This window comes from Pseudomonas sp. Os17 (assembly GCF_001547895.1).
Lineage (GTDB): Bacteria > Pseudomonadota > Gammaproteobacteria > Pseudomonadales > Pseudomonadaceae > Aquipseudomonas.
The window spans coordinates 3,553,172-3,783,857 of the sequence record NZ_AP014627.1 but is presented as its reverse complement, the minus strand read 5'-3'; the positions used below and the strand labels follow the sequence as shown (position 1 = coordinate 3,783,857).

Here is a 230,686-nt window from a genome sequence, read left to right as displayed (position 1 = left end):
GCCGACGGTGTCCACCACCTGGGGCACCGGCACGCCGTCGACGAAGCCAGCGTCCAGGTGGGTGCGGTAGTAGGCGCCATGGGCGCCGAGCTTGATCACCACGGCTTCGGCGCCCTGGTCCAGGTAGAACGCGGCAATGTCCGCCGGGTCGTCACGGCCGGTGAGCAGGCGACCCTCGCCGAGGCCCGGCAGCACCCAGTGGGCCAGGGCCGCGAGGCGGTTGATCTCACGGATCATCAGCGCTTCGCTGGCCCACAGGCCGGGACGCAGATTGGGATCGAACGACACGCTGCGGCCGCTGGCGCGCTGGGTCTGCATCAGGTGGCCGGACAGCTCCCGGGCCGAGTCCGAGAGGGCCGGGGGAATGCCGGTGGCGTGCAGGTGACGGGCCTGGAGCAGGGCCGGGGCCAGGTCGTCGAGGCTCAGGTGGCTGGCCGCCGAGCCGCGGCGGAAGTATTCGACCCGCGGGTCGTCGCCGGTGTCTTCCCGGGACTTGAGCTGAAAGCCGGTAGGGTGCAGCGGGTCGCGGCGCACGAAGCGGCAGTCCAGGCCCTCGGCTTCGAGGGTGTCGAGCACGAAGCGTCCCAGGGAGTCGTTGCCGACCCGGCTCAGCCAGGCCACCTTGAAGCCCAGGCGCGACAGGCCGATGGCGACGTTGCTGTCGGCCCCGGCGATGCGCTTGTGAAAGTGCTCGACCCGGGCCAGATCGCCGCTGTGTTCGGCGACAAACATCGCCATGGTTTCACCGAAGGACAGGATATCGATCTCAGACATGGGCAGGCTCCAGTCGCGACTGACCGAGGCCGGCCAGCAGGTTCACCTGCAGGGCGCTGACCTGCAGCAGGTCGGCGCCTTGCAGCGGGTATTCCACGGCCCGGGTAATACCTTGGGTCATGTGCCGCAGCAGGTGTTCCCACTGCTGCAGGTCCGGGGCGTCCGGCGCTACGGCCACCCGCTTGCCATCGGTTCGCAGGCGCACGGCCTTGCAGTGCACATAGGCCACGTGGCGGCCCAGCAGGCGCGCGGCGTCGAGCGCCGACTGCGCCTGCCATTGCCAGTTGCCGATATCGAAGGTCATGCGCAGCGGCAGGTTCAGCGCCTCCACGGCGCTGAAAAAGCGCTGGAAGGGTTCGATGCGGCCACCGTGCCCGGTCTGGTCGTTCTCCACCAACAGCCGCACCGGCTGATCCGCCAGCAGGCTGGCGAGGCTGTGCAGGTCGTGATGCTCGCTGAAGTGACCGAGGGACACCTTGAGGTCGCGGGCGCCGAACGCCCGGGCCCGCTGCAAGGCGGCGGCGAGTTCGAGGTTGGGCGCGCGGCGCTCGGCCTGCCACAGCTCCAGGGGTGAGGAAAACACGCTTTCCAGGCCATGTTGCTCGGCGCCTTGGGCCAGCTGCGCGGGGTTTTCGCCGCTCAGCAGCTCTTCGCGCCATTCAATGCAGGACGCGCCGGCGGCGGCCACCAGGGGGATGAAATGCGCCTGACCGTGCTCGCGCACAAGGTCCGCGCCGTAGCTGGACAGACTGATGGAAACGGGGGATCGCTGCATGTTCCTGACCTCTGAAACCGGTTTCATTTTTGTTCGAAAAAAGCCTTGTGGCGCGTGCCGCCACCGTTACAACACGGTGGAGCCGCGCACGATCAATTGCGTCGGAAAATCCATCACCCGCGGCGCGGCCTCGTCGCCCCGCAGACGCTTGAGCAGGCAGTCGAAGGCGCTGGCGCCGATGGCGGCGGTGGGCTGGGCCAGGGCGGTGATGCCGCTGCCCACCAGGGGGTACCAGTCCAGGTCGTCGAGGGCGATCAGGCCGATGCCCTCGAACAGCGGGCACTGCAGTTCGCGCAGGGCGCGGGTCGCCGCCAGGGTCGCCACGCCGTTGGCGCAGAACAGCGCCTTGGGCCCGGGACCGGGCGTGTCGAGAAAGTCCTTCAGGTGGCGGGCCAGGGCCTCGCCGGTTTCCAGCGACTGGCCGCGCAAGGCCGGGCGCCGGGCGATCTCGGCCTGGAACGCGGCGCTGCGTTCGAGCCGTGAGCTGGTGCCGTCATGGGGTTCGCTGACCAGCAGCAGGTCGCGGTAGCCCTGGTGTTCCAGGTGCTCGATGGCGCTGTGCACCGCCGCCGGATTGTCCAGGCCCACCAGATCGGCGTGCAGGGGGTCGAGCTTGCGGTCCACCAGCACCAGGGGCATTTCCTGCTGCAATTCCAGCAACTGCTCCAGGTGGTGGCCCAGGGTGTTCACGATCAGGCCTTCGATGTTGTAGGCCCGCAGGTTGGCCAGGTGCCGGGCTTCCTGTTCGTCGTCACGGTCGGTGTTGCACACCACCAGGCTGTAGCCGTGCTGGCGGCAGGCGGTTTCCACGCCGTGCATCACGGCAATCGAATAGGGGTTGCGGATATCCGCCACCAGCATGCCGATCAGCCGCGTGCGCCCGCGCTTGAGGCCGCGGGCCATCTGGTTCGGGCGGTAGCCCAGGTCGTTGATGGCTTGCTCGATGCGCAAGGCGGTGGCGGTGGACAGCAGGGCGCGGTCGTCGCCGATGAAGCGCGACACGCTGGCCTTGGAGACCCCGGCATGACGGGCGACATCGAGCATGGTGACGCGATTGCGCTGGGCGGCGGAAAACGGATTCACGGGCGCGGACCTTATTCTTGGAATTATCGGTTTGCAGTCTTTCCGGAGATCAGGCTGAAACCGGTTTCAGGAAACCGCAAAATGCCGTTCGCCGTCAAGGGTGCCAAGACAGGAAATACCCCGCGCGGCCGTGGATGGCTGACCAACGGTCGCCCTCAGGGACGCTCCAGGTGCTGCTGCAGGTAGCGCAACAGGGCGCTGTAGAGCGCGTCGACTTCGGCGGCCAGGCCCCTGGCGCGCAGGCAACCGTGCACCAGCCCGAGGCCGGGGTACAGCTGGCTGGCGACCCCGGCCCCGAGCAGGTGCCGGTGATAGCATTCGCCGTCGTCGCGCAGCGGGTCGAACTGCGCCAGGGCGATGAAGGCCGGCGGCAGGCCGCTGAACTGCTCCGCCAGCAGCGGCCGGGCATAGGCCGAGCGCTGTGGCCGGCCGGGCAGGTACAGGGCCTGGAAACAGTCCAGGTCGCTGCTGCTGAGCAGCGGGGCATCGGCGTACTGGCTGCGCGAGGGCAGGTCGGCCGCGCCACCCAGTCCGGGGTAGACCAGCACCTGGGCGGCGGGCAAGGGTTCGGCGGCGTCGCGCAGGGCCAGGCACAGGGCCGCGGCCAGATTGCCCCCGGCGCTGTCGCCCATCACCAGCCGTCGCCGGCTGTCCAGGGGCAGCGGGCTCAGGCCCTGCTCCAGGGCGCGCCAGACCCCCAGGCAATCGTCGAAAGCCGCCGGGAACGGATGTTCCGGAGCCCGTCGGTAGTCCACGGCGATCACCAGTATGTCCAGTTCGTCGGCCAGTGCGGCGCAGATGAAATCGTGGGAGTCCAGGCTGCCCAGCACCCAGCCGCCGCCGTGCAGGTACAGCAGCCAGGGCCAGCCGGACGCGGGGGCCGGGCGGTCCGGGTGATAGGCCCGCAGCGGCACCTTTGCCAGTTGCAGGTCATGCACGGCCAGCCCGGGGGGACGGGGCGGGGTGAAGTCCCGGCACATGCGTTCATAGCTGTCGCGCAGGCCTTTGAGGCTGCTGTCGGCGCTGGTGTAGCTCAGGGTGCGTCGGACGAAGGCCGTCAGCTCGGCGGAAAGCGGGTAATGGCTCATGGATAGCCTCGCTGGGGGTGGGCGCCGGCTTGCTGGCGAAGAGCTGCGTGAGGCGGCCTTCGCCGGCAAGCCGGCTGCTGCGACAGGCGGTTACAGGTGGGCTTTGACCGCCGCCACACCATCGCCGCCGTCGAAGGTGCTCACCCCCGTCAGCCAGCGCTGCAGGTCTTCGGGATGCTCGCGCAGCCACTGTCGGGCCACGTCCTGGGGCGTCTTGCGCTGCATGATCGGCACCATCAGCTGGCTTTCCTGGGCCGCGCTGAAGTTCAGGTTCTGCAGCAGCCGATACACGTTGGGGCAACGCTCGGCGTAGTTCGGCGCGGTGACCGTGGACACCGTGGCCGCCCCCTCGTTGGGGCCGTACACGTCCTCGCTGCCGGTGAGGTAGGTGATGGCCATGTTGATGTTCATCGGGTGCGGGGTCCAGCCGACGAACACCACGAATTCCTTGCGATTGATCGCCCGCTGCACCGCCGCCAGCATCCCGGCCTCGCCGGATTCGATCAGCTTGAAGCCCTTGAGGCCGAATTGGTCGGTGTCGATCATGGTCTTGATCGTGGTGTTGGCGCCGCTGCCGGGCTCGATGCCGTAGATCTTGCCCCCCAGCTGGTCCTTGAAGCGGGCAATGTCGGCGAAGGTTTTCAGCCCCGCCTGGGCCACGTAATCCGGCACCGCCAGGGTCGCCTGGGCGTCCGTGAGGCTGGGCCGGTCCATGACCTTGACCTGCCCGGCCTCGAGGAAGGGCGCGATGTTCTGGTCCATGGCGGGCTTCCAGTAGCCGAGGAAGATGTCCAGGCGCTGGTCGCGAATGCCGGCGAAGATGATCTGCTGCACGGCGCTGGTCTGCTTGCTGTCGTAGCCCAGCCCGGTGAGCAGGACATCGGCCACGGCGCTGGTGGCGATCACATCGGTCCAGTTGACCACTCCCATGCGCACGGTCTTGCAGGACGCGGGCTCGGCGGCCCAGGTGGAGGCACTCAGCAGTGCGCTGGCGCAGAGGACCAGGAAACAACGCTTGAACGGTGTTTTCATCAGAGGATCTCTTCCGGCAGGTGGCTTGTTGTTCTGAGCGGCGTCTTGTCGCGCCGTGCTGGCCACCTTACGTGGCCCCGATGGCCCGGGAAACGCTCTGTAGCGACCGGCTTTTGCACTGTGACGACTGCCCGGGCGCACTTCACGCCCACAGGCTTGTCCAGGTCGCGATCAGCAACAGCCCTGGCGGTGCGCCAGGGCTGGGGTCTTGACGTGCGGTGCAGCCTCGACCGGGCTGATGTGGAGTACCGCGAGACAGGGCGGGAGCCGTTATCAGAACTGATAGGTAAAGGCGGTTTGAATACCGGTCGTGTCATTGCCGCCCGGCTCCTGTGTCCAGAACACACCGGCATGCACGGCGCTGTTCTCGTTCAAGGCATAGCTTGCCCCGGTGCCCGCGGCAAAACGGGTGTCGTGCTGTTTATCGGCCTGGTAGGTATAGCGACCCAGGTAGTCCATGCGCGCTTGAAAGGCGTCCTGGTCTTTGTCCAGGTCCTGGATCAGGCCCAGGCTGGCATTGAGCTCCAGCTGTTTTGTCAGGCGTTTGGCAGTCCGTACGCCGGCGTTCAGGCGGGTCACCGAGCGCTGCATTTTTGCGTAGCTGGCCGCCATGACGGCGCCGCTGTGCTCGCTATAGCCCTGGCGGCTGACTTGAGTCTGGCTGAGGCCGATGTAAGGCGTCACGGTCAGGCTATCGAGCCGCAGGCCATAGCCACCCTCGATGCTGAAGGCCTTGCCACGCAGGCTCGAACGCCCTTGACCGGCGTCGGTATAAGCCAGTTGCTCACGGCGGATATCGACTTTGGAAGACAGATAGGCCGCAGCCAGACGCCCCTGCCAACCCAGGCCCTGGCCCGATTCGTCCATGGCAACGAACATCGCGACTGCGGGTGCGTTGGACCCTGCCTTGGTGTAGTTGTCCGGCAACTGTTGATCGAGGTTCTGGTCCAGGGTGATGCCCACACGCAGATGGTCGCTGGGACGGGCGCCCAGGGTCAGACTCGTCGAGGTCTGGCGAGTCTCGCGGTTTCTGCTGTAGCTGGGGCCAACCCCAATACAGAACGAGCCGCTGTCGATCTGGCACTCCTGGCTCATCAACCGGTCCAGTTGCGCACTGCGCAGGTCCAGGACTCCCCATGCCCGATTGGCGCTTTTGGCCATCGCGCTCCGGGTGTTGTCCAGATCAAGCAGGTGAGTGCCGGTTTCCGTGATCTTCCACAGCGCGGCGTGTAGGTCACCACTCGCCGTGAGGCTCAGGCCGACGGCAATATTGCCGTCGGCGGACACGGCAGTCGCTGCCGAATGTTGGCCGCCTAACGTGCCCAGATCGATCATGCCGTCGGCATCGGTGTGTCTGAAGGCGTGGTTATCGCCCTCTGCGGTAATGGCAAAACCGACGACAACGCGGCCGTCGGCGGATGCCGCGCTAGCACTGGAGTCGCCCCCCCAGGAGCCGAGCTCGACCATGCCGTTGGCGTCAGTGTGTTTGAACGCTTGAGTACCGCCGGTGATAGTTTCCGAACTGCCCACGACCACCTGGCCGTCGGCGGATATTCCCAGAGCCTGGGAAGATGTTCCGCCGAGGGTGCCCAGGTCGGTCATGCCGTTGGCATCGGTGTACTTGAACGCGTGTTGTACGTTCGAATCCGTATCGATGTCCGACTGCCCGACGACGACGCTACCGTCGCCGGACACCGCAGTTGCAAGGGAGTCGCCACTGTTGTCTGCCTTCAAGGTCCCCAGATCGATCATGCCGGTCGCCTCCGTGTGCTTGAAGGCACGAGTCCTCCCTTGGAGATTCAAGGAGTCGCCAACCACCACGGCGCCGTCAGCGGATACGCCATTGGCGCTGGATGATGCGCCGCCCAGTGTGCCTAGATCGATCATGCCGGTCGCATCGGAGTGCTTGAAGGCATGAGCCGAGGCCGGGGTAGCCGCTTTTCCCACGACCACACTGCCATCGGCGGATATGGCATGGGCATAGGCATGGTTCCCACCCAGGGTCCCCAGATCGACCATGCCAGTCGCATCGCTGTATTTGAATGCGCGATCTTGGCCTGTGGGTAATGTTTTGTTTACCGCGATTAGACGACCGTCGGCAGAGACGCCGAAGGCCATAGAGTACTCGTTACTCAAAGAACCTAAATCAATGCTGTCGATTGCAGTGATCGCATGGGACTGTACTGAATAAGTGACGCTGTATAGCAGGGTAATAGCTGTTATTACGGATGGGTATTTCAACGTTGTAACCTTTTGGCGAAGCAGAAAACACAACAGTCTGTGGAAGTTACAGGCTGCTTTTGGGGTGGCTGTTTGCTGTTGGGCCCATGGATTGGGTGCGCGGGCGCTCTATTGCAAGTGCTTTCGTCATTTGGACATGGCGAGGTCGGCAAACTTCAGGTTCGGGGAAAAGGGGGGATTAGTTGAAGGCGAGGGACTAACGTTAAGAAGTTAGTTGGCTAAATCCAGGGCTGTAAAAGGCGGCTATTTTATTTTTAGTAAGAGGGTGGGTCTTTAAGATGATTCTTAAATTGCTCTTGAAGTGTTGGGGCGATTTGTTTGGAAGGTCGATCAGCACAACTGAATTTAGTTGCTTGGTATTGGCGGTCGTTTGAATAAGATCAACTAGGCTTACCCAGCCTTACCCAGCCTGACACTCGCTATATGGCATCTCGGACGAAGCCGTCGCGATTCTCACGGACGATCCCGCGAAGCTGCCAGGACTGGGCTCAAGCCGTCTCGTACCGGTTCAGCTGAACAGCCCGGCGGCAATGTTGATGGAAAAACCGAGGATCGCGGTGTTGAACAGAAAGCCGATCAAGGACTGGGCGAGGACGATCTTGCGCAGCTCGCGGGTGGCGACACCGACGTCCGAGGTCTGCACCGCCACGCCGATGGTGAAGGAGAAGTACAGGAAGTCCCAGTAGTCCGGGTCGATCGGGCCTTCGGCAAAGCGCAGCGCCGGTTCCTGGCCGTCCCAGGTGTAGTACAGGCGCGCGTAGTGCAGGCTGAAGATCACCCCGACCAGCAGCCAGGAACCGATCACCGTCAACCCTGTAAAGGCGTAGTGGACCAGCCGCCGGGTGCTGTCCAGGTCCTTGCTGCCGACCAGTTCCAGGGTGATCGCCACCAGGCTGGCGATAGCGGCGATGCACACGATGAGCAACACCAGCCCGGCGTTTTCGTCCTCGGCTTCGGCGATGCGCTTCACCTGGTCGGCGCGAGCGCGCAGGGTCAGCCAGAACATCAGCAGCAGGTAAGTCCAGACGGCGGCGTTCCAGCCGATGAGGATCTTGCTGGTGAGGGTCGCGGCGGGGGCGAAGAGGCCGACGGCGCAGCCGATCAGTACGCCGATGGTTAAGCGAGGGTGGGTGCGGATTACGACGGACATGGGGGCTCGTGGCGTTGGGGCTGAAGGAGGGGAACATTAGCATGTGGGGCGGTGGGGGTTATGTTCTGGGCGTGTGCTGGGAGGGGGCATATCCGTTGCTGCGGGTGTGGCGGCTGGTGGTTTCGCCTTTACGGCGAGTTTGAGGGGGTACATACCCGTTGCTGTGGGTGTGGCCACTTACGGTTTCGCCCTTACGGCGAGTGGGACGGTGTGCATATCCGTTGCTGCGGGTGCGGCCACTTAGGGTTTCGCCCTTACGGCGACTTACTTTTTTCAAACGCCAAAAAAGTAAGCAAAAACGCTTGCCCCTCCATACGGCCCCTCGCTGGGGCTCGGGGTTCCCTCTCTCCGGCATTGCTCCGGGGGCCCGCCGCCAACCGGCCATCCATGGCCGGGTGGCGGCTAGCTCGGCATCCCTGCCGAGCTGCCCCCTACGCAACGCCTGCGCTCGGCCTGCTGGGAAGGGGCCTGAAGATCAAGATCAAAAGCCAAAGCCAAGTTGCGCAGGCTGGCTCCTTGTAGCCGCTGCCGAAGGCTGCGAACGAGCGCTCGCGCTCGCAAAACCAGGCGGCGCGATAGGTCAGGAATATCGGGGAGGCAGGTTTAGCGTCTCCTGCGGAGCCGGTCGCAGCCTTCGGCAGCGGCTACATGTAACGCGAACGGCAATGAAACAGGTCGGCCGGTAGGCCGCCGTCAGATGTTGATCTTGATCTGGTTTTTGATCTTCCTGCCCCCTTAAACACGATGGCCGAACGCAGGCATTGAGCCGTGGGTAACCCGGCAGGACGCTGGGTTAGCCGCACTGGGCCATGGATGGCCCATTGCGGCGGCCCACGGATCAATGCCGGAGTGAGGGCATGCCTCGCTATGCGAGGCACCGAGTGGAGGGGCAGGAGCCTTTGGTTACTTTGGGCTGGCCGGCATTCCGGGTTTCAAAGTGACTCGCTGTAAGAGCGAAACCGCCAGTGGCCGTGACCGCAGGAATGGATATGTACCCCCTCCCACTCGCTGTAAGAGCGGAACCGCCAGCGGCCGCACCCGCAGAAACGGATATGTACCCAACCCCGCTGTAAAAGCGGAACCATAAGCCGCTACACCCGCAGCCCCGGATATGTACCCAACCCCACAACAAAAACTCACGCCAAAGTCTTGGCCATGACCCCCACAAACAACTTCGATTCAAGAAACACCTGCAACCACTCCTGCAACGCAGGATAAGGCGTCTGCGCAAACCACTCCCGGTCCACATGAGCAAACTGGCGAACAAACGGCAGCAGGGCCATGTCCGCCAAGCTCGGATGCGCCGCCAGCAGATAGCGTCGCTCCTGCAGCAGGCGCTCCAACTGCGCCAGAAACACCTCGCCCTGGGCCCGGTAATGCTCCATGGGCGCTTCGGGATAACGCTCGGCGTACTTGTAGCGATTGAGGTGCACCTTGAACACCTGATCATTCTCGGCAATCAAGGCCGCCATCTGTGTCTGGGCCTCGGGGGCGCCGATGAGCCGCCAGTTGTCCGGATCATGCTGCTCCAGCGCCCAGTGCATGATCTCCATGCTCTCATCGATCACCCGCCCATCCACCGCCAGCACCGGCACCGTGCCCTTGGGCGACAGAGCCAGCATCTCGGCCGGCTTGGCCTTGAGGCTGACCTCGACGATCTGCACGGGCACCTGGGCATAGCGCAGCGCCAGTCGCGCGCGCATGGCGTAAGGGCAGCGGCGGAACGAGTAGAGGGTCGCCTCGGGCATCGGCCGCGTGCTCATTTCACCTCCAGGGTGCTCAGGCCGTTGCCCTGGCGGCTGACCTGGATCTGCACCGGGATCCGTTCGTGCATTTCCTGCACGTGGGAAATCACCGCGACCTTGCGCCCCTGGGCCTGCAGGCCGTCGAGGGCGTCCATGGCCAGTTGCAGGGACTCGGGGTCGAGGCTGCCGAAACCTTCGTCGATGAACAGCGATTCGATCTTCAGGGTGCTGGAGGCCATGGACGCCAGCCCCAGGGCCAGGGCCAGGGACACCAGGAAGGTTTCGCCGCCGGACAGCGAGTGCACCGAGCGCAGTTCATCGCCCATTTCGGTGTCCAGCACCAGCAGGCCGAGCATGCTGCCGCCGCGCTTGAGGCGGTAGCGCCGCACCAGCTGGCGCAGTTGGGCGTTGGCGTGGTGCACCAGCAGGTCGAGGTTGTAGGCCTGGGCGATCTTGCGGAAGGTGTCGCCGGTGGCCGAGCCGATCAGGGCATTCAGGCGGGCCCAGCGCTGCCATTGCTGGTAGGCGTCGTGGATCTGCTGGCCCAGGGCCTGATTGGCCTCCTGGCGGCGCTGGTCCTCGCTTTGCCGGGCGCGCAGTTCCGCCACCTGCTGTTCGCTGGCGAGGGCTTGTTGCTGCAGCCCTTCAAGGGCCTGGGCCAGTTGCCCGGCCTCCAGGTTGCCGTTGTGCTGGGCCTGGTGCTGTTGCAGGCGTTGCTGACGCTCCTGGAGCAGGACCTTGGCTTGTTCGATGGCCTTGTCGTTGGCCTGCAGGTGCTGGCGCAGTTGCTGGACCTGTTCCTCGTCCAGTTCCAGCAGCTGTTGCAGGCCGCTGTCGTCCAGCTCCGGATGCTGGGCACGCCATTGTTCGATGCTGCCGGCCAGTTGCTGTCGTTCGCTGTCCAGGGCTTGCAGACGCTCTTGCCGGGCCTTGAGCTCGGCGCTCAGTTGGATCAGTTGCTGCTGCAGCTCCTGCTGCTCGTGCTGGGCCTTGGCCTGGGCGCTGCGGGCCTGTTCCACGGCTTGATCGAGCTGTTGCTGCCAGAGCTCGGCGCTAGGGTGCGACCCCAGCAGGGCGGCCAGCCGGTCCTGGCAGGCCTGGTGCTGTTGGCTCAGGGCGTCGAGCTGCTGCTGAGCGTCGCTCAGTTGCTGCTGGCGGGTCAGTTGGCGGTCCTGTTCCTTGTCCAGCAGCAGTTGGCGCTGCTGCTGTTCTTCGGCTTCATCCTGGCGCTCGCGCAGTTGTTCGATGCGTTGCAGCACCTGCTGGTCCAGTTGCATGAAGGTGCTGGCCGGATCACGGCGCAGGCCTTCGAGCACCTCGGCCGGCAGCAGGTTGTTGAAGCTGCCCAGTTCTTCTTCGAGACGCTGTTGGTCGGCGGCCAATTGCTCCTGCTGCTTGTGCAGATGCTGGGCCGCCTGCTGGCTGGCGTCTTGTGCTTGCTGCAACTGCTGCTGGAGCCGCGTGGCGTCCTTTTGCAGGGTCAGCAAGGCATCCAGGCGGCTTTCATCCTGGGTGATGCTCTGTTGCAACTGTTCCAGTTGCTGGCGTAGCCAGGCATCGCGTCGCGCCGGGTCCTGGTCCAGCAGGCTGGCACTCTGCGGGTGGGCTTGCAGGCTGGGGGCCAGCGCCTGTTGCTGGCTGGCCAGTTGTTCCTGTTGCTGGAGGAATTCCTTCTGCTGGGCGATCAGGCCCTGGACCTGGGCCCGCAATTCGTTGAGCTGTTCCTTGAGCCTGTCCACCGCCTGGCGGGCGTTGGCTTCTTCGCTTTCGTCATGGCGCCCCAGGCTTTGCAGCAGGGCTTCGGGCTGGTGATAGGGGTGCTCGACGCTGCCGCACACCGGGCAGGGCTGGTCGTCCTGCAACTGCCCGCGTAGCTCCTCGACACTGGCACTGCGGGCCAGGCGCTGGCGCTCCAGCAAGGCCTGGGTGACGCTCAGGGTCTGCTCGGCGACGCTCAGTTCGGCCTTGGCTTGCAGGCCGGCCTGGTTCAGCGCCTCGCGCTGGGCGGCCACGGCTTGCTGCTTGTCTTGCAGGGCCCGGCCGCGCTGGTCCAGTTCCTGTTGCTGGGCCCAGAGCCGTGCCAGCTCTTCCGTGGCCCGTTGTTGCTTGCGGTTGTCCTTGAGCAGGCCGTCCAGCAATTGGATCTGCTCGGCCACGGCCTGGGGTTCGGCACCGGCTTCGCTGTAGAGCAATTCAAGGTGGGAACGTTGTTCGGCCAGTTGCTGAGCCGCGGTGCCGGCCCGCTGTTCCAGGGCTGGCAATTCGGCCTGGCCCTGATTCAGGCGGTTGCCGATCAGCATCAGTTGCTGCAGGCGTTCGCGGTAGAGCGTCCAGGCTTCGCTCAAGGGGGCGAGGGCGGCGCTGTGCGCCAACTGCCCGGCAATCCGCTCCAGGCGCTCACCCACCAGACGCTGCTTCTCCAGCAGTTGGGCAATGCTTTGCTGGCCTTGGGCACTGACGCTTTGCGCGCGGTCACGGGTTTCGCCGGCCTCGCTCAGGCTCTGGCCAAGACGGCTCAGATTGGCCTGTTCGGCAAAGGCTTCGCGCAGCAGCGGCGCGCTGTCGCTGTGCTGGCTCTGGGCCTGGGTCAGGGCGCTGTCGGCGTCGAGCACGTGCTGTTGCAGCTGTTGGTGACGTTGTTGCAGCTCAACCTGTTGCGCGGCCTGCTGCTCGATCTGTTGGCCCAGGGGCTCCAGTGCTTGGTGCAGCTCGATCTGGCGCAGGAACTGGTGGCGCTGCGGCGCCAGTTGTTCCAGACGCTGCAGGCGCAGGCGCTCTGGGGCCAGAGCCAGGGCCTGCTGCTCGGCCTGTTGCAACTGCTCGGCGGCGTCCTGTCGGGCCTGCTGCCACTGTCCCAGCTCCTTGAGCCAGCTGTGCTGGGCCTCCAGTTGCTTGAGCCGGGCCTGCTGCTCCTTGAGCTGCTGCCGGGCGGCGTCGAACTGTTGATCCAGCTCGGCCCGGGCTTCGGGGTCCAGCGGGGTGATGCCGCTGGCCTGGGCCTTGAGTTCCTTGTGGACCTCTTCGGCCTCCTTGCTCTTGCTGTAGGCGCGCCGCCCCAACTGGCTGTAGATCGAGGTGTTGGTGAGCTTTTCCAGCAGCTCGCTGCGTTCCTTGTCATCGGCCTTGAGGAAGGCGCTGAACTCGCTCTGGGCCAGCATCACCGCGCGGGTGAATTGCTCGAAGTTGAGCCCCAGGCGGGCCTCGATCAACTGCTTGTATTCGCTCTTGCTCTGGTTGCTCAGCAGTTGTTCGCTGTCCAGGTCGGTGAGGTTCTGCCGGCTGGCCTGCAGCTTGCCGTTGGCCTTGTCGCGGGCGCGGTTGGCCTCCCAGCGGGCGCGGTAGCGGCGCCCGTCAATGCCGACAAAGTCCACCTCGGCATAGCCGCTGCCGCTGCCCCGGCGCAGCAGGGTGCGCGGGTCGCTGGTGAGGATCTCGCTGTCGACCTCGGGGACCTTGGTCTCGCGGCCGATGTTGTTCAGCCGCGGCACCGCGCCGAACAGCGCCAGGCACAGGGCGTCGAGCAGGGTGCTCTTGCCGGCGCCGGTCGGCCCGGTAATGGCAAACAGCCCGGCGCTGGCCAGGGGCTCGGCGGTGAAGTCGATCTCGAACGGCCCGGCCAGGGAGGCCAGGTTCTTCAGGCGGATGGCCAGGATCTTCATGGCTGTTCCCCTTCTTGCTGCACGTCCTGCAACAGCAGGGCGAAATCCTTGAGGGTGGTGTCGTCCACCTCGTTGCCGTAGGCGTCGCGCCAGGCCCGGCGGAACAGTTCTTCGGGGCTCAGTTGATCCAGTTCGATCAGCTCGGCGCCGCTGTCTTGCGCGTCGCGTCCGCCCTTGCCGGCGTATTCGGCGGCAATCCGTACCAGGCGCACGGCCTTGCCTTGCAGGGCGCTTTCCACTTGCTGGCGCAGGTCCGGCTGCGGTTCGTCCAGACGTACCCGCACTTCCAGCCAGGGCTGGCGCTGTTCTTCGGCCAGAAGGTCGATGTCCGGCAGCTCGCCGAGCTGGTCGAGGATTTCTCCGAGGGGCGCCGGGCCCAGGCGTTGCAGGTTCACCGCCCGGGGAATCAGCCGCGGTTCGACGCTGACCAGGGTCTCGCCGTCCAGGCGCACATCGAGGATCTGGTGCTGATAGCCGATCTCGGAAAACGACAGCGGGATCGGCGAGCCGCTGTAGCGGATGCGCTCCTCGCCATTGACCTTCTGCGGCTGGTGCAGGTGCCCCAGGGCCACGTAGCTGATGTCCGCGCCGAACAGGCTGGCGGGCAGGGCCTCGGCGTTGCCGATGATCAGGCTGCGCTCGGAATCTTCCGAGATTGAGCCGCCGGCCATGTGGGCGTGGCTCACCGCCACCAGGGCCTGGCCCGGCTGGCGCTTGGCGTTGGCCGCGGCGATCAGCCATTCATGGACCTGGGCGATGCCCTTGAGGTAGTCGTCGCCCCGTTGCGGGCCGGTGACTTCCGCTGGCCGCAGGAACGGCAGCGCCAGGCACCAGGCGCGGACCGCGCCACTGGCGTCGGGCAGCGGCAGCAGCAGGCGTTCGACATCCAGCTGGCCGTCATCCAGCCACAGCACCCGGCCCAGGGCGTGGGTGCGCAGGCGCCGCATCAGGGGCGCCGGCAGTTCGATGCGCGAGCCGGAGTCGTGGTTGCCGGCGATCATCACCACGGTCAGGGCCGGCTGTTGTTCGTGGGCGCTGACGATGAAGTCGTAGAGCCGCTCCTGGGCTTTGACCGGCGGGTTGACGGTGTCGAAGATGTCGCCGGCGATCAGCAGCACATCCGGCTGCTCATGCTTGAGCTGACGCAGCAGCCACTCAAGGAAGCAGGCGTGTTCGAAGTCGCGTTCCTGGCCGTGGAGGTTCTGGCCCAGGTGCCAGTCGGAGGTGTGAAACAGACGCAAGGCAAACTCCAGGTAAAGCAGCGGCAAGTGGCAAGCGGCAAGCTACGAGCTGCTTGAGGCTTGCAGCTCGCCGCTTGCGGCTGCCGTTATTTGGGGTAGAGCGGTGGCAGGCTGGTGGTGTCCGTCAACGGGTCCTGGACCCGCTCGTTGATGGGAATGGCGCGGATTGCCCGCCACAGCTCCTCACCTTGCCAATACTGGCCGGTTTCGCTGTAGAGGGCGCCGTTGAGGCCGTCCAGGGCATCGGACAGCGGGATGAATCGCGCCGCCATGTCGGCCAGGGTTTCCGGTTGCTGGCGCGCCCAGGCGTCCAGGGCCTGGCGGGTGGTCTGCGGGTCGTTGGCCTGACAGGCGCGCTTGAGGTCGTCCAGCAGCGAGCGTGGGCTCGGGCCGGTCTGGGTGGCGCGCAGCACCGCCGGTTGCGAGCGTGCCCGCCACCACAGGCCGAAGCCCAGGAGGGTGGTGCAGGCCAGCAGCAGGGTGCTCAGTTGCCAGGGCCAGAGCGGACCATCGTTGCTGCCGGCCGGGGGCGTGCCGGCCGGGGTATCCACCACCAGGCTCGGGTTGTTCGCCACTTGCAGGCTGCGGGCCGGCAGGCGGGTGAGTTCCAGGCGCTCTTCCTGGGTGTTCCACCAGGTCACTTCCAGGCCCGGCAAATTCACTTCGCCGGTGCGGGTCGGCACCAGCGCCTGGCGCTCTTCGCGAATGCCCAGCAGGCCCTGCTCGACGTGCTGGTTGCTCAGTTGCGGCTGGTCGGGGTAGCTGCGCAGGCCGTTGACCTCGGGCTGGGGCAGGGGCGGCAGTTGGGTGCTGGACAGGCCTTCGGCGCGCAGGGTCAGGGTGCGGGTCAGGGAGTCACCGACCTGCGGGTGATCGGGCTCCGGGTTCCAGCTTTCAGTCAACTCCAGGCGGCGCGCCGGCAGCCAGGGGACGTCGGCGGGATAGCCGGCGGGCTTGCCCAGCACGTCCAGGCTCATGGGCTCGGAGCTCACATGGATCAGCTTGCCGGGCTTGGGAGCCTGGGGCGCGGGTTCCTGGTCGTTGCCCGGGTTGGCCAGGGTGGCGCTGAAGGTCAGCGCCGGGATCTGCAACTGGCCGCTGCGCTGGGGGTACAGGGCGTAGCGCATCTCGATCACCCCGTGACGCACGCCATTGATGAGTTTTTCGTAGGTGCGTGGCTCGCCCAGTTGCTCGACCCGGGCATCGTCGAGTTGCAGGGGGCTGAGGTTGCTGTCGTCGAACAGTGGCACCGAATGGTAGATGTGCAGGGTCAGCAGGGCCTGGGCCTGGACGTAGACCTTGGGGCGGTCGAGTTCGGCCTTGATGAACACCGGCTCCAGCCGGGCGTCCTGGTCCTGGGCCGCCCCGGCGTTGACTTGCAGGCTCAGGGCCTGGCTGTGCAGATTGCCCAGTTGCAGCGGGGCGATCTCCAGGGTGCCGAGCTGGCGCGGCAGCAGGGTGATGATCCAGCGGGTGCTGGCGTGGTTGTCGCCCAGGCTGTTGAGCTGGTTGACCTGGCGTGTGCCGCGCACTTCGAACTGACTGTCCAGAGGCGTGAGATCGGGCTTGCCGAACTGGGTGACGTCGGTGGACTCCAGGGTCAGCTCGACGGTTTCCCCGGCGTTCACCTGGCTGCGGTCCAGGCTGGCGGACAGCCCGGCAGCCTGGGACGGGGCAGTCCAGAACGCGAGGGCTAGCAGAAGGGCGGCGGTGCAGCGGGTCATCGAGTTTTTCCCTGATCCTGATGTTGTTGCTGTTCGTACCAGAATTTACGCCTCAGCAGTTCGCCCGGATCATCCGGGATCTTGCGCAGCCATTGTTCCAGCGCCTGCTGGTGTTCGGCGTCCAGGCTGTCCTGGGCCGGACGCAGCGGGGTGGTGGTGTGCTGGTCGTCCAGTTCGCTGCCGGGCACCTCGCTGTGGCCGTTGCCCGGTGGCGGCGGCGCCGTGGCCTCGCCGGTTTCGGTCGCGGTCTGCCCGGCGTTGTCCGGGGGTTCGCTGCCGCTGGCCGGCTGAGTCGCGGCGCCGCTGGGCCCGGCGTTGTTGCTCTCGTCGCTGTCGGGGTTCTGCGGCTTTTGCGGCGCGGTCGGCGGCGCAGTCTGCTGCTGTTGCAACAGGCTTTGCACCAGGGCCTTGTTGTACAGGGCCGGTTGCAGGTCCGGCTGGCGTTCCAGGGCTTGCTCGTAGGCGTCCAGGGCCGCTTCCAGTTCGCCGCTGCGGGCCAGGGCATTGCCGCGATTGTAGTGGGCGCGGGCGTCATTGCCTTCGGCAAAGCGCTCGGCGGCGGCATTGTAGTTGCCGGATTCGTACAGGGCCACGCCTTGCCATTGCGGGTCCTGGAAGCGCCGCGCCGCTTCGGCCGGGCGCTGCTGCTCCAGCAGGCGCCGGCCCTGCTGGTCGGGACGCAGCCACAGGTCTTGCAAGTCGAAGGCGTAGCTCGGTTGCGGCGCGGCCAACAGCAGCAGCGGCAGGCAGAACAGCCAGCCCCGGCGCCCGGCGCAGGCGGCCAGCAACAGCAGCGGCAGCAACAGCCAGTAGCCCTGGTCGGCCCAGGTGTCCAGGCGCAGGGTCTGGCCGTCGTTGCGCAATCCCTGGGGGCCGCCCAGCAGGCCCAGGCCCTTGAGGTCGCTGTCGTCCAGGCGCGCCTGACGGTAGCGGCCGCCGACCTCGCCGATGAACTGCTTGAGGTCCGGGCTGTCCAGGCGCGACACCAGGATCGCCCCCAGGTCGTCCTTGAGGTAGCTGCCGTCTTCCAGGGTCACCGGGGCGCCGTCGCGGCTGCCCAGGCCCAGCATCAGCAACTGCGGCGCGTCACCGCTCAGGGCCTGGCGGATGCCCTGGCGCTCCTGTTCGCTGAGGGACGCGGCCATCAGCAGCACCCGGCCCTGGCCCAGGGCGCCCTGGTCCAGCAGCTTGAGGGCCTTGAGCAGGGCCAGGTCGGCGCGCTGGCCGGGCTGGGGCATGATCGACGGTTTCAGCGCGTCCAGCAGATTGCGGCTGGTGGCCAGGTCGTCGGACAGCGGCACCAGGGTGTGGGCGCTGCCGGCATAGACCACGATCGCGGTCTGGGCGTCGCTGCGCGCTTGCAGCAGGTCCAGCAACTTGTGCCGGGCCTGCTCCAGGCGGTTGGGCGGCACGTCGCTTGCGAGCATCTGCGGGGTCAGCTCCAGCAGCACCACCAGCGGGTCGGCGGGTTTCTGGCTGGTCTGTTCCACGCGCTGCCAGCCGGGGCCGAGCAGGGCCAGCACCGCCAGCAGCCAGGCCAGGCCCAGGGCCACCCAGGGCAGCTTGCTTTCGCGGCCGTTGCCGCCGCTGAGCAGGGCAGCGTGAAAGGCCGGCGGCAGGATCATCTGCCAGCGTCCGGCGCGCTTCTGCCGGTGCCACAGCTTCCACAGCAGCAGGGCCAGCAGCGGCAGCACCAGCAACCATCCGGGCCGGAACCAGTGGGGCCAGAGACTGATCATCGACGCCTCCGCAAGCGCAGGCGCTTGAGCCGCTGGCGCCAGTCATGGGCAGGCAGCAGGAAATTCGACTCGCTGAAGAAACGCTGCAGCGGGTTGTGCGGCCAGCGCTCGCGCAGCACCAGCAGCACGCTGAGCAGCAGGGCGGCCGCCAGGGGCCAGTGGTACAGGGCCTGGGCCGGGCGGGCCTGGGTCGGTTGCTGGGCCACCGGCTCCAGTTGGTCGAGGGTTTCCTTGATGGCCTGCAGCTCCTGGCCGTCATGGGCGCGGAAGTAGCGCCCGCCGGTGACCTCGGCCAGCTCCTTGAGCGCCGGTTCGTCCAGGTCCAGGCTCGGGTTGAGCCCCAGTACCCCGAGCGTGGCGCTGTCCTGCGGGTCGGCGCCGATGCCGATGGGGTAGATCTTCACCCCTTCCGCGGCGGCCAGCCGGGCGGCGGTGATCGGTGCGATCTCGCCGCCGTTGTTGGCGCCGTCGGTGACCAGGATCAGCACCCGGCTCTGCGCCGGACGCTGGCGCAGGCGCTTGAGGGCCAGACCGATGGCGTCGCCGATGGCGGTGTTCTTGCCGGCGATGCCGATCTTCGCCTCGTCGAGCCAGATACGTACCGTGCGCCGGTCGAAGGTCAGGGGCGCTTGCAGATAGGCCTTGCTGCCGAACAGGATCAGGCCAACCCGGTCACCCTCGCGATGTTCGAGAAAGTCCCCCAGCAGGTGCTTGACCAGGCTCAGGCGGCTGACGTCTTCGTCCTGCCACTGCATGTCGGGAAAGTCCATGGAGCCGGACACGTCCACCGCCACCAGCAGGTCGCGGCCACTGGCGGCCACCGGCAGCGGTTCCCCCAGCCATTGCGGGCGGGCCGCGGCCAGCAGCAACAAGACCCAGAGCAGGACGAAGCGGACCTGCTGGCGCCAGGCCGGCATGTGGGCCCGGGCCCGGCGCCGCGACAGACCTTCCAGATCACTGAGAAAACTCACCTTCAGCGCCGGTTCGCCGCTGTCGGCCACCGGCAGCACCAGGCGCAGCAGCCAGGGCAGCGGCAACAGGGCGAAGATCCACGGCCAGGCGAACTCAAACATGCTTGCGAATCCAGGTGTCCACCGCCTGGGTCAGGCCGGCGATGGCTTTGTCGTCGAGCTTGCACTCGGGTTTGTAGGCGCCTTCCACCAGCACCATCCAGCGGGTCAGGCCGGCGGCGGGGCAGCGGTTGTCGAGAAACGCCAGCCACTTGCGGCCATTGAGGGTATGGCTCTGGCTGTAGGGATAGTGGTTGCGGCACAGGCGCTTGAGCAGGGCATTGAGGGCCTGCAGCCAGGCGCCGGCCGGGGCGCCGTCATAGGGCTTGGGCAACAGCGCCAGTTCCGCCAGGGCGGCCAGGCGCACCGGGTCCAGGGGTTGTTCGCGGCGAGGGCGGGTGGTCTTGCGCGGCCACAGGTGGCGCCAGCGCCACAGGGCCAGGCCCAGCAGCGGCAGGACCACCGCCAGCACCCACCAGCCCGGGGCCGGTGGCCACAGGCCGATATCCGGCGGCGGCAGCAGCGGTTGCAGTTGTTCCAGGCTGCTCATCGGCCGGCTCCCGGGCGCTGCGGATTGAGGTACTCGCGCAGTTGCTCGACCATTTCGCTCTGGGTGCTCAGGGGCATCAGCAGCACCCGCAGTTTTTGCGCCAGGCGTTCCCAGCGGGCGATGCGCGCCTCGCTCTGGGCCCGGTAGGCCTGGCGCAGTTCGTAGTTCAGGGTGTCCAGTTCCAGCTGCGCGCCGCGTTCGGCAAAGCGCAGCAGGCCGGCGGCGGGCAGGGCGTGGTCGAGGGGATCGGACAACGGCATCAGCAGCAGGTCGCAATGGCGCGACAGCAGGCTCAGCTGTTGCTCGGCGGCGTCGCTCAAGGCGCGCTCGTCGCAGATCACGATCACCAGGCTGCCGGGACGCAGCACTTCGCGCCCGCGCAGCAGCGCGGTGCCCAGGGCATCGCGCTGGGGCTGGGCTTCGCTGTGCAGCGACTGGTTGACCCGCACCAGGCGGTTGAGCAGCTGCAACAGGCTCTGCTTGCTGCGCCGGGGCTTGATCTCGTAGTGCTCGTCGTCGCCGTAGACCAGCCCGCCGACCCGGTCGTTATGGCCCAGGGCGGCCCAGCCGATCAGGCTTGCGGCCTGGGCGGCGAGCACCGACTTGAACATCAGCCCGGAGCCGAAGAACAGCTGGCGGCTCTGCTCGACCATGATGAAGATCGGCCGCTCGCGCTCCTCGTGGAACAGCTTGGTGTGGGGTTCCTGGGTGCGCGCGGTGACCCGCCAGTCGATGGTGCGCACGTCGTCGCCGGCCTGGTAGACCCGCACCTGGTCGAAGTCCACGCCGCGCCCGCGCAGCTTGGAGTGGTGCAGGCCGATCAGCGGGCTGCGCTGGCTCGGGGTGGAGAACAGCTGCACCTCGCGCACGCGGTGGCGCATCTCGATCAGTTCACCGAGGGTGATGCGAATGCCGGGTTCGGCAACGGGCTGGGTCATGGGGGTCAGGCGACGGCAACGACGTCGAGGATGCGCTGTACCACACGGTCCTGGTCGATGCCTGCCGCTTCAGCCTCGAAGGACAGAATGATGCGGTGGCGCAGCACGTCGAACAGCACGGCCTGGATGTCTTCCGGACTGACGAAGTCGCGGCCGGCGAGCCAGGCGTGGGCCCGGGCGCAGCGGTCCAGGGCGATGGAGCCGCGGGGACTGGCGCCGTAGGCGATCCACTCGGCCAGTTCCGGGTCGAACTTGGCCGGGGTGCGAGTGGCCATCACCAGTTGCACCAGGTATTCCTCCACCGCGTCGGCCATGTACAGGCCGAGGATTTCCTTGCGCGCGGCGAAGATCGCCTGCTGGCTGACCCGGCGCTCGGGCTTGGTTTCGCCGTTCAAGGCTTCGCCACGGGCCTGCTGGAGGATCCGGCGCTCGACGGCGGCGTCCGGGAAACCGATCTTGACGTGCATCAGGAAGCGGTCGAGCTGGGCTTCGGGCAGCGGGTAGGTGCCTTCCTGCTCGATGGGGTTCTGGGTCGCCATCACCAGGAACAGCGGCGACAGTTCATAGGTGCTGCGCCCGACACTGACCTGCCGCTCGGCCATGGCCTCCAGCAGCGCCGACTGGACCTTGGCCGGGGCACGGTTGATTTCGTCGGCCAGCACCAGGTTGTGGAAGATCGGCCCTTGCTGGAACACGAAGCTGCCGGTTTCCGGGCGATAGATTTCGGTGCCGGTGATGTCGGCGGGCAGCAGGTCGGGGGTGAACTGAATCCGATGGAATTGCGCTTCAATGCCTTCGGCCAACTCTTTGATGGCCTTGGTCTTGGCCAGCCCCGGAGCGCCCTCGACCAGCATGTGGCCGTCGGCGAGCAGGGCGATGAGCAAGCGCTCGATGAGTTTTTCCTGGCCGAGAATCTGCGTTGAAAGAAAGGTTCGCAGCGCCAAAAGCGCTTCACGATGTTCCATCGGTGACTGTTCCTGGAGAGGGTGCACCCCGGGCGTCGAAATAACCTTGGGGCTGGGGGCGATACTTTAATCCATAGCGGGGTGCGGCGACTAACGGGGAACAGCTGATTTAGCGAATTAGTCGAAAAAAAACAGCGCCGCCCACCGATTCCCCCGGGCGGGCCCTGTAGCCGCTGCCCCAGGCTGCGAACGGCATGGGTGGCATGCTGGCGCAGGAGAGGCAGGGATCTTGAGGCCGTCCAGGATCGGCGGGCGATCGTCAGGCAAGGTCCTGCGGACCTTTGCGCAGCTTCGCCGTGGCTCAGCAGCGGCTACAGGCCGATGCCGATCGGGGGTGTGTAGCCGCTGCCGCAGGCTGCGCAGGAGACGCGGGGATCTGGAGGCCGCCGCAGGTTCGACGGCGGCTCAGGACAGCTGGCTGATGTAGGTGCCGGTGCCCTTGAGGATGTTCTGCAGGGTCAGTTCCACTTCGGCCAGGTCCGAGGCGGCGGTGCTGTGGCGGATTTCCAGGTGGTCGGCGCCATTGAGGGCGTCGGCATCGGCCGCGGCGATTTCGATCAGCAGGGTGGTGGGGCTCAGGGTGACCTTCACGCCATCGAGGGTCGAGGGCTCGCCGTCGAGGGTGATTTCCAGCTCGTCTTCGTCCGGGTAGCGGCTCATCAGGAACATCTCGCCCTGGCTGCTGTGGCAGCAGAGCATGGCCATGTTGTCTTCTTCGTCGTCGCAGGGGTTGGCGATCAGGTGGGCGGTGGTCATCAGCATGGGGGCATTCCTGAGGCTGGGGCCGGCAGCGGCCGGGCGGTGCAAAAAAAGAAGCAATTCTGCCAGCCCGGGGGAATTTCTGCTGGCCTGTCTGTCTGAGGACAGGTCGTGGACGCATCGGGTCCGGCAGTCGCTTTTGGTACGCAAGTACCCTGAAACCGGGGAAAAACCCTGGTTTTTTCCCGCTGCCTGCTAGTGTTGTTCAGGGCATGAGCGTCCGGATGCGTGCCGTTGACCGAATATGTCGCAGCATCGCAAGCAGCTGCCGCGTTTCACTCGTTAAGCTGCGCAGCGGACATTTTGTTCTCAAGTGCAATAGGTTGCGTCTGATTTGTGATGGTCACCTGTAAAGGCATTGCGCGGCATGCCGGCGCCAGTCGTTTTTGCAGATGCCCATCCCGGGAAGGTGAATGTGACCTGCACGTCTCGTCCAGCTTCATCCACCTGGCATCCTGCGACCTCTGCCCGAGACCAGGAGCAGGATGCACCAACGCCCCGCAAGGGGTTTGCACGCGACGCTACCATCAATAACAAGCCCAAGCGGAGTACCACAGATGGCGTTCTTCACCGCAGCCAGCAAAGCCGACTTCCAGCACCAACTGCAAGCGGCACTGGCGCAGCACATCAGTGAACAGGCACTGCCACAAGTGGCGCTGTTCGCTGAACAATTCTTCGGCATCATTTCCCTGGACGAACTCACCCAGCGTCGCATGTCCGACCTGGCGGGCTGCACCCTTTCTGCCTGGCGCCTGCTTGAGCGCTTCGACCACGCGCAACCGCAAGTGCGCGTCTACAACCCCGACTATGAACGTCACGGCTGGCAGTCGACCCACACCGCGGTGGAAGTGCTGCACCACGACCTGCCGTTCCTGGTGGACTCGGTACGCACCGAGCTCAACCGTCGCGGCTACAGCATCCACACCCTGCAGACCACCGTGCTCAGCGTGCGCCGTGGCAGCAAGGGCGAGCTGCTGGAAGTCCTGCCCAAGGGCACCCAGGGCGAAGGCGTGCTGCAAGAGTCGCTGATGTACCTGGAGATCGACCGTTGCGCCAATGCCGCCGAACTCAGCGTGCTGGGCAAGGAACTGGAGCAGGTGCTGGGCGAAGTGCGAGTGGCCGTGGCCGACTTCGAGCCGATGAAGGCCAAGGTCCAGGAGCTGATCGAAAGCATCGACAACAGCCAGTTCGCCATCGCTGCCGATGAAAAGACCGAGATCAAGAGCTTCCTCGAATGGCTGGTGGGCAACCACTTCACCTTCCTCGGCTATGAAGAGTTCGTGGTCGGTACCGATCAGGACGGCGGGCATATCGACTATGACCCGAGCTCCTTCCTCGGCCTGGCCAAACTGCTGCGCGCCGGCCTGACCGCCGAAGATCTGCGCATCGAAGACTACGCCGTCAACTACCTGCGCGAACCGACGCCGCTGTCGTTCGCCAAGGCCGCGCACCCAAGCCGCGTGCACCGTCCGGCCTACCCGGACTTCGTCTCGATCCGCCAGATCGATGCCGACGGCAAGGTGATCAAGGAATGCCGCTTCATGGGCCTCTACACCTCGTCGGTGTACGGCGAAAGCGTGCGGGTGATTCCCTACATTCGCCGCAAGGTCGAGGTCATCGAACAGCGCTCGGGCTTCCAGGCCAAGGCGCACCTGGGCAAGGAACTGGCCCAGGTCCTGGAAGTGCTGCCTCGGGACGATCTGTTCCAGACCCCGGTGGACGAGCTGTTCAGCACCGTGATGTCGATCGTGCAGATCCAGGAACGCAACAAGATCCGCGTGTTCCTGCGCAAGGACCCCTACGGTCGCTTCTGCTACTGCCTGGCCTATGTGCCGCGCGACATCTATTCCACCGAAGTGCGGCAGAAGATCCAGCAAGTGCTGATGGATCGTCTGCAAGCCACTGACTGCGAATTCTGGACCTTCTTCTCCGAGTCGGTGCTGGCCCGCGTGCAGTTGATCCTGCGAGTGGACCCGAAACAGCGCATCGACATCGACCCGCTGCTGCTGGAAAAAGAAGTGGTGCAGGCCTGCCGCAGCTGGCAGGACGACTACGCCAGCCTGGTGGTGGAAAGCTTCGGCGAAGCCCACGGCACCAACGTGCTGGCGGACTTCCCCAAAGGCTTCCCGGCCGGTTACCGCGAGCGTTTTGCCGCGCACTCGGCGGTGGTGGACATGCAGCACCTGCTGAGCCTGTCGGAAGCCAATCCGCTGGTGATGAGCTTCTACCAGCCCCTGGGCCAGGTGTCCGGCCAGCGCGAGCTGCATTGCAAGCTGTACCACGCCGACACCCCGCTGGCGCTGTCCGACGTATTGCCGATCCTGGAAAACCTCGGCCTGCGGGTGCTCGGTGAGTTCCCGTATCGCCTGCGCCACAACAACGGCCGCGAGTTCTGGATCCACGACTTCGCCTTCACCGCTGCCGAAGGCCTGAACCTGGATATCCAGCAGCTCAACGACACCCTGCAGGACGCCTTTGTCCACATCGTGCGCGGCGATGCCGAGAACGATGCGTTCAACCGCCTGGTACTGACCGCCGGCCTGCCATGGCGCGACGTGGCGCTGCTGCGTGCCTACGCCCGCTACCTGAAGCAGATCCGCCTGGGCTTCGACCTGGGCTACATCGCCAGCACCCTGAACAACCACACCGACATCGCCCGCGAGCTGACCCGGTTGTTCAAGACCCGCTTCTACCTGGCGCGCAAGCTCACCAGCGAAGACCTGGAAGACAAGCAGCAGCGTCTGGAGCAGGCGATCCTCACCGCCCTGGACGACGTTCAGGTGCTCAACGAAGACCGCATCCTGCGGCGCTACCTGGACCTGATCAAGGCCACCTTGCGGACAAACTTCTACCAGACCGACGCCAACGGCCAGAACAAGTCCTACTTCAGCTTCAAGTTCAACCCGCACCTGATCCCCGAGCTGCCCAAGCCGGTGCCCAAGTTCGAGATCTTCGTCTACTCGCCACGGGTCGAGGGCGTGCACCTGCGCTTTGGCAACGTCGCCCGCGGCGGCCTGCGCTGGTCCGACCGTGAAGAAGACTTCCGTACCGAAGTCCTGGGCCTGGTCAAAGCCCAGCAAGTGAAGAACTCGGTGATCGTGCCGGTGGGCGCCAAGGGCGGCTTCCTGCCCCGTCGCCTGCCACTGGGCGGCAGCCGGGACGAGATCGCGGCCGAGGGCATCGCCTGCTACCGCATCTTCATCTCCGGCCTGCTGGACATCACCGACAACCTGAAGGACGGCGTCCTGGTGCCGCCGGCCAACGTGGTGCGTCACGACAACGATGACCCGTACCTGGTGGTGGCGGCGGACAAGGGCACCGCGACCTTCTCCGACATCGCCAACGGCATCGCCATCGACTACGGCTTCTGGCTCGGCGACGCCTTCGCCTCCGGCGGTTCCGCCGGTTACGACCACAAGAAGATGGGCATCACCGCCAAGGGCGCATGGGTCGGCGTGCAGCGCCACTTCCGCGAACGCGGGATCAATGTCCAGGAAGACAGCATCACCGTGGTCGGCATCGGCGACATGGCCGGCGACGTGTTCGGCAACGGCCTGCTGATGTCCGACAAGCTGCAACTGGTGGCAGCGTTCAACCACCTGCACATCTTCATCGACCCGAACCCGGATCCGGCCACCAGCTTCGTCGAGCGCAAGCGCATGTTCGAGCTGCCGCGTTCGGCCTGGAGTGACTACGACACCAGCATCATGTCCGAGGGCGGCGGCATCTTCTCGCGCAGCGCCAAAAGCATTGCCATCTCGCCGCAGATGAAAGAGCGCTTCGACATCCAGGCTGACAAGCTGACCCCGACCGAGCTGCTCAACGCCTTGCTCAAGGCGCCGGTGGACCTGTTGTGGAACGGCGGTATCGGCACCTACGTCAAGGCCAGCAGCGAAAGCCACGCCGACGTCGGCGACAAGGCCAACGACGCCCTGCGGGTCAACGGCAACGAGCTGCGCTGCAAGGTGGTGGGCGAGGGCGGCAACCTGGGCATGACCCAATTGGGTCGTGTGGAGTTCGGCCTCAATGGCGGCGGCTCCAACACCGACTTCATCGACAACGCCGGTGGCGTGGACTGCTCCGACCACGAAGTGAACATCAAGATCCTGCTCAACGAAGTGGTGCAGGCCGGCGACATGACCGACAAGCAGCGCAACCAGCTGCTGGCCAGCATGACCGACGAAGTCGGTGGCCTGGTGTTGGGCAACAACTACAAGCAGACCCAGGCCCTGTCCCTGGCGGCGCGCCGTGCCTACGAGCGTGCGGCCGAGTACAAGCGCCTGATGAGCGATCTGGAAGGCCGCGGCAAGCTGGACCGGGCCATCGAGTACCTGCCGACCGAGGAGCAGCTCACCGAGCGCGCCGCGACCGGCAAGGGCCTGACCCGTCCGGAACTGTCGGTGCTGATTTCCTACAGCAAGATCGACCTCAAGGAAGCCCTGCTCAAGTCCCTGGTGCCGGATGACGACTACCTGACCCGTGACATGGAGACCGCGTTCCCGCCAAGCCTGGTGGCCAAGTTCTCCGAAGCCATGCGTCGCCACCGCCTGAAGCGCGAGATCGTCAGCACCCAGATCGCCAACGACCTGGTCAACCACATGGGCATCACCTTCGTGCAGCGCCTGAAGGAGTCCACCGGCATGAGCCCGGCCAACGTCGCCGGTGCCTACGTGATCGTGCGGGACATCTTCCACCTGCCGCACTGGTTCCGTCAGATCGAGGCCCTGGATCACCAGGTTTCGGCCCAGGTGCAACTGGAGCTGATGGACGAGCTGATGCGTCTGGGGCGTCGGGCCACTCGCTGGTTCCTGCGCAGCCGGCGCAACGAGCAGGATGCCGCGCGTGATGTCGCCCACTTCGGTCCGCACCTGGCGGCCCTGGGCCTGAAGCTCGACGAGCTGCTGGAAGGCCCGACCCGCGAAGGCTGGCAGAGCCGTTACACCGCCTACGTCGAAGCCGGCGTTCCGGAGCTGCTGGCGCGCATGGTGGCAGGCACTACCCACCTGTACACCCTGCTGCCGATCATCGAGGCCGCCGATGTCACCGGTCACGATGCCGCCGAAGTGGCCAAGGCCTACTTCGCCGTGGGCAGTGCCCTCGACCTGCCGTGGTACCTGCAGCAGATCAGCGATCTGCCAGTGGCCAACAACTGGCAGGCGGCGGCGCGCGAAGCCTTCCGCGACGACGTGGACTGGCAGCAGCGGGCGATCACCATCTCGGTTCTGCAAATGGCCGATGGCCCGCAAGACATGGAAGCCCGCGTGGCCCTGTGGCTTGAGCAGAACCAGAGCATGGTCGAGCGCTGGCGCTCGATGCTGGTGGAAATCCGTGCCGCCAGCGGCACCGACTACGCCATGTATGCGGTGGCCAACCGTGAACTGCTGGACCTGGCCATGAGCGGTCAGTCGGCGCTGTAACGGCCTGACCCCGCCCAGAGCAAAAAAGCCCCGTATCGCAAGATACGGGGCTTTTTTATTGCCCGCCGCTGGTGAGCGATCGGGAGGTGTCGGCGCCGGTCAGTGGCCCTGGGCCGAGGCGTCCTGCTCGACCACCATGTCCAGCACGTAGACCGTGGACGGGGCGTCGGCGGGAGCATGCTTCCATTCGTATTGCTTCACCCGCAGCACGTTGCGCACGCCGTCCTGGTGCTCGTAGCCCTCGATGGACTGATACAGCGGGTGCCAGGTGTCCTGGGTCGGCAGTTGCAGGCCGGCGGCGTCGTAGCGTCGCTCACGCACTTGCAGGCATTGGTAGTCGGGGATCAGCGGGTGGCTGCACTTGACGGTCTTGGCCGCCACTTCCAGGAAGCGGGTCTGGCCCTGGCTGCCGTAGCGGGTTTCTGCGGTTGGCTGGCCCTGGAACTTGAGCTGCGTGCCGTTCTGGGTGGTCAGTTGCAGGGTCGGAGTCGATTCGTCACCGCCGAAGGTGGTGCGCAGCTCGCCCTTGAACAGGCGCCCGACTTCGGCGTCCAGGGTCATCAGGCTGGGTTCGCAGGCCATCAGGGTCGAGGCCAGTGGCTGCACCTTGAGCAGGCCGTTTTCATGCTCGAAGCCGCCGAACTGGCGATTGCAGCCGCCGCTGATGCTCAGGTTCTGCTCGACGAAGGTCAGGCGCAGCGGGCGCTCGATGCCCTTGTCCAGGGCGGCGATGGGCTTGCCCGCCGCGTCGCTGGCCGCGACCAGCTGCCAGTAGTAGGCGGACAGTGCAGGCTGGGCGCTGGCGGAGGCCGTGCTGGCGGGCATGGAGGGACGTCCTTCAGGAGTGGTGGAAACCGGGGTGCAGGCCTGGAGCAGGGCGGCACAGACGGATACGAGGAGGAGGTTTTGCTTCATGGTTCGCTCTTTCAGCCTTGAGGGAATAGGGCTTGCCGCGGGGGCAGCAGGCCAAGGCCGGTAACCTGTGGCAGTCAAGCACTCGTGCGTGCGCGGCGCCGCCACCTGGGCCGCCGGTCGCCGGACGAGCTGTGCCGTTACCGATTGCGATGTGACAGCACTGTGCCAGTTCCGTTGCATGCTCGGGGGTGCCCGGGAGTGTTACCAAATCTTGCACGATGCCGATCTACGGGGTTGCCCGCTTCCGGCCGGGCTCGGCGGGCCTGGATGCGGCCGCACCCGGGGTGCGGCGCTGATCCCGGGGGGACGCCCGCCTTACCAGAACCAGTAAGGCAGGAACTTGGGGGTTGGCTCGTTGGCCAGTTCCAGGTGATAGGTGATGGCGTTGAAGAAGAACCCATCCAGCAGCAGGAAGGCCACCACGCCGAACGCCAGGACGATGACCTCGTAATGCCGGTGTGCGGCGTACTGCCGGGTGATCCAGTAGCGCACGCCGCTGAGCAGGGCAAAGCTTGCGAACACCCCGGCGAAGTTGGGTTGCAAGGGCCGCGCGGCAAAGCAGTTGTAGCCCAGCACCAGCAGCGCCAGGAGCGCGCCGATGGTCGGCAGGTTCAGGCACAGGCGCAGCAGGCGTCTGCGGGTGGCGCTGAACACGCCGTTGGGGTCGATGAAGATATAGGCCGCCAGCAGGGAAATGGCCGGGGTGATGGACAGCACATAGCGCGCCTTCTTCGAGTTGGGGATGGTGAAGAACAGGATCAGCACCACGAACCACGCCCCCAGGTGAAGCAGCAGGCGCGGCGCCGACAGCGGCGGAGCGCCGAGCCACTGGCGACCGCTCCTGGCCATGACGCAGAGGGCGTAGAACGCGGTGAAGCTGTAGGTGAGCAGCCCGACGCTGAAGTAGAAGTAATAGCGCGGCGAGTGATCGCTGGCGATCCGCCCCAGGCCCTGCATCTCCAGCACTTCCTGCATGAAGGCGTCGCCGCCCTGCACGTGGGCGGCCCAGGCCAGCAGGGCGACCCCGGCGGCGAACAGCAGGCCGCAAAGCAGCGAGAAGCCGACCAGGGTCCGCCATTGCCGGCTCAGCAGGTAGTAGGTGCCGACCACCAGCGCCGGGCCGATCATGCCGATGGGGCCGCGCAGGGAAAAGCCCAGGATCAGGCCGAGGAACACCAGCGCCAGGCGTCCCCGCTGCTGCTTGAAATCGGCGGAGTAGGCCAGGTAGAAGCAGCCCGCGGTGATCAGGGCGGGATAGATGTCCAGGGCCAGGGAGTTGACGCTGTCCAGAAAGGCCCAGGTGAACAGCGCAAAGAGCACGCCGCAGACGCCCCATTTCTGCTCATGCAGGGCCCCCAGCTTGTAGATGAACACCAGCATCAGCGCGGCGGCGATGCAGAAGGGCAGGCCCATCGACAGCACCGACAGCTGGCCGAACGGCAGCGAGGCCAGATAGACCAGCACCGTGTTGACAATGGTGTAGTCGGGGTAGGGCTGCAGATCGTCGGCGATGGGGAACAGCGTCATGCCGTGCTGCAGCATGTAGTCGGCAAAGTCGACGAAGCGCGTGGTGTAGTTGAGCACTGCCGGTTTGTACTGCAGCCCCATGAACAGCGCGAGGGCGATCAGGAAAATGCTCTGGCAGGGTCGTTGCAAGATCAGTTTTTTATAGCTTTCCATGCTTCCAACATGCAAAAAAAAACGCCAATGATACGGTGGCCGCTAGTCGAACGCCATCCACGTGCCGTGCTCGGAGCCCTTGTCGGCTCCGGGTTTCAAGGCGCGGCAATCTAGCGCGATCAAGGTTAACGCCCGGTATACGGAGCGTGGCCGATCAGGGGCTGGCGGCGCGGTGCGCGATGGCGCGCAGGGCGATCTTCGCCCGCTGCGTTTGTCGCTGCCCAGGCTCGCTGCCAGCCGCGGCAACGGGCCCGGTGGCGGTCAGTGGCCCGGGGGCGCCACTCAGGGCCGTTGCGGCTTGACCGAGGTGCCGAAGGTGTTGCCCATGCGCACGCTGGTGGCCGCCGGAGTCGACAGTCCCACCTGGTTCGGCGGGCGCTTGTTCACCGGCTTGTCCATGGCCTGCTGGTTGGCCTGGGCGGCCTTCACCGCGTCCGGGTTGTTGCCCATCTGTTTGCTCAGGCAGTTGTAGTCGGGGGCCTTGTAGCCGCCGACGCTGACTTCCACGCAGCCCTCGCTGGCGTCCTCGGCGTGCAGCGTCCAGGGCAGGGCGCTGAGCAACAGCAGGGCAGCGGTGTAGCAGCTTAAACGTTTCATCCTGGCCTCCTGGCTGGCCCGCGGAATCGGGCCTCGATGACGGCCGAGTGTAGTGCAAAGCCCAGGCCTGAAAAGTGATGGTTTTTTTGCCGCGCTCGTAACACCAGATTCATAAATTGGCCTCAGGATGACGCTTTTCAGGGATTGGACGCTCGTGCAGCAACACAGCGCGCAGGTCGGGCGATGGACTTCATTGCACGGGGGCTTGGCGACCTGTGTGCTGGGCCTTGTGCTGCTGGCGCCACTGCCTCTGGCCTGGGCGCAGGCCGCGGTCGAAGGGCCGCCCCGGGTGGATTCCCAGGCGGTGCTGGAATTGGAGATTCCGGCCCAGGACCTGGCCCAGGCCCTGGAGCGGTTCAGTCGCTTGACCGGGATGGCCGTGCTGGTGGACCAGGAACTGGCCCGGGGCCGGCGCTCGGTGGGGATCAAGGGCCGCTACAGCGCTCGCGAGGGATTGAGTCGCCTGTTGGCGGGCACTGGCCTGATGGCGCGTTACGCCCGCAGCGACGCTTTCACCCTGCAGGTGCCGCCAGCCTCGGCGCCTGCGACGCCCCAGGGCGTCAGCAGCGCCCGCGCGACGCGGCTCAACAGCAGCTACGCCAGCGCCGTGCAGCAGGCGGTGGAGCGCAGCCTGTGCGCGTCGCGCTTGACCCGACCCGGGGCGTTCCGTGCCTTGCTGCAACTGTGGATCGGCGCCGATGGCACGGTGCAGCACAGTCGCCTGGTGAGCTCCACCGGTGATCTGCAACGGGACGAAGCCCTGGTGCAGCGCCTGGCGGCAACCCGGGTCGAACGCCCGGCCCCCAGCTCGCTGCGTCAGCCGCTGACCTTACTCTTGATACCGGACACAACAGGGAAACGCATGGACTGCAAGGAATGGGAAGGAGCTTCCGGGGTATGAAAAATACCGGACACAGTACGATGGTCAGGCTGTTCCTGACGTCCTACGAGGACTTTCGGGTGCGCTTGCGCAGGCGCCTGGGGTCCGAGGACCTGGCCAACGACGTCCTGCATGAAACCTACCTGCGGGTCGACCGCATGGAAGAGCCGCCGAACCTGCTGCAGCCCAATGCCTACCTGTACCGCATGGCCCTGAACATCGCTGCCGATCGGCGCCAGTCCGACGCGCGCCTGCTCACCGGCGAGGAGGTCGAGGAACTGCTGCAGATCGCCGATGACGCCCAGGACCCGTCCCGGGTGGTGGGCGGGCAGAAAGAAATCCAGACCCTGCTCAAGGCCCTCTACGAGTTGCCGGCGCGGCGGCGCCAGATCTTTATCGCCGCGCGCCTGGAAGAGGCGCCGCACCTGGAAATCTCCCAACGCTTCGGCATTTCCACACGGATGGTGGAGAAGGAACTCAAGGCCGCCCTCGGGCATTGCGCCCTGCGCCTTGAAAGAAAAGTCATTCAGCGGTTCGGTCCCGGGGCCGGAAAACCGTCCTAGACAAGAGTCCCTGATCAATCCGTGAGTACCTGCGCGCTTGAACATTTTTAGCATCTCCCCACCCCAGGCCTCGGCGGACCAGCAACTGCTGAGCGAAGCCCGGGACTGGCTGGTCCTTCTGACGTCGGGCCGGGCCACCGCCGCCGACGCCCGTGCCCTGCGCCAGTGGTGCGCGCAGAGCCCGCAGCACGCGGCGGCCTTCGAGCAGACCAAGGCCCTGTGGCACTGCCTGCAACCGGCGGCGGTGCAGCTGGAGCAGCAATCGCGGCCGCGCCACTTCGGGCGGCGGGCCTTTCTGGGCGGTGCGCTGGCCGCCTCGGCGGCGCTGTTCATGGTCCGCTACACGGTGCCCGGAGGCCTGGCCGGGTTGACCGCGGATTTTTCCACGGCGGTCGGCGAACAGCGCCGGGTCGATCTGGCCGAGGGCCTGAGCCTGGAACTCAACACCCAGACCCGCATCAGCCGCCGTGATCCGGCCCCGGGGGAACAGGCCTTCGAACTGCTGGAGGGCGAGGTGGAAGTCTTCAGCCAGCGCCAGCAGCCGCTCCAGGTCCAGGCCGGTGACGGCAGGCTCAGTGCCCGTCAGGCCCGTTTCAACCTGCGCAACACTGACCATCAGGTCTGCGTGACCTGCATCGAAGGCAGCCTGCAGGTGGCCGTGGCTGGGCGCAGCATCCGCCTGGACAGCGGTCGGCAACTGACCTACGACGCCAAGACGGTGGGCGAGCCGACCGCCGTGGATCCCCGGAACGTCCTCGCCTGGCGCGAACAGGTGCTGGTGTTCGACAACGCCAGCCTCGACACGGTGATCAGCGAGATCAACCGTTACCGCCCGGGGATGCTGGTGCTGCTTAACGCCGAACTGGGCCGGCGCAAGGTCCAGGCGCGTTTCACCCTCAACCAGCTGGCGGGCGTGGCCCTGCTGATCCGCGACGCCTACGGCGCCAAATGCACCGAACTGCCGGGCGGCGTGGTGCTGCTCAGCTGAGCGCCCGACCGCACCGCCCCAATGTCGCCGCTGCGTAGCCGCTGCCGAGCTTCCGGCGAGGCTGCGCAAAGGTCCGCAGGACCTTGCCTGGCGTCCTCCCGCCGAACCTCCAGCGCTTTCCAGCCCTCCACGTCGCCTGCGTCGGCCTGCCGCCCAAGCCGCTGGCAGCCTGCGGCAGCGGCTGCACCAAGCCGGTCAGGGCAGGGGGCCCAGCACTTGCCGGTAATGCTCCTGGCCCTGGGGCGTTTGCCGGGTCAGGCGGATCTCCAGGCCCTGGGGGTTGTCCCGGCGATTGCCGCTGAGCTGGCGCCAGCCCTTGCCGCTCTCCCAGACCCGCACCTGCAGGTCACTGACCCGCCGCAACACCGCCACCCCGTCCCTGGGCGCGGGCAGGGGGTAGCGGTCCCGGGGCTCGGCCGCGGCGCGGTACAGGGTGTCGCCCTTGAGCCACCAGCGCACCCGTTGCAGGCCGTCGCCGGGGTTGGCGGCGCTGCGGATCACCTCCAGGCGAAAGCCCTTGCTGTCGGAGCTGCGCACGCTCAGCGGCACCGGGCTGTCGGGCTCGGCCTCTTCGCTGTCGCTCTGGATCGGTTCGCGCAGTTGCACGGCGGCTCGCAGGGCGACGTCGCGCTCCAGCTGGTTGAGGCTGCGCAGCAGTTCCTCGGTCTGTTCGGTGCTGGCCTTCAGGTGGGTGTCGGCCCGGGTGACGCTGTCCAGGCCGCGCCAGGCAATCAGGCTGACGATGGCCATGAGCATCACCGCCACCAGCACTTCGATCAGGGTGAAGCCGCTTTGCCCAGGCTTCATGGCTGGTTCACCACCCGCAGCTGGCCGGCGGCGCTGCGTTCCACGCCGAGGCTGTGGCGGCCGTCGGAGAGCACCAGCCGCAACGGTGGGGTGATCCATTCGGCGTTGAGGATCAGCCGTGGCCCGGGTTCGATGCGCACTTGCAGCCCCGGGGTTTCCCAGGCGCGGGGGCGCAGCAGGGGATCGCCACGCAGGTCGTCGATACCGCTGCCGGATTCCGCCCGGCGGCTGAAGGCAAAGCCCTTGGCGGTGGCCCGCCAGGTGATCGGTCGACCATCGGCGCGGGCCTCGGCCTGGGCCACTTGCAGCAGCTGCGCCAGGCGTTCGGCGTCCTTGCGCACCTGTTGCAGCGGGTCGGGCTTGATGCTCAGGCCCACCGCCGCGCTGGCGATGCCGATGATCACCAGGACCACCATCAGTTCGATCAGGGTGAAGCCCCGTTGCTTGCCCGACGGCATCGGATTGCACTCCTTGGCGATAGGATCAGCCGGCCTGGGGCCGATGATCGCGGGGTGAAATAAAACCGTGAGAATTGCCCTGTAGGCTGCGGGAACGGACAAACAGGAGGTCCCGCCAATGCTTGCCACCATGCTGCGTGCCGCAGATTTTTCCGCCCCCCGACTATTGCAATACACCGCGCTGCTGGCGGCCCTGGCCGGGGTGGCCACCTGGTCGTCGCTGCTGCTGACCCCGGCCGAATCCCAGACCCCGGCCGTGGCGCCCCAGGTGCTCGCCGCCCGTTCCGACAGCCCGGCCCTGCAGTGGTTTGCCAACCAGCCCAGCGCCGTGGAGATCAAGGTCTCCGGGGTCCTGGCCGGGGCCCGTGGCGCGGTGGCGATCCTGCGCTTGAACGACGGACCGCCCCGCAGCTTCCTGGCTGGCGAACAACTGACCCCGGGCGTGCGCCTGGCGGCGGTGGAGGCCGATGGCGTGCTGATCGAGCGCGGCGCCGAGCAGTCGCGGATCAAGGTCAGCAAGCTGCCGGACTCGCCGCTGTTGCCGCGGCTGACCCGCTGACGCTCACCGCCCTGGCTCCTGGGGGCGGCCGAGCAGGGTTTCCAGGCGGGCCAGGGGCGGTGCTTCGCGACCGCGTTCGCGCACCTGGACACTGACCCGCAGCAGCCCGGGCAGCGCTGTGGCGCCGATCGACTGTTCGCAGCGCAGCGCCAGGCGCCCCTGGTCGCAATCGACGCTCTTCAATCCGCTGGGCCAGCGGCCTTCCAGGCGCAGCTCGGCGAGCCGACTCTGGGCCGCCAGCAGGGCCAGGGACTTGTCCCGCAACAGGCCGTTGCTCTGGGTCATCAGCGCGGCCACGCGCACCGCCGCGGCCATGGCCACGGCAATGATGGCCAGGGCCACCAGCACTTCGATCAGGGTAAATCCAGCTTGTTTGCGCAGGGCTTGCATGGGCCGCTCGACACCGGGAAACAGCCTCGCAGCCTAGCCTGCAGGCTTGACCGAATGGCGACCGAAACTCCCGAGGTTTTTCAATACCACTGACATATCTTCTTGCAACACTGCGCGACGAATCGAACTCAAGCCAAGGAATGTCGAGATGGATATCGCGCCTGTAACGTCAACCGCCGCACCCCGAGGCCAGCATGGCTTCACCCTGATCGAGATCATGGTGGTGGTGGTCATCCTCGGGATCCTCGCGGTCATGGTGGTGCCCAAGGTGCTCGACCGTCCCGACCAGGCGCGGGCCACCGCGGCCAAGCAGGACATCGCCGGACTGATGCAGGCCCTGAAGCTGTATCGCCTCGACCACGGCAGCTACCCGAGCATGAACCAGGGCCTCAAGGTGCTGGTGGAGCGTCCGGCCAACGCCAAGGACAGCAACTGGCGCTCCTACCTGGAACGCCTGCCCAACGATCCCTGGGGACGCCCCTATCACTACCTCAACCCGGGGGCCAGCGGCGAAGTGGACGTGTTCTCCCTGGGCGCCGACGGTCAGCCCGACGGCGAAGGCGTGAATGCCGATATCGGCTCCTGGCAGCTCTAGGGCCGCCCATGAACAGTCATTCGCCCTGTGCGGCGAAGCAGCGCGGCATGGCCATCATCAGCGCCTTGCTGATTGCCGCGGTGGTGGCGGTGCTCGCCGCCGGCATGCTCTCGCGGCAGACCGTCCTGACCCGCGCGGTGGAAGCCGAGCAGGCGCGGATCGTCGGCGGCGGGGCGTTGCGGGGCGGCCTGGAATTCAGCCGGCAACTGCTCTGGGAAGCCCGCCAGCGCGAGGTGCTGACCCGGCTCGACCAGCCCTGGGCGCGGCCCATCGGCGATCCGGCCCTCGGCGCATCCGGCGGCGGTTTCCAGGGCCGCCTGCAAGACCTGCAGGGCAAGTTCAACCTGCGCAACCTGGTGTTCAACCAGCAGGTGGACCCGGAGCAGGTGCAGAGTTTCCAACAGCTGTGCCAGCTGCTCGGCGTCGACGCCGCCCTGAGCCGGCGAATCAGCCAGCGGGTGATCGCCTCGTATCCCCAGCGCCTGTCCAGTCCGGCCGCCACCGCAGGCACCCCGGGTGCATTCAACAGCGGTCGCCTGACCTCGCCGGGGGCGGCGGTGCAGACCTTGCCGCCGCGCCAGCCAATGCTGCGCAGCCTGGACGACCTGCTGGGCGTTCAGGGCGTCGACGAGGCGCTGCTGGCGCGCCTTGAGCCCTACGTCAGCGTCCTGCCGGGCAACACCTGGATCAATGGCAACACCGCCAGCGCCGAAGTACTGGCGGTGGCGGTGCCGGGGCTGTCGTTGTCCCGGGCCCGGGCCCTGGTGGCAGAGCGCGACGCCGGGCACTGGTTCATCAACCGGGGCGACTTCGTCAATCGCCTGCGCATGCCCTTTGCCGCGCAGGAGCGGATCAAGGTCGGCATCACCAGCGAGTGGTTCCTGCTCCAGGGGCAGGTCCGTCGCGACCAGCGGCGGATCACCCTGCATGCCTTGCTGCACCGCCCCGAAGACCGCATGCCCCAGGTGATCTGGTCGCGGGTGGGAGCATGAGCCGCTTGCGCCTGGCCTTGCCGCCCCTGGCCGAGCTGTTGCACGCGCCCCGGCCCCTGGCCGTGCCCGTGGAATGCGCCCGGCTGGACCGCGCCGGGCGGGTGACCGCGCTCGGCCGCAGGGCGCTTGAGGCACTGGCCCAGGACGCCCGAGGGCTGGCCCTGGAGTGCTTTCTGCACCCGCAGGACAGCCTGCTGGCCTGCATCGAGCTGCCGCCGTTGCCGGCGGCTCGGACCAAGGCCGCGGTGGACTGCGCGGCCCAGGCGCTGATCCTCGGTTGCGGCGAGCAGATGCATGTCGCCCACGGCCCGCGGGATGCCCAGGGCCAGGTGACCTTGAGCTGGCTGCCCATCAGCCGCCTGCAAGCCCTGGGCGAGCTGCTGCAACAGGCCGGGCTGAAGCTTTCGGGCCTGTACCCGGCGCCATACGCCTTGGCGGTGCCGGCGCCGGGGCAGCACAACCTGTGCCTGCTGGACGGTCAGTTGCTGCTGCGCCACAGCGCCGCCCAGGCCAGCGTGGAGCCTCTGGTCGAGGAAACCCTGGAACAGTTGCGCGCCTCCGGCGCCGGGCTGGGCTGGATTGGTGACGACGCGCCGGAGGGCGCGCTGCAGCGCCTGCCGGTCGAACAGCGCTGGAGCGGCGCGGCGCCGGCCTGGGGCCTGCAGGCGGGGGCGATGGCGACCCGCGGCGCGGTCCAGGGCTGGGGCCGGGCCCTGGGTTGCTGCGCACTGGCCGTGGCCGTGTGGGTCGTGGGCCTGAACCTGTATGCCGCCCGTGAGGCCGAGCAGGGCCTGCGCCTCAAGAACCAGATGAGCCAGCGGGTCCGGCAGGTGTTTCCGCAGTTGCCGGTGGTGCTCAATCCCCTACAACAGGCCCGCCAGCAACTGGCGGCGCAGCAGAGCGGGGCGGCGGACCCGAGCCAGGGATTCGTCAACCTGCTGCTGCAGGCCGGCAGCGCCATGCCGTTCATGGTGGGCAGCGTGCAGAGCCTGAGTTTTGCCGACCAGCGCCTGCAGCTGGAACTGCTGCCCGATACCCCGAAACGCACCGACAGCGGCTGGCAGGGCGCCTTGACCCAGGCCGGCTACAGCGTCCAGGCCGAGGGCAACGGCTGGACCCTGAGCCCGGCCGCGGGCGAGCCCGCTGACCTCGCCGCCGACGCCCCGGGAGCCGCAGATGAATAAGCCCGTGCTGGCCCAGTATCAGGCGCGCTGGTCACGCCTGCGGACCCAGGCCCGGGGCCATTGGAAGGCTCTGGCGCTCCGGGAGAAACGTCTGCTGAGCGCCACCGCCCTGGGGGTGCTGGGGCTGTTGCTGTGGTGGCTGCTGATTCAGCCGCCGCTGAAGAAGATCGACTACTGGCAAGCCGAGACGCCGAAGCTGCGCTCCCAGGCCGAGGCCCTGGAAGTGCTGTTGCACGAGGCCGCGGGCACGGATCGCCGGGGCGCCGACCTTGAGCAGTCCCTGCGCCAGACCCTGGATCGGGCCGGGCTCAAGGACCGCTACCAGTTGCAACGCACCGATCAAGCCGGCCCCGAGAGCTGGCGCTTGACCTTTGAGCAGGCCCCGGCGGATGCCGTGGTCGGCTGGCTGCTGGGGACTCCCCGACAGCTTTCACTGCAGGTGGTGGAGGCCCGGCTGCAACGCGCCGCCCCGGCCACCGCCCAAGACTCGGCAGGCACACTGTCCGGGACCGTTCGCATGGATCAGGCGCAGGGCGCTAAGGAAGCTTCATGAAGGGGTCAGGCTCCAACTACGTGCGCCAGTGTCGCAAGGTCGCACCGTTTCTGCTGCTGGCGCTGGGGGCTTGCAGCAACACCACCTCCACCACGCCGCCGCCCTTGCTGGTGGACAGTGAACTGGGCCAGCCCCTGGCCGACACCCGGCGCAGCGGCGACGCCCTGGCGGACCGCGAACGCGTGCAGGCGCAACAGGCCACGCGACCCAAAGTCCTGCACCCGGTGACCGACAGCCGCCGTGGCCAGGGCACGCCACGCAGCACCAGCGTGCCGCGCAACCCCCTGGGGGACCAGCCGGTGCAATTGAACTTCGTCGAGGCCGATATCCAGGCGGTGGTGCGCGCCCTGGCCCGTTCCACCGGCCAGCAGTTCCTGGTGGACCCGCGGGTCAAGGGCAACCTGACCCTGGTCAGCGAGGGCCAGGTGCCGGCCCATCAGGCCTACGACATGCTGCTGGCGGCCCTGCGCATGCAGGGTTTTGCCGTGGTGGACGTGGGCGGGGTGGCCCAGGTGGTGCCCGAGGCCGATGCCAAGCTGTTGGGCGGGCCGATCTACAGCGGCGACAAACCGGCGGGCAACGGCATGCTGACCCGCACCTTCCGCCTGCAGTATGAAAACGCGGTGAACCTGATCCCGGTGCTGCGGCCCATCGTCTCGCCGAACAACCCGATCAACGCCTACCCGGGCAACAACAGCATCGTGGTCACCGACTACGCCGAGAACCTGCAGCGGGTGGCGCAGATCATCGACGGCATCGACACCCCCAGCGCCATCGACACCGATGTGGTGGCGGTGCACAACGGCATCGCCGTGGACATTGCCACCATGGTGGCCGAACTGCTGGAAACCCAGGGCGCCGACCCGACCCAGAAGATCAGCGTGATCGGCGATCCGCGTTCCAACTCCATCATCATTCGCGCCGGCAGCCCGGAGCGCACCGAGCTGGCGCGCAACCTGGTCTACAAACTGGACAACGCCCAGAGCAACCCGAGCAACCTGCACGTGGTCTACCTGCGCAATGCCCAGGCCGGCAAGCTGGCCCAGGCCCTGCGCGGCCTGCTCACCGGCGAGAGTGACAGCACCGGCAACGATGGCGCCCGAGCCATGCTCAGCGGCATGGGCGCCAGCACCCAGGGCACCCAGGGCAGCGCCCAGAACAGCAGCGGCACGCCCACCGCCAGCGGCAACCTCAACGGCAGCGCCAGCACCAGCGGCGCCTATGGCCAGGGCGCCAGCGCCAGCAGCCTGAGTGGCAACGGCCAGCAGAACGACCAGAACACCGCCTTCAGCGCCGGCGGCGTGACCATCCAGGCCGACGCCACCACCAACACCTTGCTGATCTCCGCGCCGGACCCGCTGTACCGCAACCTGCGGGAAGTCATCGACCAGCTCGACCAGCGCCGGGCCCAGGTGGTGATCGAAAGCCTGATCGTCGAAGTCGGCGAAGACGACGCCAGCGAGTTCGGCGTGCAGTGGCAGGCCGGCAACCTCGGCGGCCGCGGCGGCTTTGGCGGAGTCAACCTCGGCGGCAGCGGGCTGGTGGGGACCCCGGCCAGCAAGACCAGCATCGACGCACTGCCCAAGGGCCTGAACATCGGCGTGGTCAACGGCACCGTGGACATCCCCGGGATCGGCAAGGTGCTGGACCTCAAGGTCCTGGCCCGGGCCCTGAAGAGCAAGGGCGGGACCAACGTGCTGTCGACCCCGAACCTTTTGACCCTGGACAACGAAGCGGCGAGCATCTTCGTCGGCCAGACCATTCCCTTCGTCACCGGCAGCTACGTCACCGGCGGTGGCGGCACCAGCAACAACCCGTTCCAGACCGTGCAGCGCGAAGAAGTGGGGTTGAAGCTCAATGTGCGGCCGCAGATTTCCGAGGGCGGCACGGTCAAGCTGGACATCTACCAGGAGGTCAGCAGCGTTGACCCCCGGGCCTCGGTGGACGCCGGGACCGTGACCAACAAACGGGCGATCGACACCAGCATCCTGCTGGATGACGGGCAGATCATGGTCCTGGGCGGTTTGCTGCAGGACGGCTACAGCCAGAGCAACGACGCGGTGCCGTGGCTGTCGAGCATCCCGGGGATCGGCGCCTTGTTCCGCAACGAGAAACGCAGCATCACCAAGACCAACCTGATGGTGTTCCTGCGGCCTTACATCATTCGCGACAGTGGCGCGGGGCGCAGCATCACCCTCAATCGCTATGACTTCATGCGCCGGGCCCAGGGGGAGTTGCAGCCGGAGCGCAGCTGGGCGATGCCGGATATGCAGGCGCCGCAGTTGCCGGCGGCGAGCAAGGCGATTCCCGGGGCGGTGCCGGTGTCGTTGCAGGGCGTGCCGCAGACGCCGCGGGCGCCGATTCGGGCGGTGCCGGTGCAATGAAGGGGGCGTTGATGGGTGATGGTGGGGTGGGGGGCATGGCGGCGGCTGCGGTGGCTGGCGGTTGCGCCTCTGGGGCACTGTGCTACGGGGTACCCATTTGTGGCTGTGGTCAGGGCTGCTCAGGGGTTCGCTCTGACAGCGGTGGGCTGTGTACATGTCCGTTGCTGCGGGTGCGGCCACTTAGGGTTTCGCCCTTACGGCGACTTACTTTTTTCAAACGCCAAAAAAGTAAGCAAAAACGCTTGCCCCTCCATACGGCCCCTCGCTGGGGCTCGGGGTGCCCTCGCTTCGGCATTGCTCCGGGGGCCCGCCGCCAACCGGCCATCCATGGCCGGGTGGCGGCTAGCTCGGCATCCCTGCCGAGCTGCCCCCTACGCAACGCCTGCACTCGGCCTGCTGGGAAGGGGCCTGAAGATCAAGATCAAAAGCCAAGGTGCGCAGGCCGGCTCCTTGTAGCCGCTGCCGAAGGCTGCGAACGAGCGCTAGCGCTCGCAAAACCAGGCGGCGCGGTGGTTCAGGAACATTGGGGAGGCAGGTTTAGCGTCTCCTGCGACGGAGTGCCGCCCAGAGCGTTCGCAGCCTGCGGCAGCGGCTACAGAGTACGTGCGTTCTGTAGCCGCTGCTGAGCCTGCGAAGCTGCGTAAAGGTCCGCAGGACCTTCGACCATCCCAAGAGCAGCATCGCCCTGTGAAGGACAAATGAAACAAGGCCGGCAGGCCGCCGTCAGATTTTGATCTTCCTGCCCCCTTAAACACGATGGCCGAACGCAGGCATTGAGCCGTGGGTAGCCCGGCAGGACGCCGGGTTAGCCGCACTGGGCCATGGATGGCCCATTGCGGCGGCCCACGGATCAATGCCGGAGTTCGGGCATGCCTCGCTATGCGAGGCACCGAGTGGAGGGGCAGGAGCCTTTGGTTACTTTGGGCTGGCCGGCATTCCGGGTTTCAAAGTGACTCGCTGTAAGAGCGAAACCGTAAGTGGCCGCACCCGCAGCAACGGATATGTACCCCCAATCAGGAGCCCCAAACAATGCCCTCCCAGTCCCCCCAGCTCCCCTACGCCTGGGCCAAATCCCACCGCATTCTCCTGCGCCACAGCGAGGAGGGCGCCACTCTGCTGGTCTGCCCCTCGACCCCCGGCTGGTCCATCGGCGAAGCCCGCCGCCAGTTCGGCCCCGCCCGCCTGGAGCGGATCCGCGACGAGGAACTCGACGGTCTGTTGGCCACGGCCTACGCCGACACCGGCAGCGCCGCGGCGGTGGTCGGTGCCGCGGAGAACGAGGTGGACCTGGACCGCCTGATGCAGGACATGCCGGAAATCACCGACCTGCTGGACACCCAGGACGGCGCGCCGGTGATCCGCATGATCAACGCCTTGCTCACCCAGGCCGCGCGGGACGAGGCCAGCGATATCCATATCGAACCCTTCGAGACGCACTCGGTGGTGCGCTACCGGGTCGATGGCACCCTGCGTGACGTGGTGTCGCCGCGCAAGGCGTTGCACGGCGCGCTGGTGTCGCGGATCAAGATCATGGCCCAGTTGGACATCGCCGAGAAACGCCTGCCCCAGGACGGTCGCATCGCCTTGCGCGTGGCCGGGCGGCCCATCGACATTCGGGTGTCCACGGTGCCCACCGGCCACGGTGAGCGGGTGGTGATGCGCCTGCTGGACAAGCAGGCCGGGCGCCTGCAGCTGGAAACCCTGGGCATGGACCCGGACTTGCTGGCGCGCCTGGATACCCTGATCCACCAGCCCCACGGCATCGTCCTGGTCACCGGGCCCACCGGCAGCGGCAAGACCACCAGCCTCTACGCCGCCCTGGCCCGGCTGGACGCCAGCACCAGCAATATCCTCACCGTCGAGGACCCGGTGGAATACGACCTGTCGGGCATCAGCCAGATCCAGGTCAATGCCAAGATCGACATGACCTTCGCCCTGGCCCTGCGGGCGATCCTGCGCCAGGACCCGGACGTGATCATGATCGGCGAGATCCGTGACCTGGAGACTGCGCAGATCGCGGTCCAGGCCTCGCTTACCGGGCACCTGGTGCTGGCGACCCTGCACACCAATGACGCGGTGTCGGCGGTCAACCGTCTGGTCGACATGGGGGTGGAGCCGTTCCTGCTGGCCTCGTCGATGCTCGGGGTGCTGGCCCAGCGTCTGGTGCGGCGCTTGTGCAACCAGTGCAAGGCGGCGGATCCGGCCAACCCCGGCACCTGGCGCCCGGTGGGCTGCCCGGCCTGCAATCACATCGGCTACAGCGGGCGGACCGGGATCCATGAGCTGTTCTGCATCGACGACGACATTCGCAGCCTGATTCATCAGGGCGCGGATGAGCAGGCCTTGCGCGCCGCCGCGCGTCGGGCCGGGATGCTCAGCATGCGCGAGGACGGTGAGCGCTGGGTACGCAGCGGCGCCACCGCCGCGGAAGAAATCCTACGTGTGACACGGGACGCCTGATGAATCGCTATCGCTACGAAGCCGCCGACGCCCTCGGCAAGATCGAATCCGGGCACCTGGAAGCCGACAGCCAGGGCGCGGCCTTCGCCAGCCTGCGCAGCCGTGGCTTGACCGCCTTGCAGGTGCAACTGGACAGCAACGGTGCCGCCACTGGCACCGGAGGCGTATTCAGCCCCAGGCTCTCGGACAACGACCTGGCCTGGGCCACCCGCCAGCTGGCCAGCCTGCTGGGGGCCAGCCTGCCGCTGGAGGCGGCGCTCAGCGCCACGGTGGAGCAGGCCGAGCGCAAGCACATCGCCCAGGCCCTGAGCGCGGTGCGCGCCGATGTGCGCAGCGGCATGCGCCTGGCCGAGGCCCTGGCGGCGCGACCGCGGGATTTTCCGGAAATCTACCGGGCGCTGATCGCCGCGGGCGAGGAGTCCGGCGATCTGGCCCAGGTCATGGAGCGGCTGGCGGATTACATCGAGGAGCGCAACGGCCTGCGGGGCAAGATCCTCACCGCCTTCATCTACCCCGGGGTGGTGGGGCTGGTGTCCATCGGCATCGTCATCTTCCTGCTCAGCTATGTGGTGCCCCAGGTGGTCAGCGCCTTTTCCCAGGCGCGCCAGGACCTGCCGGGGCTGACCCTGGCCATGCTCAACGCCAGCGACTTCATTCGTGCCTGGGGCCTTGAGTGTTTCGGCGCCATGGCGGCGGGGTTCTGGGGCTGGCGGCTGTACCTGCGCAACCCCCGGGCCCGCTTGAGCTGGCACAGCCGGATTCTGCGCCTGCCGCTGTTCGGGCGTTTTGTCCTGGGGTTGAACACCGCGCGTTTCGCCTCGACCCTGGCGATTCTCAGCGGTGCCGGGGTGCCGCTGCTGCGGGCCCTGGACGCGGCGCGCCAGACCCTGTCCAACGACCGTCTGAGCCAGAGCGTCAGCGAGGCCACGGCCAAGGTGCGCGAGGGGGCCAACCTGGCGGCCGCGCTGCGGGTGGAGAAGGTCTTCCCGCCAGTGCTGATCCACCTGATCGCCAGCGGCGAAAAGACCGGCGCCTTGCCGCCGATGCTGGAGCGCGCGGCGCAGACCCTGTCCCGGGACATCGAACGCCGGGCCATGGGCATGACCGCCTTGCTCGAACCGCTGATGATCGTGGTCATGGGCGGCGTGGTGCTGGTGATCGTCATGGCGGTGATGTTGCCGATCATCGAGATCAACCAGCTGGTGACCTGAGCCACACAACCCGATTCGACCTGACCCCGTCCGGCCCGGTCTGGCCCGGTCCGTAGGAGCTGGCTTGCCAGCGAAGGCGTCGGCACTGGCGATGCAGGTCTCGCGGGCCCCTTCGCCGGCAAGTCGGCTCCTACGAGAGGCGTAGCGAAGGTGTGGTCCGAAGCGCAGGGCGGGACAGCCAGAAAATTTCACGCTGCCTACCTCACTCCCGCCCCGGCAATCGGCCAAGCTCGGGTTCCTTGTTCTGTCATGTTCCGGCGCTGTCTGCACCACCTTCGGCGCTTGCAGAGCGATGCCGGCGCCAGCTCGGGCAATCTTGCTGTCACCTTGCCGGCAAAGGCCGGAAAACCCTTGCTGAACACCCGAGAATCTTTTGCAAAAACAGTCGGTTTCTCCCGAGGTTTTTTCCTTTATCTGTCACCGGAAACTGCGAACTTCTCTTCCCATGGCCTCACCCATCAAGCCGTCTGGATCAAGGCTTCTGGCCCGAGTGCCATGGCGTCATGCAAGCGCTATTCACCCAACGTACGAACACGACGAAAGGAGATTCTTCATGTTTAAGCGCAACGTTCTCGCGGCATCCCTGACCCTGGCAGCCCTGTGCTCGGCACAGGCCGCCCTGGCTGATATCAACGGCGGTGGCGCCACCCTGCCACAACCGCTGTACCAGACCGCTGGCGTACTGACCGCCGGCTTCGCTCCCTACATCGGCGTAGGCAGCGGCAATGGCAAGGCTGCCTTCCTGAACAACGACTACACCAAGTTCGTGGCCGGCACTACCGGCAAGAACGTGCATTGGGCCGGTAGCGACTCCAAGCTCAGCAGCACCGAGCTGTCCAACTACGCCGCGGCTCACAACGCTGCCTGGGGCCCGCTGATCCAGGTGCCTTCGGTGGCCACTTCGGTTGCCATTCCGTTCAACAAGGCCGGTGCCACCGCCGTTGACCTGAGCGTCGATCAGCTGTGTGGCGTGTTCTCGGGGCGCTTGTCGAAGTGGGAAGATATCCCGTCTTCCGGCCGTACCGGCCCTCTCACCGTGGTTTACCGTAGCGAAAGCAGCGGCACCACCGAGCTGTTCACCCGCTTCCTCAACGCCAAGTGCGCCGAGACCGGCACCTTCAACGTCACCACCACCTTCGCCTCCAGCTACACCGGCGGTCTGCCTGCCGGTGCTGTGGCCGCGACCGGCAGCCAGGGCGTGATGACCGCGCTGAACGCCGCCGACAGCCGCATCACCTACATGAGCCCGGACTACGCCGCGCCGACCCTGGCCGGCCTGGACGATGCGACCAAGGTCGCCCGCGTCGCCGGTGTCTCGCCGGCTCCCGGCAACGTTTCCGCCGCCATCGGTGGGGTCGCGATCCCAGCCCTGGCGGACCGTGCCAATCCGGACAAGTGGGTTCCGGTCTTTGGCAAGGCCGGCGTTGCGGGCACCGTGCCTTACCCGGACAGCGGCTACCCGATCCTGGGTTTCACCAACCTGATCTTCAGCCAGTGCTACGCCGACGCCACTCAGACCAGCCAAGTGCGTGACTTCTTCGCTCGTCACTACGGCCAGAACACTTCGTCGAACAACGACGACGCCATCCAGGCCAACCGTTTCGTGCCACTGCCGGCGTCCTGGAAGGGCGTGATCCGCACCACCTTCCTGACCGCCTCCAACGGCCTGAGCATCGGCAACAGCAACGTCTGCAACAACATCGGTCGTCCGCAGTAAACCGGCCTTTGGGCTGTTCGCAACACCCGATCAGCAACGGCTCCGGCCGTTGCTGATTTTGTTTTTTGCGGCACTTACACCCCGCAGATGAATTTTCCGTGACATCCGTTCGGTCGCGCCCCGCGCCAACGGCCTATTCCCTGAAGCAGTGACGCGTGCCCTGGGCCATACAAGCGTCGCGCACCCCTGGGCGTCATCACAAAGGATGAGTAGTAATGGTTCGCTGCAAACCACCGGTCAAATCCCCAGCCATGCGCCATGACGGCGAACTGCCGATCCTGCGGCTCAAGCCCCTGGCCCATGCCATCGCCTTGTTGATGATGGCGGGCAGCGCCCATGGCGCCACGGCCTTCAGCTCCGGCTGGTTCGCCGACAAGGGCGCGTCCCAGGCCGCCACGGCCGCGCGCACTAGCGGCCAGGTGCCGGGGATTCCACCGCTGTCGCAGCAGACCCGGGCCAATCAGCAGTTGCAGCGTTCCTTGAGCAACCTCAATTCCACGGTCGCCGCCATCGCCGCCCAGCAGGCGGCCCAGGCCGCCGCGCGTCAGGCGGCGTTTGGCACGGTGAGCCAGATTCCCGATGGCCTCGGCCAGGGCGGGCTGAAGGTCGACAACAGCCTGACCCAGGGCTGGATCAACGCCAAGGGGCCGGTGCAGAGCCAGTCCGGTGGCAAGACCACGGTGACCATCGAGCAGACCGCCGACAAGGCCATCCTCAACTGGGAAACCTTCAACGTCGGGCGCAACACCACGGTCGACTTCCAGCAGCAGTCCAACTGGGCGCTGCTGAACAAGGTCAATGACCCCAACGGTCGGCCCAGCGAGATCCAGGGCCAGATCAAGGGCGCCGGCACGGTGATGATCATGAACCGCAACGGGGTGATCTTCAGCGGCACCAGCCAGGTCAACGTGCGCAACCTGGTGGCGGCCGCGGCCAGCATCAGCGACGAGCAGTTCACCCAGCGCGGGCTCTATGTCGACGCCAACGGCACCCAGCCGACCTTCACCGACGCCCTGGGCAAGGTCCAGGTGCAGCGCGGCGCGCTGATCCAGACCCACCCGGCGGCCAGCTCCACCGAATCCGGTGGCTACGCCTTGCTGCTGGGCGCGGAGGTGGAGAACGCCGGCACCATCGTCACCGCCAAGGGCCAGACCACCCTGGCCGCGGGTGACAGTTTCTACATCCGCCGTGGGGTCGGCACCAGTGGCAACCAGCATTCGACCACCCGCGGCAATGAAGTCGCCACCGCGCTCAAGCCCGGCAGCAGCGCCGGCAACGTCAGCAACAGCGGCCTGATCATGGCGTCGACCGGCGACATCACCCTCACCGGGCACCGGGTGCAGCAGAACGGCGTGGCCCTGGCCAGCACCTCGGTGGACACCCGCGGCACGATTCACTTGCTCAATGCCGCCAGCGACGGCACCGGCAGCGTGACCCTGGGGCAGGGCAGCACCACCGCGATCCTGCTGGACAGCAGTGGCAGCACCGCCCTGGACAGCCAGCGCAACAATGGCCAGATCAACCTCGACGGCACCCCGACCAACCTGATCACCGGCCAGTTCAACAACCTCAGCAGCGTCGCCGACCGCAGCGACCAGTCGCGGGTGGAGATCGTCAGCGGTGGCACCGTGGACTTCCAGAACGGCTCCATCACCCTGGCCACCGGTGGCCAGGTGGCGGTCAGCGCCGGGCAGCGCAGCCTGGTGCGCGACGGCGCGGTGATCGATGTCGCCGGCGCGGTCGGGGTCAAGGTGGCGATGGAGTCCAACACCATCAAGATCAACGTCCAGGGCAACGAGCAGCGCGACTCGGCGGGCAACCGCGACAGCGGCCAGTTGATCAACAACGACGTCTGGGTCGATCTGCGCGAGCTGGTGTTCGTCCCGGCCGGCACCAACGGCTACGCCACCGACCGCTGGTACACCGCCGGTGGCCTGCTGGAAGTGGGCGGCTACCTGGGCACCCAGGGCCACAATATCGGCGAGTGGATGGCCCAGGGCGGCACCCTGACCTTCACCGGCAAGGACGTGGTGACCCAGTCCGGCGCCCAGTTGAACCTCTCCGGTGGCACCGTCGACGTGCAGGCCGGTTACATCCAGCAGACCTGGCTCAAGGGCGTGGACGGGCGCCTGTACGAACTCTCCCGGGCCCCGGGGGACCTGCTCTACACCGGTATCTACAAGGGTTACGTGGACAGCAGCCCGCGCTGGGGCCGCACCGATTACTACTACAACCCGCTGATCGCCCAGCAGCGCCGCTACGAAGCCGGTTATACCGTGGGCCGCGACGCCGGCAAGCTGGTGATCGGCACCGGCAATGCGGTGCTCGAAGGCCAGTTGATCAGTGAGGTGTTCAAGGGCGACCGCCAGACCCAGGCGCCCAACGTCAAGCTCGACGGCTACCAGCAGTCGCACAAGGCCGCGGCCCAGCGCGCGCAACTGATCATTGGCAACTACACGCCGATCTACAACAAGACCACCGGCACCCTGGGCTATGCCCTGGGGGCCAGCACCGATCAGGTGCTGATCGCCGGCAACCAGCAGAAGATCGCCGACGGCCTGGATCTCGCCACGGCCCTGCCGGCCAATCGCCAGGGCCAGTTGGTGCTCGACAGCGATCAGCTCAACGGTTTCCAGCTGGGGGCGATCAAGGTTGGCGCCAAGCAGCAGATCCAGGTCAACGGCGCGCTGAAGGTGGCCGACGGTGGCGACATCACCCTGTTCGGGCCCCAGGTGCAGCTCAATGCCAACCTGACCGCCCATGGCGGCAGCCTCAACGCCGGCAACGTGCTGAAGCAGGTGGATGTAAACCGCAACTTCGTGGTCGGCGACGTGATCCTCGCGCCCAGCGGCGGCGCCCAGGCCCGGGTCGATGTGGCCGCCGGGGTCAAGCTCGACGTGTCCGGGCGCTGGAGCAACCTGGCCCTGGACCCTGCGGACAACAGCGGCCTGGCCTTTATCAACGGCGGCAAGCTGTCGTTGCGCAGCAGCGGCGACCTCAACCTGGGCAACGGCACCCTGGTGGACGCCAGCTCCGGTGCCAGCCTCGGCTACGACGGCAAGGCCACGGGCGGCAAGGGCGGCGACGTGACCCTGGCCGCCGACGGCAAGCTCGACCTGAACGGCGAGCTGCGCGGCTATGGGGTCAACGGCGGCGGCACCCTGGCCTTGCAGGCGCACAAGGTGCTGATCGGTGCCAAGGATGTCGCCGCGCAAGCCGGCACCCTGCAACTGGCCGAAGGCTTCTTCAACAAGGGCTTCGGCGCCTACGACATCACCGGCAACGAAGGCCTGACCGTGGCCGACGGCGCCAAGGTCGAGGTCAACCTGCCGGTCTACCGCGTCGGGGCCCAGGCCGGCAGCAGTGCCACCGGCAGCGACCCGGCCACGGTGCTGGAACGCTGGCTGCCGGAGCTGTACCAGCAGGATCCGCTCAAGGGCGTGTTGACCCAGCGCCGTGGCGCCGGGCTGACCCTGAGCGCCGGCAATCAGTACGCCACGGCTGCCCAACTGGCCAGCACCGCGTTGAACGTGGGGCAGGGCGCGGTGATCAGCGTCGACCCGGGGCAGGCGATCAACCTGCGCAGCGTCGGCCAACTGACCATGAACGGCACCCTCAATGCCTGGGGCGGCAGCGTCAGCCTCGGTGGCCTGAGCCTGCCGCCGGCCAGCGCTGAAGCGGCCAATGCCGCCGGTCATGGGCGGTCGATCTGGGTTGGCGAACAGGCGCTGATCGATGTCGCGGCGCGGGCGGTGAGCGCGGTGGACAACCGCGGGCGCCAATACGGCCAGGTGCGCGATGGCGGCAAGATCGCCATCGGCGGCGAGATCGACCTGGCCACCGGCATCGCCAAGGCCAGCGATCTGTTCGTGGTGGTGCGCGAGGGCGCGCGCCTTGAGGCTTCCGGCGCCCAGGCGGCCCTGGACATTCCCGGCCAGGGCCGGGTGCAGGTGGCCAGCAACGGTGGCAGCATCAGCTTCGCCTCCAACAACGGCCTGTACCTGGACGGCAGCTTCGTCGCCCGGGCCGGCGGCGCCGGGGCGGCGGGGGGCAGCTTGTCCCTGGCCCTGGAAAGCCCGTACTACATCAAGAACGCGGTCAACGACCGGGTGCTCAAGGCGCGGGAACTGGTGCTCAGCCAGGTCCACCAGGGCAGCACGTTGCCGGACAGTGCCGAGGCGGCGGCCGCGGGCCTGGAATACGGTCATGGGCGCCTCGGGGTGGATCAGGTCCGCGCCGGCGGTTTCGACAATCTGGCGTTGCTGAGCAACGGCCTGCTGAGCTTTGACGGCGATGTGTCGCTGAACATGGGCCAGAGCCTGCGCCTGTACAGCGGCGCGCTGAACCTGAGCGAGGGCGCCGCGGCCAACTCCCGGGTCAACCTGTCGGCGCCGTACCTGCTGCTGGCAGGCATCCTCGCGCCGCCGGAGGCCAAGGACCAGTACCTGCGCCCGGTCTCCACCGGCACGCCGTCGCAACGGGTCACCCAGGCCCGGTTCAATGCCAGCGCCCAACTGATCGATGTGCGCGGCAACGTGGTGTTCGGCAGCAAGGGCAACCTGATCCAGGCGGACAGCAGCCTGGTCGGTGTCGAGCGTCGTGGCTTCGATGACGTGCAACTGACCAGCCAGGGCGATTTGCGTTTCCTCGCCGGTGCCGGCGCGGACGTCATCGCCAAGGGCATCAGCACCCAGTTGCTGACCCACGGCGACATGACCCTGCGGGCGGCGCAACTGTACCCGGCCACCGAGGTCGGGGCCCGGGTGCTGGCCGGCTACCTCAATGACGCCTCGGGCGTCAGCATCAACTTCGACCCTGCGCGGACCCTGACCATCGGCCGCACCGGCAACGGCCAGAGCGCCGTGCCCTATTCGGCTTTCGGGCGCCTGCAACTGGGCGCCGCCACCATCAAGCAGGGCGGGGTGGTGCGCGCGCCCCTGGGCCTGATCGAGATCGGCAACCTGGGCTCGAGCAAGGTCGAGCTGCTGCCCGGCAGCCTGACCTCGGTCAGCGGCAAGGGCCTGGTGCTGCCCTACGGCGGCACGGTCGACGGGCAAATCTACAAGTACAACGGCAAGACCGTGACCTTCCTCGGCCAGGGCTCCCTGGCGAATGAAAACAGCGACCTGAGCGTCGGGGTGATCCTCGGTGGCAAGTCGGTGCAGGTGCTGCCCGACGCCACCGTGGACCTGTCTGGCGGCGGCGAGCTGCTGGGCGCCGGGTTCGTCTCCGGGCGCGGCGGCTCCACCGATGCCCGCTACAGCCCGCTGGTGCAGATTGGCGCCAACGGCAGCTTTGTCCTCCCGGGCCTGGGCAGCAACCCGATCTACGCCATTGTCCCCGGGGTGCAGCCGGGCTATGCGCCCGTGGCGCCGGAGGGTGGCGCGGTGGACCCGCTGATCGGCCAGCAGATCAGCATCGGCGCCGGGGTGCCCGGGCTGGCGGCGGGCACCTACACCCTGATGCCGTCCACCTATGCACTGATGCCGGGAGCCTTCCGGGTCGAGATCAATGGCCTGGCCGGGCTGGGCAGCGAAGGCGCCACGCAGCAGTTGCGCAATGGCTCCTGGTCCACCGCCGGGCGTTTGTCGATCGCCCATACCGGAATCAGCAACAGCGTCGCCAGCCAGTTGATCCTGACCTCGGCCGACACCTTGCGCCGCTATTCGCAATACAACGAAACCGGCTACGCCCAATTTGCCCTGGCCGATGCGGCCAAGCTCGGGGTGCCGCGGCCGATGTTGCCGGTGGATGCCAAGACCCTCAAGCTGGCCCTGCAACCGGGGGCCGGTGCGCAGGCCTTCTCCTTCCAGGGCATCGGCCGCTTCGATGCCGCTGCCGGGGGCTACGGCGGCACCGTGGCGGTGCTGAACATGGGCAACGGCGATATCGAGGTGGTTGCGGCCGGCAGGTCGGCCACCAGCGGTTTTGCCGGCGTGACCCTGGAGGCCGAGAGCCTCAATGCCCTGGGCGCCGCGCGCCTGATGCTCGGCGGCATGACCCTGATCAAGTATGGCCAGCCCGGCAACTTCATCACCCTGGCCGAGGGCCTGAATGCCGCCAAGGGCTCGATCACCCTGCGCGAGGGCGCGACCCTGGCCGCCCCTGAAGTGTTCCTGGTGAGCAATACCGGGGCGATCGTCGTGGAGCAGGGCGCCTCGATCAACAGCATCGGCCGGGGCAAGGCCAGCTACGACGCGCGTGACGGTTTCACCTACCAGATGGCCAACGTGCTGGCGGTGTCCAACGGCCTGCTGAATGTGATCAACAAGGGCAAGGCCTCAGGCACCAGCGGCGGCATCAAGCTGGGCAGCTGCGCCAGCCCGCCTTGCAGCGGGCAGACCGCCTTGTACTCCGAAGGCAGCATCGTTGCCTTGAGCGACAGGAACTTCGAGTTGGGTGACCAGCTGAGCTACGGCACCCGGCATCTGAACCTGGGCTTGAACACGATCAATGTCGGCAGCCCCGAAGCCTTGGCGGCCGCGGCGGCCGGCGGCCGGCTGCCCAGCGGCATGACCCTGACCCAGCAAGTGCTCGACCGCCTGCTGCACGGCGACACCCGGTTCGGCGCGCCGGCCCTGGAAACCTTGCAGCTCTCGGCCCGCGACGCGTTCAACTTCTATGGCAGCACCACCCTGGACACCTATGACCCGCTGACCGGCAAGTCGCTGCTGAGCAACCTGATGCTCTCCACCCCGGCGATCTATGGTGCCGGGGAGGCCAGCGACGTGGCGCGCATCCACACCGCCAACCTGATCTGGCAGGGGGGGCAGACGCCCGCCGGGGCGGTGGTGGCCGGGGGCGCCGGAACCGGCAGCGGGCGCCTGGAGGTCAACGCCGAGCGCATCGAGTTCGGCTATGGCGCCTTTGCCCAGCCCAGCTCGACCCAAACCTTCGACCGCCTGGCCCTGGGTTTTGCCAACGTCGACCTGAACGCCAGCCAGCGCATCACCGCCAACCACAAGGGCAGCCTCGCGGTCTACCAGAGCCAGGGCGCCTACGACCCGGTCAAGGGCTTTGCCTACAGCGGCGGCAACCTGAACATCCTCACCCCGTTGATGACCGGTGAGGCCGGCTCGGTGAACCGCATCACCGCCGGCGGCGCCATCGATATCAGCGCCTCGGCCGGGCCCCGTGGCACCGCCAATGGCCAGGGCGCGGAACTGTCCCTGCAGGGCGACAGCATCCGTCTGGCCAGCGCCGTGGTGCTGCCCAGCGGCAAGGTGACCCTGGGGGCTCGGGGGGATGTCAGCCTGACCGACGGCTCGCTGATCGACGTGGCGGGCCGGGCTATTGCCTTCAACGACCTGACCCGCTACGGCGCCGGTGGCGAAGTGCTGCTGGAAAGCCGCGCCGGCAATGTACTGCAGGCCGCCGGCGCGACCATCGATCTCTCGGCCAGCAACAACCAGGCCGGCAAGTTGCGGGCGGTGGCGCTGGACAGTGCTGCCGGGCAGGTGGACCTGGCCGGCAAGCTCCTCGGCGCCAGCAGCGGCTCTTACGATGCCGGCGGCACCCAGGTGCCGTACCTGGGGGGCGCGGTGGAAATCCAGGCGCAGCGCCTGGGCGGCAGCGGCACCCTGGACGAGCAGTTCGCCGCGCTCAACCAGCGCCTGAACCAGGGCCAGGTCTTTGGTGCGCGCAGCTTTCAGCTCAAGCAGGGCGACCTGAGCATCGGCAACGGGGTCAAGGCCAACAGCGTCAATGTCTCGGTGGACCACGGCAGCCTGCGGGTCAATGGCCTGATCGACGCCAGCGGCGAGCGGGTCGGGAGCATCAACCTGGCGGCAGGCAACGGCCTGACCCTGGAGGCCGGCGCGGTGCTCGATGCCCACGGCAGCCGGCTGCGGGTGGACAGCTACGGCAAGATCATCGACTCGCCCAACCGTGCCACGGTGGTGCTCGGCTCCGGCCTGGGCCGGCTGACCCTGGCCGATGGCGCGCGCATCGACCTGCGCCATGGCACCGACGTGGCCGTGGGCAGCGCCGCGGGGCAGAACGACGGCCGCAGCCGCGGCACCCTGGAGCTGAATGCGCCGCGGCTGTTCAAGCCGGACGGCAGCAGCAACGACATCGACATCGACGCCCGTGGCCGGCTGGATATCCGGGGCGCGCGTTCGATCGCGGTCAACGGCATGGTCAGTTATGACGATGCGCCGCAGAAGAACGACGCCGTCAGCGGTCGTCCCTACCAGGAAATCACCCAGGACTATCTGACAAAGAAACATGACTTGAGCACGGCGTTCATCAACGCCGCGCTGCAGAACAGCGACCTGCTGCAGAACAAGCTCGCCGGCCTGAACAACGCGACCTACGCCGATGCCTTGCACCTGCGGCCCGGGGTGGAAATCGTCAGCAAAACCGCGGATGGCGATCTGGTGGTGCAGGGCGATCTCGATCTGTCCGGTTATCGCTACGCCAGTCTCAATCCCCATACCCGCAAGGACGACAATGTCTACGGTTCGGGCGAGGTGGGCAGCCTGACCCTGCGCGCCGGCGGCGACCTGAATATCTACGGCAGCATCAACGACGGCTTTGCGCCACCGCCGCCGACCGACGATGACAACGGTTGGGTGCTGTTGGCCGGTATCGACTACACCGGCGGCGTCCAGGTGGTGCCGGGCACCGGCGTGACCCTGGCCGATGGCAGCCGCTTCCCGGCCGGCTCGATCCTCAATTTCGATCTGCCGATCAAGGCCCAGACCCTGCCGGCGGGCACCCGCCTGCCGGTGGCGGCGACCCTCAATCAGCCATTGGTGTTGCCGGCGGGGACCGTGCTGGCGGCAGCGGTGCGCGACGCTTCGGGCAATGTGCTGTTCGCCGCGGGCACGCTCTTGAGCCAGGGCCAGACCCTGGCTGCCGGCAGCACCCTGGATGCCGGTTACCTGCTGGGCAGCGACGCCAGCGTCGCGTCTCTGACCTGGCCCAAGGGCGTGCCACTGCCCGGGCGCCTGGGCAGCAGGGAGATGGTCACCCTCAGTGGCAACAAGCCGCTGCTGCGTGGCGCGCTGTTGCCCGCGGGCACCGACGTCAAGTTGCCGGGGGGCGCGACCTCGGTACAACTGCGGGCCCAGGACTCCGGCCGCCAAGGCAAGAACTGGGCGGTGGCGCCGATGCTCGCAGAAGGTGCCCAGTCCTGGTCGATACGCCTGGTGGCGGGGGCCGACACCGAGGCCGCCGACAGCCGCCTGCTGCAGCCCAAGCCCTTGAGCGGTCACCTGCGTCTGGCCGACAGCCACTACGGGATGTTCGGCCAGGGCACCCTGGTCTGGACCGAGGAGGGCTCCCTGGGATGGTTCGGCGACGACAGCCGGGTGGGCCAGCCGATCGATTTCGACGAAGCCTATCCCGGCATCTGCGAGGACTACCTGGGGTACTGCGCCTCGGGGGGCGATGAGTACACCCTGTTGGCGGGGGGCAGCACCCGCTTCAGCGTGATCCGTACCGGGGCGGCGGACCTCGACCTGCTGGCCGCGGGCAACCTGAGCATGGAGTCGCTGTTTGGTGTCTACACCGCGGGCAGTTCTTCCACCGGCACCGCGGCCAACGACCCTTACAACCGCCCACGGGCCCTGGGCAGCAACGACAAGGTGCTGGGCAACATCGCCGGAGGCAACGAGAAGCTGGTCAATGGCGGTCCCGACAGCCTGTACCGTGCCTGGTACCCGGACGGTGGCGGCAACCTGTTGCTGAAGGTGGGGGGCAACCTGACCGGCAACATCACCAGCCTGGCGACGAGCAACCAGCAGCGCCCGGTCAACAGCGACCTGGGGCAGGATTCGGCCAACGTCGGCAACTGGTTGTGGCGCCAGGGCAACGGCGTGAGCGGCAGCCAGGCGCAAGCCACCGCCTGGTGGATCAACTTCGGCTCCTACGCCCCCAACATGAACCAGGGCGCCGCCGACCAGCTGTTGGGGTTCACCGGGTTCGGCACCCTGGGCGGCGGCAACCTGAATGTCGAGGTCGGGGGCGACGGCGGGATTCTCCGGCCGCTGGCGGCGGACTCCATGGCGCAAAACATCAGCCCCCGCAGCCAGGGGCTGGTGCTGGCGGTAGGCAGCACCGGGCGGGTGGCGGCCGATGGCAGCCTGCAACTGACCGGGGGTGGTGATCTCAACCTGCGGGTCGGTGGGGTGCTCAATCCGGGCAGCCAGATCACCCAGGGCCATCTCAATGGCGCCCTGGTGGATGTGCGCGGCCATGCCCAACTGAGCGGCGGCGCCCTGGGCGCCCTGACCCTGCGTTATGGCAACCAGCGGGTGGATCAGAGCCCGAGCGAGGTCCGCGCCTACGAGCCACTTCGCGCCACCTCGGCCATCGCCACCGGGGGCTTGAGCCTGTTGCCGGGAGACGCCACTTTCAGCCTGGCCACCCGCGGCGACCTGGTGCTACAGGATGTGGCCGACCCGGGGCGTGCTCCGCAGATGAATGCCCAAGCCTTCAAGAGCGGGGCGGTCAACGGCATCGGGCAAAGCTGGTTCAGCCTGTGGAGCGAACGCACGGCGGTGGACCTGTTCTCCGCCGGGGGCAACCTCACGCCGCTGACCCAGACCACGGAAACCGATATGGCGGCGGTCTATCCCGCGACATTGCGCGCTGTCGCCGCCAGCGGCAGCCTGTATTACGGCCGGGCCTCGGTCATGGACGCGGGCAACCTGGGGCCTCTCAGGGCTCTGGTGCTGGCGCCTTCGAACCTGGGGCAGTTGCAACTGTTGGCGGGCAATTCGATCTACGGTGGCGACCTCAGCATCAGCCGCTCCAGCGCGGCGCCGGACAGCCTGGCGACGATCTGGAAACCGGCATTCGTCGGCTTCCTCAACGGCGTCGAGGTCTTGGGCAGTGGCAACCTGTCCAGCGACGGCAGCCGGGTCAAGATCGGCGTTGCCCCGTTGTTCGCCTTTGGCCCCGACAGCGCCAGCCTGCAGTGGCGCAACCCCCAGGAGCCGGCGCGCTTCTATGCATTGAGCGGAGACCTGCTGGGGGTCAACAGCGGGCGCAGACTGACCATCACCACCATGGAAGATCCGCGTAACGGGCAGACCTACCATGCCGGCGCAGGCCCGGTGTGGATGATGGCCGGGCGCGATATCGTCAGCAGCGGCACGCCACTGGGCGGTGCCACGGGCGGCGAGAAGGAGTTCGGCGGCTACAGCTTTGCCGGCAACCTGTTCGTGCACGACAACCCCAACGATATCTCGGTGGTCAGTGCCGGCCGCGACATCCTCTACAGCAGCTTCAACGTCGCCGGCCCCGGCACCCTGGAGCTGACGGCGGGGCGCAACATCCTGATGGAGGACAAGGTCAGCGTCACCAGCCTCGGCGCCGTGGCACCGGGGGACAGCCGACCCGGGGCGAGCATCGTGATGCAGGCCGGGTTCGGCGCCAACGGCCCGGACTTCCGCCGTTTCGTCGCGGCCTACCTGGAGCCGGCCAATCTGGCCCAGCCCGGCGAGAGCCTGTCGGCTGGCAAGGTGGCCAAGACCTATGACAGCGAACTGTTGGGCTGGCTGGGCGCGCGCTTCGGTTTCGTCGGCGACAGCGCCCAGGCCCGGGCCTATTACGCGGCGCTGCCGGCCGAGCAGCAGCGGGTGTTCGCCCGCGAGGTGTATTTCGCCGAGCTCAAGGCCGCCGGCCGCGAGTACAACCAGGAAGGCGGTGTGCGCCAGGGCAGCTACGCCCGGGGCCGGGCGGCGATTGCCGCGCTGTTCCCGAGCAGCGACGTGGCCGGCAACCCCATCACCTACAAGGGCGACATCACCCTGTTCGGCGGTGCCGGGGTGCACACCAACTTTGGCGGCAATATCCAGATGCTGACCCCGGGCGGCAACCAGACCTTCGGCATCGAAGGCACCGCGCCACCGGCGTCGGCGGGGGTCATCACCCAGGGCGCGGGGGACATCCAGCTGTACTCCCTGGGCAGCATCCTCCTGGGCCAGAGCCGGATCATGACCACCTTCGGCGGCTCGATCATGGGCTGGTCGGCGGCCGGCGACATCAACGCCGGCCGGGGTTCCAAGACCACCGTGGTCTACACCCCGCCCAAACGGGTCTATGACAACTGGGGCAATGTCGGCCTGTCGCCGTCGGTGCCCAGCACCGGGGCGGGGATCGCTACCCTCAACCCGATTCCCGAGGTGCCGGCCGGCGACATCGACCTGATCGCGCCCCTGGGCACCATCGACGCCGGCGAGGCGGGGATTCGCGTGTCGGGCAACGTCAACATTGCCGCGCTGCGGGTGGTCAACGCGGCGAACATCCAGACCCAGGGCAAGTCCTCCGGAGTGCCGGTGAGCGCCACCGTCAACACCGGCGCCATGACCTCGGCCAGCGCCGCCGGCTCCGCCGCGTCCCAGGCCGCGGAAGATGCCGCCCGCAACCAGCAGGCGGCGGCCAAGCAGGGCCGGGCGTCGATCGTCACCGTGGAAGTGCTGGGCTTTGGCTCCGAGCCGGTGCAACGCCAGCGCGAAGAAGCCAGCCGCGCCCCGGGCTACAACCCCGACAGCCCGGTGCAGGTCCTGGGCGCCGGCCCCTTGAGCGACCAGGCCCGGGCGCGCCTGACCGATGAGGAGCGTGGGCAACTGACACTGTAGGAATCTCTCGTGGTAGCACGCTTGGGGGGCGATCGTTGATCGCCCCCTTTTTTTGGGCTGATGGGAAGGGGGTGTGGTGATGGTTGGCGGAGAGGGAAGAGCGGGGGGCGGCGTTCATGACGGTTTGCTTATAGTTCCGGCCTGCGGTCCGGGTGTTCGGCGTCGAAGCCTTGGGTGGGGTGTGGGGGGAGAGGGTGGTCTTTCATGAGGTTGGGGAAGCGTAGGTTTGGATTCTCATCAAGTTCCTTGGATAAGCTTGAGTAAAGCTCATAGAGGTTTTCGTCTGGCTTATATCCAAAGTTATGGATTGGTCTAGGGGTTGGTTCGAATGCTCCCTGTAAATTATCGAGGGCGATAGAGCTTCCTAAAGATGCTGCTCGCTGATAGTAGAACAGGGCACGAGGTTTGTTTTTTTTGGCGATCTGATAAAAGCTAGCTGTCTTTAGAATCGCTTCAGGGTCTTCCTGAGCACCTGCGCACCGATAGTAACGTTCCGCCATGTCATCATCTTGTTTGTGTCTCGGCAGCGCATAAGCAAAATATTGACCTATTTGAGCTTGTGCTAAGGGGCTGCCTAATTGTGCCGCTTGAAAAAGATATGAGGCAGCCATCCGCTCAGATTTTAGGACTCCTTTCCCACGTTCAGTAATAACGGACCAATTGTAGTAACCCAGTGGTACTTTAAGCTTCACCATGCGCTCATAGAGATCGAGCATCTTGCCGGTGTCTTGTTCAACGCCAGGCCTTCCGGGCCAACCCGTACGATAAAGGCCGGCCAAGTTGTGCATGGCTTTCCAATGATCCTTGGCAATGGCTTGCTCATAAAGCCTCACTATTTTTTTCCAATCCTTAACCCCGTGTGTTTTTTCTAGAATGCGCGCTTGTTGAAACCAAGACTCAGCCTGTGGGTCCAGTGGCGGGTTGTTATCTAGTTCATAGGCGCAGGTAAAAATTGGGTATGCCACGGCAACTGCTCCGTTCAATAGAAGTAAGACAATACAGGCGCAAAAGCCTATGACTTTAATCAACTGCTTTGGCATAAGGTGTCTCCACATCCCAAAAACGTGTTAGATGAGCCATCAAAGGTTCATTTTTGTTTTTACTTTCCCAGTTTTTATCCATGACATGATTCCATTCTTTAAAATTTCTCGCCGAGTCACACCGTCCATTACCACCACTAAACGATCTACCCACATGCAACTTCCACAACTCCTCCCGCCAAGTCTTCGCCAACTCCGCATCCGGCGCGGCCAGTCCCAGTTCAGAGTCGGTGTGCATACTGCGGGTATTGATATTGGCGGAGCTGAGCAGGCTGAACACGTCGTCCACCACCAGCAGCTTCGAGTGCACGTAGATGTCCCGGAAGTACGCCTGTTCGCCTTCGGCCAAGGTGCTGCCGGGTTCGGGGCTGCAGGCGGTGAGTGTAGCGATCACCACTTTGAGTCCGGGCAGGTCCTTGAGGGCGTAGGGTTTGGTGTCTTCGCCGTCGTCGGCTTTGGGTTTGCCGAGTTCGGCGATGTCCTCGGGCTTGAGGCCGCCCAGTCGCGCTTCTATATCGGGGGTGACGCCCTGGCGCTCGAGTTCGGCGATCTCGCGCTGGAGCACTTCGGCTCGGTTGAGCTGTGCGCGTTGTAGATAGGGATCGTTGTGCGGGTGGCTTTGCAGGTAGGCCAGTTGGCTGCGCTTGCGCAGCATCTCTTCAGCCAGGCTGCGCTGGGCCTGGGGCATGAGTTGTTCCTGCCCCAGTTCCTGCAAGGCGGCATAGGTGGTGCTGGAATACAGGCCGGAGTTGGGGTTGTTGGTGACCACGAACAGGTACAGGTCCTGGTCGCGGCCTGCCGCGAGGTAGGCGGCGGCCAACTCGCGCAGCTGTTTGGCAAAGGCCGGGTAGCGAAAGTACTGGTTCTCCATGTAGACGTAGTTGCGGGCGTTGCCCAGGGCCTTGTGGTGCAGTTCGAGGATCGAGGTCTCGGCGTTTTCCTGGGGTTGCGTGCGACAGATTTGCGCCATGCTCGTACCGGCCGCTTTGAAGTGGTCGGGCTTGATGGCCTGGCGCTGTTGGCGCAGGCCATCGCTGAACCATTGCTTGATCCAGAAGGTTTCCCGGTCCCAGGCGCTGCTGAAGTTGTGGTTGAGGTCGTGTAGGGCGGGGCCCTGGACCTTGAGCGACAGGTCTTGCCAGGGCCCGAAGCCCGGGCTGCGTCGAGCGGCCTTGTCGTGATAGAGGTGGGCGCTGGTGTCCCAGTAGTTGCGGTGCATGTTGTGGCCCATGACGAAACCCACTGCGTTGGCGCTGTCTTCGTAGTCCACCAGGACCATTTTCTGGTGATGGCTGGCGAATAGGCTGAGGGCCAGCATATGGGCGAAATTGCTGTCGGGGGCCTCAGCCTGGATCAGTCGGTAGAGGGTGGCCAGTCGGCCTTTTTCCGTGGCCATTTGCGGTCCACGAATGGCGGCGTTCAAGGGGATTTCAAGGGAAAAGTCCCGGGTACGAAACTCGACGTTCTGCATGCGTCCACCGTGAATTCGGCGGAACCATTCCCGGGTGTACTGCTGATCATCGGGGGAGTAGCCGGGGGCGCCCGAGCCGTCCAGTGTCCTGTAGGCGCCCTGGGCATTGAGCTGCGCCTCGACGTCACGCAGTATCGCCAGCAGCTCCTGCTCGCGCTGCTCATAGCGGTAACCGCTGGCGCCATAGGCCGGTAGCTCACCGGCTCGCAGTTTGTTCAATTCGTGTTGATGCACGGTGCGGCGATATTCCAGTCGCTGCCGGTCTTCCAGGGTGCGGTTGGAGGCGGCACTACCCCGGGTCATGCCCGAGCCGATTGCCGTGCCGCCCGAGCCGGCCAGGCCATCGCCGGGGATGGTGTTTTCCAGGAAGTTGGCCAGGGCATTTTTCCAGATCAGCACCCGCACCTTGACCCCATGCCGGCCTCGTACATCCAGCAGTTCACCGATGCGATCGCCATCGGGTTTGAAACGCATCGCCGGGTCGAAGCCCCAACTGATGATTTCCACGCTGCGGTTGGCTCGCTCAATCGCGTGATGCACGGCGCCGAAGGCGGTTTCGCCGTTGATCAGCGGCGTGATCTTGATCCCCGCTCGCGGCGGGAACAGCGCTTTTTTCGCGAACCATTCCATGCTCAAGCACATGAATTTGTCTTCCTTGGGTTTGAGCTGAAGCACTTCCTTGCTGTAGTCGACAGGCATTGCCCGATTCCCCGCACTTACTGGTTTTTGGGTGGGATGACCGGGTTCAGCGCGGCCATTCGATAGTCGTCCTTGGTGTTCAGGGCTTCAAGCTGATCCATTTGCCCTTGATAGTCGCGATAGCCACGGCGGGCCAGTTGCTGGTGCGGGGACTCGGGTTCGTCGCTCTGGTCTTTGGGCTCGATCTCGAAACGGTGCCCGTTGATCAGTTCAACCGCATAGGCCTGAGTACCGGGCACATGCTCGAAGCGAATCACGCCATCGGCACCGGTCAGGCCTTGCTGAATCAGCGCGCCATCGGCGAACAGCTGATAGGGTTCGTCCTCGTATCCCGGCACGCCCGGAAGGGGGCTGATCACCGCGCTGAGACGATGGATCACCTCGGGGGCCGGCTGCGACGGTGCAGGCTCCAGCAAGGTGCCGGCCTTGGCGGTGGTGGCGGGCAGAGGGACGACCGGCAGTAGGCAGGTGGCGCCGCTGCCTTGCCCCGCAGCGCCCCCCGCATTCACCTTGAGTAACGCCCCACTCACGCTGACGCCGCTGGCGTCGAGCTTGATAAAGCTGCCCCCGGCTTGCACCGTCAGTTCACTGGCCGCTTCGATCACCAGCTTCTGGCCCGCTTGCAGATGAATCTCACGTCCGGCCTGGAGCAGTTGTGCGGTGCCCAGCTTGATGTGCTGGTCGTGCGCCACGTTCAGGTGGTCGTCGGCGCGGATTTCGGTTTTGCGTTCGCCGTGGATGGTGCGGTGTTCCTCGGCCTTGAGTTCGCTGTAGCTGCTGCCTTCAACCGTGTCGTGACGCTCGTGGCCGACGCGAATTTTCTGGTCGTGCTGGATGTTTTCATCCCAGTCGCGCTGGGCGTGGACGAAGATCTGTTCGGCGCCTTTTCTGTCTTCGACGCGCACTTCATTGAAACCGCCGCCGCCCGGCGAACTCAGGGTCTTGAAGGTGCTGCGGGTCTTGTTGACCGGCAGTGCGTAAGGCGTCGGGTGTTCCTGGTGGTACAGGCAACCGCTGATCAGCGGCTGGTCGGGGTCGCCTTCGAGAAACTCCACCAGCACTTCCATGCCGACGCGCGGGATGACGAGGGCGCCGTAGCGGTCGCCGGCCCAGCTGGAGGCGACCCGCAGCCAGCAACTGGTGTGGTCGTTGCCCTGGCCTTCGCGGTCCCAGTGGAACTGCACCTTGACCCGGCCGTATGGATCGGTGTGGATTTCCTCTCCTGCCGGGCCGGTGACCACTGCGGTCTGACTGCCCAGGACCCGGGGTTTGGGGTGGTCCAGCGGCGGGCGAAAGAATACCTCCCAGGGGGTGGCGAGGAAGCGGTTGCGGTAACCCTGCTGGAAGCCGTCTGTAACCTCGGTGTCGCTGCTGATCGATTCCTCCAGCACCTGGGGCTGCTTGCCTTCGTGAGTCACCCGGGTCAGCAGCCACAGGTCGTTCCACTCGCCACGCGGGTGATCAGTCAGCTCAAGAAAATGCCCGCTGACCAGTCGCGGCTCATCGCCCCAGCCTTCGGCTTGCAGGTAGTCGGCGCGATGGCGTTCCAGGGCGCGCTGGCTGAGGAACTTGCCACGCTGGCGATCGGTGAAGCGCCCGGGGTAGTCGTAGTCCTCCAGGTCCGGTTCCTGGGTCTTGGCGTCGGGCTTGTAGGCAGCCTCCATTTGCAGGCGCGGCTTTTCGAAGTCGTAGTCGCGCCGGGTGATGCGGCTGGTGCGGGTTTCCAGGCGCACGTTGAAGCCCTTGATCACCGGCTCATCGGCCACCAGCCCGCTGCCCTGCACGTAGGCGGTGGGCCGGCCGAGCGTGCGGAACACGCTCTGGTTATCGCTGAACACCAGCAAATGCGCCTCGCGGCTGTGCTGGAAGTGATAGTGCAGGCCTTCCTCTTCGCACAGGCGCTGGATGAAGTGCAGGTCGCTCTCGTCGTACTGCACGCAGTAGTTGCGCTCGGGGCAAGGGTGTTGAATCTGGAATTGGTAGGCATTGCCGAGGATGCCGTGCTCTTCGAGGATCAGGGCGATGATCTGCGGCGCCGAAAGCTGCTGGAAGATCCGCTGGTTGCTGCGGTGGCGCAGGTAATCCAGGTGCGGCAGCAGCGACAGGCTGTAGCGGCTCAGGCGCTGGCCGGCGTCGCCCTGGGCGATGCGCTGGATCAGCCCATGGATGCCATGGCCCTGGGGATCGAAGGCGAGAAAGGCCGGTTGGTGCAGCAGGGCTTCAATGTCGATCCAGGGGCGTTCGCTGACCAGTTGCAGATCGAAGCGAAACGGCTGGCTGATGGCCTCGGTGCCCTGGAACGAGAGCACCTGGAAGTCGTGCTGGATGCCTTGGATGTCCAGGCTGAAGTGGGTCTGGTCGGCCGGGCTGAACATGGGTCGCTCCTTGACGTGTTGCGGCTGATTCCATTGGCCGAAGCGCCGCTGATCAACGAGAAGATTGTCGATCAGCGGCGGACAGCTGAAAAACAGCGGACAACTTAACAAGGAGCGGGCGGCCACCGTCATCGGACTTATCTGAACGTTTTGGCGAAAAGATACTGCCGTCCGCTGATTCAAGTCGGCGGGTTGCCCCGGTCCCGCCTCAACGCCGGTCGCTAGTCGATGACCGTCTCCGGCGTGGACACCTGTTGCTCAAGACCGGGGGCCAATGCTGGCGACCAGATCGGGAAGGCGTCGGGCATGGCCTTGCCTTGGCGGGCCTGTTCAAACCGTGGCGATCATGCAGCCCAGGGCCCCGGACTCCTGATAGATCACCCGTCCCTTGTGGGTGTTGGCAAAATCCCGCAGCCCGCGTTTGGCCACGTCGCTGTAGCCCAGGGCGACGGCCCAGCGCGCAGCCACCGGGTCGGTGTACTGGGTCAGCTTGTCGATGTCTTTCTGGGTTTCGGCCAAGAGTTTGTTGCCGGCATTGGTGGCGCTTTCGACTTTGAGTTCGATCGCGTAGTTCTCCACGTTATGTTGCGCCAGCACGTCCAGGCGCAAGGCCTGGTTGGGCGCCGGATAGGGCACCTCGCGGGCGGCGGCCACATGGACCGAGCGCAGCAGGATCAGGAACTCCACCTGAAACCACACTTCCCAGGCCGCGCCGGTGCTGATGGCGGCTTCGATGCGCGCGTGGTCGCTGAGGATCAGGTGGCTGAGATCGGTATTTTTCATGGTGCGTTGCTCTTTGTAGGGGAGGGTACAAAGGGGAACGAACCTTCAGGGGCGCTGTGAATGGCAGGTGAGGGCCCGGTTGGCCGGGCGGGGCCCTCAGGGCATGACGTCTGCCTGGGTTTCGTTCTCCGAGGGCCGTTGCAGATTGGCCGCGCCCAGCCAGTAGAACAGTCCGCCCAGGACAATGAATGCCCCCAGCATGTAGAAGATCCAGTGCGCCGGCTGGCTTGCCAGGACCATGCCGCAGAGTATCGGGCCCAGGGCCCCGCCGAGGTTGGAGAGGTTTTGCGCGCCGTAGTACAGGCCTCGCAGATGCTCGGGGGCGATCAGGTCGATGAACATGTATTCGGCAGGAAACACGATGATTTCCCCCAGGGTGAACACCACCATCGACAGCACCCACAGCGGCAGGCTGGTGGACAGGGCGAACCCGGCGACCCCCACCAGGAACAGGCTCAGGCCTGCCGCCAGCCACTGCTTCAGGTGGTTGGGAGTGATCCTGCGGCCAATGGCGTACTGCAGGGCAATGACCAGCAACGCATTGGTCGCCACCAGGGTGCTGATGGTGGTGTAGGCGACTTGCGCGGACTCGGTGACCACCAGGTACTGGGACAGATAAGCCGAGAACTGGCCAAAGACCACCGCGCTGAGCAAGCCGCCCAGGGTGAAGCAGATCAGGCGGTAATCCCGCAGCAGCTGGCGGCCCAGCGCGAGAAAGGACAGGGGCTGATGGGGGCTGGCGCCGGACTGGAGCTGCCTGTCGCCCTGTGTCAGGTACAGGGCAAAGAATCCCGCCGCCAGGGCGCTCGACGCGACAAAGGGCAGGCTCATGCCTTGCTGGGCCAGCCAGGCGCCGAGCAACGGGCCGACCGCATAACCGATGTTGGTCAGGGTGTACTTGATCGAGAACACTTCACTGCGCTCGGTCACCGGTAACTGTTGGGCAAAACCGGCTTTGACCGCGATATCGAACACTGCGTAGGCGAGGTTGATCGATACCAGGCACAGGTAGAGCAGCCACAGGCCGGGGGCGGCAAAGGCGCCGACAAAGCCCAGGGTGAAGACCGCGACGCAGGCCAGGATCAGCCGGTAGGTGGCGATCCGATCCACCAGGTAACCGCCGTAGAGGCTCAGCAGCGAGCCGACGATCAGGCTGCTGCCGATCACCAGGCCGATGTCGGCGACGCTCAGGCCGTAGCTGGCGGACAGGTAGATCACCAGATAGGGCAGGGTGATCGCCCGCGCCAGGGTCAGGATCAGCGAACCCGACAGCAACAGCTTGATGGTGCCCGGGTAGTTTTTCAGGGTGTACAGCATCCATGCCTCTTCAAGTGGTGCAGGTTGAGTCGGGGGGATTGAGCTTACTGAGGAATTGGCTTCTGTTTTATGATGATTTTTCTTTAGTGAATGGAAACTGATTCATGAATAAGGACGTTGCATGTTTGCTTCCGAACGCCTGAAGGGCATCGATGTTTTTGTCTGTGTCGCCGACTCCGGCAGCTTCAAGGTCGCCGCCGAGCGCCTGAACCTGACGCCGTCCGCTGTCAGCAAGGCCATCGCCCGCCTGGAAGGCCGCCTGCAGGCCCGGCTGTTGCAGCGCACCACTCGCAGTCTGGCGCTGACCGATGCGGGGCAGGCCTTCTATCGCACCTGCACTGGGGTACTGGCCGATCTGCAAGAGGCCGAGTGGGCGTTGCAGGCGGAAAACACCGAACTGAGGGGCAAGGTGCGCGTCGATCTGCCGGGGGCCTTTGGTCGCACTCAAGTGCTGGAGCTGATCTTGCGCTTTGCCCGGGAACACCCCTTGCTGCAACCCCACGTGACCTTTGCCGATGCCTTTGCCGATCCCCTGGAGGCCGGTGTCGATATTGCCGTGCGACTCGGCGGACCCGCGCAGTGGCCCGTCGCCCTGGGGCATCGTCAGTTGGGCCACGAGCGGCACCTGTTCTGTGCCTCGCCGGCGTACCTGGAGCATCAGGGCACGCCCTTGACCGATGCCGATCTGCTGCGCCACCGCTGCATCGCCTACGGCTGGGTGGATGGACGGGTCAACCCCTGGACTTTTCCCGGCAGCCGGCCAGGGGAGATCGAGCGTCGGGTGATGCCGGCCGCTTGCGTGGTGGGGGATGGGCAGGGGTTGCTGATGACGGTGATGGCGGGCTACGGGATTGCCCAATTGCCGTCGTGGCTGGTCAAGCGTCAGCTGGATGAGGGCAGCCTGGTGCAGGTGCTGCCGCACTGTGCAACCCAGGGACAGGCAATCCATCTGCTATGGATGAAGAATCGTCAGGCACTGCCCAAGGTCAACGCCTTGCTGGAGCTGTTGGCAGAACACTTGATGGGATAGACAGAAAGAAAATGGCAGGGGCGGCTGGATTCGAACCAACGCATGGCAGGATCAAAACCTGCTGCCTTACCGCTTGGCGACGCCCCTGTAGCTGTTGCGACGTTACTTGCCTTGATTGCCGGTCCGGGGAGGTCCGCTGCAAGAACGGGCGCAAATTTACCAACTTATAGACGGGCTGTGAAGCCCCCCAATGCAAAAAAATGAGTTTGAAAACAGCTGCTTAGTCTTTTTCTGGGCGCTTTTATCCGCCCCGGGGTTCAGGGGACCAGGTAGTCGGGCTGTGAATCCTTCAGGGGCCGGGCCATGGCCAGCGCGCGGCGGATGGCCCGCAACTCCGCGCCTTGCAGGAGGCGCCGGCCAAAATCATAGTCGTCGCCCCCCGGGCCCAGGTGCACCGAAAGCAGCCCGAACAGTTGTCCGCCCAGGTCCTCGATGAACATTTCCATATAGGTTTCGTCGCGGCGGTAGGCGCTGAGGTAGATCAGCCCCTGGACCTCGGCGCGACTGCAGTTGTCGATGGCCTCCCAGGTCAGGCAACTGCCCTGTCCATTCTCGATCAGCGGCATGTGCCAGGCGTCCTGTGCTAGCGGTTGGGCGCGCAGGGCCGCCGGCAGTGGCTGGCAGGACAGGACCAGGAAGCGGTACCTCGGTCGGCCATGGTGGATGGCATTGCGTGGTGTCGGCGGCTCGGGCGCCGGGCCGGTGATCCGCACCCGCAGCAGCTGGCTCAGGGCAATTTCCGAAGGCTGCTCGTTCCAGCCATTGAGGTCGGCAACCGGCGGGCACCAGATCAGTTGCAGGGTTTCGCCGATCAGGATGCCGTCCCGGTTCTGGAAGAAGGCCGAGTGTTCCTCTCCCACCACGGGCAGCAAGTCGTGCAGGTGCAAGGTCGGCGCGCCGTAGTCGATGCCCAGGTCGATGGACCAGAATAGCGGTGCGCAGGTTTTCAGGGTTGTCGGCATGGACGCGAGCCTGTGATGGGGAGGGTGCGGATTCTTCGGTAACTGGCGCCGGATGTCACCTGTGTCTGACTCAATCGGCTACATCCTCTGGCGCGATGCGACCGTGACAGCGTTCAGCCGCGCACTAGTATAGGGAGCCTGAAGCAAGACCTATAAGAACAGCACAAGGACACACGTATGCGACGCTGGAACGGCTGGGGGGATGCATCCACGGTGGTCGAATTGCCGGCCCAGGGCGCGGGGTTTCTCGCCGAACGCCTGGGACCGGGGCGTCGCTTGCCGGAGGCGACTCTGGAACAGGCGCTGGCCAAGGTGCCGGCTTCACGCCTTGCTGCCCACCCGTTGTATTGCATCGATCCCCAGGAACGCCTGCTGCACGCCCGCGGCCAGAGCCTGGCGGACTGGCTGGCCCTGCGCGAAGGCGCGCTGGGGGTCTACCCCGACGCCGTGGCCTTTCCGGAAACCGCCGAACAGATCCGCCAATTGCTGGCCCTGGCCGAGGACCGCGACCTGTGCCTGATTCCCTACGGCGGCGGCACCTCGGTGGCCGGGCACATCAACCCGCCCTGGTCCGAACGCCCAGTGCTGACGGTGTCCCTGGCGCGCATGAGCCGCCTGCTGGAGCTGGACGAAGACAGCCTGCTGGCCACCTTCGGCCCAGGTGCCAGCGGCCCGCAAGTGGAAAGCCAGCTGCGCGCCCGGGGCTACACCCTGGGGCATTTCCCCCAGTCCTGGGAGCTGTCGACCCTGGGCGGCTGGGTTGCCAGCCGTTCCAGTGGCCAGCAGTCGCTGCGCTACGGGCGCATCGAGCAGCTGTTCGCCGGTGGCACCCTGGAAACCTTTGCCGGGCCGATGCCCATCGCCAGCTTTCCGGCGTCTGCCGCCGGGCCGGATATGCGCGAGGTGGTGCTGGGCAGTGAAGGGCGCTTCGGGATCATTTCCGAGGTCAAGGTACGGGTCAGCCGCCTGCCCGATGACGAGCGCTTCTATGGTGTGTTCCTGCCCGACTGGCCCCAGGCCCTGCAAGCGGTGCGCGCCCTGGCCCAGGCTCGGGTGCCGCTGTCGATGCTGCGCCTGTCCAATGCCGTGGAGACCGAGACCCAACTGGCCCTGGCCGGCCATCCGACGCAGATCGCCTGGCTGGAAAGATACCTGGCCCTGCGCGGCGCCGGGGCGGGCAAGTGCCTGCTGACCTTCGGCGTCACCGGCAACCGTCAGCAGAACGCCCTGTCGCTGCGTCACGCCCGGCGCCAGCTCAAGGCCTTCGGCGGGGTGTTCACCGGCACCTTGCTGGGCAAGAAGTGGGCGCAGAACCGCTTTCGTTTTCCCTACCTGCGCGAAAGTCTGTGGAACGCCGGCTACCTGGTGGACACCCTGGAAACCGCCACCGACTGGAGCAATGTCGACCGCCTGTTGCAGCGCATCGAGGGCAGCCTGCGCGATGGCCTGGCCGCCGAGGGCGAGCAGGTGCATGTGTTCACCCACCTGTCCCATGTCTATGGCGAAGGCTCGAGCATCTACACCACCTACGTGTTCCGCCCGGACGCCCAGTACCCGGCGACCCTGGCCCGCTGGCAGGCGCTCAAGCACGCCGCCAGCCAGACCATCGTCAATCACCACGGCACCATCAGCCACCAGCACGGGGTGGGCAAGGACCACGCGCCGTACCTGCTGCGGGAGAAGGGCCCGCTGGCGATCGACACCCTGCAGGCGCTGAGTCGCCACTTCGATCCCGCCGGGCGCCTGAACCCCGGCACGCTACTGGAGCAGTGAGGTCATGAGCCAGGACTGGAATGCCCAGTGGCGGCAACAGGTACTGCCGGAGCTGGCAGCGCAGCCGTGGGACCTGATCGTCATCGGCGGCGGCATCAGCGGCGCCGGCATTCTGCGCGAGGCAGCGCGGCGCGGTTGGCGCTGCCTGCTGCTGGAGCAGCGGGACTTTGCCTGGGGCACCTCCAGCCGTTCCTCGAAGATGGTCCACGGCGGGCTGCGCTATATCGCCAAGGGCCAGTGGCGCCTGACCCGGGACTCGGTGCGCGAGCGCCAGCGCCTGTTGCAGGAAGTCCCGGGGCTGGTGGAGCCCATGAGTTTCCTGATGCCCCATTACCGCGGCCAGTTTCCCGGGCCCAAGCTGTTTGGCGGCCTGCTGAGCCTGTATGACGCCCTCGCCGGGCGGCGCAATCATCGCTTTCACGATGCCCGGCAACTGCAGTACCTGGCCCCCGGGGTCAAGGAACCGGGGTTGCTCGGCGGCACCAGCTTTCTCGATGCCCTGACCGACGATGCGCGGCTGGTGCTGCGGGTGCTGGCCGAGGCCCGGGCCGACGGCGCCGTGGCCATCAATGGCCTGCGGGTGACCCGCCTGCTGCGGGAGAACGGGCGAGTGTGCGGGGTGGCGATCGAGGACAGTGAAACCGGCGCCGTGCACACCCTTGGCTGCGCGGCCCTGGCGGTGGCCACTGGGGCCTGGGCCGAGCGCCTGCGCCCGGCGAGCAGCCGTCGGCAGCTGCGACCGTTGCGCGGCAGTCACCTGCTGCTGCCGGGCTGGCGCCTGCCGGTGGCCCAGGCTTTGAGCTTCATGCATGGCGAGGATCGGCGGCCGGTGTTCGTCTTCCCCTGGGAAGGCGCCACCGTGGTGGGCACCACCGACCTCGACCACCGCGACGACCTGGACCAGAGCGCCAGCATCAGCCAGGAAGAACTGCGCTATCTGCTGGCCGCCTGCGCCCAGCAGTTTCCCCAGGCACAGATCGGTCCCGGGGACGTGCTGTCGACCTGGGCCGGCGTACGCCCGGTGGTGGCCGGTAGCGAGGGGCAGCAGGGCAAGCCGTCCAACGTCACCCGTGAACACGTGCTGTGGCAGGAGCCCGGCTGCGTGACCCTGGCCGGCGGCAAGCTCACCACCTTCCGCCCCCAGGCCATCGAAGTGCTGCAAGCCTGCGGGGCGATGCTCGGGCGGGACGTGGTGGATGACGGCGCCCCGGTGTTCGCGCCCGTGGCCGCGCTGGACATCCCCGGCCTGAGTCGCGCCCAGACTCGGCGCCTGGCCGGCCGCTATGGCCGCGACCTGCCGCGCCTGGCGCAACAGGTGGCGCGCCTCGGCGGCGACTGCATCGGTGCCAGCGACACCCTGTGGGCCGAGCTGGCGTTCGCCGCCGAGACGGAGATGGTCCTGCACCTGGACGACCTGCTGCTGCGCCGCACCCGCATCGGCCTGCTGCTGGCCGAGGGCGCCGCCCAGTACCTGCCGGCCATCCGCCGCCTGTGCCAGCCGCTGCTGGGTTGGGACGATAGCCGCTGGCAGGCCGAGGAACAGCGCTACCGGGCCTTGTGGCAACGCCATCACAGCCTGCCCGCCAATGCCTAACGATGCTCAACCAAGAGAGCCCCATGGATAACCACAACAACAAGAAGCAGGACTACCTGCTGGCCATCGACAATGGCACCCAGAGCGTTCGCGCACTGCTGTTCGACCTCCAAGGCAACCTGCTGGGCAAGGGCAAGGTGGAACTGGAGGCGTATTTTTCGAGCCAGCCCGGCTGGGCCGAACAGCACCCGGACTACTACTGGGCCAAGCTCGGCGAAGCCTGCCAGCTCTTGTGGCAGCAGACCGGCATCGACCGTTCGCAGATCCGCGGCGTGTCCCTGACCACCCAGCGCGGCACCCTGATCAATGTCGACGCCCAGGGTAAAGCCCTGCGTCCGGCGATTCTCTGGCTCGACCAGCGCCAGGCCGAGGTCGAGGGGCGCATCAAGGGTCCCTGGGGCTGGCTGTTCAAATTGATCGGCGCCGAGGCCACGGTGGACTATTTTCGCGCCCAGGCCGAAGCCAACTGGGTGGCCCAGCAGCAACCCGAGGTCTGGGCCGCCACCGACAAGTTCCTGCTGCTCTCGGGTTTTCTCACCCATCGCCTGACCGGCAACTTCGTCGACTCGGTAGGCTGCTCCGTGGCTTACCTGCCGTTCGACTACAAACGCCTGTGCTGGGCCGCTCCCAGCGACTGGAAGTGGCAGGCCCTGGCGGTGCGTCGCGAGCAGTTGCCGACCTTGCTCAAACCCGGCGAAACCCTGGGCCGGATCAGCGCCGAAGCCAGTCGCCACACGGGTATTCCCGAGGGCTTGGCGCTAATTGCCGCCGGTGCCGACAAGGCCTGTGAGGTGCTCGGTTCGGGCGTCCAGGATTCCACCACGGCCTGCCTGTCCTACGGCACCACGGCCACCATCACCACCACCCGTTCCCGCTACCTGGAAGTGGTGCCGCTGATCCCGCCGTACCCGGCGGCGGTGCCGGATCACTACAACTGCGAGGTGATGATCTTTCGCGGTTACTGGATGGTCAGCTGGTTCAAGCAACAGTTCGGCCTGCGGGAAGTGCAGCAGGCAGCCGAGCAGGGGCTGGAGCCGGAACAGCTGTTCGACGCCCTGGTCCAGGCGGTGCCGCCCGGGTCCATGGGCCTGACCCTGCAACCCTATTGGTCGCCGGGCATCCGCGAGCCGGGCATGGAGGCCAAGGGCGCGATGATCGGCTTTGGCGACGTGCACACCCGGGCCCACATCTACCGGGCGATTCTCGAAGGTCTGGCCTATGCCCTGCGCCAGGGCATGGAACGCATGGAACAACGCTCCAAGCTGAAGATCACCCGCTTGCGGGTGGCCGGCGGCGGCTCCCAGAGCGACGCGGCCATGCAGCTGACCGCAGACATCTTCGGCCTGCCGGTGGAACGCCCCCATGTCTATGAAGCCTCGGGGCTGGGGGCGGTGATTGCCTGCGCGGTAGGCCTGGGCCTGTACCCGGACTTCCCCACGGCGATCAGCGCCATGACCCGGGTCGGCGCGGTGTTCGAGCCCCAGCCGCAGGCGCAGCAGATGTACCAGCGGCTGTACCGCGAGGTCTACCTGCGCATGTATCGCCAGCTCAAGCCGCTGTACCAGAGCATTCGCGAGATCACCGGCTACCCGGCCTGAAGGCGCGGCGGGCGCCGGCCAGTAGGGCAAGGGTTCCCGGTCGAAAAAACACCCCCGCGCGGCACGGCTCAACTATCGTCATCCAGGTGGACGGAACCCCTACGACAACCTGAACCGGTGAGCCGAACATGAACCGCCAGGACGCGCTGAACATCCTCTGGAAGCGACTGTTCATCATCTTTGTGCTGCTGTTGGCGGCGTCCCTGGGGGCGGTCGCCATGGCCGACGGCTACACCATTCCCTCGGTGGTGTTCATCGTCGGCAACATCGGCGGCTACGTAGGCTTTCACCGGCAACTGTCCCACCTCAGCGAGGAGGAAATCGTCAGCCTGTGCAGCTCCTGGTTCAACGTGCTGCTGCCATCGTTCATCGGCGGCATCCTCGCGGGCCTGCTGTACATCCTGTTTATCTCCGGCGTGGTGCAAGGGGAGCTGTTTCCCGAGATCGTCGGTGACAGGAGCTGCAGGTACCCGGACAACAGTTTCTATGTGATTTTCTGCCAGCACGCCGACGGCTACGCCGCCTACGGCAAGTTGCTGTTCTGGTCCTTTGTCGCGGGCTTCAACCAGAACTACGTGGTCGACCTGATCGAGAACATCAAGAGCAGCAAAAAAGCACGGGGTGAAGCATGAGTGAAGACAGCAAGAGCAAAGCCAGCCAGGTCAAAGGCCCGGCGTCGTACTTTCCTTCCATTGAAAAAAACTACGGTCAGCCCATCAGCCACTGGCTGGAGCTTCTTGGCGCCGTCAGCGGCAAGAAGCACATGGAGCTGGTGGCCTGGCTCAAGTCCGAATACGGCATGGGCCATGGTCATGCCAATGCCTTGGTGGCGCACTTTCTGGCGGGGGCCAAGAACCCTTAGCGCTGAGTGCTGGACGCTGTGGCTTCGCCCGTGAAGGCGTGACTGCCGACATCCGCTTTCCTGGCGAAAAAAAGCCTGATTCCCCTGTGTTCTCTTGGTTCTTTCCTGCGTCGCAACTTGCATTGCCCCCTTTCTGCCTGTCGGAGTTTTCTCGATGTCTTCGCCAAAATCCTTGCCCACGGCCCTGTTGGGCCTGGCCCTTGCCTGCCCGGCAATCGCCGAGATCCGGAGCGTGGAACTGGCCCCGGCGCAGGTCCTGGGGCAGGAGCAGAGCGGCGAGGGACAGCGGGTGGAAGAGGCCGCGGCACGGCTGGCCGAGGTGCCGGGCGGGAGCAATGTGGTGAACATGCGCCAGCCGCTGCAGGGCCGGGTGGCCAGCAATCAGGATGTGCTGGCCTATCAGCCCGGGGTGTACGCCCAGTCGGCGGGCAACGAAGGGGTGAAGATCTCGATCCGCGGCTCGGGCATCAACCGCGCGCCGGGCGCCCATGCCTCGGGGCTGTACACGATGCTCGACGGCCTGCCGCTGACCGGCCCCGGCGGTACGCCCTATGAGTTGCTGGAGCCGTTGTGGGTCGACCATGTGCAGGTGCTGCGCGGCGCCAACGGCTTTGACCGTGGCGCCCTGGCCCTGGGCGGGGCCATCGATTACGTCAGCCATACCGGCTACGACGCGCCGCTGTTGCAGGTGCGCTACGCCACCGGCAGCCACGGTTACCAGCAGCGTCAGGTCAGCTCCGGGCAAGTGCTGGGGGACTTCGACTATTACGTCTCGCTGACCGATGCCAACGCCGACGGTTACCAGGACCACACCCGCAGCCAGAGCCGCGGGGTGATCGGCAACTTCGGCTACCGCTTCAATCCGAACCTGGAAACCCGTTTCTACCTGCGCTACCGCGAGACCGACAACGATCTGGCCGGACGGGTCAGCAAGCGTTCCATCGAGCACGACCCGCGGGCGGCCAACCCGGCCTACGTCAGCCGCGACGACCGGCGCAAGCAGCCGGGCAGCACCTTTGTCGGCAACAAGACCACCTACTACATCGACGATGACTCGAGCCTCCAGACCGGCCTGGTCTACCACGACTACCCGATGGACCTGCGCGAAGGCCCCAACCGCCTGAAGGTGGCCTACAGCGACGTCAGCGGCACCTTGGACTACAAGCGCCGCGACAGCCTCTGGGGCCGGGAAAGCCGCAGCACCCTGGGCCTGCGGGTGACCAAGCACCTGCCCAATGACGGTGCCAGTGAGTTCGTGCGGATTCCTGGCGGCAACACCGCCGGCTATGCGCCGGGCACGCGGATTCGCAACTTCACCTACCAGGGCTCGGACACTGTCCTGCATGTTGGCAATGACCTGGAAATCGCCGACGACCTGTGGCTGACCACCGGGCTGGCGGCCATCTACACCCGTCGCGAAAGCGCGGTGACCTACCCCGAGGGCGGTGGCAAGACCAGCCTTGGCGACTGGGACTACGCGCCGCGCCTGGGCCTGCGCTACCAGCTGACGTCGGATGTACAGCTGTTCGGCAACCTCAGCCGTTCGGTGGAAGCACCGCACCCCTGGTCGCTGATCTACAGCTCGAACCTGCGTTTTCCAGCCGGTAGCGGAGTGGCCAGCGGCGCCCAGCGTGATCCGATCACGCTGCGCAACCAGACCGCCACCACCCTGGAGCTGGGCGGCCGTGGCGACAGCGGCCTGGGTCAGTGGAGCCTGGCCTGGTACTACGCCCAGGTGCGCCACGAGCTGCTCTCGGTACTGCCCGATCCCAGCGCCACCACGCCCTATGAACTCAATGCCAGCCCCACGGTGCACCAGGGCGTGGAAGCCAGCCTGCACAGCGAGCTGTGGTCGCGCCCGGGTGTGGGCCGCCTGAGCCTGCGCCAGGCCTACACCTTCAGCGATTTCCACTACCGCGACGACGCGCGTTTCGGCGACAACCGCCTGCCGGGCCTGCCCATGCACTACTACCAGGGCGAGCTGCGTTACGACTGGCCCCTGGGCTTCTTTGCCGCGGTCAACACCCAGCTGGTGTCGAAGGTGGCGGTGGACTACGCCAACAGCTTTTACGCCGACCCTTACGCACTGTTCGGCGCCACCCTGGGCTACAACGCGCCGAAGAACGACTGGCAGACCTGGATCGATCTGCGCAACCTCACCGACAAGCGCTACGCCGCCACCGTCACTCCAGGCTACGACGACAAGGGGCAGGATCTGGCGCGCTCGACGCCGGGGGAAGGGCTGGGGGTGTACCTGGGGGTGTCCTGGAGCTTGCGTTGACCCGCTAGCGCGGCAGGCCGCGCCTTAAAAAAAAGTGCCCGCGGCGGCGGGCGCCTGGGTCAGGCCCATCATTGACCGGCCAGGTCCAGGCTCAGTTGCGGAAATACAGCTCGTCCAGCTGCCGTCGGCGGATCGCCAGGTACTCGTCCCAGACCTTGGGGAAATCCTCGTCCCGGGTGAAGGGAAAGGTCAGGTAGACGGTGCGGCCGATGACACTGATGTACTCCCGCGTGCGCTTGTACGCCGGTTGCTCCAGCAGCGAAATGTACTCGTCATAGGCGTGGTGATAGTGGCTGATCGTGACCCGGTGGGGCGCGATCATGCCGCGGGAAAAGTCGATCACCCAGCCGTGACTCATGCCGTTGCCCAGGTAGCCGTAGACCCCGTCCTCGGACAGGCTGATGTGATTTCGTGCCTGCTCGCCATCCTCGTCGTTGACCAGCACGATCTGGGTTTCGAAATAGCGGATGGCCTGTTGCTCGGGGCCGCGCAGGTGCAGGTTCCAGCTGATGGCGCCCATGCGGAATTCACCTTGTTCGGCAAATTCGGCAATCCAGCCGTTGGCGAGGGTAATGCGGTGTGTGGTCATCGTTGTCCTGGTGGCGGCTGTCCTTGAAGGCTGGGGATTGTACGCCAGCCGCCGGCTGAAACAGTGCCTGAATGGCCGACACGACGACGCTGCCGCAAGCCGTGCATTTGCCGGCATAATGCGCGGCCGTTTGGCTCAACCGCAGAAGCGATCAGGAGGATCAGGCCGGTATGTACAGACTTGGGCACATGAAAGACAACCAGTGGGTGGAGCACAGTTATCCGCCTGTATTCGTGGTCAAGCCCGTGGGTGAAGGACAGCGCGTGGTGGCCGGGGCGCCTGGCTCGGACCCGCAGGTGCTGCTCAGTCTGGTGCGCTGCCTGGCCGACCCCCTGGTCCTGCTCTTCGTTCTGCATACGCCGCGGGACGAATCGCCAGCGGGCCGCTACTGCAGTCCGCCGCTGTCACGGGAAGAGGTCGAGGATTTCATCCATGACTTCAAACCCTTCCTGTGTGGCGATAGCCGCTTCGATCTGTGGGTGTATTCGCCCGAGCAACAGGCCACCGTGGTCTGGGACCGGCACAATCTGATCTACGCCTACGGGCCCATCGAGGATTACGCCAGGACCCTGCGCGCACTGGGATTCGGCCATGGCGAGCCGCAGCTGCCGGTGCCGCATACCCATCACTATCATCCGCAACTGGATGACCTGTGCCGCCAGTTGCTCAAGCACTTCGACTGGCAGCACTCGCCGTTGCAGCCTGAGGATGAGCAGTGATGGCCCTGGGCTGATCGGGCAGTGGCCTGCCCAGGCTTGCCTGGGCCGCCCCATGCAGCGCGGTTAACGCCTTGTCGTTGGGCGCCGCCGTTGCAGCCTTGGCGATCAGGCCCACTCATGCTTCAGTGCGGGCCTGACCAAGCGGCTCAGTTGGCGCGGTGCAAGGCCGGCGTCCGTGGCGGAATCAGCCTCTTGCTACCGGTGGATTCGAACGCCGACGCCAGGCGCAGCAGGCTCGAATCGTCATAGGCGCGGCCAGCGAAGGTCAGGCCGACCGGCATGCCGATGTCCGCCATCACCCCCATCGGCACGGTCACCGTGGGCACGCCCAGGTGGCGGATGGCGAGGTTGCCGTTGGCCACCCACACGCCGTTGCTCCAGGCAATGTCCGCCGACTCGGGATTGATGTCGGCATCCGCCGGGCCAACGTCGGCGACGGTGGGGAACAGCACCGCGTCCAGCCCCAGGCGGTCCATCCATTCTTCCAGGTCGATGCGCCGGGTCTGTTCCAGGCCGCGCAGGCCGTCGGCCAGGGAGGCGATCTGGTCCCAGCTCTTGAGTCCGCGCTTGGCCATGGTCACGTACTGGTCCATGCCGGCGGCCAGGTCGTCTTCGCGGTTGGGCAGGGTGCCGGGGTCGTGGGGGAAGATCTGCGGCCCGTCGACATCCGCCAGGCGGTTGAGCTTGGGATCGTCGTTGGCCCGCAGGAAGTCGTCGAAGGCCCAGCCCGAGAGTTCCCACAACTCGTCATGGAGAAATTCCTTGCTCACCAGGCCGCGGTTGTACACGGTCGGTGCGCCGGGGCGGTCGCCTTCGCAGTTGGACACCAGGGGGAAGTCCACTTCCAGCACTTCGGCGCCAGCGGCTTCCAGGGCTTGGCGCGCCTGTTGCCAAAGGTCGATCACCGAGGGCCGGGTGTGGATGCGCTGGCCGGTGGGGCCGCCGATGCCGGGTTTGTCGCTGGTGCCGGCTTCGGGGTCGGCGTTGATGTACATGCGCGGTACGCCAAAGCGCTTGCCCTTGAGCGCCGAGGCGTCGGCTGCCAGTTGCGGGTAGGACGCCGGGCGCACCGAGGTCACGCTGGGGATCGGCACCCAGGGCTGCAGGCGCCACAGGTCGCCGCGGGTGTCCGGGTCTTCGGCCACCACCACGTCCAGCACTTGCAGCAGGTCGGCCATGGTCCGGGCGAAGGGCACCACCACGTCCATGGTCGGGGTCAGCGGCCAGTTGCCGCGCACCGAGATCACCCCGCGCGACGGTGTATAGGCGCACAAGCCGTTGTTGGAGGCCGGGCCACGCCCGCTGGACCAGGTTTCCTCGGCCAGGCCGAAGGCGGCGAAGCTGGCGGCGGTGGCGGTGCCGGCGCCGTTGGACGAGCCGGAGGCGAAGGGCGCGGTCAGGTAGTTGGCGTTATAGGGGCTTTCCGCGCGGCCATAGACGCCGCGCTGCATGCCGCCGTTGGCCATGGGCGGCATGTTGGTCTTGCCCAGGCAGATGGCCCCGGCAGCCCGCAGGCGCTCGATGGTGAAGGCGTCGCGGTAGGCCACCAGCTCGGCAAAGGCCGGGCTGCCCGAGGCGGCGGTCAGGCCCTTGACCAGGTAACTGTCCTTGGCGGTGTAGGGAATGCCGTCCAATGGGCCCAGGGTCTGGCCCTTGGCGCGACGCTCATCGGACGCTTTGGCCTCCTTCAGGGCCTCGGGGTTGCGCACCACCACGGCGTTCAGCGCGGTGGCGGTCTGCGGGCCATCGTAGGCATCGATCCGCGCCAGATAGGCCTGGACCAGTTCCACGGCAGTGGTCCGGCCCGATTCCAGGGCGGCGCGCAGGTCGGCAATGGACACTTCAGTGACTTCGATCATGCTGCTACCGCCGCTGGCTGGTGGGTGAGGAGGTCAAGAGGGCGCAACGGGGCGCGGGTCTTCGGGTATTGGCTGTGCATGGTGGTTCTCGTGATACGGCTTGGCACGACAGGGGTGGCCTGGAAAGCAGGGGGCCTTTTTAGCATTTAGCGCGGTGCAGAGGAATCGTTGAACTCGCCCAGGTAAACAAGCGTTGCCGTGTTTGCCGGTTTGCGCTGGTTGGGGCCGGGGGCGTCCGACTGTCGGTCGCCATGGATCGACTCACTGCCGATGAGGATGTAGTGGCTGTAGCCGGGGTCGATACGCGTGCGCAGTTGCTGTTGTTCGGCGTCGCTGCGGATCAGTGATTCCAGGTAGGGCGGGCCGTCTTCACGGTCGATCAGTTCGACGAAATCGGCGTCCATGTAATAGCCCAGCTCCTGTTTGAGGCGCCAGCTGGGATTGCGGGCTTCCCAGGCGCTGAACTCGGCGGCGCTGGCATCCGCCGCAGGTTCGGCTTCCCACTGTTCGAAGGTGAACAGTTCGGCCTCGGCCTGGTTCGAGAAGCGCGCGGCGAACAGGTGAAAGGCGAAGTAGTCATCGGCGGCGTGCATCGGCTTCAGGGCTCCCACGTTCAGATCACGCTGGCGCGCTGCAGGTGGCTGACATGGCCCAGGCCTGCCGCGTTCAGCCGCGCGGCCAGGTCTTCCCGGGCCTGGGCACCGCCGTTGCGCACGTAGTCCAGCTCCGAGGCGGTAATCAGCACCACCGGCACCAGGGTCACCGGCGATAGGGGCATGTCGTCCAGGCGGGTCGGGAAGTCCGGGGCCGGGCCGCCGATCAGCACCCCGGCGCAGTCGTCGGTGCTGACGAAGTGTGCCGGCAGTTGCTCGCTCATGGCCCGGGACTGGCTGACCCCGGGCAGTTCCAGGGACAGCACGCCGTAGCGCTCCAGGCGCGAGCCGTAGCCGCCGGCATCGGCCACGGTGCCGGCCACGCAGCGCAGCAGTTCGAAGGTCCAGCTGTCGGCAAAGGGCGAAACGTCGCCCGCCGCGCCCTGGGCGTGGGCCGGGATGTCCGGGGTTTCGATGAATAGCTCCATCTCGAAACCGTTGCCCAGGTCGTCGCCTTGCACACCATCGAACGGGTCGGACAGGCCCTCGGTGGCAAGGATGATGCGCTCGTTGCGGCGCACGATACGGTAGGCCTGGCGAGTGGAGGGCCAGTGGGGGCCGCCCATGAAGCTGGGGCTGATGGCGAAGCCGAGAACGTCTGCCTCGCAGGTGCCGACGGCTTGCCAATGGCGCTCAAGGCAGGCGGCGCCGGCTTCGAGCAGCGCCAGGTTGGCGGCTTCGGCATCCGCCGTGGGCTCGACCGAGTCGAGCGCCGGGCTCGCCGTGTCGGCGGCATGCGTGTCGCCAATGGCCGACGGGGCCGGTTTTTTGAGGCGGTCGAACAATTGGCTGAAGAAGCTCATGGGCGGTCCTTGCGATCAGTGATACGGGCGCCAGGCTGGGGGAGCCCTGGCTTGGGGCGAGGCATTGTGACGGGTTGCAGCGGGCGTGAAAACCGCGGACTGCGCGCGGCGCGAGGCAAGACTATTTTCCTAGTTGCCAATCGGATCAACCTCGGTAGACTGCGCGGCTCTAACGCCAGGCGTTCTTATAGCCAAGCGATGCAGGCGTTTTGACGATGTCCGACGCATGATGATCGGTGTGTCGAGGGTGCATGGACGCAAATGATCTTGTGTTGGCAGGCGGTGGCCGCCACATCGAAATTTTTTGTCTGCTCGCTCACCCGGATGTCGTTCAATGCCTACCCGGCCCAAGCCCAAGCTCAATCTGCGTGTCCTGATTCTGGTCTTTGTGCTGTTTGCGGCACTGGCCACCCTGGCCAACAGCTTCTGGGTCATGTTCAAGATTCAGAAACAGGAACTGATTGACAGCGCCTTGCAAGTCAATCAGGCCTACGCCACGCGGATCGCCTCCGGTGTGGAGCAGGTGCTCAGCTCCGATCAGAAGCGCCTGGAATACGCGGCCGGCCTGCTGGGCGGGTCGTTCGGCGATGCCCGGCAACTGGAGGGCGAAGCCCGGCGCTTGCTCGGGCAGGACAACAGCTTCAACTCGGTGCTGGTCACCAATGCCGCCGGCACCATCATCGCTTCGGCGCCTGAACACCTGCATCTCAACGGCCGCTCCCTGCAAGACCCGGCGCCCCTGGAGCAGCGTCAGCCGATCATCAGCAAGGCCTTCAAGTCCATCGCCGGCAACCTGCTGGTCTTCGTTTCCCAGCCGGTGTTCGACAGCCAAGGCCAGTACCTGGGGCTGGTCGGTGGCAGCATTCGCCTGGAACACAAGAACGCCCTGCAAGACCTGATGGACCGCCAGGTGCGCCAGGATGGCGCCCATGTGTACCTGGTCGACGGCAACCGGCGAGTGCTCTATCACCCGTACCCCGAGCGCATTGGCGAGATCGTCGCCCGGGACCCGATCGTCGATGCGGCCTTGAGCCAGGGCGGTGGGGCGTTGCAGGCGCTGGATGCCCAGGGCGTGGAGATGCTTGCGGGGTTCGCCCGGGTGCCCAGCAGCGGTTGGGGGGTGATCTCCCAGCAGCCCCTGGGCAATATCCAGACCCTGCTGCAGGGAACCATGTCCAAAGTGGCCAAGGGCATACTGCCGCTGGGGTTGTTCGGGGTGGTGTTGATCTGGTGGCTGGGGGCGCGGATTTCGGCGCCGCTGTCCCGGCTGGCCGACAGTGCCAAGCGCCTGGACAGCCCGGACAGCTATGCGCGCATCAGCGCAATCCCGGCGCAGTATTTTGAAAGCTGGCAGATCCGCCGGGCGCTGCTGTTGGGCACCAGCCTGCTCCAGGAAAAAATCGGCCGGCTCAACCAGCAGGCGCAAAGTGATGCGCTGACCGGGCTGGCCAACCGACGCGCGATGCAGGACGCCCTGGCGCACTGGCAGCAGGTCCGCCAGCCGTTCGCCATCGTTTCCATGGACATCGATCACTTCAAACGGGTGAACGACACCTTCGGCCATGGCGTGGGGGATGAAACCCTGAGGGCGATTGCCGGCTTGATGAAGCAAAACTCCCGCGCCGACGACTTGCCGTGCCGGGCCGGTGGCGAGGAGTTCGTCCTGCTCCTGCCCAACAGTTCGCTGCGCACGGCCACCGAGGTGGCGGAGCGTCTGCGGGCCTCGATCGCCGCCGCGGACATCGACACCGTGGGCCACATCACGGTGTCCCTGGGCGTCAGTTTGTGGCAGCCCGGAGAGGGCTCGATCACCGCCGCCCTGGAAAAGGCCGACCAGTTGCTGTACCTGGCCAAGCAGGGCGGGCGTAATCGCGTGGTTGCCGAACAGCGCTCATTGGCCGTCAGCTAACGGCGAGTGCCTGCGCACGCGCCGTGCGCCTTGCCTGCAAAGCGGCCGCTCATTGAGAATCCGCCCCCGCCCGACATCAATCAGAGACGATCAGCATGCTTTACCCGAAGAAGCTCAGTCCGGAATTTTCCGGGGCCCTGCGCACGTTCAGTTTCTGGGTCGCCAACGGCACCCTCGGTTACCCGCTGCTGGAGGGCGTCGACTATCGCAGTTGCCTTGGCGAAGAACCGAGCATGCTGGAGATGGTCTACGCGATCTTTGCCAATGTGCTGGAGCTGGACGAGGAGGGCGTGCCGGTGAATGCCAAGTACGCCGAGTACCGCGCGGCGCAGTACATCCGTCAGTATTGCGATGCGGATTACACCGCGGTGCCGGCGTTCGAGGAGTGGGAGCAGGAGTTGTATGGCCCGCCGGAAAGAGAGGACCGCAAGCCCTGGCCGCCCGGGGCGCCCAAGGCCTGACGAGTCACTGTAGGAGCGAGCTTGCTCGCGATGGTCGCCAACGAAAACGCCGCGTTCACTGGGGAACGCGGCGTTCTTGAGGGCTTCGCGAGCAAGCTCGCTCCTACAGGTGCCGGGGAGGGCGGGGTGTCAGCGCTTGGCTGCGGTCCACTTGGCCCGTGCCGCGTGCAGCTTCTTGTAGCTGTCGATCAAGCGCAGGTGGCGGTCCAGGCCTTCGAGCTGCAGGTTGGTCGGGGTCAGGCCGTAGAAGCGCACGCTACCGTCCACCGAGCCGATCACCGCGTCCATCCGCTCGTTGCCGAACATGCGTCGCAGGTTGGCCTCGTAGTCGCCCAGCTCCAGTTCGTCGTCCAGCTCCACTTCCAGCACCGCGTTCAGCGCCTGATAGAACAGCCCGCGCTCGACGGTGTTGTCGTTGTACTGCAGGAACATCTCCACCAGCTCCTTGGCCGGGTCGAACTGCCCCAGGGCCACGTGGAGCAGCAGCTTGAGTTCCAGAATGGTCAACTGGCCCCAGGCGGTGTTGTCGTCGAACTCGATGCCGATCAGGGTGGTGATGTCGGTGTAGTCATCCAGCTCGCTTTCTTCCAGGCGCTCCAGCAGTGAGCGCAGACCGTCTTCGTCCAGGCTGTGCAGGTTGAGGATGTCTTCGCGGAAGAACAGCGCCTTGTTGGTGTTGTCCCAGATCAGGTCGTCCACCGGGTAGATTTCCGAGTAGTCCGGCACCAGGATGCGGCAGGCCGTGGCGCCCAGGTGCTGGTACACCGCCATGTAGACTTCCTTGCCCAGGCTTTCGAGGATGCCGAACAGGGTCGCGGCCTCTTCGGCGCTGGCTTGTTCCCTTTCGCTGAAGCCGCCCTGGCTGGTGAAGTCCCACTCGACGAACTCGAAGTCCGCCTTGGCGCTGAAGAAGCGCCACGACACCACGCCGCTGGAGTCGATGAAGTGTTCGACGAAGTTGTTCGGCTCCATCAGCGCCTGGCTTTCAAAGGTCGGCTGCGGCAGGTCGTTCAAGCCTTCGAAGCTGCGGCCCTGGAGCAGTTCGGTGAGGCTGCGCTCCAGCGCCACCTCGAAGCTCGGGTGGGCGCCGAAGGAGGCGAACACCCCGCCGGTGCGTGGGTTCATCAGGGTCACGCACATCACCGGGAACTGCCCGCCCAGGGAGGCATCCTTGACCAGCACCGGAAAGCCCTGTTCTTCCAGGCCCTGGATGCCGGCCAGAATGCTCGGGTACTTGGCCAGCACCTCCTGCGGTACGTCCGGCAGGGCCAGCTCGCCTTCGAGAATCTGCCGCTTGACTGCGCGCTCGAAAATCTCCGACAGGCACTGCACCTGGGCTTCGGCCAGGGTGTTGCCGGCGCTCATGCCGTTACTGAGGAACAGGTTCTCGATCAGGTTGGAAGGGAAGTACACCACCTCGCCGTCGGACTGGCGCACGTAGGGCAGGCAGCAGATGCCGCGCTCGATATTGCCCGAGTTGGTGTCGTACAGATGGGAGCCGCGCAGCTCGCCATCCGGGTTGTAGATGGCCAGGCAGTGCGCGTCGAGGATCTCCTTGGGCAACTCGTCCTTGCGCCCCGGCTGGAACCAGCGCTCGTCCGGGTAGTGCACGAACTCGGCGTTGGCGATGTCCTCGCCCCAGAACTGGTCGTTGTAGAAGAAGTTGCAGTTCAGGCGCTCGATGAACTCGCCCAGGGCCGAGGCCAGGGCGCTTTCCTTGGTCGCGCCCTTGCCGTTGGTGAAGCACATCGGCGACTGCGCATCGCGGATATGCAGCGACCAGACGTTGGGCACGATGTTGCGCCACGAGGCGATTTCGATCTTCATCCCCAGGCCCGCGAGGATCCCGGACATGTTGGCGATGGTCTGCTCCAGGGGCAGGTCCTTGCCGGCGATGTAGGTGCTCTGGGTCGCGCTCGATGGCGGCATCAGCAACGCCTGGGCGTCGGCGTCGAGGTTTTCCACTTCCTCGATGATGAACTCGGGGCCGGTCTGCACCACCTTCTTCACCGTGCAGCGGTCGATGGAGCGCAGGATGCCCTGGCGGTCCTTGTCGGAGATGTCCGCCGGCAGCTCGACCTGGATCTTGAAGATCTGGTTGTAGCGGTTTTCCGGATCGACAATGTTGTTCTGCGACAGGCGGATATTGTCGGTGGGGATGTTGCGGGTCTGGCAGTACAGCTTGACGAAATACGCCGCGCACAGCGCCGAGGACGCGAGGAAATAGTCGAACGGCCCCGGCGCCGAGCCATCGCCCTTGTAGCGGATCGGTTGGTCGGCCACCACCGTGAAGTCGTCGAACTTGGCTTCAAGTCGAAGGTTGTCGAGAAAGTTGACCTTGATTTCCATGGGGGCACCGGCGTGACGAGGCAAAAAATGGCGGGCATTATCCGGGATTTTGCGCGCCAGTGGGGCGGTTTTTGGCGATGGGGGACCGATGGGCCTAGATCGGTGGCCGCAAGTCAATGAACAGGGCGTTTGGCAGGTGCCAAGGTCGGCCATTCGGATAAAAGGTATGCGGGGCAATGACCACAGTGTTGAGTGAGGCTGATCTTCAGCGGGTGTTGGAAACCATCGAAAACGGCTCCAGCCAGGAGCTGAATCTTCTCCATGAGGGATTGCGGATCGAACGGTGCGAGCTTTTGAACCAGGTGGCCATTGCCGTGGCCCGGCTCTTTACCAGCGCTCGCCGCGACTTTCATGACTGCGATGCAATCATGAACACCTTGTTCAGCGACATCATCGATGTGTCCTTGAGCGCGGACATGCCTGAGCCGGCCTTTTCCATCTATCTCGCGTTCGATGCGGGGGAGTATTGGCATCGAGGTGACGCGCAGGATGTCATGCCCTGGGAGAAGTGGACGCGGCCGGAGCTGGAAAGGATTTTGCGGAAGCTAGGTGCTGCAGAAGCGGGTGGTGCGCACTAGGCAAATGTCCGGGGGAAGAGGGCGGGATCGCCCTGTTTCCTCCTACTGCTCAAGCATCAGGCTGCGCCAAACGATCGCTCGCGGTTCAACAGGCACCACGTCCGGTTGCCGTGCCTGCCTGTTCCGCTCCGGCGCTGACGTCGCCGGATTCTGCTCTGGCGATGACTGGCAAGGCGCTGGAAGGTGCTCAGGCTCGGCCCGCTCGGTTGAGTCATCGGTCGATGGAGTCGTCATTTGATCCTGACCACGACCTTGCCCTTGGCCCGGCCCTGCTCGACGTACTCCAGTGCTTCTGCCGTGGCTGCAAAGGCGAAGCTGCGATCAAGCACCGGCTTGAGGACTCCCGCCTCAATCAGCGCGGTGATCTGTTGCAGTTGGACTCCATCGGCCCGCATGAACACAAAGGCGTAGCGGATGCCCAGCTTGCGTGCCTTGCGCCGGATACCCCAGCTCAGCAGGCGCATGACCTGCTGCAATGGCCAGGACAAGCCTTGCTCCTGGGCGAACTGCACGGTGGGGGGACCGGAGATGGAGATCAGCTGGCCGCCGGGCTTGAGGACCTTGAGGGATTTTTCCAGGACGTCGCTGCCCAGGCTGTTCAACACCACGTCGTAGCCATGCAGGACGCTTTCGAAGTCCTGCTGCTTGTAGTCGATCACCTGATCGGCGCCCAGGGCTTTGACCCATTCGACATTCGCCGTGCTGGTGGTGGTGGCGACGAAGGCGCCGAGGTGTTTGGCAAGCTGGATGGCAAGGGTGCCGACCCCGCCCGCGCCTGCATGGATCAGCACTTTCTGGCCCTTTTTCAGTTGGGCGGTTTCCACCAGCACTTGCCAGGCAGTGAGTGCGACCAGAGGAATGGACGCGGCTTGGGTCATGTCGATATTGGCCGGTTTCAGGGCAATCGCGTCTTCGTGCACGGCGATCAGTTGGGCGAAGGTTCCGATCCGCTCCTGCGGCGGTCGCGCGTAGACTTCGTCTCCCGGCTTGAAGGCTTGCACCTGCGGGCCGACCGCAACCACGACGCCCGCCAGGTCATTGCCCAGTATCAGGGGCAATGCGTAGGGCAGGATCAGCTTGAATTCGCCGTTGCGGATCTTTGAGTCCAGCGCGTTGACGCCGCTGGCGTGCACCTCGATCAAGACGTCGTGGGCACCCACCTCGGGGGCGGGCACTTCGCGCATGTGCCCGGTGTTCTTGCCATAGCGATCAATTGAAAATGCCTTCATCGGTGTGCGGCTCGTGTCGGTTGTAAAAGGGGGCCGGTGCTTGGGTGGCGTGGTGCTCATGGGGGCTCAGTCGTCAAGGAACGCCAGGGCCTTGGCCACGAAGTCAGCGTAGTACTGGAAAATGCCGCCGTGCCCGGCATCCTCGTACATCACCAGCTGTGCGTTGGGGATACGCTTGGCCAGGGCATGGGAGTTGACGCTGGGCACCATGATGTCGTTGTCGCCATTGACGATCAGCGTTGGCGCCTGCAAGCGCTCGAGAGACTGCGGCGCCTGTCTGCCCCACGCGGTGATGGCTTGCAGCTGCCGCAGGAAAGCGCCGGGCGTCGGGCCCTTGTCGCGATGCTTGCTGCGGGCTTTGAGGCGTTGCAGATACTCCGCGGCGGCTCGACGACCCTGGGGCGTCGAGGTAAAGAACAAGTAGAACTTGGGATCGCGCAAGGTCAGCAGGCCTTTGAGCATCAAGGGCCAGGTCACCGAGCCGACCTGGTCGATACCGCTGCCGCCGGCCGGCCCGGTGCCGGTGAGAATCAAGCGACGCACCGATTGCGGGGCCTTCAGGGCGATGTCCTGAGCGACGAAGCCGCCGAGTGAAAAGCCCAGTACATCGACGCGCTTGAACCCCAGGGCCTGTATCAGCTCGATGGCGTCTTGCGCCATTTCGCCGACCGTCAGTGGCGCGCTGCCACCCGAGCCGCCGATGCCGCGATAGTCGGTGGTGATGACCCGCCGGGTCTGGGCCAGTCCATCGATGATGGCCGGGTCGAAGTGGTCCAGCACCGCGCCCCAATGGTTAAACAGCACCAGGGGCACGCCGCCCGCGGGACCGGTATCGCGGTAGGCGAAGGGAATGCCCCTGACCATGATCGACTGGTTCGCCGCGTTGATGAACGAGGTCTGCACAGCCGGGGTGCGAGTTGTCTGTATGGGATTCATTGCTACTCCGAACAGCGGAGCGGATTCGTCGCAGTGCCTGCCGCGAATCCGCCGCGAATGCTCGCTATCTGACGATCATTGTTGGGCCTGGTAACGCTGGGCAACCTCGGATTGACGGATCTGCCCCAGCAGGGCCTGACGCGCGTTCTGCAGGTCATCCCAGCGTTCGGCCTGTTGCAGCGGCGGGATGGTCACCGGTTCGCGCCGATCGAAACCGACCAGGGCGGCATCCACCAGATCGCCGACTTCCATGATGTCGCTCAGGGTGTTGATGTCGACGCCTGAGCGGTCCCAGATCTCCGTGCGGGTCGCCGCCGGCAGCACGGCCTGCACGTACACGCCCCGGGGCGCCAGCTCCAGGCTCAGGCCTTGGGAAAGGAACAGCACGAAAGCCTTGGTCGCGCCATACACCGTCATGCCGAACTCCGGCGCCAGGCCCACCACCGAACCGATGTTGATGATCGCGCCGTCGCCGGCCTTGGCCAGGCGCGGGGCAATGGCACTGGCCAGGCGCACCAGCGCGGTGGTGTTGAGGGCGACCAGTTGCGCAACGCTGTCGGTGCTTTGCTCGATGAAGCTGCCGGACAGGGCGGCGCCGGCGTTGTTGACCAGGATGCCGATTCGAGCGTCGTCGCGCAGGCGGGTTTCCACGGCGGTCAGATCGCCGGATTGGGTCAGGTCCGCCGCGATGACATCGATGGCGACCCGGTGTTCGCTGCGCAGTCGGGCGGCCAGTGCGTCCAGGCGTGCCTGATCGCGGGCGACCAGCACCAGATCGTGGCCGCGTTGCGCGAAGCGCTCGGCGTAGACGGCGCCAATGCCGGTGGAGGCGCCGGTGATGAGAACGGTAGGGCGAGTGCTCATGGATTCATCTCTCTTTCAGGGGTGGCAAAGGCAGGTTGTGCGATCAGGTAGGGCTCAGCTGGCGCTGGTGCCCGATTCAGCCAAGGTCGGGTAGTCGATATAGCCCGTCGCGCCGCCGCCATAGAGCGTGGCGGGATTGAAGGCGGACAGCGGCGCGCCGCTTTGCAGGCGCTCCACCAGATCCGGGTTGGCAATGAACGGGCGACCGAAGGCGATCAGATCGGCCTGGTCTTCGGCCAGCCTCGACGTCGCCAACTCCAGGTCATAGCCGTTGTTGGCGATGTAGGTGTTTTTGAAGCGCTGGCGCAGGGCGCTGAAGTCGAACGGCGCCACCTCGCGCGGACCGCCGGTCGCCCCTTCGACCACATGCAGGTACACCACGCCCAGGGCATCAAGTTGATCGACGAGGTAATTGAACTGCGCCTGCGGATCACTGCTGGAAACGTCGTTGGCCGGCGACACCGGTGACAGGCGTACCCCGGTGCGATCCGCGCCGATTTCGTCGATCACAGCTGCCGTCACCTCAAGCAACAGACGGGCGCGATTTTCAATCGAACCGCCGTAAGCGTCGGTGCGCGAGTTGGCGCTGTCCTTGAGGAACTGATCCAGCAAATAGCCGTTCGCGCCGTGTATTTCCACGCCGTCGAACCCGGCAGCGACAGCGTTTGCCGCGGCCTGGCGGAAATCGGCGACGATCCCCGGCAGTTCGCTGATGTCCAGCGCGCGGGGCTCGGAGACGTCCTCAAAGCGGTTATTGACGAACACCTTGGTGGCCGCGCGCAGCGCGGAAGGAGCCACGGGGGCGGCGCCGTTTTCTTGCAGATCAACGTGGGATACGCGGCCGACATGCCACAGTTGCATAAAGATCTTGCCGCCCTTGGCATGCACCGCGTCGGTCACCGTGCGCCAGCCATCAATCTGCGCCTGGGTGTAGATCCCGGGGGTGTCCTGATAGCCCTGGCCCTGCTGGGAAATCTGCGTGGCTTCGCTGATCAGCAAGCCTGCGCTAGCGCGTTGGCTGTAATAGGTGGCCGCGAATTCGCTTGGAACAAAGCCTTCGCCCGCGCGGTTGCGTGTCAGTGGCGCAAGGACGATGCGGTTCGACAGCGCGAGGGTGCCAAGGGTGTAAGGGGTGAACAGATTCTGATCGGTCATCGGGTGTCTCTTCCGTGCCTGGTGGTGGAGGTCGGTGGTGCGTGCAATTAGGATGATGATCGAAATCTAAACTGTCAACGGTTTTGATTATGGTCGACATCTATGTATGATTGGGGCCATGATTTCCCAATGAACATGAGGTATTGCACGTGAGAGTGAGCAAGGCCCAGGCGCAGGCCAATCGAGAGCACATCGTTGAAACGGCCTCTGAACTGTTCCGTGAGCGCGGCTTCGACGGGGTCGGCGTGTCGGATCTGATGGCGGCGGCCGGTTTCACCCACGGCGGCTTCTACAAGCATTTCGGCTCCAAGGCCGACCTGATGGCCGAAGCCTCGGCCTGCAGCCTGTCCAAATCCCTGGCCGCGGCGGCGGCGCTTGATGTGCCGGGGTTCATTGATGTCTATGTGTCGAGAGCGCACCGGGACCGGCGTGGCGATGGATGCACCATGGCCGCGTTGGGAGGCGATGCGGCGCGTCAGTCGGATGATCTGAAAGCGACGTTTGCCGAAGGGATCGAGCACACCCTGCAGATCCTGGGGGAGAAATACCCGACCGGGCCGGACGCGCTGGCGGGCGAGGGCAGAAAGAAAATGATCGACCTGCTGTCACGTGCGGTCGGTGCGGTCCTGTTGTCGCGAGCCTGCCCGGATGATTCCGCGCTGGCGGATGAGATTCTTGAGGTGTGCCGCGCTGAGATGTTGGCGTCGTTGCCGGTTGATAAAGGTGAGTCGGCGTAGAGGGGCCACATGCCAAGGCCCTGCGCTTGCGAGGAGCCTGCGTTCGGTTAAGGGTGGATGGATGAAAGCCTATTTGGCTCGCCTTCTTTGGAGGTCTCAATATCTTGAGCAAAAAACGGGGCGATTCAGACGCTACAATATGCCCTTCATATCGTGAGGGTGTCGTATAAATGAGCAAGGATGTGACGGATGCGATTCAGAAGGCGAAGCCAGGGATTGCAAAGTACCTAGCGCTGATGAACCGATACGGCCAGGTGAACGTAACCTCAGATATAGACTTCCAACGTGCGTATAACGGCTTTTACAGAATGCGTCAGCGGACGCCGCTCTACTACCAGGCCTACTATCAGCTTATGGAGCAGTTGCGGGGTAGCAAGCCGGGCTTCGATACGGTGATTGATGCGCTTTACGCCGCGACCGGCCGTTTTGAACCATCGTTCTCCAGCAAGATGGTTGCGACTCTTGATCCTCACAAACCTGTTTGGGACATGTATGTGTTGCAAAATCTCGGTTTGAAGGCACCTACCGGCAACAGCAAAACGAAGCTCGACGATTTGAAAAAATGTTATCTCGCTATCGAGGGCTGGTACCAAGATTTCCTCGGCACAAGCGAAGCTCGAAGCTGGATTCAACAGTTCGATAGCCTGGTTGCAGATCATGCACATTTCACTCAGTTGAAGAAGATCGACCTGATCCTCTGGCAAACCCGTTAACCCGCTACGAGACAACGATGCGTGCGTCCTGAAGGACTCATGCAGGCGACAACGGAGAGTCTATGCCCGCAGAAATAAGTCAAAAGGATGGACTGACGCTGACCATCCTGCCATGCCCAAGCGGCCGGCCGGGCTGTGTTCTGGTTCGGCTCACCGGCACTGCGCTGCAAGCAGAAATAGCTTCGGAAAAAAACTCAGCGGGGGATGTGCCGCAACCGCTGGAGGAGTTCTTCATGCTGGCAGCGCAACTTGAAGAGGGCGTTACTCAAGATTGGCTTTCTGAAGGCCAGGACTTGGCCTTCTCTGCCAGCAAAGACCCATTTTTTACGGAGGGTGTTTTTTTACGCATCTACTTAGGCTCAACGTCAGATGACGATTGTAATTGGCAGATCAATGGGTCGTTGTTGCTCACCCCGACCCAAATCGCTCTGTTTGCCGAAAAGCTGAAGCAGATTTAACCGATCGGCTTTTCTAGTCGATTCATGACCCGTCTCGGCCACCATCAATCGTCTGCTGTGGCAGTGCCCTTTCTCCGAGCGTCATTCCACGTAACGCAGCCACAGGTGTGTCCGGTCGCGGATCGCTGGGACGACTGCTGAAATCATCGTTTGCCGGTTCTCCTCAGGGGTGTTGTAGAGCGCACAAAAATCGCTCGCCACTGCGTTGGCTACGCTCAGGTCGGCAGGCACTGCACGCAGGAAGCCGAGGTAAGACGCGCCAACCCCCATCAATTCATAACCGTGGGCCTGGGCGAAATGGCGCGCTACCGCATAGTTTTGCGCAGGGCCCAGGTCGCAACTGAAATAGCCGTTGGGAAACGCCGCCAGGGCCTGGCAGGCATGTTCGACCGGAACCAGGAGTGCCGAGAGGGGCTGGTCGAGCAGTGACACAGGGAGGTCCTGATAGTCCATCCATTCCTGCAGGGCGGGCGGGTCAAGGGTCAGGCCGTGGGCGCACGCGTCTTCGAACGAGCTGCCTGCCACCAGATCGGTGAAGTTGCGCAAGCAGATCGCGAACTCGGCTTTGGTGGTGGGATAGCCCAGGTATTCGCCCTGTTCGAAGCACTCTGCCGGTAACTGGGCGATGTCCTGTTCCGAGGCATCGTCCAGCCCCAGGTTGTTGCGTGCATGCCCGGAGGTGTAGCGGGCCTGGGGCAGGTCATCCAGCGAGAGCAGGGGCCTGAAGCCCGGGTGGTTGCCAGCGATCTGGCGGTAGGCGTCGATCAGCTCGTCCAGGCTGGAAATGCCGCTCAGGCTGTACTCATCGCAGGTGCCGGCAGCGGGGTTGCCAGGCATTGCGTTACCGCGAAATTGGATATCCATCGAAGGGCTACCTGCTTGCTGTTGATGTTCAGGTGAATGATTCAGCCTTTCTGCGCGCCAGCGAACCTCCCGCTAGCACCGCCGGCATGATGGCCAGGCAGCAGGTGAAATGCACCCAGCCCATTTGGCTTCCCGAGAAGAACCCCACCGGTATGCCCCAGACCAGCAGGATGATGACCCCGACCCAGATGGCGGGACGCAAGGTGCGGGTCGCCTGGGTCCGGGTGCTGACAAATCCGCCAACGCCCGCCGCGAGGGCCCAGCCAAGCACCGTCAGCCATTGAACACTGTTGATGCTGACCAGTTGATCGTGCTGTTGTCTCCAGCCCGGTTCGCCCAGCGCAACGAACGCAGGAGGGAGAAACTGTGAAATGGCCAGCCCGAACACAGGCAGCACCAAAGCGCAGGAGAGCAGGCCGAAGACAATGGCTTTAAACATGGGGTGTTCGACATCCGTGTTGAGAGGGGCTTGGAGGGTGTTGCTGATGGGATGCGGGGTTCGTGAGGCATCCAGGCTGAGCAGTGGTTTGTTTACGGCTTCCCGGGAAGGAGCGTCAGCGAGGTTGTTGGCGTCAAGAGAGCACCTCCTGTTTGGGCATGAAGAAGCGAGCGAAGAGTTCGGATTGTGACTTGATGTTCAGCTTGGCGTAGATGTTACGGCGATGAACCTTGACGGTTTCCGCGGAGAGGGAGAGTTTGCCGGCGATTTCCTTGTTGGAGAAGCCGCTGAGCAACAGCCGCAGTACATCGCTTTCCCGCGTGGTTATCTGGGTGCCCAGTTGGCCGATGGTTTCCGGCCATTGCGGCGGGGCGGCGAGGCTCTTCTCCAGATCGATCTCAAAGCACATGCGTTGATGCATCAGAGCCATCACCCAAGGCTTGATGAGGTCGAGCATGGTGATTTGTTCTTGATTGAAACGAACCCGGCTGCCAATGGAAATGCACAGGGTTCTATCGGCATCCAGTTGCACGTTGTATTGCACTTCATCCATGGAAATGTATTGGGCGAAGTACTGGTGGTAGTACTCGGTTTCAACGAAGTATTCCGGGGCAATGTCCAATAAGTGAAAGAAGCCGCTTTGCGGGTTTTCCCGGTTGGCGATGTAAAAGGGGTCCAGCAAGTAAAGTCCCTTTACATATAGATGAGTGAAGGCGTCCACCTCTTCCACATCGGCAATCTCGGGAAGACTGATCACTTGCACCTGTTGATTGCTGAAGATCAGTACAACCCAGTTATCGATCTGCACATATTCATTGAGCGTACGAATAAGCGAACTCCAGAAGTCTGGACGGTTCAACTGCATGATCAGTTTTCCAATCGATCGATGCCAGGCCAGGCTATGAAGGTCGAGTGGCATTTTCTACCCCTTTAGGGTTAGGGAATCGTGGGTCAAGGGTAAGTATTTGGAGGTATTTACTATTGGCTTGGGCTCGGTATATTCGCTTGCAGGATTTACGACAGCCATGAGGGCACGTCGTCTGGACAAGGATGTTGCATGAGAAAATCACCTTTGCGAACCGTTTTTTCAGCCGCGCTTCTCTGTGCCGGGATCAGCACATCGGCAGGGGCGGCAGAGCCCGGAATGTACTTGTACAACTGGTTCGGGCTGCTCGCGCCGGAAACCCCAAAAGAGTTCGAGCAGGCCACCGGCACCCGCATTCACATGGATGCCTTCGACAGCGCCGAGATCATGCAGAGCAAGGTCATGGCCGGGCGCACGGGGTATGACGTGGTGGTGGCGACCTCCAATGTGCTGCCCAGCCTGATCCAGGCCGGAGTGCTGCAGCCGTTGGACCCGGCGCAACTGAGCAATCTGTCCCACGTCGACCCGGACATCCTGGCCCAGCTCGCGGTCAATGATCCGGGCAATCGTTACGCGGTGCCCTATCTGTGGGGCACCACCGGGATCGGCTATGACGTGGACAAGGTCAAAGCGGCGCTGGGCGACGATGCGCCGGTCAATAGCTGGGACCTGATCTTCAAGGAAGAGAACATCAGCAAGCTGAAGTCCTGTGGCGTGGCCATGCTCGACTCGCCCAGCGAGATCATTTCCATCGCCCTGAACTACCTTGGGCTCCCGAGCAACAGCAAGAACCCGGATGACTACCAGAAAGCCCAAGCCCTGCTGTTGAAAATCCGTCCCTACATCCTTTATTTCGACTCGTCCCGCATCGACGCCGACTTGGCGGACGGCAACATCTGTGCGGTGGTGGGCTGGGCCAATGGTGCGCTTGCCGCCCAGGCCATCAATGAAAAGTCCAACACTGGGCGCCGGATTACCTACAGCCTTCCGCGTGAAGGCGCACTGGTCTGGTCGGAGAATCTGGTTCTGTTGAAAGACGCTCCGCATCCCAAGGCCGGCATGGCGTTCATCAACTACATGTTGCGCCCGGAAGTGATTGCCAAGACTTCAAATCACACCCTGTACCCCAATGCCAACAAGGATGCCACGGAGTTTGTCCAGCAGAAGTTGCGCGACAATCCCTGGATTTATCCAGACAAGCAAACGGTTGCCACACTGGTTCCACTTGAGCCGCTGCCATTGAAACTGGAGCGGATCCGAACTCGGGTCTGGACCAAGGTGAAGAGCAGCATCTGATTTCGTTGAACTCTTCATCTTCTGCCCTGTGCAAGTTTCATCGCCAGTGCGGGCTCATTATTTAAAACATTCGATGAAATGTACTGGCCATGCGGAGAACAACTTTTCCGCATGGCGGTTTGTGCCTGCGTCCATTCAACACCTCAAGCAACAGGAGAACAGTGGATGTTCAGCCCAGCCCATCAAACGCACTTCAGCTTGACACTCGACGCACTTGATCAGGAGGTTCAAGTGCTTGCCTTCACCGGCGAGGAGGCGATCGGCAAGCCTTACTTCTTCAAGGTGGAGTTTGTCTGCGAGCGACCAGAGCAGGAGCTGCAAAGCCTGGTCGACAGCGAGGCCTTTCTGGCCTTCGACCCCCAGGGCAACGGCGTTCATGGACGCATCTATCACATCGGCAAAGACACTGAGCATTCGCATCCGCAGCGCTACAACCTGGCCCTGGTCCCGCATCTGTCCTACCTGCGCCATCGCACCAACCAGCGCATCTATCAACAGTTTTCGGTGCCGGCCATCGTCGCCTTGATACTCGAAGAACACGGGATCCTGGGGGACGCCTACCGCTTCCAGCTGGGTTCCACCTACCCCAAGCGTGACTGCTGCACCCAGTTCGGTGAAACGGATCTGCATTTCATTCAGCGCCTGTGCGAGGAGGAGGGGATTCACTTTCACTTCCAGCACAGTGCTCAAGGGCACGTGCTGGTGTTTGGCGATCATCAGGCGGTCTTCCCGCGGATCGAGCCCGCCACGGCGGTCATGCCCGAGCCCGCCAGAGCGATCAGCCCGCCGACCGGCGAGTACCGCCGCGCGGCTTATCGTCAGGTGGAGGGGCAGGGTTCGCGCACCGAACTGCACAGCGGCCATGTTGTGGACCTGTGCGGCGCCCCTGGCCAGGAGCGCAATGAGGCATGGCTACTGACTCGGGTCATCCACGCAGGCGGCCAACCGCAGCTGTCGGACGAGTACGCCGCCGACAACCCGAGCGCCGGGGATGGCCGGCAGTCGGGTTACCGCAATCGTTTCACGCTGGTGCCCTGGGACCTGGCCTACCGTCCGCCTTCGGCGCACGAAAAACCCCAGGTGAGCAGCCAGACCGCGGTGGTCATCGCGGTGGACGACGAGGCACTGCGCGGTGATCGGCGCCTGGCAAGGCTCAAGGTCAAGTTTCCCTGGGACCGCGAAGGACGGTTCGATGACAAAAGCAGTTGCTGGCTTGGGGGCGCCGCCAATTGGCGCTGCGCAACGACCCCGCTGCGAGCGGGCGTGGAAGTCAGAGTCACCTTTCTTGAAAGCGACCCCGATCAGCCCCTGATCAGCGGTTGCCTGTGCTGTGGCTAGCGCCCGGTCATTGCCCGGCGCTTCTGGCGGCGAAGGTTTCGCCGCTCAGGATGATGACGTTGTCTCTTGAGTGGATGCTGGTGATGCTGTTGATCACCACCTTGAGTGCGCTTGAGTTCGGCAACAGGAAAAAAAACAACTCGAAATGCAGGTAGTCCTGGATCAGGCGCGCCGCCAGGTCCGGATGGTCTTGCAGCAGCGCCCTGAAGCTTGGGTAGTCCAGCTCTGCCAGTTGCGGAATGTCGATAAAGCCTTGGGCCAGATCGTCGGTTCTGCATTCGGCGTTGAAGGTGTCGGCGACATCAAGAAAGCCTGGCGGCAGATCGCTGTGCTTGATGCGCAGCTCATAGGGCGTTGCCGGGATCGACAGCGCCTCGCCGAAGCCCAGGCTGCGATAGCCGACGGTTCGCGGGTCGATGAGTTGGCCGGCTGAGGTGAACTTCATGATGGGCTCTCGGGTTGCTCGGGTGCTGAAGGGGTGGGGCTATCTTCGAGCCTGCCCGCTTGGGGGTTGGCGGTTGCGAGGTAGTAAAGGATATAGCCCGAATACACCAGCGAGCCGGCTGCCACTTCCTGCTCGAAGCACTGCTTGAGCTCATCCTCATCGGTAAAACCGTACTGCGCGAGCCGGTTCTCGGCAAAGCCGGCGAGCCTGCACAGGGTGACGCCGTCGATCTCGCCCTGCTCGCCAAAGTCGAAGCTCACCGTTGCCGTTGGCAGGTGAACGGCGCAGCCATAGCCGTGCTTGAAGTAACGAACGCCGCCAGTCAGCTGCCCTTGCTCCGGAATGTCGAGCCCCGCCCAGTCGCTGTTGCTGGCGGGGAGGGGGATGGCGCATTGCTGCATCAACTCGACGGCGCAGCGGACGCTGGCCTGGTAGTCGCACACAAGCAGGGCGAGGCGTGGGTTCATGGGGATGGGGGGCGTGGTCAAAGGGGCAGACAATTCCAGAGTTTGCAGCGCGACACAAGCGGCGAGGCTGCAGGATGCGCGAAAGGACCGTGATGTCGGTATATTCGCCCGGACGAATTTTGGAGCCGAAAACATGGGGTTCTCCACCACTGTCTGGGAGTGGTACGGGCAGGATGAGTACAAGCGGGTGCTGGCGGTGGGCGAGGCGATCGATGCCCTGGGGTTTCTGGCACTGGATGCGCAGGCTCAGCAGGCCAGCATCCCTGATTGCCCCGCCTGTGAGGCCTGGTCCATGGCGATGTTGCCGTTGGAGGCGCTGCTAGCAACGTGCGCCAGTGCCTTGCCGGATGAAGTTCGGGCTGGGCTGCAAAGCCTCTGGGGGCAATGCAATGGGTTGTCCGAGGCGGCCTTTCATTGTGGCGATCGGGGGATCTTCGAACATGGGCAGTGGCAGTTGCTGCGGGAGGCGGCTGGACAGTTGCTGGCGTTGATGGAGGAGGCGCAGTTGCGGCCCTTTCTGGAGGAATTGAGGGTGGATTGTCGAGGCAAGGTGTATGGCCTGAAGCCTTGACGCCCGTATTGGCCTGAGGCTGTTAACGAAGGCTGCAACCCATGACTGAGTGCAAAGAAACGCATGTTTGACGAGCTGATATTTACCGGTGAAACGCCTGCAAAAGATGATGCCTATGTGGGCGGCGGGGCATGCCTGCCGACTGATCTGGCTTGGCCCCGTTCGCCTGATGGAGTACCGCTGACCCACCTCATGGCCTTTCCTGGACGTTGGTTTTCAGAGGCCTTGATTGATGGGGGGTATTGGGTGTCGGTTTTTGTGCCGTACCTGCCGGGCGAGGTTGGCCACTATCGAAAGTTGCGTGCCGTCCAGGGACGCTCGGAAGCGGTTGTCATGGGCTATGTGCGAACCGGTTCCGAGCGGCATGAGGCCGCTCAGCCGATTTCAGATCGCGGGACGGTGCGGCTGGGGGTGAATGGCGACGCGGACGATGATGAAAACCTGGCTTCCAAGTTGGATGGTGTGGACGCCTGGCTGCAGTCGCCTGTTTTAGCGGGGGCAGGGAGCAGAAGGGTTTCCATTTATGGGGGCGATCTGGATAGAGCGCTGCCTGAGCATAAAGGCGTGCTTTCGGATGGCATGGGGTATCTGTTTCTGGATGAGGACTTTTCAGAGAGGGCAGGCGCGGGGATTGGTCGGTTCTTTTTGCAGTTGGGGTAGGGCGATAGGGCGCTATTGAACTGATGCTCAGAAAGGCAGCATGGAAACGCCCTGTCACTTGGTCGGAGCTTTGCCTAAGTGTCTGCGGTTCTTGGAAGCTAGCAGGGCTAGGGGCACTCTAAATGCGGTTTGGCGAGCCGAGAGAGACTATGGGTGTTGGGCCCTGGGGGGAAAGTCAGGTGACTCTGTAAGTTCTGTAGGATTGCGCTACGGGGTTTGGCGGTTTGAGAACCGGTCAGTTCTCTCGGGGTTTATCCGTTGCTGCGTTCATGGTGACTTGGGGGTTGAGTTGGATGGTAGGGAAAGGAGCCGCGGCTATTCCAGGCGACTGTTGCTGTGGTAATTGGGTGCGGTTCGGGTCTTCTGTGACGCGATGTGCCAGAAGATCGTGGCCACAGGCGCTGATGTTTGACGAGTTAATTTGTCCCTGTGAGAACCCGCAAAAGATGATGTTTATGCTGGTGGCGGGGTACACCTGCACAAAGACCTGACTTGGCCCTATGTTTGGCTAAAACAAACCGATGGAGTGGTAATGATGAACAATGACGGGGAATTAAGTCCGGACCTTTACGAAGAAATCAAACAGCTCAGTGCCGCTGGCGACCTGCTGGCTGAGTCGGGTTGTTTTGAAGAGGCTATTGGCCAATACAACAAAGCTTGGTTGTTGATCCCTGAGCCCAAAAACGACTGGGAGGCTGCAACTTGGATTCTGGCTGCTATCGCGGATGCTTGCTTTCTATCAGGATTCAAGACCTCAGCCCGTGAAGCTTTGCAGTATGCAATGACCTGCCCAGGAGGTATTGGTAATCCTTTTTTGCATCTGCGACTCGGGCAGGTCCTGCTTGATGAGGGTCAAGAAGACTACGCAGCAGATGAGCTGATGCGTGCATACATGGGGGCGGGGGCGGATATTTTTGCTGCTGAAGAGGAACACTATCTGGTCTTTCTCAAGACGCGGGCCAATCTCTGATTTTTTGTGAAATTCAGGTCTGTAATGAGACAAAAGCGCCGCATCATTTCTGCCTACTGCTTAGGCAGGCTTAGTTCTGGGCCTCATGGGGCTCTCAGTGTCTCTTGCGAGGAGATGCGCCAGAGCCCAACAGCGGTTGCAGGCGCTTGATCAGTTCTTGGGCGGTGTTGTGGTGCTCGGTGCGCAGCCAGTGCTTGAACAGTTGCTGGTTTTACTGCCGGGACAACTGCGTGGCCTGCAGCAATAGCGGTGCATAGCTGAAGTTCAGTGGCAACAGGCGTTTGAGAACGTCGATTCGCTCAGACGCCGTCAGGCTCGGCAGTCATTGTTGGCATTGTTTGTCCATGGCGCTGGTGCCGGTGTTGTGGGCCAGTTGTTCGGGAGTGAATTGCATCTGCGGCTAATACTTTTGGCTCATTAGAAGAACAAGGCGCACTGCGCCTCTTGCGCCTGCAAACGCAGAATCAGGCCCGAGGTGAATTCAATCACCAGGTGATGATCCGCAGGGAACTGGTCCGAGAGGTAGAAGGTCTCGGTGGCGGCGCCGGCTTCCACCACGCCTATGGCATGCACGCAGCCCAGGTCGCTCTCGAAGGCATTCAGCTCTCTGGCATCGGCGCAGAAATAGCTTAGTTGACTGAAGCTGAGGATGATCTGGCGTGCCTCTTCGGCGGGCACCCAGTCTTGTTGCAGACGGTTGAAGGTCAGTGTCAGCGAGCCTTTCAGGACGTCGTGTTGGACAGCACTGGCGTTATAGAAGTTATGCAGATCGTAGGCGCGTTCCTGCACTTCGACTTCGATATGCCCCAGGAGGAAGTTGTGACAGTGCATAGGCTGGCTTGATCTCTCTATGGAGGGCGGGTGGAACGGGCCGAGCCGGGGTTCGGTTTTTGTGTTGTACTTGCCGGGCGAAGTTGAGCATTTGACAACGGGTTCAAGTCGTTCGCTTTGCTCACCGAAACGGGTTGAAGCTCGTCTCTCAACCAAGCGTCAAATGGCAAATTAAAGTCGGTAGCATGGCCGAGAATAAATGAAATTCAATGATGGTGACAGGGTAAAAGTTAAGCCTCACTTGTGGTGGCCGAATGGCGGAGTTGGAGTGGTTTCGTTACCTCCTGAATATATAAAAGAAGCCCTGAGTGGTGAAGTGGAGTTATCTGCTACTCAACGAACTATGGCTGGAAGAGACAGAATTATTACCAGCGTATGGATTGATTTTGACGAGCCGGCAATGGACGGCAGTGATGACGGCCCTTACCTCGGTGACGAGGTTCTCTTGGAATATTTGGAACATGTATAGGGTGGAGTTTAAAAAGTAAGACGGTCTGGCAGATTGCACTTCGCTTGTTTTTGTCCGCGAAAATGCTCGTGCTCATCGACTCAGTTTTGATCCGTAATGAGCTCGCAAAAAACTGAAATACGAAGCGCCTGCAGGGCCATTTAGCCAATCTGTTGCGTCGACCGGTTGAATCCTCAACCCAAGGCAAACTTTGGTTGAGGACAGCTATCGGCCACTTGCGGACGTTCCTCGGCCACCAGGGCCAACGCCATAGCCCACCTGGCGGCGCAGCGAGGGTTCCGCGGGCTTGCTCCATGGGGGGCTTGCGACCGCTGTTTTCGTCAAAGGCATAGGACGGATGTGCTAGATAGCCCTTTGCAACGTGCTCAGGGGGCGAAGCTATTGCCTTCAAAAATAACGGCAAAGGACCGCCCCCATGATCGCTTTTACAAGGCAGCTTTTGCCTGCCGCATTACTGTGTAGTGCCCTCGCTGCCCAGGCGAGCGAAGTGCTGAAGGGCGACTACTGGGTCGTTCACCACCAGGGGGCCTTGGGTAAGAATCAGGTCTTCATCGCCGACGGCGACCCCACTCACATCGTCAATCGTCCAGGTGGCGCGAAATCATTGGGTGTCTATCAACTTTACGAAGAGCCCGGCAAACCCAACTTCACCGCTTACGATGTCGAAATCGATTGTGCGAAGAACCGCGTGCGCATCATGGGTGCGGCGGATTTTCGCAGCGTGTTCAATGATTTTCGCAACGTGAAGTATTCCAGCCAGTGGCAGAGCAAACCTGACGCCTGGCTGGCACAAAGCCGTGACTTTGTCTGTAAGCCGACTGAACGCCAGGCCAAGAAGATGGAGCACTTGGGTGTGATGCCCGCGTCGCAAATGAGCAAGGCAGGGCCGCAGTTCTTCGAGATATTGAACCGCGAGGCGGCCAAGGCGGCCATCATGCAGAAGATAGATGAAGGGTTCGCGCAGATGTCTGCCAAGTAACCTGGCCTTCAGGGAGAAGACCTTATGAACCGATTGTTTATGTTGGCCCTGCTCGCCACCTTGCTCAGTGGCTGCGCATCATTGTCGGCCAGCAGTGCCTGGAAAGATCGCCCGGTGGGCGAACTGATCGACTTCTTCGGCGTGCCAAGGCAGATCATGGTGGCGCCGAAGGAAGATATGGTCGTGCTCAGATATGTACGTGACAGTAGCTATGTCTCACGTGAAGCAGCGGGTACTTACACGGGGCCGCAGAACGGGCAACTTGTGCATGCAGAATACTGGGAAGACGTGCAGCACTCAGGCAGTTGCGAAATCAATGTGTTCGTCAACAGAGCGCGACTGGTGGAGAAGGTGCGAACTAAAGGGCGTTGTGTAGCGGTCCAGATGACGCCGGCAGGGTAGGAATGGGCCACTGGCGAGGGCAGATTCCACGAACATGCGCATCAGGACAGTGGTCGTCGACCTGCGCTACGGGCGCGTGTATGGCCCACTTTGGGGTTCAAGGAGATCGGCAACCATGTACCAGGTCTCATCTGAGAACTCGTAACGCTTTGCAATTGCAGAATTCCTTCTTGTAGAGGAGTAGGGGTTCTACAAAAACTGAGCTAACGAGGGGCCATGATTGGAGTTCCGGTTTTTCGTACAGAGTCTCCCAAAGCTGCCTTTCACGGAGGGCAGGAACCGGCCAAAAGCAGCCGTCTAATGAGGATAGCTTTCCACCCGAAGCGGAATATCACTTAGGGCTTACTGAGTTTTTTGCCAAAATAATCTATGACCTCATTGGCCTGCGTACCCTGGCGGAAACGTTTCTGCCCTTCGAAGTCAGTCGAAGGCAGCATGTGGATTATCTGATGATCCGCGTAGAGGGACATAACATCATGAGGATTCAACCCTCCGGCGCGTTGTCCCGTAAGTGTGTTAGTCGCCTCAATGGCAGCACCAATCATTACGTCCGCCAGCTGTACTGCAGGACTGCTCCTTGAGTCGACTTGCGTCACTGACTGGAGCTTGAGTGGAAAGGTGAGGCTCGCGATCTCCGATTGGCGAAATGTGACCTCGTCCTTGTGATTAATAAAGCGCAGCAGCAAGTCATGGTAAGTGAGCAGGTTCTTGGACCGATCATGTTCAACCAAGTAGGGACCATCAGTTATGACTTCCATCCGGCTTATCAGCGATTGCAACACCACAAAAGCGGCGTCAGTGGTGACACCTGATGTGGCGATCGCTTGAAGGCATTCCGGCGCGGCATACTTCGCCAAAGGCCCCAACGCCTCCGGTAGTTCCTGCCAGCGCGTGGCGCGAGCAGCTGCTACGAGGTCAGCTAGTGCTGCTGGGCTTTTTTCCTTTACGGCGCGTTGGAAAAAAAAGAGCAACTGCTCAAAGGCTGCCTCTCCTAGAAGAGTGGGGCCCGCCACATAAAGCAGCGACCCGAGCGCATAGTTCTGACCATCCTTATAAAAGTCGCATCCGCGCTCGTAGTAGTACGGCTCAACCGCGTAATCTAGAAACATCAGTAGCAGCAGAAATCGCTTGTCACAAACGTACGTAACACACTTGTGATGGGTCAGGACATCGCGCATTAACGCCAGAAGCCGTGGGTGATTGGCTGACCGGCGTGACAGAGCCCGGTACTTGAGCTCTTCCGCTTGTAACTTAGGAAAGTGCTCTTGGATCAAGCGTCCGGCCTGATCGTCATCAATGGCAATGGCCGCGGCCCCTTGAAACCTCTGCTCAAGATTTAGCAGGTCAAATCCGGTATAGCCGCTTTCGTCGACTCTGAAGCATTCCATATGCAACTCCCGGAGGTCGTCGACAGCACTGGAAGAGCCTAGCTCTTCATTCTTACGTGCCGCAGGGTCACTGATGGCTGAGGACAGTTATCGCGGATTGACCGCGTCAGCGACCGCTTGCGTAACTGCCGCCTGGGCGGCTCCAGCGATAGCAACAGGCATTGAGCCAAGCCGAAGCTGATTCATCCTTTCAAGGGTCTCCACAATGGTGCGGACGAGGTTCGGATCGTAGTCATCTCTGTCAGCCTCCTCGTGGACTCCTTTGTTTAAATACGTCCATACGTTCGATTGAACCGGAACACCTATGACGTCACCAAGCCCTTGAACGAGGACTGGCTTGTCCTGATGCACAAATGTTCTGGCGTCTTCGAGCCGTTTTTTCAAAGCCTCGCAGAGATTTCTCAGATTTGGATCCGCCCCTCGGCCAGCTAACGGCAGGGTTATTACACCGAGATCGTTCTTGCCTAGCCACTTCCAAATCTTGTCCGTGAGCATCTCCAGGGCCTGCCTAGAAGCACCCAACGCATTGCGCCAATCACCAATGTCCAAGGCGGCACGGGCCTGCTCCAGGTAGTTGAAGGTGATCTCGTTACCTTTTACCTGCGGTCGGTGATCCCCGATGTGAGGCATGAAGTAGTAGGCCGTCCATTGGCCTTTCTCGACATGATTCTGCAGATCCTTGATGAATTCGCTGCTGTGGCACGTGACGATAATTTGAGTTGCTGCGAAGCGATAGCTCTGGAAAATCGCCTCTCTGATGCCTTCACGGTGCTCGGTGTCAATCGCGTTGATCGCATCATCAAAGATGATCGTCGGCGCCTGAATATGCAGTGCCTTTGCAAGAAGGATTGCCACACCCAGGCAACGAACATGCCCCTCGCTGAGGACGTGCAACGCATCTACCCTGGTCTCTGGAGCTGCGCGAAACGCCAGTCCGATGCGCTCGTCTTCGTTGGTCGGCAGATAAAGTGCCGCTAGTTTGTCGCCCTCATGATCGCGTCTATTGAATTCGTTGTAGATCTCCAGAGCGACAGTGTTAAGCCCCGCTATGAGCGCACCGGGAAGCTCTGATCTGAACTGCCTGAGTAGCCTCAAGAATTCGTCGTAGGCCGCTTTAATGCGTAGACCGAGTGCTAGATGCGCTGCCTCTTGCTGCACTGCATCGATGAGCGCTGCGTTTGCTTGGTCAAAGTTGGCAATTGTCTGTCTAGCTATGCCAACTAGTCGGGCCACCTCAGCGCGGCGTGTTTGAAAACCAGCTACAGCTTGCGCTGCCTGAACGAGTCGAGTGCGCTCATGTGCCAGTGCCGCGCGATCTGCCAGTGCCTGGTTTGTCTGAGCATCAATCCTTTCGCACTCGGCTGCTAAGTCGACGATTCGTTGCGCCATCGAAGGCGTATCGCCTTGTTTTACATAGCTCGCTTTCCACCAGGCAGTACTGTGGTCAGCACCAGGTGACGCGAGATATCGCAACCTGTCATCTACATGATCAGGGTGGGCACTAACTCGCTGACCGAAGGCAGTTAAAAGCCCCTCCAAACCTCGGGAAGTACGTTCCCATTCGCCTCGCACTGTGTTTTTTTCAGCCTGCAAGTTGGCGAGCTCTTGAAGCTGAGCCAGACCGTTACGTGCCTGCATGTATGGGTCACGTACAACGTGATAGTCACCATTGATTGGCGTCCCACAAGCGGGGCAGTTATCGGGCGACAAGGCTTGTAGGCCAAGAACCGCGTTGTACAGATTTTGGAAGGAGGTCTCACCAGTCTTTGCAGTGAGCCTTTTGTCCACATCCTCAAGCCGCTCATGCTCACGATCAGCAGCCTGATATGCCATAGCTAACGCGTTGTTGCTGACGCCATAAACACCTGGTGTTGGCCCATCCAGTTGCGCATTGAGGTAATGCAGACGACCTGGAGCTGCATCGTTGCCGATGAGTTCAAGAAGCTGCTGGTACGAAAGGCCGGCAGCATAAGCTCCGGCATAGGCAGCTTCCTCTTGCGCGATTGCCTGAACTGCTTGGAGCTCGCCATTTATTGTCGCTTGATCGCGCTGCAGCGCTGCACGCTGTGTTTCCAACTCTTGCTGTTTGATCGCAACTAGGTCGAGCTGCTGGTCCATCGACTCGTTGAAGTTAGTGACGAAGTCATGGAACTGCTCCATACCAAACAGGGCCGCTATCAGATCCTTCTTTTCGCCTGCGCTCTTAGCAGCAATTCGCGAAAAGTTATCTATGCGGTTTTTCTCAACGAAGCAGAATCGATAGGCTTCTGAGTCCGCTTGCACTGTCGACACCTGACCGTCCGCGCCTCGCGCAGCGAGGACGGGAGCTTCATACCTATTTTCGTGAAGGTTCGCGAAATAGCGCTGAGGAGGGATTCGCTTAGCCGACGCCTCATCTACGGCCCCCAACAGCGCCAGCTCTAACGCTTCGCAGAGGCTCGTTTTGCCGCTGCCATTGGGGCCGTAGAACATGGTAATTCGTTGAGGAAAAATGAACGTCTCAGCCACTCGGAAGCCACGAAAAGGGCCGACGGTTAGACGATCCAATGCGCTCCACGCCCACTGGCCAACAGTAACCGCCCCAGCAACTGCGGGAGGCGTGAAATCTGTCTTGAGCAGAGACTCTCTAGCCTTAGCAGCCAATACCACCGATCGGCGGCTCAGAGCGCGCGAGTTCGCGGCTACAGTGTCGAAATTTTGGTCGACCAGATTTGCAAACCGTCGAGTGTCTTCGGTAGCACCGCGTTCTGGAACATGAAGCCAAGCTAGGAATTGCTGGTAGTCATGCCGAGCCGAACTCATATCGTTTACTCCTGTAAACGTACCGTGGTCAACATCCAATCGTTGCGATAATTCCGACCCCATCTTCTGATGCCGAAATCGAATTGGTAACAGCGTTGAATTCAATAACCCCAAGCGAATTCAGGGGCTAAGTGCGCGATGTCGAGATAGCACTATCGAACTCAAAGCCCCCGCAGGCTGGCTTCGGTGATAGCAACATTGAATTGATCCGCAGAGGCGCCATGCATGATCACGATCCGAATGCTTCGCTGCCAAAACTGTTTGCCTATGAGGTTGACGAGAACTACGAGGAAACCTGAGCCGAAGGCATGACCTACTAGACCGCTTTCCCAGCGCCCATGCCATTCTCTGGCACAAGCCCGGTGTGCATGTTCTTAGCATAGAATGAAATCCAAGCTACATCAGAGTTATAGCGGCATGTCGTGAAGCGCTGCTTCTGGCCGATTGCAGCCACTTTTAAAAGACTTTTCCCCCCTAAAAAGTCCAAGACCCCATTTGCAACGCTCCGCGCTACCAAGCAGCGCGGAGCGCTCAGGCGTCAGGCTTGAAGGCGCCAGCCCATCACTCCCAACAGGTCGCAACTGTCACGCAGCAGAATCGCCGCTGCGTTGGAGATATGTCGCAGATCGGTGTCGTCAGCATTCTTCAGTTCTGCGCGGGAGAGGCTTTCCAGCAGTTGAGTCACGGCCAGTAAACGTGCGGCACCGTTGGCATGCAGCACGTCCAATGGTGCGGTCTTGTCTATAAACAGGCAGGGAATCAGGCAGTCGATGCCGGTGATGGGGATGTATTGCTGAGTCATGGGAACCTCCGCTTGTGGGTAAGGGAGCTGTCCTGTCGTCGCCAGTCGAATAGGTGGCAGCTATACGCGGGTTGGCGAGCCGACTCATCCCACAATAATCGGCAGATCCGAGGATCTCCCGCGTACAGCCGCCATGAAAGATCGCCGTGAACATAATGGGTCCTCGGCAAAGGTTGCAAGCGGAAGCGCCTGTGGGTGAGTAGCCAGGTCGCCAAACCCGGTCGCCATTGGGGCGAGTGGGGACTATGGGCGTTGGGTCTTGGGGGGACAAGTCAGACGCGTCTGCAAGTTTTGTAGGATTGCGGAGGGGGACTTGGCGGCCTGCGAGCCGGCCAGTCTTTATGGGTGGTTGGGGTACATATCCGTTGCTGCGGGTGCGGCGGCTGGCGGTTTCGCCCTTACGGCGAGTCCCTTTTTACAAACGCCGGAGTGCCGGCCCAGCAAAAAGGAACCAAAAACGCTTGCCCCTCCATGGGCCCCTCGCTGGGGCTCGGGGTTCCCTCTCTCCGGCATTGCTCCGGTGGCCCGCCGCCAACCGGCCATCCATGGCCGGGTGGCGGCTAGCTCGGCATCCTTGCCGAGCTGCCCCCTGCGCAACGCCTGCGTTCGGCCGGCTGGGAAGGGGCTTGAAGATCAAGATCAAAAGCCAAAGCCAAAGCCAAAGCCAGAGCCACGGCTAACGGCGCGCCCGTCCGGGCGGCGCATTTTTAAGCCTTCTTCAGCACAACAATTCCCTCTCGTAGGAGCCGGCTTGCCGGCGAAGAGGGCGGTCTGGTCGTGCGCGGAATAAAGACAGTTCAGTGTTGTCCGGCCGGCAGTCTTCGCCGGCAAGCCGGCTCCTACAACGTTCGCGCGTTCCTCTCGTGAATGAAGCTTTTATGACAAAAGTTCGGTAGCACATCGCCACGCACGTCTTGGGTATGTAACGCGCTTGAGGGGGCCGCCAGGCCACTTTTTTAAGCCGAGGCGGGACGCCGGGAGTGAGGCTATGGGGACTATGGAACGCTACTCGAAAGTGGGCATGCAGGAGCTGGATCAACGGCTGTCGAAGATTGTCGAGGCGGCGCGCAAGAAGCCGGTGTCGGTCTATCGCTACGGGGCGCCGTGGGTCTGGATCGTGTCCCAGGATGATTGGCAGGGCGCCTTGAAGGAGGTGGCCAGCTATATCCCGCCGGGGCATTCGCTGGTGCTGCTGCGTCCGCAGATCGATGAGTTGCTGGATCAGCACCGCGATCTGCTCCAGGGCCTCAATGCCGAGCCCGGCATGCTGATCGCGCCGCGTACGGTGATGCACATTCTGTTGCTGCAGTTGCTGTATTCGGTGCCCAGCGAGCAGCAACTCTATGAACAGCTCAGTTACAACCTGCTGTTTCGCTGGTTCGTCGGTTTGGATCTGAACCAGAAGGTCTGGGCCTTCAGTGTCCTGAGTCGCGACATCGCCACGCTGTTGAACAACCCGCGGGCGGTGCAGTTGATCCAGAAAATCATCGGTGAAGTGTTTTGCGGCGCTCTGCTGCAAATGCCCGAGTTCTCGCTGAATTTTGCGCTGTTGCACACCTGGCTGGCGCGCCACGAAAACACCTCGATCAGCAGCAATTGAAGCAGCCAAACGCTGTGCAGACGGCGACGGCAATGCGCGTGCGCGCGCCAATTTTCAGTTTTTTAGGGGGCGGTGTGGAGCATCTGGGCAAATCAGGGCGACCCGGCAGTGGCGGGCGCTGGTGGCCGTTGTGTGGCTGGTTGGCGGTGCTGGCGCTGGCGCCAGCGGTGCAGGCCGAGGAGGGTGAGCCGGTTGCGGTTGAAGCCACGGCGGCGCGGTTGGTGGACGTCAATGAGTACTTCGTGCGCGGCAATACCGTGCTCGATGCGCGGGCCATCGAGGAGGCGGTGTATCCGTTCCTCGGGCCGCAAAAAGCCCTGGCCGACATCGAAGGCGCCCGGGATGCGCTGCAGAAGGTCTATCAGGAGCGCGGATATCAGTCGGTGTTCGTCGAGCTGCCGGAGCAGAAGGTCGAGGACGGCATCGTTTATCTGCAGGTCAGTGAAACCAAGGTCGGCCGGGTGCGGGTGGTGGGGGCCAAGCATTACTCGCCGGTGGAGATCCGCGATCAGGTGCCGGCGTTGCAAGAAGGCCAGGTGCCGGATTTTGCCACGGTGCAAAGCCAGTTGGCCGGGCTCAATCGCGGTGCCGGGCGCCAGGTCATGCCGCTGGTGCGTGAAGGCCAGCGCCCGGGGACCATGGACGTCGACCTGCAAGTGGAAGACCAGAACCCCTGGCACGCCAGCGTCGGCCTGAACAACGACTACAGCGCCGACACCGAGAAGCTGCGCACGGTGGTCAATGTCGGCTACGACAACCTCTGGCAGCTGGGCCACAGCATTTCCCTGACCTATTTCACCGCGCCCCAGGACACCGACAACGCCAAGGTCTGGTCCGGGTCCTACACCGCGCCCCTGAGCGAGCGCTGGGCCCTGCAGTTCTCCGGTTACCAGTCCGACAGCAACATCGCCACCATCGGCGGCAGCAACGTGCTGGGCAAGGGCCATTCCTACGGGGTGTCGGCGATCTACACCTTGCCCGCGGCCGGCAACTGGGCCAACTCGCTGTCGGTGGGGGTGGACTTCAAGGACTTCGAGGAAGAGATGCGCTTTGGCCGCAGCAGCGACCAGATTCCGCTCAAGTACGCCCCCGTGACCTTTGGCTACAACGGCTACCGCTACAGCGAAAAATCCCAGCTGGGCCTGGGCCTGAACCTGATCGTCGGCACCCGGCGCTTCTTCGGCTACGGCAGCGACGCCGAGGAGTTCCACTACAAGCGCGACGAGGCCAGTGCCAGTTTCTCGGTGCTCAAGGGCGACCTGAATTTCACCTACACCTTCGCCAACGACTGGCAGTCGGCGTCCAAGACCGCCTTCCAGCTGGCCTCCGGGCCCCTGGTGTCCAACGAGCAGTATTCCGCCGGTGGCGCCACCTCGGTGCGCGGCTACCTGGCCGCCGAGCGCACCGGGGATGAGGGCTACCTGTTTTCCCAGGAGCTGCGCACGCCGTCCCTGGCCAAGTTCCTCGGCAGTTATGTGCAGGAGTGGCGCTTCTACGCCTTTGCCGAAGGCGCGCACCTGTCCCTGCACGAGCCGCTGCCGGAGCAGGAAGACCAGTACAGCCTGGCCAGCGTTGGCCTCGGCACCCGCGCCAGTTTGAGCAAGTGGCTGTCCGGCAGCCTTGACTGGGGCTACCCGCTCAAAGACGGCCCCAACACCCAGAAATACGACCCGCGCCTGCACTTCAGCGTGCAAGCGACGTTCTGACTTTACGGAGACCCTTCCCATGCAACGCTTATTCCTGAGCCTGTTGATCTGCCTGGGCTTCGTGCTCCCGGCCACGGCCCATGCCTGGTGGCAGGACGACTGGCATTACCGCAAGCAGATCAGCGTGGACACCACGCCCCAGGGCGCGGCCATCAACGAGGCCCTGGGCCGCACCGCGCTGCTGGTGCGCCTGCACACCGGCAATTTCACCTTCGACGGGGTCAAGGAAGACGGCGCCGACCTGCGCTTTGTCGCCGCCGATGACAAGACCGTGCTCAACCACCAGATCGAAAGCTTCGACCCGCTGATGGGCATGGCGCTGATCTGGGTCGATGTGCCCAAGGTCGAAGGCGGCCAGCGCCAGGACATCTGGATGTACTACGGCAACCAGAAGGCGCCGAGCACCGCCAACGGCCAGTTGACCTTCGACCCCAGCTACACCGCCATCTACCACTTCGACGGCAGCAACGGCACTCCGGCCAAAGACACCACCGCCTACGGCAACACCGCGCAGAACGCCACCGGCGCGGCGATTGACGGGGGCATCGGCCGTGCCTTGCAGTTCAGCGGCCAGCCGCTGCTGCTGCCAGCCAGCCCGTCGCTGCAGCACAACGCCGGCGGCGCCTTCACCTTCAGCGCCTGGGTGCGCCTGGATCAGGCCAGCGGTGAGCAACTGCTGCTGGCCCGCCGCGAAGGCGCCGGCAGCCTGCTGGTCGGCATCAACCAGGGCATGCCCTTCGTTGAAGTGGACGGCCAGCGCGCCGCCTCCACCCAGCCGCTGAACCCGGGGCAGTGGCAGCACCTGGCCCTGAGCGGCGAGGGCAGCCGCCTGGCGCTGTACGTCAATGGCCGCGAAACCGCGAGCCTGGCCCAGGCCATTCCCACCTTCAATTCGGTGCTGGCGATCGGTGCCGACCTGCCGCCCGCCGCCGGCGCCGAGGCCAGCCACTTCCTGCCGTTCACCGGGGCCCTGGACGAGCTGCGCCTGTCCAAGGTGGCGCGTCCGGCGGCGCTGATCCTGGCCGATGCCAGCGCCCAGGGCGCGGAGTCGAAGCTGGTGGCTTATGGCGTCGATGAAGAACAGTCGGGTTTTGGTTTCGGCAGCCTGGGCTTCCTGCTCAAGGCGGTGCCGGTGGATGCCTGGGTGATCATCCTGGTGCTGGTGGGGATGATGATCCAGTCCTGGGTGATCATGCTGCGCAAGAACCGCATGGTCGGCCGGGTCAGCGCCGCCAATGCGCTGTTTCGTGAGCAGTTCGCCAAGGTCGGCACCCGCCTGGAGATGTTCGCCGACGATCAGGTCCTGGCCAGCCGCCTGGAGCACTCCTCGCTGTGGCGCCTGTACCTGGTGGCGGTGAAAGAGATCCGCACCCGCCGCGAGCAGGGCGCCGATACCTCCTCGGTGTCGGCGGCCACCATCGAGGCCATCCGCTGCTCCATGGACGGGGTGCGCACCCGGGAAAACCAGCAGCTGAGTTCCAAGCTCTCGACCCTGTCCAACGCCATTGCCGGCGGCCCCTACATCGGCCTGTTGGGCACGGTGCTGGGGATCATGGTGGTGTTCCTCGGCACCGCCATGGCCGGTGACGTCAACATCAACGCCATCGCCCCGGGCATGGCCGCGGCCTTGCTGGCCACCGCCATGGGCCTGTTCGTCGCGATCCCGGCGCTGTTTGGCTACAACCGCCTGATCACCCGCAACAAGGAAGTCGGCGCCGACATGCGGGTGTTCGTCGACGAGTTCATCACCCGGCTGGCGGAGCTGCATGGCGAGAGCCAGCACAGCGAGAACGCCCACTGGCGGGTCAGTCACAGCAACGCGTCGGTTCCGGCCTGAGGAGAACTGCCATGGCTTCCGTGAACGCCTCCCATGACGACGAAGACGACGCCGCCGTCGACAGCATCAACATCACGCCCCTGGTGGACGTGCTGATGGTGGTGCTGGTGATGTTCATCCTCACCGCCACCGCCCAGGTTTCGGGCATCCAGATCCACCTGCCCAAGGCCAGCGCCTCGGTGTCGCTGTCCGAGGCCAAGACCAAGGCCATTTCGGTGAACGACGGTGGCCAGGTGTTTCTCGACGCCTACCCGGTGACCCTGGGCGAGCTGGAAGAGCGCCTGCGCATCGAGAAGGCGCAGAACCCGGACTTCCCGATCATCGTCCGTGGCGATGCCACGGTGCAGTACCAGAAGGTCATCGAAGTCCTCGACCTGCTGCGCCGCCTGGAGTTGTCCCAGGTCGGCCTGGTCACCGGCAAACCGAGCCAGGGCTGAGCCATGACCGCACAACAACCGATCGAGCTGCCGCCGGTGCAGCACAAGCCGCGCGCCGTGCGCCTGCTGAAGTGGGGCGCCGGGCTGCTGCTGGGGGCCGTGGCCGCCTGGCTGCTGTGGCAGTGGGCCAATGACATGGCCGGGGTGCGTCGGGAAGCGCCGAAGGTGCCGACCATCATCCCGCTGCCGCCACCGCCGCCACCCCCACCGCCGCCTCCGGAGAAGCCCAAGGAGCCGGAGCCGGTGGAGGAGAAGGTGCCGGAACCCGAACCCACGCCCACCCCCGAGGAGGTCAAGCCGGAGGAGGAAGCACCGCCCTCGCCGGCGGACGATCTGGCCAACCCGATGCAGATCGACGGCGACGCCCAGGCGGGCAACGACGGCTTCAACGTCGGTGCCGGCAAGGGCGGTGGCATGGCCGGCGCCGGTGGCGGCGGGCTGGGCACCGGCACCTACAAGCAGTACCTGGCGGCGACCTTTCAACGGGTGCTGCGCGAGGACCCGGAGCTGCGCAAGAAGGCCTATGCGCTGCAGGTGGACCTGTGGCTCGGCGCCGACGGCCAAGTGACCCGCGCCGAACTGGCCGGCTCCAGCGGCAACCCCGAGACCGACCAGCAGGTGCTGGCGGCGCTGCGGGCCACTCCGCGCCTGAAAGAACGTATGCCAGCGTCCCTGACCTTGCCGGTGCGCTTGTCCCTCAAGGGCCGGCGGCCGGAATGAGCGAACCCCTATTTGCAGTTTCTACAGGAGTTGTGTGCAGATGATTTCCACCGTGAATCGATTGACCCTGGCGCTCGGCATGGTCGCCCTGACCCTGGCCGGACAGGCCTCGGCCGCCGCGGCCGCGCCTTCGGAGAACGCCACGATCAACCTGATCCGTCTGTTGGTGCAGCAGGGGGTACTGCCGCAGGCCAAGGCCGAGGCACTGATTGCCCAGGCCGAAAAAGAGGCCCAGCAGGCCCGCCAGGCCAGCGCCGCCACCGCCGTGGCGGCCACCGGCCCCGCGGCGGCGCCGGGGGATGTGCGGGTGCAATACGTGCCGGCGATCGTCCGCGAGCAGATCCGCGATCAGGTCAAGGCCGAGGTCATGGCCACCGCCAAGCAGGAAAACTGGGCCCAGCCCAACACCTTTCCGGATTGGGTGTCGCGCATCAGCTTTGACGGCGATATCCGCCTGCGCGAGGAGTCGCGGTTCTTTGCCGACAACAACAGCAACGAGATCGTCGACTACGCCAAGCTCAACGACAACGGCCCCTACGACGTCAACAAGGACACCAACAGCAAGCTGCCGCCGCTGCTCAACAGCCGTGAAGACCGCGACAACCTGTTCCGCCTGCGGGCGCGCCTGGGGATGAAGGCGGTGATCTCGCCGGAATGGACCGCCGGCATCCGCATCGGCACCGGTTCGGACAACAACCCGGTCTCCACCACCCAGACCCTGGGCGGCGGCTTCGGCAAGAAGGACATCTGGCTCGACCAGGGCTACCTGACCTGGAAGGCCAGCCAGGACCTGACCCTGACCGGCGGGCGTTTCGCCAACCCGTTCTATGCAACCGACATGCTGTATTCCAACGACCTGAACTTCGACGGCGTGGCGGCGCTGTTCAACCACAAGCTCAGCAGCGACTGGGGCCTGTTCGGCACCCTTGGCGTGTTCCCGGTGGAGTACACCAACGACACCGCCACCAGCAACGGCTTCGACAAGAACGAGAGCGACACCAAGTGGCTGTTCGGCGGGCAAATCGGCGCCAACTGGAAGATCAACCGCAGCAACAGCCTCAAGGGTGCCTTGGCCTACTACCGCTTCGACGACATCGAAGGCCAGCGCTCCAGCCCTTGTGCGCCTTGGGCCGGGGCCCCGGGCTGCGACACCGACGGCTCGCGGGTGGCCTTCATGCAGAAGGGCAACAGCGTGTTCCTGCTGCGCGACATCACCCCCAACCCGGCCACCCCGGGCCTGACCCCGCAGCCGCAGTTCGTCGGCCTGGCCTCGAAGTTCGACGTGCTCGACCTGAACCTGGCCTGGGACACCGAGCTGCCGGACGACCTGCGCCTGCGCAGCCAGACCAACTACATCCGCAACCTGGCCTACGACAAGGGCGAGATGCTCAAGCGCAGCGAAGGCGAGATCGTCAACAACATCAACCGCAACGGCCAGTTTGAAAGCGGCGGCAACGCGCTGCTGGTGCAGTTCACCCTGGGCAACGCCCTGGACATGAAGAAGTCCGGCGACTGGAACCTGCTGGCCGGCTACAAGTACATCCAGCCCGACGCCTTGCCCGACGGCTTCAACGACTCCTCGTTCCACCTGGGGGGCACCAACGCCAAGGGCTATTTCGTCGGCGGCAACTACGGCATCGACAAGAACATCTACGCCACGGCCCGCTACATGAGCGCCTCGGAAGTCTACGGGCCGCGTTACGAAGTCGACGTCATGCAGCTTGAACTCAACACGCGCTTCTAAGCGGGAGGAAGGTTATGAACAGCCGAGTGAGGGCAGGGGCGGTCAGCCTGTTGCTGGCCTGGGGCGTGCTGGCCAGTGCCGGCGCCAGCGCCGAAGGCATGGAGGAACGCCTGCGCACCCAGTTGCGCAGCACCACCCAACAGTTGCAGGCCCTGCAAAGCGAGCAGGCCCAGGCCGCGGCCGCGCGGATCGCCGCCGAGAACGCGGCCAGGGAGGCCCAGGCCCAGGTCAAGCAACTGAGCGCCGAGCTGGCCAAGACCCGCGGCGTGGCCGAGCAACTGGCCGGCCAGCAGCAGAACCTGCAAAGCCAGGCCCAAGCCCAGGCGGCGGCCAGCAGCGAGCAGTTGGGCAAGTTCAAGAAAGCCTACGAAGACTTGCTGGTGCTGGCCCGGGGCAAGGAAGCCGAGCGGGCGAAATTGCAGGCGCAATTGAGCGAACGTGACACACAAGTGCAGCAATGCGCGGTCAAGAATCAGCAGATGTACGGCATCGCCAAACAGATTCTGACGGCCTACGAAAAGATCGACGTGGCCGAGGTGGTGAACATCCGCCAGCCCTTCGCCGGCAAGGCCCGGGTCAAGTTCGAAGAACTGGCCCAGGGTTTTGGCGACGAGCTTTACCAGACCCAGTTCGACGCCCCGCAGGCGGCGAGCGCCCACTGATCACCAGGGAAGAGATGACCATGACTTTGATTACCAGCGTCACCACCGACAGCCTCACCGACCTGCTGCAAGGCGCCGGCTACCGGGTCAACCAGACCGAGCAGAACGGCATCGTGCAACTGCTCAGTGCCAGCCAGGGCATCGGCTATGCCGTGCGTTTCGGCAACCCGGGCAGCGAGGCCGGGCACTATGTGGACTTCACCTACAGCTGCGCCCTGCGGGTGCAGGGCGAATTGCCGGCGGGGCTGGCGGAGCTGTGGAACGCCTCGCGGCGCTTTGCCCGGTTGTCGCTGCAGGGCGAGTTCCTGGTGATGGAGATGGACGTGGTGGTGGCCGGGGTCGGCGAGACTCACCTGCGCAGCCAACTGGAGCTGTGGGACCGGTTGCTGCAGGAGTTCATCGTCTACCTGCGCGAATACAGCCAGCAGGCGGCCCAGTTGCAGGCCCGGGGCGAACAGCCGCTGCCTGAGGAACACCCCCTGGAAGAGGTGGCCAGCCTGTGAAGAAGCCGACTCTGGTGGTCGGTGCCGGGGCACTGACCTTGCTCGGCCTGGCGCTGGGGCTGGCCCTGCGCCCGGGCAACGACCCGGTGGCGGCGCAGCAGCCGGCACCGGCCGTGCTGCAGCAGTCACTGGCGACCACACCGACCGTGGCGCGCCTGGGCAACCAGCAGGTGGCGGCCGAGGAACTCAAGACGCTGTTCGCCAGCCTGCCCGAGGATGCCCGCGCGCAATTGCGCGGCAACCGCCCGGCGCTGGAAGCCTGGATCCGTTCGCGGCTGGCGGAAAAGGCCGTGCTGGAACAGGCCGACGCCCAGGGCTGGCGCCAGCGCCCGGAGGTGGAGCAGCAGACCCGCGCCGCCACCGAACAGATCGTGTTTCGCGACTATTTGCAGTCGGTCAGCCAGGTGCCGGCGGACTACCCCAGCGCGACGGAGTTGCAGCAGGCCTATGACAGCGGCAAGGCGGCCTGGATGACCCCGCCGCTGTACCGGGTCAGCCAGATCTTCCTTGGCGTCAGCGACCCCCAGGCCGTCGAGCCGGTACGGCGCCAGGCCCAGGAGCTGAGCCGCAAGGCCCAGGCCGCGCCGGCAGAGTTCGCCGCCCTGGCGGCGCAGTACTCCCAGGATCGCGACAGCGCCCAGCGCGGTGGCGACTCGGGGCTGCAACCCTTGCAGCAACTGCTGCCAGAAGTGCGCAGCGCGGTGGCCCGGCTCAAGGTCGGAGGTGTCTCTGAGGTGGTGCAGAGCGCGGCGGGTTTCCATGTGCTCAAGCTCACCGAACAGCAACCGGCGCGCACTGCCAGCCTGGACGAACTGCGTGATCGCCTGACCCAGGCCCTGCGCGCCCAGCGCCAGGAACAGATCGCCAAGGCCTACCTGGAAGGCATGCTCAACACCGCGACCCTGAGCATCGATGGCGCGGTACTGAACCAGGTCCTGGAGGACAAGCTGTAGGCGCGGGCCTGCCAGTGAAGGCGGTCTCACGGGCCTCTTCGCCGGCAAGCCGTCTCCGACGAGGCAACACGCAGCACCGGGCAAGCTGTAGGAGCTGGCTCGCCAGCGAAGGCGGTCTCACGGGCCTCTTCGCCGGCAAGCCGGCTCCTACGGGGCAACACGCAGCACCGGGCAAACGTAGGCGCTGGCTTGCCAGCGAAGGCGGTCTCACGTTCCTCTTCGCCGGCAGCAGGCACCCACGGGGCAATACGCAGCACCGGCAACTGTAGGAGCTGGCTTGCCAGCGAAAGCGATCTCACGGTTCTCTTCGCCGGCAAGCCGGCTCCTACGGGGCAATACGCAGCATCGGGCAAACGTAGGCGCTGGCTTGCCAGCGAAGGCGGTCTCACGGTCCTCTTCGCCGGCAAACCGGCTCCTACGGGGCAATACGCAGCATCGGACAAACGTAGGAGCTGGCTTGCCAGCGAAGGCGGTCTCACGGTCCTCTTCGCCGGCAGCAGGCACCCACGGGGCAATACGCAGCATCGGACAAACGTAGGCGCTGGCTTGCCAGCGAAGGCGATCTCACGGTCCTCTTCGCCGGCAAGCCGGCTCCTACGAGGCAACACGCAGCACCGGCAACTGTAGGCGCTGGCTTGCCAGCGAAGGCGATCTCACCGGCACCACCGCCCGCCAGTCAAGGAAGCAACAGTCAACAAGACAGGGAGTCACCGATGGCATTTCTCGAACCCGCCCCACTTCAGGGCGTAGCGCCGTACACCGCGCCCCAGGAACCCCGCGAGGCCTGGCTGGCCCTGGCCGCCGGGATCGATCCGGAGGTCGCCCAGTACTTTCTGGTCAGTGCCCGTTGCGGCTGCTTCATGCAGGCGGCGCGCAGCCTGAACATCAAGGCCACCCTGTTGCGCAAGCAACTGGCGCTGCTGGAGGAACACCTGCGGCGTTCGCTGTTCTGCTATCAGGGCAATGTCCTGAGCCTGAGCCGCGAAGGCCTGCAACTGCAGGGCCAGCTGCTGGCCCTGGCGCACCAGCGCCGGCTGCCGGTGGTGGAACAGCCGCTGATTCGCCTGGCCGTGGCAGAAACCATCCTCCACGACATCCTCGGCCGCGACCTGATCGCCTTGTTGCGGCGCAACGCCAGCGCTCGCCTGGAGATCATCTCCATCGACAGCGACCTGTCCCTGCAGGCCCTGAGCGCCGACCTGGTGCTGTGGCTGGCGGCCGAAGACTCGCCGCTGCCGGGCCCCAGCTTCGCCACTCGCGAACCCGTGCCCCTGGCGCGCATCGACTACCTGCCGCACATCGCCAAGCGCTATTCACGGGTGGCGGTGCGTCCCGACAGCCTCGACGACCTCAGCGACTACATGCTGGTGCAATGGCAGCACGACCGTCAGGTGGAGCCGTTCCGGCCCTGGAACAGCCTGGTGGAACAGCGCCTGGCCGGCGTGGTGCAGGTGCACTCCTATGAACTGATGCTGGAAATGATCCGCTGCAGCGCCTGCATCGGCCTGCTGCCGCAGTACATGAGCCACTTCGACCGCGGCCTGACCGCCTTGCCGGGCCTGTTCAAGGACAGCATGCAGCGCCGCGCCTGGCTGGCGGTGAATGCCCGGGTGGAGCATGAGGAACAGGTGCAGCAACTGGTGGAGCTGATCCTCAATACCTTCAGCGAGCGTGAGGATTGGTTTGTTTGAGGTGAGCCGCCTCGTGGGAGTGGCCAGGCCCGAACGCCTGGTGCTGTCCGGACCGGGCACTCAGGCTCATGCCTTGGTTTCAGGGATCATGAGATCCTCCCAGTCGTCTTGTATTTCGGCGGTGCTGGTCTTCCTGTCGGGGAGGTGGGCGATGTTCCACTGGGTGTCGGTACTGAATTCGTCGCCGAGCAGGTCTTTGGCGATAGCGTTGGCTTTGATGGCCTCCTGCCGGTTTACCGGCACGTCACCCTCTAGGTCCTCGCCCTCTGGGTTGATCCATACACCTGGCGCCGGGTTAACGCCAGGGTCCCCGGCGTAGGCGTCTTGCAGGCGCTTGCGCTCTGCCACGATCTCGGCTGCTTCAGCCCGGGGAATGCCACGGGCCACAAGCAGTGCTTGTTCCATGGCGTCGATTTGCCGTTGTTTGAGCTCAAATGCATCGTTGTCATCTTTGTAGGACATCGGGTGGTTCCTTGTGCATTGCTTGTTCAGTGGATGGGGTCCTGCGAGGCGGTTTGTGACTGACCTCGGAGGCCCGACATGTTAATCGGTGGCCGCGCCCCGGTTTGTGCAATTCAACGAGGGGATGACGGGAAAATGTTGTAGTGCCACGACGAACCTCTCAGGATGGGCGCAGAACAACGGAGGGTGGGCGCGGTTTGATTAACAGGGTTCCCAAGTTTCATAAAGTCATCGAGCTGTTTTACGAGCGTGCAGTGTTCAAAAGGTCGAAGGAGCCCTTGCCACGGCAGGGCCAGAGCCTGGAGCAGCGCCAGAAGCGCGAGGCGGCAATGCTTGACGTAGTGACACGGCGAATGACGGGCGGGGCCGATGATCCGCTGCTGACCCCAGTGTTGGGCAATGTGCGGGAGATTCACAAGCACCTGGGGTTTGTGGCCCTGTTTCCCGACAAGGACGTAGGTGCGGCGCACTTGTATTTCTGGCTGATCGTGTGGCCACAGCTTGAGCAGATGTTTGAGGACGCGCTGGAGAACGAGCAGGCTTCGATCCCATTGCGCTATCTGGCACGTTGCCATGAGTGCTATGGGGACCGGCTGTTCGGCGACCCGGTGGCGACCCGGGAGGCCATTCTGGCGAGCCTGGAAGCGTCCCTGCTACAGGTCACGCAGGGCTTGAAGATTCCCCAGCAAAGGGCGCAGGTGGCTGTCTTGCAGTTCCTGCGATGCTTGGGGCGCCTGATTCGTCATGATTCGTTTCCTGCTAGAACTTCGGTCGACGCGCTCTTGAAGGCGTTGGAGTTGGCATTGGGGCGACCGCTGAAGAAAGCCCAGGCCGTCATCCAGCAACTGGAGCAGTTGCTCGAAGGTGCCAAGGTGCTGCATGCCGCTGGTCGCTGGTCGCTGGTCGCTGGTCGTTGCCGGAGCCCAGGCCGGTGCTGCCGGATGAGTTGCACGAAGTACACCGCAACCTTTATCGGCAGGCCAGGCGTGATGCCAGGGTTGGCGGACGCTCGCCGAGCTTGCAGTTCGGCACCCTGGTGAGCCTTTTCAAAGCCCGGATCAGGCATGTGGAACCCGGTGACTTTCTGTCGCAACACGCCAGGCAAGTAGGGCGCTCAAAGGCGACTCGCAGCCTGATCGAGCACAATGCCGGGCAGTTCCATGCCTATGTCTTGCTGGAGCAGATCAAGAGTGACCTTGATGTCGGGCGCCGGCTGCAACGGGTCGAAAACAGTGTTCAGGTGTTGGTTAGGAGATACGGGGCAGACCGGGAGCACTGGCTGGCACTGTTCCAGGACATGCCGTTGTCGCTGTTCCTGCTCAACGCAATCTTTTCTTCTTCCTTGACCCTGATTCAGCGGCTTCTGGGTGAGGAGGCGCTCGCAAAGGCCGCGTTGGCCCTCAGGCCCCTGGTCGAGGCTGCACAAACCGAAGGGCCGCAGCGTGAGCAACTGCTTGCAGTGGCGGCTCAACAGCAGATCAAGGCGCTCAAGATGCTGTTGGATACCTATCACGCCCAGCATCACCTGGGGTGGCTGGCGATGGAGCTCCTTGCCTTCGTCTATGCCTTCAAATACAAGTACGACCCAGGGTTCCAGCCCCATGCCACGGACAAGCTGGAGGCGATTCTCGATGATTGTGTCGATCAACGGGACATCCGTCACCGGATTGCCTATGAAACCCAATTCGGCCGTTGTACGCGCACCCTGAGCCCGATGGGCACGGATGTGGCGCTCATCATGATCCACCAATACAACCGCTACATCCTCGCTCACTGTGAACACCCGCTTGAGTACCTGTGCAATCCGTTGCAACGCCTGAGCGAGCTTCTGCAAGCTGCCTTGAGCGCCGCCAGTGCCGAGGGGGAGATCGAGGCGGCGATCCTCAAGCGCTGCATCAATGCAGCGTTCGGAACGGGCAAGGATAAGTCGGTCATGCGCATTGGCGGCCTGCGTCCTTACGAGTGCCTGCGTGATGTGCGCTTCTATCTGTCGGCATTGCACCTGGCCCCGCTAGAAACCTTGAACCCGGGGTTGTTTCGCTACCTGGCATTGCCAGATGCCTTGCAACGCTTGGTTTTGCAATGGCTGTCACCTGTACGCTATGCCAAGGATCTGCTGCGCCAGCAAAGTCAGTCGCCCGAGCTGTAGGGAAATGGTTTCTGAGGCCTGTGCCGCTCTGCGCTTGAGTGCCTCGCCAGAGTCGCACTCATGCCCTTACACTCTTTGGCCATTTCCCCTTCAAGGAAGACCGGCCATGCCTAACGCCAATCCCACTATCGTTATCGAGCGTTGCACCGAAGCCCATATCGAGGGTCTGACGGCGCTGTACAGCGAACCCAGCGTGGCGGCCCAGACCCTGCAACTGCCTTATCAGTCCCGCGAGTTGTGGCGCAAGCGCGTCGGGCTGGGGCAGGAAAATGAAGGGCTGGTGGCCCTGGTGGCCCTGCACCAGGGCGCGGTGATCGGCAGTTGCAGCCTGAACCAGGTGGCGCGGGTGCGCCGCGCCCATTGCGCGGACGTGGCCATGGGGGTGTCCCCGGCCTGGCAGCGTCAGGGCGTCGGCAGCCGTCTGCTGGCGGCGGTGCTGGAGGTGGCGGATAACTGGATGAACCTGCGCCGGGTCGAACTCACGGTGTATGCCGATAACCAGCCGGCCATTGCGCTGTACCAGAAATTCGGCTTCGAAACCGAAGGCCGGCTGCGGGACTACGCCGTCCGTGGCGGGCAATTCGTTGACGTGCTGAGCATGGCGCGGCTGCGTGGTTGAGGCCGGGCTTGTGTAGCCGCTGCCGTAGGCTGCGAACGGCTCCGCAGGAGACGCAGGGATCTTGAGGCCGCCCAAGATTGACAGGCGATCGCCAAGCAAGGCCCTGCGGGCCTTTTCGCAGCCTCGCCAGGGCTCGGCAGCGGCTACAGGTCAGTGCCGAACCAGGCTTTTGTAGCCGCTGCCGCAGGCTGCGCCCTGCGGGCCTTGAGGTTCACTCCAGCAAAGCAAAATCCACCGCCGCCCGGGCATGCAGTTCGGTGGTGTCGAGCAGGGGCAGGGGGCTGTGCTCGGGCTTGAGCAGCAGGCCGATTTCCGTGCAGCCGAGGATGATCGCCTGGGCGCCGCGGGCCCTGAGTGATTCGATCACTTGCTGGTACACCCGGCGCGACGCGTCGCTGATGATCCCCACGCACAACTCTTCATAGATGATCCGGTGCACCGCCTGGCGCTCCTGCGCATCGGGCACCAGCACATTCAGTCCTTGTTGGCTCAGGCGGCTCTTGAGGAACTCCTGTTCCATGGTGAAGGCGGTGCCCAGCAGCCCGACGTTCAGGGTGCCGGCCGCCAGCGCGGCCTGGGCCGTGGGGTCGGCGATATGCAGGAAGGGCACGGCAGTGGCCGCCTGAATCTGCTCGGCCACCTTGTGCATGGTGTTGGTACAGAGCACCAGGCACTCGGCGCCGCCGTCCTGCAGGCGCTGGGCGGCGTCTATCAGGATCCGCGCCGCGTCATCCCAGCGTCCGGCATGCTGGGCCTGTTCGACAGGCCCGAAGTCGACGCTGTACATTAGCAGCCGCGCGGAACGCAGCGGCCCCAATTGATCGCGAACCTGCTGATTGATCAGGCGGTAGTATTCGGCGCTGGACTCCCAGCTCATGCCGCCAATCAGGCCGATGGTGCGCATGGGCAACTCCTCTGTGGTGTGGGTGAGTGAGCCGCAGTCTGGTCCCGCTAACGCTTGCGATCTATCAGGAAATTTCACATGCCCGAGGTGCTCGAACATCGCCTGCTGGACGGTCGCTTGCTGCTGCAACTGCTGCCGGCCGCGGCCTACAGCGCTCGTGATCCGGTGCAGTGGCAGACTCTGGGGGTGACCCTGGAGCGCCAGCGCGGGGTGCATGCCATCGACTCCGACCGGCGCGAGGATTTCGACACCTGGCCCGGCACCCTGGCCTTGACGCCCAAGGGCGTGGAAGTGTTCTCCGAATCTGCCTGTGGCGGTGAATACCTGCTGGCGCGCTGGCAGGAGCAGACGCCGCTGATCCCCGGCGAGCGCCGTCTGCAGAGTTCGGGGCATGCCCAGGCTCTGGCCCTGGGGCGTGAAGCCCGGCGCCTGCTGTTGGCGCCTGTCATCGATGAGTTGGCCCTGGAGCACTGTGCCCTGGCCTTTGTCGGTCTGTCCCAGTCCCGCCACATTGCCACGGCGCCGTTACCACGGCTGGGGCAGGTGCTGGAGCAGATGGCCGATCAGTACGCCCAGCCCTTGTCCCTGGCGCAATTGGCACTCACTTACGGTCACAACGAACTGCGACTGCTGCGGGACTTTCGCCGCGCCGTCGGCATGACGCCCCATGCCTGGATCACCGAGGTGCGGCTGCAGGCAGCCCGGCGCTTGCTGGAGCGCACGGACCTGCCGCTGGCGGCCATTGCCCACGACAGCGGCTTTGCCCACCAATCGCACCTGGGCAGCGCCTTGCGCAAAAGCCTCGGCCTGACCCCGCGCCAGTACCGGCTGCGTTTTCACTCGTGTCTCCCTGCACCTGTCCGGTATCCCAGCCGCGGGCAGTAAACGGCCCGCAGCAATATGGCGGGGGCAAGGCCGGTGCCATGCCCGCCGACGCCAGCGGCTGGAGGAATGGGCTGGCCCTGGGGTAAACACCCCAACGCCCGGGACCGGCATCTGCCATGATCAAGACCGGCGACCTGCAGTTCCCAAAGGTCGATGCCAGGGACACACCGCAATGGACGATATCCAGCAACTGGGCGAGATGCTCCGGCACTATGCTGCCAGCGAAGCCCACAAGAAGCAGCTGTTCGACAGCCAGTCATTGGTCTGGGCCCGGCGTATTCATGAGCTGTTCGGGCAGATTGAAGAGTGGCTGGCACCGGTGCGGCAGCCGGATCTGCTGGAGCTGCATCGCGAGCCTTATGTGGCCTTCAGCGCGGCATTGCCAGTGCAAAGCTCCACCTTCAACAGCGAGAAACTGACCATCAGCATTGCGGGCAAGCCGGTGGAGTTCGTCCCGGATGTGATGGGGGCCAATGGACAGATATCCCTGGCGGTGATCGGCCTGACGGCGGCACGCCTGGGCAGTGTTTCCCTGGTGGGCGAGGCCTCCGGCAGTTGGCAATGGCGCAAGACCAATGGCCTCAAGGACCCTGACACCTTCGTTTTCGACGGCAACTTCCTGGCCGCCCAATTGCAGAGCCTGATCCCCCGCGAGCGTGCCTGATGTAGGCGCCGGCTCGCCGGCGAAAGCGATCGCCGGCAAGCCGGCTCCTACGGGGCAACACGCAGCGCCGGCAACTGTAGGAGCTGGTTTGCCAGCGAAAGCGGACGCCGGCCATGTGCACGTCTTGCGGGCCTCTTCGCCGGCAAGCCGGCTCCTACGGAGTGCGTTACATGTCCAGATTGATCCAGCCCGGCTTGGGCTCTTCCGGCGCCACGGCGTTGACCTTCTTGCCTGTGGCCAGCTCGACCCGGCGCGCGACGTCGGGATCATCGGCGAAGGGAATCAGGCTGGCGTCGTCCAGGCTCTTGGCGCTCTGGTGGCGCAGGCAGTACTCGATGCAGAGGTAGAGAAACGCCACCCCCAGCAGGTTGAACAGAATATCCATCGGCCCAAGGCTCCCTGAAAAAAAACGCCGGCCACTGGGGCCGGCGGGCAAGGTTCGGCTCAGGCGATCTGCGCGTCGCTCAGGGCCAGCTTTTCATCGGAGACGCGCACGGTGCGCCAGGTGTTGTAGGCCATCAGCAACATGCCGCTGAGGAAGAACACGCCACCGGCGAAACGCACCACGAACCCCGGATGGCTGGCCACCAGGGCCTCGACGAAGGAGTAGGTGAGAGTGCCGTCTTCGTTCACCGCGCGCCACATCAGGCCCTGGGTAATGCCGTTGACCCACATCGAGGCGATGTACAGCACGGTGCCGATGGTGGCGAGCCAGAAGTGCAGGTTGATCAGCGGCACGCTGTACATCTGCTCGCGGCCGAAGACCTTGGGCACCATGTGGTAGATCGCGCCGAAGGTGATCATGGCCACCCAGCCCAGGGCCCCGGCGTGCACGTGGCCGATGGTCCAGTCGGTGTAGTGCGAGAGGGCGTTGACGGTCTTGATCGCCATCATCGGGCCTTCGAAGGTCGACATGCCGTAGAACGCCAGGGACAGCACCAGAAAGCGCAGGATCGGGTCGGTGCGCAACTTATGCCAGGCGCCCGACAGGGTCATCATGCCGTTGATCATGCCGCCCCAGCTCGGGGCCAGGAGGATCAGCGACATGGCCATGCCCAGGGACTGGGCCCAGTCCGGCAGGGCGGTGTAGTGCAGGTGGTGCGGGCCGGCCCAGATGTACAGGGTGATCAGCGCCCAGAAGTGCACGATGGACAGGCGATAGGAGTACACCGGGCGTCCGACTTGCTTGGGCACGAAGTAGTACATCATCCCGAGAAAGCCGGTGGTCAGGAAGAAGCCCACGGCGTTGTGGCCGTACCACCACTGCACCATGGCGTCGGTGGCCCCGGAATACACCGGGTAGGACTTGAACCAGTCCACCGGGATCGACAGGTGGTTGACCACGTGGAGCATGGCGATCACCAGGATGAAGGCACCGAAGAACCAGTTGCCGACATAGATGTGCTGGCTCTTGCGCCGCACCACGGTGGTGAAGAAGACGATCGCGTAGGCCACCCAGACCACCGCCATCCACACCGCGCCGGCGAATTCGATCTCGGCGTATTCCTTGGTGGTGGTGTAGCCCAGGGGCAGGGTGATCAGCATGATCACGATCACCGACTGCCAGCCCCAGAAGGTGAAGGCGGCCAGGGTGTCGGAGTACAGCCGTACCTGGCAGGTGCGCTGTACCGCGTAGTAGCTGGCGGCGAACTGGGCGCTGCCGGCGAAACCGAAGATCACCAGGCTGGTGTGCAGCGGCCGCAGGCGGCCGAAGGTGCTCCAGGGCAGATCGAGGTTCATCTCCGGCCATACCAGTTGCGAGGCGATCCACACCCCCATGGCCATGCCGATCACGCCCCATACCACGGTTGCGACGACGAATTGGCGAACCACCTTGTAGTTGTAGGCCTGTCCGATTGTTGCTGAGTTCATGGTCAATGCTTCCACGGTTGCAAAGTCTTGCCAGGCCACCCGGTCTGGCACGGGGTGCACTGTAGGAATCAGCGAGGAAACAAAACAGGCTCAGAAAAACTGCATTAATACGGATCAGATTTATCTCGTGTCCACGGTGCCGCCGTCACGGCTGATATGGTTTTTTAGTTTTTACCTGAATCTGTAACGTTCTGCGCCGCACGCGCATAGTCGCCCCCTCACAGCACGCGCCGTTAGAGCACGACCAGTTTCGATGAGGTAGGGATATGTATCAGTACGACGAATATGACCGGGCCCTGGTCTTTGAGCGGGTGGCACAGTTTCGTGATCAGGTCGAGCGCTTCATGGGTGGCCAGCTCAGTGAAGAGGAGTTCCTACCTCTGCGCCTGCAGAACGGTCTCTATATGCAGAAGCATGCGTTCATGCTGCGGGTGGCGATTCCCTACGGCACCCTGAGCGCCCGGCAGATGCGCACCCTGGCCAGCATCGCCCGGGACTTCGACCGCGGCTACGGCCACTTCACCACCCGGCAGAACCTGCAGTTCAACTGGATCGAGCTGGCCCAGGTGCCGGACATCCTGCAGCGTCTGGCCGAGGTGGAGATGCACGCCATCCAGACCTCCGGCAACTGCGTGCGCAACATCACCACCGAGGCTTTCGCCGGGGTCGCCGCCGATGAATACCTCGACCCGCGCCCGCTGGCGGAGATCCTTCGGCAGTGGTCCACCATCAACCCGGAATTCCTGTTCCTGCCGCGCAAGTTCAAGATCGCCATCTGCTCGGCCAAGCAGGACCGGGCGGCGATCATGATGCACGACATCGGTCTGTACCTGTACCGCGACCGCAGTGGCCAGATGCTGCTGCGGGTGATCGTCGGTGGCGGCCTGGGGCGCACCCCGATCCTGGGCCTGCAGATCCGCGACGGCTTGCCCTGGCAGCACCTGCTGTCCTATGTCGAGGCGGTGCTGCGGGTCTACAACCGCCACGGCCGGCGCGACAACAAGTACAAGGCGCGGATCAAGATCCTGGTCAAGGCCCTGGGCATCGAGGCCTTCGCCAAGGAAGTGGAAGAGGAGTGGCAGCACCTCAAGGACGGTCCGGCGCAGCTCACCGACGAGGAGTACCAGCGGGTGGCCAGCGCCTTTGTGCCGCCGATCTACGAGCACCTGGCGGACACCGACCTGGACTACGGCAGTCACCTGGCCGAGTCCCCGGCCTTCGCCCGCTGGGTGGCGCGCAATGTGCACCCGCACAAGGTGCCGGGCTACACCTGCGTGGTGCTGTCGACCAAGCCGGGCCCGGCGTCGCCGCCCGGGGATGTCACCGCCCAGCAGATGGAGGCGGTGGCCGATTGGTCCGAGGACTACGGTTTCGGTGAGATCCGCATTGCCCACGAACAGAACATCGTCCTGCCGGATGTGCCCAAGTCGCGGCTGTACGAGCTCTGGCAGCGGGCCTGCGAGCACGGCCTGGGCACCGCCAACGTCGGCCTGCTGACCGATATCATCGCCTGCCCGGGCGGCGACTTCTGCGCCCTGGCCAACGCCCGGTCGCTGCCGATTACCCTGGCCATCCAGCAGCGTTTCGACGACCTGGACTACCTCCACGACCTGGGGGACATCAGCCTGAACATCTCCGGCTGCATGAACGCCTGCGGTCACCACCACATCGGCAACATCGGCATCCTCGGGGTCGACAAGAACGGCAGCGAGTGGTTCCAGGTCACCCTGGGCGGGGCCAAGGGCACGGACAGCGCCCTGGGCAAGGTGATCGGCCCGTCCTTCAGCGCCGAGGAAATTCCCGAGGTGATCGAGCGCATCATCGCCACCTTCGTGCGTTACCGCGAAAGCGACGAGCCCTTCGTCGATACCCTGCAGCGCATCGGCCTGGAGCCGTTCAAGGAGCGGGTCTATCCCAAGGCTGCGGAGGCACTGGCATGAACAACCTGCTGCGTCTGCATGAAGGTGAAGCCCAGTTGGTGGAGGACGATGCCTGGAGCCTGGTGCGCGAAGTCGACGGGGCGCTGCCCGAGGGGCCGCTGATCCTGCCCCTGGCGCTGTGGCTGATCCGCCGCATCGAGCATCACCCGGCCCGGGACGGGGTGTGGATCGGTCCGGACGACGAGGTGGAGAGCCTCAAGCCCTGGCTCAAGCTGATTCCGCTGATCGCCGTGGACTTCCCCAGCTTTCGTGATGGCCGGGGCTACAGCCAGGCTTACCTGCTGCGCACCCGCCTGGGCTGGATGGGCGAATTGCGTGCTGTCGGTGACGTGCTGCGCGACCAGCTCAGCCACATGCGCCAATGCGGCTTCGACAGCTTTGCCGTGCGCGAAGACAAATGCGCCCAGGACGCCCTCAAGGGCCTGGCGGGCATGAGCGTGCTCTACGGTCGCTCGGTGATCGAACCGCGCCCATTGTTCCGCCGCCGCTGACCTCCCTGATGTAGGAGCCGACTTGCCGGTGAAAGGACCGGCGAGTCATGCGCCTGGCTGATGGCCTTGAAGACGCGAGGGGGCTCCAGGTCGCCCGGGGAGTGGGCGATAAAAAACACTCCTGGCCCGATTGGCCTTGGCTATACCTGTAACTCTCCCTCGCCAGTTCCTGGCTGCTTCACCTACAGGAGTGCCCCATGAAGCTTGCACTGATGATTGGCACGGCGTGCCTGGCCTCCCTGGCTCTGGCCGGCTGCTCCAGCAACCTGACTCAGCCCGACGAGTATTCCGGGTTTCTCCAGGATTACAGCCGCCTCAAGGAGGCCAAGTCGCCCTCCGGGGTGGAGGTGATGCGCTGGATCGATCCCAAGCTGGATGTCAGCCGGTACCGGGCGATCTATATCGAACCCACCCAGTTCTACCCTCAGCCCCAAGCCACGGCGAAGATTCCCCAGGGCACCCTCAATGCGATCAATCAGTACTACGACCAGGCCCTCAGGCGCGAGGCGGCACGCAGCCTGCCTCTGGCTCAGGGCCCCGGTCCGGGTGTGGTGGTGGTACGCGCGGCCATCACCGCGGTCAGCAGCAAGACCGAAGGCCTGAAGCCTTATGAAGTGATTCCCGTGGCGCTGGTGGCGGCGGCGGTGAGCACCGCCACCGGGATTCGCGACCAGCAGACCACCCTCGGCACCGAGGCGGTGTTTCTCGATGGCAGCAGCGGCAAGGTGATCGCCCAGGTGGTGCGCAAGGGCACCGGCAAGCCCCTGGCGAATGACAGCCAGGTGATGAAGGCCGATGACGTGAAAAACGTCATCGACGGCTGGGCCGCGGACTTCCATCAGTCGTTCGCCAAGCTCAAGGCGCGCTAGTCGCCGTCCATCCGGCGGCGGTCCAGCGAACCGCCGCCCCTTTTCAGTAATCCACCTGGGCCTGCTTGTTGTAGTAGCTGAGCAGCGAGTCGTAGGCCCGCACCACGGCGTGATAGTCCTCGCTCAGGCGCTCGGGCGCGACCCGCTCCTGCCAGTCTTCGTGCAAAGTGCGCAAGGCCTGCTGGTAGTGCAGGGCCGGCCGGGTGATCTGGCTCCACAGGTAATAGGCTGGCTGGCTGCGGCCGTTCTGCGGTCGGTTGCGCAGGGGTTGCCCGGCATCCCAGGCCTGCTGCAGATCCTGGCTGGCCTTGGCCAACTGCACCGGGGTCAGGGTTTTCTCGCGCACGCCCTGACTGAGCTGCTCCACCGTGAGCCGCGCCTGGATCATGTAGTCCAGGAGGTACCAATGGATGTCCCGCCCCAGGCGCTGTTCAAGCAGCCGCTGTTGTTCGCGTCGGGCGCCGATGTCTGCGCTGGCCAGGGCGGCGCGCAGTTCGGCGGAGGCTTGCAGGTAGCGGTCGAACCCGGGCTGGAGTCGGGCCACGGTGGCCGGATCTTCCTCGGCCGGCATGTAGGCGCCGGGCATCGCGCTGGAATGGGCGCGACGGGCCAGGTTGGCCTGGTGCAGCGCATCGATGTAGCGCTCGGCCAGGTCGATCAGCGGCGCATCGGGCTGCAGGAGGCGCAGGCGATAGAGCATGCGCGGCTCGCATTCGCGCGCGGGCAGGGTGTCCATGTTGGTTTTCGCGCTGTCGGCAAAGTCCCGGGCATTGTTCAGCAGGTCGTCGAACGCCATGCGCCAGGCCGATTGAGCGCCGTAGGTGTAGTAGCCCAGGCGCCACGGCATGTCGTACTGGTTGACGCAGTCGATCAGTGGCGCCCGGGCTGCGGCCTCGGCGCTGGCGCGGCTGTCCAGGCCCGCCAGCCAGAGTTCGAAGCGGGCGATTGGCGAGCCGGCTCCCAGGAGGGCAAACAAGCCGAAGATCAGCGCACAACCGAAGATCAGCAACGGGCGTTGGCTCATGGCCGGGCCTCCTTGGGATACCACTGGGCTTCGGTGGCGGGCGCCGCGCACTCGGCGACCTGGGCCGGCATGCGCGCGCACAGGCGTTCGGTCCATGGCTGCAGGCCCTGATAGCGCCCGGCGGTGTGGCGCTCGTCGAACCATTTGAGGGTGGCGATGGCGGCCACCAGCAGGATCAGCGCCGTGCCCAGCAGCAGGCGGCGTGGCCAGGGGTTGATGCGTTGCCAGGCGCTCAGCGGGTCGATCCGGCGTTGGCGGGCCAGGGCGACCAGCAACTGGACCCCGAGATAGGCCGGGGTGGCCAGCGGGTGGATCACCGCGCCCAGCAGGCCGCCGAGCAGCGCGACGGGCAACAGGTCGCGGATCAGTTGCATGGAGTGATAGGGCGCATGGCGCCACGGCAGGCACCGGCTGAGGCGTTCGTCCCACTGCAGCAGGCGCTGGCTCAGGGGCTGCCAGAGCCGCTGCAGCCCTTCGCCCGCGGCGCAGAAGCACAAGGACCAGACCAGCGTCACCCCGACGATCTCCCAGGGGCTGGCGTCTTGTCCGCTGTACTGGGCCACGGCGCCGGCCAGGCAAGCCAGGACCACGCCCAGCAGCATCGGCCAGCTGTCGATGGCGTGCTCCCAGTCACGCCAGAAGTAGGGATTGCCGGCCGGCATGCCGGCGGCGATGTCCGGGTAGTCGGCGGCCAGACTTGCCGCCAGCTTGTGGCAGGCCTGCCAGTCCTGGCTGCCCAGGTGCCGGGCCCAGGAACGGCGCTGGCTGAAGCCCAGGGGCGCCAGCAACAGGCGTGCGGCGCGGTGTTGCGGGGTCATGGGCGGTTCGCTGGCCAGTTGTTGCTGGCAGGCCAGGAACAGCGGGGCCTGATGGCGTTTGAGCAGGCGCGGCCAGAACACCTCCGGGCAGTTGTTGTCGGCGGCGGATCGCCAACCCTGGCCGGCGCACAGCGCCTGGAAGATCGCCACCGACCAATAGGGACTGTCCGCCAGCAATTGCGCCAGCCAGTGGTTGAACCATTGGCGATGTTGCAGGTGCAGCAGCCAGGGGTGCGCCGAGCGCTGGGCGTAGGCCTGCAGGAACGCCGTTTCATCCCTGGCCTGCAGTGCCGCGGCCAGCGGCGCCTGAACCTGTTGATACAGCTGTTGCTGCAGCTCCAGCACCAGGTATTCCGGCAGGTCCAGGCGCTGCCAGGCGCTCATCCAGCGCAGATGCTCGAAGCCCCAGTGCAGGACCGCCTCGGCCTGGGCCGGGTGTTCGACGCAATGGCGCAGCAGGGCCAGTTCGAACTCATGGGCGCAGTCCTGTTCCTGGGCCTGCCGATAGCGCTGATCGAGCTGCTCGACGTGCAGTTCCTTGAGCAGGACGGCCACCCGCTGCACCGGCGACAGCGCCGACAGCACCGGCTCGCTGGCGGCCGGGCTGTGGTCGGTGTCGCTTTCCAGGGGCTGGTTCTGCTCCCAGTCCTTGTGGGCCAGGGCTTGTTCATAGGCCTCGCGCAAGCGCTGGAAACCTTGCGGATCTTCATCCGGGCGGGTCTGTTTCAGCAGCTTGGCGTAGTGGCGCTTGATGGTGCGGGTATCCGCGGTGACCGGCAGGCCGAGTAGGGTCCAGCAACTCATTGGGCGATAGAACTCCATGCAACCCTTGGCAACATCCAGACATGACTGGAGGAAATGGCGCACCCTACCGGTTTCCCGGGTAAAAGTCCCTCGACTCGAATCCGTCTAATCAACAGCGGCAGGCGTCTGGCGATTCAGCCGAGGTGGCAGGGGCGCGCGGGTTCTGCTGTGCCGCGCTCAGTTGCGCCGGGCGGGCGCGGGGCAGGTCCGAGCGGATGGCCGTCAGTGGGAAAGGGCTGTTAAAGCGATTTGTGATTATTTCCATGCTTTATGAGTGGTTTAGTTAATGTTGTTTCTAGATTATAAAAAAGCGAATAAAAACAATTGGTTATCATGTTTATGTGATGTTGATTGTAATTATTTTGTTGGCTGAGCAAGGAGCTATCAACTATGCCTGTAGTGGAGCGCACGACTTTTCTGCCGGGCCGCAGCCCGGCCCAGGTCTTGGATTTCTGCCTCGAAGGGGCCAACTTTCCCAAGATCTTTCCCGAGCGCGTGACCCCCTTGGGGGGCATCGACATCAATGACCTGCGCATCAGTGTCGGACGCCAGTTCAGCTTCCTGCACTGGATGTTCGGTGTCATACCGGCGAAATGGACGGTGGTTATACGTGAGGTCAGCGATCGGCATTTTGTCGACGAGATGCTCAAGGGGCCGCTGCGTGCCTTTCGTCACGAACATCGGGTCGAGGCCGCCGAAGGGGGCACCCTGTACACCGACCGCGTGACTTATCGGGCCATCGGTGGCGCACCTTTGGAACGCTTGGTGGTCAACGCCTACATGGCGCGGATTTTCGATGCCCGGCACCGCAACATGTTGCGCTTGCTGGGGTGACGGCGCCGCGATGCCGTGTTTGCCCATTCCTATTCCAAGTTCAAGTTCAAGTTCAAGGAGCATGCCCATGAGCAAGAAGATACTGGTGGTCCTGACCAGCGTGGCCAAATACCCCAACCTGAACCGTGCCACCGGTCTGTGGCTGGGGGAGGCGGTGCATTTTGTGAAGAAGGTGCAAGCAGCCGGGTTCGAGGTGGATTACGTCAGTCCCAAGGGCGGCTACGTGCCGATCGATCCCCACAGCCTGGCCATGGCCGACGACACCGACTGGCAGTGGTACCAGGACAGCGCCTTCATGAGCCGCCTGGGCGCGACCTTGCAACCGTCGCAGGTCCAGGCCCGGGACTATGTGGCCATCTATTACGCCGGTGGTCATGGCGTGCTCTGGGATTTCCCCGACAACCCCGAGTTGCAGGCCCTGAGTCGCGATATCTATGAGCAGGGCGGTTACGTCAGTTCGGTCTGTCATGGCGCGGTGGGCTTGCTGAACATCAGGCTCAGCGATGGTTCGCTGTTGATCGCCGGCAAGCAGGTCACCGGGTTCTCCAATGAAGAGGAGAAGCTCGCCGAGCTGGACGCCTATGTGCCGTACCTGACCGAAACCGAACTGCTCAAGCGCGGCGCCCTGTACCAGAAGGCCGCCGAGCCCTGGGCGCCGTTTGCCGTGCAAGACCAGCGGGTGATCAGCGGACAGAACCCGGCCTCCGGTGGCCCCGTGGCGGACCTGCTGCTGGCGCACCTGTAGGAGCCGGCTTGCCGGCGAAGGGGGCCTTGAGTCTTGCGGTGCTCTGGCGGACGCCTTCGCTGGCAAGCCAGCTCCTACGCAAGCAGGTGGTGCGCGGGTTGTTGTAGGAGCCGGCTTGCCGGCGAAGGGGACCTTGAGTCTTGCGGTGCTATGGCGGACGCCTTCGCTGGCAAGCCAGCTCCTACGCCAGCAGGTGGTGCGCGGGTTGTTGTAGGAGCCGGCTTGCCGGCGAAGACGACCCTGAGCCGGATGCCAGCTTCGAAACCGCCTTGGCTGGCAAGCCAGTCCCTGCAATCTGCCAGGTTGTTGGACGATTTATCCGCCTGGCAATAGGTGCTCGCGCCGTTTCATGCTTAACTTCGGCCTCTCAAGAATGCTCATTGCTGTTCCATCATCACTGTTCAATAAGGACTCCGTTCATGGCTCAAGTCACTCTCAAAGGCAATCCGGTGCAGGTTAATGGCCAACTGCCGCAAGTCGGTTCCAAAGCGCCTGCCTTCACCCTGGTGGGCGCCGGCCTGGCCGACGTTTCCCTGAGCAGCCTTGCCGGCAAGCGCAAGGTGCTGAACATCTTCCCAAGCGTCGACACCCCGACCTGCGCCACGTCGGTGCGCAAGTTCAACGCCCAGGCCAACGATCTGGCCAACACCGTGGTGCTGTGCATCTCCGCCGACCTGCCATTCGCCCAGGCGCGCTTCTGCGGTGCCGAAGGCCTGGAAAACGTGCAGAACCTGTCGACCCTGCGCGGCCGCGAGTTCATCGAGAACTACGGCGTGGCCATCGCCGACGGCCCGCTGGCTGGCCTGACCGCCCGCGCCGTGGTGGTGCTGGATGAAAACGACACCGTGCTGCACAGCGAGCTGGTCAAGGAAATCGCCGAAGAGCCGAACTACGACGCGGCCCTGGCTGTGCTCAAGTAAGCGCTTTTACAATTATTCACGGCCTGGCTCTGTCCAGGCCGTTTTTATTTGTGCTTCAGTGGCTTAGCGCCGCACCTTAAAACGTCAGTCAAAGGTAAATTGCCGGTAAAGGCGCTTTGCTAAACCCGCTCTAGTGCTTATCGTTCAGCCTTCCTCAAAGAAGACTCCCACGCGCCCAATGGTTGATCACTCCATGCAATCCTCTGCTCCCCGCAACTCTCGTCGCTGGCTGTTCGGCCTGTTTGTCCTGCTGCTGGTGGCCGGCCTGTGCTGGAAATTCTGGCCCGCCGGCAGCGCCCCCAAAGAGGGTGCACAGGCGAAGGCCGCGGCCGGGCATACCGGACGCAGCGGCAGCCTGCGCCCCGGTTTCGGCGGTGCCAGCGGGCCGATCCCGGTGCGCGTGGCGCCGGTGACCCAGGGTGATTTCGCGGTGTACTTCAAGGCCCTGGGCACGGTGACCGCGTTGAACACCATCAATGTGCGCAGCCGGGTGGCGGGGGAACTGGTCAAGGTCAACTTCGAGGAAGGGCAGATGGTCAAGGCCGGCGACCTGCTGGCGCAGATCGATCCGCGTCCCTACCAGAACGCCTTGCTCCAGGCCGAAGGCACCTTGCTGCAGAACCAGGCCCAGCTGAAGAACGCCCAGGTCGACCTTGAGCGCTACCGCGGCCTGTATGCCCAGGACAGCATCGCCAAGCAGACCCTGGACACCGCCGCGGCGCTGGTGGGCCAGTACCAGGGCACGGTCAAGACCAATCAGGCGGCGGTCAACGACGCCAAGCTCAACCTCGAATTCACCAATATCCGCGCACCGATCGCCGGACGCGTGGGCCTGCGCCAGCTGGACGTGGGCAACCTGGTGTCGGCCAACGACACCACGGCGCTGGTGATCATCACCCAGACCCAGCCGATCAGCGTGGCCTTCACCCTGCCGGAGAACAGCCTGGACACCGTGCTCAAGCGCTACCACAGCGGCGCCAAGCTGCCGGTGGAAGCCTGGGACCGGGGCGATGTGAAGCTGCAGGCCAGCGGCGTGCTGCAAAGCCTGGACAACCAGATCGACACCACCACCGGCACCCTGAAGTTCAAGGCTCGCTTCGATAACCGCGACCAGGGCCTGTTCCCCAACCAGTTCGTCAATGTGCGGCTGCTGGCCGACACCCTGAAGAACGTGGTGCTGGCGCCTTCGGCGGCGATCCAGTTCGGCACCAACGGGACCTTCGTCTACGCCCTGGATGGCGACAACAAGGTGAAGATCCGTCAGTTGCAGGTAGGCGACAGCAACGGCGAGTCGACGGTGATCAAGGACGGCCTCAAGGCCGGCGATCGCGTGGTGATGGAAGGCACCGACCGCCTCAAGGACGGCAGCGAGGTGGAAGTGGTCAACGACAGCTCGGCCGTGCCCACCACCCCCACCGAACACCTGCAGGGCAAGCCCGCCGGTGCGCCGGCCGCGGATGGCAAGTCGGCTGATGGCAAGGCGCAAAAGGTCGGCGCATGAATTTCTCGCGACTGTTCATCCTCCGTCCGGTAGCCACCACCCTGAGCATGCTGGCCATTGTCCTGGCCGGCCTGATCGCCTATCGCCTGTTGCCGGTGTCGGCCTTGCCCCAGGTGGACTACCCGACCATCCGGGTCATGACCCTGTACCCCGGGGCCAGCCCGGACGTGATGACCAGCGCGGTCACCGCGCCCCTGGAGCGTCAGTTCGGGCAGATGCCCGGCCTGACCCAGATGGCCTCCACCAGCTCCGGCGGCGCCTCGGTGCTGACCCTGCGCTTCAGCCTCGACATCAATATGGACGTGGCCGAGCAGCAGGTGCAGGCGGCGATCAACGCCGCCACCAACCTGCTGCCCAAGGACCTGCCGGCGCCGCCGGTGTACAACAAGGTCAACCCGGCGGACACCCCGGTGCTGACCCTGGCCATCACCTCCAAGACCATGCTGCTGCCCAAGCTCAATGACCTGGTGGACACGCGCATGGCGCAGAAGATCGCCCAGATCAGCGGCGTCGGCATGGTCAGCATTGCCGGCGGCCAGCGCCAGGCGGTGCGGATCAAGGTCAACCCCGAGGCCCTGGCGGCCAACGGTCTGAACCTGGCGGACGTGCGCACCCTGATCGGTGCATCCAACGTCAACCAGCCCAAGGGCAACTTCGATGGCCCGACCCGGGTCTCGATGCTCGATGCCAACGACCAGCTGACTTCGCCCAAGGACTACGCCGAGCTGATCCTGGCCTACAAGAATGGCGCGCCACTGCGCTTGAAGGATGTCGCCGAGATCGTCGACGGCGCCGAGAACGAGCGCCTGGCGGCCTGGGCCAACGAGAACCAGGCGGTGCTGCTCAATATCCAGCGCCAGCCCGGGGCCAACGTGATCGAGGTGGTGGACCGGATCAAGGCGCTGCTGCCGAGCATCACCGACAACCTGCCGGCGGGCCTGGACGTCACGGTGCTCACCGACCGCACCCAGACCATCCGCGCCTCGGTCAAGGATGTGCAGCACGAACTGCTGATCGCCATCGCCCTGGTGGTGATGGTGACCTTCCTCTTTCTGCGCCGGGCCAGCGCCACCATCATTCCCTCGATTGCCGTGCCGCTGTCGCTGATCGGCACCTTCGGGGTGATGTACCTGGCCGGTTTTTCAGTGAACAACCTGACCCTGATGGCCCTGACCATCGCCACCGGGTTCGTGGTGGACGACGCCATCGTCATGCTGGAGAACATCTCGCGCTTCATCGAGGAGGGCGACAGTCCGCTGCAGGCGGCGCTCAAGGGCGCCAAGCAGATCGGCTTCACCCTGATCTCCCTGACCCTGTCGCTGATCGCGGTGCTGATCCCGCTGCTGTTCATGGCCGACGTGGTCGGGCGGCTGTTTCGCGAGTTCGCCATCACCCTGGCGGTGGCGATCCTGATTTCCCTGGTGGTGTCCCTGACCCTGACCCCGATGATGTGCGCGCGGTTGCTCAAGCGTGAGCCCAAGCCTGAAGAGCAGGGGCGCTTCTACCGCGCCAGCGGCGCCTGGATCGACTGGTTGATCGAAAGCTACGGGCGCAAGTTGCAGTGGGTGCTCAAGCACCAGTTCCTGACCCTGATGGTGGCCGTCGGCACCCTGGGCCTGACCGTGCTGCTGTATCTGGTGGTGCCCAAGGGCTTCTTCCCGGTGCAGGACACCGGGGTCATCCAGGGCATTTCCGAGGCGCCGCAGTCGGTGTCCTTCGCCGCCATGAGCCAGCGCCAGCAGGATCTGGCCAGGATCATCCTGCAGGACCCGGCCGTGGAAAGCCTGTCGTCCTACATCGGCGTCGACGGCGACAACGCCACCCTCAACAGCGGCCGCCTGCTGATCAACCTCAAGCCCCACGGCGAGCGTGACCTGAGCGCGGCCCAGGTGATCGCGCGGATCCAGCCCGAGGTCGACAAGCTGCTGGGCATCCGCCTGTTCATGCAACCGGTGCAGGACCTGACCATCGAAGACCGGGTCAGCCGCACCCAGTACCAGTTCAGCCTGTCGTCGCCGGATGCCGAGCTGCTGAGCCTGTGGAGCAATCGCCTGGTGGAAGCCCTGGCCCAGCGTGCGGAACTCACCGACGTGACCAGCGACCTGCAGGACAAGGGCTTGCAGGTGTACCTGGTGATCGACCGCGATGCGGCGTCCCGGGTCGGGGTTTCGGTGTCCAACATCACCGACGCCCTGTATGACGCCTTCGGTCAGCGGCAAATCTCCACCATCTATACCCAGGCCAGTCAGTACCGGGTGGTGCTCCAGGCCCAGGCCGGCGAGCGCATCGGGCCTCAGGCGCTGGAGCAGATCCACGTCAAGACCACCGACGGCGGGCAGGTGCGGCTGTCGAGCCTGGCCCATGTCGAGGAGCGTCAGGCGCAGCTGGCCATCGCCCATATCGGCCAGTTCCCGGCGGTGATGATGTCCTTCAACCTGGCCCCGGGCGTGGCCCTGGGCAAGGCGGTGAACGTCATCGAGCAGGTGCAGCAGGAGATCGGCATGCCGGTGGGGGTGCAGACCCGCTTCCAGGGCGCCGCCGAGGCCTTCCAGGCGTCGCTGTCGAGCACCTTGCTGCTGATCCTGGCGGCGGTGGTGACCATGTACATCGTGCTCGGCGTGCTCTACGAGAGCTACATCCACCCGATCACCATCCTGTCCACCTTGCCCTCGGCGGCGGTGGGCGCCTTGCTGGCGCTGATCCTCAGCGGCAACGACCTGGGCATGATCGCCATCATCGGCATCATCCTGCTGATCGGCATCGTCAAGAAGAACGCGATCATGATGATCGACTTCGCCCTCGACGCCGAACGCCACCAGGGCATGGCCCCGGAACAGGCGATCTACCAGGCGGCGCTGCTGCGCTTCCGGCCGATCCTGATGACCACCCTGGCGGCGCTGTTCGGCGCCGTGCCGCTGATGCTGGCCACCGGTTCCGGCGCCGAGTTGCGCCAGCCCCTGGGCCTGGTGATGGTCGGCGGCCTGCTGGTGAGCCAGATCCTCACCCTGTTCACGACGCCCGTTATCTACTTGTACTTCGACCGCTTGGGCCGCCGGTTTGCCAAGCCCGCCGTAGGAGAAGTGGTGTGAGGGGCGTCAGCGGCAAGCTGCACGCCGCAAGCTGCAAGCTCGATCAAAAGCAGAAGCAAGAGCGTGCACCGATCCCGCTTTTCTCTTGCCGCTTGAGGCTTGAAGCTTGGAGCGGTCGCCCATGAACCTGTCCGGTCCTTTCATCAAACGCCCGGTGGCGACCATGCTGCTGTCGTTGGCGATCATGCTGCTGGGCGGGGTCAGCTTCGGCCTGTTGCCGGTGGCGCCGCTGCCGCAGATGGATTTTCCGGTGATCGTGGTCCAGGCCAGCCTGCCGGGGGCCAGCCCCGAGGTCATGGCCTCCACCGTGGCCACGCCGCTGGAGCGCTCCTTCGGCGCGATTGCCGGGGTCAACACCATGAGCAGCCGCTCCAGCCAGGGTTCGACCCGGGTGATCCTGCAGTTCGACCTAGACCGCGACATCAATGGCGCGGCCCGGGAAGTGCAGGCGGCCATCAACGCCTCGCGCAACCTGCTGCCCAGCGGCATGCGCAGCATGCCCACCTACAAGAAGGTCAACCCGTCCCAGGCGCCGATCATGGTGCTGTCGCTGACCTCCGATGTGCTGGAAAAGGGCCAGCTCTACGACCTGGCCTCGACCATCCTGTCCCAGAGCCTGTCCCAGGTGCAGGGCGTGGGCGAGGTGCAGATTGGCGGCAGCTCCTTGCCGGCGGTGCGCATCGAGCTGGAGCCGCAGCTGCTCAACCAGTACGGCGTGGCCCTGGACGACGTGCGCAACGCCATTGCCAATGCCAACCAGCGCCGGCCCAAGGGCTCGGTGGAGGATGACCAGCGGCTGTGGCAGATCCAGGCCAACGATCAGCTGGAAAAAGCCCGTGATTACGAACCGCTGATCATCCATTACAACAACGGTGCGCCCCTGCGCCTGAAAGACGTGGCCAAGGTCAGCGACGGCGTGGAGGACCGCTACAACAGCGGCTTCTTCAACGACGATGCGGCGGTGCTGCTGGTGATCAACCGTCAGGCCGGGGCCAACATCATCGAGACGGTGAACGAGATCAAGGCCCAGTTGCCGGCGTTGCAGGCGGTGCTGCCGGCCAGCGTCAAGCTCAACCTGGCCATGGACCGCTCGCCGGTGATCAAGGCCACCTTGCACGAGGCCGAGATGACCCTGCTGATCGCCGTGGCCCTGGTGATCCTGGTGGTGTTCCTGTTCCTCGGCAATTTTCGCGCGTCGGTGATTCCGACCCTGGCGGTGCCGGTGTCGCTGGTGGGCACCTTCGCCGTGATGTACCTGTATGGCTTCTCCCTGAACAACCTGTCGCTGATGGCGCTGATCCTCGCCACCGGTCTGGTGGTGGACGACGCCATCGTGGTCCTGGAGAACATTTCCCGGCATATCGACGAAGGCATCGCGCCGATGAAGGCGGCGTACCTGGGGGCCAAGGAGGTGGGTTTCACCCTGCTGTCGATGAACGTGTCGCTGGTGGCGGTGTTCCTGTCGATCCTGTTCATGGGCGGGATCATCGAGAGCCTGTTCCGCGAGTTCTCCATCACCCTGGCGGCGGCCATCGTGGTGTCCCTGGTGGTGTCCCTGACCCTGACCCCGATGCTTTGCGCGCGCTGGCTCAAGCCGCATACCCCGGGCCAGGAAAACCGCCTGCAGCGCTGGAGCCGGCGCAGCAACGAGTGGATGGTGGGCAAGTACGCCACCAGCCTGGACTGGGTGCTGCGGCACAAGCGCCTGACCCTGTTCAGCCTGCTGGTCACCATCGGCGTCAACGTGGCCCTGTACGTGGTGGTGCCCAAGACCTTCATGCCGCAGCAGGACACCGGCCAGTTGATCGGCTTCGTGCGTGGCGACGACGGCCTGTCCTTCAGCGTGATGCAGCCGAAGATGGAGATCTTCCGCCGCGCGGTGCTCAAGGACAGCGCGGTGGAAAGCGTGGCCGGCTTCATCGGCGGCAACAACGGCACCAACAACGCCTTCATGCTGGTGCGCCTCAAACCGATCAAGGAGCGCAATATTTCGGCGCAGAAGGTCATCGAGCGCCTGCGCAAGGAAATGCCCAAGGTGCCCGGCGCGCAACTGATGCTGATGGCCGACCAGGACCTGCAGTTCGGCGGCGGCCGCGAGCAGACCACCTCGCAGTATTCCTACATCCTGCAAAGCGGCGATCTGGGCGAATTGCGCCAGTGGTACCCGAAAGTGGTCACCGCGCTGCGCGCCTTGCCCGAGCTGACCGCCATCGACGCCCGCGAGGGCCGCGGCGCCCAGCAGGTGACCCTGGTGGTCGACCGCGACCAGGCCAAGCGCCTGGGGGTGGACATGGACATGGTCACCGCGGTGCTCAACAACGCCTACAGCCAGCGGCAGATCTCCACCATCTACGACAGCCTCAACCAGTACCAGGTGGTGATGGAGGTCAACCCGAAATACGCCCAGGACCCGATCACCCTGAATCAGGTGCAGGTGATCACCAGTGCCGGGGCGCGGATCCCGCTGTCGGCCATCGCCCACTATGAAAACAGCCTGGAAGACGACCGGGTCAGCCACGAAGGGCAGTTCGCTTCGGAGAGCATTTCCTTCGACATGGCCGAAGGCGTGACCGTGGAGCAGGGCACCGCCGCCATCGAACGGGCGATTGCCAAACTGGGCATGCCCGAGGACGTGATCGTCAAGATGGCCGGCACCGCCGACGCCTTCGCCGCCACCCAGAAGAGCCAGCCGTTCATGATTCTCGGTGCGCTGCTGGCGGTGTACCTGGTGCTCGGGGTGCTCTATGAAAGCTACATTCACCCGCTGACCATTCTCTCCACACTGCCGTCGGCCGGGGTCGGCGCCTTGCTCTCGATCTACGTGCTGGGCGGCGAGTTCAGCCTGATCTCGCTGCTGGGGCTGTTCCTGCTGATCGGCGTGGTGAAGAAGAACGCGATCCTGATGATCGACCTGGCGCTGCAACTGGAGCGCCACCAGGGCCTGGACCCGCTGCAATCGATCCGCAGTGCCTGCCTGCAGCGCCTGCGGCCGATCCTGATGACCACCCTGGCGGCGATCCTCGGCGCCTTGCCGTTGCTGCTGGGGGGCGCCGAGGGCTCGGAAATGCGCCAGCCCCTGGGCCTGACCATCATTGGCGGCCTGGTCTTCAGCCAGGTCCTGACCCTCTACACCACCCCGGTGGTCTACCTCTATCTCGATCGCCTGCGCCACAAGTTCAACCACTGGCGTGGGGTCCGTACCGATGCCGCTCTGGAAACGCCGCTATGACCGACCAATCGTCCCGTCCCGTTACTCTGCTGTCCGCCCAGCGCCTGGCCATGGCCCGGGGCTCGCGGGCCTTGAGCCTGGGCCTGTGCGTGGCGCTGCTCAGTGCCTGCGCCATCGGACCCGACTACCAGCGGCCCCAGGTGGCCGAGCCTGTGCAGTACAAGGAGGCCCAGGGCTGGCGCCAGGCCAATCCCAGCGATGCCCTGGCCCGGGGCGCCTGGTGGGAGCTGTACGGTGACGCCCAGCTCAACGGCCTGATCGAGCGGCTCAACCGTTCCAACCAGAGCGTGGCCCAGTCCGAGGCCCAGTACCGTCAGGCCCAGGCCCTGGTGCGCAGCTCCCGTGGGGCGTTCTTTCCCAGTGTCGACCTCAGCGCCGGCAAGACCCGGGCCAGCCAGGGCACCGGCAGCAGCAGTTCGGGGCTGAGCAGCTCCAGCAGCGGCATTCGCGACACCTACAACACTCAGTTGGGCGTGAGCTGGGAGGCGGATGTCTGGGGCAAGCTGCGCCGTGGCCTGGAAGCCAATCAAGCCAGCGCCGAGGCGAGCTTCGCCGATCTGGCGGCGATGCGCCTGAGCCAGCAGTCGGAACTGGTGCAGAACTACCTGCAACTGCGGGTAATCGACGAACAGAAGCGCCTGCTGGAAGCCACGGTGGCGGCCTATCAGCGCTCCCTGACCATGACCCAGAACCAGTATCAGGCCGGGGTGTCCGGCAAGGACGCCGTGGCCCAGGCCCAGACCCAGCTCAAAAGCGCCCAGGCCGACCTGATCGACCTGATCTGGCAGCGGGCGCAGTTCGAAAACGCCATCGCGGTGCTGATGGGCGTACCGCCGGCCGAGTTCAACCTGGCAGAAACCTCGCGGATTCCGTTGCTGCCCCAGGTCCCCCTGGCGGTGCCCTCGCAGTTGCTGGAGCGGCGTCCGGACATCGCCTCGGCGGAGCGTTCGGTGATGGCCGCCAATGCCAATATCGGCGTGGCCAAGGCGGCCTATTACCCGGACCTGACCCTGAGCCTGGCCGGCGGCTACAGCAGCAGTACCTACGCCGACTGGATCAGCCTGCCGAACCGCTTCTGGTCGGTGGGCCCCAAGCTGGCCATGACCCTGTTCGACGGTGGCCAGCGCTCGGCGGAAGTGGATCGCACCCAGGCGGCCTATGACCAGACCGTGGCCAAGTACCGGCAGACCGTGCTCGACGGTTTCCGCGAGGTGGAAAACTACATGATCCAGCTCAAGGTCCTGGAGGACGAGGCGGGGGTGCGTCAGCAGGCCCTGGATTCGGCCCGCGAGGCCCTGCGCCTGACCGAGAACCAGTACAAGGCCGGACTCATCGGTTATCTGGACGTGGTCACCAGCCAGACCACCGCCCTGAGCAACGAACGCAGCGTCCTCAGCCTGCTGCAGAGCCGGCTGATTGCCAGCGTGCAATTGATCGCCGCGCTGGGTGGCGGCTGGGACGGCCAGCTGCAGGTCGGCGAGCAGAAATAGGCCGCCATCAGGGCCTCGCGCAGGGGGCGCGAGGGCCGCGGACATGGCCGCGCAACGGCCTTGCCCACAAGCCTTGTAGGGGCATCAAAGGCCCGGGGCAGACGTTCTGTCCGGCTACTGGCGGTTTGCTCACTTTGTAGATGCGTTCTTCTGCGCAATCAGTACAATCTGCGCTTTTGCCCGCCGGGCAAACATCGGCACAACGGCCAAGAGATGCCCCATGCTCATCGGTAGTTACTCCCCCGCGTTGGTCGTGATCTCCATTTTCGTGGCGATCCTCGCTTCCTACACCGCCCTCGATCTCACCGGACGCATCGCCACCACCAAAGGCCGTGCGGCCTACCTGTGGATGTGCGGCGGAGCCTTGGCCATGGGCATCGGTGTGTGGTCCATGCACTTTATCGGCATGCTCGCCTTCGAGCTGCCCATCGAGCTGGGCTACGACATCGCGCTGACCGCCTTGTCGCTGCTGATCTCGATCCTCTCCTGCGGCTTTGCCCTGTGGCTGGTGAGCCAGCCGCGCCTGCCGCTGTGGCAACTGCTGTTCGGCGCCTTGATCATGGGCGCCGGCATCAGTGGCATGCACTACACCGGCATGGCGGCGATGCGCATGCAGCCGGGTATCGACTACGACCCGAGCCTGTTCAGCGCCTCGTTGCTGATTGCCTTCGGTGCTTCGCTGGCGGCGTTGTGGATCGCCTTCCGCCTGCGCCAGAACACGCCCCATGTGCGTCTGGCCCGCACCGGCGCGGCGGTGGTCATGGGGTTTGCCATCGTCGGCATGCATTTCACCGGCATGGCCGCTGCGCGTTTCAGTGACGGCAGTTTCTGCGGGGCCCTGGGCAATGGCCTGAGTGGCAAGGGCCTGGACAATCTGGTGCTGATCACCACCTTGGCGGTGCTGATCATCGCTTTGCTGACCTCGGTGCTGGACGCGCGCCTGGAAGCCCGCACCGCGGTGCTGGCGCAGTCCTTGACCGAGGCCAACAAGGAGCTGACCCAACTGGCTCTGCACGACACCCTGACCGGTCTGCCGAACCGCATTCTGCTGGCGGACCGCATCGATCAGGCGATGCACCGGGTGACCGCCCATGGCGGCTGCTTTGCGCTGATGTTCATCGATCTGGACGGCTTCAAGCCGGTCAACGACGCGTTTGGCCATCACATGGGCGACCAGTTGCTGCGGGAGGTGGCCCTGCGCCTGCGCGAGGACCTGCGCAGCGAAGACACCCTGGCACGGATCGGCGGCGACGAGTTCGTGCTGCTGGTGCAGCTCGGCGAGCCGGATGATGCCTTGCGCCTGGCGGCGCGGCAGGTGGGCCTGGTGTCCCGCTCGTTCCGCGTGGCCGAACACGAGCTGCAGATTTCCGCCAGCATCGGCATCGCGGTGTATCCCGGCAATGGCCTGACCGCCCAGGAACTGCTGATGAATGCCGACGCGGCCATGTATCACGCCAAGGCCACCGGCAAGAACGGCTACAGCTTTTTCGATGCGTCGATGAACAGCAACGCCCGGCGCCAGCTGCAGTTGCTCCAGGACCTGCGCAATGCCCTGGAGCACAATCAGTTCCGCCTCTACTACCAGCCCAAGTTCGATGCCGGCGACGGGCGTCCGGTGGGGGCCGAGGCGCTGTTGCGCTGGGAGCATCCGCAACACGGCCTGCTGCTGCCGGACAAGTTCATCGAACTGGCGGAGAAGAGCGGGCTGATCATCGCCATCGGCGACTGGGTGCTGCACGAGGCCTGCCGGCAGATGCGCCAGTGGTATGTCCAGGGCTACACCGACTGGCGCATCGCGGTGAACCTCTCGGCCTTGCAGTTCTGCCATGTGGGGCTGGTCAAGAGTGTGGCCCAGGCCCTGGAGCGCAATCAGTTGCCGGCCAACAACCTGACCCTGGAAATCACCGAGACGACGGCGATGAACGACGCCGATGTCAGCATGATCGTGCTGCAGCAGCTGTCGGACATGGGGGTGGACCTGTCCATCGACGATTTCGGCACCGGCTATTCGAGCCTGATGTACCTCAAGCGCCTGCCGGCCAACGAGTTGAAGATCGACCGTGGTTTCGTCCGTGACCTGGAGCACGACAGCGACGACGCCGCCATCGTCTCGGCGATTGTCGCCCTGGGCCAGGCCCTGGGCCTGCGCATCGTCGCCGAGGGGGTGGAGAGCGGGGTGCAGCAGAGTTTCCTCACCCAGCTGGGCTGCGACTCGCTGCAAGGCTATTACCTGGGTCACCCGCTACCGCCCGAGAGCTTCATGCAGGGTATCCACCAGGCTGAACAACAGGCCCGGCACGACACCTGAGGCTGGCCTCGGCCGGCCATCGCCAGGGGCACGGTCCTGTGAGCCCGGAATAGAGGCTGTTTGATGTCACTGCGGTTTTCATCGCTGCCTGCGGGGTGTTTAATGGCGGGCGTTGAAATGATCAGTCAGGGAGTCGGCAGTATGGACAAAGTCATCGTCATCACCGGTGGCGGGCGGGGAATCGGTGCGGCCACGGCATTGCTGGCCGCGCAGCAGGGTTTCAAGGTGTGCATCAATTACCAGGCCGACGAGCAGGCGGCTCATCAGGTGCTGGAGCAGGTTCGCGCCCTGGGCGTGCAGGCCATCACGGTGCGGGCCGACGTCAGTATCGAAGACGAAGTCATCGGTTTGTTCCAGCGGGTCGACAGCGAGCTGGGCCGGGTCACCGCCCTGGTCAACAACGCCGGGACCGTGGGGCACAAGTCCCGTCTCGATGAAATGTCCGAATTCCGCATCCAGAAGATCATGAAGACCAATGTCATGGGGCCGATCCTCTGCGCCAAGCACGCGGTGCTGCGCATGTCGCCGCGCCATGGCGGGCAGGGCGGCAGCATCGTCAACGTCTCGTCGGTGGCGGCGCGCCTGGGTTCTCCGGGCGAATACGTCGACTACGCCGCGTCCAAGGGTGCCCTGGACACCTTTACCATCGGCCTGTCCAAGGAAGTGGCGGGCGAGGGCATCCGCGTCAATGCGGTGCGTCCGGGCTACATCTACACCGACTTCCATGCCCTGAGCGGCGACGCCGACCGGGTCAGCAAACTGGAATCGGCGATTCCCATGGGCCGTGGCGGACGTCCCGACGAAGTGGCCGAAGCCATTCTCTGGCTGCTGTCGGACAAGGCCTCCTACACCACCGGCAGCTTCATTGACCTGGGCGGCGGCCGCTGAGCCCCCGCAAGTCTGCGGCCTATCCGCAGGAGCCGGCTTGCCGGCGAAGGGGCCCTCAAGCCTTGCGCCGACCTCGCCGACGCCTTCGCTGGCAAGCCAGCTCCTACAGCCCCCTCTGAGCTTGTGGTCTGCCATGTAGGAGCCGGCTTGCCGGCGAAGAGGCCCTCAAGCGTTGTGCCGACTTCGCAGGCGCCTTCGCTGGCAAGCCAGCTCCTACAGCCCCCTCTGAGCTTGTGGTCTGCCATGTAGGAGCCGGGCCGACTTCGCAGACGCCTTCGCTGGCAAGCCAGCTCCTACAGCCCCCTGCTTGCCGGCGAAGAGGCCCTCAAGCCTTGTGCTGACCTCGCAGACGCCTTCGCTGGCAAGCCAGCTCCTACAGCCCCCCCTGAGCTTGTGGTCTGCCATGTAGGAGCCGGCTTGCCGGCGAAGAGGCCCTCAAGCCTTGCGCCGACCTCGCAGACGCCTTCGCTGGCAAGCCAGCTCCTACCAGCCCCCCTGAGCTTGTGGTCTGCCATGTAGGAGCCGGCTTGCCGGCGAAGAGGCCCTCAAGCCTTGTGCTGACCTCGCTGACGCTTTCGCTGGCAAGCCAGTTCCTGCGGTTTCCTTCAGTTGGCGCGGCGGCGACCGGGGCCGATCAGCAACGCCAGCAACAGCCCCAGCACGTTGATGACAAAACCCATCAACAACGGCGCCAGGTACCCCAGGGTTTCCCCCGGACGGGTGCAACTGTAGCCATATCCGTAGCCTTGTTCATGGGCCCAGACGTCTGGTGTGGCGCCCAGGTCCACGGGTGCCGAAGGCTCGGGCTGCTCCTCGGAGAACCCCAGGTTCGAATGGCTCGCGCTGCGCCTTTCCAACTGTTCGATGGCCTGCAACTGGGCGTCGTTGCAGCGGCTCTGCGCCCAGCTGCCCACCACCACCAGGGTCGACAACAACAGCAGCAGAGGCACCGGGTAGTAGCGCCGGGTGCGCAGCAGGGGCGCCACCAGCAGCCCGGCGAAGAAACCGGCCAGCAGCAGATTGATCCAGTACCAGGGGGCGCCTTCCAAGCTTGGCGGTACCAGGAACGACAGCAGCAGTGGCAGGACAACGCGGGCAAACAGCAGGCACAAGGCCGCGGCAAGCAGAGTGATCAGCAGGGTCTTGATCCAGGATTTCATGGGCAGTGCATCACCTTTTTTAAGCAGGGGAGGTAAACGGGGCGTATCAGTCCGGTATCGCCCCTTGGGAAATTGGCGGGGTAAAGCGCCGGGCGTATTCGAGCATCTCCCGGGGGAAGATCATGTGCTTGACCGCGCTGTCGTCCAGGCCGAACAGGTAGGCCACGGCAGCGGCTTCAAAGGCCCAGTAGCCGAAGTAGGAACCCTCGTCGCCTTGCAGGTGGGAGTCGTGCCAGGGAGCCTGTTCGAACGCCTCGTACCACTGGTTGCAGTACTCCACCAGCAGTTCCCGAGGCTCGTCCGGGTCTTCGCTGTAGATCGCCCAGATCAGGGGCGAGTAGAGGCTGTGGTACCACTCATCGAGCTCGGCGCGATCCGGCAGGTAGGGCTTGAGCAGGTCCTCGATCAGGGTGTCCTGGCCGCCAAAGCCGGCGCGGTCCTGCAGCAGCACCAGACGCGGTAGCAGGTCGCTGCGTTGCAGGAGGATGCACAGGCTGATCACCTGGACATATTCCTCGTACTCGTCGGGGTAGTCTTCGATGTTCAGTGGCGCGATATCCGGCCGTTCTTCATAAACCTCCAGCTTGCGCTGGTAGTCCTCGTAGCCTTCGATCACCCCGTCCAGCTCCCGGGCCAGTTGCTCCATGGGGGCACCGCCGGTGTAGCCCAGGATCAAATGGTGCAGGCGCGCGCTTCGCACCGTGGAGGCCTTAAGGGAGGCTTCCTGCTCGGGGCTGTCGGCCATCATCGAATGGGTCTGCCAATGGGCCTCTTCGCCGGCCAGGCTTTCGAGGAAGTCGTGGTACTGCTTGTGGCTGAGAAACACTTGTCTGCGGTTCATGTCGGTGCCTGGCTTCAGTAGACGGGAATCAGGGTGAAGGGCGCCTTGCGCTGCGAGGTTTCCAGCAGCAGGGTCGCCAGGTCGACTTCGGCGGGCTCCAGGTCGAGCGCTTCCAGCTCTTCTTCCAGTTGCTGCGCATCGGCCGCCAGGGCCTTGATCGGCTGGCGCAGGTAGGGACGCGGGTCTTCGCCGTAGTAGATCTTCACCGGGCCCTCAGGGATGCCTTCCAGGCGGGCAAAACCCTCTTCATCGAGGCTGCCCTCGGCTTGCGAGCCGTCACTGAACACCGCTCGGTAGGCGGCGCCGGACACCGGTTCCAGGTTGGGGTAGTGCAGGTTCAGCTCCAGCCAGTGACCTTCGCCGGTGAGGTGTTCCAGGCCCTGGTTGATGTCCTGGGCAAGGCTCGCGGCGTCCTGGCTTGCCGGCTGCGGCGCGGGGGTGAGGGTGGTTGCGCGCGGCTCCAGGGAAGACTGCGGCTTGGGCACCAGGGCCGGGCCGCGGCTGTGGGCGGCGGCCGAGTTGTTGCGCTGCTCGGCGATCCACGGGGCGATGCGCTCTTGCACCGAGGCCATGAGGAATTCGGTGTGTTCGCAGGCTTCGTTGAGGTTGTGCAGCACCAGGCGCTGCTGCTGGGGCGCCAGGCCGTTGAAGGTGCTAGAGGCGCTCACGCCGCGGATGATCTCGGGCAGTTCTTCGGCCAGGCGCATTGGGTCCAGGCACTTTTCCAGCAGCTGTTCGGGGCTGGTTTTCAGGCGGCAGGCCATCAGGGCGTAGCGGATCATGTCGAAGAGCTTTTCGGCGTGGCGCTGGGGGGCGCGGTTGATCAGGCGCAGGAGGATCTTCAGGCCTTGTCCCGGGCCGGGGATCCAGCCGATCAGGGCCAGGGCCAGGTCGAAGAAGGCGTCTTCCTCGTCCTTGGGGTTGTTGATGGCGTCCAGTTCGAAGATCGCCTGGATGCAGTCGTAGGCGTTGAGTTCCTGGGTCAGCAGGGGCAGGCGGCCGCGTTCGATGGCCTTGAGCAGTTCGGCCTTGGCCTCTGGGTAGTCGTCGTAATACAGGTCTTCGACCATGACGTGTTCCTTTCCCTGGAAAATTGGAGTGCGGATGCTGAAGGAAACGAGGGGGTGGGGCAAGGGAGTTTGGGTTCTTTCAGGGGCTGGAATGCCGACCCAGACAAACGACCATCGTGTCTAAAGGGGCAGGCAGATCAAAAGCCAAAGCAAGACGGCGGCCTACCGGCCTGGTTTCATTTGACCTTTACAGGGCGACGTTGCTCTTGGCAGGGCCGAAGGTCCTACGGACCTTTGCGCAGCTTCGCCGTGGCTCAGCAGCGGCTACAGAACAATATAGGGCCCTGTAGCCGCTGCCGCAGGCTGCGAACGGCCGACGCAGCAGGCGCTAAACCTGCCACCTCGATGCACCTGATACACCCCATCGCCCGACTCCCCGTGCGCCTACAGCACTCAAAAGGAGCGGATGATCCGCCCCAGGGTTTCCATGGCCTGTTCCGCGGCGTCGTTCCAGGGGCTGCCGTAGTTCAGGCGGATGCAGTTGCGAAAGCGCTGGGTCGGGGAAAAGATCGGTCCGGGGGCGATGCTGATGCCTTGGGCCAGGGCCATCTGGAACAGTTTCAGCGAGTCCATCTGCGGTGGCAGTTCCAGCCACAGGAAGTAACCGCCCGCCGGCTGGCTGACCCGGGTCTGCGCCGGGAAGTAGCGGGCAATCGCCGCCAGCATGGCGCTCTGCTGTTCTTCCAGGGCGTAGCGCAGTTTGCGCAGGTGGCGGTCGTAGCCGCCGTGCTGCAGGTAGTCGGCAATCGCCGCCTGGGCCGGCATCGAGGCACACAGCGAGGTCATGAGTTTCAGCCGTTCGATTTTCTGTGCGTAACGCCCGGCGGCCACCCAGCCGATGCGGTAGCCCGGGGCCAGGCTCTTGGCGAAGGAGCCGCAGTGCATCACCAGGCCCTCGGTGTCGAAGGCCTTGGCCGGTTTCGGCGCCTGCTGGCCGTAGTACAGCTCGGCATAGACGTCGTCTTCGATCAGCGGCACCTGGTGCTGGCGCAGCAGCTCCACCAGTTCCTGCTTCTTGGCCTCGGGCATGCTCGCGCCCATGGGGTTCTGGAAGCTGGTCATGCACCAGCAGGCCTTGATCGGGTGCCGCTCCAGGGTCTGGGCCAGGACTCCAAGGTCGATGCCGTCCCGCGGGTGCACGGGAATCTCCACCGCCTTGAGCTTGAGCCGTTCCAGCACTTGCAGGCTGGCGTAGAAGGCCGGGGCCTCGATGGCCACCAGGTCGCCGGGCTCGGTCACCGCCTGCAGGCACAGGTTCAGGGCTTCCAGGGCGCCATTGGTGATCAGCAGCTCCTCCATGGGCAGCATCAGCCCGGCCACCATGTAGCGCAGGGCGATCTGCCGGCGCAGTTGCGGGTTGCCCGGGGACATGTCAGTGACCACCACCCGCGGGTCCATCTCGCGGCTGGCGCTGGCCAGGGAGCGGGACAGGCGCTGCAGGGGGAACAGGGTCGGGCTGGGGAACGCCGAGCCGAAGGGCACGGTGCTCGGGTCCTTGATCGAGTCGAGCACCGAGAACACCAGTTCGCTGACATCGACTTCGGTGGATTCGTTGACTTCGCTGCTGATCACCGGCTCGGAGAACGGGCTCGGCGCGTGGGCGTTGACGAAGTAGCCGGAGCGCGGGCGGGCGCGGATCAGGCCGCGGCGCTCCAGCAGGTAGTAGGCCTGGAACACCGTCGACGGGCTGACCCCGTAGGTCTGGCTGGCGTAGCGCACCGAAGGCACGCGCTGGCCCGGACCCAGGACCCCGGAACGGATCAGTTCGGCGATGTCGTCGGCGAATTTTTCGTAGCGTTTCATCTGCGGGGCAAGATCCAGTCTGGTCATCGGGTCAAGGTGTTCGGTGGCGAGGGAGTCGGGGGACTCGACGGCCAGGGCGGGCCCATGGCGGCGTCGAGTACAGCGTTCCCGTGGTCCGGGGGAGTCAGCAGGCTCCCCGGCCACGGCATTCTAGAGGCTTAGCGGTTCATCGGCGCGACAAAACGGCTCTTGGCCACGGCGTAGACGCCAGGGTCATCGCTGTCGGCGACCTTGAAGCTGATGGCCTGGGAACTGCTTTGCGCACGGTCCTGGGTCATTGCCACCGACACCGGCAGGTCGGTGATTTCCCCCGGGGCCAGGCTCAGCTCGGTCTTGCCTTGCAGTTCGAAGCCATCGCCGTCCACCAGGGCCAGGCGGTAGTTCTGGCGTTCCTGGGTCTTGTTGATGATCTTCAGGCTGTAGATGTTCTCGATCTGCCCCATGGCGTTCTCGCGGAACAGGCCGCGGTCCTTGCTCACGTCCAGGGACACCATCGGCCGTTGCACCAGGGCCAGGACCAGGGCGCCGATCATCACCAGCAGCACCGCGCTGTAGCCCACCAGGCGCGGCCGCAGCAGGTGGGTCTTGCCCCCTTGCAGCTCGTGTTCGGAGGTGTAGGCGATCAGGCCCCGGGCATAGCCCATCTTGTCCATGATCGAGTCGCAGGCGTCGATACAGGCGGCGCAGCCGATGCACTCCATCTGCAGGCCGTCGCGGATGTCGATGCCGGTGGGGCAGACCTGCACGCACAGCTGGCAGTCGATGCAATCCCCCAGGCCGACGTCGGCAGGCTTCACATCGCGTTTGCGCGGGCCACGGCTTTCACCGCGCACCGGGTTGTAGGAGATGGTCAGGGTGTCCTTGTCGAACATCACGCTCTGGAAGCGGGCATAGGGGCACATGTGCATGCACACCGCTTCGCGCAGCCAGCCGGCGTTGATGTAGGTGGCCGCGGCGAAAAACAGCACCCAGAACAGGCTCAGGCCGCCGATCTGCAGGGTCAGCAGCTCGTGGGCCAGGGGGCGGATCGGGGTGAAGTAGCCGACGAAGGTCAGCCCGGTGAGCAGGCTGATGCCCAGCCATAGGGCGTGCTTCATGGCGCGGCGGGCCAGCTTGTTCAGGCCCCAGGGCGCGGCTTGCAGCTTGATGCGCTGGTTACGCTCGCCTTCGGTGACCTTTTCGCACCACATGAACAGCCAGGTCCACGAGCTTTGCGGGCAGGTGTAGCCGCACCAGACCCGGCCGGCGAACACCGTGATGGCGAACAGGCCGAAGGCGCAGATGATCAGCAGCGCCGAGAGGAGAATGAAGTCCTGGGGCCAGAAGGTCGCGCCGAAGATGTGGAACTTGCTTTCGGCCAGGTCCCAGAGCACCGCCTGGCGGCCGCCCCAGTTCAACCAGACCGTGCCGAAGAACAGCAGGAACAGAAAACCCGCGCCGGTCATGCGCAGGGTACGGAACAAACCGGTGAAGCTGCGGGTGTAAACGTGTTTGTCGGTGGTCTTCGACTTCATCTGTTTGGGTTGTGAAGGTTCGAAGGTCTCTACTAATCGGACGGGGATTCTTTCGCTCATGGTCGTTCGCTCATCAGCCTCCATCAGGCCGCGCAACTATGACCACGGATCTGTTTGCATAACAGACTCAGGTATTTGATAAAAAACCGTATCAGATGAGCTTTTCCGGGGCCCTGCGACAACTTGCTGCACCCCCTCCAGCACCCCCAGGGATGGCCGCATGGGCCTCTGGCACAGGCCTGTGCGGACAGCCCTGATCCAGGTCAGTCAAATCACCGAATCACCCTCGGTGGCCTTCAGATGGCGCCGGCCGTCGGTAGCGCCCGCCACGGTCAAGGCGTCGGCTTGGGCCTCGGTGATGTAGACCCGTTCGCCTGTCAGATCCACCGCCGACATGGATTTGGCGCTGTCGGTGATGACGGTCACGGCGCTGGCGGGCAGGCGCAGGTGAAGGGTGTCGGTGTCGAAATAGCAGGTCTGGTTTTCTATGCGCAGGCTCATGGTGCGTTCCTCTTGGCGGTGGGCATACAGGTTAGGGGCCGGGGTGTAGCCCGGGTTCGACGGCGGCGATCAACGGTGCCTGGCGGCGGTTGCCGCCGCCGACCTGCCGGGACCGCTGGCTATGCTTGGAGCTCCACCGGTGGCTGGGTAGTGGGTGGATCGCCCTTGGGCGGTGCGGTGGTGCCGGGCGGATCCTGCTCGGGCACCGGTGGCGGTTCGCTGGGGGGCAAGGGCGGTTGGTCGAGGTTCGGGTCGGGGGTTTCTGCCGGGATCGGGATATTCATCGCTATGGCCTCCTTTGTGCTTGTCGATGCACAGGCTCTTGCGGTGGACCCTGTGTACGCGGATTTGATTCCCGTCGCCTGGCCGAGCAATTGCGCTGAACTTTCGCCGCGGCCTGTGGCTCGGACACTAGGTGCATGGATTCACCGGGGTGCCGCCGGCTCCACAACCAGAGCGTCTTGGACGTGTTAGAGGGGTGATGCTCGATGACTGCAGAGAAACCGACACAACAGCACGACCACCCGTCGCAGCTGCCCTTGTCCCAGGCCTTGCTGCTGCCGCGCATCGCCATCGAGAACACCCGTCCGGTGCTCGATGGCGGGCAGTTTGCGGTCAAGGCGGTGGAGGGCCAGGAGGTCGAGGTGACGTGCAAGGTGTTCGCCGACGGTCACGACCGGCTGGCGGTGCGCGTGCGCTGGCGCAACGAGGGCCAGGACAGCTGGTACAGCCAGGCTCTGGAGGATCAGGGCAACGATGGCTGGCTGGGGCGCTTCCCGGTGCCGGTGGTGGGGCGCTACCGCTTCTGCATCCAAGCCTGGATCGACCAGTTCGCCAGCTTCTGCCACGAGCTGGAGAAAAAGCACCAGGCCGGGGTGCCGGTGAGCCTGGAGCTGCAGGAGGGGCGCAATCAGGTGCAGCAGGCCGCCGAACGCAGCGAGGGGCCGTTGCGCGAGCAATTGCTTGCGTTGCGCGAGCAACTGGCCGGATTGCTGGAGACCGAGCAGGTGGCGTTGTTTCTCGCGGAGCGCAGCGCCCGGCTGATGGCCGAGGCCGATCACCGTCCCTACCTGAGCCTGAGCCCCGAGTACCCGGTGGATGTGGAGCGCAAGCGCGCGCAGTTCGCCAGCTGGTACGAGCTGTTTCCCCGTTCGATCACCGATGATCCCCGGCGCCACGGCACCTTCGACGATGTCCATGGGCGGCTGTCGATGATCCATGACATGGGCTTCGACGTGCTGTACTTCCCGCCGATCCATCCCATTGGCCGCCGCCATCGCAAGGGCCGCAACAATGCCCTCAGCGCCGCGCCGGACGACCCCGGCAGCCCTTACGCGATTGGCAGCGAGGAGGGCGGCCACGAGGCCATCCATCCGCAACTGGGCAGCCTGGAGGACTTTCGCCGGCTGGTGGCCGCCGCCGCCGACCACGGCCTGGAAATCGCCCTGGACTTCGCCATCCAGTGCTCCCAGGACCACCCCTGGCTCAAGCAGCATCCGGGCTGGTTCAACTGGCGACCGGACGGCACCATCAAATACGCCGAGAACCCGCCGAAGAAGTACCAGGACATCGTCAATGTCGACTTCTATGCCGCCGAGGCCATCCCCGGTCTGTGGCTGGAACTGCGGGACATCGTCCTCGGCTGGGTCGAGGAGGGGGTCAAGCTGTTTCGCGTGGACAACCCCCACACCAAGCCGCTGCCGTTCTGGCAGTGGCTGATCGCCGACGTGCGCGGCCGGCACCCGGAGGTGATCTTCCTGGCCGAAGCCTTCACCACCCCGGCGATGATGGCGCGCCTGGGCAAGGTCGGTTACTCCCAGAGCTACACCTACTTCACCTGGCGCAACACCAAGAGCGAACTGGCCAGCTACTTCAGCGAACTCAACCAGTCGCCATGGCGCGAGTGCTTCCGGCCGAACTTCTTCGTCAACACCCCGGACATCAATCCGGCGTTTCTGCATGAGTCGGGGCGCCCGGGGTTTCTGATCCGCGCGGTGCTGGCCAGCATGGGCTCGGGGCTGTGGGGCATGTACTCCGGGTTCGAACTCTGCGAGTCGGCGGCGCTGCCGGGCAAGGAGGAATACCTGGATTCGGAGAAGTACGAGATCCGCCCCCGGGATTTCAACGCCGCCGGCAACATCATTGCCGAGATCGCCCAGCTCAACCGCATCCGCCGGCAGAACCCGGCGCTGCACAGCCACCTGGGGCTCAAGCTGTACAACGCCTGGAACGACCAGATCCTGTATTTCGGCAAGCGCAGCGCCGAGGGCGACAACTTCGTGCTGGTGGCGGTCAGCCTCGATCCGTTCAACCCGCAGGAGGCCCATTTCGAGCTGCCGCTGTGGGAAATGGGGCTGCCTGACGACGCCTCGACCCAGGGCGAAGACTTGATGAACGGCCACCGCTGGACCTGGTACGGCAAGACCCAATTCATGCGCCTGGAACCGGCGCAGCCCTTCGGCATCTGGCGCATCAGTCCCCTGTAGGAGCCGGCTTGCCGGCGAAGAGCCCCATGAGCCTTGCGTCGGCCTGGCCGACGCCTGCGCTGGCAAGCCAGCGCCTACCGCTGTCGTGGCGCATCGGCAGGTGCGTCGGCGCTCATTCATTTTTTCAAGGAGTCCGACATGGCCAAGAAACCCCGCACCGCGACCTTTATCAAGGACCCGCTCTGGTACAAGGACGCGGTGATCTACCAGGTGCATGTGAAGTCCTTTTTCGATTCCAACAACGATGGAATCGGCGACTTTCCCGGGCTGATCGCCAAGCTCGACTACATCAAGGACCTGGGGGTCAACACCCTCTGGCTGTTGCCGTTCTACCCCTCGCCACGGCGCGACGACGGCTACGACATCGCTGAATACCGCGGGGTCAGCCCCGACTACGGCACCCTGGCCGACGTGCGGCGCTTTATCGCCGAGGCCCACAAGCGCGAGCTGCGGGTGATCACCGAACTGGTGATCAACCACACCTCGGACCAGCACCCCTGGTTCCAACGGGCGCGCAAGGCCAGGCCCGGTTCGGCGGCGCGCAATTTCTACGTGTGGTCCGACGACGACCAGAAGTACGCCGGCACCCGGATCATCTTTCTCGACACCGAGAAGTCCAACTGGACCTGGGACCCGGTGGCCGGCCAGTACTTCTGGCACCGCTTCTATTCCCACCAGCCGGACCTCAACTTCGACAACCCCCAGGTGATGAAGGCGGTGCTCTCGGTCATGCGCTACTGGCTGGACATGGGCATCGACGGCCTGCGCCTGGACGCCATTCCCTACCTGATCGAGCGCGATGGCACTCACAACGAAAACCTTCCCGAAACCCACGACGTGCTCAAGCGCATTCGCGCCGAGATCGATGCCCACTACCCGGACCGCATGCTCCTGGCCGAGGCCAACCAATGGCCGGAAGACACCCAGCTGTACTTCGGGCAGGCCGTCAACGGCGCCGACGGTGACGAGTGCCACATGGCTTTTCACTTCCCGCTGATGCCACGCATGTACATGGCCCTGGCCCAGGAAGACCGCTTCCCGATCACCGATATCCTGCGCCAGACCCCGGAGATCCCGGCCCACTGCCAATGGGCGATCTTCCTGCGCAACCACGATGAGCTGACCCTGGAGATGGTCACCGACAAGGAGCGCGACTACCTGTGGAACTACTACGCCGCCGACCGCCGGGCGCGGATCAACCTGGGCATCCGCCGGCGCCTGGCGCCGCTGATGGAGCGCGACCGGCGGCGCATCGAGCTGCTCAACAGCCTGCTGCTGTCGATGCCCGGCACCCCGACCCTGTATTACGGCGACGAGATCGGCATGGGCGACAACATCTACCTGGGGGACCGCGACGGCGTGCGCACGCCGATGCAGTGGTCCATCGACCGCAATGGCGGCTTCTCCCGGGCCGACCCGGCCAGCCTGGTGCTGCCGCCGATCATGGACCCGCTGTATGGCTATCAGTCGGTCAATGTCGAGACTCAGTCCGGCGATCCTCACTCCCTGCTCAACTGGACCCGGCGCATGCTGGCGGTGCGCAAGCAGTCCAAGGCCTTTGGCCGTGGCAGCCTGAAGATGCTGTCGCCGAGCAACCGGCGGATCCTGGCCTACACCCGGGAATACACCGACGCCGACGGCCATCAGGAAATCATCCTGTGCGTGGCCAACGTCTCGCGCAGTGCCCAGGCCGCGGAGCTGGACCTGTCGGCGTTCGCCGGCAGGGTCCCGGTGGAAATGCTCGGCGGTAATGCCTTTCCGCCCATCGGCCAATTGCACTTTCTGCTGACCCTGGCGCCCTACGGCTTTTACTGGTTCGTCCTGGCCGCCGAGCAGCAGATGCCCAGCTGGCACGTGGAACCGGCCCAGAGCCTGCCGGACTTCTGCACCCTGGTCCTGAAAAAGCGCCTCGAAGAATTGCTCGAAGCCCCGGCGCGCACCACCCTGGAGCACGAAGTGCTGCCCCTCTGGCTGCCCAAGCGCCGCTGGTTCGCCGGCAAGGACAGCGCCCCGCAAGCACTGCGCATCGCCTACGCCGTGCGCTTTGGCGACCCTCGGCATCCGGTGCTGCTCAGCGAGATCGAGGTCAGCGGCGACGGCCAGTCCGAGCGCTATCAGTTGCCCTTCGGCCTGCTCGGTGAAGAGCAGTTCGGCAGTGCCTTGCCCCAGCAACTGGCCATGGCCCGGGTGCGCCGTGGGCGCCAGGTGGGCCTGATCACCGATGCCTTCGCCCTCGACAGTTTCGTGCGCGACGTGCTCCAGGCCCTGCAGGCCCGCACCCGGCTGCAGAGCGAAGCCGGGTCGATCCGTTTCGAGGGCAGCCCGGCCCTGGATGGGCTGGGCCTGGGGGCCGAGTCCGAGGTGCGCTACCTGTCGGCGGAGCAGTCCAACAGTTCGGTGGTGGTGGGCGGCAGCCTGGTGCTCAAGCTGCTGCGCCGGGTGTCCGCCGGCGTGCATCCGGAGCTGGAAATGGGCGCCTTCCTCACGGCCGCGGGCTTTGCCCATATCTCGCCCCTGCTGGGTGCGGTGCTGCGTTGCGATGCCCAGGGCGAGGACCACCTGCTGATGATCGCCCAGGGCTACCTGAGCAATCAGGGCGACGCCTGGGAGTGGACGCAGAACACCCTGCAGCGGGCCATCCACGATGAGCTGGCGGATGCCATGTCCGAGCAGGAGCAGCATTACAACGCCCTTGGCGAACTGCGGGAGTTTGCCGGGCTGCTGGGCCGGCGCCTGGGGGAAATGCACCTGTTGCTGGCGGCCCCGGGCAGCGGCCCGGACTTTGCACCACAAGTGAGCACGCTCAAGGACACCCAGGCCTGGAATCGGCAGGTGGCCGGGCAAGTGGAACGAGGGTTGCAGGTGCTCAAGCAGCATCAAGGTGCACTGAGCACCCGGGACCGGCAGTGGGTGAGTCGATTGTTGCAGCACAAGGCGCAGATCCTCGGTCATATCCAGCAGCTGGCCAAACAGCTGGTGGGCGGCCTGCGTATCCGGGTCCACGGCGATCTGCACCTGGGCCAGGTGCTGGTGGTCAAGGGTGACGCCTACCTGATCGACTTCGAGGGCGAGCCGGCGCGGTCCCTGGCCGAGCGCCGGGGCAAGCACAGCCCGTACAAGGACGTCAGCGGGGTGTTGCGCTCCTTCGACTATGCCGCGGCCATGGCCCGCGAGGCGCCGGTGGTCGATGGCTCGCCGGCGGCCGCGGCGGCGCGGGAGCGGGTGCTGCGGCGTTACCTCGACCAGGCGCGGCAGGCCTTTGTCCAGGCGTATCGGCTGGCGACGGCTACGCTTGCCCATGGCTGGCAGGAGCCCGGCGCCGCGGATGCCGCCCTGGCCCTGTTCAGCCTGGAGAAGGCCGCCTATGAGTTGGCCTATGAAGCGCAAAACCGGCCCACCTGGCTCCACGTGCCCTTGCACGGCCTGGTCGGGCTGTTGAGTGAGCTGCAAGCTTTTTCCGAACTTGAGCGTGGTGGAGAGCAGTCATGAGTGTCTCGAACAAGGAACAGGGAAAGCCCACAGCGGCATTGCTGCCCTCGGCCAAGGCCATCGAAGCCCTGGTACGGGCAGAACATCAGGACCCGTTCGCCATTCTCGGCCCCCACGGCGACGGCGCGGGCGGTCAGTTCATCCGCGCCTTTGTGCCCGGGGCACTGAGCGTGCAAGTGCTGGACCGGGACCAGCAGCAGGTGCTGGGCAGCCTGCAGGCCGCCGAGGCGCCGGGGCTGTTTGTCGGGCATTTCGACGAGTGCCGGGCCTATCTGCTGCGGGTGCAGTGGGCCGGAGGCGAGCAGGTCAGCGAAGACCCCTACAGCTTCGGCCCGTTGCTGGGGGAGATGGACCTGTACCTGTTCGCCGAAGGCAATCACCGCGATCTGAGTGCATGCCTGGGCGCCCAGGTGATGTGCGTGGACGGCGTCGCCGGGGTGCGCTTCGCGGTCTGGGCGCCCAATGCCCGGCGCGTCTCGGTGGTGGGGGACTTCAATATCTGGGACGGGCGCCGCCATCCGATGCGCCTGCGCCATCCTTCCGGGGTCTGGGAGCTGTTCATCCCGCGGCTGCAGGCCGGCGAGGCCTACAAGTACGAGATTCTCGGGGCCCAGGGCATCCTGCCGCTCAAGGCCGATCCCATGGCCCTGGCCACGCAACTGCCGCCGGAGACCGCCTCGCGGGTCGCCGAACCGCTGGATTTCGACTGGCAGGACCAGTCGTGGATGGCGCAACGCAGCCAGCTGCAGCGGCCCGACGCGGCACTGTCGATCTACGAGCTGCACGCCGGCTCCTGGCAGTGCGAGGTGGACGACCTGGGGGAGGTGGCCCGCCAGTACAGCTGGGCCGAGCTGGCCGAGCGCCTGATTCCCTACGTCAAGGACCTGGGGTTCACCCATATCGAACTGATGCCGATCATGGAGCATCCCTTTGGCGGCTCCTGGGGCTACCAGCCGTTGTCGCAGTTCGCCCCCAGCGCCCGCTATGGCAGCCCGCGGGATTTCGCCGCCTTTGTCGATGCCTGCCACCGGGCGCAGCTCGGGGTGATCCTCGATTGGGTGCCGGCGCATTTTCCCACCGATGCCCACGGCCTGGCGCAATTTGACGGCACTGCGCTGTATGAATACGGCAATCCCCTGGAAGGCTTCCATCAGGACTGGGACACCCTGATCTACAACCTCGGGCGCACCGAAGTGCACGGTTTCATGCTGGCTTCGGCGCTGCACTGGCTCAAGCATTTCCACGTCGACGGCCTGCGGGTGGACGCCGTGGCCTCGATGCTCTACCGCGACTATTCGCGCAAGGCCGGGGAGTGGGTGCCCAACCGCCATGGCGGTCGCGAGAACCTGGAGGCCATCGACTTTCTGCGCCACCTCAACGACGTGGTGGCCCTGGAAGCGCCAGGGGCCCTGGTGATCGCCGAAGAGTCCACGGCCTGGCCCGGGGTCAGCCGGCCCACCGACCAGGGCGGCCTGGGCTTTGCCTACAAATGGAACATGGGCTGGATGCACGACTCGCTGCATTACATCCAGCAGGACCCGGTGTACCGCGCCCATCACCACAACGAGCTGAGTTTCGGCCTGGTGTATGCCTGGTCAGAACGCTTCATCCTGCCGATCTCCCACGACGAGGTGGTGCACGGCAAGCATTCGCTGATCGACAAGATGCCCGGCGATCGCTGGCAGAAGTTCGCCAACCTGCGGGCCTACCTGAGCTTCATGTGGACCCATCCGGGCAAGAAGCTGCTGTTCATGGGCTGCGAGTTCGGCCAGTGGCGCGAGTGGAACCACGATCAGCAACTGGACTGGTACCTGCTGCAATACCCCGAGCACCGCGGGGTGCAAAAGCTGGTGACGGACCTCAACCAGCTGTATCGCCAGTACCCGGCACTGCATGACCAGGACGACGTGCCCCAGGGCTTCCAATGGCTGATCGGCGATGACGCGATCAACAGCGTGTACGCCTGGTTGCGCTGGAGCCGCAGCGGCGAGCCGTTGCTGGTGGTGGCCAACTTCACCCCGGTGCCGCGCCAGGCCTATCGGGTTGGGGTGCCCCTGGCCGGGCGCTGGAGCGAACTGCTCAACAGTGATTCGCAGGTGTATGCCGGCTCCAACTACGGCAACGGCGGCGAGGCGTTCAGCCAAGAGCAGGGCAGTCATGGCCAGGCCCTGTCCCTGGTGCTCAACCTGCCGCCCCTGGCGGTCCTGGTGCTGCGCCCCGACCGTGGCGATGCCCCGTAGAAGCCAGCTGCCGGCGAACCGTGCGCGGCGCCCGGTGCGGCCACGGTGCACGCCGTCGCTGGCCGGCCCGCACCTGCGGCGGTTGCCCGCGCACCCCTGGCGGGCCGGGCAGCGAGCCTCGGCTAGAGGTGCACTTCCACCGCCAGGGGCAGGTGGTCGGAGAGGTGGGTCCAGGGTTTGTTGCCGAGAATCTGCGGTCGATGGCTGCTGGCGTTGCGCAGGTAGATGCGGTCCAGGCGCAGCAACGGCCAGCGGGCCGGGTAAGTCTTGGCCGGGCGGCCGTGATGGCGCTCGAAGGCTTCGTGCAGGTCGTCCCGTCGCCCCAGGGTGACATTGCCGTGCATCTGCCAGTCGTTGAAGTCGCCGGCGATGATCACCGGCGCCTCGGCGGGCAGGGATTCGAGCAACTGGCACAGCAGGGCCAGTTGCTGTTGCCGATGGCTCTCCAGCAGGCTCAGGTGCACGCAGATGGCGTGCACTTCGGCGTGGCCCGGCACATCCAGTACGCAGTGCAGCAGGCCCCGGCGTTCGGGACCGGTGATGGAGACATCAAGGTTGCGGTACTGGCGGATGGGAAACTTCGACAGCAGGGCGTTGCCGTGATGGCCGTCGGGGTACACCGCATTGCGCCCGTAGGCGTAATCGCTCCACATGCTGTCGGCGAGAAATTCGTATTGCGACTGCTCGGGCCAGTTGTTCAGGCGTGAGGCGTGGCGCTCATGCTCCCCCAGCACTTCCTGGAGAAACACCAGATCGGCCCGGGTGCTGCGTACCGCCTCGCGCAGCTCCGGAAGAATGAAGCGCCGGTTGAGGGCGGTGAAGCCCTTGTGAGTATTGACGGTCAGCACCCGCAGGCGGCTGATGCCTGGTGGGTCGGGCTGAGGGGGGCAATCGATGCTCACGCGGGCTCCTGTGTTTCCGTGGCGGTTACTGATGGGACTGACGGCAGGCGCTCGCGTTCAGCTGAATGTGCATCGGCCCCGGTCTACATCAGGATGATCTCGTAGGGCAGGCGCAAGCGCTCCAGCAGCACCGGAGACAGCGCCGGCTCCAGGCCGATCTCCGGCTCGCCCTGCAGCTGGCTGGCATAGGCGTGGGCAGCATGCCGCTTGCGGGCCACGGTCCAGGTGTCCAGGCGCAGCTTGCGGGCCCGCTGCCAGGGGATCTGATGCTCCTCCCGCGACGGCCAGTGCCAGGCCCACAGCGGAATTTCGTAGAAGCGTGCGCCCACCAGGGCCGTCGCCTTGGCCGTCGCCCGGCCCACCGCTTCGTGATCGAGGTTGCCGTCGGCGCGCCAGGTGCTGAACACCACGTCGCTGTCGCGCAGGTAGCGGCTGATGAAGGGCACCAGTTGCTGCTCGCGCTCGCTCAGGGCGTTGTCGGCAAAGCCGCCGCGAATCCACTTCAGGCTGTGCAGCGGCAAGCCCAGGCGACGCAGGGCCTCGGCGCTTTCCTGGGGGCGGAACACGCTGAGGCGGCGCTTGGGCCAGCGTTCCGAGCCCGGGTGGCTGGCGCTGCCGTCGCTGATGGAGATCAACTGCAAAGGGTGGCCGTGGTGGGCCAGCACTTGCAGCAGTCCGCCGCTGGCGACCACCTCGTCACCGGGGTGGGGGGCGACGATCACCGCCCGTGAACCTGGCGGAACCAGGCTGGCCAGGTTGATGGCCGGGACCTCGGCCAGTCGGCGGGCGGAGTTCCATATCTGGCTGGACCAGCTGCTGTCTACTGCGGGTATGGCTTTCATGAGGTGTCACGTCCCTGTTTGTCGGGTCGCGGCCTGGGCGGTGGAACCACCGTCGAGCCGCGCCCCTGGGTTTGTCCGCACGCTGATTCCGGCATCCGCCTCAGCGTGAAGTACCGGCGCTCCATCCCTTTGGGGCGCCGCGATGCGGGGCTCATCATACACAGCCTGGAACCGTCCACGCAGGGGCGGGCCAAGCTTTGTTCGAGCATTACGAACCCTGTCACAGGGTAGACGGCAATTGCTCCCCGGGGGAGGCCACAAGACGAAAGTCGTGCGCTACTTCCTCGCCCTTCAAGGTTCGACCAGGCTTTGCAGGTAATCGCCAAAGCCGCCCCGGGCCCGGCTGTCCAGGCGCCCGCTGGTAATCACCTGCGGGTGTCGGCTCCAGGCGATGCTGGCGCCGCTGCGCTGCAGCTGTCGCACCAGTTGCACGTCCTCGTGACACGCCAGGGCTTCGAAACCGCCGGCGCGAACATAGGCCGCGGCGCTGATGCCCAGGTTGGCGCCATGGACATGCCGATGCTCATCGGCGCTCTGGTAGGCATCGTGGTAGCGGGCCTGGGCCTGGGGCGCGAAGCCTTCGCTCCAGCTGTCGACGGTGACCGTGCCGCAGACGGCGTCGGTGCCCTGGGCCAGCTGGGCCACCAGCCAGTCCGCGGGCACCCGGCTGTCGGCGTCGGTGCACGACAGCCAGCGTGCCCCGGCCTGCAGCAGCCATTGCGCGCCGGCGGCGCGCGCCCGTCCGACATTGCGCACCTGCAATTGCAGGTGCTGGACGGCGTACTGGCGGGCGATGCTCAGGGAGCGGTCGGAACAGCTGTCGAGCACCACCAGGATCAGCACGTCCTCCTTCAGGTCGGGGTGGCTGGCGGCTGTCAGGGCGCATTGCAGGCAGTCGGCCAGCAGTTGCTCTTCGTTATGGGCGGGAATCACCACTCCGATCATCGCAGGCCCTCCAGGGTCGCGACCGAATCCGCGTCGCGGCCCCAGAGGTCGAGGAGAAAATCCGCATCCTGATGTTCCAGCAGGCGTGGCAGCTGCAACTGCCGGTGGAGCATTGCATGCACTTGCCCGCCCTCCAGGGGACAGCCGGCGATGGGCGGACGCCAATGACAGGCCAGCAACTGACCGTCGGCGGCCAGGGAGCCCAGGGCCCGCGTCACCAGGCGCGCCAGATCCCCAGGGTCCAGGTAGTAGCCAAGCTCGCTGATGACAATCAGCTCGAAGGGACCGTCGGGCCAGTCCTCGGGCAGGCGCGCGCATTCCACCCGGGCCTGGGGCATCGAACGCAGGCGTTGCCGGGCCAGGCTGACCGCAGTCTGTGCGGTGTCGCAGCACAGCAGGCTGTCGCAGCGGGTCGCCAGTTCGGCGCTGAGTTCGCCGTTGGCGCATCCGGGTTCGAAAATGCTCCGGTAATGGCGCCGCGGCAGGCTGGCCAGGGTGATGGCGCGCTTGCGCTGTTCGTACCAGCGTCGGCGAAAGGCCCAGGGGTCCTGGTCCCGGGCGAACAGCCCTTCGAAATAGTGACTGTCGACGCTCATAGGAATACCACCTCGAAGGGTTGCAGCAGACGCTCGATGATGTGTGGCGCCAGTACCGGTGCCAGGCCAATGTCCGGGTCGCCCTCCAGCTGGCTGGCGAAGGCCTGGATGGCGTGACGCTTGCGTGCCACCTGGGCGGGGCTGAGCAGCACCTTGCGGGCGCGCTCCCAGGGCAACTGGCGGCCCTCGGGGTCGGCCCAGTGCCAGCCCCAGATGGGTAGCTCCCTGAGGCGCGCACCCGCGGCCCGGGCGGCCAGGGCGCTGGCCCGGCCCACGGCCTCGTGGTCGCAGTGGCCGTCCTCGCACCAGGTGCTGAACAGCACATCGTCCGGCCGCAGGCACGCCTGGATGTAGCGCGCCAGGGCCGCTTCGTCCCGGGCTACGCGGCTGTCCTGGAAGCCGCCGCGCAGCCATGTGATCCGCGCCAGTGGCAGGTCCAGGCGGCGCAGGCCTTCGGCGGACTCCTGGGGCCGCACCAGGCTCAGGCGCTCGATGGGCCAGCGCGGTGAGCCGGGATGGCTGGCGCTGCCATCGGTGACCGAAATCAGCAACAGTTCCCGTCCCGCGGCCGCCAGCAATTGCAGGAGGCCGCCGCACCCGAGGATTTCGTCGTCCGGGTGCGGGGCCACGATCACCGCCCGCGAACCGGGCGCAACCAGGGTCTGGATATCCACGCAGGCCATCGCCCGCAGGTGCGAGGAGGCCTGCCAGGCCTTCAGTGAAGTGCCACGGCCGACAATCGGATTGGCTTTCACAGGCACCATCCTCCCCGGTCCGCCGCAGCGGCTTCGCCGGCCAACTGTTGGCCGAGCTGGGCCAGGTCGCGTTCGGCATGGCTCTGGCGGATAAACACCGGCAGGTCGGCCAGCAGCCGGGCGAAGTGCCGGTCCAGGCAATAGGGGCCCGCGCCCAGGGCCCGACCGACATGCCGCAGCAGGCTGTCGACGCTGGCTTCGGTCACGGCCCGGGTGCGCCGGGCCAGCAGTTGGCAATCGGCGTCGGGGGCCTGGTCCAGCTGCCGGGCACTGTGGCGCAGGACGCAGGCGGCCTGATGCAGGGCGCTGTCCACCGCCCCCAGATGCGCCTGGGCGTGGGGCTCGTCGTGCTTGGCGCAGTGTTCGCGCAGCGGCAGGGCGATGGCCTGGGCCGCGCCCAGCCAGCAGGCGGCGATGCCCATGGCGCCCTGCCAGAAACCCGGGCGCTGCAGGTAGTCGTCCGGCCCGCCGACCCAATGGCCCCGTGCCTGGTCGAACTGCACCTGCCGGCTGTCGGTATTGGCCATGCCCACCGCCTGCCAGCCGCCGCGCTCGACCTGCACCCCGGGCTGGTCCAGGGCCACCGCCACCAGGCGCTGGCGCCCCGCGCTGTCCCAGGCGGTGAGCAGGGCATGGCTGAGCACCGCGGCTCCCGAGCACCAGGCCTTGGTCCCGCGCAAGCGGCAGTGCGGGCCGTCGGCGTCGGCCTGAACCCGGGCCCGGGGCGGTTCGGCGGCCCAGGTGCCCCAGGTGGTGCCGGGGGCGACGGTGCAGTCCAGCTCTTGCATGATCGCCAGGGCATCGGTGTGTCCCTCGTAGAGCTTGCACAGGCCCAGGTCATGTCCGGCGACCCGGGCCAGGGCCTGCCAACGCTGCAGGGTGGCACCGCTCGCCGGCCGCGGCAGGCGATCCAGGCCGGCGGCCACCAGAGCCTCCAGGCACAGGCCCAGCGCCGGGGCATCGGCGTGCCCCAGGTCGGGGTAATGGCGCAGGAAGGCTTGCAGGTCCATTTCAGTCTTCTTCCTCATGCTGCAACTCGAACAGCAGCAGCGAACGCCCGGTCACCGAGTAGCTGTGGCCGAAGGCGAAGCGCTCCTGGCCGCGCACCGCCGGCTGGTTGGTGTCGAGCATGCAGCTCCAGAACTCGCCGGCCGGCACCTCGGGCAGGCGGAAATTGACGATGTCGTGATGGGCATTGACCACCAGCAGCACCGTGGCGTCGGCCCCGGGGCGCAGGATCCCGGTTTCCTGGGCGCGGCCGTCCAGCAGCATGCCCAGGCAACGGCCGTGGGGGTCTTGCCATTGTTCGGTGCTCATCTCGTTGCCGTCCGGGGCCAGCCAGGTGACGTCCTTGACCCCGAGGTCCTCGTTGTAGCTGCCGACCAGGAAGCGCCCGCGCCGCAGGATCGGGTAGTTCAGGCGCAGCTTGATCAGGCGCTTGACGAACTTGAGCAGCGCCTTGCCGTCGGCGTCCAGCTCCCAGTTGACCCAGCCGATCTCGCTGTCCTGGCAGTAGGCGTTGTTGTTGCCGTGCTGGGTGCGGGCGAATTCGTCGCCGGCCACCAGCATCGGCGTGCCCTGGGCCAGCAGCAGGGTGGCGAAGAAGTTGCGCATCTGGCGCAGGCGCAGGGCGTTGATCTCGGGGTCGTCGGTGGGGCCTTCGACGCCATGGTTCCAGGACAGGTTGTTGTCGCTGCCGTCCTGGTTGTTCTCGTCGTTGGCCTGGTTGTGCTTGTCGTTGTAGGACACCAGGTCGCGCAGGGTGAAGCCGTCGTGGGCGGTGACGAAGTTGACCGACGCATAGGGCCGCCGGCCGCGCTGGTTGAACATCTCGCCGGAGGCGGTCATGCGCCCGGCGAAGTCCGCCAACTGGCCGTCGTCGCCTTTCCAGAAGGCGCGCACGGTATCGCGGAAACGGTCGTTCCATTCCACCCAGCCCGGCGGAAAGCGCCCCACCTGGTAGCCGCCGGGGCCGCAGTCCCAGGGTTCGGCGATCAGCTTCACCTGGCGCAGCACCGGGTCCTGGCGGCAGGCCACGAGGAAGCTGTGGCGCTCGTCGAAACCATCGTGGTAGCGGCCGAGGATGGTCGCCAGGTCGAAGCGGAAACCGTCCACGTGCATTTCCGTGGCCCAGTAGCGCAGGGAGTCGGTGACCATCTGCAGCACGCAGGGATGACTCAGGTCCAGGGTGTTGCCGGTGCCGGAATCGTTGATGTAGAAGCGCTTGTCGTCGGGCATCAGGCGGTAGTAGGAGGCGTTGTCGATGCCGCGCATGGACAGGGTCGGGCCTTGTTCGTTGCCTTCGGCGGTGTGGTTGTAGACCACGTCCAGCAGCACCTCCAGCCCGGCTTCGTGCAGGTGCGCGACCATTTCCTTGAATTCGGCGATCTTGCCGCTGGCCAGGTAGCGTGGGTCCGGGGCGAAGAAGGCGATGCTGTTGTAGCCCCAGTAATTGGTCATGCCCTTGTGCAGCAGGTGCTGATCGTTGACGAAGGCGTGGATCGGCAACAGCTCCACCGACGACACCCCCAGCTTGCGAATGTGCTCCAGCACGTCGTCGACCATCAGCCCGGCAAAGCTGCCCCGCAGGTTTTCCGGCACCGCGGGATGGCGCATGGTGAAGCCGCGCACGTGGGTCTCGTAGATGACCGTCTTGTCCCAGGGCACGTTGATCTGCTGGTCGTGGCCCCAGGTGTGGGCCGGATCGATGACCTTGCACTTGGGCACGAAGGGCGCGCTGTCACGCTCATCGAAGCTCAGGTCGGCATCCGGGTGGCCGATGGTGTAGCCGAACAGCGCCTCGGACCATTTCAGTTCCCCCACCAGTTGCTTGGCATAGGGGTCGATCAGCAGTTTGTTGGGGTTGAAGCGGTGGCCGTTGGCCGGGTCGTAGGGGCCGTACACCCGGTAGCCGTAGATCAGCCCGGGGTGGGCATCGGGCAGGTAGCCGTGGAAGATCTCGTCGGTGTATTCCGGCAGTTCGATGCGCTCCAGTTCCACTTCGCCGGTGGCGTCGAACAGGCACAGCTCGACCCGGGTGGCGTTGGCCGAGAACAGCGCGAAGTTGACGCCCAGTCCATCCCAGGTGGCGCCCAGCGGGAAGGGCAGGCCTTCACGGATGCGCGAGGGTTCGTGCTCGGGAGTCTGCTTGGATCGGCTCATGGTTGCTCCTGCAGGTCTGATGACAAGTGCTGATACCCGTGTTGCTCCGGTTTTTTCCGGGCGAGACAAACCCTTGTGGCGCCATGACGCGCCACGGGTCGGCGGTGATCAACGGGTGGGGAAGGGCGTCAGTGGGCGGGCGGCTTGCGCGGGCCCCGGGGTTTCTTCGGCGCCGGCTTCTCGCCCGGAGGCAGGACCACGGCGGCGGCCGGCTTGCCCTTGGGCTTGGCGGCGGCGGTGCGGGTCCTGGGCTTGGCGACCTTGGCCGGGGGCGGCGGCGCCAGGGCTTCGGCTTCGGCCAGCTTGCGCGCCATGTCCCAGTGCCGGGCTTCCTGGCCCTGGGGTTTGCCTTCCGATTCCCAGATCTGATAGGCGAATTCACGAATGCGTTTGTCGTCGGTACTCATCGCAATGCTCCTGGACTGGATTCAATGTTGAATCAAAAGATTGAGCGGAAAGTCTTGCAATACGGCACTGATCAGCAACTCCTTATGGGGTGTGACTGCTCCGGTTGAAAAAAGTCCATTCAGGTTGCGGCGCGAGGCGGTGAACGGTAGTTGCACCCGGGTATCGCCCCATCGTTGTGCATCGACCTTGGGCACTGCGCTGTCCTCCAGCAGCGCGGCGACCCGGAACGGCACTACCACCACCAACCGTTGTTCCCGGTATTCACGCATGAAGGCCAGAACCCGTCCCGCCTCCTGGCCGAGCACCGGCAAGGGCCGGTAGTGGCCGCGCCGGAACAGCTCCGGGTACTGGCTGCGCAGGCCCAGGGTCCGGGCGATCAGGCCTTGCTTGATGCGCCCGTCGCGCCAACCTGTGAGCCACTCGCGGGGATCGCGCAGGCGGTTCAGCGCCTGTTGCCGGGCCCCGTAGTCCACCGGCCGGCGGTTGTCCGGATCCACCAGGCTGAAGTCCCAGAACTCGTTGCCCTGATACAGATCCGGCACCCCCGGCACTGTCATGCGCAGCAAAGTTTGCGCCAGGCTGTTGAGGGCGCCGGCGGGGGCGATGGCATTCACCGCATCGGCGATCGAGCGACGCAAGGGCAGGCCCTCGGGCGCGCACAGCAGGCGCTCGATAAACCCTTGCGCGGCCTCTTCGTACTCCGGGTTCGGCGCGGCCCAACTGCTGTGCAGCTTGGCCTCGCGCAGGGCCTTGAGTTGCCACTGCCCGATCCGCCGGGCGTAGTCGGCCAGGGCCGGTTGATCATCTGCCTGCAGGTCCAGGGGCCAACTGCCCAGTAGGGTCTGGTAGAGGATCAGCTCATCCGCCGCCGATGGCCCGTCGCGGCCTTGGCGCAACGGCTCGGCCAGCGGCCGCCATGCCTGCACCTGGCGCACGTACCAGGCGGCGCGCTCGCTGAGCACCGCCAGGCGCGCGCGACTGTCCTCGCCGCGCTTGTGGTCGTGGGTGGCGCTGGTCAGCAGGTTGTCGGGGAACCGCTCCAGGCGCTGTTCGCAGGCGCTGTGGAAGGCCGCGGGCGGCGCGCTGAACTGCTCGGTGTCGAAGCCCACGTCATTGCGCGCCAGGAGCACCGCCGAGCGATAGAACGCGGTGTCCTCCACCGCCTTGGCCGCCGCCGGCGAGGTCAGTTGCTGGAAGCGCACGCAGGCGTGGCGCAGCAGTTTGCGTGGGCGACCCGCCGGCTGTTGCCGCCAGCCCTGGCCGCCGAGCCAGCGCTCCAGGTAATCGAGCACCGGCCAGTCGGCTTCGCCCAGGCTGGCCCGGGCCCCCTGCATGGCCTGCTGGAAGAACCGCTGGTCCTGGGGGCCGCGGCCGCGGGCGCTGATGTAGGTGCGATACACCGGGAAGTGCACGATCAGTTCCTGCAGCGCCCGGCGAATGGCGCCCAGGGTCAGGTCGCGGCTCATCAGGTCCAGGCGCGCCACTTGCAGCAGGGCCTGGGCCACGCTTTCAAAGTCGCCGGCCAGAGAACCGTTGAGGATCTGCTGACGGGCCAGCAGCGCCTCCCGGGCAAACTGCGCCGGCCGCCGACTGTACCGGCTCCAGAGTTCGGCCAGCAGTGGCCGGCCCGTGGCGGCCTGTTGCAGCAGCGACAGCTGGTTCATGAATTCGTAGCCGGTGCTGCCGTCCACCTGCCAGTCGCGGGCCAGGGTTTCTTCGGCGCCGAGGATCTTTTCGACGTAGATCGGCAGGTGCTGGCCGGGGCGCAGGCGCTCGACCCGGCGCCGCAGCTTGCGGCAGTAGGCCCGGGGATCGGCCAGGCCGTCGATATGGTCGATGCGCAGGCCGTCCACCAGGCCTTCTTCGATCAGCTGGAAGATCTTGGCGTGAGTGGCCTCGAACACCGCCGGGCGCTCGACCCGCAGGCCGCCCAGTTCGTTGACGTCGAAGAAGCGCCGCCAGTTGATGTCATCGGCGGCGGTGCGCCAGCTGGCCAGTCGGTAGCTCTGGCGCTCCAGCAATTGATGCAGACGGCTCAGGCCTTCGGGCTGACGTCCGTCGTAGCCTTGCAAGTGCTCGGCGACCGCTTGGCGCAGCGCCGGCTGTTGCAGCAGGCGCGCCAAGGCCTGCTGCAGGGGCCGGGCCTGGGCCTGGGCATCGCCGTGCAAGCGCAGGGCGTCGAAGGCGTCGGCCAGGGCCTTGAGTTCGGCCGCGGCCGCCGGCGCCAGGGGCGATTCGATCCGCAACAGCTCCCCGTAGTCGGCAGGGCAGATGGGAAAACGATGCTCGTGGTGCTGCACATGAAAGCCCGCCAGATCCTCGTCCAGCTGCAAGGGCAGGCTGCCTTGCTGCAGCGCCACGCCGTAGTCACTGGCCAGAAAGGGCACCAACAGCTGGCCTTGCATCAGCGGGTCGGGGGAGTGCCACTGGATATCGAAGAATTCGCCATAGGGGCTCAGGCGCCCCCACTGCAACAGGTCCAGCCACCAGGGGTTGTCACTGCCGCCCACCGCCATGTGGTTGGAGACGATGTCCAGGATCAGGCCCATGCCCTGGGCGCGCAAGGCGCTCACCAGGCGTCTGAGGGCCGCTTCGCCGCCCAGTTCCGGGTTGACCCGGGTCGGGTCCACCACGTCGTAGCCGTGCATCGATCCGGCCCGGGCGCACAGCAGCGGCGAGGCATAGAGGTGGCTGATGCCCAGGCGGGCGAAGTAGGGCACCAGAGGCACGGCGTCGTCGAGGCTGAACCCCCGGTGGAACTGCAGGCGCAGGCTGGCCCGCAACAGGGGCAAGGGCTGGGGCAGGGTGCTGGAGTTCATCGGTCACGCTCTAGGGCTTGCTGGCGGGCGCAGGCCAGCAGTTCCAGGCGCCGGGCGGCGTCGCTGTCCTCCAGCAGGCGGCGGCTCGCGCTGGCCAGGCGCCGGCGCCAGTTGGGGTGGCTGTCGAGGGTGCCGGGCAGGTTGGCCTGTTCATCGATGCCCAGGGCGTCTTCCAGGGGCAGCAGCACCAGTGGCGCCCGGGTATGGCCGAGAAAGCGCACGGCAGCGTCGATCACCTGCTCGGTTTCCTGGCAGTCCTGGCGAAAGTTCTGCGGGTCCCGGGCCAGGGCCTGGCGCAGGCCGTCACGCTCGCGCTGGCGGTGTTCGGCCCATTGCCGGGCGCCGTGTTCGTCCACCATGCCCAGGCGCAGGTTCCAGTCGATGTCGCGGCCCTGCCACCAGCCATTGAGGGTCGGCAGGTCGTGGGTGCTGGTGGTGGCCAGGGCGTTGTCCGGCCAGTCGAGGATCGGCCTGAAGTGGCAGCCGTGGTCCTGTTCGAACAGCAGCACGCGCATGCCGAGCATGGCCCGGGCGGCGAGCTTGTCCCGCAGGCCGTCGGGCACCGTGCCCAGGTCTTCGCCGAGAACGATGGCCTGATGGCGGTGGGACTCCAGGGTCAGCAGGCGCAGCAGGTCGTCCACCGGGTAATTGAGGTAGGCGCCGTCGCTGGGCGGCGCGCCCAGGGGAATCACCCACAGGCGTTGCAGGCCCATGACATGGTCGATGCGCAGGCCGCCGGCGTGGGCGAAGTTGGCCCGCAGCATTTCGATAAAGGCACGAAAGCCATGGCGCTGCAGGCCTTCGGGGGAGAAGGCGCAGATGCCCCAGCCCTGGCCCTGGCGATTGAGCACGTCCGGTGGCGCGCCCACGGTCAGGGATGCCAGCAGTTGCTCCTGGCGGCTCCAGGCCTGGCTGCCGCCGCCGTCGGCGCCCACCGCCAGGTCGGCGATCAGGCCGATGCCCATGCCGCCGCTGCGGGCCGCGCTCTGGGCCCGTTCCAGGCCGCGGGCAATCAGCCACTGGCAGAAGGCATGAAAGCCGATTTCCTCGGCCTGCTCCTGGGCAAAGCGGGCCAGGGCCGGGCTGGCCGGGTTGCGCCATTGTTCTGGCCAGTGGCGCCAGTCCAGGTCTTCGCCACGGGCCGCCCGCTGGGCCTGGATGGCTTCGAAGCGGCAGTGGTTTTCCAGGGCTTCGCCGGCGGCCCGGCGATAGCTGGCGAAGTCCTCGTGCAGTGGGTGCTGGCCGTGACAGAAGCCCGCATACAGGGCCCGCAATGCCAACTGCTTGGCCTTGGCGGCCTGGGGCCAGTCGATCAGCGGCTCATGCTCCAGGGCCTGCAACTGTTCGCCGACCCCGCAGGACTGGATGGCGGTGCGCCAGGCCCGGTCCCCGAGAATGGCCGCCGGCGCGGCGTACAGACTGTTGAGAAACAGCCGGCTGGAAGGCGAGTAGGGGCTGTAGCGCTGAGGATCGGCGGCGAACATGGCGTGCAGCGGGCTGATGGCCAGGGCGTCGGCACCGCGCTCGGCGGCCTGGCGGGCCAGATCCTCCAGGGCCTGGGTATCGCCAAAGCCGCCATCCCCGGGACGCCGCAGGGCATACAGCTGCACCGTCAGGCCCCAGGCGCGGGGCGTGGCCTGGTCCACGGCGTCGGCCACGCTGTAGCAGCGTTCGGGGGCCACGGCGAGGACGAAGTGTTCGTCGTTCACCTGTATCCCGTGGTAGCCCACGGGCAGCACGCCGGGCAGCACGCTGGCCTGATCCAGGGACAGGGACAGCGGGTTGCCGTCTTCCAGCTGGATGGCGCAGACCGTGTGCGCCGGAAAGTAGCGGGCCAGATCCAGCCCCTGGCCGACGTCGACAGTGAGCAGCGGCGGCAGGTGGCGACTGTGTTGCAGTTCCTCCAGTTGCTGCAGGCTGTGCCGGATTTCCTGGTCGTTGTCGGCAGGGTGGCCCAGGCCCGCCAGCACTGCCCGCAGGACCCGGGGCTCGACCTTCTGCCCACGGCCGTTGGCATCGATCCAATCCACGGCCAGGCCGGCGCGGCTGGCCAGCAGTTCCAGTTGCGCATCGCTCATAGGCGTTCTCCATCAGGGGCTGTCGGGGCATGTATGTCGTCCAGCTGGACCACCACGCTGAAGGCCGGCAGCCAGCCTTGGCGCCAGTGGTCGAGGCTGTGGGGCGGGTGTTCGAACCAGAGTTGCCCCGGAGGCTCGGGCGCCAGCTCGACCCGGTGCGGGCTCAGGTTGAGGTCGATGCGCAGGCGGCTGCCATCCCCCAGGCGCCAGTGCGCGCTGAGGGCGCCCTCGGCCAGCACCCGCGTGCCCAGGGCCTGGGCGGCGGGCAGGCGCGGGAGCAACTGGCGGTGGCGGATCTGCAGCAGGCTCTGGTACAGCGCCCGGGTCGCGGCGGCCTGGTCGGAGCGCGGCTGCGGCCGCGAGGCCTGGAAGGTCGAAAGGGCATTGGGGTCGGGGATGCGCTGGCGCTGCCGGGCATCGGCAAAGGCCCTGAAGGCGGCGAACTCGTTGCGCCGGCCCTCGCGCACCGCCTCGGCCAGTGGTCCCTGATGACTGGTGAAGAACAGGAAGGGTTCCTCGGCGGCGACCTCGTCGCCCATGAACAGCAGCGGAATCATCGGGGACAGCAGCAACAGCGCGGTTGCGGCGTGCAGGGCCTGGGGCGGTGCCAGCTGGTTGAGGCGCTCGCCGAAGGCCCGGTTGCCGATCTGGTCGTGGTTCTGCAGGAACAGCACGAAAGCGCTGGGGGGCAGGTGGCCGCTGGGTTCGCCCCGGGCCTTGCCGTGGCGGTCGACATGGCCCTGGAAGGCGAAGCCCTGGCTCAGGCAGCGGGCCAGTTGCGTGGTCGGGTCGTCGGCGAAGTCGGCGTAGTAGGCCTCGGTTTCGCCGGTCAGCAGCACGTGCAGGGCGTTGTGGCCATCATCGTTCCACTGGGCATCGAAGCCCTGTTGCAGCAGGCTGGCCTGATTGCGTTCGTTCTCCAGGTTGAGCCACACATGGCGCTCGGGAGGCACGGCCTGGCGTACCCGCCGGGCCAGTTCGAGGAGAAAGTCCGGGTCGTCGATGGCGTGCACCGCATCCAGGCGCAGGCCGTCGAAGCGGTATTCCAGGAGCCACATCAGCGCGTTGTCGATAAAGAAGTCGCGTACCGGGCGGCGGCGAAAGTCGATGGCCGCGCCCCAGGGCGTGTGCAGGTCCTGGCGAAAGAAGCCCTTGGCGTAGTGCGGCAGGTAGTTGCCGTCGGGGCCGAAGTGGTTGTAGACCACGTCGAGAATGACCGCCAGGCCCAGGCCGTGGGCGCAGTCGATCAGCGCCTTGAGCGCTTCGGGCGGGCCGTAGGAGGCTTCCGGCGCATAGGGCAGAACCCCGTCGTAACCCCAGTTGCGCGCGCCGGGGAACTCCGCCAGGGGCATCAGCTCGATGGCGGTCACCCCCAGTTCCACCAGGCCCGGCAAGGCCTGTTGCACCGCCTGGTAGCCGCCCATGACGCCCACATGCAGCTCGTAGATCACCGCCTCGTGCCAGGGCCGACCAGCCCAGGCCGGGTGCTGCCATGGATAGGCGTCGGCGGCGACCACCAGGCTCGGGCCGTGGATGTCGCCGTCCTGGGCCCGGGACGCCGGGTCCGGCACCAGCAGCTGTTGGTCGATCTTGAAGCGGTAGCGGCTGCCCGGAGGACAGGGCGCCTGGAGCACGAACCAGCCATCGGCCTCGGCCTGCATGGGCAGCGACCGGCCCTGGTCGAGTTCGAGACTGACGCTGCGCGCGTCCGGGGCCCAGAGGGCGAAGCGGGTGCGCGCAGCGTCCAGGACAACCGCGCCGTGGCTCGCGGGGGGGCTGAGTGACATGGTGCCCGGCCCCTACGGCCTCACGGCCTGCCCCAGGGCCTTGGCCACCAACTGCTCATAGAGCTCGGCGTAGGGTTCCACCGCCTTGCACCAGTTGAACGGCGCCGCCATGGCCCGGCAGCGCATGGCGTTGAGCAGCGCCGGGTAGGCGAACACCTTGAACGCCCGGGTCAGGGCCTCCTGGTAGCTGGGGACCGTGGATTCGTCGAAGAGGAACCCGGTGACGCCATTGTCGATGGTGTCCGCCAGGCCGCCGGTGTTGCGCGCCACCGGCAGCGAGCCGAAACGCTGGGCGTACATCTGGCTCAGGCCGCAGGGCTCGTAGCGCGAGGGCATGAGCAGGAAGTCGCTGCCGGCGAACATGCGCCGGGCGTCGGTTTCGTTGAAGCCGATATGCACCCCGATGCGCCCGGGGAAGCGCCGGGCCAGGGCGCGCATGGATTGCTCCTCTTCCGGTTCGCCGCGGCCGATGATGGCGATCTGGCCACCTGCTTGCACGATGAACTCGGCCACCGCCTCGGTGAGGTCCAGGCCCTTCTGGTAGACCAGCCGCGAGACCACCGCGAACAACGGGCCGTTGCTGGGGTCGAGGCCGAACATCTGCCGCACATAGGCGGCATTGGCCGCCTTGCCTTCCCAGTCGCCGATGCTGAAGGGGCGGAACAGATGGCTGTCGGTGGCGGCGTCCCAGCTCTCGTCGATGCCGTTGGGAATGCCGCTGAGCAGGCCCTGCTGGGTCTTGCTGGCAAGGAAGCCGTCCAGCCCGCAACCGAAGGCCGGGGTGGTGATTTCCTGGGCATAGGTGGCGCTGACCGTGGTGATGTGACTGGCGTAGGCCATGCCGGCCTTGAGGAACGACAGCTTGCCGTAGAACTCCATGCCTTCCTGTTGCAGGGCGTGTTCGGGAATGCCCAGCTCCGGGCAGGAGGCCAGGCTGACCACGCCCTGGTAGGCTAGGTTGTGGATGGTGAACAGGGTCGGCGTGCGTTGTCCGCGCCAGTGCATGTAGGCCGGGGCCAGGCCGGCGGGCCAGTCGTGGGCGTGCACCAGATCGGGGCACCAGTGGATCTGCGCCAGGTTGGCGGCGATATCGGCGGCGGCCAGTCCCAGGCGGGCGAAGCGAATATGGTTGTCGGGCCAGTCGCGGCCATTGTTGGCGCCGTAGGGCGTGCCTTCGCGCTCATAGAGCTCCGGGCAGATCAGCACGTAGATCACCAGGCCGTCGGGCATGTCCATGCGCCCGATCTTGCACGCCGGCAGCGCCGCGTGGCCGCCCAGCTCGCCGATGATGTGAATGGGGTTCTCGCTGTGCAGCACCTGGGGGTAGCCGGGGATCAGCACCCGCACATCGTGCAGGTGGGCCATGGCTCGGGGCAGGGCCGCGGAGACATCGCCCAGGCCGCCGGTCTTGACCAGATCGGCGATTTCCGAAGTGACGAACAGCACCCGCTTGCGGTTGGGATTGTGCCGGGCCAGCGGCAGCACCGTCTTGCTCCCCGAAGTCGGCTGGGCGGTGCGTTCACCGGCCTGCGGTTGAGGATGCTCTCCCTGAGTATTCAATACGGCGCTGATCATAGGTCTCTCCCGTTTTTATTGAAGTGCTGTCGGCCAATTCCTGTGGCCGGGCGCAAACGCGCCACACATCGATCAGCCTGAGCTGCTCGAGCGCTGAAGCAGAAAGGGTGGATCAGCCGCTGCAAGGAATGCACCAGTGGCAGCGGCCCTACCTTTAACCTGACCCTGGGCCGAAGCGAAAAGTTTCGACTTTTTCAGTGTCAAAGTGACCGACCGGTCACGGGGCGAAATTCAGTCTAGGACAGAACCTAGAGCGTCGCCGTGGGCCCCGGGTTTTTCCCCCGGAGGGCTGGCGGGAGCCAGGAGATCTCCCGACGAAAGGTCGTGGCTGCACCGTCGGCGAGCGTGGCCGTGCAGCCCTCGGCGCGAAAACGGTGAGGCCCTGCCAGCCGCTGGTGCAGGGCCTGGGGCGCGCTGCCCGAAAATGGGCCGGGGAGGCGGCGGGTCAGTTGAGCAGACGGATCGGCCGGCCGGCGTGCCAGGCCTGCAGGTCCTCGATCATCTGGCTGAAGAACAGTCGGTAGTTCTGCTCAGTGACATACCCGATATGAGGCGTGGCCAGGACATTGGGCAGGTGCCGGAACGGATGCCCGGCGGGCAAGGGCTCTTCGGCGAACACGTCGAGGGCGGCTCCGGCCAGCCGGCCCTGTTCCAGGGCGGCGATCAACGCCGCCTCGTCGACGATCGGCCCCCGGGCGGTGTTGACCAGCAGGGCATCGGGCTTCATCCAGGCCAGGGCTTGGGCGTCCACCAGGTGGCGGCTGCGTTCACTGAGCACCAGGTGCACCGAGAGCACATCGGCCTGTTCGAACAGGGCCTGCTTGCTGACGTAGATCACCCCCGCGGCGGCCGCGCGCTCGGCGCTGAGGTTCTCGCTCCAGGCAATCACCCGCATGCCGAACACCTGACCGAACTGCGCCACCCGCTGGCCGATGTTGCCCAGGCCGAGCAGGCCCAGGGTCTTGCCGTACAGATCGCCGCCCAGGCCCTGTTGCCAGTGGCCGGCACGCAGGGCATTGGCCTCGTTGAGCAGGTTGCGGGTCAGGGCCATGAGCAGGGCCCAGGTCAGTTCCGGGGCGGCCTGCCGGTAGCTGTCGCTGCCGCAGACCTGGATCCCCAGGGCCTTGGCGGCTTCAAGGTCGATGGCGGCGTTGCGCATGCCGCCGGTCAGCAGCAACTTGAGTTGGGGCAGGCGTTGCAGCAGATCGGCGTCGAACAGGGTGCGCTCGCGCATCACGCAGATCACCTGGTACGGCAGCAGGCGCTGCACCAGAAGCTCGCGCTCGCCAGGGTAGTCATGCAGGAAGCTGACCTGGCCGATGCACTGCAGCACCGACCAGTCGACCACCTCGCGGGCCACGTCTTGCCAATCGTCGATTACCGCAATCTGCAGCGTCATGTACGGGCTCCTGATTCGGGGGGCGGATCAAGCGGCCCGGCGGGGCCTGCTGAGGCTGCCGATCATGGCGCAGATCCGCCGCCCCGCGCACGCAGATTTCGCTGGCGTCGGCTGCTCGGCGAGCAGGTCCCAGGAGGCGCATGGTCCTGGCGGTACCCTGGCTGGCCAGCCCACTACGGGTGTCAGTCAGGCGCCCGGGCCGGTCAGCCAGCCCAGGGTCAGCCACACCAATACGGCGTAGCGCGCGCCCTTGGCCAGACTGACCAGCAGCAGGAAACGCTTGAGGGGCTCGCCCATGACGCCGGCCACCAGGGTCAGCGGGTCGCCGATCAGAGGCATCCAGCTCAGCAGCAGCGACCAGTGGCCGTAGCGCTGGTAGTGCTGGCGGGCCCGCTCCAGATGCCGCGGGCCGACCGGGAACCAGCGGCGCTCCTTGTACTGCTCCAGGCGGCGTCCCAGCCACCAGTTGACCAGGGAGCCCAGGACATTGCCCAGGGTCGCCACCAGCCACAGCCCGAGCACGCTCAGTTGGTCGTTGTGCAGCAGGCCCACCAGCAGGGCTTCCGATTGCAGGGGCAGCAGGGTGGCGGCGGCGAAGGCCGCCAGGAACAGCCCGAGGTAGGCGCCGAGGATCAACGGGCCGGGTAGTCCGCCACCAGCACATCACGGCCGTCGCGGGTCAGGCCGATGATCTGGAAGGCTTCGGCGCCCATGCCGTCCATCTCCATGCCGGGGGAGCCCATGGGCATGCCGGGGGCCGCGATGCCCAGCAGGTCGTCGCGCTTGCGCAGGGCCAGCACCTGCTCGGCCGGTACGTGGCCCTCGACGAACTTGCCGTCGATGACCGCGGTGTGGCAGGAGCCCAGGCGCGGTGCCACGCCCAGGCGCTGCTTGACCGGGCTCATGTCGGCCTCGACATGATCGCGGACATTGAAGCCGTTGGCCTGCAAATGCTCGATCCACTTCTTGCAGCAGCCACAGTTGGCGTCCCGGTGGACATCGATGTCGATGCTGCCGGCGGCCTGGGCCAGGGAGGTGAGGAACAGGGCGGACAGGGCCGCCAGACGCAGTGTGTGTTTCATGGAATATCTCGTGTGGATACGCGGGCCATTGCCGGGTGCCGCGCATTTTTGCGGTTTTTGCCGGTTTGTGGCGCCCGTGTATGTATCAAGGTGATACAAAGCCGCTGCCCGGGCGCCACCGGCTGCGGACCTGATGCACCGATGGCTTGTTGCAGGGCCCTGCATGCCGATAGAGTCCTGCGGGTTTGGCACAGCCTAAGCGGCGCTGGCTGTCAGCAACCTGAGGCCTGGGTTACAGATTTGTCAGGTGGGCTGGCGGCCAGGGCGAACATTCTTATACAGGGCCGGGCGCACGGCCCGTGGCACACAAGCGAGGTTCCATGAAACCCTACCTGACGTTGTTGTTCCTGCTGTTGTTGGCCACTCCGGCGCTGGCCGGGTACAGCGCCCAGGAGCAGGAGAACCGGCGCAATGTGCTGGCGTTCTATCAACTGGCCCTGAACGACAAGGACTTCGCCGCTGCCCGACCCTACCTAGGCGCGCACTACATTCAGCACAATCCGGCCGTGGCGGACGGCATCGAGGGATTCAGGACCTTTATCGAGTTTCTCAAGCAGCACTACCCGCAATCGCGCAGCGAGATCAAACGCCTGTTCGTCGATGGCGACTTTGTGATCGTGCATGTGCGCAACACCGGCCGCGAACCGGGGGTGGTCAAGTCGATCATCGATATCTATCGCCTGGAGCAGGGCAAGATCGTCGAGCATTGGGACACCAGCCAGGTGCTGCCGGACCAGGTCGCCAATGCCAACGGCGCCTTCTGATCAGCCGGTCGCGGCTTCCAGGCGCTGCTTGAGATTGCCCAGGGCCTGGGCCGACAGCTGCTCCATGCGCAGGCGCAGGCCGCTCAGATGCAGGTCGGTGGAGAACGCCAGGGTCCGGCGCAGCAGTGTGCCGTCACCCTGTTTGCTCAACTGGTAGTGAATCGAGCCGTCCAGCGCGGCGGAGCTGAACACGGCCTTGAACTCCTTGGGAAACTGCGCGACCAGCACCCGGTAGCTCATGGGGATCTGCACCCCCAGCAGGTCCATGGTTTCGCTGAAGCGGTGGCCGGCCGGCAGCGAGCCGCCGAGCCCGGTGTCGGCCCGCAGGCTGCAAGGGTGCCATTCCGGCCAGCGGTCCGGCTGGGTCACGTAGTAGTAGACGGTGTCGATACCGGCATGGATGTACAGCTCGTGGCGGATCTGTTCCTGCAACAGATGTGATTGGCGCTGGCCCATGACGCACTCCACTTCCTTGTGACCGGAGCCTCCAATATAGTCCCGCCGCCCTGGGCTGCCAGCGGCGGCGGGTGACCGTTCAGCGGACTTTGAAGCGGCTCATCAGGTGGCTGACCTGGGCGTTGGCCTGCAGCAGGCTCTGGGTATTGCTTTGGCCGGCCCGGGCGCTCTCCACCAGTTCCTCGACCATGTGTCGGATGCTCACCATGCTGCGGTTGATCTCCTCGGTCACCGCGCTCTGCTGTTCGGCGGCGGTGGCGATCTGGGTGCTGAGGCTGTTGATCTGGCTCACCGAATCGGCCATCTGGTCAAGGCCGGTGTTGACCCGCGCGGTGGCGTCCGCCGCCGACTGGCAACTGGCCTGGGTGTTTTCCATGGCGCTCACCGAGGAGCTGACGCCCTGGCTCAGGCGGCTGAGCATTTCGTTGATCTGCGAGGTGCTGTCCTGGGTCCGCGCCGCCAGTGCCCGGACTTCGTCGGCGACCACCGCGAAGCCGCGTCCCTGCTCTCCGGCCCGGGCCGCTTCGATGGCGGCGTTGAGGGCCAGCAGGTTGGTCTGTCCGGCGATGTCGCCGATCACCCCGAGGATTTCGGTGATGCGCTGGGCGTCGGCCTGCATGGCTTCGACCTTGTGGGTGGCATCGGCCACTTCGTCGATCAGGGCGATGACGCTGCCCGAGGCCTGGCCCACCACCACTCGCGAATGCTCGGCATGCTCGTTGGCGCGGCGGGTGAAGTCCGCGGTCTGCGCGGCGTTGGCCGCGACGCTGTCGGCGGTGCTGCTCATCTGCGTGATGGCGGTCACGGTCTGGTCGGTTTCCGAAGCGTGACGCAGCAGGATCTGCTGGCTGTGGGCCGAACTCTGTTGCAACTGCGCCAGGCTGCCGGCCATGGCGTCGGTGGCCTGGGTCACTTCGCCGATCATCGTCTGCAGGTACTGGATGAAGTGGTTGACCGAATGGCCGATGGCGCCGAGCTCGTCTTCGGCGCGGATCACGATGCGCCGGGTCAGGTCGGCGTCGCCGGTGGCCAGGGCATCGATGTTGCCCTTGAGGATCTTCATCCGTTGCACCAGCTGACGGATCGCATAGACCTGCAGCAGCACCAGCAGGATCACCATGGGGATCTGCAACAGGCTCAGGGTGCTCAGCACATCGTCGCGCTGGGCGGTGATCTGCTGGGTGGGCAGGGTGCTGGCGAGGAACCAGGGGGTGCCTTCGATGGCGCGCATGAAGAAGGTGCTGGGCACCCCGGCGTTATCGAATTCGATGCGCTGGCTGCCCTTGTCGCGTTGCTCCAGCGCGGCCTGGATCCGGGCGGCGAAGGGCGAGGCGACGGCCAGTTCGCGAATGTTCTTGAGGACGATCGGGCCGCTGATGCGCGAGCTGTTGCTGATGATCTTGCCGTCGGCCTCGACGATCAGCATCTGCGCGTTGAGTTCCTTTTCCTGGCGGGCCACCAGGTCGTTGAAGAAGCCCAGGGTCACGTCGATGGTGGCCACGCCCCAGGGCTGGCCGTCACGGCGGATGGCCATGGCGCAGTTGGTCCGCGGTTCGGCGCTGGCGTCGTCCTTGTAGGCCGCGGCCCAGGCGCACTGGCCGGGAGCGGTCTGCATGCCGCCCTTGTACCAGGACTGGTCGTAGTAGTTGGGGGCCGGGTCGCTGTTCCAGAACGTGTTGACCACCAGCTTGCCGGAGGCGTCGCGGTGCCAGAAGGTGCTGTGCTTGTTGCGGCCCGGGGTGCGCTGGCCCGGCAGGGGCCAGATGCCGCCACCGAAGACTTTCTGCTCGCCGTACTGGTCCACCAGCCCCGGCAGGACCCGGTCGATGCTGTCGCTGTCGAGCAGGGGAATGGTCTGGGTGATGCTGCGCTGCTGGGCCTGGACCTTGTTCAGTTCGCCCTGGATGCGTTCCGCCACTTCGGCGATGCGATTGAGGGCCACCTGTTCTTCGGTGTGGCGCAGCTTGGGCGCGACCAGCTGACTGATGCCCACGACGGTGAGTATCAGCATCAAGACAATGAACAGGACCAGAAACAGCGTGTAGCGGGCTTGAATGGTGCGCAAAGCGGGCATGGGACCTGTCCTTACCGAGCGTTTTTTATTATTCGGGGGGATGAGCCGTGTCAGGGCATCCACAGGATGTCGGCGCGGTTTTTCAGCTCTTTAGTACGATCGTCCAAAAAAATCGCGACGGGTTTGAAAACCGCCATGAGCGCGGCTCGGCCAAGGCCCCGGGCAGGGGCGCAAAGCCTCGATCAGACCAGGAAAAGATGACGGTTGGAGCAGGGGCGATCCTCTGTCCACCCTGTAAATCAAGCCTTTGGGCGAATTGTGTCGAGTTTGTACAAAAATTGTAAATTGTGGAAATAAAGCGTTGTTGCCGGGCTCCCCCGGCGTTGATACTGGCGCCCATTCAGATGATTCAACACGGCTTCCACCCAGTTTCAGGTCCCTTGTCAGAGCTTTCAGGGGCTGGCGCTAGCAAGCGCAACAGGGGGATCGGCAAGCCGGACTACAGGAGTGTCAGCATGGCAATCGGATACGTTGGAGGCTGGACCAGCAAGGCGGGTCTGTTGGTGCAGGACGGCGGTGGCAGTTCCTCCAAACCGGTTTCGCAGAGCGCCAAGGTGCGGCAGATGTTGAGCCTGGTGGGAAGCAACCCCACGGTGCTGGACATCCGCAAGATGGACCAGTTGAAACTGCACAAGCAGATCAAGGGCTTTGATCCGACCAACGTGACCACCAAGTCCCTGGGCGGCATGAGCACTTTCTTGAAGAACAACGGGCTGATTTCCGACGTCACCGCGCTGAATCTGCTCAACGCCGGCGACAAGTTCGACCGCTTCGGCATTCCGAAGAACCCGGACGAGCCCTTCAATGCCCTGGAATACTTCGCCATGAAGCTCGATGACATCCAGAACAACAACATCAAGGGCAACAAGTACGCCAACTACCTGGTGCCCGAGTACAAGAAGGCCATCTACGTGCTGCAGAGCCTGCAGAACTACGGCAAGGGCAACGGCACCACGGTGACCGACAAGAACGTCTCCACCAAAGCCTGATTGCGCGACGCTTGCGCGCTCGCCCGGCGAGCGCGCAAGCCGCTTGCTTCAACGCGTCAGCAGCGCCATGACCTCTTCGGGATAGCGATTGCCCGCCGTGTTGCCCGGGCTGAAGATCTGCTCCAGCGACGCCAGTTCCTGCGCACTCAAGCGCACCTCCAGTGCCCCCAGGTTTTCCTCCAGATAGCGCCGTTGCTTGGTTCCGGGAATCGGAATCAGGTAGTCGCCCTGTGCCAGCACCCAGGCCAGAGCCAGTTGCCCGGCACTGACCTGCTTGTCCGCCGCCAGTTGCTGCACCTGTTGCACCAGTTGCAGGTTGCGCTGGAAGTTCTGCCCCTGGAAACGCGGGCTCAGGCGCCGGTAGTCATCAGCGGCGAAATCGTCCGGGCTTTGCAGGGCGCCGGTGAGAAAACCCCGGCCCAGGGGGCTGTAGGGCACGAAGGCGATCCCCAGGCGCTGGCAGGCGGCGAGGCAGCCGTTGTCTTCCTGATCCCGGCTCCACAACGAATATTCGCTTTGCAGGGCGCTGATGGGATGCACCTTGTGCGCCCGCTCCAGGGTCGCGGCCGAGGCTTCGCTGAGGCCCAGGTAGCGCACCTTGCCGGCCTGGACCAGCTCGGCCATGGCGCCGACCGTCTCCTCGATGGCCACTTGCGGATCGACCCGGTGCAGGTAGTACAGGTCCAGGGTGTCCACGCCGAGGCGACGCAGGCTGCCGTCGATGGAGGCGCGCACGTATTCCGGGCGGCCATTGACGCCGCGGGCCGCGGCGTCGCCCGGATCGCGGACGATGCCGAACTTGCTGGCCAGGAACACCTGCTGGCGCTTGCCGCGAATCGCCTGGCCGATCAGTTCTTCGTTGCTGTGGGGGCCATACATGTCGGCGGTGTCCAACAGGTTGATCCCCAGTTCCAGGGCGCGGTGCAGGGTGGCGATGGCTTCCCGGGGATCGCTGTCGGGGGTGTAGAAGTCGCTCATGCCCATGCAGCCCAGGCCGATGGCGGAAACCTGCGGACCGTTGTGACCCAGTTGTCGAGTGTGCATCGGTGATTACTCCGGTGAGTGGGGAAGAGCGTGCAGTTTGCTACTCGACAAAAAACCGATAAACAGGCTAAAAACGCTATCACTATTGGTATTTTCTAAATAATCGCGAGCCTGTATTCCATGGACCGTTTCAACGCCATGCGCGTCTTCACCCGCATCGTCGAGCTTGGCGGCTTTGCCCGGGCCGCCGACGACCTGCAACTGCCCCGGGCTTCGGTGACCATCCTGATCAAGCAACTGGAAGCCCACCTGGGGGTGCAACTGCTGCACCGCACCACCCGCCAGGTCAGCCCGACCCTGGACGGCGCCGCCTATTACCGGCGCTGCGTGCAACTGCTGGCGGACCTGGAGGAAACCGAGGCGGCGTTTTCCCTGACCCGGCACCATCCCCGGGGGCTGTTGCGCATCGACATGCCGGTGGGCATCGGTCGCCTGATGGTGATCCCGGCATTGCCGGAGTTCTCCGCCCGCTACCCGTTGATCGAGCTGGAAATCGGCCTCAATGACCGTCCGGTGGACCTGATCCGCGAAGGCGTCGATTGCGCCCTGCGTGGCGGCCCGACGCTGGACGAGAGCCTGGTGGCGCGGCCGCTGGTGCAATTGCAGCAGGTGACGTGCGCCAGCCCCGGCTACCTGCGCCAGCGGGGGATCCCACGGTCCCCGGCGGAGCTGGAGGGGCATCAGATGGTGGAGTACTTCTCCAGCGTCAGCGGCAAGCGCTATGGCCTGGAGTTCTTCGTCGACGGCCAGTTGCGCCAGATGCAGTTGCCCAAGCAGGTGGCGGTCAACAGCGCCGACGGTTACCTGGCGGCCTGCGAGGCCGGTTACGGGCTGGTGCAGACCCCGTACTACAACGTTGCCCGGCAGTTGCAGGCCGGCCTTCTGCAGGAGGTGCTGCAGGATTGCCCGGCGCCGACGCTGCCCTTGACTGCGCTGTATCCGCCCCAGCGCCACCTGTCGACCCGGGTACGGGTGCTGGTCGACTGGTTGGTGGAGCTGTTCGCCCGTCCCGGCAACCTGACTTCGCGCCCCTGAAACCGCCACCCCTGGCAGCAAAACGCCCGCGACGGGGCGGGCGTTGGTGGTAGGCGATGCGCTGCGGCCGATGGATTGGCCGCACGTTTCAGCGGTGGTAGTAGCCGGGACCGCCGTCGTAGTAACGATGATGGCCGCCATCGCGGGGCATGATGATGCAGCCTGACAGGGTCAGGATGGCCAGCAGGGGAATCAGCAGCGTGATTCGACGAAACATTTATCAATCCTCAAAGGGCACGGAAAACGCAACAGGCCGTCAAGTAAGCAAAATCTCCTTGGCGCCTGTACCATGTGACCCCGATTTCCCCGGCTCATCCCCAAAACCTGGTAGGTGCTTGGCATCGACCTTGATACACAGCGGATACATTTTCAGCTTCAGGACCCCGCAATGACCCAGTCACAACGCTTGAAATACTCGATTCTGATTTCCCTGGTGGTACTGGGGATCATGCTTGGCCTTTCCTACCTGCAGAACCACGGCGTGATCAGCGAAAAACTGTTCCAGTACATCGCCATTGGCGTGGCGGTGGTCGTGGTGGTGATCAATGGCGTGATGCGTCGCAAGGTCAAGCCCTGAGCCGCCGGCGGCCTCAGGAGAGGCCGTCGAGCACCGCTGCGGCCCGCTGGTGCAGGCTGTAGCTCTTGTCCGCATTGAGGGTCAGCACGCCCTCGCTGCACAGGCGTTTCAACACTTCCCGGACACTGAGAAACGACAGCGGAATGTCCAGTTCCAGCAATTGGCTGTGGATTCCGCGCACGCCCAGGGAGCGTTCGCTCTGGGCGGCGGTGAGCAGGGCGTCGATGACTTTCAGGCGAATCAGGCTGGTGCGCAGGCCAAAGCTCTTCAGCAGCTGCTTGATGCGCTCGTTGCTGGTGCGCTCGGCGCTGCGGCCGAAGACGCCGGCGCCGGCATTCAGCGCAGGCGGGTTGTTCATGGTGGTGCCATCCATTGGCAGTTGCGGGTTGTACATGCAAGAACTCCTTATCAGAGCCTGATCAGGAAAAGAATGATGGGTGCTCTAGTACTAGACGAGCGAGCGTGCCCAATCATGAGGCCCGGGATGTAGAAAAATTGTCAGTATCGAGTCACTGACATGTCATGACCGCGGCGGCCGCGGCGATGGGAGTAAATTTTTTTCCCGCTCTTCGTCCTAATGGGCAGGCAGGCGCCGGTTGATCCGTGCGCGGCTGGATTCCCAGACTGGCGGCATCGCCGTACCCCGCCTGCGCACCAGTCCTGGTTGTGTTCTTTTGTATCAGGAGTCGGTGTGATCATTTCCAGGCAGTTCCCGCATTTTGCCCTTGCCGCCGTGTTGCTGAGCCTCGGTTGTGGGGTTCACGCACAGGCGCAGCCGGACCCGGTCCAGGCCGAGATCCGCCGCACCAGCTTTGGTGTCCCGCATATCCGTGCCGCCGATGAGCGCGGACTGGGCTACGGCATCGGTTACGCCTATGCCCAGGACAATCTGTGCCTGATGGCCAATGAAGTGCTGACGGTCAACGCCGAGCGCTCCAGGTATTTCGGTCCGGAGGGCCAGACCCTGGAGCAGCGCGACAATCTGGCCAGCGACCTGTTCTTCAGCTGGCTGAACTCGCCCCAGGCGGTGGCGGCGTTCTGGCAGGCTCAGACCCCGGCGCTGCGCGAGCGCATGCAGGGCTATGTCGAAGGCTTCAACCGGCAATTGCTCGAGCGCCGTGCCCAGGGCCTGCCGGAGCAGTGCCAGGGCGACTGGGTGCGGCCGCTGACCAGCGCCGATCTGGTGAAGCTGACCCGGCGCCTGCTGGTCGAAGGCGGTGCCGGCCAGTTCGTCGAGGCCCTGGCCCTGGCCGCGCCTCCGGGAGACGCCGCCCAGGCGGCCTTGAGCCCCAGGCAGTGGCAATTGGCGGCGAACCGGCAACAGGCTTTTGCCCTGGACCGGGGCAGCAACGCCGTGGCGGTGGGCGGCGAGCGTTCCTTCAATGGGCGCGGTCTGCTGCTGGCCAATCCGCACTTTCCCTGGGTCGGCGGCATGCGCTTCTACCAGATGCACCTGACCATTCCCGGTCAGCTGGATGTGATGGGGGCTGCCTTGCCCGGTCTGCCGCTGATCAATATCGGCTTCAACCAGCACCTGGCCTGGACCCACACCGTGGATACGTCCAAGCACTTCACCCTGTACCGCCTGCAACTGGACCCCAAGGACCCGACCCGCTACCTGCTGGATGGCCGCTCGCTGCCATTGCAGCGTCAGGTGGTGACGGTGCAGGGCAAGACCGCGGACGGGCGCTTGCAGCCCCAGTCGCGCACCCTCTACAGCTCGGTGTTCGGCCCCGTGGTGCATTGGCCGGGGGAGCTGGACTGGAACCGCCAGTTCGCCTACAGCCTGCGTGACGCCAACCTCGACAACAGCCGCGTGCTGGCCCAGTGGTACGCGATGAATCAGGCCGGCAGCGTCAGCGACCTGCAAGACAGCGTGCACCGGTTGCAGGGCATTCCCTGGGTCAACACCCTGGCGGTGGATGACCAGGGCCGCGGCTTGTACATGAACCAGTCGGTGGTGCCCAACGTGACCCAGGCCAAGCTGGCGCAGTGCAGCGATCCGCGGGCCGGTACCCAGGTGATCGTTCTCGATGGATCGCGCAGCGCCTGCGCCTGGGATATCGATCCGGCCGCGGCGCAGCCGGGTATCTTCGCCGCCAGCCAGTTGCCGCAGCTGGCGCGCAACGACTACCTGCAGCACGCCAACGACTCGGCCTGGATGGTCAACCCGGCGGCGCCGCTGCAAGGCTTCTCGCCGGTGATCAGCCAGCAGGACGTACCGTTGAAGATGCGTGCGCGTTTCGCTCTGGAGCGCCTGGGCCGGATGCAGCAGATCAAGGCTGCCGATCTGCTGCACATGGTCAGCGACAACCAGGTGTACCTGGCCGGCCTGGTGATGCCGGACCTGCTGCAGTTCTGTGCACAGGACCTGGGCGCCGATGCCCGGCGCCTGGCGCGGCTGTGTGGCAGCCTCAGGTCCTGGGACCGCACTGCCGGCCTGCACAGCGGCCTGGGCCTGGTGTATTTCCAGGGCATCATGCAGCCGCTGCTGCATGACCCGGACATCTGGCGGGTGGCGTTCGATGCCAGGGACCCGCAGCACACGCCGCGGGGCCTGGCCATCGGCCGCGAACCGGTGGCCCGGGCCCTGCGTGCGGCCATGCTGGCAGCGGCGCAGGTGGTGGACGAGGCCGGGTTGGCCGATGACGTGCGCTGGGGCGAGCTGCAGCAGGTGAGCCGGGGCGGCCGACCGACCCCGGTGCCCGGCGGCCCGGAAAGCCTGGGGGTGTACAACGCCATCCAGAGCGTGCCGGGGGACGGCGGCAAGCGGGAGGTGGTGAGCGGCACCAGCTACCTGAATGTGGTCAGTTTCGATGAGCAGGGGCCACGGGCCCTGGGGCTGCTGGCGTTCTCCCTGTCCAGCGACCCGGCCTCGGCGCATTTTCGCGACCAGACCGAGGCGTTCGCCGCCAAGCAGTGGCAGGTGCTGCCCTTTACCGAGGCGCAGATCCGCGCCGATGGCCAGTATCAGGTGCAACGGATCCAGGAGCCGCGCCGGGAGCCTTAGCCATTGGCGGCGCTGTGAAGGTCGGTGGGATCATCTGGGCCGCCCGGGCAACCGGGCGGCCTTCAGCTGTTTGGCGGGGACTGGGGCAGGGCGTTGATCACCGGGTTGCCCTGGCGATTGCGCGTCAGGTAGACCGGCAGCACCTTGGGCAGCGAGGTCAGCAGGCTCTTGATCTCCCGGGTGTTGTAGATGCCGCCGACGCGAATGCTGCCGGTCTGGCTGTCAGCCAGCTGTACCGGGCTATCCAGATAGCGATTGATCAGCGGCAGGGCCTCGTTGAGGGACAGGTTGTCCAGCACCAGCTTGCCGTTGCGCCAGGCCAGGGAACTGTCGTTGCTGTAGGTCTGGCTGATCTGGGGCGCGTAGTCGCCTTCCTGGTAGCGGGCCTGCATGCCGGGCTCCAGGCGGAAGCCTTCGCCAGGCTGGGCGGTATCGCTGTTGACCAGCACCGAGCCCTGCAGCAGGGTGACCCGCACCTGATCTTCATACATCCACACGTTGAACTGGGTGCCGGTGACCTTGACCTGGCCCCGGGCGGCCTTGACCACGAAAGGATGGGCGCTGTCATGGCTGACCTTGAAGAAGGCCTCGCCCTTGTTCAGGGTGACCCGGCGCTGGTCCTTGTAGTTGCTGTAGGTCAGGGCGCTGCCCAGGTTCAGCTCGACCTGGCTGCCGTCGGCCAGGGTCACGCTGCGCAGGCTGTCGCCGGCTTCGAAGCGTTCGTAGGACGAGGGCAGCCAACCCAGTTCCCAGCCGCTGTAGGCGGCCAGGGGCAGGGCGCACAGGGCAATGGCCGCCGCCACGCCGTAGCGTTGCCAGCTGCGCCTTGGTGCAGGCTGGGGCGCCGGGGTCGACAGGGCGGAGGGTGGCAGTTGGTCGGCCACTTCCCAGATTTCCCGCATGGCCTGGTATTCGAAGGCGTGCAGTGGGTCGGCATCGTGCCATTGCTGAAAGGCCAGGCGTTCGGCATCGCTGCAGTCTGCTTCGTGCAGGCGCATGCACCATTGCGCCGCAGCCTGGGTAATGGCGTCGTACTCGGCTTCTGAGAGGATCTGTTGGCTCATTGACTCTTCCTGATTTCGCGCATTCTACCCTTCGCGACAAGCCTTGGAGAACAACCATGATGGCGATTGCCCAGTAACCGGTGGTTATTTTCATCCGCGACGGCCCTTGGCAGGCGCTGGGGCAGGGTGGCGCATGCCGCCGCGAGGGGGATCCTGGCACCTTCCCTGCAAGCTTCAGGCAGTGGTTGACAGGGTTGCGGCTCGGCGTTGTTTAATCGCGGGTCACGCGCTGTTGCCCCCTCCAATAACTACTCTGGAGCTTCAGATGTCTGCCTCGTCCCCGGTTGTTGATACCCCCTCCGAATACCTGTCGTTCCCGGCTCTGGTGCAGTTGCTGGAGACGATCTTCCTGGGCCACGGCTGTCGCGCCGACGTCGCCCGGTGCCTGGCCGAGAACTGCGCCGGCGCCGAGCGTGACGGCGCCCACAGTCATGGCGTGTTCCGTATTCCAGGTTATGTCTCGACCCTGGCCAGTGGCTGGGTCAATGGCCAGGCGCAGCCGCGGGTGGAAGACGTGGCCGCCGCCTTTGTCCGGGTCGATGCCGACAACGGGTTTGCCCAGCCGGCCCTGGCGGCGGCCCGCGAGCTGCTGGTGCACAAGGCCCGCGAGGCCGGGATCGCCGTCCTGGCCATCCGCAACTCGCACCATTTCGCGGCACTCTGGCCGGATGTCGAACCCTTTGCCGAAGAAGGGCTGGTGGCCCTGAGCGTGGTCAACAGCATGACCTGCGTGGTGCCCCATGGGGCCGACCGGCCGTTGTTCGGCACCAACCCGATCGCCTTCGCCGCGCCCCAGGCCCAGGGCCAGCCGATTGTCTTCGACCTGGCCACCAGCGCCATTGCCCATGGCGATGTGCAGATTGCCGCACGGGAAGGCCAGCGCCTGCCCCTGGGCATGGGGGTCGACAGCCTGGGGCAGCCGACCCAGGACCCCAAGGCGATCCTCGAAGGCGGGGCGCTGCTGCCCTTTGGCGGGCACAAGGGCTCGGCGCTGTCGATGATGGTGGAGTTGCTGGCCGCGGCGCTGACTGGCGGGCATTTCTCTTTCGAATTCGACTGGTCCAATCATCCCGGGGCCAAGACGCCCTGGACCGGGCAGTTGCTGATCGTCATCGATCCGAGCAAGGCCGCCGGACAGAGTTTCGCCGAGCGCAGCCAGGAACTGGTGCGGCAGATGCACGCGGTGGGACTCAAGCGCCTGCCCGGGGAGCGCCGGCATCAGCAGCGCGAGCGTTCACTGCAACAAGGGATTGCCATCGGCGCTGCGCAACTGCAGCAGTTGCGGGATCTGGCGCGGGGCTGAGGGATGCACAGATGCAGGCCAGGCCCACCAGGGGCCCGGCCTGCAGGGGCGGTCAGGAACGACGGCCCAGCAACAGGCCGACCACCAGCCCGACACCGGCGGAGATGGCCACGGTCTGCCACGGATGGCCACCGATGTACTGTTCGGTGGCATCCACCACCGGCTTGCTGCGTTCGCGCACATGGCTCACCGAGTCCAGCGCCTGCTTGAGCTTGAGGCTCACCTGCCGGCGCAGGCTTTCACCTTCTTCGCCCACCAGGGTGGCGCTGCCCTTGAGCAGTTTTTCCGATTCTTCGATCAGCGCCTGCAACTCGCTGAAGGCCTGATCCTTGATTTGATCGTTTTCCGCTTGCGCGGCTGATTTACGAGCCATGAAGTTTTTCCTTGGACAATGTGAACGGTGGTGCATGAGCGCGCCTTCCGGAGCGGGAGGCCGGCTCAAGCCGATTGCAGTCTGCGGCAGCGGCTGCAGTGATCGGGTACCTGCAATGGAGTCCGCTGCCGGGGCAAAAGTTGCAGCCATTTTGCTCCTTGCTCGCCACTCCGGGGTAAACCCGTCAGCCCCTACAGTGTAAGATGTCGCCTATTTTACGCAGCAGGAATTTCCCATGAGTTTCAATCTGGCTAACAAGCCCCTGGCCGAGCGCGCCGCCATCGAGGACGAGAAGTCCCGTCTGTTCGAACTGTGGCAGAGCAACCTGGGCAAGGCCAAGGGCGAGGCCGCGCGGTTGTTCGGCGAGCGCGGCAAGCGCAAGGGCAAGTGGGCCGAGTGGGTCCGCGCCGAGCTCGACGGCATGTCGCCGCCGGAGTTCTCCAACATGGTGCGCAGCGAAGTCAATCGCCTGATGGCGGCGAACAAGTAAGGGCGAAACTCTCGACGATCGCCTCGCGTACCTTCACCAGCAGCGGATCGGTCTGCGGGCTGGTGCGCCAGCCCAGTTCGATCGGATAACGCGGCAGCGCCAGGGGGCAGGGCAGCAGTTGCAGGCCGGTGAGCTCGGCGATGCGCCGGGCGGCATGGTCGGGAATGGTTGCCACCGCCTGGCTGCCCTTGAGCAGAAAGGGCAGCGCGGCAAAGTGCGTGGTCGAGGCGCACACCCGGCGACTGAGGCCCAGGTTCGCCAATCCTGCATCGGTGATGCCGATAAAGCCCTGGGATGACACCAGCAGGTGCTCCCGCTCGACGAACTCTTCAAGGCTGATGCGTTGCTGCCCGGGAGCCAGGCTGGCCGGGTCGGCCAGGCACAGGTAAGCCCCTTCTCCCAGCACCTGGCGGCTGAGCAGGCGTTCGGCAAAACCGCCGGCACTGATGGCCAGGTCGACGCTGCGCTGCAACAGCGCCTCGGCGACGATCTGGCTGTGGGTCTGGCGGAAAATCAGCCGCAGCTTGGGCGCCCGCCGGGCCACGGCCTCGATCATCTGCCGGCCATAGGCAATCTCGAAATCATCCGACAGCCCGACCGTCACCGAGCGCCCCTGATAATCGCCGGTGTCCGGAGCGACCATGGCCAGGCTCTGCCGGCATTTGTTCAGGGCATCGCTGACCACCGGCTTCAACTGATTGGCCTTGAGGGTCGGTGCCAAGCCGCGCCCGGTGCGCACGAACAGGGGATCGCCATACAGCTCCCGCAGCCGGCGCAAGGCCGCGCTCATGGCCGATTGGGTGACCCCCAGGCGCAGGGCGGCGCGGCTGGCGCTGGACTCGTCATGCAAGGCTTCGAAGGCCTTGAGCAGGTTGAGATCGACGCTGGCGATATTCATCTGATTCATATCATTAAGCACTGAGTTGGGGTTTATCGATGATCGGCGGCGCCCGCAGAATGCGCAACACCTGATCGTTCGAGGAACCACGTCATGCCCAAGTCCATCGTCGCTGCCCTGCAAATCGGTGCCCTGCCTGAAGGCAAGGCGGCCACCCTGGAGCAGATCCTGTCCTACGAAGCCGCCATCATCGAGGCCGGTGCGCACCTGGTGGTGATGCCCGAAGCGCTGTTGGGGGGCTACCCCAAGGGTGAAGGCTTCGGCACTCAACTGGGCTATCGCCTGCCGGAAGGGCGCGAGGCCTTCGCCCGCTACTTTGCCAATGCCATCGATGTCCCCGGGGCCGAAACCGAGGCCCTGGCCGGGCTGTCGGCACGGACCGGGGCCAATCTGGTCCTGGGGGTGATCGAGCGCAGCGGCAGCACCCTGTATTGCACGGCGCTGTATTTCGACCCGCAGGCGGGGCTTGTGGGCAAGCATCGCAAATTGATGCCCACCGGCACCGAGCGGCTGATCTGGGGCAAGGGTGACGGCTCGACCCTGCCGGTGCTGGACACCCAGGTCGGCCGGGTCGGCGCGGTGATCTGCTGGGAAAACATGATGCCGTTGCTGCGCACCGCGATGTATGCCCAGGGCATCGAAGTCTGGTGCGCGCCGACGGTGGACGAGCGGGAAATGTGGCAAGTGAGCATGCGCCATATCGCCCACGAGGGCCGCTGCTTCGTGGTCAGCGCCTGTCAGGTGCAGGCCTCGCCCGAGGAACTGGGGCTGGAGATTGCCAACTGGCCGGCGCAGCGGCCGTTGATTGCCGGCGGCAGCGTGATCGTCGGGCCCATGGGCGATGTGCTGGCCGGGCCGCTGGTGGGCCGCGCCGGGCTGATCAGCGCCGAGATCGACACCGCCGACCTGGTGCGTGCGCGTTATGACTACGACGTGGTCGGTCATTACGCCCGCCCGGATGTGTTTGAACTGACCGTGGACCAGCGCGCCCGCCCCGGAGTGCGCTTTACCTGAGCCGGCGCCACTCTTCGCGGGTGATTTCCCACAGCTCCACGGGGAACCGCCCGCTGACGAATTCGCCGTCCCGGGAGTCGATCAGGCGCATGCCGCCACGCTCGGAAATCCGCCGCGATCCCTGGTTCGGTGCCGCCTTGGGCACGCGCATCAACGGCCGTTGCAGCACCTCGAACCAGTAGTGGTCCACCGCCTTGCAGGCTTCGCTCATGTAGCCCTGGCCCTGCCATGGCGGGGCCAGCCAGAAGCCGCGGTTGTCGTCCACCTGGTCCATCAGGCTGATGCAGCCGATCATCTGGCCCGGGTCGCTGCGCCGGCGCAGGGTCCAGTGCCATTCCGTGCCCCGGGCCATGGCCGGCAGGGCCAGGTCGCGCACGTAGCTCAAGGCACCGTCGGCCGGGTAGGGCCAGGGCACCAGGGCGTTGAGGTAGCGCACCACTTCCCAATGTGGAAACAGCTGCTGGATGGCGTCGGCATCCGCCAGTTCCAGGGGTCGCAGCAACAGGCGCTCGGTGTGCAGGGTGGGCAGGTTGCCAATCATCGTCGGGACTCCTTGTGAGGTTTGCCGAGCAGCAGATGCTCGCCGAGAAAGTCGACGAACACCCGCAGCTTGGGCAGCAGGTGCCGGCTGCTGGGCCAGAGTATGGAGAACTTGCCGCGCTCTTGCTGGAAGTCGTCCAGCACCGACACCAGGCTGCCGTCGGCCAGGGCGCCACCGACCACGAAATCCGGCACGTAGGCGACGCCCAGGCCCTGGGTCGCGGCATGGATCAGCGACTCCAGGTTGTTGCTGGTCAGGGCGCTGCCCAGCACCAGCGGCGCTGCGCTGTCGGCCAGGTGCAGGCGCCACGGCTGCAGCTGGGTGCCACCGGGAAACTTGTAGCGCAGGCAGGCGTGGTGCTCCAGGTCCCTGGGCGTCTGGGGCGTGCCGCGGCGCGCGAAGTAGCCGGGCGCGCCGACCAGCACGAAGCCGAAGGGCCCGAGGCTGCGGGACCTGAGCTGTGAGTCCGGCAACTCGCCGCTGCGAATCACCGCATCCACCCCTTCGGCGATCACGTCGATCAGCCGGTCGTTGAAATCCAGGTCCAGTTCGATGTCCGGATAGCGCGCGGAGAACGCCGGAAGGATCGGCAGCAACATGCGGTAGCCGATGGCCGGCAGGCTGACCCGCAAGCGCCCCCGTGGCGCATCACTGATCCGCGCCAGTTCGGCTTCCGCTTCCTGTACCTGATCGACGATGCGCTGGCCGCGTTCGTAGAACAGCGTGCCTTCGTCGGTCAGGCTGATGCGCCGGGTGCTGCGGTTGAGCAGGCGCACGCCGAGCCGTTGTTCCAGGCGTGACAGGGCCTTGCCCACCGCCGAGGCGGACAGCCCCAGGCGTTCACCGGCGGCCACCAGGCTGCCGCTCTGGACCACGCAGACAAACACTTGCAGGCCGTTCAGATTGTCCATGGCGCTCCTCGATTGCAGCGTTTTTGTCCGTAAAGAGCGGAATAATGCCCTGTTTTTTACCGATTGCGGCCTGCCTATCCTGGGTTTTTCTTCCAAGAGCCCTGATGACCGGGGCGTAGAGGTGTCCGTGAATCCTGAACTCGACCTATCCCTTGGGCTGCCGGCCCGTACCCGCGAGCGGGGTGCCTACGGCGTATTGGCGGCGGTGTGCCTGGCGGCGCTGATGCTGCCCCTGACCTTTGTCGGGGTGGCCGTGGCGACCCCGGCCATCGCCCGCGAACTGGGGGGCAGCCCCCTGGCCCTGAGCTGGACCACCAACGCCTTCATGCTGACCTTTGGCAGTGTGTTGATGGCCGCCGGGACCCTGGCCGACGAGTACGGTCGCAAGCGCCTGTTCAGCCTGGGGGTGGCGCTGTTCGGCCTGAGCTCCCTGGCCCTGGTGTTCGTGCCGTCGCTGCTGTGGCTCAACCTGCTGCGCGGGGTCCAGGGACTGGCCGGGGCCGCCGCCCTGGCCGGTGGTTCGGCGGCCCTGGCCCAGGCCTTCGACGGCCCCGGGCGGACCCGGGCCTTCAGCCTGCTGGGCACCACCTTTGGCGTCGGCCTGGCCTTTGGCCCGATCCTCGCCGGGGTCCTGGTGGAGCACAGCGGCTGGCGCGGGATCTTCGTCTCCGGAGCGCTGATCGGCGGCCTGTCCCTGGCCTTTGGCGTGCCGCGCATGCAGGAGTCCAGGGATCCCGAGGCCCGGGGCGTGGACTGGCCCGGGACCTTGAGCTTCACCCTGGCCCTGGTGCTGCTGACCTGGGGCATTCTGCAGGCGCCGCAAAGCGGCTGGGGCAGCCCCTGGGTTCTGGCGCTGCTGCTGGGAGCGCTGCTGGCGCTGGGGCTGTTCGTCGTCGTGGAGCGGCGGGCGGCACGGCCGATGCTCGACCTGTCGCTGTTTCGCTACCCGCGCTTTGTCGGGGTGCAGGTGCTGCCTATTGCTACCTGCTATTGCTACGTGGTGCTGCTGATCCTGCTACCGATCCGCTTTATCGGCGTCGAAGGCTACAGCGAGATCGACGCCGGGCTGCTGATGCTGGCCCTGTCCGCGCCGATGCTGGTGGTGCCGTTGGCTGCGGGCTGGCTCAACCGCTGGTTCAGCGCCGGCAATCTGTCGAGCCTGGGGCTGGTGGTGGCCGCCGGCGGACTCTGGTGGCTCAGTCGCCTGGCGCCGGGGCAGGGCAGCAGCGAACGGGTCTGGCCATTGCTGGTGATCGGCCTGGGCAGCGGCCTGCCCTGGGGCTTGATGGACGGTCTGTCGGTGAGCGTGGTGCCCAAGGAGCGGGCCGGCATGGCCAGTGGCATCTTCAGCACCACCCGGGTGGCGGGCGAGGGCATTGCCCTGGCCCTGGTGGTGGCCTTGCTGGCGGCACTGCTGCAACAGACCCTGGGCGCCCAGGGGGCCACGGGCGAGTCCCTGGTGCTGGCGGCCCGGCAACTGGCCGGGGGGGATCTGGCGGCCAGTGCCGGGGCTTTGCCGAGCGGGTCCCGGGAGGCGTTGCTGCAGGGCTATGCCCAGGCCTTCAGCCAGCTGTTGCAGGTGCTGATGGTCATCACCCTGGTGGCGGCCCTGGTGGTGAAGGTGGCGTTGCATGAGCCGCGCCACCCGCGTCGCTTGCGGAGCTGATCAGCGGAACTCGAAGAACTCGTAGTGCAGGTTGGCTTCGGGAATCCGGTACTGGTGCATCAGCTCGCGGACCTGGGCCAGCAGACCCTTGGGGCCGCAGAAACTGATGCGGATCTGCTGCGGATCGGTTTGCGCCGCGCTGCGTTGCAGGGTTTGCGCCAGGAACTCGGTGCCGCCGCTGTTGGCGACGAAGTCCACGCCGCGAGCCTGGGCCATGCCCTGCAGGGTGTCGACGCTGGGAAAGGCCCGGGACGGGTTGTAGCAATACACCAGGGTGGCCTTGTCGAACTCCCCGGCGGCCGCGTCCTGCAGCCAGGAAATGAACGGCGAGATGCCCACTCCGCCGCCGATCCAGATCTCCCGGGCCGCCGCCTCGGGCCGCTTGAAGCGGCCATAAGGCGCGTAGAGATCAGCACGCATGCCGACCTTGACCTGCTTGCGCAGCCGTTGGGTGTAGTCGCCCAGGGCGCGGATGACGAACTCGATGCGCCCGTCCTCGGCCTGGGCACTGGCGATGGTGAAGGGGTGCGGCTCGCGCAGGCCCTTTTCCTGCATCGACAGAAACGCGAACTGCCCGGCCTTGAAGGGAAAGCCGCGGCCCAGGGGGCGCAGTTCCAGGTGCAGGGAGTTCTTCTCCACCCTGACCGCGCTCACCTGATACTCGCCGGCCTTGGCCACCAAGGGGTAGAGCAGCAGTTTGTACAGGGCGCCCAGCACCCCGAGGATGCACAGCGCGCCAAGCCACAGGCCCGATGGCGAGTCCAGGGTGATCGGCGACTTGAAGCTCAAGCCGTGCAGGATGACGATCAGGAACAGCGGCCCGGACAGCTTGTGCCACCAGCGCCACTGGTTGTAGGGAATGTTGCGGTTCAGTGCCAGGAGCACGATCAGGCCCAGGGCCACGTAGCTCAACTGGCGCACCAGACGCGTCCAGTACTTGGACAGTTCGAGGATCGGCACGCTGTTCCATTCGTCCAGGTTGGCCTTGAACACCAGGTGATAGCTGGCGAACGCCAGGGCCCAGATCCCCAGCCATTTATGCACCTCGTAGACCCGGTCAAGGCCGCCGAACAGGCGCTCGACAACGCCCCAGCGGGCGGCCAGCAGGCAGGACAGGGCCATGTAGGCCAGGGCGGTGCTGCCCAGGACCATGCTCAGGGTGGCGGAGGTCAGCCAGGTGGTGGAAGGGATCTCCAGCAGGAGGGTGAACGTGGTGATCAGCAGAACGCCGATTATCGTGTGCCAGGTTTTCAAGGGTGCATGACTCCGCTCAGGAAATGCCGTCATGGCATGAACATCGACTGCCGCAAAGGTCCCGTTGCAAGGGGGGCAAGGCCATAAGGCGCGATGCATGGGGTGGTGTGGCGCTGGGGTATAGCGGGATATGACAGCTTTGTTCGCGCGTAACCGGAGGCCATTCTAGCGCCTGAACCTTAATTCAAGCTGATGCGGGTCATCGACAGCGTGTTTTTGTGATTGCTGGAAATGATCGAATCTCAATTGCATTTCGATTTCGTGTGCCGGGCCTGCCGCGCTGTTGCTGGCCTCTCGGCACCTGCGCGATGGCGTGGGCCCTGCCGGCGAAGGGGGCCTGGAGACCGGTACAGGGCCTGGGCGTGCTTTCGCAGACCTGCCAGCGCCGGCAAAAGTGCCGGCGGATGTGCACTCGGGTGTGCTGCGCAGGGCCTGGCGTGCGTCTAGCAGCCATAGCCCCGCAGCCGTACCGGGGCCCGTGATGATGAGCCTGAACATGCAAGCCCTGTTGAACCAGATTCTCGATGAAGTCCGCCCCCTGATCGGCCAAGGCCGGGTCGCCAACTACATACCGGCCCTGGCCGACGTGCCGGCCAACCAGCTGGGGATTGCCGTATATGGCAACGATGGCCAGGTATTCAGCGCCGGTGACGCCGACACGCCATTCTCGGTGCAAAGCATTTCCAAGGTCTTCAGCCTGGTGCAGGCCATCGGCCATTCCGGCGAAGCGATCTGGGAACGCCTGGGCCACGAGCCTTCGGGGCAACCCTTCAACTCCCTGGTGCAACTGGAGTTCGAGCGCGGCCGCCCGCGCAATCCCTTCATCAATGCCGGCGCCCTGGTGATCTGCGACATCAATCAGTCGCGTTTCGCCGCTCCGGCCTTGTCCATGCGCGATTTCGTCCGACGCCTGTCGGGCAACCATCAGGTGCTGGTGGATGGCCGGGTGGCGGAGTCGGAATATCAGCACCGGGCGCGCAACGCGGCCATGGCCTACCTGATGCAGTCCTTCGGCAACTTCCATAACGATGTCGAGGCGGTGCTGCGCAACTATTTCAGCCATTGTGCGCTGCGCATGAGCTGCGTCGATCTGGCCCGGGCGTTCTGCTTTCTGGCCAACGACGGCTTCTGCAAGCACAGCGGCGAGCAGATTCTCACTCGGCGCCAGACCCAGCAGGTCAACTCGATCATGGCCACCAGCGGCCTGTACGACGAGGCCGGCAACTTCGCCTATCGGGTTGGCTTGCCGGGCAAGAGCGGGGTCGGTGGGGGGATTGTCGCCGTGGTGCCGGGGCAGTTCACGGTGTGCGTGTGGTCGCCGGAACTCAACACCGCCGGCAACTCGCTGGTGGGCATGGCGGCCCTGGAACTGCTCAGCCAGCGCATAGGCTGGTCAGTGTTCTAGGCTTTGTACGAACAGCCTTGATACTCGGTGATGCTGCGTTGAAAACGGTCTTGTGCGCGAGTCTGATCGGAATGCTCATTGACAACCCGTAAAGTCGAACGCGACCCCGGTCGTTCCTAGAGCGTTTTCGCCTTGCCTGACCTTCGTCGCAAAACCTTTGGTACAGAGCCCAGGGCTTACCAGGCGCCGGGGTTGTTCAGGCTGATCTGCCCGCGATCGATGAAGCGCTGGGTGCCGAACAGCCCGCCGGCCAGTTTGCCACGCAGCACGTAGGGCAGGTTGTCCAGGCTCTGGGTCTGGCTCAGGCCCAGGGTCTGGCGCAGCACCGCAAAGGCCGAGACGCTGACCGGAATCACCAGGATGTCTTCCGAGTAGCGGCCGATGTGCCCCTGCTGGTCGCTGACCCCGGAGGCCAGCGGGCGGCCGTTGACCTCCAGGTCCAGGGCCACGCCGTTGTAGTCGATGGGGCTTTCGTTGGGGTTCTGCAGGCGCAGTTTCACCGCAAAGCGCATTTCCAGGTCCTGGCTCGGCAGCGGCTCGATGCCCACCACGTTGATCGCCAGCGGATCGCGGTTGGGCAACAGCGCGCAGGCGCCGAGGCTGAGCAGTACCAGGGTCAAGGCGATCAATCTACGCATGCAATACCTGTCAACAATGGAAATGAATGACGGACCGACACCTTGTAGCCGCTGCCGAGCCTGCGAGGCTGCGACAAGGCCCCCAGGGCCTTGCAACATCCAAAGCCGAGAGCCCGACACCCGCGCACGCAGCATAGACGCCCGCCAGCCTCAGGAGTTCGCTTTAGCGCTCATGTCCGGGTCTTGCATGACCTTGAGGGTCGCCGCTTCCGGGTCGAACTCATCCTCTTCCAGTTCGAGGAATTCTTCCGGCAGGAAGAGGTTGAGCAAGATCGCGCAGAAAGCGCCCACGGTGATCGGCGACTCGAAGATGTTGTGCAGGGCCTTGGGCAGCTCGCGCAGCACCTCCGGCACCGCCGCCACCCCCAGGCCCATGCCCAGGGAAATGGCCACGATCAGCACGTTGCGCCGGTGCAGCCCGGCCTCGGCGAGAATCTTGATCCCGGCCACCGCCACGGTGCCGAACATGATCAGGGTGGCGCCGCCCAGCACCGGCTTGGGCATCAGTTGCAGCACCGCGCCGATCACCGGGAACAGGCCCAGCAGCACCAGCAGCCCGGCAATGAAGTAGGCCACGTAGCGGCTGGCCACGCCGGTCAGTTGGATCACCCCGTTGTTCTGGGCAAAGGTCACCATCGGCAGGCTGTTGAACACCGCCGCCACCGCCGAGTTGAAACCGTCCGCCAGCAGTCCGGACTTGATGCGCTTGATGTACAGCGGGCCCTTGACCGGCTGCTGGGAAATCATCGAGTTGGCGGTCAGGTCGCCGGCCGCCTCCAGGGGCGAAATCAGGAAGATCACCGCCAGCGGGATAAAGGCAATCAGGTCGAAGGAAAAGCCGTACTTGAACGGCACCGGCACGCTCACCAGCGGCACCTCGGGCAGAGCCGCCAGGTCCACCCGGCCAAGCATCCAGGCCACCACGAAGCCCAGGGTCAGGCCGATGACGATCGAGCCCAGGCGCAGCATCGGATGGTTGAAACGGTTGAGTATCACGATGGTCAGCAGCACCAGCGCCGCCAGCCCCAGGTTGCTCGCCGCGCCCAGGTCGCTGGCGCCGTAGCCGCCGGCCATGTCGGTGACCGCCACCTTGATCAGCGACAGGCCCATCAGGGTGATGATGGTGCCGGTCACCACCGGGGTGATCAGCTTGCGCAGCTTGCCGATGAACTGGCTCAGGAACATTTCGATAAAGGCCGCGACAAAACAGATGCCGAAGATGGTGGAGAGGATGTCGTCGGTGCTGCCGCCCCGGCCCTTGACCATGAAGCCGGCGCTGAGCAGCACGCTGATAAAGGAAAAGCTTGTGCCCTGCACGCACAGCAGGCCGGAACCGATCGGCCCCAGACGCCGGGCCTGGACGAAGGTGCCCAGGCCCGAGACGAACAGCGCCATGCTGATCAGGTAGGGCAGCTCGCTCTCCAGGCCCAGCACGCCGCCGAAGATCAGGGTCGGGCTGATGATGCCGACAAAGCTGGCCAGCACATGCTGCAGGGCGGCGAAGATCGCCGCGCTGAAGTGCGGACGGTCGTCGAGGCCGTAGATCAGGTCGGACGTGTAGCGGGGCGGGGAACGATCAGGTGCGGTCATGGGAAAAGGCCTGCCAGTGGCGTGTGCAAACAACGGGAACACACGTCGGAAAGTGGACGGGACTTGGGCCGCACAGCCATGGCATGGACAAGACTTGCGCACCCGGTCAGAAAAAAGGAGGCGCAGGATGCCAGAAAGGCGCCGCTGTCAGAAGGGCAGGCCGGTGGATAAAGGCAATTTGCCAGGGATGCGAAAGATACTGTTTCTCATTTGCCTTTGTGGAATAATCCGCCTCCCCGATCCGCGGACCGCCTTCCGATGCTGCCCACCCCCAGCCTGCTGCGCAGCTTTCAAGAGCATTACAACGACCTGCTGAAGTTTCTCACCCGGCGCATGAGCGATCGCCAGCGGGCGGCGGACGTGGCCCAGGAAACCTACCTCAAGCTGCTCAAGGTCGACCAGCAGACGCTGGAGGTGCACGACGATCGCCGCTTCATCTTCCGCGTGGCCGGCAACCTGGCCATCGACACCCTGCGCCGCGAGCAGCGCCTGGCGGCCAACCTCAGCGACGGCGAGCCACACAATGACGCGGTGGACCCGGCCCCGGCGCCGGAAGCGGTGCTGCTGGCCAAGGAGCGCCTGGCGCTGCTCGACCAGGCCCTGGCGCAGCTCTCGGACAACGCCCGCCAGGCCTTGCTGCTCAATCGTCTGGAAGGCCTGACCCAGGCGCAGATCGCCGTGCGCCTGGGTGTTTCCGAAAGCATGGTGGCAAAATACATCGGCCAGGCCCTGCGCCATTGCCGCGATTGGCTGAAGGTCCACCATGAATAATTCCCTGCCAGCGGCTGCCGACGCCATGACCGACCACCCCGAAAACCTTGAAGACGCCGCCATCGACTGGCTGGTGCTGCTGCATTCCGGCCACGCCACGCCAGCCCAGCGTCTGGCGTTCCAGCAGTGGCGCCAGCGCAGCCCGGCGCACGCCGCGGCTGCCGCCGAGGCCCAGCAGTTGTGGGGCGATCTGGGGCACACCGAGGCCGCGCAGCAGCATCAGGCGCCGGTGGCGCGCCGGCCGCGGCGCTTCTGGCCGGCCCTGGCGGCTTCGCTGCTGCTGGCAGTGGGTGCTGGCATCGGCTGGCAGCAGTGGCCGGCCTTGAGCTCGGACTACCACACCGGGGTCGGCCAGCAACAGCGCATCACCCTGGCGGATGGCTCCCGGGTCACCCTCAACAGTGGCAGTGCGTTGTCGGTGGCCTATTCGCTGGACGAGCGCCGGGTGATCCTGCGCGCGGGCGAGGCGCTGTTCGAACCGCTGGCCGACCCGCAGCGACCGTTCGTGGTCCAGGCCCAGGCTCAGCAACTGCAAGGCGCTGCCGGTGCCTTCAGCGTGCGCCGCGAGGGCGAGCAACTGACGGTGGTGGTGCGCGAGGGCCAGGTGCAGTTCAGCGGCGACCACGCGCCGGTGCTGCTCCAGGCCGACCAGCGCCTGCAATACCGGGCCGGCCAGCCGCTGCTGGCCCAGCAGCGCGTGGATGCTGCCAGCCTGACCGCCTGGCAGCGCGGCAAGCTGATCTTCAACGGTCGGCCGCTGGGGGAGGTGATCGCTGAACTGGAGCGCTACCAGCATGGGCGCATCCTGATTTCCGATGGCCCATTGGCGGCCCTGCCGATCAGCGGGGTGTTCGACCTGAACGACCCGCGCGGCTCGCTCAACGCCTTGCAGCAGCGCTATCCGCTGCACGTCACCTACCTGCCCTGGCTGGCGCTGTTGCACTGAGGCAAATTTTTTTGCCCGGTGCACTGCAAGTTCCGCTGCGGGAAATCGTCGTAGTGAGACTGAGAAGAAAATCATTCTCATTGACGACATTTCAACCGGCTGGGAAGGAACACGTGAAAGCTATGTTCAAGCTGTCGACACTGGGGCGCGGTCAACACATCATGCGCCGCACATTACTGGCTCAGGCGCTGTTCGCCGGAGCCTTGAGCCCGGTTCTGGCGCTGGCCGACGAGGCCGCCACACTTACCCAGGCCAGCGCTGCCGAGGCGCGTCGGGTTTCGCTGAACCTGCCGGCCCAGCCACTGGATCAGGCGCTGACCCGCTTCGCCGACCAGGCCGATGTGCGCCTGCTGTACACCACCAGCGATGTCGCGGGCCTGCAATCCACCGCGCTCAACGGAGAACTGACCCTGGCCCAGGCCCTGCACAGCCTGCTGGCCGGCAGCGGCATGAGCTGGTCGTTCAGCGATGGCCGCACCGTGATCCTGCGCCGCGCGGCGGCTCCGGCTGCAAGCCTGGACCTCAAGCCGACCCAGGTCAGCGTGGCCTCGCGCACCAGCGCCGCGATCAGCGAGATCCCCGGCACGGTGTGGGTGGTGGAGCAGAGCCAGCTGCGCGAGCAGTTGAGCACTGGGGTCAGCCTCAAGGAAGCCATCGGCAAGCTGGTGCCGGGCCTCGATCTGGCGCCGGAAGGGCGCACCAACTATGGCCAGAACATGCGTGGGCGCAACGTCCTGGTGATGATCGACGGGGTCAGCCAGAACAGCTCCCGGGGCCTGTCCCGGCAGTTCGACAGCATTTCGCCGTTCAACGTCGAGCGGGTTGAAGTGCTGTCCGGGGCCAGCGCCATCTACGGCGGCGGCGCCACCGGCGGCATCATCAACATCGTCACCAAGAAAGGCGAGCCGGGCCCGGCGCGTTTCGAGACGCAACTGGGCGCCAGCAGCGGCTTCAACAACAGCGACGACCTGACCACCCGCATCGCTCAGTCGGTGAGTGGCGGCAACGACGCCATCAGCGGCCGGCTGGCGGTGGCGGGGGAGCAGAACCGGGCGTTCTATGACGGCGCCGGCCAGCAGATCTTCATCGACAACACCCAGACCGACCTGCAGTACAACCGCACCCTGGACTTGATGGGCAGCCTGGCCCTGCAGTTCAACGAGGAGCAGAGCCTGGACCTGCTGGCCCAGTACTACGACTCGGGCAACCACGGCAGCACCGGGATCTACTTCCCCAACCTCAGGTACAAGGCGCCGTCCAACCTGGAGGACGCCGAGCTGCGCAGCGGCTACTCCACGGACCTGGAACCGCGCACCAAGCGCCTGCTGCTCAACGCCAACTACCACCACAGCGACGTGCTGGGCCAGGACTTCTACCTGCAGGCCTCGTACCGCAAGGAAGACGACAACTTCTTCCCGTTTCCCTACTACAACAGCGGCAGCCCCGCAGGTTCCAAGGGCGTGTATTTCGCCGCTTCGCAGCAGAACTTCGAGGTCACCAGCCTCAAGGCGTTGTTCGCCAAGGAGTTCGAAGCGTTCAAGCTGACCTACGGCGTGGACCTGGACCGGGAGCGTTTCAACGCCGAACAGAGCATCTTCGACCAGGGCCTGTCCTCGGGCAGCGGCGGCCTCGACCTGGTGACCCAGAGCAAGGCGCCGCGCTATCCCAGCTACCGGGTCGACGGCCTGTCCGGCTACGCCCAGTTGGACTGGCACGCCACCGACAACCTGACGGTGTCCGGCGGCTACCGGCGCCAGCAAATGGACGTGGATGTCGACCAGTTCAAGAACGTGCCTGGGGGTAGCAACGACTATGCGGTCAACCTCTACAACCTGGGCAGCATCTACGACTTCAAGAACGGCCATCAGCTGTGGGTCAACTACGGCGAGGGCTTCGATCTGCCGGACCCGGCCAAGTTCTACGGCAAGCCGGGGCTGAGCGTCGACGACAACCCGCTGGCCGGGATCAAGAGCCGCCAGGTGGAAACCGGCTGGCGTTTTTCTGATAGCGACTGGGACGCCCAGGCGGCGCTGTACTACATCTGGTCGGACAAGGTGATCACCACCGACCAGGCCACCCTGACCATCGACGTCAAGGATCAGAAGAGCCGCGACTACGGTTTCGAGAGCGCCCTGACCCGGCATTTGCAGAACGGCTGGGAGCTGGGAGGCACCCTGCACGCGGTGCGTTCCGAGGAGGAGGGCAAGAACGGCGGCTGGAAGAAGCGCGACGCCCGTTATGCATCCCTGTCCAAGTTGACCGCCTTCGTCGGCTGGAAGGACGACAGCAGCAGTGTGCGCCTGCAGGGCAACCACGCCTTCAGCCTCAAGGACGACGCGGTTAGGCAGATCGACGCCACCCACAGCGTCGATGCGCCCAACACCATCGACGGCTACACCACCTTCGACCTGCTGGGCAGCCACGACACAGCCTTCGGCACCTTCAGCGGCGGCATCCAGAACCTTCTGGACAAGCAATACAGCACGGTCTGGGGCCAGCGCGCCAAGCTGTTCTATTCGCCGACCTACGGCCCGGACTACCTCTATGACTACCAGGGCCGTGGCCGCACCTACACCCTGACCTGGACCATGGCCTACTGACGCTGCTGCGGTCGCCGCTGCCGGCCCCCGGCGAGGCAGCGCCTAGTCCCGCGGGGCCTTGTTTGGCGATCCCCGGCCGGCCCTTGGAGGGCGGCCGGGATCCTGCGTCCCCGGGGCCGTTCGCAGCCTGCGGCAGCGGCAACACAATCCCCCGCCAGCACTCAGCCTCCTGACAGAAACTGTCAGGAGGCTTTGGTAATCTGCGCCGGTGTTTTTTCCGGAGTCCGTCCAAGGTGTCGCGAGCCAGCCGTTTACTCACCCTGTTGCAGATGCTGCGAGGCAAGAGCCGTCCCGTTACCGCCGCTACCCTGGCGGCGGAGCTGGAGGTGTCCGAGCGCACCCTGTACCGCGACATTGCCGAGCTGACCTCCCTCGGCGCGCCGATCTACGGCGAGGCCGGCATCGGCTATGTGCTGCGCAGCGGGCTGTTCCTGCCGCCGTTGATGCTCAATGCCGATGAAACCGAGGCCGTGGTGTTGGGCCTGCGTTACGTCGATCAGCGTGGCGACGAGGTGCTGAGCAAGGTCGCCGCCGACGCCATGGCCAAGATCGCCGCGGTGCTGGCCCCGGCGGCCCAGGATGCCTTGCGCAACCCGACCCTGCTGCCGGGCCCGGCGGGCTGGGGCTTTCCGGACAATCCGGTGTCGCTGAACGTGTTCCGCCAGGCGATCCGTCATCAGGCCAAGCTGTTGATCGACTATGCCGACGTCAACCGCACCCCCAGCCAGCGGCTGATCTGGCCGCTGGCCCTGGGTTTTCTCAACGAGGCCCGGGTGATCGTGGCCTGGTGCGAGCTGCGGGGCGATTACCGGACCTTTCGCACCGACCGCATCGCCGTCGCCCAGGAGCAGGGCGAGCTGTATCCGGGGCGGCGCAGCGACTGGCTGCGAGCCTGGCGCAAACGCCTGCAGAGCGATGAGCAGGGCCGATTCACTGCTGACAGGAAATGACGCAAGGGGGCTTTAGCATGGCGTCCTCATTCAACAGCAAGGAGCTTTTGTCATGTCGGCCACAGACCCTTCCCTGGCCCCGGCCATCGTCGCTTATGTCGCGGCGGTCAACAGCGGCGACAGCACGCTGGTGGCGTCGATCTTCGCCGCCCGGGCGCAGATTTTCGATGAGCGTGAGCACTGCGTGGGGCCCCAGCAGATTGCCCGCTGGATGGGCGCAGGCGCGCGTCGCCTGGAAGTCCTCGGGGTTCAGCAGCGTACCGGAAAGATCTTGCTCGACAGCCGGGTGTGCGGCGATTTCCCCGGCAGCCCCCAGGCGTTGCGCCACACCTTCCGCCTGGACGACCAGGGCCGCATCGAGCGCCTGGACATCTCGCGCTGATGCAGCCGCGGCCGCAGGCCGCCAACGGCCGGCAGGGGCGCAAAGGGCCTGGGCGCGGCCCAGGCCCTGGCGCTCCCTGGCGCCGCTCGCGGGTTTGGCGGCGGCCACGGATCAGGCCCGGAGCGGCGGGTGATGGCATACTGCGGCTCTTTGCCAGGAGGCCAGCGGCCCATGCCATTCGATTCCCCCATGAGCGCTTACCGGCATGCCCTGGAGCAGGACGGCTTTGTCGCCGATCCCGCCCAGGCGCGTGCGGTGCAAGCCTTGCAGCAATGTCATGAGGCGCTGCATCAGGGGCGCAAGCCGGTGCAGGGGGTCTACCTGTGGGGCGCGGTCGGGCGCGGCAAGACCTGGCTCATGGATCAGTTCTACCAGAGCCTCAGGGTGCCGGCCCGGCGTCAGCATTTTCATCACTTCATGGGCTGGGTGCACCAGCGCTCGTTCCAGCTCACCGGCACCGCCGATCCCTTGCAGGCCCTGGCCCGGGAGCTTGCAGAAGAGGTGCGGGTGCTGTGTTTCGATGAGCTGTTCGTCAACGACATCGGCGATGCGATCATTCTCGGGCGCCTGTTCCAGGTGATGTTCGAACAGGGGGTGGTGATGGTCTGCACCTCCAACCAGCCCCCCGAACAGTTGTATGCCGATGGCTTCAATCGCGAGCGCTTCCTGCCGGCCATCGACGCCATCCGCCAGCACCTGCAGGTGCTGGCGGTGGACGGCGAGCAGGACCACCGCCTGCACCCCGGCGCCGCCACGCAGCGCTATTGGCTGAGCGTCGAGGGCCAGCCCAGTGCCCTGGAACCGCTGTTTCGCGAGTTGAGTGCGGGGCAGGCGGTGTCCAGCGAGCCGCTGCTGATCGGCTATCGAACGGTATCGGTGGTCAAGGCGGCGACGACGGTGATCTGGTGCCGCTTTGCCGACCTTTGCGAGCAGCCGTTCTCGGCCATGGATTTCATGGCCCTGTGCGACCGCTACCGGGCGATCCTCCTCAGCGAGGTGCCCAATCTCAGTGCCCGGCAACGTCCGGGGCGCATTGCCCGGGGCACCGAGGATGGGGCCCAGCGGGTGGTGGCAGGCGATCGGGAACTGCCGCAACTGTCGATCCACGACGACAGCGTGCGGCGCTTCATCGCCCTGGTGGACGAATGCTACGACCGTGGAGTGCCGCTGTACCTGGAGGCCCGGGTGCCGATGGAGCAGCTGTACACCGAGGGCTACCTGGAGTTTGCCTTCCGTCGCACCCTCAGCCGCCTGCGGGAGATGCAGTTGCAGCGTTTTGCCCGGCAGCCGGGTGCTTGACTGGGAAGTGCTTGCCGCTGATGCGAGTCGTTTCCATTGCCTAGGATTTTTCTCTGGCAAGTGGCGGGAATATCTTCGTTTGGTCAAATCCACCGGCCTACAATCCAGGCTGCCCGAGCCCTGAGCGCTCTCTTCCAATGCGTTGATCGAGGATGAACATGGACGTTGCCGATGTCGTGGTGCTGCAAGCTAGCTACAGCAATCCGGTGCATGCCGAAGCCATAGGGGTACTGCTCAACCACTATGCCGAGGACCCCATGGGGGGTGGTCGGCCCCTGGAGCAGGACCTGCTCCGGCAACTGCCGGCGGAACTGGCCAAGCGGCCTCAGGCGTTCAGTGTGCTGGCCTTTGCCGGGGGCCAGCCGGTGGGGCTGGTGAACTGCTTCGAGGGTTTTTCCACCTTTGCCTGTCGGCCCCTGGTGAATGTCCACGATGTGCTGGTGCTCGACGGCTTTCGCGGTCAGGGCCTGAGCCGGCGGATGCTGCAGAAGGTCGAGGACATCGCCCGGCAACGGGGCTGCTGCAAGATCACCCTGGAGGTGCTGGAGGGCAATGCCCGGGCTCAGGCGGCCTACCAGGCCTGCGGTTTCGCCGACGCCAAGCTCGATCCGGCCCATGGCCGCATGCTGTTCTGGAGTAAAGCCTTGTAATGTCCGCTGTCAGCCCGGCGTCCGAGCCTTGCGCGTCCAGGGAAAGTCCCTGGCAGATTTTCCTGATGTTCCTGCGCCTGGGGCTGACGTCGTTCGGTGGGCCGGTGGCGCACCTGGGGTATTTCCGTCAGGAGTTCGTCCAGCGCCGCCGCTGGCTGGGGGAGGCGGCCTACGCCGAGCTGGTCGCCCTGTGCCAGTTTCTTCCGGGACCGGCCAGCAGCAAGGTCGGCATTGTCCTGGGGGTGTCACGGGCGGGCCTGCCCGGTGCCTTGTGCGCCTGGCTCGGTTTCACCTTGCCGTCGGCGCTGGCCCTGGCCTTGCTGGCGCTGGGAATCGGCAGTGGGGTGCCTCCCGGGGTGCTCAAGGGCTTGCAGATTGTGGCGGTCGCCGTGGTCGCCCTGGCGCTGTGGGGAATGGCCCGCAGCCTGTGTCGTGGTGCCTTGCGTATCGCCATTGCCCTGCTCGCCGCGTGGCTGGTGCTGCGCTGGCCGGGCCTGAGCGGACAGTTGCTGGTGATGCTGCTGGCGGCGCTGGTGGGGGGGGTGCTGATCACCCCGGCCGCCCGGACCGAGGTCGATGCGCTCGCCCCCTGGGGCAGTCGGCGCCTGGGTGCGCTGCTACTGGCGGTGGCTGCCTTGCTATTGCTGGTGCTGCCCTGGCTGTCGGCGCTGTGGCCACACACCTGGCTGCGCCTGTTCGACGCTTTCTATCGCATCGGCGCCCTGGTCTTTGGCGGCGGGCATGTGGTGTTGCCGCTGTTGCAGAGTCAGGTCGTGGAGTCCGGCTGGATCAGCGATCCCCTGTTCATGACCGGCTATGCCAGCGCCCAGGCGGTGCCGGGGCCGTTGTTCAGTGTCGCGGCGTTCATCGGGGCGGCCATCGACGGTTGGCCCGGGTCCCTGATCTGTCTGTTGGCGATCTTCTTGCCGGGCTTTTTGCTGGTGATCGGCGTGCTGCCTTTCTGGCAGACCTTGCGCCAACGTCGGCGCATCCAGGCGGCGCTGGCCGGGGTCAATGCCGCGGTGGTGGGGGTACTGGCGGCCGCGCTGTACCAGCCGCTGGGGACCAGCAGCGTGACCGGGCCCACAGAACTGCTGGCGGTGCTGCTGGCCCTGGTGATGCTGCGCAGCGGCCGGGTACCGCCCTGGGCCCTGGTGCTGCTGGGGGCGGCGCTGGGCGGCTGGCTGCTCTAGGCATCGTGCAAGGCCGGATCGGGCTTGGGGAACACCAGGCGGAACTCGGTGAGGTGCTGTGGATCGCTGGCGACCTCGGTGCGTCCTTGATGCAGGTTCATGATTGAGCGAACGATCGCCAGGCCCAGTCCGGTCCCGCCTTCGGCCCGGGTGCGGCTGCTGTCGACCCGGTAGAAGCGCTCGAACAGATGGGGCAGGTGGCAGGCGGCGATGCCCGCTCCCGGGTTGCCCACGGCCAGGCTGACGTCCTGCAGTTGGCGTTCGATCCGCAGGGTGATCCGTCCCTGTTCCGGGCAATGGCGAATGGCATTGGACAGCAGGTTGGAAATCGCCCGCTGGATCATCAGGCGATCGCCCTGCACCCAGGCGTCGCCGCTTAACTCAAGTGCCAGCTGCTTGTCCTCGGCACTGAGGGCGAACAGGTCCATGACCCGGCGTGCCTCCTCGGCCAGGGATACCCGGGTGAAGCGGGCCTGGGAGGCCGGCTGGCTGACCTGGGCCAGGAACAGCATGTCGGCGACGATCCGGGTGACCCGCTCCAGTTCCTCGATGCTCGATTCCAGCACGGCCTTGTATTCCTCCGGCGGGCGTTCCCGGGACAGGGTCACCTGGGCCTTGCCCATCAGGTTGCTGATGGGCGAGCGCAGTTCATGGGCCAGGTCGTCGGAGAACTGCGACAGGCGCTGCACCCCGCCATCCAGGCGGTGCAGCATGACGTTGAAGCCCTGGCCCAGTTCCGCCAGCTCCCGGGGCAACCGCTCCAGGTTCAAGCGATGGGTCAGGTCCTGGGTGGTGACCTTGGCGGCCACCCGGGTGAACTGCTGCAGGGGCAGCAGGCCGCGCTGCACCAGGCGCCAGGCGCCGATGCCGATCAGCAGCAGCAACAGCGGCAGGGCAATCACCGTGGAGCGCAGATAGGCGCTGAGCAGGGCCTGATCGTTGCTGCGGTCCAGGCTCAGGATCACCCGCACCTGTTCGCCGTTGCGCAGGCTCATCGCTCGGGCGGCGCCGAGCAACTGGGTGCCGCGGTGGTCGCGCCAGTCGAAGTAACCGCTGTCGGGCACCTTCTTCAGGGCCTCGGGCAGCGATTGCTGCAGATCGCCGCCGACATTGAGCAGGGGCTCGGCCAGCGGGTCGCTGCCCAGGATGCTCAATTGCAGGTTGTCGTGGCCCAGCACCAGGTCCAGCAGGGAGTGGGGGCGGGCGGCCAGGTCGCTGCTCTTGAGGTCGCTGGTCAGGCTGTGGCGGATCTGTTCCAGCTTGCTGTCCAGACCCTTGCGCGCCAGGTTGTCCAGCTCGTGGCTCAGGGCCAGGTAGGCCAGGCTCGCCAGCAGCAGCACCAGCGCCGCCCCCATCAGGCTGACGGTCAGCCCCAGGCGCATGGACAGGCTGCTATTGCTGGCGGGGGCGGGCGAGGTTTTCATGGGCGCACTTCCAGGACATAACCGACACCGCGCAGGGTGTGGATCAACCGCACCTCGTGGGCTTCGTCGATCTTGGCCCGCAGGCGGCTGATGGACACTTCCACCACGTTGGTGTCGCAGTCGAAGTTCATGTCCCAGACCAGGGAAATGATTTGCGTGCGGGTCAGTACTTCTCCCGAATGACGCATCAATACATGTAGCAGGGTGAATTCCTTGGTGGTCAGGTCAATACGCCGATCGCCGCGATAAGCCCGATGACGTCGCGGATCAAGTTGCAGATCGGCCACTTGCAATACTTGCGAAGGGGCTGCAGGTTCAGCGCGCCGTATCAGGGTGCGCACCCGTGCCAACAACTCGGGAAACTGAAAGGGTTTGACCAGATAATCATCGGCGCCCATGTCCAGTCCCTTGACCTTGTCTTCCAGACGACCGCGAGCGGTCAACATCATGACCCGTGCCTGAGATTGTCCGCGCATATCTTGCAACACTTGCCAGCCATCTTTGCCCGGCAGGTTTATATCCAGGATGACCAACTCGTAAGGCTGCTGTTGAATCAGGTGCAAACCGTCCACGCCATTGTTGGCGCGATCGACCACATAACCACTTTCACTCAGGCCTTGGTGCAAGTAGTCCGCTGTTTTGGGTTCGTCTTCAACCACCAGGATGCGCATTGCCGGATTCTCTTCAAAGTGCTTGGGAAGTATCGAATGAGGGGGAGGATGAAGCCTGTAGTAGCTACAGGGTCAACAGAAATAATCAATTAATTCAGATGATTAGCCGCTGAGTCGATGAATGGCGTGTGATCGGACGCAGGCATCCTAATTCAATCGGCACGCGCGCAGTGGCAAATGACAGAGTTGTAATGCAGGGGTCATTGTGGTGACAGAAAGTTGTTTTAAGCGGATATAAAAAAGGCGCCCAACAGGGCGCCAAAACGTCCATCTCTGTCACAGGAGCACAATGTCCAGAGTGGGTATTGCGTTGAACATGGATCAAGCGTCGGGCTGTTGTTTCTTGGCGTCCGGCGCGGAATAGTGAGTACCGGCCTTGTCTTGCTCGGTCTTGGCGAGGTTCTGGTTCTTATCGCCGTGAATCTGTTGCTGATTGACCCGGAAGTTCTCGTAGAAGCGTTGCATATGCTCGGCTCCGCCTTCGGCAAAGGCTGCACTGGAAGTGGCTAGGATCAAACCGCTAAATACCAAAGTTGAAAGTTTCATACTGCGTTTCCTACTTAAGAGTGTTCGGTCACTTGTTTCGTCCCTGTACAAGAAGTGATGGGGCAAGTTTCAGCGAAGTGTATTAAGTGAGGGTTAACGTCAGCCTGAATGCACAATTGCATTCTTGACAACATGTGTCCGTTGCCAAGTGCAGGCCGCTATGAGCCGCTGTGCCGACAGAGGCATTGATCAGGGCGGGTGCTGGCGCTTTCGTCGACCAGCAGGCTTCTACGGGGGCAGGCGGAAGGGGGAAGGGCTGTTGCGTATTGGCGCGGATGGGGGCCGTTGCGGCCCCCGGTGTGGATTCTTACTGCTGCACCACGGCGGCGTCGGTCGGCGGCTTGGGCTTCATCAGGCTGAAGTCGATCAGCGGCTTGCTCTGGCGCGAGTAGGGGTCGCCAATCAGCAGGGGGCGAGGCTTGAAGCTGTCGCTGATCAGGCTGCGGCTAGGGTCCAGCTGATCGAAGCTCAGGCCGGCCAGTTCGGCCCAGGTATGCACCAGCTGGGAGCTGATGTAGGGCCGGCTGAGGTCGGAAGCAAAGTTCCAGTCATGGGTTTCGCGCCATTTCGGCGAGGCCCAGGCCATGAACGGAATGGTGTACATCGGCGCGGTGGGCTTGCCTTCGTTGCGTCCCAGGGTGTCGTGGCCGGCAGAGTCGAAGACGTCTTCGCCGTGGTCCGACAGGTACAGCAGGAAGCCGTTGGGGTCGGTCTTGGCGTAGTCCTTGATCAGGCTGGACACCACGAAGTCGTTGTACAGCACGGCGTTGTCATAGCTGTTGTAGGTCGGCACCTGGTCGTCGTGCACGCCGGCCGGCACGCCCTGGCGATCGGTGAATTTTTCAAAGGTCGGCGGGTAGCGGTACTGGTAGCTCATGTGGGTGCCCAGCAGGTGCACCACGATGAACTTGCGCGGGGCGCTGTCGGCCAGGGCCTTGGAGAAGGGCTCCAGGACGTCGCCATCGTACTGGCGGGCGTTCTGGTTGCGGTTGTTGTTCAGGTAAACCTGCTCGTCCGCCTGTTCAGAGAAGGTGGTGAGCATGGTGTTGCGCTTGGTCATGGTCTGCTGGTTGGTGATCCAGTAGGTCTTGTAGCCGGCCTGCTTCATCACGCTGACCAGGGAGGGGGTCTTGAGATACAGGTCGGGGTTTTCTTCATCGGCGAAGGTCAGTACCTGTTGCAAGGCCTCGATGGTATAGGGGCGCGGGGTGATGACGTTGTTGAACACCGCCAGCTGGTCCTTGAGCTTGTCCAGCTCCGGAGTGGTCTGGCGCGGGTAGCCGTACAGGCTCATGCGCTGGCGGTTGGTGGATTCACCGATCACCAGCACCAGGGTGGCCGGCTGGTTGGCCATGCTGTCCTTGAGGTTGGTCAGGGGCGGGATCTTGCTGACGCTGTCGAGCATGCCTTGCATGCCGTCCAGTTGCTGACGGTAGCGGCGATAGGCGACCACCATCTGCCATGGCACTGCCGGCTCGATGCGGGTTTCGAACTTTTCCAGGCCGTCGGCCAGGGTTTCGGTGCGCGAGATCTGCTTGACCAGGGGGTAGCCGACAATCGCCACCAGGATCGCCGCGGCGGCGACCAGTGCCTGGCCCCGGGGCAGGTAGACCGGGCGCAGGCGGGTCCAGAGGAAGATGGCAAAGGCCGTGTGGGCCAGGAAGGCCGCAACCATCCACCAGGCAAAGTACTGGGTCAGGTATTCACCGGCTTCCGAGGGGTTGGACTCGAACATGATGAAAATGACGCTTTGCGAGAACTCCTGCTGGTAGATGAAGAAGTAGCCCAGGCTGGCCATGGAACAGGCCCAGAGCACCACACCGATCACCGCGGCCATGACTTTGGTGCGCGCCGGGAACAGCAGCATCGGCGCCAGCCAGATGGCACTCATGAAGAACGCCTGGCGGAAACCGGCGAAGCCGGAGGTGTCGGTCAGCTGGATCAGCAGTTGAGTGATGCCGGAGAAATACCAGAAGAACAGGAACAGCCAGAGCAGGCCCATCCAGTCGAAACCTGCCGCAGACGTCGTACTGCGTTTGAACAAAGCCATTCAGTGCTCCCCACAATTCCAAGATCATTGGGCGCAGGTATCGCGCCGCAAATGAAGCCCGCCGTCGGTAACAAGACGGCCACAATGGCCTGGAGTATCGAGTGGCAAGTGTGAAAAGTTCGTGAGGCAGACGTGGGATTTTTGTCCGGGAAGCCGCCGCAGTCACGGCTGTTCGGCGGATGCGCCGTTGGACAGATAACGCAGGCCGGGCCTGCGTCGAGGGGCGAGTTCAGCTCGCGGAGGGAAGGTGCAGCTCGGCGACAGGGCCTTGAGCCTGGGCCTGCAACATCCGGCGCAGTTGTGCGACCTCTTGTTGCAACTGGTCGCGTTGCTCCTTGAGCTGACGCAATTCGTCGCGACGAATGGTCACATAAAGGGTTTGTGCAGGTCGTGCCGGTTGTACTGTGCCCATTGCTTCACCTCGCAAATGGCGTGCCTCAACTATGCTGTGCTCTGCCCATGCCGGGCGTGGAGCGCTGTCGCAGGCGGCGATTTTATTTCTTTTTCGGGTAATGGGAACTTTTTTATTTTTCGGGGTCGCTGTGTCTTGCCGTGGTTTTCTGTCGTTATTCCCCCGGGCTCTGCGAAACTTCGCCCCGGGTGCCTGGACTAATCTTCACTCGTTGCCCGCCCGCCCGCCGGGGCGGGAACCGGGCCCGGGCACGTCGCGTTGAGCGCAGGTGGCCGCAAAAACTGCGCTTTTGTCTGAAGATTGCGCTGTCTTGGAGCGTCTTGCCTTGTATAGTTGCGCCCCTTGAAGTGGGTACCGGCCCATTGGGCTATACATTTTTTGATCTGAATTTTTTGCAGTAGGAGCATCAGCACATGCAACTGGGGATTATTGGACTGGGCCGCATGGGCGGTAACATTGCACGGCGCCTGATGCTCAATGGGCACGAAACCGTAGTCTTTGACCGCAACACCGAGTTCGTCAGCACCCTGGCCGCCGAAGGCGCCAAGGGCGTCGCCGATCTGCCGGCCCTGGTGGCCGGCCTGGAAAAACCCCGCGCCGTCTGGGTCATGCTGCCCGCCGGCGAACCCACCGAAGACACCATCGATACCCTCAGCCAGTTGCTGGAACCGGGTGACGTCATCATCGACGGCGGCAACACCTACTATAAGGACGACATCCGTCGCGCCCGCGATCTGGCGCAAAAGGGCCTGAAGTACATCGACGTCGGCACCTCCGGCGGCGTCTGGGGCCTGGAGCGCGGCTACTGCATGATGATCGGCGGCGACGCCGATGAGGTGCTGCGCCTGGATCCGCTGTTCGCGGCCCTGGCCCCGGGCCTGGGTTCGATTCCACGGACCAAGGACCGGGTCGCCGCTGACGACCGTGCCGAGCGCGGCTACATCCACGCCGGTCCCGCCGGTGCCGGACACTTCGTCAAGATGATCCACAACGGCATCGAGTACGGGATGATGCAGGCCTTCGCCGAGGGCTTCGACATTCTCAAGACCAAGTCGTCGGACATCCTGCCGCAGGATCAGCGTTTTGACCTGAACGTGGCGGACATCGCCGAAGTCTGGCGTCGTGGCAGCGTGGTGTCGTCCTGGCTCCTGGACCTGACCGCCGATGCCCTGGCCGGCGATCCGAAACTCGAAGGCTTTTCCGGTTCCGTGGCCGACAGCGGCGAAGGGCGCTGGACCATCGAAGCGGCCATGGAGCAGGCGGTGCCGGTGCCGGTGCTGTCCAACTCGCTGTTCTCCCGCTACCGCTCCCGCGGCCAGGGCACCTACGGCGACAAACTGCTCTCGGCCATGCGCTTCGGCTTTGGCGGCCATGTGGAGAGCGGGAAGAAATGACCGCCACGCGAAAGAAGTCCAAGGCGTTGCCGGCGCCGCCGACCACGCTGTTCCTGTTCGGTGCCCGGGGCGATCTGGTCAAGCGCCTGTTGACCCCGGCGCTGTACAACCTGAGCCGCGACGGCTTGCTGGATGAGGGACTGCGGATTGTCGGCGTCGACCACAATGCGGTGAGCGACGCCGAGTTCGCCACGCTGCTGGAAGACTTCCTTCGCGATGAAGTGCTGAACAAACAAGGCCAGGGGGCGTCGGTGGACGCCGCCGTCTGGGCCCGCCTGACCCGGGGCATCCGCTACGTCCAGGGCGATTTCCTCGACGATTCCACCTATGTCGAGCTGGCAGCACGGATTGCCGCCAGCGGCACCGGCAATGCGGTGTTCTACCTGGCCACCGCGCCGCGCTTCTTCGGTGAAGTGGTGCAGCGGCTGGGGGCGGCGGGGCTGCTGGAAGAGCGGGAGGACGGCTTTCGCCGGGTGGTGATCGAGAAGCCCTTCGGCTCCGACCTGCAGACCGCCGAAGCCCTCAACGCCTGCCTGCTCAAGGTCATGAGCGAGAAGCAGATCTATCGCATCGACCATTACCTGGGCAAGGAAACCGTGCAGAACATTCTGGTCAGCCGGTTCTCCAACAGCCTGTTCGAAGCGTTCTGGAACAATCATTACATCGACCACGTGCAGATCACCGCGGCGGAAACCGTCGGGGTCGAAACCCGTGGCAGCTTTTATGAACACACCGGCGCCCTGCGGGACATGGTGCCCAATCACCTGTTCCAGCTGTTGGCGATGGTGGCGATGGAGCCCCCGGCGGCCTTTGGCGCCGACGCGGTGCGCGGCGAGAAGGCCAAGGTCGTGGGGGCGATCCGCCCCTGGTCCCTGGAAGAGGCCCGGGCCAACTCGGTGCGCGGTCAGTACAGTGCCGCCGTGGCGGACGGCAAGCCGGTGCCGGGTTATCGCGACGAGGCCAATGTGGCGCCGGACAGCAATACCGAAACCTATGTCGCGCTGAAGGTGATGATCGACAACTGGCGCTGGGTCGGGGTGCCGTTCTACCTGCGTACCGGCAAGCGCATGAGCGTGCGCGACACCGAGATCGTCATCTGCTTCAAGCCGGCGCCTTATGCGCAATTCCGTGACACCGAGGTCGAGCGCCTGTCGCCGACCTACCTGCTGATCCAGATCCAGCCCAATGAGGGCGTATGGTTCGATCTGCTGGCCAAGCGGCCCGGGCCGAGCCTGGACATGGCCAATATCGAGTTGGGCTTTGCCTACCGCGATTTCTTCGAAATGCAGCCGTCCACCGGCTACGAGACGCTGATCTATGACTGCCTGATCGGCGACCAGACCCTGTTTCAGCGCGCCGACAACATCGAGAACGGCTGGCGTGCGGTACAGCCCTTTCTCGATGCCTGGAAGCAGGACGCCAGCGTGCAGCCTTATCCCGCCGGCACCGATGGCCCGGCGGCCGGCGACGAGCTGCTGGCGCGGGACGGCCGGGTCTGGCGCCCCCTCGGATGAGTGTCTCCAAGGCGCCGTCGATCCAGTTCCTGCTCAGTGACATGGACGGCACCCTGTTGCGTCCCGACCACAGCATCAGCCCCCGCACCCTCGATGCCGTTCGCGCCTTGCGCGAGGCTGGGGTGGCGTTCAGCCTGGCCACCGGCCGACCGCCGCGGGCCATGCAGCAGCAGATCGAGGCCCTGGGCGTGGACCTGCCGACAGCGGGGTTCAATGGCGGCAGCATCGTCAGGCCCGATGGCCGCTTTCTGGTTCGCCATCATGTGCCGGTGCCAGCGGCGGTGAGCGCCTTGCTGCTGTTCGAAGCGTTCCCGCAGATCGAGACTTGGGTGTTCGCCGACAACCAATGGCTGCTGCGCCACCTCGATGGCGCCCTCATGCCCCTGGAGCGCCAGGCCCTGGGCTTTGGGCCGAAAGTGGTGGACAGTTTCGAGGAGTACCTGCCGCGCATCGACAAGATCGTGGCCGCCAGCAGCGACCATCGGTTGCTGGTGGAGCTGGAGGCTCGCTTGCATGCAAGCACCGCCGGGCAGGCCCAGGCGTCCCGTTCCCAACCCAGGTTCCTTGATGTCACCGCCCTGCAGGCGGACAAGGGACAGGCCCTGGTCACCCTGGCCGAGTACCTGGGCGTGCCGCTGCAGCGCACCGCGGCGCTGGGGGATGGCGGCAACGACCCGGCGATGTTCCAGCGTGCCGGCCTGTCGATTGCCATGGGCCAGGCGCAGGAGCAGGTCAAGCGCCAGGCGGATGTGATCACCGGCAGCAACCTGGAAGACGGCGCCGCCGAGGCCATCGAGCGCTACATCCTCCTGCGCTGAGGAGCATGGCCGGGCGTTGCGCCGGGCCACGGGCTTGCTGCTATCGAATCAAGCGCGCCGCAACGTCCAGCCCCGGGGCGGCGCGGCAGTGCCTACAGCCAGTAGCTCACCGCGTACCAGCCCAGCAGGCCCATGACCACGGTGTAGGGCAGGGCCATCCACACCATGCGGCCGTAGGACAGGCGAACCAGCGGCGCAATCGCCGACGTCAGCAGGAACAGGAACGCCGCCTGGCCGTTGGGCGTGGCCACGCTGGGCAGGTTGGTGCCGGTGTTGATGGCGATCGCCAAGGTCTCGAAGTGTTCGCGGCTCATCTGTCCGGCGACGAAGGCCCGTTTCACTTCGGTGATGTAGATGGTGGCGACGAACACGTTGTCACTGATCGCCGACAGCAGGCCATTGGCGATGAACAGCATGCCCGGTTGCTGCTCCTGCGGCAGCGCCAGCACCCACTGGATCAGCGGCACGAACAGTTGCTGCTGGTGAATCACTGCGACCACGGCAAAGAACACTACTAGCAGGGCGGTGAAGGGCATGGCGTCCTTGAAGGCGTTGCCCAGCCGGTGCTCATCGGTAATCCCGGTGAGGGCGGTGATCAGCACGATCACCAACAGCCCGATCAGCCCGACTTCGGCCACATGCAGGGCCAGGCCGATAATCAGGATCAAGGCCGCCAGCCCCTGCACCAGCAGGGCCGCCCGTTGCCGCGCGCTGCGCTGGGCATCGTCTTCGGCGGCGTAGTTGGCCAGCACCCGGCGCACGTTGTCCGGCAGCAGGGTGCCGTAACCGAACCAGCGCAGTTTTTCCAGCAGCACGCAGGTCGCCAGCCCCGCCGCCAGCACCGGCAGGGACACCGGCGCCACCTTGCTGAAGAACTCGGCGAAGTGCCAGCCCATCTCGTGGCCGATCAACAGGTTCTGCGGTTCACCCACCAGGGTGCACACGCCGCCCAGGGCCGTGCCCACGGCGCCGTGCATCAACAGGCTGCGCAGAAAGGCACGGAACTGCTGCAGGTCGTCGTGATGCAGGGGCGGCAGGTGCTGGTCGTCGCCAAAGGCGCTGTCCTGGCGCGGGTCATTGCCGGAGGCCACCCGGTGGTACACCGAGTAGAAGCCCACGGCGGCGCTGATGATCACCGCGGTGACGGTCAGGGCGTCGAGAAAGGCCGAGAGAAAGGCCGACAGAAAGCAGAACAGCAAGCCCAGCAGCGCCTTGGAACGCACCCCCAGCAGTAGCCGGGAGAACAGGAACAGCAGCAGTTCCTTCATGAAATAGATGCCGGCCACCATGAACATCAGCAGCAGGATCACCGGGAAGTTGTGCACCAGTTCGTCATACAGGGCCTGGGGCGTGGCCATGCCCAGCAGTAGCGCCTCCACCAGCAGCAGGCCGCCGGGCATCAAGGGGTAGCACTTGAGGGCCATGGCCAGGGTGAAGATGAACTCGATCACCAGGCACCATCCGGCCGCCGCCGGGCTGACCCAGAAGTACAGCAGGGGATTGAGCAGCAGGAAGGCGAGGATGCTGGCCTTGTACCAACGTGGGGACTGGCCGAGAAAATTGTGCGCAAACGCCTGGGCCATTGAGCCGGACATGGGCTGCTCCTTGTGTTGAGAAGCGCGCAACTTGCCGCATGGCGAATTGAGAATCAAGAATTGATGAAATCTTTTGCGACAATCGCCTCCACCCAAGCGATCCGGCCCCCACCCTAGTAGGCGCCGGCTTGCCGGCGAGCAGGCCCTTGGCTCCTGCACAGTGCCGCTGGGCGCCTTCGCCGGCAAGCCAGCGCCTACGCTCGGCACACCATCGGGGGGGCTCTTGCAGGCGCCGGCTTGCCGACGAATGGGCCTGTGAGTCTTGCGCAGCGTTCAAGGACGCCTTCGCTGGCCCGCCAGCGCCTGCCTGGGGGCGGGGTTTAGTCGGGGCGCTTGGCGACCAGGGTCAGGATGTCGTAGCTGGCCACCAGCTCACCCAGCTGGTTGGTCACTTCCACGTCCCAGGCCACCACCCCTTGCGGCGTGCCCTGGGGGCTCTGCTTGCCCTGATCGATCTTGCGCTTGCAGGTCAGGCGCGCCTGCAGGGTGTCGCCAATGCCCACCGGGCTGATGAAGCGCAGTGTGTCCAGGCCATAGTTGGCCAGGACCGGGCCCGGCCCCGGGGAGACGAACAGACCGGCCGCCGCCGAGAGCACGAAATAGCCGTGGGCAATGCGCTTGCCGAACTGCGACTGCTTGGCGGCAATCTCGTCGAAGTGCATATAGAAGTGGTCCCCCGACAGGCAACCGAAATTCACCAGGTCGGCTTCGGTCACGGTGCGCCGGTGGGTCAGCAGGGATTCACCGACCTGCAGGTCCTGGAAGTGCCGGCGGAACGGGTGGACCTCGGTTTCGATGACCTTGGCGCCGCGCACGTATTCACCGGTCACTGCCGCCAGCATGCTCGGGGACCCCTGCACCGCGGCCCGCTGCAGGTAGTGCTTGACCGCCCGCAGGCCGCCCAGCTCTTCACCGCCACCGGCGCGACCCGGGCCGCCGTGCTTGAGTTGCGGCAGCGGCGAGCCATGGCCGGTGGATTCGCCGGCGCACTCGCGGTCCAGGACCAGCAGCCGGCCGTGCCAGGCCGCGGCCCGGGGGATGACCTGGGCGGCGATGCCCGGGTCCTTGGTCACCAGGCTGGCCACCAGGCTGCCCTTGCCACGGGCGGCCAGTTCCAGGGCCTGATCCAGATCGTCGTAGGCCATCAGGCTGCTGACCGGACCAAAGGCCTCGATATCGTGGGCGCCGCCCTGGGCCAGGGGATCGCGGGCCAGCAGCAGGGTCGGGGCAAAGAACGCGCCCTGGCTGACGTTTTCGCCCCGGGGCTCGAAGCCGTCCCGGGCGCCGAACAACAGGTCGCTGCTGTGCAGCAGGCTTTCCAGGCGCTCGGCCACGTCCCGCTGTTGCGCGTGGGAGGCCAGGGCGCCCATGCGCACGCCTTCCAGCGACGGATCGCCGACCACCACCTTCGCCAGGCGCTCGCGCAAGCCCGTGGCTACTGCATCCAGCTGTTTGGCCGGAACGATGGCACGGCGGATGGCGGTGCATTTCTGCCCGGCCTTGACCGTCATTTCCCGCACCACTTCCTTGATGAACAGCTCGAACTCCGGGTCGTCCGGGGTCACGTCCGGCGCCAGGATCGCGCAGTTCAGCGAATCGGCCTCGGCGTTGAAGGGCACCGAGTGGCGGATCAGGTTGGGGTTGGCCCGCAGCGTGGCGGCGGTGACCGCCGAACCGGTGAAGGTCACCAGGTCCTGGCCTTGCAGGCGATCGAGCAGATCGCCGGTGCCGCCGATCACCAGTTGCAGGCTGCCTTCGGGCAACAGGCCGGACTCATGCATCAGGCGCACCGCCGCCTCGGTCAGGTAGCTGGTGGCACTGGCCGGTTTGACGATGCAGGGCATGCCGGCGAGAAAGCAGGGGGCGAACTTTTCCAGCATCCCCCAGATGGGAAAGTTGAAGGCGTTGATGTGCACCGCCACGCCGCCACGGGGCACCAGGATATGGGTGCCGGCAAAACTGCCGAGCTTGCTCAGGGGCTGTGCCGGGCCTTCGTGCAGCAGGTTGCCCGAGGGCAGCTCGCGGGCGCCGAGCCCGGCATAGCTGAACAGGGTGCTGTTGCCGCCCTCGATGTCGATCCAGCTGTCGGCCCGGGTTGCGCCGCTGTGGTGGGACAGGGCGTACAGCTGTTCCTTGCGCTCGCCAAGGTACAGCGCCAGGGCCTTGAGGCGCCGGGCGCGCTCCTGGAAATCCAGGGCCAGCAGGGCTCGGGCACCGTTCACGCGGCCATGTTGCAGCGCTTCGGCGAAGTCCAGGGGCTCTTCATGGGTGCGCGCCACTTCATGGCCGTCGATGGCGCTGCGCAAGGCCTGGGCCGGGTGCTGGCCGATCCAGCGGCCGCCGATAAAGCTTTGCAGGGTAGGAGACTGTGGCATGGGAGAAAGGCTCCGAAGGGTCAAGTGAGGGCCGGCGCACCGTACCGGGCGCCGGGAGACAACTCAGTGATGGCTGGCGCCGACAGCGCCGATGCCGGTCATGGACCGGATGAACTGCGCCAGGTAGCGGCCGCGCTCCAGCTCGGCCCGGGGCGAGCGGTCGCTGACGGACAAGGCCCAGGCCGTAAGGAACGCCAGGCTCATGGAGAACAGCGCCGGGTTGGCGTAGGGAAACAGCGCCTGGGGGTGATGCAGCACATTGACCCAGACCGCCGGGCTGAGGATCAGCAGGACAATCGCCGAGATCAGCCCGGCCAGGCTGCCGCCCACCGCGCCCCGGGTGGTCAGGCCTTTCCAGAACATGGAAAGAAACAGCACGGGGAAATTCACCGACGCGGCAATCGCCAGCACCAGCCCCGAGAGAAAGGCGATGTTCTGCGATTCGAACAGCAGCCCCAGCAGCACGGCCAGGACGCCGATGCACAGGGTGGCGATCTTCGAGACGCGCATTTCCTGCTGGGTGCTGGCCTGGCCTTGGCGCATCACGCAGGCATACAGGTCATGGGACACCGCCGAGGCGCCGGACAGCGCCAGCCCGGCCACCACCGCAAGAATGGTGGCGAAGGCCACGGCCGAGATGAAACCCAGGAACAGGTTGCCGCCCACCGCCTGGGCCAGGTGCACCGCGATCATGTTGGCGCCGCCGATGATCGCGCCGCTGGCGTCGCGATACTCGGGCTCGGTGCCGACCATGACGATCGCGCCGAAGCCGACCACGATCAGCAACAGATAGAAGTAGCCGATGAAACCTGTGGCATAGAGCACGCTCTTGCGCGCTTCCCGGGCGTCGCTGACGGTGAAGAAGCGCATGAGGATATGGGGCAGCCCGGCGGTGCCGAACATCATCCCCAGCCCCAGGGAAATGGCGTCGATGGGGTTCGACAGCAGCCCGCCGGGGGCCATGATCGCGCTGCCCTTGGCGTGCACCTCGCTGGCGCGGGCGAACAGCGCCTCGCTGCTGAAACCGAAGTGCTTGAGCACCATGAAGGCCATGAAGCTGGTGCCCGAGAGCAGCATCACCGCCTTGATGATCTGCACCCAGGTGGTGGCCAGCATGCCGCCGAAGGTCACGTAGCAGACCATCAGCAGGCCCACCAGCATCACCGCGTGGAGGTAGCTGAGGCCGAACAGCAGTTCGATCAGCTTGCCGGCGCCGACCATCTGCGCCACCAGGTACATCAGGGCCACGGTCAGGGTGCCGAACGCCGAGGTCAGGCGCACCGGCGTCTGGGCCAGGCGATAGGAAACCACGTCGGCGAAGGTGTAGGTGCCCAGGTTGCGCAGGCGTTCGGCGATCAGGAACAGGATGATCGGCCAGCCGGCCAGCACCCCGAGGGCGTACAGCAGGCCGTCGTAGCCGTTGAGAAACATCATGGCCGAGATACCCAGGAAGGACGCGGCGGAGATCATGTCACCGGCAATCGCCAGGCCGTTCTGCAGGCCGCTCATGCCGCCGCCGGCGGTGTAGAAGTCCTTGGCCGAGCGGGTGCGCAGGGCGGCCCAGCGGGTGATGCCCAGGGTCAGCAGGACGAACACCAGGAACATGCCGATGGCGTTCCCGTTCAGCGGGCGGGCGCTGTCGTCGGCGGCCAGGGCCAGGTCCCAGGCCAGCAGGCAGGGCAGCAGGAAGGCTCCTGCACCGCGCTTCATGACCGGCACTCGCGCTTGAGTTTGTCGTTCAGCGGGTCCAGCAGCCGGTTGCTGCGATACACATAAAGACCGGTGAGGGCAAAGGCCAGGAGAATCATCGCCACGCCCACCGGCATGCCGACGCTGGTGGCCCCGCCGGACAGCGAGCGGCCCAGCAGGCCGGGATTGAAGGCCACCAGCAACACGAAGCCGTAGTAGGCCAGGAGCATGACCAGGGTCAGGGACCAGTAGAGTCGCTGCTTGCGCCGGACCAGCTGGATAAAGTCCGGGTGGCGGGTGATGCGGTCTATTTCTTGCGGGCTCATGGGCGGTTCTCTCTTGTTGTTGTTCTGGGGCACGCGTACCGACGCTGGGTTCAGGGCTGGTCGAAGTCCAGGACCACCTTGTCGCTGAGGGGATAGGACTGGCAGGACAGCACATAACCGGCCGCCACTTCGTAGTCTTCCAGGGCGTGGTTGCTGTCCATTTCCACCTCGCCTTCGATGACCTTGCACTTGCAGGTGGAGCAGACCCCGGCCTTGCACGAATAGGGCAGTTCGGCGCCCTGGGCGTTGCCGGCATCCAGCAGGCTCTGGCTGTTGCGCGGCAGGTCAAAGGCCAGGGCCCGACCGTCGCTGATCACGGTGATCCGGCTGACCTGCGGGTCCTGGGCGCGGGCGGCTTCCCGGGCCTGGCGCTTCTGGCCGTCGCCGGCGGCATGGAACAGCTCGAAGTGGATGCGCTCGGCCTTCATGCCGGCGGCCTTGAGGCTGTCGCGCACGGTTTCGGTCATGGCCTGGGGGCCGCAGATGAAGGCCGCGTCCAGTTGCCTGACATCGAGCCAGCGGGAAAACAGTTGCCGGCATTTGTCCTGGTTGATGCGGCCGTTGTAGAGGTCGATGTCCTGCTGTTCGCGACTGAACACGAACACCAGGTTCAGGCGCTGCAGATAGCGGTTCTTCAAGTCCTCCAGCTGTTCGCGAAACAGCGCCGAGGCGCTGGAGCGGTTGCCGTAGAGCAGGGTGATGCGACTCAGCGGCTCGCCTTCCAGGGTGCTCTTGATGATCGACAGGATCGGCGTGATGCCGCTGCCCGCGGCCACCGCCAGGTAGTGGCCGCGACGGGTCGGCTCCAGCTCGACATGGAAGCGGCCGGCCGGAGGCATGACCTCCAGCGACTGCCCGGGCTTGAGCCGTTCGTTGGCGAAGGCCGAAAAGCGCCCGCCGCTGACGCGTTTCACCGCGATGCGCAGCTCGTCGTCATTCACCCCGCTGCAGATGGAGTAGGAGCGCCGGACTTCCTCGCCCTCCAGTTCGGTGCGCAGCACCAGATGCTGGCCCTGGGTGAAGTGGAACTGCGCTTGCAGGTGCCGGGGAATCTCGAAGGCGATGGACACCGCGTCGCGGGTTTCGCTGCGTACATCCTTGATGGTCAAGCGGTGGAACTGGCTCATGGTGATTCTCCTCTGAGGCGCGGGCGGCTCAGATGCACTTGAAATAGTCGAAGGGTTCCAGGCAGTCGCGGCAGCGGTACAGGGCCTTGCAGGCGGTGGAGCCGAACTCGCTGAGGCGCTCGCTGTGGGCACTGCCGCATTGCGGGCAGAGCACCTGGGGCGCGTCCCCCAGCAGGCTGCGCTTGCTGCTGCCCGAGGGCGGCGCGATGCCGTAGGCCCGCAGGCGCTGGCGACCGCGCTCGGTGATC

General features: G+C 65.1%; 186 protein-coding genes and 1 tRNA gene (2 of these 187 cut by a window edge). 87 read left to right on the top strand and 100 right to left on the bottom strand.

Features of this window, described 5'->3' with window-relative positions; translation table 11 throughout:
- The 17 genes from POS17_RS16445 to POS17_RS16365 form a co-directional block, all read right to left on the bottom strand.
- A protein-coding gene (locus POS17_RS16445) for a sugar kinase (protein ID WP_060839558.1) crosses the window boundary here: on the bottom strand, positions 1–774 show its 5' portion. 189 nt of this gene lie to the left of the window's left edge; only the first 774 of its 963 coding nucleotides appear in the window; the start codon lies at positions 772–774; its stop codon lies off the left edge, out of view.
- Positions 767–1,549, bottom strand: a complete 783-nt coding sequence (locus tag POS17_RS16440) for a sugar phosphate isomerase/epimerase family protein (protein ID WP_060839557.1) — start codon at positions 1,547–1,549, stop codon at positions 767–769. The genes POS17_RS16445 and POS17_RS16440 overlap by 8 nt, the downstream gene beginning before the upstream one ends.
- A 66-nt stretch (positions 1,550–1,615) precedes the next feature.
- Complete coding sequence (locus POS17_RS16435) at positions 1,616–2,632, bottom strand: LacI family DNA-binding transcriptional regulator (RefSeq protein WP_060839556.1); 1,017 nt, start codon at positions 2,630–2,632, stop codon at positions 1,616–1,618.
- Between the two features lie 155 nt (positions 2,633–2,787).
- On the bottom strand, positions 2,788–3,720 hold the full coding sequence (locus POS17_RS16430; protein ID WP_060839555.1) for an alpha/beta hydrolase: 933 nt from the start codon (positions 3,718–3,720) through the stop codon (positions 2,788–2,790).
- A 90-nt stretch (positions 3,721–3,810) separates the two neighbouring features.
- Entirely contained in the window at positions 3,811–4,752 is a 942-nt protein-coding gene (locus POS17_RS16425) for a choline ABC transporter substrate-binding protein (protein ID WP_060839554.1), read from the bottom strand.
- 273 nt (positions 4,753–5,025) lie between these two features.
- Positions 5,026–6,870, bottom strand: coding sequence for an autotransporter domain-containing protein (locus tag POS17_RS16420; protein WP_082729881.1), 1,845 nt, complete (start codon positions 6,868–6,870; stop codon positions 5,026–5,028).
- 631 nt (positions 6,871–7,501) lie between these two features.
- Positions 7,502–8,143, bottom strand: a complete 642-nt coding sequence (locus POS17_RS16415) for a DUF1345 domain-containing protein (protein WP_060839553.1) — start codon at positions 8,141–8,143, stop codon at positions 7,502–7,504.
- Between the two features lie 1,136 nt (positions 8,144–9,279).
- On the bottom strand, positions 9,280–9,906 hold the full coding sequence (locus POS17_RS16410) for a glutathione S-transferase (RefSeq protein WP_060839552.1): 627 nt from the start codon (positions 9,904–9,906) through the stop codon (positions 9,280–9,282).
- Positions 9,903–13,547, bottom strand: a complete 3,645-nt coding sequence (locus POS17_RS16405; RefSeq protein ID WP_060839551.1) for an AAA family ATPase — start codon at positions 13,545–13,547, stop codon at positions 9,903–9,905. Before POS17_RS16405 ends, POS17_RS16410 begins: the two co-directional genes overlap by 4 nt.
- Positions 13,544–14,788: an exonuclease SbcCD subunit D C-terminal domain-containing protein gene (locus POS17_RS16400; protein ID WP_060841955.1), complete on the bottom strand. Its 1,245-nt coding sequence runs from the start codon at positions 14,786–14,788 to the stop codon at positions 13,544–13,546. The genes POS17_RS16405 and POS17_RS16400 overlap by 4 nt, the downstream gene beginning before the upstream one ends.
- 86 nt (positions 14,789–14,874) lie before the next feature.
- Positions 14,875–16,512 (bottom strand): BatD family protein, encoded by a 1,638-nt coding sequence (locus tag POS17_RS16395; RefSeq protein ID WP_060839550.1) that lies wholly within the window; start codon positions 16,510–16,512, stop codon positions 14,875–14,877.
- The gene (locus tag POS17_RS16390) at positions 16,509–18,251 is read right to left on the bottom strand and encodes a vWA domain-containing protein (RefSeq protein ID WP_060839549.1); all 1,743 of its coding nucleotides are present in this window, start codon (positions 18,249–18,251) and stop codon (positions 16,509–16,511) included. The genes POS17_RS16395 and POS17_RS16390 overlap by 4 nt, the downstream gene beginning before the upstream one ends.
- Positions 18,248–19,324, bottom strand: coding sequence for a vWA domain-containing protein (locus tag POS17_RS16385; RefSeq protein ID WP_060839548.1), 1,077 nt, complete (start codon positions 19,322–19,324; stop codon positions 18,248–18,250). The genes POS17_RS16390 and POS17_RS16385 overlap by 4 nt, the downstream gene beginning before the upstream one ends.
- Positions 19,317–19,811 (bottom strand): DUF4381 domain-containing protein, encoded by a 495-nt coding sequence (locus tag POS17_RS16380; protein ID WP_060839547.1) that lies wholly within the window; start codon positions 19,809–19,811, stop codon positions 19,317–19,319. Before POS17_RS16380 ends, POS17_RS16385 begins: the two co-directional genes overlap by 8 nt.
- Complete coding sequence (locus POS17_RS16375) at positions 19,808–20,749, bottom strand: DUF58 domain-containing protein (RefSeq protein ID WP_060839546.1); 942 nt, start codon at positions 20,747–20,749, stop codon at positions 19,808–19,810. Before POS17_RS16375 ends, POS17_RS16380 begins: the two co-directional genes overlap by 4 nt.
- A gap of 5 nt (positions 20,750–20,754) precedes the next feature.
- The gene (locus tag POS17_RS16370; protein WP_060839545.1) at positions 20,755–21,714 is read right to left on the bottom strand and encodes an AAA family ATPase; all 960 of its coding nucleotides are present in this window, start codon (positions 21,712–21,714) and stop codon (positions 20,755–20,757) included.
- Between the two features lie 405 nt (positions 21,715–22,119).
- On the bottom strand, positions 22,120–22,476 hold the full coding sequence (locus tag POS17_RS16365) for a hypothetical protein (RefSeq protein ID WP_060839544.1): 357 nt from the start codon (positions 22,474–22,476) through the stop codon (positions 22,120–22,122).
- A gap of 554 nt (positions 22,477–23,030) precedes the next feature.
- Here POS17_RS16365 and POS17_RS16360 point away from each other — a divergent pair.
- Positions 23,031–27,890, top strand: a complete 4,860-nt coding sequence (locus POS17_RS16360) for an NAD-glutamate dehydrogenase (protein WP_060839543.1) — start codon at positions 23,031–23,033, stop codon at positions 27,888–27,890.
- A gap of 99 nt (positions 27,891–27,989) precedes the next feature.
- Here the strand turns inward: POS17_RS16360 and POS17_RS16355 are convergent, their stop codons facing one another.
- The 3 genes from POS17_RS16355 to POS17_RS16345 form a co-directional block, all read right to left on the bottom strand.
- On the bottom strand, positions 27,990–28,805 hold the full coding sequence (locus POS17_RS16355; protein ID WP_060839542.1) for an META and DUF4377 domain-containing protein: 816 nt from the start codon (positions 28,803–28,805) through the stop codon (positions 27,990–27,992).
- Positions 28,806–29,120: 315 nt separating this feature from the next.
- On the bottom strand, positions 29,121–30,485 hold the full coding sequence (locus tag POS17_RS16350) for an ArnT family glycosyltransferase (protein ID WP_082729879.1): 1,365 nt from the start codon (positions 30,483–30,485) through the stop codon (positions 29,121–29,123).
- A 282-nt stretch (positions 30,486–30,767) separates the two neighbouring features.
- Complete coding sequence (locus POS17_RS16345; RefSeq protein ID WP_060839541.1) at positions 30,768–31,082, bottom strand: hypothetical protein; 315 nt, start codon at positions 31,080–31,082, stop codon at positions 30,768–30,770.
- A gap of 289 nt (positions 31,083–31,371) precedes the next feature.
- On the opposite strand from POS17_RS16345, the gene POS17_RS16340 reads away from it, so the two are divergent.
- The 3 genes from POS17_RS16340 to POS17_RS16330 are packed head-to-tail and all read left to right on the top strand — an operon-like array spanning position 31,372 to position 33,513.
- A complete protein-coding gene (locus tag POS17_RS16340; protein ID WP_082729956.1) occupies positions 31,372–31,983 on the top strand; it encodes an STN domain-containing protein in 612 nt (203 codons plus the stop codon).
- Positions 31,980–32,525: an RNA polymerase sigma factor gene (locus POS17_RS16335; protein ID WP_060839540.1), complete on the top strand. Its 546-nt coding sequence runs from the start codon at positions 31,980–31,982 to the stop codon at positions 32,523–32,525. Before POS17_RS16340 ends, POS17_RS16335 begins: the two co-directional genes overlap by 4 nt.
- A 37-nt stretch (positions 32,526–32,562) precedes the next feature.
- Entirely contained in the window at positions 32,563–33,513 is a 951-nt protein-coding gene (locus POS17_RS16330) for a FecR family protein (protein WP_060839539.1), read from the top strand.
- 195 nt (positions 33,514–33,708) lie between these two features.
- On the opposite strand, the gene gspJ is transcribed toward POS17_RS16330, so the two are convergent.
- Both gspJ and gspH read right to left on the bottom strand, forming a co-directional pair.
- The gene (gspJ, locus tag POS17_RS16325) at positions 33,709–34,320 is read right to left on the bottom strand and encodes a type II secretion system minor pseudopilin GspJ (RefSeq protein WP_060839538.1); all 612 of its coding nucleotides are present in this window, start codon (positions 34,318–34,320) and stop codon (positions 33,709–33,711) included.
- Positions 34,317–34,778: a type II secretion system minor pseudopilin GspH gene (gspH, locus tag POS17_RS16320; RefSeq protein ID WP_060839537.1), complete on the bottom strand. Its 462-nt coding sequence runs from the start codon at positions 34,776–34,778 to the stop codon at positions 34,317–34,319. The genes gspJ and gspH overlap by 4 nt, the downstream gene beginning before the upstream one ends.
- Positions 34,779–34,908: 130 nt before the next feature.
- Here gspH and POS17_RS16315 point away from each other — a divergent pair, with 130 nt between their 5' ends.
- Positions 34,909–35,337: a type II secretion system protein N gene (locus tag POS17_RS16315; protein ID WP_060841952.1), complete on the top strand. Its 429-nt coding sequence runs from the start codon at positions 34,909–34,911 to the stop codon at positions 35,335–35,337.
- Positions 35,338–35,340: 3 nt separating this feature from the next.
- Here the strand turns inward: POS17_RS16315 and gspI are convergent, their stop codons facing one another.
- On the bottom strand, positions 35,341–35,727 hold the full coding sequence (gene gspI / locus POS17_RS16310; protein WP_060839536.1) for a type II secretion system minor pseudopilin GspI: 387 nt from the start codon (positions 35,725–35,727) through the stop codon (positions 35,341–35,343).
- Positions 35,728–35,875: 148 nt separating this feature from the next.
- Between gspI and gspG the strand changes: the two genes are divergently transcribed.
- The 9 genes from gspG (at position 35,876) to POS17_RS16265 (ending at position 59,413) form a co-directional block, all read left to right on the top strand.
- The gene (gene gspG / locus POS17_RS16305) at positions 35,876–36,322 is read left to right on the top strand and encodes a type II secretion system major pseudopilin GspG (protein ID WP_060839535.1); all 447 of its coding nucleotides are present in this window, start codon (positions 35,876–35,878) and stop codon (positions 36,320–36,322) included.
- A gap of 8 nt (positions 36,323–36,330) precedes the next feature.
- Positions 36,331–37,314 (top strand): type II secretion system minor pseudopilin GspK, encoded by a 984-nt coding sequence (gene gspK / locus POS17_RS16300; RefSeq protein WP_060839534.1) that lies wholly within the window; start codon positions 36,331–36,333, stop codon positions 37,312–37,314.
- A complete protein-coding gene (gene gspL, locus POS17_RS16295; protein WP_060839533.1) occupies positions 37,311–38,498 on the top strand; it encodes a type II secretion system protein GspL in 1,188 nt (395 codons plus the stop codon). Before gspK ends, gspL begins: the two co-directional genes overlap by 4 nt.
- On the top strand, positions 38,491–39,051 hold the full coding sequence (gene gspM, locus POS17_RS16290; protein ID WP_060839532.1) for a type II secretion system protein GspM: 561 nt from the start codon (positions 38,491–38,493) through the stop codon (positions 39,049–39,051). The genes gspL and gspM overlap by 8 nt, the downstream gene beginning before the upstream one ends.
- Complete coding sequence (gene gspD, locus POS17_RS16285) at positions 39,048–41,435, top strand: type II secretion system secretin GspD (protein ID WP_060839531.1); 2,388 nt, start codon at positions 39,048–39,050, stop codon at positions 41,433–41,435. The genes gspM and gspD overlap by 4 nt, the downstream gene beginning before the upstream one ends.
- Positions 41,436–42,464: 1,029 nt before the next feature.
- A complete protein-coding gene (gene gspE, locus POS17_RS16280) occupies positions 42,465–43,895 on the top strand; it encodes a type II secretion system ATPase GspE (RefSeq protein WP_060839530.1) in 1,431 nt (476 codons plus the stop codon).
- On the top strand, positions 43,895–45,106 hold the full coding sequence (gene gspF, locus POS17_RS16275; RefSeq protein ID WP_060839529.1) for a type II secretion system inner membrane protein GspF: 1,212 nt from the start codon (positions 43,895–43,897) through the stop codon (positions 45,104–45,106). The genes gspE and gspF overlap by 1 nt, the downstream gene beginning before the upstream one ends.
- A 553-nt stretch (positions 45,107–45,659) precedes the next feature.
- Positions 45,660–46,823, top strand: a complete 1,164-nt coding sequence (locus POS17_RS16270) for a substrate-binding domain-containing protein (RefSeq protein ID WP_060839528.1) — start codon at positions 45,660–45,662, stop codon at positions 46,821–46,823.
- 215 nt (positions 46,824–47,038) lie between these two features.
- Positions 47,039–59,413, top strand: a complete 12,375-nt coding sequence (locus POS17_RS16265) for a filamentous haemagglutinin family protein (protein ID WP_060839527.1) — start codon at positions 47,039–47,041, stop codon at positions 59,411–59,413.
- A 128-nt stretch (positions 59,414–59,541) separates the two neighbouring features.
- On the opposite strand, the gene POS17_RS31030 is transcribed toward POS17_RS16265, so the two are convergent.
- From POS17_RS31030 to POS17_RS16245, 5 genes are all read right to left on the bottom strand, one after another.
- Positions 59,542–60,453 (bottom strand): tetratricopeptide repeat protein, encoded by a 912-nt coding sequence (locus POS17_RS31030; protein ID WP_082729877.1) that lies wholly within the window; start codon positions 60,451–60,453, stop codon positions 59,542–59,544.
- Positions 60,434–62,623, bottom strand: a complete 2,190-nt coding sequence (locus POS17_RS16260; protein WP_060839526.1) for a phospholipase D-like domain-containing protein — start codon at positions 62,621–62,623, stop codon at positions 60,434–60,436. Before POS17_RS16260 ends, POS17_RS31030 begins: the two co-directional genes overlap by 20 nt.
- A gap of 17 nt (positions 62,624–62,640) precedes the next feature.
- Positions 62,641–64,998: a type VI secretion system Vgr family protein gene (gene tssI, locus POS17_RS16255; protein WP_060839525.1), complete on the bottom strand. Its 2,358-nt coding sequence runs from the start codon at positions 64,996–64,998 to the stop codon at positions 62,641–62,643.
- Positions 64,999–65,328: 330 nt separating this feature from the next.
- On the bottom strand, positions 65,329–65,781 hold the full coding sequence (locus POS17_RS16250; RefSeq protein ID WP_060839524.1) for a hypothetical protein: 453 nt from the start codon (positions 65,779–65,781) through the stop codon (positions 65,329–65,331).
- A 96-nt stretch (positions 65,782–65,877) separates the two neighbouring features.
- On the bottom strand, positions 65,878–67,098 hold the full coding sequence (locus POS17_RS16245) for an MFS transporter (RefSeq protein WP_060839523.1): 1,221 nt from the start codon (positions 67,096–67,098) through the stop codon (positions 65,878–65,880).
- Between the two features lie 121 nt (positions 67,099–67,219).
- Between POS17_RS16245 and POS17_RS16240 the strand changes: the two genes are divergently transcribed.
- Positions 67,220–68,128 (top strand): LysR family transcriptional regulator, encoded by a 909-nt coding sequence (locus POS17_RS16240; RefSeq protein WP_060839522.1) that lies wholly within the window; start codon positions 67,220–67,222, stop codon positions 68,126–68,128.
- Between the two features lie 12 nt (positions 68,129–68,140).
- Here the strand turns inward: POS17_RS16240 and POS17_RS16235 are convergent.
- Positions 68,141–68,215, bottom strand: a tRNA-Gln gene (locus tag POS17_RS16235).
- A 170-nt stretch (positions 68,216–68,385) separates the two neighbouring features.
- On the bottom strand, positions 68,386–69,090 hold the full coding sequence (locus POS17_RS16230; RefSeq protein ID WP_060839521.1) for a hypothetical protein: 705 nt from the start codon (positions 69,088–69,090) through the stop codon (positions 68,386–68,388).
- A gap of 177 nt (positions 69,091–69,267) precedes the next feature.
- Between POS17_RS16230 and POS17_RS16225 the strand changes: the two genes are divergently transcribed.
- The 6 genes from POS17_RS16225 (at position 69,268) to POS17_RS16200 (ending at position 77,198) form a co-directional block, all read left to right on the top strand.
- Positions 69,268–70,863, top strand: coding sequence for an FAD-binding oxidoreductase (locus tag POS17_RS16225; RefSeq protein WP_060839520.1), 1,596 nt, complete (start codon positions 69,268–69,270; stop codon positions 70,861–70,863).
- Positions 70,864–70,867: 4 nt separating this feature from the next.
- The gene (locus POS17_RS16220; protein WP_060839519.1) at positions 70,868–72,457 is read left to right on the top strand and encodes a glycerol-3-phosphate dehydrogenase/oxidase; all 1,590 of its coding nucleotides are present in this window, start codon (positions 70,868–70,870) and stop codon (positions 72,455–72,457) included.
- 23 nt (positions 72,458–72,480) lie between these two features.
- Positions 72,481–74,055: an FGGY-family carbohydrate kinase gene (locus POS17_RS16215; protein ID WP_060839518.1), complete on the top strand. Its 1,575-nt coding sequence runs from the start codon at positions 72,481–72,483 to the stop codon at positions 74,053–74,055.
- Between the two features lie 128 nt (positions 74,056–74,183).
- On the top strand, positions 74,184–74,687 hold the full coding sequence (locus POS17_RS16210; RefSeq protein ID WP_060839517.1) for a hypothetical protein: 504 nt from the start codon (positions 74,184–74,186) through the stop codon (positions 74,685–74,687).
- Positions 74,684–74,917 (top strand): DUF4287 domain-containing protein, encoded by a 234-nt coding sequence (locus POS17_RS16205; protein ID WP_060839516.1) that lies wholly within the window; start codon positions 74,684–74,686, stop codon positions 74,915–74,917. The genes POS17_RS16210 and POS17_RS16205 overlap by 4 nt, the downstream gene beginning before the upstream one ends.
- Before the next feature lie 154 nt (positions 74,918–75,071).
- Complete coding sequence (locus tag POS17_RS16200) at positions 75,072–77,198, top strand: TonB-dependent receptor family protein (RefSeq protein WP_060839515.1); 2,127 nt, start codon at positions 75,072–75,074, stop codon at positions 77,196–77,198.
- Positions 77,199–77,289: 91 nt separating this feature from the next.
- Here the strand turns inward: POS17_RS16200 and POS17_RS16195 are convergent, their stop codons facing one another.
- On the bottom strand, positions 77,290–77,787 hold the full coding sequence (locus POS17_RS16195; RefSeq protein WP_060839514.1) for a hypothetical protein: 498 nt from the start codon (positions 77,785–77,787) through the stop codon (positions 77,290–77,292).
- Positions 77,788–77,957: 170 nt separating this feature from the next.
- On the opposite strand from POS17_RS16195, the gene POS17_RS16190 reads away from it, so the two are divergent.
- A complete protein-coding gene (locus POS17_RS16190) occupies positions 77,958–78,506 on the top strand; it encodes a hypothetical protein (RefSeq protein WP_231978958.1) in 549 nt (182 codons plus the stop codon).
- Positions 78,507–78,652: 146 nt separating this feature from the next.
- Here POS17_RS16190 and POS17_RS16185 read toward each other — a convergent pair whose 3' ends face one another.
- The 3 genes from POS17_RS16185 to POS17_RS16175 all read right to left on the bottom strand — a co-directional run bounded on the left by POS17_RS16185 (position 78,653) and on the right by POS17_RS16175 (position 81,821).
- A complete protein-coding gene (locus POS17_RS16185) occupies positions 78,653–80,365 on the bottom strand; it encodes an amidase (RefSeq protein WP_060839512.1) in 1,713 nt (570 codons plus the stop codon).
- Positions 80,366–80,511: 146 nt separating this feature from the next.
- Positions 80,512–80,976, bottom strand: coding sequence for a hypothetical protein (locus POS17_RS16180; RefSeq protein WP_231978957.1), 465 nt, complete (start codon positions 80,974–80,976; stop codon positions 80,512–80,514).
- 2 nt (positions 80,977–80,978) lie between these two features.
- Positions 80,979–81,821, bottom strand: coding sequence for a suppressor of fused domain protein (locus POS17_RS16175; protein ID WP_060839511.1), 843 nt, complete (start codon positions 81,819–81,821; stop codon positions 80,979–80,981).
- A 334-nt stretch (positions 81,822–82,155) separates the two neighbouring features.
- Between POS17_RS16175 and POS17_RS16170 the strand changes: the two genes are divergently transcribed.
- Complete coding sequence (locus POS17_RS16170) at positions 82,156–83,730, top strand: sensor domain-containing diguanylate cyclase (protein ID WP_060839510.1); 1,575 nt, start codon at positions 82,156–82,158, stop codon at positions 83,728–83,730.
- A 95-nt stretch (positions 83,731–83,825) separates the two neighbouring features.
- Positions 83,826–84,191 (top strand): DUF7677 family protein, encoded by a 366-nt coding sequence (locus tag POS17_RS16165; protein ID WP_060839509.1) that lies wholly within the window; start codon positions 83,826–83,828, stop codon positions 84,189–84,191.
- Positions 84,192–84,320: 129 nt separating this feature from the next.
- Here the strand turns inward: POS17_RS16165 and POS17_RS16160 are convergent, their stop codons facing one another.
- Positions 84,321–86,540 (bottom strand): OsmC domain/YcaO domain-containing protein, encoded by a 2,220-nt coding sequence (locus POS17_RS16160; RefSeq protein ID WP_060839508.1) that lies wholly within the window; start codon positions 86,538–86,540, stop codon positions 84,321–84,323.
- A gap of 176 nt (positions 86,541–86,716) precedes the next feature.
- Here POS17_RS16160 and POS17_RS16155 point away from each other — a divergent pair, with 176 nt between their 5' ends.
- Positions 86,717–87,118 (top strand): hypothetical protein, encoded by a 402-nt coding sequence (locus tag POS17_RS16155; RefSeq protein WP_060839507.1) that lies wholly within the window; start codon positions 86,717–86,719, stop codon positions 87,116–87,118.
- 230 nt (positions 87,119–87,348) lie between these two features.
- Here the strand turns inward: POS17_RS16155 and POS17_RS16150 are convergent, their stop codons facing one another.
- The 4 genes from POS17_RS16150 to POS17_RS16135 all read right to left on the bottom strand — a co-directional run bounded on the left by POS17_RS16150 (position 87,349) and on the right by POS17_RS16135 (position 91,302).
- Complete coding sequence (locus POS17_RS16150; protein WP_060839506.1) at positions 87,349–88,347, bottom strand: NADP-dependent oxidoreductase; 999 nt, start codon at positions 88,345–88,347, stop codon at positions 87,349–87,351.
- A gap of 66 nt (positions 88,348–88,413) precedes the next feature.
- Entirely contained in the window at positions 88,414–89,283 is an 870-nt protein-coding gene (locus POS17_RS16145; protein ID WP_060839505.1) for an alpha/beta fold hydrolase, read from the bottom strand.
- A 75-nt stretch (positions 89,284–89,358) separates the two neighbouring features.
- Positions 89,359–90,147: an SDR family NAD(P)-dependent oxidoreductase gene (locus tag POS17_RS16140; RefSeq protein WP_060839504.1), complete on the bottom strand. Its 789-nt coding sequence runs from the start codon at positions 90,145–90,147 to the stop codon at positions 89,359–89,361.
- Between the two features lie 54 nt (positions 90,148–90,201).
- On the bottom strand, positions 90,202–91,302 hold the full coding sequence (locus POS17_RS16135) for an alkene reductase (protein ID WP_060839503.1): 1,101 nt from the start codon (positions 91,300–91,302) through the stop codon (positions 90,202–90,204).
- A 149-nt stretch (positions 91,303–91,451) separates the two neighbouring features.
- On the opposite strand from POS17_RS16135, the gene POS17_RS16130 reads away from it, so the two are divergent.
- From POS17_RS16130 to POS17_RS16120, 3 genes are all read left to right on the top strand, one after another.
- Positions 91,452–92,039, top strand: coding sequence for a TetR/AcrR family transcriptional regulator (locus tag POS17_RS16130; RefSeq protein ID WP_173655901.1), 588 nt, complete (start codon positions 91,452–91,454; stop codon positions 92,037–92,039).
- A 170-nt stretch (positions 92,040–92,209) separates the two neighbouring features.
- A complete protein-coding gene (locus tag POS17_RS16125; protein WP_060839501.1) occupies positions 92,210–92,752 on the top strand; it encodes a hypothetical protein in 543 nt (180 codons plus the stop codon).
- Positions 92,753–92,814: 62 nt separating this feature from the next.
- Positions 92,815–93,210, top strand: coding sequence for a hypothetical protein (locus tag POS17_RS16120; protein WP_060839500.1), 396 nt, complete (start codon positions 92,815–92,817; stop codon positions 93,208–93,210).
- Positions 93,211–93,291: 81 nt separating this feature from the next.
- Here POS17_RS16120 and POS17_RS16115 read toward each other — a convergent pair whose 3' ends face one another.
- The 3 genes from POS17_RS16115 to POS17_RS16105 all read right to left on the bottom strand — a co-directional run bounded on the left by POS17_RS16115 (position 93,292) and on the right by POS17_RS16105 (position 95,432).
- Positions 93,292–94,074 carry a hypothetical protein gene (locus tag POS17_RS16115; RefSeq protein ID WP_060839499.1) on the bottom strand — a complete coding sequence of 261 codons (783 nt, stop codon included), beginning with the start codon at positions 94,072–94,074 and terminating at the stop codon, positions 93,292–93,294.
- 28 nt (positions 94,075–94,102) lie between these two features.
- Positions 94,103–94,513 carry a hypothetical protein gene (locus tag POS17_RS16110; protein WP_060839498.1) on the bottom strand — a complete coding sequence of 137 codons (411 nt, stop codon included), beginning with the start codon at positions 94,511–94,513 and terminating at the stop codon, positions 94,103–94,105.
- Positions 94,514–94,646: 133 nt separating this feature from the next.
- A complete protein-coding gene (locus POS17_RS16105; protein ID WP_060839497.1) occupies positions 94,647–95,432 on the bottom strand; it encodes a helix-turn-helix transcriptional regulator in 786 nt (261 codons plus the stop codon).
- 138 nt (positions 95,433–95,570) lie between these two features.
- On the opposite strand from POS17_RS16105, the gene POS17_RS16100 reads away from it, so the two are divergent.
- On the top strand, positions 95,571–96,674 hold the full coding sequence (locus tag POS17_RS16100) for a polyamine ABC transporter substrate-binding protein (protein WP_060839496.1): 1,104 nt from the start codon (positions 95,571–95,573) through the stop codon (positions 96,672–96,674).
- Between the two features lie 165 nt (positions 96,675–96,839).
- A complete protein-coding gene (locus POS17_RS16095; RefSeq protein WP_060839495.1) occupies positions 96,840–98,012 on the top strand; it encodes a contractile injection system protein, VgrG/Pvc8 family in 1,173 nt (390 codons plus the stop codon).
- A gap of 7 nt (positions 98,013–98,019) precedes the next feature.
- On the opposite strand, the gene POS17_RS16090 is transcribed toward POS17_RS16095, so the two are convergent.
- Positions 98,020–98,457, bottom strand: coding sequence for a hypothetical protein (locus POS17_RS16090; protein ID WP_060839494.1), 438 nt, complete (start codon positions 98,455–98,457; stop codon positions 98,020–98,022).
- The gene (locus POS17_RS16085; protein ID WP_060839493.1) at positions 98,454–98,924 is read right to left on the bottom strand and encodes a DUF6896 domain-containing protein; all 471 of its coding nucleotides are present in this window, start codon (positions 98,922–98,924) and stop codon (positions 98,454–98,456) included. Before POS17_RS16085 ends, POS17_RS16090 begins: the two co-directional genes overlap by 4 nt.
- A 133-nt stretch (positions 98,925–99,057) precedes the next feature.
- On the opposite strand from POS17_RS16085, the gene POS17_RS16075 reads away from it, so the two are divergent.
- The 3 genes from POS17_RS16075 (at position 99,058) to POS17_RS16065 (ending at position 101,125) form a co-directional block, all read left to right on the top strand.
- Positions 99,058–99,495: a hypothetical protein gene (locus tag POS17_RS16075; protein WP_060841950.1), complete on the top strand. Its 438-nt coding sequence runs from the start codon at positions 99,058–99,060 to the stop codon at positions 99,493–99,495.
- Between the two features lie 63 nt (positions 99,496–99,558).
- Positions 99,559–100,155: a hypothetical protein gene (locus POS17_RS16070; protein WP_060839492.1), complete on the top strand. Its 597-nt coding sequence runs from the start codon at positions 99,559–99,561 to the stop codon at positions 100,153–100,155.
- Positions 100,156–100,687: 532 nt separating this feature from the next.
- Positions 100,688–101,125 (top strand): tetratricopeptide repeat protein, encoded by a 438-nt coding sequence (locus POS17_RS16065; protein ID WP_231978956.1) that lies wholly within the window; start codon positions 100,688–100,690, stop codon positions 101,123–101,125.
- A 417-nt stretch (positions 101,126–101,542) separates the two neighbouring features.
- Here the strand turns inward: POS17_RS16065 and POS17_RS16060 are convergent, their stop codons facing one another.
- Positions 101,543–101,956, bottom strand: a complete 414-nt coding sequence (locus tag POS17_RS16060; protein WP_060839491.1) for a hypothetical protein — start codon at positions 101,954–101,956, stop codon at positions 101,543–101,545.
- Positions 101,957–102,155: 199 nt separating this feature from the next.
- Here POS17_RS16060 and POS17_RS31730 point away from each other — a divergent pair, with 199 nt between their 5' ends.
- The 3 genes from POS17_RS31730 to POS17_RS16045 all read left to right on the top strand — a co-directional run bounded on the left by POS17_RS31730 (position 102,156) and on the right by POS17_RS16045 (position 103,806).
- Positions 102,156–102,425 (top strand): hypothetical protein, encoded by a 270-nt coding sequence (locus POS17_RS31730; protein ID WP_148654965.1) that lies wholly within the window; start codon positions 102,156–102,158, stop codon positions 102,423–102,425.
- 415 nt (positions 102,426–102,840) lie between these two features.
- Positions 102,841–103,404 carry a hypothetical protein gene (locus tag POS17_RS16050; protein ID WP_060839489.1) on the top strand — a complete coding sequence of 188 codons (564 nt, stop codon included), beginning with the start codon at positions 102,841–102,843 and terminating at the stop codon, positions 103,402–103,404.
- 24 nt (positions 103,405–103,428) lie between these two features.
- Positions 103,429–103,806: a hypothetical protein gene (locus POS17_RS16045; RefSeq protein WP_060839488.1), complete on the top strand. Its 378-nt coding sequence runs from the start codon at positions 103,429–103,431 to the stop codon at positions 103,804–103,806.
- 335 nt (positions 103,807–104,141) lie between these two features.
- Here POS17_RS16045 and POS17_RS16040 read toward each other — a convergent pair whose 3' ends face one another.
- The 3 genes from POS17_RS16040 to POS17_RS16030 form a co-directional block, all read right to left on the bottom strand.
- Complete coding sequence (locus POS17_RS16040; RefSeq protein WP_060839487.1) at positions 104,142–105,194, bottom strand: DUF3800 domain-containing protein; 1,053 nt, start codon at positions 105,192–105,194, stop codon at positions 104,142–104,144.
- A gap of 87 nt (positions 105,195–105,281) precedes the next feature.
- Positions 105,282–108,035, bottom strand: coding sequence for an AAA family ATPase (locus POS17_RS16035; protein WP_231978955.1), 2,754 nt, complete (start codon positions 108,033–108,035; stop codon positions 105,282–105,284).
- 499 nt (positions 108,036–108,534) lie between these two features.
- Positions 108,535–108,798 (bottom strand): hypothetical protein, encoded by a 264-nt coding sequence (locus POS17_RS16030; RefSeq protein ID WP_060839485.1) that lies wholly within the window; start codon positions 108,796–108,798, stop codon positions 108,535–108,537.
- 997 nt (positions 108,799–109,795) lie between these two features.
- Here POS17_RS16030 and POS17_RS16025 point away from each other — a divergent pair.
- The 10 genes from POS17_RS16025 (at position 109,796) to POS17_RS15980 (ending at position 120,651) form a co-directional block, all read left to right on the top strand.
- The gene (locus tag POS17_RS16025; RefSeq protein WP_060839484.1) at positions 109,796–110,398 is read left to right on the top strand and encodes a transposase; all 603 of its coding nucleotides are present in this window, start codon (positions 109,796–109,798) and stop codon (positions 110,396–110,398) included.
- Positions 110,399–110,430: 32 nt separating this feature from the next.
- Positions 110,431–112,104 carry a ShlB/FhaC/HecB family hemolysin secretion/activation protein gene (locus POS17_RS16020; RefSeq protein WP_442963106.1) on the top strand — a complete coding sequence of 558 codons (1,674 nt, stop codon included), beginning with the start codon at positions 110,431–110,433 and terminating at the stop codon, positions 112,102–112,104.
- 19 nt (positions 112,105–112,123) lie between these two features.
- A complete protein-coding gene (locus tag POS17_RS16015) occupies positions 112,124–113,941 on the top strand; it encodes a DUF2341 domain-containing protein (protein ID WP_060839482.1) in 1,818 nt (605 codons plus the stop codon).
- 11 nt (positions 113,942–113,952) lie between these two features.
- Complete coding sequence (locus POS17_RS16010) at positions 113,953–114,378, top strand: ExbD/TolR family protein (RefSeq protein ID WP_011061113.1); 426 nt, start codon at positions 113,953–113,955, stop codon at positions 114,376–114,378.
- Between the two features lie 3 nt (positions 114,379–114,381).
- Entirely contained in the window at positions 114,382–115,098 is a 717-nt protein-coding gene (locus POS17_RS16005; RefSeq protein WP_060839481.1) for an energy transducer TonB family protein, read from the top strand.
- A 40-nt stretch (positions 115,099–115,138) separates the two neighbouring features.
- A complete protein-coding gene (locus POS17_RS16000) occupies positions 115,139–116,842 on the top strand; it encodes a putative porin (RefSeq protein WP_060839480.1) in 1,704 nt (567 codons plus the stop codon).
- 14 nt (positions 116,843–116,856) lie between these two features.
- Complete coding sequence (locus tag POS17_RS15995; protein ID WP_060839479.1) at positions 116,857–117,504, top strand: hypothetical protein; 648 nt, start codon at positions 116,857–116,859, stop codon at positions 117,502–117,504.
- A gap of 20 nt (positions 117,505–117,524) precedes the next feature.
- Positions 117,525–118,007, top strand: coding sequence for a YbjN domain-containing protein (locus tag POS17_RS15990; protein WP_060839478.1), 483 nt, complete (start codon positions 117,525–117,527; stop codon positions 118,005–118,007).
- Entirely contained in the window at positions 118,004–118,960 is a 957-nt protein-coding gene (locus POS17_RS15985) for a peptidylprolyl isomerase (protein ID WP_060839477.1), read from the top strand. Before POS17_RS15990 ends, POS17_RS15985 begins: the two co-directional genes overlap by 4 nt.
- 713 nt (positions 118,961–119,673) lie before the next feature.
- On the top strand, positions 119,674–120,651 hold the full coding sequence (locus tag POS17_RS15980) for a LysR family transcriptional regulator (protein ID WP_060839476.1): 978 nt from the start codon (positions 119,674–119,676) through the stop codon (positions 120,649–120,651).
- Between the two features lie 66 nt (positions 120,652–120,717).
- Here the strand turns inward: POS17_RS15980 and POS17_RS15975 are convergent, their stop codons facing one another.
- Entirely contained in the window at positions 120,718–121,113 is a 396-nt protein-coding gene (locus POS17_RS15975) for a hypothetical protein (protein WP_060839475.1), read from the bottom strand.
- A 197-nt stretch (positions 121,114–121,310) separates the two neighbouring features.
- On the opposite strand from POS17_RS15975, the gene POS17_RS15970 reads away from it, so the two are divergent.
- The 3 genes from POS17_RS15970 (at position 121,311) to POS17_RS15960 (ending at position 123,881) form a co-directional block, all read left to right on the top strand.
- Positions 121,311–122,153, top strand: coding sequence for a hypothetical protein (locus tag POS17_RS15970; protein ID WP_060839474.1), 843 nt, complete (start codon positions 121,311–121,313; stop codon positions 122,151–122,153).
- Positions 122,132–123,262 carry a hypothetical protein gene (locus POS17_RS15965; protein ID WP_060839473.1) on the top strand — a complete coding sequence of 377 codons (1,131 nt, stop codon included), beginning with the start codon at positions 122,132–122,134 and terminating at the stop codon, positions 123,260–123,262. Before POS17_RS15970 ends, POS17_RS15965 begins: the two co-directional genes overlap by 22 nt.
- Positions 123,263–123,368: 106 nt before the next feature.
- Positions 123,369–123,881, top strand: coding sequence for a GNAT family N-acetyltransferase (locus tag POS17_RS15960; protein WP_060839472.1), 513 nt, complete (start codon positions 123,369–123,371; stop codon positions 123,879–123,881).
- A gap of 211 nt (positions 123,882–124,092) precedes the next feature.
- Here POS17_RS15960 and POS17_RS15955 read toward each other — a convergent pair whose 3' ends face one another.
- Positions 124,093–124,785: an aspartate/glutamate racemase family protein gene (locus POS17_RS15955; protein ID WP_060839471.1), complete on the bottom strand. Its 693-nt coding sequence runs from the start codon at positions 124,783–124,785 to the stop codon at positions 124,093–124,095.
- A 78-nt stretch (positions 124,786–124,863) separates the two neighbouring features.
- On the opposite strand from POS17_RS15955, the gene POS17_RS15950 reads away from it, so the two are divergent.
- The gene (locus tag POS17_RS15950) at positions 124,864–125,670 is read left to right on the top strand and encodes a helix-turn-helix domain-containing protein (protein ID WP_060839470.1); all 807 of its coding nucleotides are present in this window, start codon (positions 124,864–124,866) and stop codon (positions 125,668–125,670) included.
- 172 nt (positions 125,671–125,842) lie between these two features.
- Complete coding sequence (locus tag POS17_RS15945; protein ID WP_060839469.1) at positions 125,843–126,334, top strand: hypothetical protein; 492 nt, start codon at positions 125,843–125,845, stop codon at positions 126,332–126,334.
- A 166-nt stretch (positions 126,335–126,500) separates the two neighbouring features.
- On the opposite strand, the gene POS17_RS15940 is transcribed toward POS17_RS15945, so the two are convergent.
- Positions 126,501–126,719: a hypothetical protein gene (locus POS17_RS15940; RefSeq protein ID WP_060839468.1), complete on the bottom strand. Its 219-nt coding sequence runs from the start codon at positions 126,717–126,719 to the stop codon at positions 126,501–126,503.
- Positions 126,720–126,778: 59 nt separating this feature from the next.
- Entirely contained in the window at positions 126,779–128,206 is a 1,428-nt protein-coding gene (gene ccoN, locus POS17_RS15935) for a cytochrome-c oxidase, cbb3-type subunit I (RefSeq protein WP_060839467.1), read from the bottom strand.
- 266 nt (positions 128,207–128,472) lie between these two features.
- Between ccoN and POS17_RS15930 the strand changes: the two genes are divergently transcribed.
- The 3 genes from POS17_RS15930 to POS17_RS15920 all read left to right on the top strand — a co-directional run bounded on the left by POS17_RS15930 (position 128,473) and on the right by POS17_RS15920 (position 131,506).
- Complete coding sequence (locus POS17_RS15930; RefSeq protein ID WP_060839466.1) at positions 128,473–130,146, top strand: nitrite/sulfite reductase; 1,674 nt, start codon at positions 128,473–128,475, stop codon at positions 130,144–130,146.
- Positions 130,143–130,637, top strand: coding sequence for a DUF934 domain-containing protein (locus POS17_RS15925; RefSeq protein WP_060839465.1), 495 nt, complete (start codon positions 130,143–130,145; stop codon positions 130,635–130,637). The genes POS17_RS15930 and POS17_RS15925 overlap by 4 nt, the downstream gene beginning before the upstream one ends.
- A 197-nt stretch (positions 130,638–130,834) precedes the next feature.
- The gene (locus POS17_RS15920; protein ID WP_060839464.1) at positions 130,835–131,506 is read left to right on the top strand and encodes a DUF3313 domain-containing protein; all 672 of its coding nucleotides are present in this window, start codon (positions 130,835–130,837) and stop codon (positions 131,504–131,506) included.
- Positions 131,507–131,549: 43 nt separating this feature from the next.
- Here POS17_RS15920 and POS17_RS15915 read toward each other — a convergent pair whose 3' ends face one another.
- Both POS17_RS15915 and POS17_RS15910 read right to left on the bottom strand, forming a co-directional pair.
- Positions 131,550–132,530 (bottom strand): DUF3829 domain-containing protein, encoded by a 981-nt coding sequence (locus tag POS17_RS15915; protein WP_060839463.1) that lies wholly within the window; start codon positions 132,528–132,530, stop codon positions 131,550–131,552.
- Positions 132,527–134,152: a J domain-containing protein gene (locus POS17_RS15910; protein ID WP_060839462.1), complete on the bottom strand. Its 1,626-nt coding sequence runs from the start codon at positions 134,150–134,152 to the stop codon at positions 132,527–132,529. Before POS17_RS15910 ends, POS17_RS15915 begins: the two co-directional genes overlap by 4 nt.
- A gap of 390 nt (positions 134,153–134,542) precedes the next feature.
- On the opposite strand from POS17_RS15910, the gene POS17_RS15905 reads away from it, so the two are divergent.
- From POS17_RS15905 to POS17_RS15865, 9 genes are all read left to right on the top strand, one after another.
- Complete coding sequence (locus tag POS17_RS15905; protein WP_060839461.1) at positions 134,543–134,986, top strand: SRPBCC family protein; 444 nt, start codon at positions 134,543–134,545, stop codon at positions 134,984–134,986.
- Between the two features lie 67 nt (positions 134,987–135,053).
- A complete protein-coding gene (locus POS17_RS15900; RefSeq protein WP_060839460.1) occupies positions 135,054–135,731 on the top strand; it encodes a type 1 glutamine amidotransferase domain-containing protein in 678 nt (225 codons plus the stop codon).
- Positions 135,732–136,150: 419 nt separating this feature from the next.
- On the top strand, positions 136,151–136,651 hold the full coding sequence (gene tpx / locus POS17_RS15895) for a thiol peroxidase (protein WP_060839459.1): 501 nt from the start codon (positions 136,151–136,153) through the stop codon (positions 136,649–136,651).
- Between the two features lie 178 nt (positions 136,652–136,829).
- The gene (locus tag POS17_RS15890) at positions 136,830–138,152 is read left to right on the top strand and encodes an MdtA/MuxA family multidrug efflux RND transporter periplasmic adaptor subunit (RefSeq protein WP_060839458.1); all 1,323 of its coding nucleotides are present in this window, start codon (positions 136,830–136,832) and stop codon (positions 138,150–138,152) included.
- Positions 138,149–141,241, top strand: a complete 3,093-nt coding sequence (locus POS17_RS15885) for an MdtB/MuxB family multidrug efflux RND transporter permease subunit (protein WP_060839457.1) — start codon at positions 138,149–138,151, stop codon at positions 141,239–141,241. The genes POS17_RS15890 and POS17_RS15885 overlap by 4 nt, the downstream gene beginning before the upstream one ends.
- 121 nt (positions 141,242–141,362) lie before the next feature.
- The gene (locus POS17_RS15880; protein WP_060839456.1) at positions 141,363–144,470 is read left to right on the top strand and encodes an efflux RND transporter permease subunit; all 3,108 of its coding nucleotides are present in this window, start codon (positions 141,363–141,365) and stop codon (positions 144,468–144,470) included.
- Complete coding sequence (locus POS17_RS15875) at positions 144,467–145,960, top strand: efflux transporter outer membrane subunit (RefSeq protein WP_060839455.1); 1,494 nt, start codon at positions 144,467–144,469, stop codon at positions 145,958–145,960. Before POS17_RS15880 ends, POS17_RS15875 begins: the two co-directional genes overlap by 4 nt.
- A gap of 220 nt (positions 145,961–146,180) precedes the next feature.
- Positions 146,181–148,268 (top strand): putative bifunctional diguanylate cyclase/phosphodiesterase, encoded by a 2,088-nt coding sequence (locus POS17_RS15870; RefSeq protein WP_060839454.1) that lies wholly within the window; start codon positions 146,181–146,183, stop codon positions 148,266–148,268.
- A 141-nt stretch (positions 148,269–148,409) separates the two neighbouring features.
- Entirely contained in the window at positions 148,410–149,156 is a 747-nt protein-coding gene (locus POS17_RS15865) for an SDR family oxidoreductase (protein WP_060839453.1), read from the top strand.
- A 605-nt stretch (positions 149,157–149,761) separates the two neighbouring features.
- Here the strand turns inward: POS17_RS15865 and POS17_RS15860 are convergent.
- The 7 genes from POS17_RS15860 to POS17_RS32160 form a co-directional block, all read right to left on the bottom strand.
- The gene (locus POS17_RS15860) at positions 149,762–150,316 is read right to left on the bottom strand and encodes a hypothetical protein (protein WP_060839452.1); all 555 of its coding nucleotides are present in this window, start codon (positions 150,314–150,316) and stop codon (positions 149,762–149,764) included.
- Between the two features lie 46 nt (positions 150,317–150,362).
- Positions 150,363–151,157 (bottom strand): PoNe immunity protein domain-containing protein, encoded by a 795-nt coding sequence (locus tag POS17_RS15855; protein ID WP_060839451.1) that lies wholly within the window; start codon positions 151,155–151,157, stop codon positions 150,363–150,365.
- A gap of 14 nt (positions 151,158–151,171) precedes the next feature.
- Positions 151,172–152,227, bottom strand: a complete 1,056-nt coding sequence (locus tag POS17_RS15850; protein ID WP_060839450.1) for a hypothetical protein — start codon at positions 152,225–152,227, stop codon at positions 151,172–151,174.
- 393 nt (positions 152,228–152,620) lie between these two features.
- On the bottom strand, positions 152,621–154,030 hold the full coding sequence (gene mapR, locus POS17_RS15845; RefSeq protein WP_047304573.1) for a GntR family transcriptional regulator MpaR: 1,410 nt from the start codon (positions 154,028–154,030) through the stop codon (positions 152,621–152,623).
- Between the two features lie 158 nt (positions 154,031–154,188).
- Positions 154,189–155,604, bottom strand: coding sequence for a cytochrome c oxidase accessory protein CcoG (ccoG, locus tag POS17_RS15840; RefSeq protein ID WP_060839449.1), 1,416 nt, complete (start codon positions 155,602–155,604; stop codon positions 154,189–154,191).
- A gap of 207 nt (positions 155,605–155,811) precedes the next feature.
- Positions 155,812–156,045 (bottom strand): DUF3203 family protein, encoded by a 234-nt coding sequence (locus POS17_RS15835; RefSeq protein ID WP_060839448.1) that lies wholly within the window; start codon positions 156,043–156,045, stop codon positions 155,812–155,814.
- Positions 156,046–156,164: 119 nt separating this feature from the next.
- On the bottom strand, positions 156,165–156,329 hold the full coding sequence (locus tag POS17_RS32160; protein ID WP_164990736.1) for a hypothetical protein: 165 nt from the start codon (positions 156,327–156,329) through the stop codon (positions 156,165–156,167).
- A 204-nt stretch (positions 156,330–156,533) separates the two neighbouring features.
- Here POS17_RS32160 and POS17_RS15830 point away from each other — a divergent pair, with 204 nt between their 5' ends.
- The 3 genes from POS17_RS15830 (at position 156,534) to glgB (ending at position 164,260) form a co-directional block, all read left to right on the top strand.
- On the top strand, positions 156,534–158,531 hold the full coding sequence (locus POS17_RS15830) for an alpha-1,4-glucan--maltose-1-phosphate maltosyltransferase (protein WP_060839447.1): 1,998 nt from the start codon (positions 156,534–156,536) through the stop codon (positions 158,529–158,531).
- A 138-nt stretch (positions 158,532–158,669) separates the two neighbouring features.
- The gene (treS, locus tag POS17_RS15825) at positions 158,670–162,020 is read left to right on the top strand and encodes a maltose alpha-D-glucosyltransferase (protein WP_060839446.1); all 3,351 of its coding nucleotides are present in this window, start codon (positions 158,670–158,672) and stop codon (positions 162,018–162,020) included.
- Positions 162,017–164,260 carry a 1,4-alpha-glucan branching protein GlgB gene (glgB, locus tag POS17_RS15820; protein WP_060839445.1) on the top strand — a complete coding sequence of 748 codons (2,244 nt, stop codon included), beginning with the start codon at positions 162,017–162,019 and terminating at the stop codon, positions 164,258–164,260. The genes treS and glgB overlap by 4 nt, the downstream gene beginning before the upstream one ends.
- A 122-nt stretch (positions 164,261–164,382) precedes the next feature.
- On the opposite strand, the gene POS17_RS15815 is transcribed toward glgB, so the two are convergent.
- From POS17_RS15815 to POS17_RS15745, 15 genes are all read right to left on the bottom strand, one after another.
- Positions 164,383–165,162, bottom strand: coding sequence for an endonuclease/exonuclease/phosphatase family protein (locus POS17_RS15815; RefSeq protein ID WP_060839444.1), 780 nt, complete (start codon positions 165,160–165,162; stop codon positions 164,383–164,385).
- An 83-nt stretch (positions 165,163–165,245) separates the two neighbouring features.
- The gene (locus tag POS17_RS15810) at positions 165,246–166,004 is read right to left on the bottom strand and encodes a PIG-L deacetylase family protein (protein WP_060839443.1); all 759 of its coding nucleotides are present in this window, start codon (positions 166,002–166,004) and stop codon (positions 165,246–165,248) included.
- 291 nt (positions 166,005–166,295) lie between these two features.
- A complete protein-coding gene (locus POS17_RS15805) occupies positions 166,296–166,949 on the bottom strand; it encodes a glycosyltransferase (protein ID WP_060839442.1) in 654 nt (217 codons plus the stop codon).
- Positions 166,946–167,545 (bottom strand): class I SAM-dependent methyltransferase, encoded by a 600-nt coding sequence (locus POS17_RS15800; RefSeq protein ID WP_060839441.1) that lies wholly within the window; start codon positions 167,543–167,545, stop codon positions 166,946–166,948. Before POS17_RS15800 ends, POS17_RS15805 begins: the two co-directional genes overlap by 4 nt.
- Positions 167,542–168,300 carry a PIG-L deacetylase family protein gene (locus tag POS17_RS15795; RefSeq protein ID WP_060839440.1) on the bottom strand — a complete coding sequence of 253 codons (759 nt, stop codon included), beginning with the start codon at positions 168,298–168,300 and terminating at the stop codon, positions 167,542–167,544. Before POS17_RS15795 ends, POS17_RS15800 begins: the two co-directional genes overlap by 4 nt.
- Positions 168,297–169,310 (bottom strand): acyl-CoA dehydrogenase family protein, encoded by a 1,014-nt coding sequence (locus POS17_RS15790; protein WP_060839439.1) that lies wholly within the window; start codon positions 169,308–169,310, stop codon positions 168,297–168,299. The genes POS17_RS15795 and POS17_RS15790 overlap by 4 nt, the downstream gene beginning before the upstream one ends.
- 1 nt (position 169,311) lies before the next feature.
- Complete coding sequence (glgX, locus tag POS17_RS15785) at positions 169,312–171,462, bottom strand: glycogen debranching protein GlgX (protein WP_060839438.1); 2,151 nt, start codon at positions 171,460–171,462, stop codon at positions 169,312–169,314.
- Positions 171,463–171,590: 128 nt separating this feature from the next.
- Positions 171,591–171,869: a DUF2934 domain-containing protein gene (locus POS17_RS15780; RefSeq protein ID WP_060839437.1), complete on the bottom strand. Its 279-nt coding sequence runs from the start codon at positions 171,867–171,869 to the stop codon at positions 171,591–171,593.
- 21 nt (positions 171,870–171,890) lie between these two features.
- Positions 171,891–174,689, bottom strand: coding sequence for a malto-oligosyltrehalose synthase (locus tag POS17_RS15775; protein WP_060839436.1), 2,799 nt, complete (start codon positions 174,687–174,689; stop codon positions 171,891–171,893).
- The gene (gene malQ, locus POS17_RS15770; protein ID WP_060839435.1) at positions 174,686–176,767 is read right to left on the bottom strand and encodes a 4-alpha-glucanotransferase; all 2,082 of its coding nucleotides are present in this window, start codon (positions 176,765–176,767) and stop codon (positions 174,686–174,688) included. Before malQ ends, POS17_RS15775 begins: the two co-directional genes overlap by 4 nt.
- Positions 176,764–178,554 carry a malto-oligosyltrehalose trehalohydrolase gene (gene treZ / locus POS17_RS15765; protein ID WP_060839434.1) on the bottom strand — a complete coding sequence of 597 codons (1,791 nt, stop codon included), beginning with the start codon at positions 178,552–178,554 and terminating at the stop codon, positions 176,764–176,766. The genes malQ and treZ overlap by 4 nt, the downstream gene beginning before the upstream one ends.
- Positions 178,555–178,566: 12 nt before the next feature.
- On the bottom strand, positions 178,567–180,129 hold the full coding sequence (glgA, locus tag POS17_RS15760; RefSeq protein ID WP_060839433.1) for a glycogen synthase GlgA: 1,563 nt from the start codon (positions 180,127–180,129) through the stop codon (positions 178,567–178,569).
- Positions 180,130–180,574: 445 nt separating this feature from the next.
- Positions 180,575–181,528: a D-2-hydroxyacid dehydrogenase family protein gene (locus POS17_RS15755; protein WP_060839432.1), complete on the bottom strand. Its 954-nt coding sequence runs from the start codon at positions 181,526–181,528 to the stop codon at positions 180,575–180,577.
- Between the two features lie 186 nt (positions 181,529–181,714).
- Positions 181,715–182,164, bottom strand: a complete 450-nt coding sequence (locus POS17_RS15750; protein WP_060839431.1) for a YqaA family protein — start codon at positions 182,162–182,164, stop codon at positions 181,715–181,717.
- Positions 182,161–182,610: a DUF411 domain-containing protein gene (locus POS17_RS15745; protein WP_060839430.1), complete on the bottom strand. Its 450-nt coding sequence runs from the start codon at positions 182,608–182,610 to the stop codon at positions 182,161–182,163. Before POS17_RS15745 ends, POS17_RS15750 begins: the two co-directional genes overlap by 4 nt.
- A gap of 320 nt (positions 182,611–182,930) precedes the next feature.
- On the opposite strand from POS17_RS15745, the gene POS17_RS15740 reads away from it, so the two are divergent.
- Complete coding sequence (locus POS17_RS15740) at positions 182,931–183,374, top strand: nuclear transport factor 2 family protein (protein WP_060839429.1); 444 nt, start codon at positions 182,931–182,933, stop codon at positions 183,372–183,374.
- Here POS17_RS15740 and POS17_RS15735 read toward each other — a convergent pair whose 3' ends face one another.
- Complete coding sequence (locus POS17_RS15735; RefSeq protein ID WP_060839428.1) at positions 183,375–183,830, bottom strand: SRPBCC family protein; 456 nt, start codon at positions 183,828–183,830, stop codon at positions 183,375–183,377.
- Positions 183,831–183,909: 79 nt separating this feature from the next.
- Positions 183,910–185,904: a methyl-accepting chemotaxis protein gene (locus POS17_RS15730; protein ID WP_060839427.1), complete on the bottom strand. Its 1,995-nt coding sequence runs from the start codon at positions 185,902–185,904 to the stop codon at positions 183,910–183,912.
- A gap of 455 nt (positions 185,905–186,359) precedes the next feature.
- Between POS17_RS15730 and POS17_RS15725 the strand changes: the two genes are divergently transcribed.
- Positions 186,360–186,893 carry a hypothetical protein gene (locus POS17_RS15725; RefSeq protein WP_060839426.1) on the top strand — a complete coding sequence of 178 codons (534 nt, stop codon included), beginning with the start codon at positions 186,360–186,362 and terminating at the stop codon, positions 186,891–186,893.
- A gap of 48 nt (positions 186,894–186,941) precedes the next feature.
- Here POS17_RS15725 and POS17_RS15720 read toward each other — a convergent pair whose 3' ends face one another.
- Positions 186,942–187,937 (bottom strand): aldo/keto reductase, encoded by a 996-nt coding sequence (locus tag POS17_RS15720; RefSeq protein ID WP_060839425.1) that lies wholly within the window; start codon positions 187,935–187,937, stop codon positions 186,942–186,944.
- 120 nt (positions 187,938–188,057) lie between these two features.
- Between POS17_RS15720 and POS17_RS15715 the strand changes: the two genes are divergently transcribed.
- Positions 188,058–188,972, top strand: a complete 915-nt coding sequence (locus tag POS17_RS15715) for a LysR family transcriptional regulator (protein WP_060839424.1) — start codon at positions 188,058–188,060, stop codon at positions 188,970–188,972.
- A gap of 88 nt (positions 188,973–189,060) precedes the next feature.
- On the opposite strand, the gene POS17_RS32450 is transcribed toward POS17_RS15715, so the two are convergent.
- Positions 189,061–189,189, bottom strand: a complete 129-nt coding sequence (locus POS17_RS32450) for a hypothetical protein (RefSeq protein ID WP_256596732.1) — start codon at positions 189,187–189,189, stop codon at positions 189,061–189,063.
- 171 nt (positions 189,190–189,360) lie between these two features.
- Between POS17_RS32450 and POS17_RS15710 the strand changes: the two genes are divergently transcribed.
- Entirely contained in the window at positions 189,361–189,549 is a 189-nt protein-coding gene (locus POS17_RS15710) for a hypothetical protein (RefSeq protein WP_042941707.1), read from the top strand.
- A gap of 13 nt (positions 189,550–189,562) precedes the next feature.
- Here POS17_RS15710 and POS17_RS15705 read toward each other — a convergent pair whose 3' ends face one another.
- Complete coding sequence (locus tag POS17_RS15705) at positions 189,563–189,943, bottom strand: fe2+ zn2+ uptake regulation protein (protein ID WP_060839423.1); 381 nt, start codon at positions 189,941–189,943, stop codon at positions 189,563–189,565.
- 297 nt (positions 189,944–190,240) lie between these two features.
- Between POS17_RS15705 and pvdQ the strand changes: the two genes are divergently transcribed.
- Positions 190,241–192,559 carry a bifunctional acylase PvdQ gene (pvdQ, locus tag POS17_RS15700; protein WP_060839422.1) on the top strand — a complete coding sequence of 773 codons (2,319 nt, stop codon included), beginning with the start codon at positions 190,241–190,243 and terminating at the stop codon, positions 192,557–192,559.
- A 62-nt stretch (positions 192,560–192,621) separates the two neighbouring features.
- On the opposite strand, the gene POS17_RS15695 is transcribed toward pvdQ, so the two are convergent.
- Complete coding sequence (locus POS17_RS15695) at positions 192,622–193,623, bottom strand: FecR family protein (RefSeq protein WP_060839421.1); 1,002 nt, start codon at positions 193,621–193,623, stop codon at positions 192,622–192,624.
- Between the two features lie 265 nt (positions 193,624–193,888).
- Between POS17_RS15695 and POS17_RS15690 the strand changes: the two genes are divergently transcribed.
- Complete coding sequence (locus tag POS17_RS15690) at positions 193,889–194,926, top strand: Ldh family oxidoreductase (protein WP_060839420.1); 1,038 nt, start codon at positions 193,889–193,891, stop codon at positions 194,924–194,926.
- A gap of 52 nt (positions 194,927–194,978) precedes the next feature.
- Here POS17_RS15690 and POS17_RS15685 read toward each other — a convergent pair whose 3' ends face one another.
- Positions 194,979–195,299 carry a DUF883 family protein gene (locus POS17_RS15685; protein ID WP_060839419.1) on the bottom strand — a complete coding sequence of 107 codons (321 nt, stop codon included), beginning with the start codon at positions 195,297–195,299 and terminating at the stop codon, positions 194,979–194,981.
- Between the two features lie 235 nt (positions 195,300–195,534).
- Between POS17_RS15685 and POS17_RS15680 the strand changes: the two genes are divergently transcribed.
- Positions 195,535–195,789: a hypothetical protein gene (locus POS17_RS15680; RefSeq protein ID WP_016962601.1), complete on the top strand. Its 255-nt coding sequence runs from the start codon at positions 195,535–195,537 to the stop codon at positions 195,787–195,789.
- Here the strand turns inward: POS17_RS15680 and POS17_RS15675 are convergent.
- Positions 195,761–196,696, bottom strand: coding sequence for a LysR family transcriptional regulator (locus POS17_RS15675; protein WP_060839418.1), 936 nt, complete (start codon positions 196,694–196,696; stop codon positions 195,761–195,763). The two genes, POS17_RS15680 and POS17_RS15675, sit on opposite strands and share 29 nt — an antisense overlap.
- Positions 196,697–196,780: 84 nt before the next feature.
- Here POS17_RS15675 and POS17_RS15670 point away from each other — a divergent pair, with 84 nt between their 5' ends.
- Positions 196,781–197,701: a carbon-nitrogen hydrolase family protein gene (locus POS17_RS15670; protein WP_060839417.1), complete on the top strand. Its 921-nt coding sequence runs from the start codon at positions 196,781–196,783 to the stop codon at positions 197,699–197,701.
- Here POS17_RS15670 and POS17_RS15665 read toward each other — a convergent pair.
- Positions 197,694–198,242 carry a GNAT family N-acetyltransferase gene (locus POS17_RS15665; RefSeq protein ID WP_060839416.1) on the bottom strand — a complete coding sequence of 183 codons (549 nt, stop codon included), beginning with the start codon at positions 198,240–198,242 and terminating at the stop codon, positions 197,694–197,696. The genes POS17_RS15670 and POS17_RS15665 overlap by 8 nt on opposite strands.
- Entirely contained in the window at positions 198,239–199,153 is a 915-nt protein-coding gene (locus tag POS17_RS15660) for a LysR family transcriptional regulator (protein ID WP_060839415.1), read from the bottom strand. Before POS17_RS15660 ends, POS17_RS15665 begins: the two co-directional genes overlap by 4 nt.
- 127 nt (positions 199,154–199,280) lie before the next feature.
- On the opposite strand from POS17_RS15660, the gene POS17_RS15655 reads away from it, so the two are divergent.
- Complete coding sequence (locus tag POS17_RS15655) at positions 199,281–200,819, top strand: MFS transporter (protein WP_060839414.1); 1,539 nt, start codon at positions 199,281–199,283, stop codon at positions 200,817–200,819.
- On the opposite strand, the gene POS17_RS15650 is transcribed toward POS17_RS15655, so the two are convergent.
- On the bottom strand, positions 200,820–202,073 hold the full coding sequence (locus tag POS17_RS15650) for a ferredoxin reductase family protein (protein WP_060839413.1): 1,254 nt from the start codon (positions 202,071–202,073) through the stop codon (positions 200,820–200,822).
- 496 nt (positions 202,074–202,569) lie between these two features.
- Here POS17_RS15650 and glsB point away from each other — a divergent pair, with 496 nt between their 5' ends.
- Complete coding sequence (glsB, locus tag POS17_RS15645; RefSeq protein ID WP_060839412.1) at positions 202,570–203,478, top strand: glutaminase B; 909 nt, start codon at positions 202,570–202,572, stop codon at positions 203,476–203,478.
- A gap of 176 nt (positions 203,479–203,654) precedes the next feature.
- On the opposite strand, the gene POS17_RS15640 is transcribed toward glsB, so the two are convergent.
- Together POS17_RS15640 and POS17_RS15635 are read right to left on the bottom strand one after the other, a co-directional pair.
- A complete protein-coding gene (locus tag POS17_RS15640) occupies positions 203,655–204,116 on the bottom strand; it encodes an LEA type 2 family protein (RefSeq protein ID WP_060839411.1) in 462 nt (153 codons plus the stop codon).
- A gap of 150 nt (positions 204,117–204,266) precedes the next feature.
- On the bottom strand, positions 204,267–205,706 hold the full coding sequence (locus POS17_RS15635) for a nucleobase:cation symporter-2 family protein (RefSeq protein WP_060839410.1): 1,440 nt from the start codon (positions 205,704–205,706) through the stop codon (positions 204,267–204,269).
- Positions 205,707–205,964: 258 nt separating this feature from the next.
- Here POS17_RS15635 and POS17_RS15630 point away from each other — a divergent pair, with 258 nt between their 5' ends.
- The 8 genes from POS17_RS15630 to chrA all read left to right on the top strand — a co-directional run bounded on the left by POS17_RS15630 (position 205,965) and on the right by chrA (position 214,497).
- Positions 205,965–206,477, top strand: a complete 513-nt coding sequence (locus POS17_RS15630) for an RNA polymerase sigma factor (RefSeq protein WP_060839409.1) — start codon at positions 205,965–205,967, stop codon at positions 206,475–206,477.
- On the top strand, positions 206,470–207,423 hold the full coding sequence (locus tag POS17_RS15625) for a FecR family protein (RefSeq protein ID WP_060839408.1): 954 nt from the start codon (positions 206,470–206,472) through the stop codon (positions 207,421–207,423). Before POS17_RS15630 ends, POS17_RS15625 begins: the two co-directional genes overlap by 8 nt.
- Positions 207,424–207,545: 122 nt before the next feature.
- On the top strand, positions 207,546–210,023 hold the full coding sequence (locus POS17_RS15620) for a TonB-dependent siderophore receptor (RefSeq protein WP_060839407.1): 2,478 nt from the start codon (positions 207,546–207,548) through the stop codon (positions 210,021–210,023).
- 233 nt (positions 210,024–210,256) lie between these two features.
- The gene (locus tag POS17_RS15615; protein ID WP_060839406.1) at positions 210,257–210,973 is read left to right on the top strand and encodes a helix-turn-helix transcriptional regulator; all 717 of its coding nucleotides are present in this window, start codon (positions 210,257–210,259) and stop codon (positions 210,971–210,973) included.
- Between the two features lie 52 nt (positions 210,974–211,025).
- Positions 211,026–211,355 (top strand): ketosteroid isomerase, encoded by a 330-nt coding sequence (locus tag POS17_RS15610; RefSeq protein WP_060839405.1) that lies wholly within the window; start codon positions 211,026–211,028, stop codon positions 211,353–211,355.
- Positions 211,356–211,526: 171 nt separating this feature from the next.
- Positions 211,527–212,654 (top strand): cell division protein ZapE, encoded by a 1,128-nt coding sequence (gene zapE / locus POS17_RS15605; RefSeq protein WP_060839404.1) that lies wholly within the window; start codon positions 211,527–211,529, stop codon positions 212,652–212,654.
- Between the two features lie 158 nt (positions 212,655–212,812).
- Complete coding sequence (locus tag POS17_RS15600) at positions 212,813–213,304, top strand: GNAT family N-acetyltransferase (RefSeq protein ID WP_060839403.1); 492 nt, start codon at positions 212,813–212,815, stop codon at positions 213,302–213,304.
- Positions 213,304–214,497: a chromate efflux transporter gene (gene chrA, locus POS17_RS15595; protein WP_060839402.1), complete on the top strand. Its 1,194-nt coding sequence runs from the start codon at positions 213,304–213,306 to the stop codon at positions 214,495–214,497. The genes POS17_RS15600 and chrA overlap by 1 nt, the downstream gene beginning before the upstream one ends.
- On the opposite strand, the gene POS17_RS15590 is transcribed toward chrA, so the two are convergent.
- The 5 genes from POS17_RS15590 to POS17_RS31010 all read right to left on the bottom strand — a co-directional run bounded on the left by POS17_RS15590 (position 214,494) and on the right by POS17_RS31010 (position 219,600).
- Positions 214,494–215,921, bottom strand: coding sequence for a heavy metal sensor histidine kinase (locus POS17_RS15590; protein WP_060839401.1), 1,428 nt, complete (start codon positions 215,919–215,921; stop codon positions 214,494–214,496). The two genes, chrA and POS17_RS15590, sit on opposite strands and share 4 nt — an antisense overlap.
- Entirely contained in the window at positions 215,918–216,592 is a 675-nt protein-coding gene (locus POS17_RS15585; RefSeq protein WP_060839400.1) for a heavy metal response regulator transcription factor, read from the bottom strand. The genes POS17_RS15590 and POS17_RS15585 overlap by 4 nt, the downstream gene beginning before the upstream one ends.
- A gap of 321 nt (positions 216,593–216,913) precedes the next feature.
- A complete protein-coding gene (locus POS17_RS15580; protein WP_016963250.1) occupies positions 216,914–217,138 on the bottom strand; it encodes a hypothetical protein in 225 nt (74 codons plus the stop codon).
- 307 nt (positions 217,139–217,445) lie between these two features.
- On the bottom strand, positions 217,446–219,188 hold the full coding sequence (locus POS17_RS15575; RefSeq protein ID WP_060839399.1) for a phosphoethanolamine transferase CptA: 1,743 nt from the start codon (positions 219,186–219,188) through the stop codon (positions 217,446–217,448).
- A gap of 229 nt (positions 219,189–219,417) precedes the next feature.
- Complete coding sequence (locus POS17_RS31010; RefSeq protein WP_082729251.1) at positions 219,418–219,600, bottom strand: DUF6026 family protein; 183 nt, start codon at positions 219,598–219,600, stop codon at positions 219,418–219,420.
- A gap of 413 nt (positions 219,601–220,013) precedes the next feature.
- On the opposite strand from POS17_RS31010, the gene gnd reads away from it, so the two are divergent.
- From gnd to POS17_RS15560, 3 genes are read left to right on the top strand one after another with little or no spacing between them, the layout of a single operon-like run.
- Positions 220,014–220,994: a phosphogluconate dehydrogenase (NAD(+)-dependent, decarboxylating) gene (gnd, locus tag POS17_RS15570; protein ID WP_060839398.1), complete on the top strand. Its 981-nt coding sequence runs from the start codon at positions 220,014–220,016 to the stop codon at positions 220,992–220,994.
- Complete coding sequence (gene zwf, locus POS17_RS15565; protein ID WP_060839397.1) at positions 220,991–222,508, top strand: glucose-6-phosphate dehydrogenase; 1,518 nt, start codon at positions 220,991–220,993, stop codon at positions 222,506–222,508. Before gnd ends, zwf begins: the two co-directional genes overlap by 4 nt.
- On the top strand, positions 222,505–223,326 hold the full coding sequence (locus POS17_RS15560; protein ID WP_060839396.1) for a Cof-type HAD-IIB family hydrolase: 822 nt from the start codon (positions 222,505–222,507) through the stop codon (positions 223,324–223,326). Before zwf ends, POS17_RS15560 begins: the two co-directional genes overlap by 4 nt.
- 92 nt (positions 223,327–223,418) lie before the next feature.
- Here the strand turns inward: POS17_RS15560 and nhaB are convergent, their stop codons facing one another.
- The 6 genes from nhaB to paaD form a co-directional block, all read right to left on the bottom strand.
- Entirely contained in the window at positions 223,419–224,921 is a 1,503-nt protein-coding gene (gene nhaB / locus POS17_RS15555; protein ID WP_060839395.1) for a sodium/proton antiporter NhaB, read from the bottom strand.
- Positions 224,922–225,241: 320 nt separating this feature from the next.
- Positions 225,242–227,296 carry a phenylacetic acid degradation bifunctional protein PaaZ gene (gene paaZ / locus POS17_RS15550; RefSeq protein ID WP_060839394.1) on the bottom strand — a complete coding sequence of 685 codons (2,055 nt, stop codon included), beginning with the start codon at positions 227,294–227,296 and terminating at the stop codon, positions 225,242–225,244.
- A 63-nt stretch (positions 227,297–227,359) separates the two neighbouring features.
- The gene (locus tag POS17_RS15545) at positions 227,360–229,006 is read right to left on the bottom strand and encodes a cation acetate symporter (RefSeq protein ID WP_060839393.1); all 1,647 of its coding nucleotides are present in this window, start codon (positions 229,004–229,006) and stop codon (positions 227,360–227,362) included.
- The gene (locus tag POS17_RS15540; protein WP_060839392.1) at positions 229,003–229,311 is read right to left on the bottom strand and encodes a DUF485 domain-containing protein; all 309 of its coding nucleotides are present in this window, start codon (positions 229,309–229,311) and stop codon (positions 229,003–229,005) included. The genes POS17_RS15545 and POS17_RS15540 overlap by 4 nt, the downstream gene beginning before the upstream one ends.
- Before the next feature lie 50 nt (positions 229,312–229,361).
- Entirely contained in the window at positions 229,362–230,438 is a 1,077-nt protein-coding gene (paaE, locus tag POS17_RS15535) for a 1,2-phenylacetyl-CoA epoxidase subunit PaaE (protein ID WP_060839391.1), read from the bottom strand.
- Positions 230,439–230,466: 28 nt separating this feature from the next.
- A protein-coding gene (paaD, locus tag POS17_RS15530) for a 1,2-phenylacetyl-CoA epoxidase subunit PaaD (protein ID WP_060839390.1) crosses the window boundary here: on the bottom strand, positions 230,467–230,686 show its final stretch. The gene runs 311 nt beyond the window's last position; 220 of the gene's 531 nt are visible here — the last part of the coding sequence; the start codon falls outside the window, past its right edge; it ends in the stop codon at positions 230,467–230,469.

Excerpts from the sequence above, each read along its gene's own strand:
- POS17_RS16145 (WP_060839505.1), bottom strand. The coding sequence starts at position 89,283 with ATGAATCCCATACAGACAACTCGCACCCCGGCTGTGCAGACCTCGTTC.
- POS17_RS15855 (WP_060839451.1), bottom strand. The coding sequence starts at position 151,157 with ATGAACCGCAGACAAGTGTTTCTCAGCCACAAGCAGTACCACGACTTC.
- gspH (WP_060839537.1), bottom strand. The coding sequence starts at position 34,778 with ATGCCGTCGGGCAAGCAACGGGGCTTCACCCTGATCGAACTGATGGTG.
- POS17_RS15790 (WP_060839439.1), bottom strand. The coding sequence starts at position 169,310 with ATGGACCTGCAAGCCTTCCTGCGCCATTACCCCGACCTGGGGCACGCC.
- POS17_RS15705 (WP_060839423.1), bottom strand. The coding sequence starts at position 189,943 with ATGTACAACCCGCAACTGCCAATGGATGGCACCACCATGAACAACCCG.
- POS17_RS16230 (WP_060839521.1), bottom strand. The coding sequence starts at position 69,090 with ATGCCGACAACCCTGAAAACCTGCGCACCGCTATTCTGGTCCATCGAC.
- POS17_RS16265 (WP_060839527.1), top strand. The coding sequence starts at position 47,039 with ATGGTTCGCTGCAAACCACCGGTCAAATCCCCAGCCATGCGCCATGAC.
- POS17_RS15675 (WP_060839418.1), bottom strand. The coding sequence starts at position 196,696 with ATGAATCAGATGAATATCGCCAGCGTCGATCTCAACCTGCTCAAGGCC.
- POS17_RS15925 (WP_060839465.1), top strand. The coding sequence starts at position 130,143 with ATGAACAACCTGCTGCGTCTGCATGAAGGTGAAGCCCAGTTGGTGGAG.
- POS17_RS16105 (WP_060839497.1), bottom strand. The coding sequence starts at position 95,432 with ATGCCACTCGACCTTCATAGCCTGGCCTGGCATCGATCGATTGGAAAA.
- tssI (WP_060839525.1), bottom strand. The coding sequence starts at position 64,998 with ATGTTCAGCCCGGCCGACCAGACCCACTTCAGCCTGGACATCCAAGGC.
- POS17_RS16070 (WP_060839492.1), top strand. The coding sequence starts at position 99,559 with ATGTTTGACGAGCTGATATTTACCGGTGAAACGCCTGCAAAAGATGAT.
- POS17_RS15620 (WP_060839407.1), top strand. The coding sequence starts at position 207,546 with ATGTTCAAGCTGTCGACACTGGGGCGCGGTCAACACATCATGCGCCGC.
- POS17_RS15865 (WP_060839453.1), top strand. The coding sequence starts at position 148,410 with ATGGACAAAGTCATCGTCATCACCGGTGGCGGGCGGGGAATCGGTGCG.
- POS17_RS16100 (WP_060839496.1), top strand. The coding sequence starts at position 95,571 with ATGAGAAAATCACCTTTGCGAACCGTTTTTTCAGCCGCGCTTCTCTGT.
- POS17_RS16375 (WP_060839546.1), bottom strand. The coding sequence starts at position 20,749 with ATGACCCAGCCCGTTGCCGAACCCGGCATTCGCATCACCCTCGGTGAA.
- gspG (WP_060839535.1), top strand. The coding sequence starts at position 35,876 with ATGGATATCGCGCCTGTAACGTCAACCGCCGCACCCCGAGGCCAGCAT.
- POS17_RS16395 (WP_060839550.1), bottom strand. The coding sequence starts at position 16,512 with ATGACCCGCTGCACCGCCGCCCTTCTGCTAGCCCTCGCGTTCTGGACT.
- POS17_RS15875 (WP_060839455.1), top strand. The coding sequence starts at position 144,467 with ATGACCGACCAATCGTCCCGTCCCGTTACTCTGCTGTCCGCCCAGCGC.
- paaE (WP_060839391.1), bottom strand. The coding sequence starts at position 230,438 with ATGAGCCAGTTCCACCGCTTGACCATCAAGGATGTACGCAGCGAAACC.
- POS17_RS16140 (WP_060839504.1), bottom strand. The coding sequence starts at position 90,147 with ATGAGCACTCGCCCTACCGTTCTCATCACCGGCGCCTCCACCGGCATT.
- POS17_RS15810 (WP_060839443.1), bottom strand. The coding sequence starts at position 166,004 with ATGAAAGCCATACCCGCAGTAGACAGCAGCTGGTCCAGCCAGATATGG.
- zapE (WP_060839404.1), top strand. The coding sequence starts at position 211,527 with ATGCCATTCGATTCCCCCATGAGCGCTTACCGGCATGCCCTGGAGCAG.
- POS17_RS16430 (WP_060839555.1), bottom strand. The coding sequence starts at position 3,720 with ATGAGCCATTACCCGCTTTCCGCCGAGCTGACGGCCTTCGTCCGACGC.
- POS17_RS15545 (WP_060839393.1), bottom strand. The coding sequence starts at position 229,006 with ATGAAGCGCGGTGCAGGAGCCTTCCTGCTGCCCTGCCTGCTGGCCTGG.
- gspD (WP_060839531.1), top strand. The coding sequence starts at position 39,048 with ATGAAGGGGTCAGGCTCCAACTACGTGCGCCAGTGTCGCAAGGTCGCA.
- POS17_RS16370 (WP_060839545.1), bottom strand. The coding sequence starts at position 21,714 with ATGGAACATCGTGAAGCGCTTTTGGCGCTGCGAACCTTTCTTTCAACG.
- POS17_RS16040 (WP_060839487.1), bottom strand. The coding sequence starts at position 105,194 with ATGGAATGCTTCAGAGTCGACGAAAGCGGCTATACCGGATTTGACCTG.
- POS17_RS16090 (WP_060839494.1), bottom strand. The coding sequence starts at position 98,457 with ATGAAGTTCACCTCAGCCGGCCAACTCATCGACCCGCGAACCGTCGGC.
- POS17_RS15660 (WP_060839415.1), bottom strand. The coding sequence starts at position 199,153 with ATGGACAATCTGAACGGCCTGCAAGTGTTTGTCTGCGTGGTCCAGAGC.
- POS17_RS16085 (WP_060839493.1), bottom strand. The coding sequence starts at position 98,924 with ATGAACCCACGCCTCGCCCTGCTTGTGTGCGACTACCAGGCCAGCGTC.
- nhaB (WP_060839395.1), bottom strand. The coding sequence starts at position 224,921 with ATGTCCGGCTCAATGGCCCAGGCGTTTGCGCACAATTTTCTCGGCCAG.
- POS17_RS16150 (WP_060839506.1), bottom strand. The coding sequence starts at position 88,347 with ATGAAGGCATTTTCAATTGATCGCTATGGCAAGAACACCGGGCACATG.
- POS17_RS15910 (WP_060839462.1), bottom strand. The coding sequence starts at position 134,152 with ATGAGTTGCTGGACCCTACTCGGCCTGCCGGTCACCGCGGATACCCGC.
- POS17_RS15890 (WP_060839458.1), top strand. The coding sequence starts at position 136,830 with ATGGTTGATCACTCCATGCAATCCTCTGCTCCCCGCAACTCTCGTCGC.
- gspI (WP_060839536.1), bottom strand. The coding sequence starts at position 35,727 with ATGCAAGCCCTGCGCAAACAAGCTGGATTTACCCTGATCGAAGTGCTG.
- POS17_RS15870 (WP_060839454.1), top strand. The coding sequence starts at position 146,181 with ATGCTCATCGGTAGTTACTCCCCCGCGTTGGTCGTGATCTCCATTTTC.
- POS17_RS31030 (WP_082729877.1), bottom strand. The coding sequence starts at position 60,453 with ATGCCAAAGCAGTTGATTAAAGTCATAGGCTTTTGCGCCTGTATTGTC.
- POS17_RS16260 (WP_060839526.1), bottom strand. The coding sequence starts at position 62,623 with ATGCCTGTCGACTACAGCAAGGAAGTGCTTCAGCTCAAACCCAAGGAA.
- POS17_RS16120 (WP_060839500.1), top strand. The coding sequence starts at position 92,815 with ATGCCCGCAGAAATAAGTCAAAAGGATGGACTGACGCTGACCATCCTG.
- POS17_RS31010 (WP_082729251.1), bottom strand. The coding sequence starts at position 219,600 with ATGGGCACAGTACAACCGGCACGACCTGCACAAACCCTTTATGTGACC.
- glgB (WP_060839445.1), top strand. The coding sequence starts at position 162,017 with ATGAGTGTCTCGAACAAGGAACAGGGAAAGCCCACAGCGGCATTGCTG.
- gspJ (WP_060839538.1), bottom strand. The coding sequence starts at position 34,320 with ATGAAGCCTGGGCAAAGCGGCTTCACCCTGATCGAAGTGCTGGTGGCG.
- POS17_RS16095 (WP_060839495.1), top strand. The coding sequence starts at position 96,840 with ATGTTCAGCCCAGCCCATCAAACGCACTTCAGCTTGACACTCGACGCA.
- gspF (WP_060839529.1), top strand. The coding sequence starts at position 43,895 with ATGAATCGCTATCGCTACGAAGCCGCCGACGCCCTCGGCAAGATCGAA.
- POS17_RS16075 (WP_060841950.1), top strand. The coding sequence starts at position 99,058 with ATGGGGTTCTCCACCACTGTCTGGGAGTGGTACGGGCAGGATGAGTAC.
- POS17_RS15680 (WP_016962601.1), top strand. The coding sequence starts at position 195,535 with ATGAGTTTCAATCTGGCTAACAAGCCCCTGGCCGAGCGCGCCGCCATC.
- POS17_RS15940 (WP_060839468.1), bottom strand. The coding sequence starts at position 126,719 with ATGGATATTCTGTTCAACCTGCTGGGGGTGGCGTTTCTCTACCTCTGC.
- POS17_RS15805 (WP_060839442.1), bottom strand. The coding sequence starts at position 166,949 with ATGATCGGAGTGGTGATTCCCGCCCATAACGAAGAGCAACTGCTGGCC.
- POS17_RS16185 (WP_060839512.1), bottom strand. The coding sequence starts at position 80,365 with ATGATCGAAGTCACTGAAGTGTCCATTGCCGACCTGCGCGCCGCCCTG.
- POS17_RS15830 (WP_060839447.1), top strand. The coding sequence starts at position 156,534 with ATGACTGCAGAGAAACCGACACAACAGCACGACCACCCGTCGCAGCTG.
- POS17_RS15635 (WP_060839410.1), bottom strand. The coding sequence starts at position 205,706 with ATGACCGCACCTGATCGTTCCCCGCCCCGCTACACGTCCGACCTGATC.
- POS17_RS16155 (WP_060839507.1), top strand. The coding sequence starts at position 86,717 with ATGACCACAGTGTTGAGTGAGGCTGATCTTCAGCGGGTGTTGGAAACC.
- POS17_RS15610 (WP_060839405.1), top strand. The coding sequence starts at position 211,026 with ATGTCGGCCACAGACCCTTCCCTGGCCCCGGCCATCGTCGCTTATGTC.
- POS17_RS15975 (WP_060839475.1), bottom strand. The coding sequence starts at position 121,113 with ATGTCCTACAAAGATGACAACGATGCATTTGAGCTCAAACAACGGCAA.
- treS (WP_060839446.1), top strand. The coding sequence starts at position 158,670 with ATGGCCAAGAAACCCCGCACCGCGACCTTTATCAAGGACCCGCTCTGG.
- POS17_RS16405 (WP_060839551.1), bottom strand. The coding sequence starts at position 13,547 with ATGAAGATCCTGGCCATCCGCCTGAAGAACCTGGCCTCCCTGGCCGGG.
- POS17_RS15670 (WP_060839417.1), top strand. The coding sequence starts at position 196,781 with ATGCCCAAGTCCATCGTCGCTGCCCTGCAAATCGGTGCCCTGCCTGAA.
- POS17_RS15930 (WP_060839466.1), top strand. The coding sequence starts at position 128,473 with ATGTATCAGTACGACGAATATGACCGGGCCCTGGTCTTTGAGCGGGTG.
- POS17_RS15665 (WP_060839416.1), bottom strand. The coding sequence starts at position 198,242 with ATGATTGGCAACCTGCCCACCCTGCACACCGAGCGCCTGTTGCTGCGA.
- POS17_RS15740 (WP_060839429.1), top strand. The coding sequence starts at position 182,931 with ATGAAACCCTACCTGACGTTGTTGTTCCTGCTGTTGTTGGCCACTCCG.
- POS17_RS16110 (WP_060839498.1), bottom strand. The coding sequence starts at position 94,513 with ATGTTTAAAGCCATTGTCTTCGGCCTGCTCTCCTGCGCTTTGGTGCTG.
- POS17_RS16215 (WP_060839518.1), top strand. The coding sequence starts at position 72,481 with ATGGATAACCACAACAACAAGAAGCAGGACTACCTGCTGGCCATCGAC.
- POS17_RS15725 (WP_060839426.1), top strand. The coding sequence starts at position 186,360 with ATGGCAATCGGATACGTTGGAGGCTGGACCAGCAAGGCGGGTCTGTTG.
- POS17_RS15600 (WP_060839403.1), top strand. The coding sequence starts at position 212,813 with ATGGACGTTGCCGATGTCGTGGTGCTGCAAGCTAGCTACAGCAATCCG.
- POS17_RS15560 (WP_060839396.1), top strand. The coding sequence starts at position 222,505 with ATGAGTGTCTCCAAGGCGCCGTCGATCCAGTTCCTGCTCAGTGACATG.
- POS17_RS15720 (WP_060839425.1), bottom strand. The coding sequence starts at position 187,937 with ATGCACACTCGACAACTGGGTCACAACGGTCCGCAGGTTTCCGCCATC.
- POS17_RS16210 (WP_060839517.1), top strand. The coding sequence starts at position 74,184 with ATGAACCGCCAGGACGCGCTGAACATCCTCTGGAAGCGACTGTTCATC.
- POS17_RS15905 (WP_060839461.1), top strand. The coding sequence starts at position 134,543 with ATGCCTGTAGTGGAGCGCACGACTTTTCTGCCGGGCCGCAGCCCGGCC.
- POS17_RS16245 (WP_060839523.1), bottom strand. The coding sequence starts at position 67,098 with ATGCTGTACACCCTGAAAAACTACCCGGGCACCATCAAGCTGTTGCTG.
- treZ (WP_060839434.1), bottom strand. The coding sequence starts at position 178,554 with ATGTCACTCAGCCCCCCCGCGAGCCACGGCGCGGTTGTCCTGGACGCT.
- POS17_RS16240 (WP_060839522.1), top strand. The coding sequence starts at position 67,220 with ATGTTTGCTTCCGAACGCCTGAAGGGCATCGATGTTTTTGTCTGTGTC.
- glsB (WP_060839412.1), top strand. The coding sequence starts at position 202,570 with ATGCAAGCCCTGTTGAACCAGATTCTCGATGAAGTCCGCCCCCTGATC.
- POS17_RS15955 (WP_060839471.1), bottom strand. The coding sequence starts at position 124,785 with ATGCGCACCATCGGCCTGATTGGCGGCATGAGCTGGGAGTCCAGCGCC.
- gspE (WP_060839530.1), top strand. The coding sequence starts at position 42,465 with ATGCCCTCCCAGTCCCCCCAGCTCCCCTACGCCTGGGCCAAATCCCAC.
- POS17_RS16360 (WP_060839543.1), top strand. The coding sequence starts at position 23,031 with ATGGCGTTCTTCACCGCAGCCAGCAAAGCCGACTTCCAGCACCAACTG.
- paaZ (WP_060839394.1), bottom strand. The coding sequence starts at position 227,296 with ATGCCACAGTCTCCTACCCTGCAAAGCTTTATCGGCGGCCGCTGGATC.
- POS17_RS15860 (WP_060839452.1), bottom strand. The coding sequence starts at position 150,316 with ATGAAATCCTGGATCAAGACCCTGCTGATCACTCTGCTTGCCGCGGCC.
- POS17_RS16220 (WP_060839519.1), top strand. The coding sequence starts at position 70,868 with ATGAGCCAGGACTGGAATGCCCAGTGGCGGCAACAGGTACTGCCGGAG.
- POS17_RS16010 (WP_011061113.1), top strand. The coding sequence starts at position 113,953 with ATGGCTTCCGTGAACGCCTCCCATGACGACGAAGACGACGCCGCCGTC.
- POS17_RS16335 (WP_060839540.1), top strand. The coding sequence starts at position 31,980 with ATGAAAAATACCGGACACAGTACGATGGTCAGGCTGTTCCTGACGTCC.
- chrA (WP_060839402.1), top strand. The coding sequence starts at position 213,304 with ATGTCCGCTGTCAGCCCGGCGTCCGAGCCTTGCGCGTCCAGGGAAAGT.
- POS17_RS15915 (WP_060839463.1), bottom strand. The coding sequence starts at position 132,530 with ATGAGCCAACGCCCGTTGCTGATCTTCGGTTGTGCGCTGATCTTCGGC.
- malQ (WP_060839435.1), bottom strand. The coding sequence starts at position 176,767 with ATGAGCGATGCGCAACTGGAACTGCTGGCCAGCCGCGCCGGCCTGGCC.
- POS17_RS15715 (WP_060839424.1), top strand. The coding sequence starts at position 188,058 with ATGGACCGTTTCAACGCCATGCGCGTCTTCACCCGCATCGTCGAGCTT.
- POS17_RS16270 (WP_060839528.1), top strand. The coding sequence starts at position 45,660 with ATGTTTAAGCGCAACGTTCTCGCGGCATCCCTGACCCTGGCAGCCCTG.
- POS17_RS15960 (WP_060839472.1), top strand. The coding sequence starts at position 123,369 with ATGCCTAACGCCAATCCCACTATCGTTATCGAGCGTTGCACCGAAGCC.
- ccoN (WP_060839467.1), bottom strand. The coding sequence starts at position 128,206 with ATGAACTCAGCAACAATCGGACAGGCCTACAACTACAAGGTGGTTCGC.
- POS17_RS16125 (WP_060839501.1), top strand. The coding sequence starts at position 92,210 with ATGAGCAAGGATGTGACGGATGCGATTCAGAAGGCGAAGCCAGGGATT.
- POS17_RS16205 (WP_060839516.1), top strand. The coding sequence starts at position 74,684 with ATGAGTGAAGACAGCAAGAGCAAAGCCAGCCAGGTCAAAGGCCCGGCG.
- POS17_RS15745 (WP_060839430.1), bottom strand. The coding sequence starts at position 182,610 with ATGAAACACACACTGCGTCTGGCGGCCCTGTCCGCCCTGTTCCTCACC.
- POS17_RS15995 (WP_060839479.1), top strand. The coding sequence starts at position 116,857 with ATGAACAGCCGAGTGAGGGCAGGGGCGGTCAGCCTGTTGCTGGCCTGG.
- zwf (WP_060839397.1), top strand. The coding sequence starts at position 220,991 with ATGACCGCCACGCGAAAGAAGTCCAAGGCGTTGCCGGCGCCGCCGACC.
- POS17_RS16315 (WP_060841952.1), top strand. The coding sequence starts at position 34,909 with ATGCTGCGTGCCGCAGATTTTTCCGCCCCCCGACTATTGCAATACACC.
- POS17_RS15920 (WP_060839464.1), top strand. The coding sequence starts at position 130,835 with ATGAAGCTTGCACTGATGATTGGCACGGCGTGCCTGGCCTCCCTGGCT.
- POS17_RS16440 (WP_060839557.1), bottom strand. The coding sequence starts at position 1,549 with ATGCAGCGATCCCCCGTTTCCATCAGTCTGTCCAGCTACGGCGCGGAC.
- POS17_RS16160 (WP_060839508.1), bottom strand. The coding sequence starts at position 86,540 with ATGGAAATCAAGGTCAACTTTCTCGACAACCTTCGACTTGAAGCCAAG.
- POS17_RS16350 (WP_082729879.1), bottom strand. The coding sequence starts at position 30,485 with ATGGAAAGCTATAAAAAACTGATCTTGCAACGACCCTGCCAGAGCATT.
- POS17_RS16020 (WP_442963106.1), top strand. The coding sequence starts at position 110,431 with ATGCGCGTGCGCGCGCCAATTTTCAGTTTTTTAGGGGGCGGTGTGGAG.
- POS17_RS15585 (WP_060839400.1), bottom strand. The coding sequence starts at position 216,592 with ATGCGCATCCTGGTGGTTGAAGACGAACCCAAAACAGCGGACTACTTG.
- POS17_RS15900 (WP_060839460.1), top strand. The coding sequence starts at position 135,054 with ATGAGCAAGAAGATACTGGTGGTCCTGACCAGCGTGGCCAAATACCCC.
- POS17_RS15690 (WP_060839420.1), top strand. The coding sequence starts at position 193,889 with ATGTCTGCCTCGTCCCCGGTTGTTGATACCCCCTCCGAATACCTGTCG.
- gnd (WP_060839398.1), top strand. The coding sequence starts at position 220,014 with ATGCAACTGGGGATTATTGGACTGGGCCGCATGGGCGGTAACATTGCA.
- POS17_RS32450 (WP_256596732.1), bottom strand. The coding sequence starts at position 189,189 with ATGTTTCGTCGAATCACGCTGCTGATTCCCCTGCTGGCCATCCTGACC.
- POS17_RS15800 (WP_060839441.1), bottom strand. The coding sequence starts at position 167,545 with ATGAGCGTCGACAGTCACTATTTCGAAGGGCTGTTCGCCCGGGACCAG.
- gspM (WP_060839532.1), top strand. The coding sequence starts at position 38,491 with ATGAATAAGCCCGTGCTGGCCCAGTATCAGGCGCGCTGGTCACGCCTG.
- POS17_RS16195 (WP_060839514.1), bottom strand. The coding sequence starts at position 77,787 with ATGACCACACACCGCATTACCCTCGCCAACGGCTGGATTGCCGAATTT.
- POS17_RS15630 (WP_060839409.1), top strand. The coding sequence starts at position 205,965 with ATGCTGCCCACCCCCAGCCTGCTGCGCAGCTTTCAAGAGCATTACAAC.
- POS17_RS16385 (WP_060839548.1), bottom strand. The coding sequence starts at position 19,324 with ATGTTTGAGTTCGCCTGGCCGTGGATCTTCGCCCTGTTGCCGCTGCCC.
- POS17_RS16420 (WP_082729881.1), bottom strand. The coding sequence starts at position 6,870 with ATGGCCTTCGGCGTCTCTGCCGACGGTCGTCTAATCGCGGTAAACAAA.
- POS17_RS15835 (WP_060839448.1), bottom strand. The coding sequence starts at position 156,045 with ATGAGCCTGCGCATAGAAAACCAGACCTGCTATTTCGACACCGACACC.
- POS17_RS16225 (WP_060839520.1), top strand. The coding sequence starts at position 69,268 with ATGCGACGCTGGAACGGCTGGGGGGATGCATCCACGGTGGTCGAATTG.
- POS17_RS16410 (WP_060839552.1), bottom strand. The coding sequence starts at position 9,906 with ATGAGCACGCGGCCGATGCCCGAGGCGACCCTCTACTCGTTCCGCCGC.
- POS17_RS15775 (WP_060839436.1), bottom strand. The coding sequence starts at position 174,689 with ATGAACTCCAGCACCCTGCCCCAGCCCTTGCCCCTGTTGCGGGCCAGC.
- POS17_RS16165 (WP_060839509.1), top strand. The coding sequence starts at position 83,826 with ATGCTTTACCCGAAGAAGCTCAGTCCGGAATTTTCCGGGGCCCTGCGC.
- POS17_RS15695 (WP_060839421.1), bottom strand. The coding sequence starts at position 193,623 with ATGAGCCAACAGATCCTCTCAGAAGCCGAGTACGACGCCATTACCCAG.
- POS17_RS16390 (WP_060839549.1), bottom strand. The coding sequence starts at position 18,251 with ATGATCAGTCTCTGGCCCCACTGGTTCCGGCCCGGATGGTTGCTGGTG.
- POS17_RS16190 (WP_231978958.1), top strand. The coding sequence starts at position 77,958 with ATGTACAGACTTGGGCACATGAAAGACAACCAGTGGGTGGAGCACAGT.
- POS17_RS15640 (WP_060839411.1), bottom strand. The coding sequence starts at position 204,116 with ATGCGTAGATTGATCGCCTTGACCCTGGTACTGCTCAGCCTCGGCGCC.
- POS17_RS15780 (WP_060839437.1), bottom strand. The coding sequence starts at position 171,869 with ATGAGTACCGACGACAAACGCATTCGTGAATTCGCCTATCAGATCTGG.
- POS17_RS16175 (WP_060839511.1), bottom strand. The coding sequence starts at position 81,821 with ATGAGCTTCTTCAGCCAATTGTTCGACCGCCTCAAAAAACCGGCCCCG.
- POS17_RS31730 (WP_148654965.1), top strand. The coding sequence starts at position 102,156 with ATGAAATTCAATGATGGTGACAGGGTAAAAGTTAAGCCTCACTTGTGG.
- POS17_RS15540 (WP_060839392.1), bottom strand. The coding sequence starts at position 229,311 with ATGAGCCCGCAAGAAATAGACCGCATCACCCGCCACCCGGACTTTATC.
- POS17_RS16425 (WP_060839554.1), bottom strand. The coding sequence starts at position 4,752 with ATGAAAACACCGTTCAAGCGTTGTTTCCTGGTCCTCTGCGCCAGCGCA.
- POS17_RS16015 (WP_060839482.1), top strand. The coding sequence starts at position 112,124 with ATGCAACGCTTATTCCTGAGCCTGTTGATCTGCCTGGGCTTCGTGCTC.
- POS17_RS15755 (WP_060839432.1), bottom strand. The coding sequence starts at position 181,528 with ATGACGCTGCAGATTGCGGTAATCGACGATTGGCAAGACGTGGCCCGC.
- POS17_RS15850 (WP_060839450.1), bottom strand. The coding sequence starts at position 152,227 with ATGGTCGAAGACCTGTATTACGACGACTACCCAGAGGCCAAGGCCGAA.
- POS17_RS32160 (WP_164990736.1), bottom strand. The coding sequence starts at position 156,329 with ATGAATATCCCGATCCCGGCAGAAACCCCCGACCCGAACCTCGACCAA.
- POS17_RS16115 (WP_060839499.1), bottom strand. The coding sequence starts at position 94,074 with ATGGATATCCAATTTCGCGGTAACGCAATGCCTGGCAACCCCGCTGCC.
- POS17_RS15950 (WP_060839470.1), top strand. The coding sequence starts at position 124,864 with ATGCCCGAGGTGCTCGAACATCGCCTGCTGGACGGTCGCTTGCTGCTG.
- POS17_RS16060 (WP_060839491.1), bottom strand. The coding sequence starts at position 101,956 with ATGCACTGTCACAACTTCCTCCTGGGGCATATCGAAGTCGAAGTGCAG.
- POS17_RS15730 (WP_060839427.1), bottom strand. The coding sequence starts at position 185,904 with ATGCCCGCTTTGCGCACCATTCAAGCCCGCTACACGCTGTTTCTGGTC.
- POS17_RS16345 (WP_060839541.1), bottom strand. The coding sequence starts at position 31,082 with ATGAAACGTTTAAGCTGCTACACCGCTGCCCTGCTGTTGCTCAGCGCC.
- tpx (WP_060839459.1), top strand. The coding sequence starts at position 136,151 with ATGGCTCAAGTCACTCTCAAAGGCAATCCGGTGCAGGTTAATGGCCAA.
- POS17_RS16050 (WP_060839489.1), top strand. The coding sequence starts at position 102,841 with ATGATCGCTTTTACAAGGCAGCTTTTGCCTGCCGCATTACTGTGTAGT.
- POS17_RS16380 (WP_060839547.1), bottom strand. The coding sequence starts at position 19,811 with ATGAGCAGCCTGGAACAACTGCAACCGCTGCTGCCGCCGCCGGATATC.
- POS17_RS15575 (WP_060839399.1), bottom strand. The coding sequence starts at position 219,188 with ATGGCTTTGTTCAAACGCAGTACGACGTCTGCGGCAGGTTTCGACTGG.
- POS17_RS16365 (WP_060839544.1), bottom strand. The coding sequence starts at position 22,476 with ATGCTGATGACCACCGCCCACCTGATCGCCAACCCCTGCGACGACGAA.
- POS17_RS16200 (WP_060839515.1), top strand. The coding sequence starts at position 75,072 with ATGTCTTCGCCAAAATCCTTGCCCACGGCCCTGTTGGGCCTGGCCCTT.
- POS17_RS15710 (WP_042941707.1), top strand. The coding sequence starts at position 189,361 with ATGACCCAGTCACAACGCTTGAAATACTCGATTCTGATTTCCCTGGTG.
- POS17_RS15885 (WP_060839457.1), top strand. The coding sequence starts at position 138,149 with ATGAATTTCTCGCGACTGTTCATCCTCCGTCCGGTAGCCACCACCCTG.
- POS17_RS15625 (WP_060839408.1), top strand. The coding sequence starts at position 206,470 with ATGAATAATTCCCTGCCAGCGGCTGCCGACGCCATGACCGACCACCCC.
- POS17_RS16065 (WP_231978956.1), top strand. The coding sequence starts at position 100,688 with ATGATGAACAATGACGGGGAATTAAGTCCGGACCTTTACGAAGAAATC.
- POS17_RS16005 (WP_060839481.1), top strand. The coding sequence starts at position 114,382 with ATGACCGCACAACAACCGATCGAGCTGCCGCCGGTGCAGCACAAGCCG.
- POS17_RS16000 (WP_060839480.1), top strand. The coding sequence starts at position 115,139 with ATGATTTCCACCGTGAATCGATTGACCCTGGCGCTCGGCATGGTCGCC.
- POS17_RS16135 (WP_060839503.1), bottom strand. The coding sequence starts at position 91,302 with ATGACCGATCAGAATCTGTTCACCCCTTACACCCTTGGCACCCTCGCG.
- POS17_RS16045 (WP_060839488.1), top strand. The coding sequence starts at position 103,429 with ATGAACCGATTGTTTATGTTGGCCCTGCTCGCCACCTTGCTCAGTGGC.
- POS17_RS16415 (WP_060839553.1), bottom strand. The coding sequence starts at position 8,143 with ATGTCCGTCGTAATCCGCACCCACCCTCGCTTAACCATCGGCGTACTG.
- POS17_RS16030 (WP_060839485.1), bottom strand. The coding sequence starts at position 108,798 with ATGACTCAGCAATACATCCCCATCACCGGCATCGACTGCCTGATTCCC.
- POS17_RS15735 (WP_060839428.1), bottom strand. The coding sequence starts at position 183,830 with ATGGGCCAGCGCCAATCACATCTGTTGCAGGAACAGATCCGCCACGAG.
- POS17_RS15880 (WP_060839456.1), top strand. The coding sequence starts at position 141,363 with ATGAACCTGTCCGGTCCTTTCATCAAACGCCCGGTGGCGACCATGCTG.
- gspK (WP_060839534.1), top strand. The coding sequence starts at position 36,331 with ATGAACAGTCATTCGCCCTGTGCGGCGAAGCAGCGCGGCATGGCCATC.
- POS17_RS15580 (WP_016963250.1), bottom strand. The coding sequence starts at position 217,138 with ATGAAACTTTCAACTTTGGTATTTAGCGGTTTGATCCTAGCCACTTCC.
- POS17_RS16250 (WP_060839524.1), bottom strand. The coding sequence starts at position 65,781 with ATGAAAAATACCGATCTCAGCCACCTGATCCTCAGCGACCACGCGCGC.
- glgX (WP_060839438.1), bottom strand. The coding sequence starts at position 171,462 with ATGAGCCGATCCAAGCAGACTCCCGAGCACGAACCCTCGCGCATCCGT.
- gspL (WP_060839533.1), top strand. The coding sequence starts at position 37,311 with ATGAGCCGCTTGCGCCTGGCCTTGCCGCCCCTGGCCGAGCTGTTGCAC.
- POS17_RS15685 (WP_060839419.1), bottom strand. The coding sequence starts at position 195,299 with ATGGCTCGTAAATCAGCCGCGCAAGCGGAAAACGATCAAATCAAGGAT.
- mapR (WP_047304573.1), bottom strand. The coding sequence starts at position 154,030 with ATGAAACGCTACGAAAAATTCGCCGACGACATCGCCGAACTGATCCGT.
- POS17_RS16170 (WP_060839510.1), top strand. The coding sequence starts at position 82,156 with ATGCCTACCCGGCCCAAGCCCAAGCTCAATCTGCGTGTCCTGATTCTG.
- POS17_RS16025 (WP_060839484.1), top strand. The coding sequence starts at position 109,796 with ATGGAACGCTACTCGAAAGTGGGCATGCAGGAGCTGGATCAACGGCTG.
- POS17_RS15945 (WP_060839469.1), top strand. The coding sequence starts at position 125,843 with ATGGACGATATCCAGCAACTGGGCGAGATGCTCCGGCACTATGCTGCC.
- POS17_RS16355 (WP_060839542.1), bottom strand. The coding sequence starts at position 28,805 with ATGAAGCAAAACCTCCTCCTCGTATCCGTCTGTGCCGCCCTGCTCCAG.
- ccoG (WP_060839449.1), bottom strand. The coding sequence starts at position 155,604 with ATGAGCGAAAGAATCCCCGTCCGATTAGTAGAGACCTTCGAACCTTCA.
- POS17_RS15590 (WP_060839401.1), bottom strand. The coding sequence starts at position 215,921 with ATGAAAACCTCGCCCGCCCCCGCCAGCAATAGCAGCCTGTCCATGCGC.
- POS17_RS15980 (WP_060839476.1), top strand. The coding sequence starts at position 119,674 with ATGGCATTTCTCGAACCCGCCCCACTTCAGGGCGTAGCGCCGTACACC.
- POS17_RS15990 (WP_060839478.1), top strand. The coding sequence starts at position 117,525 with ATGACTTTGATTACCAGCGTCACCACCGACAGCCTCACCGACCTGCTG.
- glgA (WP_060839433.1), bottom strand. The coding sequence starts at position 180,129 with ATGATCAGCGCCGTATTGAATACTCAGGGAGAGCATCCTCAACCGCAG.